Origin of the sequence: Ruegeria atlantica, assembly GCF_947495585.1 — a bacterium.
GTDB lineage: Bacteria > Pseudomonadota > Alphaproteobacteria > Rhodobacterales > Rhodobacteraceae > Ruegeria > Ruegeria atlantica_G.
Window position 1 is genome coordinate 57055 of the sequence record NZ_CANLZK010000001.1, and the last position, 230686, is coordinate 287740.

The following is a 230686-nucleotide window of genomic DNA, read 5'->3' on the forward strand; positions in this document are numbered from 1 at the left end:
TCCAATCGCGATGGATTGGGTCACGGGCCTTGAGGCGCTGTTGAACCGGGTCGGAAACTCGGCGGAACTGCGCATCATTCTGTTCACACTGGACGAAGGCACCTATGCCCGTGAATTGGCCCCTATGGCCGGACATTGGCCGTGCCTTAGGATCGGGCCGCCTTGGTGGTTCCATGATAGCCCAGCCGGAATTGCACGGTACTTCGATCAGGTCGTTGAAACGGGCGGATACTACAATCTGGCCGGATTCAATGACGACACCCGGGCTTTTCTGTCCATTCCAGCACGACACGACCTGTGGCGACGGGGTGTGGCGGTTCATCTGGCCCAGCAGGTTGCGCGCGGCTATTTCGGTCGGGACAGTGCCGAGCATCTGGCGCGGTTGTTAGCGGTCGATCTGGCGAAACAGGTTTACGGATTGCAAAGCTAGATGGGTACAATTCTTCACTTCGGCCTTGGAAACTTCGCCCGGGCGCATTTACTGGACTACACCGATCAAGCGGGCGGATGGGCCGTTATCGGCGTCAGCTTGCGTTCATCCTCGGTTCGGGATGGATTGGCGCGACAAGGTTTCGAGTACGATTTGTGCGTACAGGGGCAGGGCGTCCGGCGCATCAAAGCTCTGCGGGATGTTCTGGTCGCGCCCAAGGATTGTGTAGAGATTTTTGATGTGATGGCGGATGCCGAGATCATTTCGGCAACCGTTACCGAGAAAGGTTATCACTTGGACGCCGCGGGCAAGCTGAACCTTCAGGACCCAGCGATTGCCGCCGATCTGGCGCGTCAAGGGCCCGCGACGCTGATCGGGTTTCTAGCTTTTGGCCTTGCGGAACGGCGCAAGCCAGTGACAGTGCTAAGCTGCGACAACCGCATGGAAAACGGCACAACGCTCGAAACGGCAGTTGCCGATTTTGCGGAAGCAGCCGGTCTGGACGTGAATTGGGACGCTGTTCGCTTTCCCAACGCGATGGTCGACCGGATCACCCCGGCTACCACGGACGCCGTTCGCGCAATCAGCGGCGATCCTATGGCTGTTCCAACCGAGGCGTTCTCGGAGTGGGTGATCGAGGACAATTTCGTCGGCCCACATCCGGATTGGCCGGGCGTGCAACTGGTCGATGACGTGGCCCCGCACGAGATGCGAAAGCTGCGCATGTTGAACGGTGCCCATTCCCTCTTGGCTTATGCCGGGTTGGAGCGAGGCCTGACCTACGTTCACGAAGCGGTTCGAGACCGGGTTTTGCGCCCGCTGGTTGCCGAGTTGATGCAGGATGCGGGCGCAACGCTGCCCGCTACACTGCAAGCACAAGCTCCGGACTATGCCGAGGCTCTGTTGCGCCGTTTTGAAAACCCCGAGGTGGCGCACCGTCTGGACCAAATCGCGATGGATGGCAGCCAGAAGCTGCCGTATCGCTTTGTTCCCACACTCCGTGAAACCGGCTCTCAGGCAGTGATCACGGGGATGCGGGCCTGGATCTCCTATTGCGTGTCTGAGACAGCCGAAGGCAGGGCGCTGAACGATCCTTGCGCGTCGGAAATCGCCTCGGCTGTCAAGCAGCCAGATCCGGTAGTACCCCTCTTGGGTCTTGTTGGTGCTGAGGATCTCGCGCCACTTATCCGGGAATGATCGCGCCGCGGAACTGAACAACGGTGGAAGCCAGATTGTGTCCAGCCATCAGGGCCTTGGCCTGTGAATTTCCCGTCAGCAAGGCCGCGAGGTACCCACCGTTGAAACTGTCGCCCGCCGCTGTGGTATCCAGCACGTTGTTGGCAGGCTCATAGGTTTGGTCAATGTTCTGGCCGATGGACAGAGGACCATTCTCACCGCGTTTCAACGCACCGACACCGTGATGATCGGCAAAGCGTGCCGCCACCTGATCAGTGCTTTCCCCGAAAAGCGCCATCTCGTCGTCGATAGATGGTAGGGCAATATCTGCACGCTGCCAAAGCCGTTGGTTGATCTGCCGGGCGTGTTCGACGCTGTCCCAAAGACGCGGACGAAAATTGCTGTCATAGACCAACCGAACTGAAGAGCCTTCGAGCCAGTCCAGAAGCGCAAGCCTCACCGAATGCGGAAGAATGGCTACGGAAATCCCCGACAAGTACAGCACGTCGTAACCGTTCAGCGGGCTGAAGTCGTGATCGGCAAATAGCTGACGGGCGGCCGCTTCGCTGCGCCAATAGGTAAAGCTGCGTTCACCGTCCGCAGATGTCGTGATCGCGTATAGTCCCGGAGAGATGTTCGGGATCATGCGGATGCCGGATGTCCCTATGCCATGACTGGTTATAAAGCTGGCGATGCGCCCTGAGAACGGGTCGTCACCCAGACATGTCACATACTCCACCTGCAGATCAGGAGCGGCGCGGTGCATGTAGATGGCCGTGTTCAGCGTATCCCCCGCGACGCCCACCTTTGCGCCGGTTTCCAGCATGGACAATTCGATCATTGCTTCGCCGATGCAGGCAATTCGCGTCATTTCTTTTCTCTTTTCCAGATGATGAGACCAGCAGCCATAATCAGTGCAGCCCCCGCTAACGTGAATGCATCCGGTACCGTGTCAAAGAACAAATAGCCCCAGATCGCAACGTAGATCAGGAACGAATAGGTGAATGGCATCAACTGGTTCGCCGTTCCAAACCGATGCGCGTTCGTCAGCAGTTGATGCCCGCACCAGCCAAAGACACCAAGGCCGATCAGTACAATCAGGCTCCACGTGTTTTCTGGCTGGACCCAAAACCATATGGCGAACGGTAGCAGAACCACCGTCCCGGTAAGCCCAAGGTAGAATTGCATGGTGTCCACGGCAACAACCCCGGACAGCTTGCGCGTCATGATCGAGTACAAGGCCAAAGCGCTGGCATTGTAGACGATCAACAGCATGGTCGGATGAAAGGCCGAACCAAACGGCTCCACGACAACCAACACCCCCAGAAAGCCCAGGATGATAGCTGCCCAACGCCATAGGCCCACGCGTTCTCTCAACACGAAGACAGACAGAAAACACACGATGACCGGGCTTGAGAACATGATTGCCGACACAACGGTCAAAGGCAAAAACCGCAGTGCATAAAAATTGAAAACGGTCGCCGAGATCAGCAGCAAAGCCCGACTAATGACCTGCCATAGATGGTCGGTCTTGAACCGGCTGGCCTCAATCCCGCCCTTGGCGATCACGCCCACGGAGATCACAAAGTGCCCCGCATAGCGCATGAACGCCAATTGAAATGCCGGCACGCCGGCCAACGCCAACCACTTGGCCCCAAGATCCACCAGCGAAAAGAATAGCCACGCCGTCAGCATCAGCACGATGCCAAGGCGCGGCAGGTCCGCAGTGGGGTTGGCGGAGACGGCCATCGATCAGGTGTTGAAACGCTTGACGTAGTAGTCAACCATCTGGCTGACCATGTCGTCCGCCTGACCGTGGTCGCGGGCGTCATTCAGCGCCGAAAGCGCGCCCTGCGACATCAAACTGGTAACGCCTGCCTCGCGTGCCATGCGGTCATAATACCCAAGGTCTTTTGCCGCGTTCTTGATCGCAAAGGCCAGCTGGTTTGGGTCGTTCTCGACGCCGTAGGCTTTGACGAAATCCATCATTCCGGAATGCAACGGCCCTGCGGCCATAACGTCATACACCTGCTTGCGGTCAACACCGGTGATATCTGCCATGGCAAAGGCTTCGGCCATCGCGTTCGCAACGGTCATTCCGAAGAAGTTGTTGATCAGCTTGATCGTGTGTCCGGACCCAACGGGGCCAAGGTAAAAAACGTTTTCGCCCAAATCCTTCAGTGTCGGCTGGGCCTTGTCAAAGGCAGCCTTGTTACCGGAAGTCATAATGTTGAGCTTGCCTTCTAGCGCGTGCGACGGCGTCCGGCCAAGCGGCGCATCCAGATAGCTTCCGCCGGCTGCGGCAACCTCTTCGGCCAGGGCGCGTGTGTTGCCCGGGAGCGAGGTGCCAAAGTCGATGACGATCGCCTCTGGTTTTAAGCCCGCAATCACTCCATCTGCACCGCGCATACGGCCCTCGACCTGTTCGGAGGTTCCCATGCACAGCATTACGATGTCGCTGGCCTGAGCCACTTCCTGGGCGTTTTGCATCTCGCGGGCGCCCCGGTCAATCGCGGCGTCCAGGTGTGTTCGGTCGCGGTTTCCCAATACAGCGACCGAGTATCCTTGGTCCAACAGTCGGTTCACCATGGCTCCGCCCATTAGTCCCAAACCGATAAACCCGATTGATGGTTTGCTCATTGGTTTCCCTTTCCGTGAATGTGTCTGGTTTTCATTCTTGTGTTTGGTGCAGGCGGCTTTGCAGTTTGAGTGCTCATATTGCCCGGCGGATAATCATTGGGTTTTGAGTGGTTCGGTATTTTGCCGGGCCGTATGTCCATCAGGCTGGCGCCCGCGCTCGAGTTGTTCGCACCTTTAGCCCCTGTTCGATCCGTGATGTGACCTCGAGAGTCCGGGCAGCATCCTCGACGTCGATCAGTGGAGGGGCGCCGTCGATTACGTCAAGGAAGTGATCCAGTTGCGCCTCAAGCGGTGCGCGTTGCTGTTCCGGTCGTGCAAGTTGGTCCTTTTGGGCCGCAGTCCCCCAATCCTTTCCACGCCACAGGGTCATGGAGGGAAAACTCACAGCGCCGCTGGTTCCCGTGATCCACATCATGTCCTGATGGGTTGTGCCGATGTTCGGGTTTTCGCCGGTTCCGGCCTCAAACCCCCAAGGGCTGGGTGCGGTGTCGGCAAAACTGATAGTGCCCGTTGCGCCGTTTTCGAACGCGATCGCGATAGCCCCGCTTTCTATCCGATCCGATCCGCGGATCGACGCGCCGGGCAGGGCGACGACATCTGAGATTTCTCCGATCACAAAGCGCATGACATCGATATCGTGCACCAGATTGATCATGACTGGGCTGCCATCGGAAGTCCGCCAGTTCTGTTCAAAATAACTCTCGGGTTTGCGCATGGCCCACAGCAACGAGACGTTGATGACTTGTCCGATCGTACCTTGCGCGATCACCTCTTTCAGTTGCTGCAAGGTTGTGTGATAACGCCGATGGTGGCCTACAAGGCTGCTGACATTAGCCTGGCGAACGGCCGTCCTCAGGCGCAGGGCATCATCGACTGATGCGGCAACCGGCTTTTCGATTAGTATGTGCCAACCGCGGGATGCGGCCAGAATGCCATGTTCGGCATGCAGGCGGGTCGGCGTCGCGATGATGACGCCATCCACCGGGCCCTTCACCTCGTCCATACTGGCAAAACGCGGCGCGTCGATCTGGATCGAGCCATCTGGATCGGCCAACCCGACCAACACGCAGCCGGGGTGCTCGATCACGGCGCGCACGTGGCGGATACCGATCAATCCACCGCCGGCTACAAGGATCCGTTTCACATCACCGCTCCGATTTGCCAGGGAACGAATTCGTAGTCGCCCAGGCCCTGCGCCTCGGACTTGGTTCGCGCGCCCGAGGCGACTTGGAGCAGCCGTCGGTATATTTCCTGTCCTTTCTCTTCGACGCTGGCACCTTTGGTCAGAATGTCGCCAGCATCCACGTCCATGTCTTCTGGCATGCGCGCTGCCAACTCAGAGTTTGTAGCGATTTTCAGCGTAGGCGCCGGTTTGGACCCAAAGGCAGAACCGCGCCCCGTGGTGAAGCACACTAGGTTGCAGCCGGCCGCGATCTGCCCGGTCACCGAGGCCGGGTCATAACCGGGGCTATCCATGAAAGTGAAGCCTTTGGCGGTGATGGGTTCGGCGTATTTGAATACACCGGTCAAAGGCGTGGTTCCGCCCTTCGCCGCTGCCCCCAACGACTTCTCAAGGATGGTCGTCAGACCGCCTTGCTTGTTGCCGGGGCTTGGGTTGTTGTCCATCGAACCGTGATTGCGGGCGGTATAGTCCTGCCACCAATCGATCAGTCCGATCAGTTTTTCCCCAGTTGCGCGACTAAGGGCGCGGCGGGTCAAAAGATGTTCGGCTCCGTAGATTTCGGGCGTTTCCGCAAGGACCCCTGTGCCGCCTTGGGCAACCAACAGGTCGCAGGCATGCCCGAGCGCCGGGTTGGCGGTCACACCTGACCAAGCGTCCGATCCACCGCATTGCAGCGCAACCATAAGTTCGGACGCCGGGGCTTCACTGCGTCCCGCCTCATTGGCAATGGGCAGCATTTGGTTGATCTTATTGATGCCCATTTCGACGGTGCGGCACAATCCGGCAACGTTCTGGATGTTCATCGTCTGGAAGGTAGGACTCTGCTTCAGCCCATACGCGTCCAGCAGCCAGTCGATCTGGTTCATCTCGCAGCCTAGGCCGACCATCAGAACGGCAGCGTGGTTGGGATGTTTCGCAAACCCCCACATGACCCGTTGAAGAGCTTCGAAACCGTCGCCGGAATCCGCCATTCCGCAGCCCGTTCCGTGGACAAAGGCCACCACGCCGTCGACGTTCGGAAACTCGGCCAGCTTGTCCGGCGTGAAGTGGTTGGAAATCATACGGGCCGCAGTCGCCGAACAATTAACTGTGGTCAGAACCGCGATGTAATTGCGCGTGCCGACCCGACCACTGTCCCGGTGGTAGCCCATGAACGTATCGACCGAGGTGGCGGGTTTCATGGGCCTGTGATCCGTCGCAAACTCGTAGTCCACACTGGTGTTGCGGAACTCGATATTGTGGGTGTGCACATGGTCGCCAGGTTCGATCGGTTGGTTGGCGTAACCGATAATCTGGGCGTATTTTCTGACAGGATCGCCGGGTGCAAGATTCCGCGTGGCGACCTTGTGTCCCGAAGGGATGCGCGTATTGGTCATGACATCCTCCACCATACCGCCGGCCTCCAGGGACCGAGTTGCAACAACCACGCTATCCGTTCGATCTAAACGTACAAAAGTCATAATCAGCTTTCCTGGCGGCAGCAGCTAGGCGCAGAACGGTGAGTCCGATGTCCACCGGTGAATATCTATGTGCGGTTGTCCGGACAGCCTTGCTCGCGCCGCTTCCCAATTGGATTTGCAGACACGCCAATCTCGCAGTTCGGTTTCGGGGCGCGATCTGGACCTCGCGATGAAGCTGGGGAAATGGTCTCGACCGGTGGGCTGGCCTGCCGCACTGAAGCGGATGTCGAACGACCAGCGGAACCGGTCCGTTTCATTGACCAGCGAAGCATGTGGCGTCAGAGGGTGAAACAGGATGATCCCGCCCGCCTTGACAGGAAGGGGCACAGCCCGGCCTTCGTCAATGAATCCGTCGGCAATACCAGTCTGCGTCCGCGCACAATGCGGCAGGATGGATTGGTCCTGTGCCTTTGGCAGCACTTGCAGGCAGCCGTTTTCGACCGTTGCATCGTTGACGGCAATCCACACCGTGACCATGTCGGTCTGATCCGCATCCTCCAACGCAACCGCCCGGTCCTGATGCCAGTCCGTCGCTGTGATATGCGCGCGCACCTCATCCTTGGACAGCTTGAGAGCGGGGGGCTTCAGCCGGACGTGCTGGATTGGATTGCTCACCAACTCTGGCCCGATCAACTGCTCGACAATGTCAAGCATGGGCCGGGCCGTTAGCAAGTCGAACACTGCAGGCCCGATATGGAAAGGTGTGTCCGCCATGATCCGATCGCCGGGCAACGAGATGTCCAGCGGCTGGAAATAGTCGCAACCGGCCTGATAGGCGGACAGAAGTTTGTCCCAGAAGGTCATTCCAGACGGTTCGTCCTTGACCAGCCCTTTTTCGTACCAACCGTCATAGAGCCGGCTCAGGACATCCGAGTATTCGGTCTGTACCCGATCAAGGACATCGGCAGGGATAACATCCTCGACCACGAGGTATCCGTCCGTCTGGAACTTGCCAATCTGATCTTGTGTCAGCATGGGTGCGACCTCACAACAGCAGCGCGATGATGCCCGGCCAAATCAGAAGAACGGAAAGCGCCAGCAACTGGATCCCGATGAATGGCAGGAAGCCGCGGAAGATATCCGTCAGACTGATATGTGGCGGGGCCACCGACTTGAGGTAGAACGCGGCCGGGCCAAATGGGGGCGAGAGGAAGCTGACCTGCATGTTCATACAGAACACGACGCCGAACCAGATGGCGACATGACTCGGCTCCAACTGGCCAAAGACTCCGATTTCTTCGATAGGAAGGCGCAGGACGATCGGCAGAAAGACCGGAATAATCAACAGCACGATGCCGACCCAATCCATGAATGCGCCCATGAACAGCAAGATCAGCATCATCACCAGAATGACCAGCATGGTTGGCAGCTCCTGGCCGACGATTAGGTCGGCCACGTATTGGGGCCCGCCAGCAATGGTGTAGGCACCCGCCAGCGCGGCGGCCCCGATCGTAACCCATATGATGGTGCCTGTGGATTTTAGGGTTCGCATCAAGCTGTCCCAAACCAGCTCGAACGATCCTTCGCCCCGCAGGATGGCGATAATGAGAACGGCGAAGGCGCCCATGCCCGCAGCCTCGGTGATGCCTGTGATCCCGCCATAGATCGAGCCGAGCACGACGCCGATGACGACCAGCGGAGCGACGAGGCCTTTGCCCATTTCCCACCCGATTTTAGCGCGCTCTCTGCCAAAGACGAAGAAGATCAGCAGAAGGGCAACGATCGTGATGCCGGCAAACCAGGGCAGGTAGTCAGCCGTTCCCAGCCTCGCGGGCTCGCCCTGGCTGGCAGCGTTCGAGCCTGAGAGCTCGAAAAACGCGGCCCGGATAAACAGAACGGTGGAAAACCCGGCGACGACGATGCTCATGAAGGCCCCAAACAGTTTGCGTTTTTCGGCCGGTTCGGGGTCGTTCGGATCCGGTTCCGGCAGCGGAGCGTGATGAGGATTCAACTGCGTGCGGATGATGATGTACAGGATGATCATCGAGGCCAGCATGAAGCCAGGAATGAAAGACGCGGTGAACAGCGACTTGATCGAGGTTTCGGTGATCAGCCCATAGATGATCAGAACGATGGAGGGAGGGATCATGGTGCCCAGCGACCCCGAGGCGCAGATGACGCCGATCGCGAGATTTTGATCGTACCCTAGGCGCAGCATCTGGGGCAGGGCGATAAGTCCCAGCAGGACAACCTCACCACCGATTATGCCGGACATGGCTGCCATGATCACCGCCATGATCGAGGTCACGATCGCGATGCCGCCGCGTGTTCTGGAAAGCCAGACATTCAGCGACGAATACATGTCACGCGCGATCCCGGACCGCTCTAGCAGCGACGCCATGAAGATAAACAATGGCACTGATATGAGCACGTAGTCCGTTAAGAGCCCATATATCTTCTGCGCCAGGATATAGAGCGGCCCAGTGCCTGGCCGACCGGTGAGAACCCCGTCGCCGAATGAAAATGGGTTCAAAAGCAGTGTCGGTTCGAACTTCAGGACAAGAACCAGAACCGCAAGGGAAGCCGAGGCCAGACCCAAAGGCATCCCGATCGCCAGAAGCACGATCAGGGCGACCATCAGGATGAGTGAGATTGTTCCAATATCCATCAGTCTTGTCCCACTGCTCGTTTGATCATTTCAATTTCGTCTTCGTCCGGTTCATCTGTGTGGATTTCCGGCTCTTTGTTCCAATCCGCGACCAAGTTCAAAATTGCTTGCATTGCGACGAGCGTAATCACGATCAACACCATCGGCTGCAACGTCGCCGGGATCGGAGGATTGAAGGCGGAGCCATAAAGCTCCCATTTATAGAGCTTGTTGACGAACACCTGTTTGTAGCTGCCGTAGACCAGAAAGAAGGCAAACAGTACGATCAGGATTGTCGAAACCGTATCAAAAACACGCTGAAGCCAACGTGGAACTGCGTCGTACAGCAGGAATATTCGAATGTGACTGCGTTGTTGCATGGCGTAGTAGCCAGACATTAAAAACACAAAGCTGGCGAACCAGAGTGTCATTTCGTTGGCCCACTCGGTCGGCTTTTCCAGGATATAGCGCATGAAGACTTCGTAGAGCATGACGACAGTCATGATTGCGATCATCATCATGGTAACTCGGCCTATGAACAGGGCGAAACGATCCATAATCGTCGAGCCTTGGAACTCCATCGTCGCTGGGCGCACGGTCTTGGTGCCAATCACTGCAAGAAACGGTAGAAGGACGAGCGCGGCCACGTCGATGAAGTCGACATACCCCCCGAACACGCCAGGCAATTCGGGCGTGACGTCGCTGCGCAGATATATTTCCGTTACCTGGCTTTTGAGGGATTCAGAGGTGTAAGGCAGCCAATCCAATAGGAATGCCGGGAGATGCCAAACAAGCCAACTGGCAGTCGCGACGAAGGCCAACGGTATGAGCCATTCAATTGGTCCGCCTGAATTCTTGTGCATCGCGTAACCCTCGTCCCTATCCTTCGATCCTGTAGTGATCGATAAAGTCTCGATCCGGCTCGACCCCCAGTCCGGGACCAGTCGGGATCATGACACGGCCGTTGTTGGCCTTGACCTGATTTTGAATTTCCAGCGGTACGGTCAGCAGATCGTCCCGAAACTTGTTGTCCGTCGTGTCGAATTCCAGCATCGGCTCCCATGGATGCAAGCCGCCTGGAATTGGGGGCATGGCCGCCAGTAAATGCAGATTAGTTGCGACAGCGATGGCGCTACCCCAGACGTGATTTACGACCGGAGTGAAATGTGCGTGGCATAGGGCTAGGACCCTGAGATACTCTGAAACACCGCCCAAAGCGCATACTTCTGGCTGCGCTATATCAATGCCGCGATTTTCAAGAAGATTGCGCCAAGCCCAGCGATTGAAAACTGCCTCCCCGCCCGAGATGTTGACTTTCAGCGAAGTGCGCAATTCGCGGTACCCGTCAATGTCTTCTGGCGCGACAGGTTCTTCGAACCAATATGCGTCCAGTTCTTCCAACGCCCGACCGACAAAAAATGCGTCCGAAGTCGTATAAGCATGGTTTGCATCGACCATATAGGGAAAGTCGTCACCAACTCCGCGTCGAACTGCTTCGCACAGCTTCACATCAGGCTTCGGGCCAAAGCCCGTTTTCATTTTGGTAGCGGTAAATCCCATTTCCTTGATCTTTGCGGCTTCCTCCTCAAAACGGCTGGCCAGACTAGAAATCGGTTCATCCCGAAGCATCATGCCGTAGCCGTAGCAAGGAACGCTTGTGCGATGCGCGCCGCCGACAAGCTTATGGAGGGGGAGGCCAGAGATTTTGCCGGTGATGTCCCAAAGTGCGATGTCCACCCCGGACAAAGCCTGTATTGGCATTCCGCTTTGGCCATGGTCTCGCAGAAGGTTGTACACCTTGTGCCAGATCACGTCTTTGTCCAAAGGGTCCATGCCAAGGACCAATGGTTGGATTACCTTTTCTACGATAGATTTGTTGGCAATTGCTACGTTTCCGGGACCAAAACACTCCCCCCAACCGATTACCCCTTCATCTGTCTGAATCTCGACCAGATGGGTTGTACGCTTGTCATAATACTGTTGCGAGTAGCCCAGAACTTCCGGCATGTCGTACTGCAGTACGTGACTTATTATTCTTTTGATTTTCATGAAGTTCTGGATCCCGGCGCCGATCCGAAGGGGCCGCTAGTGCGGCCTCTCCGTGCGTCGTAATTCGGTCGAAGCCTGACTACTGCATTGCTCCCAGGTCACGCAGGAAGTTGATGTGGCTTTCCAAAAGCGCCTGTGCCTCAGGGGTCGTCGCGAATTCAGTCCAACCGACCTGAACGGCCGCGCGATACGCTGCCAGGTCTTCAGGCGACCATTCGTACAACTGAACACCTTTTGCTTGCAGGTCTTTTGCAGTCTGAGCGTTCTGCACTTCATTGATTGTGGCATTGTGCAATGCCAAGCTATCCATCGCGACTTCCATGATCTTTTTGTGGTGCGCAGGCATAGCTTCCCAAACGTCTTTGCGACAGGCTAGGTGATCTGCAGGCATCGAGTGAAAACCGGGATAGTTTGTGTGACCTGCGATCTCGTACAGACCCAGTCCCACATTGTTAGTCAGGTTCGCGGCATCCGCGCCATCAATGATACCGGTTTCCAAAGCCGTAAAGATTTCGTTGAAGTCCATAACGATCGGAGAAGCACCAAGTTCCGCGAACACTTTGGTCGCAAGGCCTGGAGGGGAGCGGAATTTCCAATCTTTGAAGTCGTCCACTTTTGCAATCGGCTTGGTCGAAGAAAGCGACTCCGGCCCGGGAATCCACCATCCGATGAACTCCATGTCGTAGCCATTGTATAGATCATTCACAGCTTCTCTTCCGCCGCCATGAAGAAGCCAAGCCATTTGCTGATATGGGTTCTGATACCCGCCGAGCAGGTCGCCCGCAAACTGGAAGGCCGGATTTTTACCGGTCTGATAGCCGCCGCCCGTCATGTCGCAGTCCAGAATTCCCGTAGCTGCGGCATCGAAGGTTTCAACTGATTTGACCACTGAAGAGGAATAGAACATTTCAACTTCGATTTCGCCGTTCGACATCTCTTGAATGTCTTCAACGAATTTTGCAGCCATCTGACCAGAAAGAGTTTCGGGCGAAAAATGGGTTTGAATTCTAAGTTTCGTTGTTTCAGCCATCGCGAAACCGGCTGCCATTGTCGTGGCTACGGCCGCCACGGCCGCTGTCTTGACTATTTTCATAGTGTCCTCCCAGACGTTGAGCATTGCGCTTAGAGGGAGATCTTGTCGCCTCCGCTGCTGTCACGCAGATAAACGTTAAGCCGACGAATCGAATGCAACAAGAAAAATTTGAAATTTCTAAAAATTTCGAGATTATTGCATAAATTCGAAAAATTGCTTACGACGCTACTTGGATAAAAATTGAAGGCGCATACCGGGATGAAAGAAGAAATCGATATTTATCAAGATCTTAAAATGCGCCTAGTCTCTAATGGATTCGAGCATGGAGTAAAGGTCAGAGCCGAAGAACTTCGTAATGAGTATGGCTGTTCTGCGAGTGCGGTTCGGGAAGTCCTTTTTCGTTTGGCCGCTGTTGGATTGGTGGACTTTCAGGAACAAAAAGGTTTCCGCGTGCCAATGCGTTCGCCGCAGAAGCTTATCGAATTGACACACGTCCGTGTGTTGTTGGAGGCCGAAGGCACTGCGATGTCGATACGCAAGGGCGGAGTGGATTGGGAAGCAAGATTGACGGCCGCTCATCACAAACTTAGCCATATCGAAAAACGCATACACTCCACAGACGACTCGAGCGACCTTATCGAGATATGGTTTGCCTCGGAGAAGGAGTTTCACCAAACGCTTATTTCTGCCTGTGGCTCGGAAACCTTAAAACAAATGCATAGCCGAGTTTACGCGCAATTCAGACAGCAATTGATGGTGGCAGATCGGAACTTTGAGTTCATTTCTCAAAACATAAGACACCATGCCGATATACTTGAAGCAGCATTGTCAGGGGATGAGCAGTTAACACGAGAAAAAATTCACGATCATCTGAAACGCCACCTAACTGGAGAGACGATGGGCGACTAAAGCCGAAAATCGTCTTTCAAATACACCTGAATGATTTCGTCGAAGCTTGATTCTGCCTTGAACCCCAACTCCCGAGCGCGATCTGTTTGAAAGTCGCGCGGCCAATTCTTGACTATTCGTTCGATTGCCTCGTCGGGTTCTCGCCTGATGAGGCCAACTGCATCTTGACCGGCCACATCGCGCAGCGCTTCGATTTGTTCGGCGACGGTGCAACTTACGCCCGGCATGTTTAATGCGCGTCTGTCATTCAAAAGCTGCGTGTCCAGTGTTGCTGCATGGGTCAAAAAAGTCGCAGCGGCGCGGGGGCTGGCGTGCCAGTGGCGAACAGTTTCGGCAACTGGTAAGACAGCCTCATCCCCATTCAGTGGCTCTCGGATAATACCTGAAAAGAAGGAAGAAGCGGCAGCGTTGGCCTTGCCCGGGCGTACACACAAAGTGGGCAAGCGCAAGGAAACACCGTCGATGTATCCTTTCCTGCTGAAATCCGTGATCATCAATTCAGACGCTGCTTTCTGCGCTCCGTAACTGGTCAAAGGTGCCGAGAGGAACTCATCGCCAATCTTTTCAGGGAACGGTGCTCCGAAAACTGCTATGGACGAGGCAAAAACCAGACGAGGCGTGTACTCGCCTCCTGATGCCTCGTGTTCATCTCTGAGTGCGTTCAGCAGTGCCCACGTCGCCATAAGGTTGACATCCCAGCCCAACGCAAAGTCTTTCTCAGCTTGACCTGAAACGATAGCTGCAAGGTGGAATATGACGTCCGGGCGTTGAGCTGCAACCGACTTGGCGATGCCTGACGCAGTCAAATTCCCAACAATTTTCTTACCTGGCGCACTGTCGAGCGGAAGCGAGAGATCGAACAGTAAGAGTTGGGCATCTGCTCCAAAAGTCTCTTGGGTCGAAATGCGATGGGCCAGTTTCTGGCCCAGCATTCCTCCGCCGCCTATAACAAGGATCCGCGTCACAGCATTCCATTCCGTTTTTTGAGTTCCAGATACAAAGCCGAATGATCCAGTTCGGCTCCATCCATTTCGTCTATCAGATATTCGAAACGGTCGCGTACAGATTGGGTGCTAGGTAGCTCAACGCTCAGGCTTCGTGCCTCCTCTAGCGTGTTGTCCAAATCCTTTAATTGAAACTTTGACAAACCCCCGGGTGCAAAATTCCCATCAGACATGCGTTCGCCATGTTGTTGTAAGATAATGCTATCCGCAAAGCCCCCCTTCAGTGCGGCCCTCAACGCGGCGGGGTCTGCACCGCCTTGCTGAACCAGTAGTGTCGCTTCGGCGACAGCCGATATTGTCACAGCGACAATTGTTTGATTAGCCAATTTGCACAATTGACCAGACCCACTTGGGCCCACATGCACAGGGCGGCCCATTGCTGACAGAACCGGTCGCACGCGCTCCATAACGTCCTGACCACCACCGACCATGATCGCAAGCGTGGCAGCTTCGGCACCTTTGGTGCCGCCGGAAACCGGGGCATCCAGATGCTGCAACCCCATCGAAGACAATTGCGCGGATTGTTCTCTGGCGTGTTCGGGTTTGGCGCTGGACATATCAATCCAGATCATCCCGGGTTTGAGTTGTTCACGGAAAGCCTCGTCAGAAAGCAGCGCGCCACTTGCGTATCCATCCGACAGCATGGTTACTATTACGTCTGCACCCGAAACCGCCAGCGGGGCAGTTTCCGCCAATGTCGCGCCTTCTGCCGTCAACGGTCTTGCCTTTTTCAAGCTGCGGTTCCATACGGTTAGCGGAAATTCGGCGCGCAAAATATTCCTCGCCATAGGAGCGCCCATCAGGCCGGTTCCCAATAGAGCTATTTTGAACTGCTTGCTCATAATCCTCTGTCCTTCCGAAGGTGCGCCACGCATGGTTATGGCCAAACCAAAGTCTCTGTCATACGCTAACGGCTCTGGGCCCACATGCCAGAAGTCGTTGCAAATCCGCCAAGGTTTCTCTGCTTCTCGGTTGATCTGTGGGACGAAGTAACACTTGTCCAGTCGCCACTATTAGGGTCGGAAAATATATATGTCAGAGAGACTTAAGGGAAAAAACGTCCTGGTCACAGCCGCCGCGCAAGGGATCGGACTTGCAAGCGCAATTGCGATGGCAAGAGAGGGTGCGAAAGTCTATGCGACGGATATTAACCCTGAAAAAATAAATTTGATTCGCGATCAGAATCTCGAAAATCTCAAAATTTTCGAGATGGATGTGACGAATAATGACAGTATTCATCATGGGGTCGCGCGAGCGAAGCCGGACGTTTTGTTCAACTGCGCCGGGTTCGTGCATCACGGAACTATTCTGGATGCGACCGATGAAGAATGGGACTTCGCCATGGACCTCAATTTGCGCTCAATGGTGCGCACGACAAAGGCTGTATTGCCTGGGATGCTAGAGCGCGGAGGAGGCTCGATAATCAATATGTCTTCCGCACTGGGTTCCATAATCGGTGCGCCAAATCGTTGTGTATATGGAACGACAAAGGCTGCTGTTGTTGGGCTGACTAAATCGGTAGCCGTGGACTTCATAACACAAGGAATTCGGTGCAATTGCATTTGTCCGGGAACAGTCGACAGTCCCAGTTGGCGTGATCGCGTAGATGCGTTGGGAGAGCAACTGGGCAGCAGAGAAGAAGCCCTTGCACAATTTGTGGCGCGTCAGCCTATGGGGCGTGTAGCGAAGGCAGAAGAGATTGCCGCATTGGTCGTCTATCTGGCAAGCGATGAAAGTGCATTCACCACGGGACACACGCACATAATTGACGGGGGATGGTCAGGCCAATGACTAAAATATCAAAAAATGATCTGCGATCTCGCAAGTGGTTCATGAATTCTGAGAACCTTGAGATGACGGCATTGTATTTAGAGAGATACCTGAACTACGGGTTGACCCGCGCAGAACTGCAATCAGGCAAGCCGATCATTGGGATTGCTCAGACCGGGAGTGATTTGAGCCCCTGCAACCGGCATCATATCGAGTTGTCCAAACGCGTTCGCGACGGAATCATCGCCGCCGGGGGAACGTGCATCGAAATACCAGTCCACCCGATACAAGAGACCGGTAAACGGCCAACGGCCTCTCTCGACCGCAATCTGGCTTATCTGTCCCTCGTTGAGAGTCTATTCGGGTACCCGATTGATGGCGTTGTTCTGAACATTGGTTGCGACAAGACAACGCCCGCACTTCTTATGGCCGCTGCGACCGTCAACATCCCAGCGATTGCGCTGTCGGTCGGCCCAATGCTCAACGGCTGGTGGAAAGGTGAGCGCGCCGGATCAGGAACGGTTATTTGGAAAGCGCGCGAAGACCTTGCAGCTGATGAAATCGACACCGATGAGTTCATGGAGATCGCGGCCGCCGCGGCACCTTCGGTGGGTTATTGCAATACGATGGGAACAGCAACGACCATGAATTCGCTTGCTGAAGCCTTGGGAATGCAATTGCCGGGATCAGCAGCCATACCAGCCCCGTATCGAGAGCGCGGTCAAATCAGTTATGAAACGGGTAAACGCATTGTGGACATGGTCTGGGAGGATTTACGCCCCAGCGATGTGATGACACGTCAGGCTTTTGAGAATGCGATTGTCATAAACTCGGCGATTGGCGGATCGACGAACGCGCCGATTCACCTGAATGCAATCGCCCGGCATCTTGGTATTCCATTGAACAACGATGACTGGCAGAAACTTGGCCACGAAGTTCCTCTGTTGGTTAACATGCAGCCTGCGGGTAAATATCTGGGCGAAGATTACCAACAGGCCGGGGGTGTTCCCGCCGTTGTCGGAGAGCTTCTTGATGCTGGATTGCTGCCGCATCCCGATGCGAAAACGGTGAACGGTAAGACGATGGGCAATAACTGCTCGACGCGCCGGTCTCAGAATAGCGACGTAATCAAGCCTGTCAGTAGCCCGGTTAAGCAACAGGCCGGGTTCATCAATCTCTCGGGCAACTTGTTCGAGAGCGCGATTATGAAGACATCTGTGATCTCACAGGCCTTTCGAGAGACCTACCTGTCGAACCCGGAAGATCCTAATGCATTTGAGGGCCGGGCGGTTGTGTTTGATGGGCCCGAGGATTTTCACCATCGGATCGATGATCCCGCAGAAAAAATCAACGCAAACTGCATTCTGATTATGCGCGGAGCAGGACCAAAAGGGTACCCAGGTGCCGCAGAGGTCGTGAACATGCGTCCGCCTGCATATTTGTTAAAACAAGGCATCGAAGCCCTTCCTTGCATCGGTGATGGTCGGCAATCCGGCACATCAGGAAGCCCGTCTATCCTGAATGCTTCACCCGAAGCTGCAGAGGGCGGTGGGTTGGCCTTGGTGCGAACTGGCGACCGACTGCGTATCGATCTAGGCAAAGGTACAGCAGATATGCTGGTTTCGCTTGAAGAACTGCATGAACGCGCCCGCGATCTGGAGGCAAAGGGTGGGTATTCAATGCCGCCCAACCAATCCCCGTGGCAGGAAATTTTCCGCGAAAAAGTAGATCGTTTGGATCGCGGTATGACGCTCAAGGGGGCAGAAAACTACCACGATATCGCGCGAGGGTTCATGCCACGCGACAATCACTAAAAGGAACAGAAATGAAACTTGTTCGTTACGGAGCAGAGGGCTCGGAAAAGCCTGCGTTGGTCGACTCTGAGGGTCAATTGCGGGATCTGTCCGCTCATATCAGTGATATTGCGGGTGATATGTTGGATGACGGAACGCTTGATAACCTGCGCTCATTGGATCCAAACAACCTGCCAATTGTAGAGGGTGACCCTCGTATCGCACCGTGTGTCGGTGACATCGGTAAATTTCTTTGCATCGGTTTGAACTACTCGGACCATGCTGCAGAAACCGGCGCAGATATTCCCGAGCATCCGATACTCTTTTTCAAGGCTAACTCAGCGGTCATTGGGGCATATGACGAGGTTGTTATGCCGCGGGGATCTACACACACCGACTGGGAATGCGAACTGGGCGTCGTCATAGGCAAAACAGCCAAATACGTTTCCAAGGCCGACGCGCTCGAATACGTTGCTGGCTATTGCGTCGTAAACGACGTGTCGGAAAGGCATTTTCAAACTCAACTGACCGGTCAATGGACCAAAGGCAAGTCTTGCGACACATTTGGCCCTACTGGCCCGTGGCTAGTGACCCGGGATGAGGTGCCGGATCCTCAAAGTCTTGGTATGTCACTGGATGTAAACGGTCAGCGCATGCAAACCGGGAATACTGCTACGATGATCTTTTCCGTTGCTGAGATCATTGAACATCTAAGCCAACTTTTCACATTGCATCCCGGTGACGTCATTTCAACTGGAACACCGCCCGGTGTTGGAATGGGGATCAAACCGGAACCAGTTTACCTGAAAAAAGGCGACGTCATGGAGCTTCGCATTGATGGGCTTGGCGTTCAGCGGCAAGAGGTCGGCCAAGATGACTGACTTGTTGCAAATCGGAGGGATCACTGAACGGATGCGAGAACGCCTGTCCACAGTGTTCAATATTCATCAATTGGACGATTTCAGCGCGGAGAGTATAACACATATCGTTACAAATGGGCATGATGGCGTTCCGTATGACCTGATGACATCACTCAGCAGTCTGAAGATGATCAGCGTCTATGGAGTCGGTTACGACGCCGTCGACGCAAATGCCGCGGTTGAGCGCGGGATTGTTGTGACGCACACACCCAATGTTTTGAACAAAGAAGTCGCAACCACCGCCGTTCTGCTGTTGCTGTCATGTTATCGAGAGCTCATACGTGACGACGATTATGTTCGGTCCGGACGGTGGGAAGTTGAAGGTAAACCCCTTTTGACGCGATCAGCGGACAATCAAAGAATAGGCATTCTTGGTCTTGGTCGCATTGGTCAGGCGATCGTTGATAAGTTGGAGCCGTGGGCTCCCGAAATCTCTTATCACACCCGCAATCAAAAGGATGTCCCGTACCAATATTTCGACAATTTGGTTGAAATGGCAGAACATGTGGACGTCCTCATATGCATCACGCCTGGCGGCCCGTCGACCAATAGGCTGGTCAACGCTGAGGTGTTGCGCGCGTTGGGGGCAGGCGGCACTCTAATAAACGTTAGTCGAGGTTCGGTTGTCGACGAAACTGCCCTAATCAATGCATTGCAAAACTGTGAGCTCGGGTGGGCAGGGCTTGATGTTTTTGAGGACGAACCGCGCGTTCCAAAAGCATTGCGCGAGTTGTCCAATGTCGTTCTGCTCCCTCACGCTGGTAGCGCGACTATTGAGACGCGTGCAGCTATGGGTGACCTAACTGTCGACAATCTCCTGCAACACCTTAAGGACGGATCGGTGATCACAGCTGTGCCGGAATGCAGAGATCTGTAGAAGGCCAATCTGAACAGTGTTTGAGTTTGCCGTAGCGGTTTTCTTTCTGTTGATTACGCCTGGCCCAGGTGTTTTGACAACTGCAGGCATTGGATCAGCATTTGGTTTTCGAGCTGGGCTCGCTTTTGTGGCCGGTTTGATGCTGGGCGGGTTCATCAACATGATGTTGGTTGTCTCTGGAGTCGCTGCAGTAGCTTTGGCTATACCGGTACTTAGAACTTTGCTTCTATTTGCCTCTGCCGGTTATTTGGGATTTCTCGCCTGGCGTATTGCAAGCGCTGGCTCAAAGGTCGGGTTTTCCCCCGCGGTCTCGCCACTTGGTTTTGCGAACGGGCTGACACTTCAGTTCATTAATCCCAAGGCTTACGTGGTCGGCACTGCATTGTTTTCAGGGTTTGCCTTTTTGCCCGATGCGCCCGTTTGGGAGGTCGTCATAAAGATCGTAGTATTCAATATGATTTGGGTGCCAGTGCACATGATCTGGCTGGGTGCTGGCGCAAAGCTGGGCAGCCTTGATTTAAGTGAGAGTTCACATCAAAGGATCAACTTTGCGATGGCGGCTTCATTGATGGTTGTTGTGGTGATTGCTTTGGCGTCGGCGCTTTAAACGAAGCCTGCGTCAGTCGTACCTAGCAGACGGTTGAAAGACACAAATCAAAGTGACGCCGTTATTCCGCCATCAACGTAGAGAGTATGTCCGTTGACGAAACTGGATGCAGGGGAGGCAAGGAATATGGCGGCGCCGACAAGTTCTTCTACATTGCCCCAGCGACCGGCTGGGGTGCGTTTCTCAAGCCATGCACTGAACTCAGGGTCAGCAACTAATGCGGCGTTCAAAGGTGTGTCGAAATATCCAGGCGCAATGGCATTGCAGTTTAGACCATATTTAGCCCAATCAGTCGCCATACCTTTTGTAAGGTTGGTCACAGCACCTTTTGTTGCCGTGTAAGGCGCAATACCCGGTCTTGCCAATGCGGATTGAACCGACGCAATGTTAATGATCTTGCCTGACTTTCTTTCAATCATGTGCCGTGCCACAGCCTGACCGACATGAAAGACGGAGGCTACATTTGTCTGCAATAGGTGCTCGAAGGCATCAGCGGGGAAATCCTGCAGTTCCGCCCTGTGTTGCATTCCGGCGTTGTTTATCAGGATGTCTATGGGGCCGACATTGTTTTCAAAGTTGTCCACGGCAGATCGGACGCCTTCATGATCGGTTGCATCGAACGAAAGCTTACGTACCGAGGCGCCTGTTTCGCTCAACTCGGATGCGGCTGCCGCTAGCTTCGCGGTGTCGCGCCCGTTCAAAACGACCTGCGCACCGGCGGCAGCCAAGCCACGGGCCAACGCAAATCCAATGCCTTGGCTAGAGCCTGTTACTAGTGCGCGTGTTCCCTCTAGGTTGAACATTTTAAGCGTCATGCAAAAACCCCTTGGTTGTCAGCACCGACTATCCGTATCTTTTGGCAATCTGTATAGGGAGTCTGTGCAATGTCTTCGGCCAGTGTTGCTGTTGTTATCCATGCCGCAAAAGATCTGAGGTTGGAAAACCGGGACGTACACGATGTGGGGCCAGACGAAGTCTTGATTGCCATGCGCGCGGGTGGGATTTGCGGCTCTGACCTGCATTATTTTAACCACGGTGGGTTCGGTGCGATCAAGTTGCGTCAACCGATGGTGCTAGGACATGAAGTCGCCGGGGAAATCGTGAAAGTCGGGTCAAGTGTGCAGGGGCTGCACTTAGGCCAATTGGTTGCAGTTTCTCCATCCCGCCCTTGCCAAGCCTGCATTTATTGTCTGAACGGGCAGCAAAACCACTGTCTTGATATGAAGTTCTATGGCAGCGCGATGCCGTTCCCGCATATCCAAGGCGCTTTTCAAAGCAAACTCGTGGCGAAAGCCAGTCAAAGTGTTCCGGCAGATGGGTTGAGCCCTGCGCAGGCCGCTATGGCCGAACCTCTGGCTGTCTGTTTGCACGCGATTAAACAAGCTGGGAGCCTCTTAGGTAAAACGGTACTTATCACGGGATGCGGTCCGATCGGCTGCCTCACGATCTTGGCGGCACGTCGTTTAGGGGCGGCCAGAATAGTGGCGACGGATATCGCGGACCAGACCCTCGCTTTTGCGCGTGAATGCGGGGCAGACGATGTCATCAACACTTACGCCGATCCGCAAAAACTGGAGACGTTTGAAAAGGAGAAGGGCCAGATTGATGTCCAACTGGAGTGTTCCGGGGCTCAATCTGCTCTGGCTTGTGGCGTCGCATGCTTGCGACCGGGTGGAACATTGGTTCAGCTTGGTCTGGGGGGAGATATGACAGTGCCGATGCAGGCGTTAACTGCAAAAGAGATAGTGCTTCGCGGGTCTTTCCGTTTCCATTCCGAGTTCTCAGTCGCGGTCGAGATGATGCGAACCGGACTAATAAACGTCGACCAGTTGGTGACGCATACCTTCGATGTTGGCGAGGCTGTCACTGCCTTTGAGGTCGCGTCTGATCGAAGCCAATCAATGAAGGTACAGTTAACGTTTCCGGAAAATGACGATGGATAGACGAATGCGTGATACTGCAAAGACTTATGAAAGAGACGGTTTCGTAGCGCCGCTGTATATCCTGACAGCTTCCGAGGTCCAAACGCTGCGCGATGATTTTGAGAAAGCAGAGCGCATTCTCAGAGACGACCCGGAGAAACTCAAGCTTCTATATTCTTATCCGGACAGGCTAATACCATCATTCGATGCACTTCTTCGCCATCCGAAGCTGATTGAGGCTGCTTCAACAGTGTTGGGGCCGGACCTCATGGTTTGGAGCGGTGCACTTTTCGTAAAAGAAGCGCGATCATCGAAGATAGTCTCGTGGCACCAAGACTTGACCTATTGGGGTTTGGATGATGCTGAAGAGGTAACCTGTTGGGTTGCGATTTCAGAAGCGTCTGAGCAAAGCGGGTGTATGAGGTTTGTTCCTGGCAGCCATAAAAGCCGTATCGTGCCTCACGTGGACACCTTCAGCGAAAACAACTTGTTGTCACGAGGGCAGGAAATCGCAGTCGATGTGAAGGAAAAAGATGCGGTCGCTGCCGAATTGCGTGCGGGGCAGGCATCCATGCATCACGGGCATCTCTTTCACGCATCAGGGCCCAATAACACAGACGAAAGACGCATTGGTGCAGCGTTGCGTTTCATAAAGCCATCAATGAAACAGCAAAACGGCGTGAAGACTTTGGTTGCGCTAGTCGCAGGCCGAGATGATTTTGGACATTTTTTAGTTGCGCCCTCCCCTCAGGGTTTTTTGCATGAGAACGATTTCGATTTGTGTCAAAGGGATGCAGATCGCAAGAAACAAATACTCTTCGCGGGAGTGAATTGACACCCTTCGCGAGCTCAGACCCATTGCGATATCGACCGGGAAGCCGCCCTGAATAGCGAAAACTAGTAGACAATTAAAATTTATCATAGTCGCTAAGCTTTTCTTCCACTGGGCGAAAAGCTGCAGAGGAAGTCTACGGCAGGTTCGAAATTAAACTAGTCATTACAAACTCAAAAAGTGAGCAGCCTCATCTGACTGGTCCAATTTGATTGTTAGTGCATCATCGGCCTTTGATCCATCGGGATGATGGTTTCAGGTGCTGGCGGAGGGAAGCGGAAAGCCCCGTGTCGTCGTCGTTGGTGGTGGGGCCGGGGGCGGGCACGGTCGCGCGATATATTGCCAAGGATAGCGATGGTGCAATCGATGTCACCCTTATCGAGCCGTCACGGGTGTATTTCAGCTGCTTCTTCTCCAATCTCTACATCGGCGGTCTGAAATCGATCGAAGAAATCGGGCACACTTTCGGTGCGCTTGCTGCAAATTACGGTATCAACGTTATCCATGACTGGGCCGTTGCGGTCGATCGGGTCGACAAAAATGTGACTTTGGCAGGTGGTCAGGTGCTGCCTTATGATAAGCTGATCCTGTCACCGGGTATCGATTTCATCGAAGGGTCTGTTCCAGGCTGGGATTTATCGGCGCAGAATAAAATGGCCCACGCTTATGAGGCCGGTTCTCAGTCTCAGCTTCTGCGCGCCCATCTCGAGAACATGCCCGAAGGCGGGGTGTATGCAATGGTTGCGCCACCAAATCCTTATCGCTGCCCACCTGGTCCATACGAGCGTATTTCGATGGTGGCGCATGTTCTGAAAACCACCAACCCGACGCCCAAAATCGTTATTGCCGACCCTAAACCAAAATTCTCCAAAATGTCTCTGTTCGAGGATGGCTGGGCCACGCACTATCCGGGCATGATCGACTGGATCGGCGAAGATTTTGGCGGCGGAGACGTATCGGTAAACCCGGATCAGATGACGCTGACGATTGACGGCGAAGAAGTGGCTGTTGATGTTTGCAATGTCATCCCTGCGATGAAAGCCGGGCGTATTGCCGAACTCGCGGGTGTTACGAATGGCCGATGGGCGCCGGTCAATTCGGCTGACATGTCGTCAAAAACCGACCCGGATGTTTATGTTCTGGGCGATGCCAGTCAGCAGGGCGACATGCCAAAATCTGGATTCTCGGCCAATTCGCAAGCCAAGGTCTGCGCCAATGCTGTCCGGGGTTCGCTGACCGGGTCCCGAATATTCCCGCCGAGATACGCAAACACGTGCTGGTCATTGATCGCTGTAAATGACGGTGTCAAAGTCGGTGCGACATACGAAGCGACTGAAGAAAAGATAGCACGAGTTGACGGCTTTGTAAGCCAAGTCGGTGAGGACGCTAATCTGCGCAAGACGACCTACGAAGAATCCGAGAATTGGTACGCCGCCATCACAGCAGATATGTTCCACTAGGAGTTTTTTGTGGAATTTGTTACCAACTTCGGAGGGTCTTGTCAGAAGAACTTTGGTTGAGCGGGGCGGGGCGGGGCGGTTGCGTAGCTCTTGCCCATGACCAGACCTGCCTCTTTCGGTTACTTTAAAACCAGTCCCGAGATCATCCGTCGGTCTTGTCAGAAGAACTTGGGTATAGGCGGGTAGGGTGGTTCAGTGGTTTCGCGGATGACAAAACCTAATCCATTTCGCTACTTTAAGACCAGCCCTGAGATCGTCCTCCTGGCAGTTATGATGTATGTCCGGCTCCCGCTATCGCTGCGGAACGTGGAAGATTTTCTGCATGAGCGCGGCATCAAAATCAGTCATGATACTGATCGATTTTGGTGAAACAGAATTGGCCCGATGTTTGCTGCTGAGATCAGACGGAAGCGTGTCCAGCAACTGCGCGCGTTCTCTAACTGGCAGTGGCACCTGGACGATGTATTCGTGAAGATAAACGGCGAAACGCATTACCTTTGGCGGGCTGTTGATCACGAAGGCGAGGTGTCGGAAGCGATTGTCACCAAACGTCGAAACATGCAGGCGGCATTGAAATTCCTCAAGAAATTGATGAAGCGACACGGTAAAGCGGAGAACGTCGTCACGGATCGCTTCGCATCGTATCGGGCCGCTCTCAGAGAGCTTGGTGCAACCGAAAGACAGCAGACGAGCAGGTGGCTCAACGACCGCGTTGAGGTTTCCCACCTGCCATTCCGACGAAGAGAACGCGCCATTCAACGTTTCAGGCGCATGCGAAGTTTGCAGAAATTCGCCTCCGTCCATTCCTCTGTCTACAACCAATTTAACCAGGAGAGATCGCTAGCCAGCAGAGATACCTTCAAGCTGACGCGAAGCGCTGCTCTTGCCGAGTGGCGTCGACTTTGTTCCGGATAGGTTCACGGTTTCCGCGGCAAACTGAGACTGGTTCGAATTGGTCTGACAGCACGGTTATGGAACCGCTAGTTTCTTTACATCGTCGATTAGTGAAGCTTAGCTATAAGTCTCTGGAGCTTTTCGTAGGCTGGGCCACTGTTTCGGGCAATGACCGTAAATCACGAACGCGTCTTTCTCTGCGGCCAGTTTCATCAAGCGTTCTGCGCTGGCATTTGCCGCGGCCTCGTTCCAAGCCCCCACGAACTTTTCGTCAAATTCCTCCACTCTTGAAATCGCGTCGCTGGTCAACATCACCGCTCGTGATGGCAGTTCAACCAACAGTGCGATTTGCCCCGGCGAATGACCCGGCGCTTCCAACACCGTCAGCCCCGAACCAACGCGCACATCGCTTTCAACCAGTATATAATCGCACTCTGGCCAGTCTAATCGTTGCGCGTTACCCCAGTACAGCGGCTTGGCGAGTTTGCGTTCATTGGCGGACATCAGGATCGGCGCCTCTGGAAATGCATGCAACCCGCCCACATGGTCGATATGGGTATGCGTGCAAACATGAAGCGTGACATCTTCAGAGGTTAACCCCAGCTTTGCCAACTGTGCTGCAGGTAGGTTGTCTGGTTTGCACTCAAGCACCTCGCCAAACTCATCCAATCGATCTTCTTCAGAGGCAGATTGGGCATCCTTAACGTATTTTTCCGGGAGGCCAGTGTCGACGAGGATCGTTTCATTTTCATCCGTTTGGATAGCAAAGCCCGAAATGCCGATAATGCGACCGTTGGAGTGAACCTTGAACAAACCGTAGTCCAACACGGCAAGGCTCATCGGACGACCTTTGATAAAACCTTCAGCTTGCACTCGGTCTCTCCTCCGTTGTCCGGCAAGAACTTGGCGCACAGTTCGAAAGTCAGTGCACATACGCAATTACGATACCAAATGGATGGCGGGGTGCCTCCCTGGGTAGTCAATCTAGCCAACCCACATTTAGTACCACAGAAAGATTCAAAAGTGTTCTCTTGGCCGTGTGCCGTTGTTGGTAATGCGTGCTAGCTTTGCGGTAACGACGGGGCAACGGTATTGACCAACGACAAGAAACACGATCCGCTGGATGAATTATTGCGCGCTCGACTGCGCATTCCGGTTGGCGCTGACCTGAGGCTAAGGGCGCTATGCCAGTTAATGAAGGGCGTTGACTGGATCAGTCGCACCACGACCGGCCAAGCTTTTTTTGCATTGAACGAAACAGAACGAATTCTGTTGGAACTGGATGAACGTACTGGGCACGACTTGGTACGAGCGGTGCTTGCGATGAATGGGGGAACTGTTGTCAAAGCCCACGGTCTTGAAAACATTCCAGCCAGCGGCCCCGTCATCATTGGATCGACACATCCTATCGGCACTTTCGATTTTTTGGCACATGCAGGAGCTCTGCTTGACCACCGTTCAGACTTGAAAGTCGTTGCTGGGCGCGAGGCCGAGCGGTTTCTTGGGCGCGATTTGATCGTACCGGTGGACTTGGACCGACAGGACAAGGTGCTGACAGCGCGCCAAACTCGGGCCGGCATGTTGGCACATTTGGAACAGGAGGGTGCGTTACTGGTTTTCGGCTCGGGCCGCGTGCCAACGTTGAAAGACGGGCTTCTGATTGAGCCGCAATGGCGAACCGGGGTTACTCGTGTATCCGCAGAAAGTGGAGCGCCGATAGTTCCGGCCTCGGCGAACATGCGTAATTCGCGGCACTACTACCGAACTCGACGATTGGCTGCGCTACTCGGTGGGGGAAACGACGAGTTCGGACGCAGGGTGGCATCCTTAAGGTACGTGTCAGAGCTGATTGCCAAACTGGGTGGAACCTACAATGTGTATTACGGCTCAATACAGCCTGCGGGAACAGCACCGGACCTTCTGAAAGAGCTATCAGAAGGATTGGTTCCTGGTCTTTACAAATCCTAGGGCGCTACAGCAGGGCGAAAGAAAAGATCGGTCAGCACCCTGGGTTGTGGGTGTCATTGAGAGTTAGGTCGCGCGTTAGTTTTAGCCTAAGACTAAAACTGAGCTGGTAGGATATGCCTTGGTTCAGGTTTCGAAACCAATACCGAAATTCGCTTCCGTCCCTTCCTCCGTCTACAACCATTACAACCAGGAAAGATCGCTCGCCAGCAGAGATACATTCATGCTGACACGCACCGCCGCCATCGCCGAATGGTGCGAACATGGTGCAGCGCAAAGGGCAGCTATATTGGCCTAGCTCAGACTAGTTCGAATTGGTCTGACAGCATCGAAAAGTCTGATCGGTGGGTTTGCTATCCATGCCCCAGAGCCTGCTCGTTTTCATCAAAAAAGTGTAGTTTGTCGGTCGGGAAATGCAGACCAATCTTCGCCCCAGGCTTAAGGTCCGTATCACCGTTAAGTCGGGCGGTTACCTTTTCTTCCACGCCGCAATCAACAATCAGGAAAGTGTCTGCACCCAGGTATTCGATCACCTCGATGATACCATCGCTTTGACCATCACCAGCTGCGACCACCTCAATATGCTCAGGCCGCACGCCGAGTTTGGTTGCGTTTCCGGATAGATCAAACTCACCACTACGACCGTGCTCCAGCTTGTAAGTGCCGCCTTCAGTCGTGCAGGGCAGGATATTCATCTTTGGACTGCCGATGAATTGGGCCACGAACAGATTGGCAGGGCGCTCGTAAAGCTCTCGCGGAGTGCCGACCTGTGCGATCTTCCCGTATTCCAGCACCACAATCCGGTCGGCGAGAGTCATTGCCTCAACCTGATCATGCGTGACGTAGATCATCGTGCGCTTGAGGCTTTGGTGAAGTTTGGCGATCTCATACCGCATCTCAACCCGAAGCGCTGCATCTAGGTTTGAAAGCGGCTCATCGAACAGGAACGCCGTCGGATCACGTACGATGGATCTTCCGATGGCCACCCGCTGCCGCTGACCGCCGGACAGGTCCTTTGGCCTGCGCTCAAGGAATGGTCCCAGCTTGAGAACCTCGGCGGCCCGGTTGACCTGTTCGGCTATCTCGACCTTGGGAACACCCGCAACTTTCAGCGAGAACCCCATGTTTTCAGCAACCGTCAGGTGCGGGTACAGCGCATAGGATTGGAACACCATCGTCAGCCCGCGTTTTGAGGGCGGATGATCTGTGACGTCGCTGTCACTGATCAACAGAAATCCGCGCGAGATGTCCTCGAGCCCGCCAATCATGCGCAGCAGGGTGGACTTTCCGCAGCCGGACGGGCCGACGAAAACAATGAACTCACCTTCCTCGATCTTGAGATCTACGCCCTTGATGACCTGCGCCGAGCCGAACCATTTTTCGACTGCCTTTAGTTCGATGCTACCCATCAGGCCCTCCCTGCCCAGTGAAGCCAGACGGCGGCTGTCCAGGTGAATGCCTGGCCACCCGCAGGGCTGCCGGTTTTTGGGTCGAAGTACTCTGCGAACCCATAGCCCGATATCAGTTCGGCAGTTTTCTGGCGCAGCTGTTCTGCCTGTTGTGCATGCCCCATATCCGCCAGGCCAAACCCGATCATCATGTTCATGAAAGCCCAGGTCGGACCTCGCCAGTACCGACGTGCGTCGAATTTCGGCATGTCCGGATCATAGCTTGGAACGGGGTAAGGCACAGTTTCCAGTACTGATTTCAATCCTTTAAGCATCCGATCAGACTCCATGCCAGCGTACCAACACAAGTATGACGCGTTGGAAATACTCTCGGCCATCTCCCCGGTATGCGCGTCACGGGAGTCGAAGCTCCCTAGGTCATCGTTCCAAAGCGAACGCGCGCCGGATTCGAGCTTTTCATTATCCTCACTCAGGCCCTCGGCCTCCAGTTCGAGCTTCTCGCTGATCATCAGCAAGTCCCGTGCAGCGCGAAGAGTGGTGAACGTCATAGTGGGATCGGCGACGCGGAACGGGTTCAGGGACAACAGGGCTTGCTGGTCCCATACCGCATCTCGGCCGATCTGAACCAGCTTGATGTACCGGTCGTAGTCGAACTTTGTGGGTCGGTCGTCGCTGTTCACGTGGCTGGTGTCGCGGCGCTGGTATTCCCCAACATCCGACGCATCCATGCGCGCCATCGAGTTGTCCCAATCAGGGGCGTTGTCGCGACCTGCCTCCCACGGATGGGTCGTGCAAACGGCACCGAATTCATCAAGGCGCCATTTCATGATCCAACGATGCCACGCCAACAATTTAGGGAACAGCTCCTTCATGCGAGCATCCCCAAACGCGGTATCCTGTTCCCAGATTTTACGTGCCATGGTCGCAGCAATGGGGGGTTGGATGATGCCCGAAGACGGGATCGGGCCATTGCATCCCCAAACATCGGGGCCGGGGAAATACCCTTCATCCTGCTGGTGGAACAGGATATGCGGAACCATGCCGTCTTCCCATTGCCCGGTGAACAGCGTCTCGATCTCAGTCCAGGCGCGGTCGAGGTCGAACTGGGCAAAGCCAAGCGCGGCAATCGCGCTGTCCCAGTTCCACTGGTATGGATACAGCCCCTCGGTAGGAATGGTGTAGCCGCCGCGATCGTTCGCAATCAGGATATTGCGCGCCTCGCGGTCGGGGTTCGTATGTTGGTTCATCTGTGTCATCCTTTGACAGACCCCGCTGTGAGGCCCTTGGTCATGAAACGTTCAAGCCCCAGGAACAGCGCCATGATCGGAACGGTGGCGATCACCGCACCGGCCATCAGGTGCTGACGGGGAATTTCTGAGGAGTTTAGCATCGTGACCCCTCGGGTCAGGGTGAATTTCGACGGGTCATCCAGCAGCATGAAGGCCAGCAGGAATTCATTCCACGCGATCATGAAGACATAGAGCGAGACCGACGCCAGCGCGGGCAGGCTGAGGGGCAGGGTGATCTTCCAGATCACTGCCAGACGGGACAGACCGTCCATCAGCCCGGCTTCCTCCACCTCGGTCGGCAGGCCCCGGAAATAACCTTGCAGCATGTACAAGGCCACCGGGATCGTGGTGACCGGATAGATCATGACGATGCCGAGGATCGAGTTGCGCAGCCCTGTCAGCGAGAAGGCGATATAGATCGGTAGCGCCAGAACGATCATCGGCACCATGTAGATCAACAGGATCGAGCGCGAGAACGCCTTTTGACCCTGAAACCGGAACCGTGCCACCGCGTAAGCTCCGGGCACGCTAAACAGTAGCGTGATGAATACGGTCAGGACCGAGACATAAAGCGAAGTCCATAGGTATGTACCGAAATTGAAGTCACGGAACAGCTCGGTGTAGCTGCGGAACAGGTCGGTGCCTTGGGAGAGGTCGACCGAGAAGTCCAACGGGTTCTGTAACAATGCCTGCTGAGACTTCAGGCTGGTCATGACCATCACGTAGAACGGGATCACGACGATTGCCGTGAAGAATATGTACCCGAACCCTGTGAAGAAGCGGATCACTGCCTCTTCGTATTCATGGCGCGTGAGCTCTCCGAATGGCGTTTCTTTAAGGATCGCCGCCAGGGAAAGGTGCATGACGACGGCCATGGCGACAACTGTGACCACAACAGCCTGCAGGGATGTGTCCGAGCCGATCAGAACCGGACCAAACCCGGTCAGCCCGGACAGGCCCAGAAACGCCGATATGCCGAGGCGGGCTGGAGCACGCTTTGCGGGAAAGCGGACATAGACCAAACCGGCGACCGCACCCCAGATCAGGCAGAGCAGAACTTGTGGGCGAAAAGCTGCCCCGGTTGAAAACGACATGGTGATGGCTACCGTGGTGGCGACCACAACAAGCCACAGCGCGCCCAGAACTGGGGCAGTAAGATACCCTTTGCGCATCACAGACCCTCCTCACGGCTGATGAAGCGGAAGAAGACAAAGCTGAAGGCGATCAGGCAAACCAGGATCACAACGGCCACCGCCGCACCGGCACCGATGTTCGAGATCGCAAAGGCCTGCTCATAGACATTCACGGTAAGCGTGCGGGTGCCCGCATTGCCGCCGGTCAGCAGAAAGATGTCGTCGAACTTGTTGAACGTCCAAATGAAGCGAAGCAGGAACAGCACTGATAGAATGCCCAACAGTTGCGGGATGCTCAGCAGCCAGAACTTCTGGAACGGCGAAGCTCCGTCCATATCCGCCGCCTCATACATGCTGGAGTCGATGGACTGCATCCGGGCCAGGATGAACAGGAACGACAGCGGGAAGTAGCGCCAGATTTCGAACACGGTAACCATGATCAGCGCCAATGGGCGTTCACCGAAGAAATTGATTGGCTCGCTGCTCAGCCCCATCTGCACTAGCAAAGCGTTAGCGGAACCTGAGAAAGGGTCAAACAGCGTCACCCAAGTGAATGCGACGGCGATGACGGGGGCGACATAGGGGAACAGGTAGAGGCCACGGATGAAGCCTTGTCCCCTAAAGCTTTTGTTCAGCAATAAAGCGGCGAACAAGCCCATGACCAAAGCGCCAATCGTGCCGAAGACTGTGTAGAACAGCGTGACCCAGAGAACGCCCCAGAATTCCGAGCCATCAAAGACGCGTGCAAAGTTTTCCAGGCTGAACTCAAGGTTGGTCAGCACGTTTGGCCCGCTTCCTGTGAGGCGAGGCTCGGATTCTTCGACGAATTCCTCGAATGCTTGGAGATCTCCGTCGACCGTGACCGGGATGCGGATACGCTCACGCTGACCGCCGTCCAAGGTGCCAAAATCGCAAAACAAATCCCGCCCCTCAAGGACGCAGGGCTCGACGATTTCTCCGGCGGCGACGCCATCTGGCAGCACATCACTCAGGGTCACGCCTTCAACGGCGATTTCCTGGCTGGAGTTGCGCAGGCGGTATTCGATCCGCAGATCGTCACCAGAGCCGCGCAGGCTTTCACGGACAACCGGAGCAGGCGGGCGCAGGTCGGACAGGGTAAACGGTTTGAAGCTGATCCAGATGATCGCCAGCAAGGGCAGGATCACCACAAGCGACACGCTGATCACGGTCGGAGCCAGCAGCGCCCAAGCCAGACGCGCCTCGCGTTTGGCAAGAGCCCCGGTTCCGGTCGGTGGGGTGGCCGAAGACATGGAATACCTCGAAGGGTTGCGAGCAGCGGCGCGAGCGCCGCTGCAGGTGCTGGTTGATTACTGAACCTTGGCCAGCTCTTCGTTCATGGCTGCAACTGCGGCAGCCGCGTCAATCTCATCGTCGATATACTGCCGGACCACGCGGTTGATGGCCTGAGAGTTGATCATCTTCGACGCCAGCGCCAATTGACCTTCAGCCACGCCCCAGCGCTGTGCAACGTCCAGACCGCCCACGATTTCGTCGATCATGGCTTGGTCATAAAGCTCACCCAGAGGGGCCTTGCGGTCAACGCCTACAGGCAGCTCGGCCCATGCTTCAGAAAAGGCTGTCGGATTGTCGGCGTTGCCGCGACGAACAGGGAATTTGCCCTCAGGCGCAATTGCCAGAGTTTGGGTGTACCCGTCATCCATCGCGAATTTCACGAATTCCATCGCGGCGTCCGTATCCGCGTCGTTGGTAATGCCGAAATACCGCACATCGCCCCATGCTGCGCCATCCGGGTTGGACGGGCCAGAGAAGTTGGTCACGATTCCAGTCTTACTCGCCAATTCGCTTGAGGTCGGATCGTCGCTAATTGTTGGCGGAGCGCTGTCCCGCAAGCCGGCCAGTTCATCCAGAATGAAGGGCGACCAAATGATCATCGCGGCCTTGCCGTCGAAATACAGCTCTCGCGATTGCTTCCAGTACAGCTCACCCGGAGGCGACGCTTTTGAGATTGCTTTGTAGAAGTCCAGAACCTCTGTTGTCTTGGCCTCATCCAGTGGCTGGAAACCATCAGCGCCAACTGGCGAGACGCCATTGGCGAGGAACACATGTTCCAGCACCTGGCTCATGAAGTTCTCATCAACTTTGGTCGCGGCGACAAAGCCGTACATTTCCGGCGGGTTGTGCAGTTTTTCCAGCGCAGCCAATACGCTGTCAAATGAGTTGGGCGCATCCAGGCCGGCTTCGTCAAATAGGTCTTTGCGGTAGACAACCATTTGCGTCCAACCATCGACCGGTACTGAGGCTGTTTCGCCATTAAAGGCCGCCATACCCAATGCGCCGGGTGCAAATGTGTCGGCGCCCAGCTCTTCGATCACTTCTGTCGCAGCTTCGGTGTCAAGGATACCTGCTTCGGCCCAAGGCAGCGCGTATTGCAATGGATGATAGACCACATCAGGCAGATCTCCCGCTGCAAAAGCTGCGGTAGCTCGTGTGCCCAGATCTGTTTCGGTGACCGGAATTACCTCAACTGTGGTGCCGGTTTCCGCTTTAAACTGGTCCGCCATTTCCTGCTGCTTTGCGAGCCGTTCTGGTTGCTCCTCAGTTGTCCAGAAACGAATAGTATCTGCCTGTGCTGACACGGCTGCCAGGGCCAGCGCCAGCGATGTGCCAAGCATCAGTCGAGATGCATTTGGTGTAAGTTTCATGATCGGTCTCCTCCCCGATTTCCATTTTTGAATTGTGTAATTTTTCGCGCCAACTCTTCAGGTGTCAGGCGCGGTGGTCCATCAGAATCCCGTTCCAAAAGAACGGCTTCGCCGAGCTCACGCAGGCTTTCCGGTGCTTCTCCACGGGTCTGCCGTATGAGCATTTCAGCAAGGCGTTCGCCAGCCCGCTGTGAATCGACGCTGAATGTCGTAAGACGCGGGCTGACGTATTGGCTTTCGGGTATGCCGTCATACCCAAGGATCGAGACATCCTTACCGATTTGCAGGCCAAACTCGGTGCAAACAGTGTATGACCCTAATGCGGCCAGATCAGTCGCAAAGACGATCCCGGTCGGTGGATTCTCCAGTTCCAGCAAAGCTCGGGCTTGGACTGCACCTTCATCACGAGTGCGCGCGTCCTCGCGTATCAGTTCAAGGTCGATGGGCAAGCCAGCGGCGCTCAGACCTTCGAGATAGCCATCGCGTCGAAGGTGGCTGTAGTTGAATTTCGGATCGCTGCCGACGAAGCCGATGCGACGATGGCCAAAACCATTCAAACGACTGACCGCGCTACGGATTGCCGTTTCACCCGAGATATCAAACCAAGATGTATCGTCGTAAGGGTCCGCTTGCCCGTATCCCGTTCGACCGTAGAGTATGAATGGAACATTCAATGCGCTTAGATACTTGATACGAGCGTCGTCGACTTCCGTCCTGGGCAGAATAAACCCATCGGCTTTGCGCTCCTCCACAAGGCGCCCCAGAACGTTGAGCATATCCTTTTCGGACTTGGCCGTTGAGATAGTCATCGTCCAATCGAATGCGCTGGCACCTTCACAAGCGCCCGCTAGAAAGTCCTGCAGAAACGGATTGTGCCGGTCCGGTTCCCCGCTGTTAATGACCATCGCAATTGCACGTACTTTCCCTGTGCGGATCGCCTGCGCGTGGCTGAGCGGGCGATAGCCCATCTTTCTCGCGGTAGATTCGACCCGTTTTCTGGTGGTCTCCGAGATGTCGGAATACCCGTTCAAAGCACGCGACACGGTGCTCTTTGAAAGACCGAGGTGATCAGCTAACTCGTTCAGCTTCACCCTTCGGGAGGAGGGATCGCGACGGAGCGAAGATTCGCGCTTCGGTAGACTGGGAATCGTTCTCATCCCACTATTTGTTTGCTCCGAAACCGGTTTCGGCAACCAAAAAAATCGAAAAACTCATCAAATTACACATTTGACGGTTTTGTCGGAAGAACTTGGGTTGAGGCGGGTAGGGTGCTCTCGTAGCCATCACGCATGATTAAACAATCGCCATTCAAGTACTTCAAGACCAGTCCAGAGGTCATTCGTCTGGCAGTCATGCTGTACGTTCGGTTCCCACTATCGCTTAGAAACGTGGAAGACCTATTGCATGAGCGTGGTATTGTAGGTGAGCCACGAAACCGTCCGCTATTGGTGGAACAGGTTTTGCCCGATGTTTTCTGCTGAGATCAGACGGAAGCGTGTCCAGCAACTGCGCGCGTTCTCTAACTGGCAGTGGCACCTGGACGATGTATTCGTGAAGATAAACGGCGAAACGCATTACCTTTGGCGGGCTGTTGATCACGAAGGCGAGGTGTCGGAAGCGATTGTCACCAAACGTCGAAACAAGCAGGCGGCATTGAAATTCCTCAAGAAATTGATGAAGCGACACGGTAAAGCGGAGAACGTCGTCACGGATCGCTTCGCATCGTATCGGGCCGCTCTCAGGGAGCTTGGTGTTACCGAAAGATAACAGACGGGCAGGTGGCTCAACAATCGCGTTGAGAATTTCCACCTGCCATTCCGACCAAGAGAACGCGCCATGCAACGTTTCAGGCGTATGCGAAGTTTGCAGAAATTCGCCTCCGTCCACTCATCCATCTACAACCACTTCAACCAGGAAAGATCGCTAGCCAGCAGAGATACCTTCAAGCTGACGCGAAGCGCTGCTCTTGCCGAGTGGCGTCGACTTTGTTCCGGATAGGTTCACGGTTTCCGCGGCAAACTGAGACTGGTTCGAATTGGTCTGACAGCACCCGCTTTTCAGCTAAATCCAATGCTTGGTGGATTGATACGGTGTCCCCGAAAGCCAAATGCTTGGCGAAAATAATCAAACTAGCGGCTGATTATACATAGCTCCGAATCCCACTTTAAATAGATTTGACCTAACATCGGAGGCGCAATCATGACTGATTCAGATTCAATTTTCTTTGGCTATCATGCTGATCCATCGCGCTCCAGCTCATTGCAGGCTGCTGCCTACACCGAGCGCAAGTGGTTTGACGCAGACCTTCGCGCCATCCTCTCCAAAACTTGGCAATGGGTATGTCATGTCGAGAAAACACGTGAGCCGGGATCTTATGTAACAGTGGATATTGCCGGCCAACCCATTGCCGTTGTGCGTGATAAAGAGGGTAAGCTTCGTGCCTTTTATAATGTCTGCAAACACCGTGCGCATGAATTGCTGTCGGGCGAAGGCAATACAACGCGGATCATGTGCCCCTATCATGCTTGGGTCTATAAACTTGACGGGCAATTGGCCCGCGCACCACATACCGAAAATCTCGAAGATTTCAGGAAAGACGAGATTTGTCTCGATGCAGTGCAGGTCGAGGAATTTTGCGGCTTTGTTTTCGTCAATTTGGATCCGATGGCAGCGTCTTTGTCAGAACAATCCGGCAACTTGGAAACCGAAGTGCGCCATTGGGCACCGGATGTGGATCAACTCACTTTTGGCCATCGTCTGACCTATGACATCAAATCCAACTGGAAGAACGTCGTGGACAACTTCCTAGAGTGCTATCACTGTCCTACAGCGCACAAGGATTTTTGTGACCTCGTGGATATGGATACCTACAAGGTTACGACCTACGGCATTTACTCCAGCCATATGGCTGATGCGGGCACAAGTCCGAATTCCGCTTATGATGTGTCGAATGCCACCGTGAAAACCCATGCGGTTTGGTGGCTCTATCCGACGACCTGCCTGATGCGGTATCCGGGACGGTCAAGCATGATCGTGTTGAACATCATCCCTGTTGGGCCAGATCGGACGCTTGAAACTTATGACTTCTTCCTTGAGACATCGGAACCCGACGCGATGGAGTTGGACGCAATTCGTTATCTGGACGAAGTTCTTCAGGTCGAAGATATCAGCCTTGTGGAAAGTGTGCAGCGCGGGATGAACACACCCGCGTTCACCCAAGGTCGGATCGTCAATGACCCGGATGGTTCCGGCAAGTCCGAGCACGCTGTACATCACTTCCATGGCTTAGTCTTGGACGCTTACGCAAAAGGTGCTGCGTGACGCGGCCAAACATCCTCGTGATTATGGCGGACCAGTTGGCTCCGCATTTCACAGGGGCTTACGGTCATAAGGTTGCCAAGACGCCACACCTGGATGCGCTGGCTGCACGCGGCATGCGCTTTGATGCGGCTTACTGCAATTCTCCACTCTGCGCACCTTCACGGTTTGCCTTTATGTCGGGGCAACACATCAGCCGCATTGCAGCTTACGACAATGCATCCGAGTTCAGAGCCTCGGTGCCAACATTTGCGCATTACCTTAAATCGCTAGGCTACCGGACCTGCCTTTCAGGCAAGATGCATTTCGTTGGCCCAGATCAATTGCATGGGTTCGAAGACAGGGTAACAACCGATATCTACCCCGCAGATTTCGCATGGACCCCGGATTGGGAAGCGCCAGATGAGCGGATCGATAAGTGGTATCATAACATGCAAACCGTCAAGGAAAGCGGTTTGGCCCATGCGACCTTCCAGATCGACTATGACGATGAAGTTGGCTTTGCCGCCAATCGCTGGCTCTTCGATGTGGCCCGAGACAAAGCACGTGGGAACGATGCACCCTTTGCGATGGTGGTAAGCTTCATTCACCCGCATGATCCTTACGTTGGACGACCTGAATGGTGGATTCTTTATTCGGACGATGAGATCGACATGCCGTCCTTTACACCCGTGACGGAGGATCAGGACCCGTTCTCGCGTCGATTGATGGATGGGATCGAAGCATCATATGTGCCGCTCAGCGACGAAGAAATCCGTCGCGCGCGTCATGCTTATCTGGCCAATGTCAGCTACTTCGACAGCAAGATCGGGGAGCTGATTCAGACCCTCGAAGAGACGGGCGAGTTGGACAACACCATAGTGTTTGTAACTGCGGATCACGGCGACATGCTGGGAGAACGTGGGCTGTGGTATAAAATGAATTTCTTTGAACACTCTGCGCGCGTTCCACTGGTCATGGCCGGGCCGGGCGTTGTAGTGGGGACAACGCAGAATGCAGTGTCACTGGTCGATTTGCTGCCGACCTTTATCGATATTGGCGGCGGTAATGAGGCGATGATCGGAGAACCGATCGACGGCCGCAGTCTAATGCCTTTGGCCCGTGGCGAATACGACCCAGTTGATGAAGCCATCGGTGAGTATTGTGCCGAGATGACGGGCTATCCCGTAATCATGATCCGGCGCGGCCCTTTAAAATACATTCATTGCGACAGCGATCCGCCGCAGCTCTACGATCTAAACGCCGACCCGCTGGAAACAAAAAATGTCGCCACAGACCCTGATTATGCTGATGCGGCAGCCCGCTTTGCAGCCGAAGTCGCGGAACGGTGGGACGGTAGTGAATTGCGAAAAAAGATTATCGCCACGCAGAGATCACGCCGCGCGTTACATGCCGCGATGGAAGCAGGTGCCAGCGAGTCATGGGATTACAACCCACCATCTGATGCAAGTCAGCAGTATGTCCGCAACAACTTGGATTGGACGGTGGCCGCTAGTCGCTACCGCTATCCGCCTTTGAAGGATTGAAGCCAATGATGCTGAACGGAAAAATTGCCCTTGTGACCGGCGCGCGCGGTGGCATCGGGCGTGCAATTGTCGCGCGGTTCCTAAAAGAAGGGGCAACAGTATTTGCCGCAGACCTCACACCGGAAGGATCGTTAGACCAGCACGACGAAGATGGCAGTCATTTTGTTAAGCTGGATGTGACTCAAGAGGCAGACTCGGTTGCGGCGATGGATCATGTGCGCGCCACACACGGAAAGTTGGACATCCTAGTAAACGCGGCCGGGATCGAGATCGAAAAAACCGTTGAAGAGACCACGCTGGAGGAATGGAACCAAAGCTTTGCCGTGAATTCTACAGGCACGTTCCTGACCTCGAAATACGCCATCCCATTGATGCGCGAAGCGGCGAAGACAGGGAATAGCGCAAGCCTCATCAATTTTGGCTCCTACGATGGGTTCATCGCTGATCCGGGCCTTGCGGCCTATTGCGCAACCAAAGGTGCAGTACACGCTTTGACCCGCGCAATGGCTTGCGATCATGGCCCCGAAGGTATCCGCGTAAACGCCATCTGCCCCGGCTATATCGATACCCCAATGCTGCAGAGCTTCTTCAACGGAGATGGATCTGGTGGCGGCGGCGGCAATATTGAAACGCTGCAACAGGCCGTGCGAGATGTTCATCCGACGCGCACCTACGGGACGCCACAGGACATTGCAAACCTGGTTAACTGGCTTGCTTCCGACGAAGCACGGTATGCCTCTGGCCAGTTGTGGGTTCTGGACGGGGGGCTGTCTGCACAAGTGCAGCAGATGAAACTCTGATGCCCAAATCCGTCATCATCACCTGCGCACCCACAGGGGGCATCCATACGCCATCGATGTCGCCACATCTGCCGATTACGCCTGCCGAGATCGCGACAGCAAGTATTGAAGCGGCACAAGCCGGCGCGTCGATCATTCACTTGCACGCACGGCATCCAGAGACCGGCAAACCCGACCCCCGCCCCGAGCTGTTTCAGCAATTTTTACCTGTGATCAAACAGTCCACTGATGTGGTGATGAATGTCTCTACCGGCGGCGGTTTGGGAATGTCGATGGATGAGCGCCTGCTGGCGGCGACCTCAACAAGCCCAGAGATGGCATCTCTCAACATGGGTTCCATGAACTTTGGCATCTTTCCGATGCTGCAGAAATACACTGAGTTTCAGCACGATTGGGAACAGCCATTCCTGGAGATGACAGAGGACTTCATCTTTCCCAACACCTTCAAAACAATTCGTTACGCCATTGAAAAACTTGGTGGTGATCATGGCACAAAGTTCGAGTTCGAATGCTATGATCTTGGCCATCTCTACAACGTCAAATGGTTCGTGGATCAAGGCCTGATCAAACCGCCTTTTTTCATTCAGATGGTGTTCGGCATCTTGGGTGGCGTTGGCGCGGATTCAGACCATCTAACCCACATGCACAATACAGCGGACAAGCTGTTCGGAGCAGAGAATTACGAATGGTCTGTCCTTGCCGCTGGCCGTCACCAAATGCCTTTTGCAACCCAAAGTGCATTGCGCGGCGGAAACCTTCGTGTTGGTCTCGAAGACAGCCTGTTCATTGGCAAAGGTGAGTTGGCCCAATCCAACGCGGAGCAGGTCACGCGCATCCGATCAATCGTAGAGAACCTTGGCCTTACGGTCGCGACGCCAGCAGAAGCGCGCATGCGGCTCGCACTAAAAGGCGGCGATCAGGTTGGGTTTTGAGGAGACGCTTATGCAGACGAAAATGTTGATCAATGGCGAATTGGTCGAAGGTACCGAAGAGGCGTTGGAAATCCTGAACCCTGCAACAGGCGAAATCATATGCAAAGTAAAAGAGGCCAGCGATGCACAGACCGAGGCGGCAGTGCGCGGTTCGGCAGAGGCATTTGAGACCTTTTCAGGTACGACCCCCGCGGAACGCGCTGCGATATTGCTTCACATAGCTGAAGTTATCGAGGCGAACGGCCAGGAGTTGGCAGAACTTGAGAGCTTGGATGTGGGAAAACCCTGGCCATCGGCTCATGATGACGAAATGCCGCTGACGATCGATGTCTTTCGCTTTTTCGCCGGGGCTGCGCGCACCATGATGGGCTCTGCTGCTGGCGAATATGTTGCGGGTCATACGTCGATGATCCGACGTGACCCCATTGGCCCTGTTGCGGCCATCTCCCCCTGGAACTACCCGCTGATGATGGCGTCCTGGAAGATTGCCGCACCAATTGCGGCAGGATGTTCGGTGGTGTTGAAACCTTCCGAGATCACGCCGCTATCTACTTTGCGACTTGCAGAATTGTTACAAGATGTTCTGCCAAAAGGCGTGCTAAACGTGATTCATGGTCGCGGGCTCGGCGTGGGAAATACCCTGATGAACAGCCCGCAGATGGAAGGGATCAGTGTTACGGGCTCTCCGGCGACAGGCATGGCTGCAATGCGGGCTGCTTCCCAGAAAATTAAACACGTTCATCTGGAATTGGGCGGCAAGGCGCCGGTCATTGTCTTTGGTGATGCTGATCTTGACGCCGTGGCCGAGACGATCCGTTATGGCAGTTACTTCAATGCCGATCAGGACTGCGCACAGCCTTGCCGCGTGATGGTTGCAGACAGTGTTTACGACAGGCTTGTGGCAGCCCTTGCTGATCAGGTCGGTCAGATCCAGATTGGTGCGCCGAAAGCCGAGGGAACAGAAATGGGACCGCTTGTTTCTGCCTCTCAGCAGGATCGAGTTGCAGGTTTTGTAGACCGCGCGCGAGACAATTCAGAAGTCGTTACCGGGGGGACGTTTGGCGAAGAAAACGGGTTTTTCTACCAGCCGACAGTCATCGCCGACGTAGACAATACTGCGGAGATAGCCTGCAATGAGGTGTTTGGGCCTGTTGTAACAGTGTCGCGTTTTTCTGACGCAGAAGAGGCGTTGAAAATCGCCAACAAAGGGCCTTACGGGTTGGCCTCATCGGTCTGGACACGAGATGTTGGGCGCGCGATGCAAATGACATCCAAGCTGCGCTATGGGTTTACGTGGGTAAACACGCATGGGGTCGCGACCCCCGAGATGCCATGGGCCGCGATGAAAGGCTCGGGCACGGGCAGTGATATGTCGGTTTATGCATTGGACGCTTATACTGCGATCCGTCACGTCATGGTGGCACACTGATGCGGTTGGCTGGAAAACGCGCCTTTGTTACAGGCGGCAAGCAGGGCATTGGGCGGGGCATTGTTGAGGCGTTCATGGCTGAAGGGGCCGCTGTCACTGCCTGCGGGCGCGGCCCTCAACCCGATGATCTGCCGGAAAACGTAATTTGGTACACACTGGATGTGTCTGCCGCCGAAGCGGTTGCAGAGATCGTCAGTATAGTCGGTGGAACTGATATCCTTGTAAACAACGCCGGCGTTCAGGTCGAAAAAACTGTTACCGAAAGCTCGGACGCGGATTGGGACTTGGTGATGGGCGTAAATGCGCGAGGCGTTTTTAACTGTTGTCGCGCCTTCATTCCAGAAATGTCGCAAGGTGGCTCGATCATCAACATCGGTTCGATCTCAGGCAATGCCGCGGACCCATCGATGGCGCTCTACAATGCGTCAAAAGCGTTTGTGCATGGGCTCACACGCTCTATCGCAGTGGACCACGGACCAGCGGTGCGCTGCAATGCGATCTGCCCGGGATGGATTGAAACAGGCATGCTGGACGCAGCGTTCGACCTCGCGCATGACCCGGAAAAGGCCAAATCCGACGCGTTGGCTCGCCACGCGGTCAAACGCTTTGGCAAACCTGCCGATATTGCAGCGATGGCTGTGTGGCTGGCTTCTGACGACTCGTCTTTTGCAACCGGCCAGTTGTTCACGGTGGACGGTGGTCTGACGGCGGCCTCCCCCCTTAATCCGGGGCTGTTATGATGTCAGAAATTGAAAGAACCGCCATTCTTGGAGCCGGTGTGATAGGGGCAAGCTGGGCAGCTTTGTTTCTCGCCTCGGGCCGTAGCGTGACGGTCTTTGACCCCGATCCGAATACCGAAGCATCCGTTCGCTCTTATGTCGAAAAAGCCTGGCCGGCACTGGACGAGTTGAACCTCACAGATAGGGCCACACCCGACGCTATCACTTTCGTTTCAACCGCCGAGGCGGCTGTCCAGGGCGCGCAATTTGTTCAGGAGAACGTGCCAGAAAGACTGCCAATCAAGCATTCGACCTATGCCGGGATTGAGCCAGAGTTGAACCCTAACGCAATAGTTTCCAGCTCAACTTCCGGCCTGACGCTTGAAGCTTTGCAAGAGGGATGGCGCGATCCCAGCAAATTGATCCTAGGTCATCCATTTAACCCACCGCATCTCATCCCATTGGTCGAATTGACCGTCAACGATTCCACCGGTTCAGATGTCTTGGACCGCACAGAAGCTTTCTACAAAGACATTGGTAAGATCACGATCCGGATCAAGAAAGGCATGCCAGGACATGTCGCGAACCGTTTGCAAGCCGCAGTTTGGCGCGAGGCCGTTCATATGGCGGTCGAAGGCGTTGCCAGTGTCGAAGACATCGATAAAGCGATGTGGGCTGGCCCGGGACTGCGATGGGCGGCGATGGGTCCGACAACCCTTTTTCACTTAGGCGCAGGCGATGGTGGCCTGCAGGCTTTCTGTGACCATTTCAAAGACACATTCAATGGCTGGTGGGACGACTTGGGCGATCCTCGTCTTGATGAGGATGTCATCAATAAACTGGTCGATGGCATTAACGATCAAACTCAGGGGCAAAGTACCGAAGAGTTATCAGCGCAACGCGACAAGATGCTTACAGCGATGCAAAAAGCTACCCAACACTTTCGGACTTGATGTCGGGATTGAACATTGGCCAAGCGCGAAACTCGAACGGGGTGCGGCCTTCAATGCGATCCGCACTGGGTGTCAATCCAAATCGTTTGCGGTATGCCCGGCTGAAATGAACCTGTCCATTAAACCCTGATGCTTCCGCAATCTCGCTGAACTTAAGCTCAGTTTGCGTCACTAATCCGCGCGCGCGATCAAGGCGAATGTCGCGGTAATACTCGATCGGTGACTTATGGACATATTGCTGAAACAATCGGCTAAGTTGTCGTTGCGAAATCTTCAACCTCGCTGATATTTCAGGGATCGACAAAGTGGCTTCCAAGTGCGCCTCCATCAAATCGATCGCGTCCCTTACCACTCCAGAGGTGACGTAACCCAGCGGCTCCATGTCTTTGGGGTTCTGTGATTGGCCTTCTCCGCGCACATTGTGATGAAAAAGGTATCGAGCAGATGCATTGGCGATACTCTCACCAGCGACAGAATGTACAAACCGCAATCCCAGATCGGTTGCTGCAGAACCCCCGCAACAAGTGAAAATCTTTCCATCCATAATAATCATGTTCTCTGACACGGTGGTGTCATGGGCCGTTTCGGCAAAGGCGTCGATGTGTTCATAGTGAACCGTTGCGGTCTTTCCTTTGAGTAGTCCAGCCGTCGCAAGTACAATCGCGCCGGTATCCAAACCACCAACGATTGCTCCACCCGATTCCCATTTCTGTAGGGCTACCTTGAACTGAGGTGTCCCGTGACGCTCAGGTGTCCAACTAGTACTCACCAGAACCATCCAAGGCTTGCGCCTCACCACCTCCGCCAATGGGGCAGTGTCAACGACCAAGCCACTGCTGGATTCAATTGGACCACCGGGGTCTGAGACATAGGTCCAAGAAAATCGAGCTGAACCCGTCAGGTAATTTGCTACTCTGAATGGATCCACGAAAGACGTTGTCGCCGAAACATTAAAATGCGAACTCACCAAAACAACTATGTCTAATTTGCGATCTATTGGCTGCGTCATGGCCGATTTTGTAAAACAGCGTCCAAAATTGTCAATTATGTTCCGGAAATACTCAAAAGACACCAGAGTACTGAGCCAAGCACTGCCTAAGTGCGAAGGCTAGGCCGAGGGGATCAGATCTCAATCAGTTTCTGAAGCTAGAAAGCCGACATTCGCTCCACCGCAGCGAAGGCTCACTTTGTCCGCACAGCGGTCGTCGGCCTTTTCAAAAAAGAGGTCTGCTATCCGCTCTTAGGCAGTCATTTGACAAAAACGCTCAGGTGACCGCCTTGAGTCCAAAACTGCGCATGGACAGGTGGCTGAACAACCACATTGAAAATTCGCACCTCACGTTTTGGCGGTGTGAACGCGCCATGCAACGTTTCTGGCGTATGCGAAGTTTGTATAAATTCGCCTCCGTCCACTCCTCCATCTACAACCACTTCAACCAGGAAAGATCGCTAGCCAGCAGAGATACCTTCAAGCTGACGCGCAGCGCTGCTCTTATCGCTGTTCGAAACCGGACTTTGTCACACCATCCTTGCCAATGCAGCTTCTGGTTCATCACTTGACCGCATAAGTAAGAAAGGGTTCGATTCAGAGTACAACCACTTAGGGAATTTTGTTAAAAAACATTTATTTTGAGTGAACCATGCAATTAAGTTGACGTCAGGTAAACCTCTGTAATTCTTAAGCAAATCATGAAATTTTAATTTCAAAACAAATACTTCAGAACCGAGCGACCAAGGCCTAAGCCAACTAGAGCAGTTTAATTCCGCGCCAAGACGTCCAAATAGCCACCAGCCCTTGAACTTCAACCGTGCCTGCGCGGGCGTGAGTTTCGCCCGTGAGGTCCCTATTCAAACAGGATGGTCCCCATGAATTTTCTTCTGCGTGGTAGCCTGGTTACTCAAATCACCATCGGTCTTGTCGCCGGTGTTCTGCTTGCCACCCTTTGGCCTACTGCTGGGTCAGCGGTCGGCCTGCTTGGCGACTTCTTCGTCGATGCATTGAAAGCTGTTGCACCAGTTCTGGTGCTGATCCTGGTTTGCGCTGCAATCACAAACCACAAAAAAGGCAGCGAGGCGCGTATGGGCCCCGTGGTGCTTCTGTATATAGTCGGAACCTTCGCAGCTGCACTGGTTGCGGTTGCAGCCAGCTACATGTTTCCGGTTACTCTGCATTTGACAGGTACGCCCGAGCTTTTGGATGCTCCGGACGGTTTAGCTGAGGTGGTCAAAAATATCCTGCTGAAAATCGTGGACAATCCGGTGAATGCTTTGGCAACCGCTAACTATATCGGCATTCTCGCCTGGGCCGTTGGCCTGGGGCTTGTTTTCCGTCACGCCAGCGACTCGACCAAGACCTTGATGTCGGACCTGGACGGCGCGATTACCAAGATCGTCGCAGCGATAATCCGAGTGGCTCCAATCGGCATCTTTGGTATCGTGGCTTCGACAATTGCTGAGACCGGCATTGAAACACTTGCAAGCTATGGCCAACTGCTGGCGTTATTGCTTGGCTGCATGATTTTCTTGGCGTTGGTTGTAAATCCGCTGATCGTGTTCCTGCGCATTCGCAAGAATCCATATCCGTTGGTTTTCACATGCCTGAAAGAGTCCGGGATTACCGCTTTCTTCATGCGCAGCTCGGCCGCCAATATTCCGGTAAACATGGAACTTTGCCGCCGTATGGATTTGGATGAAGAGACCTATTCGGTCACCATTCCGATCGGAGCGACAATCAACATGGCCGGTGCCGCCATAACCATCACGGTGATGACGCTGGCAACCGTTCATACGATGGGAATTCAGGTTGATTTCGTCTCAGCTGTTTTCCTGAGCGTCATTGCTTCGATCGCTGCCACTGGGGCTTCGGGCGTAGCAGGAGGATCACTGTTGCTGATCCCAATGGCCGCCAGCTTGTTTGGCATCGACAATGCGACGGCCATGCAAGTGGTGAGCATCGGCTTCATAATCGGCGTGCTGCAAGATTCTGCAGAAACCGGTTTGAACTCGTCGACCGACGTTCTGTTCACTGCGGCGGGATCGTTTCAACAAGGCGACCCTTACCCACGCAAATTGCCGGCGGCACATCCCACGGCTTAGCCACTATTTAAAACACTTCAACCGCTGGCACTGGTCATCGGTTGAAGGACGGATTGGTCCGCGATCTGTGAGTTCGTAACCATGTTAATTTGGAGCAACAGCGAAGGTCCGCAAAGCGGGCTGCAACCGAAGCATGGAGGTTGGCTGCGGGATGTCGGCTATGGGCCGCTCCGGTTGATTGTTGCCTTGGATAAATTGGTATTGATGAAGTGGTCTGTCGCTTAGCATGGTCCCTAAGGAAGCAAGAGCGTATAGGTCGGAGGCCATTGAATGGCAAAAATCAGAGTAAATATTGTCGGTGCCGGTCGCGTGGGTCAAACCATCCTCGGCCTTTTGCGACACTCATCCAAGTATTCGGTTCAAGACATAGTAAGTTCTCGATTTAGATCAGCGGAAAACGCAGCCCAAATTGCGGGAATGGGCAGAGCGGTGGAGAAATATGCAGACTTAGCGCCGGCCGACCTGTGGATTTTGGCGGTGCCGGATTCTCAGATTTCAATTGCAGCAACCGACCTCGCAAAAGTTGTTGGTCAACACGATGCCAATGAACCGCCTCCAGTTGCGTTTCACTGCAGTGGTTTTTTTCCGGCAGACAAAATGGCGCCGCTTCAAAAGCTAGCCTGGCGACTGGCCAGCGTGCACCCAGTACTTACGTTCGCAGAGCCGGCAACCGCGATCCAGCAATTCGAGGGAACACTTTGTGGCATTGAGGGCGAAGTTTCTGCCTTGGATTTTATCAAAGACTTTCTGGCCGAGATTGGAGGAATCCCATTTCAGATCAATTCCGATAGCAAAAGCCTCTATCATGCGGCCGCCGTGATTTCGAATAACTTCACCGTGGTTTTGCAGGCGATCGCGCGTGAAGCCTGGGCTACCGCGGGAGTGCCTGATGACATTGCAAAGCAACTGAACACCACGCTGCTTCAAGCCACCTGTGAGAATGTTGCCGCCTATGGACCACTGGGAGCGCTTACGGGACCCGCATCACGAGGCGACACCTTTGTCGTCTCGCAACAAGCGAAAGATGTAGCCGCTTGGCACCCTGCTGCAGGAATCATCTACAAAGAGCTGAGCTTGCTCGCTCAGAAATTGAAGGCCGACGGTAAGACACAGGATTGGTTGGGTCCCGAAGCCTAGCCTGACCTGCAATTCAAATGTGATTATGTGAATTTTTGGGACCTTTTATCTCGCGCTTGCGGCGAACGGCAGGTTCAACGGGTGCACTGCGACATCTTGATGTCGGCCTATGAGACCGGAATGGGCCGCTCCAATCCAAAAACTAAGGGGACTGACCCAGTGCCTTTTCAGTTCACTCGTAAATCTTTACAAACCAGGAATGTCATTTGATGTGGAGAAGGTGATTATTCGGACCGGCCAGTTGAGGTCCGAAGTTATAGACACTACGGAAACATCATCTGTTTGCGACGTACCGAAAACATATTTGTCGACGATTGCGCGGCCTGCGCCCTGGGCGACCATGCAGACCAAAGCGGATTGCGTCTGGACTTCGGCTTTGACCTGAAACGAAGGGTCTTGTCAGAAGAACTTTGCTTGAGCGGGGCAGGGCTGTTGCGTAGCCTTTGTCCACGACCAGACCTGCCTCTTTCAAATACTTTAATACCAGTCCCGAGATCATTCGCCTTGCGGTTATGCTGTATTTCCGATTCCCGCTCTCGTTTCGGAATGTAGAAGATCTGCTGCACGAGCGAGGCATCGACGTGAGCCACGAAACGGTCCGATATTGGTGGAACAGGTTCGGTCCGATGTTTGCCTCTGAGATCACACGAAAGCGAGTCCAGCAATTGCGCGCGTTCACGAAATGGAAGTGTCACGTCGGCGAGGTTTTCGTGAAGGTGAATGGCAAGCGGCATTATCTTTGGCGGGCCGTAGATCATGAGGGCGAATTGGTGGAGGCAGTCGTCACCAAAACGCCGAAACAAGAAGGCGGCATTGAAATTCCTCAAGAAGTTAATGAAGGGACACGGCAAAGCGGAAAACGTCGTCACGGATCGCTTCGTATCGCATCGGGCCGCTCTCAGAGAGTTTGGTGCTACCAAAAAACAGCAGACGGGCAGGTGGCTCAACAATCGCGTCGAGAATTCGCACCTTCCTTTGCGACGACGCGAACGCGCCTTGAAACGTTTCAGGCGCATACGAAGTTTACAGAAACTCGCCTCCGTCCATTCCTCCTTCTACAACCGCTTCAACCAGGAAAGATCGCTTGCCAGCCGAGATACCTTCAAGCTGACACGCACCGTCTCTCTCGCCGAGTGGCGCGAACTTGGTGCGGCATAAAGAGTTGCTATATTGGCCTAGCTGAGACTGGTTCGAATTTGTCTGACAGCACCTTCGAGGAATACCCCTAATCCCATCGGGAACGCCCGATCCCTACGAACCACCCAAAAACTGAATTGTGGCATTGTCCGCATAGCGGTCGCACGAGATATTCCGGCGAAGGTCTGCTTTGAGCCCATTTCAGTCATTAGAAGAGGCGATGCAAAACGGTAAATTCAAGTGCATGAGATTGGCCCGTTTTTGCGAATCTTGAATATGTGGCATTCTCAGTTCTGGGCGATATCAGACAAAACTTGATTTAGATCTGGCGTCCGCGGCCTGGGAGGAGCCAGCTATGAACCTGAGACCTGACCCGACTTTTCACGCCACACCGAGACTTGCTATGGAGGCACCGGCGGAAACGCTCGCCTTCACATTGATGCTCAGTCCCGACGGCTCACGGCCGGATGGCCTGGCCGTTGTGGATGTTGACCCGAAATCGAAGACCTACAGTCAGATCGTCCATCAGCTTATCATGCCCAACAAGGGTGACGAGTTTCACCACTTTGGCTGGAACGCGTGCTCTTCTGCACTTTCGCCCCTGACAGGGCATGCATTTCTGGAACGCAGGTATCTGATTGTACCGGGAATCCGATCCTCGCGCATCTACGTGATCGACGTTAAGGAACCCCTGAAGGCGAAGATTCACAAGATCATCGAACCCGAAGAGGTGTTCGCCAAAACGGGCTATTCCCGTCCGCACACAATCCACTGCGGTCCCGAAGGAATTTATGTTTCTACGCTCGGCGGCGGCGGTGCCGATGGCACGGATGGCCCTCCGGGCATTTTCATCATGGACTGCGAAACGTTTGATATCCTTGGCCGCTACGAGATGGACCGAGGTGAACAGGACAAGCATTATGATTTCTGGTGGAACCTTCCGCGCGACTACATGGTGAGTTCTGAATGGGGGCTGCCGCCACAGTTTGAAAACGGGATCGTGGCCGAGGATTTGCTGTCCAACAAATACGGCCACAAGATCCATTTCTGGAACCTGCGCGAACGCCGCAACGTCCAAACCATTGATCTGGGTGCGAACCACCAGATGGCTTTGGAAATCCGGCCCGCTCATGATCCGGCAAAGGATTATGGTTTTTGCGGCGTCGTCGTGGACACAACAAACCTGCAGGGCGCAATTTTCACATGGTGGCAGAAGGATGACGGAACGTTCGAGGCTAAAAAGACGATCACGATTGATCCGCGACCTGCGAAGGCTGAGAACCTTCCACCCCTGTTGCAGGGATTTGAGGCCGTACCCCCATTGGTCACCGACATCGACCTGAGCCTGGACGACAAGTACCTCTACGTCGCCTGTTGGGGTCAGGGAGAAATGCATCAGTATTATGTTTCTGACCCGATGAACCCCAAGCTGACTGGCAAGGTCGAGCTTGGCGGGATTGCACGCGGGGCGAAACACCCGAACGGCAAGGATTTTGTTTACGGCCCCCAAATGGTTGAGATCAGCCGGGACGGCAAACGAGTCTACTGGACTAACTCGCTCTATTCGACGTGGGATGATCAGTTTTACCCAGACGATGAGGGCGGGCAAATGGTCATGGCCAATGTCGGAGAAAACGGTAGTCTGGAACTGGACAAGGATTTCTATGTCGAGTTCCCAAAAGGCTATCGTAGCCACCAGATTCGTCTGGAAGGCGGGGACTGCTCAACAGATAGCTTCTGCTACCCGTCGGTCTGACGCGTGAACGGATTAGACACGGCAACAGCCCTGTGGTGGGCTGTTGTCGCTTCGGGCATTTATCACGGGGTCAATCCGGGTATGGGTTGGCCCCTGGCAGTGTCTGCGGCGCTGATGGACAAAAACCGCAACAGCCTGTTCAGGGCGTTGATCGCGCTGGCGGCCGGGCATCTTGTGGCGATGGGCGCCATTCTGTTTCCCTTTACCGCCCTGCTGTTTCTGGCCGAATGGCAGCGTGAGATTCAGATCTTCGCGGCCTTTCTCGTGATCGGACTGGGTGTCTATCTGTTGCTCAACCGGCGTCACCCGCGGATCCTTGCGCGGGTACCTCCGTCGCGGCTTGCGCTTTGGTCGTTTTTGGCAGCGATGGCACATGGTGCGGGCCTGATGTTGGTTCCAATCTATCTCGGAATCTGTCGCACGACAGCCATTGACGCTGGCCATGCAGCGGCTGCTGATCTGATGACCGGAAACGCCAAAATCGCTATTGGTGTCGCCTTAGCCCACACCTTGGCCATGGCATTCTCAGGCGGCTTGTTTGCGTTCGGAGTGTATCATTGGCTGGGTCTGCGATTTCTCTCAAAAGGGTGGTTCAACTTGGACGTTGTTTGGGCGCTGAGCTTGATCCTTGTGGGGTCGATTTCGCTTCTGTTTGTTCATTCTGCTGGCTAACATGAATGCCGGGCCGAATAGGCCGCGGAGCCGTAGTTTGGTTCGTACCGCAGCGAACGGTTGCTTTGTCCGCAATGTAGACATTCGCTACGACTGATCGAATGACGACTTTGTGCCCGAAACAGACGTCCTCGCGCCGTGCCTATCTCACCTAAAGTACGAGTACTTTCGCTACAAGTTATCGCTCCGCCAAAAGGTATGGTCTGAAGTCCGGTGACTGCTCAAGGTCGCGAACGGCATAGTCAGAGGAAAGGGCAGCTGAACCGGCCTAGCTGAGACTGGTTCGAATTTGTCTGACAGCACCGCCACTCATTCCTGTCTCACTTCAGTTGTGTTTTCTGATCCGGAATTGTGGCGCAATTTCCGAGCGTTTCCTTGACGCGAACTCATTTAGTTGAGGAAATCTTCACCCAATTTACTTGCCACGTCGACCACACGGTTATCGTCAGTGTGAATTGAGTTCGCGGGATTGCACCCTCCAAGTTCAGCCTTAGGAGAGGTCATCCAAAAAGCTCGTTGCCAGGGCGTCATATCGGCCGGCAGCGCCTTTAACACAGTTTCCATCAAAGGAAGCGGAGTTCCGTCTTCTGCGAACTGGAAAGATGGGTACGCGTCGATGCCTTCATATGGGACAGAAAAGACCTTTCCGGTCCTCTTCCAGATCTCACCTATTCGCGTGATTTGCCAGGAACCTTTCTTCCACTGCGCATGTACAGATCCATTGTCCAGCAACGGATATTTCCGGGCAAACTCATCTTTGCGGATGTCATCGTCCGCGCAAAACGGTTCTTCGAATTTGGTAAAATACATCTTCTAACCAACAACACTTGTTGAAACACCCCAGCCCAATGCATTTGCTACTGGGCGCAATCCCAACAACGCTGCCGTTGCCGTCACTACGGGGTTGCTGCAGACCCTCACAAGGGATGAACTGGCGGGCGTTGTCGCGCACGAACTTGCACATATCAAGAACCATGACACTGCGATTATGACCGTAACTGCCACGTTCGCGGGTGCAATTACGATGCCAGCAAACTTCGCACTGTTTTTTGGTGGAAGACGGGACAGTGCCGTTGGTCTAGTGGGGACCATTGCGCTGATGATCTTGGCGCCATTGGCTGCGGGTTTGGTCCAAATGGCCATTAGTCGGACAAGGGAATACGCCGCCGATCGCGTTGGCGCCGAGATTTGCGGTCAACCTTTGGCATTGGCGTCTGCCCTCGAACGTATTCAGCAAGGCGCTGCAAGCATCGACAACGACGCTGCAGAGCGAAATCCAGCAACCGCACATATGTTCATCATCAATCCACTTCATTTGCACTCACGTGACAAGCTGTTTTCAACTCACCCGTCGACGGCAAATCGGATAGCTGCGTTGCGAATGCTAGCCCAGCAGTCGAACGCAGCCGACGGAAACAGCAATCCTCGAAGCACAAAACCATCATCCAGGGCTGGCCCTTGGGGGTGAAGGTCGCATGCAGGAACTGTTTCTAATGGGGCTTGTCAGAAGAAGTCATCTTGAAGCGGACAGGGCTTTTTCTAGCCTTCGCCACAAACAAACGCTCTCCTTTGACGTAATTCAAAACCAGCCTCGAGATTAATCGTTTGATGGCACCCGGCGTTCTTTTTGATCTGAACGAACGTTCAGGCGTTGTTGTCTGGCTGGGAGGATTGACCTCAAGTGGGAACGCGACCCACCTCTGGCATCGTTTCGGCATGCACACGGTCTCGGATAAGCGCGAATATTCTGAGGTCCGGCAGGGTTGTTGATGTGAATGAAATAGCATCAGTGCTGCGCAGGCCCTGAAGCACTACGTCGACCAGAAGCAATTCCGGTTGCGTTCGGTCAAGGACTTGCTTTGCTGTTCTCAAATTGTAGGCATGCCAACAATTTCAACGCCTTCTGGGTGGGTCAACAGTTCTTGGACAGTCGCGCGAGCTTCGTCCGGCGCGACAAAAATCATATGAACTGAAACCATCGTTCCGAACTCCTGATTGTCGCTGTGAGCGAGGTTTTGGGTATGCGGTTTCATGGTGACCGATCGCAAAGCGGTTGGGCCGCTGATTGAAGTTCATAAGGTGGGAGAAGTGGTTTTGAACGCCCGCGAATGAGCGTGCGCCCAATTAGCAAGGATACACTGCCCAAGGCCAATCCCAAGACGAGAGCATTGGCAAAGAAGACGCCGCCAAACAGGGATGCGGCGATGTTTCCGGGCTGCTGAACAGCCGTACCCGTCACGATTGCCAACCAGTCATACAGATAAAGCGCGAACAGAACAGACAGGCCCACAGGCGTAACGATGAGTGCTGTTCCAAGGCAGATCAAACCGCGGCCAAGTAAGGCTCGTGGCGTCAGTCCTTTGAGCACGAAGGCAGCTATGGCCGCAAAAATGCCGAGAGCGAAGACTAAGTCCACTGGAAAGGCCAGGTCACCCAAGACAGAGCGTGCGACGGCCGAGATGAGAGGCAACAGGATGAAAGTGACGAACCCTGCGGCAAGAAATCCGGAGAATGTTTCAGGCAAAGAGCGCGAAAACAAAAATTTACCGCGTTCTTTTTGATGAATTGGAATAAGCCCGGCCGGAGAAACCTGACCGAACTGTGCTGACAGTTTGATTGGACGAGATGGCATCATGGCCCCGAGTTTTGTTGATGGTACGGCGGCTCAATTGGCCGCTTATGCCCCTGAATTTGGTGAGCCAGCGTTTTGTTTCTTTTGGCACCTAGTCAAATTCTTGTGGAAGTTGGACAAGTTGAGTTGGAAGGGTTGATTAGAGCGTTTGGCCGAACGCGGGACGGTGACGGTTGACCTGCTCGCACCGCGACACTGTCGGCCATGGGGCCTGTTGAACCTCTGTCGCGCGCGTGTTGTATTGGAATATGGCCGATGGGTATCGATAGATGTGCTGATTTCGAAACCCGATAGTTGCAAGCTACTAAAAACTGAGCGGCCCGTCCCTAAATCGGAAGGGTTAGATTTTCCACCTGCATGTCAGGTCAAACCGACGGATCCACCGTGATATCAGGAGAGCACATGTCTGCTTTTGATCAAACTGCTTCGTCTTTCACCAAAGCCTCGGATTTGCTGGTCGCAGCGCTCGAGGCGGAGGGCGTTGAGTATATTTTCGCCGTCCCAGGTGAGGAAAACCTGGATGTGCTGGAGTCTTTGAGAACGTCCAAGATTGAGCTTGTCCTGACCCGTCACGAACAGGGCGCAGCGTTCATGGCGGCAACATATGGGCGTTTGACAGGAAAAGCCGGCGTCTGCATGGCAACACTGGGTCCCGGTGCCACAAATTTTGCCACACCCGCCGCCTATGCGCATTTGGGTGGGATGCCGCTGGTTATGATCACGGGCCAAAAGCCGATCAAAAAATCGAAGCAGGGCCAGTTTCAGATCATTGATGTGGTGGGTTTGTTCGACCCGATTTGCAAGATGTCTAAGCAGATTGTGCACGGCAACACCATCCCCTCGTTGATCCGCGAAGCGTTTCGCGTCGCGCAAGAGGAACGTCCCGGCGCCGTTCTGTTGGAACTTCCCGAGGATATAGCGGCCGAAGATACCACCGAGCCGGTCCTGCAACCTCATCCGCGCTACTACGCCGTGGCTGGTGACACAGTTCTGAATGAGGCGGCTGAGATGATCCGCTCGGCTAAAATGCCTCTGCTTTTGTTGGGGGCAGGTGCCAACCGAAAGCATGCTCGCAGCGCACTCAGCCAGTTTGTTAATGACACGCAGATTCCGTTCTTTGACACGCAGATGGGCAAAGGCGTAGTGGACGAGCGGTCCGATCTATTTTTAGGGACTGCAGCGTTGTCCGACGGGGACTACTTGCACTGCGCCATCGAAAGGGCCGATCTGATCATCAACGTGGGCCATGACGTGGTGGAGAAACCTCCTTTCTTTATGAAAGAAGGCGGGACCAAGGTTATCCATGTGAACTACAAGGCGGCGCAAGTTGACCAAGTCTATTTCCCGCAAGTCGAGGTTGTCGGCGATCTGGCGCAATCCATCGAACGGTTGGGCGATAAGCTTGGTGGCCCACTGGATTTTGACCGCAGCTATTTTGAGAGGGTCAAGCAGGAAACCGACGTGCACATCTCGGCAGGAGCAGATGATCCGCGTTTTCCAGTTATCCCGCAGCGCTTTGTTGCCGATACGCGCAAAGTCATGCGTGACTGCGATATCATCGCATTGGACAATGGCATCTATAAAATATGGTACGCGCGAAACTATCAGGCCTACCAGCCCAATACAGTCCTGCTGGATAACGCACTGGCCACGATGGGAGCTGGCCTTCCCTCAGCCATGATGGCGGCCAAACTCTATCCTGACCGACGCGTAATGGCGATATGTGGCGACGGCGGCTTTATGATGAACAGTCAGGAAGTTGAAACGGCCGTTCGCTTGGGCCTCAATCTGGTTGTGACGGTGCTGAACGACAGCTCGTACGGGATGATCCGCTGGAAACAGTCTCACGCTGGGTTTGAAGATTGGGGGCTGGAGTTCAAAAACCCTGATTTTGTGCAATATGCCAGAAGCTATGGTGCGACCGGCCACCGGGTAGAGCGAACTAAGGATCTGGTCCCCACCTTTGAACAAGCGTTTGCTGCAGGTGGCGTCCATTTGATCGATGTTCCTGTCGATTACAGCGAAAACCAACGGGTACTGATCGATGAACTGGCCGAAAAAGTCTGTCTAATCTGGTCAGTTTTTCCAAAGTTGGTCAGAGCAACTTGGCTCGAGGTTGGCGGGGCGGAATGTGACCGCTCGTTTCTTTACATCGTCGACTAGTTAAGCTCATGGCATTGTCAGAAGAAACTCGCTTGAGCTGAGCAGGGTGGTTTCGTAGCTTCGCGGAATAACAAAACGCTCGCCCTTCCGCTACTTCAAAACCAGCCCTGAGACCATCCGCCTGACGGTGATGATGTACGTTCGGTTTCCACGGTCACTTCGCAACGTCGAAGACCTGCTGCATGAGCGTGGCATTGAGATTAGTCATGAAACCGTTCGGGTCTGGTGGAACCGGTTTGGCCCGATGTTTGTCGCCGAGATCCGTAGAAATCGTGCAAGCCGAATCTGTGCATATTCAAATTGGCATTGGCATCTGAATGAGGCCTTTGTGAAGATTAATGGCGAAACTCAATACCTTTGGCGGGCCGTAGATCACGAAGGTGAAGTGATGGAAAGCTATGTCACCAGGCGCCGTGACCGCAAAGCGGCATTGAAATTCCTCAGAAAATCAATGAAGCGCTACGGCCAACCTGAAGTCATCGTGACGGACAAGTTGCGATCTTATGGCGCTGCGATGAAGGTCATCGGCAACGCGCCAAAGCAGGAAACCGGTCGCGGGCTCAACAATAGAGCGGAGAATTCTCACCTGCCGTTTCGACGACGAGAACGCGCCATGCTCCGCTTCAGACAAATGCGATGTCTGCAGAAATTCCCCTCAGTCCACTTTTCAGTTCACAACCATTTCGACCAAGGGCAATATCTCACCAGCAAAGACAAATTCAACATTCACGCCTCTATCTGCATTTTCCAGATCAAGAGTCAAAGGCGTACCTATTGCTCCAAGCCAAGGAGTTGCCGCCAAGAGGGGCTGAATTCCTTTGGTACTGAGTGGTTTTCAAAAACTATCATTTTTTGCAATTTGTGCGTAGATTTCAGATTACAATATTCGAAAGCGTGCGAACAAGCGCTCTGTATCTGGGAGAGTGAATTTGAAGACAACAGTAGTGCTATTTGCGTTGTCTGCTTCGGTGTTTTTGCCTGCGCAAAAGGTGCAAGCTGCAGAGGGAGGCATCGAGACCTACCTTCTTGGAAGCCGCGACAGTATGTCGGGCATCCTTCCGCCTCCCGGAACATATCTAAATAATGATTTCGTGTATTTCAGTGGCACCGCTCCCAGTATGGCTTCGGGTGGTGTGGTCGTGACCGACCCTGATGTCGAAGTGTTTACCTATAAATTCAATTTCACACATGTTTTTAACGCGCAGTGGGGCAATGCGCGATTGGGTCTCAATTTCAATTTGCCCTACGTTTCGGCAAACGGGCAGTATTCTGGCGACCTCAGCTCGGGGTTTTCCGGAACCCTCAACGATGACGGCGAACATGCCTTTGGTGATATCGTTCTTTCGCCTCTCTTCAACTGGAGCAAAGGCAAGTTACACACAACATTGGCCTTACAGTTCTTTCTGCCCACTGGCCACTATCAGACGACGCAAATCAACGTCGCAAACCGGTCGATTGACGCCCTGAATGCCGGAAAAAACCGATTTGCATTTGACCCAACCCTGTCAATGACCTGGTTCGACCCGACCACGGGATGGGAGTATTCAGGATCGTTTGGCGTCACCTTCAGCGCCGAGAACGACGCAACCGACTATCAGACCGCGCCCGAGGCGCATTTTGAAGGCACGGTCATGCGGCATTTACCCAACAAGCTTGCCCTTGGTGTGACCGGCTATGCGTATCATCAAATTGGCGATGACAGCGGCAGCGGGGCGGATGGGATCAAACAATTGCTTGGCGCTGATAGTTTGGAGGCCAGCGTTTGTGGGCTGGGCCCGATCGTCACCTGGTCAACCCAGGTTGGCCAGACTCCGATTTCAATCAAGGCAAAGTACATCAAGGAGTTTGGGGCCAAACGTAGATTTGAAAGCGACAAGGTCTGGGTGACCGTTGGATTGGTGTTCTGATGAGGTGTGTTTCGTCTATTGTCCTGATGGCTGTCATTCCGGCCTCTGCGATTGCACAGCAGGACAATCAGACATTGGCCAGCCAAGCCAGCGACCCGACCGCGTCCTTGATGTCGTTTCAACTGCAGAATTTCTATTCACCTTCCTTGCACAATGCGAACGGGGCACTGAACGTTACCCAGTTTCGCGCCGCCATTCCGTTTCAGTTGGGGGGGATCAGTAACATTGCCCGCCTGACACTTCCCTCGGTTACGTATAACTCAAATGGCGAAACCGGGATTGGCGATGCCACCCTATTCAATCTGGCAGCCTTTGACCGTTCGTGGGGCCGTTATGGGATCGGTGTCGTGGCCCTGCTGCCAACGGGTGCTGATGGTGTCAGCGCCGAAAAATGGGGGTTGGGGCCAGCGCTTGGTTTCGTGGCACGGCCCAAATGGGGGCTTGCAGGGCTATTCAATCAGAACATCTTGACTGTAGCTGGCGACAACACGCGACCGGACGTTAACATTTCGACTTTGCGACCCATCGTCAGCTACACGCTTGATCAGGGCTGGTCGGTCGGCACATCTGACATGACTGTCGTATACGATTGGGACCGATCAGAATTCACCAGCGTGCCGCTTGGGCTGAAAGTCTCGAAGTTGAGCAAACTCGGCGGTGTCCCGGTTCAGTGGCAGCTGAGCTATGAGCGTAATTTCTATGATACCGGCACCGGGCCACAAGACACGATTGGCCTGACAGCAAAGCTGTTGGTGCCGAAAAGACGATGGGCGGATATTTGAACGAAAGGGTTTGAGATGACCATGCATTTGACTCTGGCAACTGCACTTGCGGTGTCACTTACGTTACCCGCGCTGGCGCAGGATACGGCCTCGGCTGACAACGCGGCTGGTGACCTCAAGGGGCAGCCTTATTCTCCCAATGCCAACCGGGGATTTCCGACCAGGGTCCTGTTCGGTGATACGCATGTCCATTCGGCATTGTCGGCGGACGCAGGTGGCGGCGGCACGACTTTGATGCCGCGAGATATGTACCGGTTCGCCCGGGGCGAACAGGTGACGTCGAACACCGGGCAACCCGTCAAGCTTGAGCGTCCTTTCGACTTTTACATGCTGACTGAACACACCGATGGCATGGGGGTGATTACTGACATCAAAAAAGGTGCGCCAAATATCATGGCGGACACACAGGGCAAGAAGTTTCACGAAGCGTTCGCAAAGGGCGGTGACGAGGCCAAACAGGCCAGCATCGACCTGATCGCGCAATTCAGTCAGGGCACGTTGAGCCAGGCGTTGCTGTATCAACCCGGGATGCCAGGCTATGACAATACCTGGCGCGATCTGGTACAGGCCGCAGAAGAATTCAACGACCCGCATGTCTTTACTGCGATGATCGCTTATGAATGGACCTCGTTGACCGAAGGCAATAACCTGCATCGCAATGTCATTTTTCGCGATGGACCTGAGAGGGCGCTGCAAGTTGTTCCATTCCTGATGGCGCCTCCAAAGGGCAGCCCGGATCCCCGCGATTTGTGGAAATGGATGCAAAGCTATGAGGACAAGACCGGAGGGGACGTGCTTGCTATTCCGCACAATCCGAACCTCAGCAACGGCATCATGTTTGCGCTGAATGACACGTTGAACAACAACGCGCCTTTTGACCGAGAGTATCTGCAAACCCGGCAGCAATGGGAAAAACTGGTTGAAATTGGCCAGACTAAAGGAGACAGCGAAACCCATCCGATGCTGTCCCCGACAGATGAGTTTGCAGAATACGAACGGTGGGATTGGGCCAATCTGGATGTCTCCGAAGCCAAAACGCCTGAGATGCTCGCCACGGAAATGGTGCGCAATACGCTAAAAAATGGTCTGGCTTTTGATCAATCCGATGGGATCAACCCCTTCAAGCTGGGCTTTGTGGGTGGTTCGGATATCCACACCGGGCTGACCACGCAGCTCGACAACAACTTCTTTGGCGCATTCACTTGGATGGAGCCGTCAAAAACCCGCGCCACCTCGGTGGCCAAAGGGAATGCGGATTTGGGAATTTCCTATAAGGGTTGGCAATATGCCACTCCGGGTCCGACGGCCGTCTGGGCCACTGAAAACACCCGGGCGGGTATCTTTGACGCGATGGAACGGCGCGAGGTCTATGCGACCACGGGCCCACGCATCACAGTGCGGTTCTTCGGCGGAGACTTCGTAGCCGACGACATCAAACACCGCGAGTTGGCCCGGATCGGCTATTCCAAGGGTGTCCCGATGGGGGGCGATCTGGCGGGTAGCGATGCACCGTCTTTCCTTGTTTACGCCCTGCGTGATCCGATTGGCGCTAACCTGGACCGCATCCAGATTGTCAAGGGCTGGGTTGATGCAAACGGCGAGACCCATGAAAAAATCCACGACGTGGTTTGGGCCGGTGATCGCACGCCCGGTGATGACGGTAAATTACCACCCGTCGGAAATACCGTCGATCTGAGCATCCCAAGCTGGACCAATGATATTGGCCGGGCTGAACTGGGTACCGTGTGGACTGATCCGGAGTTCGACCCCTCGCAGCACGCATTCTACTATGCCCGTGTTATCGAAATCCCGACGCCACGCTGGACCGCCTATGATGCGGTTCGCTTTGATGTCGACATGCCCGATGAAGTCAAGATGATCACGCAAGAGCGCGCCTACACCTCGCCAATTTGGTACACACCTGAAGGATGAAGCCGATGAAAACACTTATTATTGCGACATCCACCTTGGCGCTTTCGACTATGGCGTTGGCGGAACCCAACCCAATGCGTAACGCATACTTTGGCGAGACCCATATGCATACGGCACTGTCGCTGGATGCATATATCGGTGGTGCACGACTGATGCCGTCTGACAGCCTGCGCTTTGCCAAGGGCGAGTCAGTCTTGGTAAATGGACGTCACAAACAATTGTCGCGCCCGCTCGATTTTGCAGCGGTCAGCGATCACGTGGAATATTTGGGCGAGATGTATTCGACGATATTCCCCGAGGCACCAGGATACGAGCAAGAAGATCTGCAACAACTACGCAGCTTGGAAACGCTGAAAGACAAACAGGATTGGTTCTACAAGTACGTCATCGCCAACAATCGCGGTGAAAATCCTACCCACCCACCTTTCTATCAGGGGCCTGAGACCACCAAATCCGGTTGGCAGATCATCATCGATGCCGCCGAGGAACACAATGATCCGGGCAGTTTTACCGCCTTGATTGCCTTTGAATGGTCCGCAGCGCCGAACGGTGGCAACATGCATCGCAACGTGATCTTCCGCGATAGCGTGGTCCCGGACCTTCCGATGTCCAGCTATGATTCCAACAAGGTCGAAGACCTCTGGGACTGGCTGCAAAACGCGCAAGACAACGGATCAACACTTTTGGCGATCCCGCATAATTCGAATGCGTCGAAGCAGCAGATGTTTCCCGAACTCAACAGTTTTGGCGAAGCACCGGACAAGGACTGGGCCAGCACCCGGCAGGCTTGGGAGCCTCTGATCGAAATGATGCAGATCAAGGGTAATTCTGAAGTACACGAAGCATTCTGGCAGGCGGATGAGTTCGCCGGTTTCGAAAACGCAAATTCCATCCAGAAAAACTCAAACCGGTATTTCCACAAGCGCGACTTTGTGCGCGAAGGGTTGAAACTGGGACTGGCGGCCCAACAGGAGTTGGGCGTAAATCCCTACAAATACGGGTTCATCGGCGGCACTGACAACCACAATGGCCTGATGTCGGATGTGGCCGAAGGCGACTTTATCGGTGGTCACGGTCCCGAAGATGGTAGTGTTGATCGACGTCGCACGGGTGGGGTTGGCGGCTGGATCGACGGGATCGACCTTTCGATTGGTTCACTTGCTGGTGTCTGGGCCGAAGAAAACACCCGAGCCTCGATCTGGGACGCGATGAAACGACGTGAAACTTTCGCTACATCCGGGCCTCGGGTCAAAGTGCGGATGTTCGGTGGCTCGGACCTTGCGGACAATCCGACCGATCCCGTTGCAATGGTGGAAGATGGCTATGAAAACGGCGTACCGATGGGTGGTGATTTGATTGGAGACAAAGCGCCCACTTTCAACGTATATGCGCAAAAAGACCCGGACGGCGCCAATCTGGATCGCATCCAGATCATCAAGGGCTGGGTCGACGCAACGGGCGAGATCCACGAAGAGATCATCGACGTGGCCTGGTCCGGCGATCGCGAGATCGCCGCAGATGGCAAACTTCCTTCGGTGGGCAATACTGTCGATCAGAAAACTGCACTGTATACGAACGACATTGGCGCCCCAACATTGATGGGCAGTTGGACTGACACCGGTTTCGACCCAGAGCAAGGCGCGTTCTATTATGCACGTGCTATCGAGATTCCAACACCAAGGTGGTCGACCTATGATGCCGTTCGTTCTGGCCTTCCTTTGTTGGAAGAAGTCCCCGCTACGATTCAGGAACGCGCCTGGGGCTCGCCGATCTGGTATTCACCCGCCGGGTAAAGGCGCTTCTTGAACCTCGGAAAATTCCGCGTATGAAAAATGCGCAACAGGCGCAATGCACCGGTAATTCTATATCGTGAAGAAGTGGACCGGCGGTGAGGCAGACAACGTTCCTAGTTCGCAACTTACGGCGGCATTGTCCGGAGGGCTGTCATTCCCGATATTTCGCTGATCGCCAGCACCGAGCCTAAACTGGACTGCAGGGTAGGGTTGCGTTCAGAAAAGATGAAAACTTGACCCTAGGCGTGGCTTCAGGTGATGAACAACCTGATCACGTACGCAACAGTAGCCAGGCACAAAACACTGCCGAACCAGATCGCGCCGAACCAGAAAACTTGTTTAAGCGTTTTCAATGGTAGTTCTCCTCTGGATCGATCTTCCCACGGAAAACCCAGTAGGTGTAGGCGGTGTAAGCCAGGACCACTGGCAGCAGAGTGACTGCTCCGACCAGAGCGAAAGCCAAACTGCTGTCTGGCGCGGCGGCTTCAGCAATCGTGAGGCTTGGAGGCAGCATATAGGGATAGAAGCTGATCCCGATACCAATGAAGCACACGACGAACAGGGCAATGGCGCAGACAAAGGGCTGATAGTCGCGCTGTTCCGTCATGCCACGATCGAGCTTCCATGCAATGGCAGTTACAAGAGCCGGCACAAGCACAGTGAAAACGACGCCGGGCCACGAAAACCATCTGACCATATAGATCGGGTCTTGGAATGGGGTCAAAAGACTGACAAGACCGATCAGCCCGAGTGTCATAAGCATCAACGGACGGACATAGGAGCGCATCTGACGCTGAATCCTTCCAGTGGTTTTCATGTTGAGCCACGTCGCGCCCAGCAAGGCATACCCGATCACAAGGGCCACACCTGTCAGGACAGAGAACGGCGTCAGCCAATCCCACCATCCACCGGCATAATGCCGACCTTCGATCGGGATGCCCTGAACCAGCGCGCCAAGCGCGATGCCCTGGCAAAGTGCGGCCACGGTTGAACCACCGTGAAATGCAACATCCCAAAGCCAGCGCCCGCGTACCGTTCGCCATCGGTATTCGAAGGCAACACCACGAAAAACAAGCGCAAGAAGCATGATGATGACAGGCATATAAAGCGCGGGCATCACTACAGAATAGGCCAACGGGAAAACAGCGAACAAACCCCCGCCGCCCATGACCAGCCACGTCTCGTTTCCATCCCAAACCGGCGTGACCGAGTTCATCATGACATCACGATCTTTTTCGGTTTTCGCGAATGGAAAGAGGATCCCAATTCCAAGATCGAAACCGTCCAGGATCACATAGGTCAGAACGGCAAAGGCAATAATGCCTGCCCAGATTGTCGAGAGTTCAAGCATCACGCTGCCTCCGCCAAGGTAAAGATTTCAATCGGTTTTTGAATTTTCTGGAAGTCTTCGACAGGCGGTTTTCCCATGAGACGCAGCATGTAGAAGGTGCCTGCTCCGAACACCGCGAAATACACGACGATGAAGGCAATCAGAGACGCCGCAACTGCAGGCGCATCCACTTGGGAAAGAGAGTCCGATGTCCGCATCAGCCCGTACACTGTGTAAGGTTGGCGCCCCACTTCGGTGGTGATCCAACCGGCCAGTACCGCCACAAATCCGCTGGGCGCCAACAGGACGGATGCGCGGTGCAACCAGCGATCTTCGTTGAGGCGGCCCCGAACCCGCTGAACAAACGACCACAACCCGACGCCCAGCATGGCAAAGCCGATGGCAAGCATGATACGGAAGCTATAGAAAACGATCGCGACCGGGGGTTCTTCGTCGTCGGGAATGGTGTCCAGCCCGTCAAGCGGCGCGTTCAGATCATGTTTCAGGATCAGCGACGATAGCTTCGGAATTTCGATGGCGTAGTCCACGCGTTTCTCATCCTCGTTTGGAATACCAAACAGGATCAGTGGCGCGCCTTCGGGGTGGCTGTCAAAGTGACCTTCCATCGCCATCACTTTCTGCGGTTGATGCTCCAGCGTGTTCAAACCATGAAGGTCGCCCGCGACGATCTGCAGAGGAGTAACCAGAACGGCCATCCACATTGCCATCGAGAACATGCGCGTGACCTCGACCGTGCGATTGCGGCGTAATAAGTGCCAAGCTGCAACCCCGGCCACCACGAAAGCAGTGGTGAGATATGCGGCCAGCACCATATGCGTCAGGCGGTAGGGGAAAGACGGGTTAAAGACGATCGACCACCAATCCACGGGGATGAATTGCCCCAGCTCGTTGATGTCAAAACCGGCCGGGGTCTGCATCCAAGAATTGACCGAAAGAATCCACGTGGCCGATATCAGCGTGCCAACGGCAACCATCGCCGTGGCCATCATGTGCAAACCGGGACCCACGCGTTCGCGACCGAAAAGCATGATGCCTAGGAAGCCTGCCTCAAGGAAGAAGGCCGTCATCACCTCGTATGCCATCAAGGGCCCGATCACAGGCCCGGCGGTATCCGAGAATGTGCTCCAATTCGTGCCAAATTGGTAAGACATCACGATGCCGGATACGACACCCATCGCGAAGCCGACAGCGAATATTTTTTTCCAATAGTTGAAGAGATTGAGGTAAGCCTTGTCCTTGCGCCAAAGCCAAAGGCCATTGAGGACGGCCAGGAAGCTTGCCAGGCCGATGGAAAAGGCCGGGAAGATGATGTGGAACGACACAGTAAAGGCAAACTGGATGCGTGCCAGGGTCTCTGCGTCAAAGTTTGCTAGTAGGTTCATTGCCGTTTCCTTTGGCGTCGGATTGCAACGAGCGGCAGTCACCTGGGTTGCTACGGTTGCCAGCTCGTCGATGATATTCAGATGAGCAGGATTTGGGGCAGAGGGCGTTTCAGTTCGTTTGGGTTCTGGACGGTTGTTTTTGGATTTTGGACAAAACCCAGGTCGAGAAGGGCAAGAACGGAGGCGGAATTTGAAACGCGAAGTCGGGGAACGGCTGGTGTTCAAACGCCCCAAACAAAGTTGCCACCCGGCTCGTTTGTGAGCCGGGTGGCAACCTATCAGAAACTGTGCGAGTTCTGTTCGGGATGGTCAGTCACGTTGCGTCTGGATGCTAACAGCGCAGGGCCGATGGACCTTATACTGACCGGTCAGTTTTGTTCGGCTGCGATTCCTCCTTTTTTCGTTTGCGTTTGGTATGGCGTTTCAGTCCTCGTTCCAGTCCTTATGGTCATCTTTGAAGTCGTCGCGGCGTTCTTGTGCATCGTCCTGCGCGTCTTCGAAATTGTCCTTCTGGATCGCACCGCCCACGGCACCAACCGCAGCGCCGGCGGCCGCGCCGCCTACGATGCTTTCGCCGGCAATGCCCGCGACAGTAGCGCCGACAACTGCGCCTTTGATGGCTTTATCGGTGACATAATCAGCATGAGCTGTGGCTGCCATGGTGATCAGAAGTGCGCCGGAGATCGGGGCGATAAAGAATTTCTTTGAGGTTTTCATAGGTTCATCCTTGTTCTGGGTCAGCAACCACCGCGGCTGCTGTGTGCCATTGAACTAGGTGACCCCATGGCCTGCTTTCTTTTGGGGACAGGACAAGGTTTTGTGGATCTTGGACATCTTACGGCCCTGCGCGCTGCACAGGCCAGGAGACTTAGCGGCCAGCTTTACGAAACCTGGCTGGCGTTTCACCTGTCCATCGCTTGAACGCCACTGAAAAGGCCGCCTGATCCGCAAATCCAAGCATGAAGGCAACGCGGGCAACACCCTCCCCACTGCGAAGCATCCGTTTGGACAGGTCGCACAACACCCCCTCTAAAAGTGCTTTAAAGCTTGTTCCCTCGGCTGACAGGTGCCGGGTCATTGTGCGTCGCGTCAATCCAAGCTCTCCGGCTATTTGATCGCCGTTTGGTATTGGACCGGGAAGACGTTCCCCGAGCATCTCTACAATGCGATCAGACAGACTTCGGACCGCATCAGGTTGAGCCTTTAGCTGCTCTTCCCCATGCCGGCGCAAATGCCCCAACAAAGTAGGGTCTGCAGTCGGGATCCGAAAACTCATACCGTTTGGGGGCAGAGCCAACGCGTATCCGGACTTGAACCCTTCTACGGCGCAACCGGCCAACTCGGCCAGCAGCTTACAATGCTCGACGTCGTCCGTTTCCAACTCGATTGAGATAGGGGCAAATCCGCCCGAGGTGATCTGCTGAACGCGCTTATAGAGACCGAAAACCAGCATTTCGCGATGGCGAGGATATTGATGCGCCGGGATCACGCTACTTTCCAGCGTGATCTTGGGTTCATCAGGCGCCCCTACAACATCCAGATGCAGGTCAGGGTCTTGCATTGCATAAAAGCGCTGTGTCAATGCCAGTGCGTCTTCGACCGTTTCTGCTGCCCGCACAATGTAAGCCAAAAGCGTTCCGGGACCTTGCGCCGAAAGCCCCACCCGCGCGGCAAAGGTCTTGTCTTCTAAAACACGACACACAGTTTCAACGGCGCCCGCTTCATGAAGCAGTTCGACAGTGGCGTCTGGGCTGTTCCCGATATCCGAAGGTGCCCCCGCCATTTCCAGAATTTCAGGAAACGGAATGCGCGCACCGGGCTCTTGCGAATAACGCAACCCGACACTTTGCAGTCTGTATGCACTGATCCGTGGCACTTTCGTTTCCTCCCCTGACGGGCACACACCGCCCTGTAATTCCTGCAATTGTCCAAAAGCCAACAACAAATGTCCAGAACCCTAAGGATCGCGGTGGCGATGACGGTTAGTTCCCGATCATCAGAAAGGACAAGGCAATGATCTACTTCGCAAGGTACTACCGCGTTTTTAAGGCAATCAACGACTCTGCCAGACAGGAATTGTCCGGAGGCAACATTTACGGCCTGCACGCTTCGTCGCTTGGCGAGAAAACACCGAACGGGCGTCGCTGGGATCCCCCCTATGCACCGCCGGAACAACCCTCAGAACCATCACAACAACCAACCGAGAACTGAGGTTCTCATGACACCGAAAATCTTCACGCACCGCGTGACTGCGTAATTCAAGGACCTGAAACATGAAACCACCCGCGTTCCTGATGGCGCCTGTACTTGGCATCATCTCAACTCCGGCCTTCGCCGCTGGCGGCGACCCCAGATGGTGGGTCGCGCCCAATCAGACTGACACCTATGCTTGGGTCGGCCTGATTGTCCTCTTTCTTGCGATCCTACTGGTCGTACACCTCTATGCCCGCTTTGAACGCTATACGGAGCGCAAATCAATCGGCACTCCGCTGCGCACAACTATTCCGGTGATGCTTACCATAGCCTTGGCATACGAATTGATGCCGGCTCTCAGCCACTTCAGCATTCTGCTGCCAGGCGCGTTGATCCTGACTGCAATCGCCCGCGACTTCATGTTGTGGTGGCGTCCTTCGAAAGAGGAGTTGGTATAATGATCGAATTGCTCGTCACTTCTTTTCCGTTTGTCCTGCGCGTGATCTACCTTAAATGGCGCGGGCTGCCTGTCACCTTGTACAACGTTCACCGGGCTCTTTTCATGTGGTTCGTTCTGGCCCTGATCGTGTTCTTTGCTGTGTTCTATTACTACCCCAAATCCTACACTGGCCTTGTGCCCTTCAGAACCGTTCCTGTCGTCGCCGAGAACGGCGGAACAGTGACCGATATCTATGTAAAAGGTGGAGATCGTGTCGAACCGGGCGACCCGCTTTTTGCAGTTGAGAACTCTTCCGAAGAGGCTGCCGTAAAATTCGCGATGCGAAAAGTTGAGGAAATAGAAAGCGCGAAACTGGCAGCTGAACTGCAAGTCGAAACCGCCCAAGCCGTTCTTGATGCTGCGATTACTTCAAGGGAGCAAGCCGAACTGACCCTGATGGACCATCGCGCACTTCAAGCCAAAAACTCTGCTGCGTTCCAAGTGAGCCAGCTGGAACGCGCACAAGCCACCTTGGATACCCGATCAGCAGAAGTTGAGGCCGCGGAAACTCAAGTGGGTGTGGCCCAAGTTCAAGCGACTGCCGTATTGCCTGCACAGCTTGCATCGGCACGAGCTTCGCTGGAACAAGCACAAGTGGAGTTGTCCAAAACTCTGACGCTCAGCTCCGTTGACGGAGTGGTAGAACAGGTCACTCTCAACGTCGGATCACGCGCCGCACAAGCTGCAATGAGCCCCGCAATGCTCATCGTGCCAGACAGGAAAGATGTTGAACGTGGACGTATCGTTGCCGGTTTCTCGCAGGTTTCACGCACGGAATTGTACGAGGGAATGGCGGCAGAAGTGGCATGCGAAAGCAACTTCAACATCTCGATGCGCAATACCGTTCTTCCCGCAAGGATCGTACGCATTCAAGAGTCGATTTCTTCCGGTCAGCTTGCGCCCAGCGGTCGCTTGATCGAGCCGAGTGAAAAGGCAAAACGGGGTCAGATCGTTGTGCATCTTGACCTGGTACACCCAGAGCACCGCGATCTTTTGGTACCAGGCAGTGGTTGCATCGTCCAATCCTACACCACCAATTTTGAAGGTGAAATGGAAGGCACAATTGTCGCTCACGGGATCCAGGCCATGGGTATCATCAAGGCCGTCGGCTTGCGGGTCAAAGCTTGGTTCGGTCTGACTTCGGGTATCGGCTTGATCGGTGGTGGGCACGCCTGATATTCCAAATACCCTCACTTTCAATAACACGGCTTCCGACAAAAGTTGGGAGCCGTTTCGACTTTTTGCGGACAGAGAACACACCAAATAAAATGAGGGTTCCTTTGGGACTTTCTGCTTCACGGTAAATGGATCGGTCGGTTCGCTCAAACAGCTTTTCGCAAGAATATGACGAACACATGCAGTAGCCCTGAACGTCAGTTTTGTTTGCGAAGTAATCGTTGGATGGTCTCTTATCCAATGTCCACATTCATCCGGAAGCAGTAATTCAGAAAAGCCTGTCGAAAGTCTCCTGCGCGGACTTGGCGGATGCACGCAAAGAAGCAACTTCAGCATACAAACCTATTCGAAAACTTTTGGCTGCCGTCGCGTTTCTCCGTCATAGTGCAAAAAACTGATGTCAGGAGGTCAGAAATGCCTAAGATTAGCCGACGCGGATTTCTTAGATCAGGGCTTGCCGGTGCAACTGCCTTAACGCCACTCAGCACTGCGTTTGGACAGTCCGGTTCGCTTTCAGAATTGGGAACGGCAATCGTACCGCTTCCTGAGGTGGAGGTTTACACAGCCAGAGAAATAGTGACGCTTGATCCGGCAAAGCCCTCAGCTGAAGCCGTCGCTGTTGTAAATGGCCGCATCCTTTTGGTTGGTAGTCTTGAAGACGTACAAGGCATCCTAAAGGGGCAGCGCCATACCGTCGATACAACGTTTGCCAACCACGTCATTGTGCCTGGTTTTCTCGCCCAGCACGATCACCCACTCTTAGCGGCTCTCACGATGTCTTCGGAAATCCTTTCGATTGAAGATTGGGTTTTGCCCACGGGCACGGTGCCTGCCGTAAAGGACAAGAAAGATTTCATCGACCGGCTATCAAAAGCAGTCGAGCAACGCACCGACCCATCTGAGCCAGTTGTTTCATGGGGGTATCACCCAGCATTTTATGGCCCGCTTACGCGAGTTGATCTTGATGCCATAAGTTCGACACAACCGATACTGGTTTGGGCGAGGTCGTGTCATGAGATGATACTGAACAGTGCCGCACTGGAAATGGGAGGTGTCACGCAGGACGTCGTCGAAGGGTTTTCAGCTACGGAGCAGGTACAGTCCAAATTTTTGGAGGGACGATTTTGGGAGCAGGGATTATTTGCGGTGCTGCCCTTCATAGCTTCAATTGCTGCAACTCCAGAGCGGTTGCAGTCCGGTTTGGAGCTGACGCGTGACTACATGCACGCCAAAGGAATTACGTTTGGAAACGAACCCGGTGGCATTCTGGCCAAGCCGGTTCAGGACGGCATCAACGCGGTTATGTCCAGTCCTGACATGCCCTTCCGTTGGTCCTTCATGCCGGACGCCAAAACCTTGATTGACACCTACACCGATGATGATCAGGTAATCGCCGAGACCGAAAAGCTCGAAAGCTGGTATGGGGGCATGACCAGCCTTGCGCCCAAGCAAGCCAAGCTGTTCGCCGACGGGGCGATCTACTCGTTGCTCATGCAGGTACGTGATCCGTATCTGGATGGCCACACGGGCGAATGGATGATGGACAAGAGCCTGTTTGATAGAGCATTCCGTATCTACTGGGATGCAGGTTACCAAATCCATGTGCACGTAAACGGAGACGCTGGACTTGATCGCGTTCTGGACGTACTCGAAATGAATCTGAGACGCAATCCGCGCTATGACCATCGGACCGTTCTGGTTCATTTCGCGGTTAGCGCCGAAGAACAGGTGCAGAGAATTTCGAACCTTGGCGCCATCGTCAGTGGCAATCCATATTACGTCACTGCCCTTTCAGACCAATATTCTGCTGTCGGTCTCGGGCCGAAGAGAGCGGATGCGATGGTACGTCTAGGTGATGTTTCGAGGGCGGAAATCTCTTGGTCACTGCATTCCGATATGCCAATGGCGCCGGCCGATCCACTTTTCCTGATGTGGTGTGCCGTAAACAGAGTGACTGCGTCAGGTCGTATCGCGGGGCCGGATCAACGGGTCGGTGCAGAGGAGGCCCTTCGAGGTGTCACGATCGAAGCCGCCTATTCATTGAAACTTGAAGATGAGATCGGCAGCATCGAACCGGGTAAGCGTGCCAATTTTACTATTCTCGACGAAAACCCTCTTGCTGTGGACCCCATGAAAATCAAAGATGTTAATGTTTGGGGTACTGTGATGGAGGGGCAGGTTCTTCCTGTTGCGAAAGTAAATAGGAAAGCGTCGCTGACGCGTCCGGTCGGGGGAGTTGGCAATATAGATGCTGACTTTGCGCGAGCAACACTTGAGCATGCTCTCAAAGTTGTTCACACACATCTTTAGCATTTGTTTTTTCGTTATGAGTTTTAGGACGAGGTTGGTCGGCTTGGGCCTCGTTGCTGTAATCTGACTCTTTTTGTCGGATGACGGGGTCTCAGCGCTCAGAGGATATTGTGATGACAGATTCAACTTATATTGACACCGTGATGCATAGGCAGCAGGAAGATATTCCATGTCGCATCTGAACTAGTTCGACCACCAGTGTCTTAACCGCATCGAGCACCTGTTTCTGAAGCCGCTTGCCCGGCCGAAGAACTAGCGTCTTAATGCGACCCACTATGACCGATGTGATAAACTGTTCCTGTCGGAAATCTGCATCGCCGCGACTGTCATCTTTTGGTTAGGAATCGAGACGCTAGACAGTATCTCCTTTGTTAATGAAGGCCGATTTAGATGATGGCAGCCCTAATGCTTCCAATCTCGACCTCTCTTTTGCGTTTGGACGAAGCAATCGCGGCAAGAACTATGGCCAAAGATTTTAGGTTGGTTCTTGCAGATGTTGAGGGCTCTCTGTCGTCTTCAATTGAACAAAGAAGCTCCCCCATGGCGCCACGAAACCCGTCGTTGAACCATTGTCCTTCGAGTGCAGGCCGCGCAATGCCATGCGCTGTCTCAAGTGTCACAGATTGTGTCGACAGATCCGACCCAACTGATGTCAGGCTACCGGTCCTACCTGCAACGTATGTTGTATCGCGAGGCCCATAGGGAACGCCCCCGTCAAAAACCAGGCTCGCTTGGCCTTGGTCCAAACGAACCAGCGCCTGCGACATCAGAGGCACTTTGTTGGCCTGGCCGCGTGCAGATGTAGCGGTTGCAAAAACGCTTTCCGCCCTATCTCCGACAAGAGATGCAAGAAAGTCGAACCAATGCACGCCGAAATCGTAAAGTATCAGCTGGTCGATTTCGTCAAACGGGGTACCTGCAGTCCAGCTGTGATCCCAGTGAATTGAGATATGGGCCGACAGAACATCACCGATCAATCCGGCTGAAACCGCCTCACGCATCCAGGACAGGTGCGGGGCCCAACGACCGTTCTGGTTTACCGCTAGTTTAACGCCTTGATCATCTGCCAGCTTCACAAGGTCATTACCCAGATCGAGGTCGGTAACAAAAGGCTTCTGGCTGAGCACGTGTTTGCCCGCTTGCAAGGCAGCTTTGATAATTGGCACACGATGTTCGGGGTGCAGCGTGACATCGACAACGTCGATCTCGCTATCGGCAAGAAGCGTCTCCCAGTCATCTTCGATGCGGGCGTACGGGCAGTATACAGAAGCTTTTTCTTCAGCCTTCGCGCGTGTACGGTTCCAGATTGCGGCGACGTCCCAGCCTGCTGTTCGGTAGGCATCAAGATGGCTTGCAGAAATCCCACCCGTACCAATTACCCCTATCCGGGGTCTATAGCGTCGAGGCATTGGTGGAAGATACTGCAGATCCGGCGCATCGATTTCGTGCAGATGCGCAGATTTTAGTGCGTATTGGTCCGTATTGGCACTGTCTGCGGTCATGCGAGTAACCCAAGTGTTCGTTTTTCATATGCCGAGCGGAGCGCCGTATCGACGATCCGTTGCGCTGTCAGGCAAAGTGCTGGATCCAGCGGCCCTTTGACCGGGATTTCTCTGGATATGCAGTCAAGGACGTACTCAATCGCATTTCGTTCACCTAACGGTAGCGGAGTCACTGGTATCTCGTGCCGGTCAGGTCTTGTGCGGGTTTGAACCGTTATATGATTGGCATAATCGGGCGATGAAATGGTGCCATCTGTGCCCACAAAGACGAATCCGCAAGTTGGTTGAGGCTGCGTTGTCCACGGGTCGGTGAAGGTGCCCCAACGCGTTTCCATTTTTGAGAGCCCGGTTTCATAACGGCAAACGGCAATGGCATGTTGGTCGACTTCGATTCCCGGTGTTTTATCGACTGTGCATGTCACCTCAATCGGCTCCTGGCCCCCCATATACCAGGTTCCAAGCGTTGCGCCGTAGCCAAGGTAATCCAACAGTGATCCACCGCCCGATGCCCGCTTATACCACCATGAGTTCGGTTTCTGGCTCTCAACTTCGTCCGGGGTGACTTCGACCTTGTCGGCCAGATGGTATAGAGGCCCGCGATTTCCGTCGTAGAAATGCACTTCGCGCAGGTCGCCGATCATCCCGTCATCAATCAACCGTTTGGCCGTCACATGGCTTTCGACCCATCGCAAAGGCCAGTTGATGATCAACTGCTTGTCGGTCCTATCCATTGCAGCCACCATGCGGCGCGCATCGTCTGAAGATGCGGCAAAGGGCTTTTCGACAAAAACATGCAGGTCGTAAGAGGCTAGACGTTCGGTATATTCCGCATGCTGAGCCGTTGCCACGCAAAGAAGTGCCATGTCGTAGGGTCCCGCAGCCATGCACGCGTCGAAATCGGTAAAGATCCGATCTTCGGGAATGCCGAATGTCGTTGCAGCAGCCTGCATCCTGTCCCGATCCGGATCGAATATCCCAGCGATTTCAGCGTCGGGATGATCGTGAACCATCCTAAGCAAATCACCCATATGCATGTGATCGAAACTGATGCCGACGATCCGGAATTTTGCCATTGGAAACCTCCCTTAGCGCGTGCCGGTAATCCTGACGTAGAGCGCGGTAACTGCGAGGATGATCAGCCCAAACAAGGCCGTACGTGCACCTTCCGGCATCTGCATCAAGGTTAGCATAGTATCTAGCACACGCAGAATAAGCGCGCCCACAATTGCACCTGCGAAACTGCCACGACCTCCGAAGATTGATGTGCCGCCAATCACCGCCGCGGCCACTGAGGGTAACAATAAGGGGTTGGCAAGGCTCAGCGAAGTTTGGCGGATCATGCCGAGATAGAGCAAGCCAGCCAGCGCGGCGATCAAACTTGAAAGCACGTAGAGCCCCAGATAGACCTGCCATGCCCGTACCCCGGACAGCTTAGCGGCCTGCTCATTGGAGCCCAGAGCGAACAGAAGCCGACCAAATCCTGTATAGCGCATGAGCCACAGGATAAAGAGCGCAAACGGGATGAATACAAAAAGGCCGTTCGGCATTCCAGCGGTGCGGCCGGTTCCGAGCCAGGCAAGGAAGGCGGGAATTTCTGTGCCAGCATTGATGACGAGGCGTTGATAGACCTGCAGACATCCGGTGGCGATTAACCCTGTGCCTAGGGTCATGATCAATGGATGGACCCGGACCAATCCCACGCCGATGCCATTTACAACGCCCACAATTAGGCCAGCTGACAGCGCGATCAATACTGCAGGTGTCACGCCCCAAATCGCACTAAGTGTTGCGCAGACGAAGGCTGAAACAGTGGCTACTACCCCGACCGAGAGATCTATCCCTGCGGTTAGCATTGTTAGAACCTGACAAGCCGCAAGCATCGCCAACGGAATTGCAAACTTGATCAGGTTGCCAACCCAAAAAGTAGAGATCAGCCCATCCCGACCTGCACGGAAAGGGGTGACGATACCCGGCCGCAATACTTCGAGCACAGCGATCATCAGGACAAGGAAGACCAATAGCGGGATGATCGGGTTGTCTCGCAGATAACGGCCAAAGCGGACCATCGACAGATCTGTGGTGTCCATGCTCATCGGCGGGTCCCCTTTAAAGAAGCCGCCGTGCCCAGCATAACGACGAGAACCATAATTGTGCCTTCGATAATCGTGGTCACGTTTGGATCGACGGCAAGCAATGTCAGGATCGTTCGAATGATCCGCAAAACGAACACCGCGATGATCGGCCCAAGCAGACCGCCTTTACCACCGCCCAGCACGACACCGCCCAGAACTACGGCCGCGACCGAGGCCATAAGATATGGCCCCGGAACCGGCTCTCCAATCCCGGTCAGCGCAGCGAGGCTTAGACCGCCCATGGCGCAAAACAGGCCGCATAGCGCATAGGCCGTTATCTTTGTTCTTCCCACTGAAACGCCAGAGCGGAAGGCGGCAAGCTCGTCTGATCCGGTGGCGTAGATCGATAGTCCGAGTTTGGAGCGCCGGATTGGCATCCAGACAACAGCGATGCCCAAGGCAATGACAAGCAGTGCCTTGGGCAGCCCGGCGAATAGAAAGTGACCGCGTATTGCCTGTTCCAGCCAATCTGCAGTCGCGCCGCCCGGAGTCTCAAGGATCAACAGCGCGACGCCTTCCCAGACAAACAACATGGCGAGTGTCACAACGATGTCGGGCACGCGCGTTACAACGATCAAAAGACCATTGATCAACCCCATCAAAAACCCGACCCCCAACACGATAAACAAGGCCGGTACACCGGCCATGCGCTCCATCAGAACGGCTGCAGTCACAGCACAGACCGCCATCATAGACGCAACAGACAGGTCGATACCGCCGACGATTACGACGATGGCCATACCGGCGGTTGCGAAAGCAAAGGGCAGGGCGGCGCGGGCAATACTCTCCAGTCCTGACGCACCGAAAGTTGGCTGTATCAATTTTGTGATAGTCAAAAGGACCATGAGAAGAACCGCTAACCCCATGACCCATGCGTGTTTTCGGATGGCCACGCTCACGCCGCGCCCTCCGTCTCGGTCAGGCCATATGCCGCACGCATCAGTGTTTGTTCATCCGCGTCAGCGGCATCAATCACATCAACCACGCGACCGTTGAAGATTACGACCGCGCGGTCACAGGCAAGTGGGATTTCTTCCAACTCGGACGTGTAGAATAGAACCGCCGCTCCTTGATCTGCCAACTCACGGACAAGCGGGTAAATCTGGCGTTTTGTGCGCACATCGATGCCACGGGTCGGATCGAATAGAAGCAGGGTTTCGACACCTGTCGCCAGCCAGCGACCAATGGTGACTTTCTGTTGGTTGCCACCTGAAAGCCTTTGCACCTCGCCCTGCGCGCGTGTGTCGATCTGCAGCTTCTCGACCGCATAAGCGACCCGATCGCGCTCATGCCGCAATTTTATTGGCCCCCAGTTCTTGAGCCGGGCTGAAAATGGCAGAGCGATGTTTTCTTTAACTGACCTTTGCGCCAGCAGAGCGTCTGAACGATCGCCCGGAACGAAGGTTATCCCGACTGCAATGGCGTCGGCGGGGTGGGCGAAGTTTACGGGCTTTCCATCAACTTCCATCAATCCTGAAGATGGGCGATCAAAGCCCGCCAGAACCTCAAACAGTTCATCTTGCCCCTGACCCTCAAGCGCGACCACGCCTAGGACCTCGCCGGGGAATAAGTCGAACGAAACATCCGAGAAACTGGGCTCAAACGCCAGTGACTTAATGCTCAGGCGCGGTGTCTTAGCCCGTGGTTCGTTTGCTTGAAGGATCTGACGTGTTCCAATGTCAATCTTCTGACCCAGCATCAATTCGACCACGCGTTCTTCTACGCCGGGTTCAATGTCGAGATCTCCGACAGACATGCCATCCCGCAACACAGTGGCCCGATCGCACAGTTCCGAAATCTCGGTGAAACGGTGAGAAACATAGATCACACCCATCCCGTCATTTGCTTTACGCCTTACGGTTTTCAATACGCGTTCAACCAGATCCGTCGGCAGCGCTGCGGTCATTTCGTCCAGCAAGAGGACATCAGGTTCAACGGCCAAAGCGCGTGCCAGATCAAGGATGCGCAGCGTAGCAAGTGGCAGGTTGCCAATCATTGCCGATAGTTTCAGGCCTTCGATGCCAAGTTCTGTAACCCAGTTTTGAAACTGATCGACAGGTGTGTCTGTCAGCCGAAGATTGTCGGACACGTCGAGATCAGGAATGAGTGAGGGTTCTTGATAAACCGGCACCAAACCGGAACGGCGCGCCTCGGCGGGGCTTCCGACAAACGCTTTTTTGCCTCTGATCAATACCTGTCCAGCGTCGGGTTTAAGGGCACCGGTAATGATCTTGACGAAAGTGGACTTGCCAGCACCATTTGCGCCCATCAAGGCGACGATCTCGCCTTCGGCAACCGTGAGGTGCGCATTGGTCAACGCCCGTACGGCGCCAAAACTCTTGGCCACGTCAGACGCGTCGAGAAGTGGTGTGCTGCTCATGGAAGTCCTTGAATGCCGAGTGGGTTGGAATTGCCTTCCGCCCAGCTAAAGGCGGAGGGCCAGTCAATTCGGATCAGCCCTCGCCGGGTCCCTTACAGTCGATGATTTGTTCCATCGTGTAGTCGGTCCAGCCGGGAACGGTCACTGATACGGGCCACTCTGGGTCAAGGTTAGGATTCTGAGCCGCTGTGATCGTTTCACGGCCTGCGTCCGTCGTATTCTCCCAAAGCACAGGATCTACAAGAACGGTTTTGTTCTCAGGTGCCTTGCCGTTCAGAATGTCGACAGCCAAAGCAATGCCTGCGCCGCCAACTGAGCCAGGATTTGTCACTGCCGCGCCGTTCAATCCCTCAACCTCGGTCAAGTATTGGACAAATCCTGCGTTGTCTGCGCCGACGATCGGAACCAGGGGAGCGCCGGATTCAGTGAAAGCGTCGACGATTACATTGTCGATACCGCTGGTCCAGACACCGTCAAACGGGATTCCGGTGGCCAAGTAGTCGAAGATCTGTTGCTTACCCTGATCCTGCTGCCAGCCGGTGAAAACCTCGTGCACCACATTGATATCGGGGTGTTCAGCTAATGCTCGTTTAAAGCCGTTGTCTCGATCTGTATCGGCTGAGACGCCAGCAATGCCACGCATGTAAACAACGTCACCTTTGCCTCCGAGTCGTTCGAACAACCATTTGGCACCGAGGTAGGCGTATTCTTCCTGATTGTTCGAAAGAATGTAGGCACCTTCAGCCGAAACGCCGGCATCCACGGCAACAACGACGATATCTTGCGCCATTGCTTTTTCCAGTGCTGAATTCAAAGCATCCGGGTTGGAGGGGTTCAGGACAATTGCGTCAACGCCCGCTTCGATGAGGTTGTTGATGTCTTCCAGTTGCCCGGCTGAATCGGTGTTGCGATGCGCGACGATCAGGTTTGTCACATCGGCTTCGACCAGAGCTTGGGCACGCATGGCGCAAATCATCTGTTCGCGCCAGCCATTGCCTTGAACGGTATTGGACACTCCGATTGTGTATTGCTTGTGCCCGTCAGCCATCGCCACAGTTGAAAGAGACGCTGAAACTGCAAGAGCAGCAACACCATAAAGTAGGTTCTTCATTTTATTTTCCTCCCAGATTTAGTCATTTCAAATTTGATAATTTCTTCACTTGATGAATGGTGACAGGACATCCCGGGCCAGCAGAAAACCCCGCTTGACCTTTTCGTCAGTCCCTTCGAACAATCGGTCTTCATGTTCGATAATGATCGGACCGTCGTAACCGGCGCGGTACAGGCCGGAAAAGAAACCGGACCAATCCACATCGCCCAGCCCGCAAAGCCGTGGAATTTGCCATCCCATGCCGGTTGACATCACCCCGTTCTCATAAAGCCCGTCCTCATCAACCATCACGTCCTTGGCATGGACATGAGCCATGTATGGGCCAAATTCTTTGATGAACCGTTTTTGATCGATGAACTGCCAGATCAGATGTGAAGGATCGAAGTTCATGCCAACCGCATCGCCCCATTCCTCGAATATCCGCCGCCAGATTCTTGGCGAGTAAGCAATGTTGTGACCCCCGGGCCATTCGTCATAGCTGAAGATCATCGGGCAGTTTTCAAAGCACAGACGCACACCAGAGTTTTGAGCGTGCTTCACGATCGGGTCGAAAATTTCGGTGGCACGCTCCCAGTTCGCGTCGAGATGCAGAGTGCGATCTCCGCCGACGAATGTGTTGACAACTTTGATGCCCATCACGCCAGCGGCTGTGATTACCTTGTTAAGATGCCCAATGACTTCAGCCCGGTGCTCTGTATCGGCGTGGAGCGGGTTGGGATAGTACCCCAGACCTGAAATCTCGATACCCTGATCGCCGAGCTGCCCAACAATTTCAGTGCCCTGACCCGCAGTAAGGCCATCTACGTTGATGTGGCTGGTTCCCGCATAGCGCCGTTGTTCGCCACCTGACGATGGCCAGCAGGCGACCTCCATCGCCGAAAACCCATTGGAACCGGCCCAGGCCGCCACCTCAGTCAATTGAGAGTTTTCGAATGGTGCAGTCAGTAAGCCCAGTTTCATGTCATCGCCCTCAAATCTCGCTCAAATCGACCCAGCGGCTCTCACTCGCCGATTTCACGACGGCATCGCAGAATTGCATCTCGTAATGGCCGTCCTCAAATGTGGCCCATGTGCTGCCTTGTTGCCGCCCGCCTGCGATGACGTCGGCATAGACCGCCCGGAAAAAGTTGAAGAATGAATCTGCGAACCCTTCAACATGCCCGGGCGGCAATGTGGCGGCTGCGATCCCCGGACCGTTCATCAAAGTAAAATCACGCATCAGGGTCTGGTTGGGCGCGTCACGATGCCCAATGAACAGATGATCAGGAGTTTCACTGTCCCAAGCCGCACTGGCATTTGTTCCGGCGATGTCCCATTGCAACGAGTTCTTTCGACCCATGTTCACCTGAGATGTACTCATCACGGCCCGCGCTCCGTTCTCATATCGGATAAGGATCATGGCAGCATCGTCGGTATCGATGCGCGCAGTCTCGGTTTCGCCGGTTCCGCTGGTAAATGTCTCAACCGGGCCAAGAGGTTTCTGGCGTTCCGGAAGGAAGGTTGTCAGCTCTGCAAAGACGGAGGTCGCCTTCAACCCTGTGACGAAGCTGGTCAGATCAACCCAGTGCGTTCCGATGTCACCAACCGATCGCAGCGCGCCGCCCATTTCGCTTTCCAACCGCCAATTCCAGTCTGTGGGTTTGGCCAGCCAGTCCTGATGGTAGTGCCCGGTAACAAAACGGATATCACCCAGATCCCCGGCCATGACCATGCCTTGGGCTTGTTGGTTCAGCGGATAAAAGCGAATGTTGTAACAAACCGCTGCAATCTTGCCAGAAGCCTTGGCAAGGTCGACCATTTCAGCGCTTTCAGCGGATGTCATGGCAAGGGGTTTCTCGCAGATGACGTGTTTGCCCGCAGCCAGGATTGATTTCACTTGCGGATAGTGTGCGTGGTTAGGGGTCGTTACGTGCACTACATCGATGTTTTCATCCGCCAATAGGTCGTCCAGTGTGTCAAAGGCGCGTGGAACGCTCATTTCGCGCGCCCGTTCCCGGCCACGCTCTGGCGATGATCCAAGAACACCTCTTACATCTACACCCAGACGCCGAAGGGCTTGAACATGCACCGTTCCTATGAATCCGGTCCCGATCACCGCAGCGCGGATTTTTGCGATGTCACTCATTGTGCGCTCCTGTCAAACAACCGAATACCCTCCGTCCACGATCACGCAGGCACCTGTCACAAAGGCCGCCGCATCGGATGCGAGAAACAAGGCTGTTCCAGCGATGTCGTCGGGATGACCCCAACGTGCTAAGGGTGTGCGTGCTTCAACAGCTGTTGTGAAGCTGGCGTCTTTTCGGGCTTTCGCGGATTGCTCGGTCACGATGAACCCCGGCGCGATCGCGTTCACCCGAATGCCGTCTTTGGCCCACGCAATCGCCAATGATTTCGTCAGTTGTTCTACACCGGCCTTTGACGCGCCATAGGCCGGGTTTCGTGGCGAACCAAAGCGCGCATACATTGAGGCCACATTGATGACGCGGCCTTTTGCGCCCGAAAGGGCAGGGTGCAGCGCTTCGGCGCAGCGAAAAGACCCTGTTAGATTTACGTCCAACACGTGGGAGAAGAATTCGGGCTCCATTTCCTTGCCACGCTGTGTGACCGCAGCGCAATTGACTAAAACATCAATATGGTCGCGTGTGCTTGCGAAATTGTAGACTTCGTCGGTGTCGGTCACATCCAGTTGAATGTAGTCAAACCGGGCGGCGTCCTCTTCGACGCATTGCGGTTCCACACCGGTAATCTCCACTGTGGCACCCGAGTCCTGGAATTCTCTTGCAATAGCGGCACCAATGCCAGCTCGGCTGGCACCGATCACCAGGACCTTTGCCCCGGCAAAGTCGAAAGTGACCTTCGAAACCATCAATGAACCCAGCTTTTGTTGCGTTTGAATTCGGATGCCATCAGTTTCCCTCGTTTGGCGAAATCGTTACTGCAATCGATTACATTTTGGGGGAAACCCACTTTCCAAATGGTGTAATCGATTACATAATCGGCATCACATGAGATTCGAGTCAAGCCAGAAATCGACTGCCAAGCAATGAGCAAGATACCCAAACCCGCCACAATACAGGACGTCGCACGTGTTTCGCAGGTGTCGACAGCCACGGTAAGTCGTGTTCTTTCCAATCCCGATCTGGTGTCAAAATCAACACGTGGTGCTGTTTTGGAAGCTATTCGCGAGACGGGATATCGTGTTAATCAAGCTGCCCGAAACCTGCGGATGAAAAGGGCGGGGGCGGTACTGATCCTGGTTCCCAACCTCGGCAAACCTTTCTATTCGGGCATACTTGCCGGTATCAGCGAAGGGTTTGCGGGCTCGGACTATGCAGTTCTGATCGCCGATACCGAAAGTAATCCGCTGCAGGAAGAAACTCTTGCTGGGTACTTTCGAGACGGCCGGATAGATGGCGCAATCTCTTTGGATGGTGGCATTCCTTCGACCGCGCTTCAGCAATGCGTCACATACGGCGCGGGCGACCGCATAGTATTTTTATGTGAGTGGGTGGAAGGCGAGGCCTTTCCGGTGATTTCCAGCGACAACGCCGAAGGTGCGCGATTGGCGATCGGGCACCTGCATGATTTGGGCCACAAGAAAATCGCGCATGTTACCGGACCTGACGGGAATGTTCTGACGGCCGCCCGGCGTGAGGGTGTGGTCGAAGAACGGACACGCTTGGGGCTTCCAGCGCGGTCCGAGTGGATCATCAGGGGCGACTTCTCGCTGGAATCCGGACATGAGGCCGCCAGACGAATACTTGCGATGGATGAGCGCCCAACGGCAGTGTTCTGCGCCGCGGATATGGTTGCTTTTGGATTGATTTCAGGGCTGGTTGCGGGTGGGTTGAAGGTTCCCGGTGATATTTCGGTTGTTGGTTTCGACGACATCGAAATGTCCGGGTCTTACGTTCCCGCGCTGACAACAATCCGACAGGACCGGCACCAACTGGGGCGCCGTGCGGCAGAGGTTTTGCTGGGCCAGTTGGCGAACACTGGCAAAGCGCTCCCAATGAAATCAGCGCTTCCCGTAGAGCTTGTAACACGGGCGAGCTCTGCGCCGCCCAATTAGCGCAGTCAAAATCTAGGCGCCTTTGCTATAGTCTAGCCAGAAGCGGGACGCGTTGTGAGCGATGGAGAAAGGGGAAATGAGTAAGTCGACCACACCCATTGGCTCTGAACTCACTGTTCGGGATTATTCCCTGACTGGTGTGAATACGCGTCAAGCGATAGAAAACGGTTTGTCGGCCGCAGAGTGGTACCACAGTGATGTTCCTCGTAAGAAGCTGAAATCGCTTATGAAACGTAGAGATGCACCAGCCATTCGTGACACTGTGATCTGGATCGCTTTGCACTTTGTATTTGCGGCTGGCGGGCTGTACTTCTGGGGTAGCTGGCTTTGCGTGCCTTTCTGGTTTGCATACGGCGTCGTGTATGGTTCTGCCTGCGACAGCCGTTGGCACGAATGCGGACACGGAACAGCCTTTCGAACCCGCTGGATGAACGACGTCGTGTACCACATCGCGTCCTTCCAGATCATGCGAAACCCGGTCAATTGGCGCTGGAGCCACGCGCGGCATCACACCGATACACTCATTGTTGGCCGCGATCCGGAAATAGCGTGGATGCACCCGATCAGCCTGATCCTGAAGGCGCTTGCGTTTGTGGGGATTGTTGAAACGTGGACTTCGCTCAAAGTTCTGATGCGAAATGCGATGGGAAACTTGTCGCAAGAAGAGTGGGATTACATTCCGGAAAGCCAATGGCCCAAGGCGGTCTTTTGGGCGCGGGTTCACATTGCAATCTACGCCGCTGTTTTGGTGGTTTCATTTGTATTGCTTGTCTCTGGGGCCGGATGGAAATCTCTGATCCCAATTCTCTTGATTGGGGGTCCTCGGGTCTATGGGTGCTGGCATTTTGTAATGACGGGCCTGCTTCAGCATGGAGGACTGGCTGAGAACGTTCTTGATCACCGGTTGAATTCCCGAACACTTTACATGAACCCGATAAGCCGTTGGGTTTACTGGAACATGAACTACCATATTGAGCATCATATGTTCCCCATGGTTCCGTATTATTCTCTTCCAGCGCTTCATGATCTGATCAAGGATGACCTGCCGCCGCCGAACACTTCGATTTGGGATGGCTACAAAGAAATGATGGGTTCCGTCATGAAGCAGCGAGTAGATCCGAACCATGCCGTACGAAAGTCTCTCCCGCCGACGGCCCGCCCATATCGGGAACATTTGCACGTGGCAGTTCCCGAGAGATACACAGGGTTAGAAATCGGTGATCGAGGAGGAACGTAATGCCTTGGGTTGACGCATGCGCCATAGATGATGTTGAGGAAGAAGATGTCATTCGTTGGGATTACGACGGTAGAACCTACGTGATTGTTCGTAGTTTGGACAATGAGTTCTATTGCACCGATGGTCTTTGTACACACGAACAAGTGCACTTATCGGAAGGTCTGGTAATGGAAAATGAAATAGAGTGCCCCAAGCATAATGGGCTATTCGACTATCGCACGGGCAAAGCTCTGAGGGCACCCGCATGCGAAGATCTCCGCACCTACGAAACCAGAGTAGGAAATGGTCGCATCATGGCATTGATAAAATGATTATTTGGGTTTGGAGTGGTTTGTGATCGAACTGTCCGCAACAGGCATCCGGCTTTCATTCGATTTGCAGTTGGGGTTGATCGAGAGTTTCAGTGTGTACGACGGTGACGCTGAGATTTCACCACTACATCGCGCACCTTGGGTCGGCACAGACGAAGTTATGCCCGAAGGTGTAGCGCCCCACCTGGAAAAACTCGGCGGTGATTTCTTCTGCGCCCCATTTGGGTCAACTGAGGGGACATCGCCGCTGCATGGGTGGCCAGCTAACTCCCGTTGGGGACTAGAAGAAAAGACCGACAGCTATTTGCGCGCTGAGCTCGACAGAACGGTCTATGGAGCTAGGCTGCAAAAAGAGATTACACTGCATCCTGAGCATCCATTCGTCTACCAGCGTCACACTTTCATTGGTGGCGACGGCGTGGTGCCAGTTGCAAATCATGCAAATGTATCCTTGCCCAAGGGCGGGATCATTCAAACCTCTCGAAAGCAGTGTTGGAGGACGCCTAGGGTTGAACAGGAAGTTGATCCGGCATTAGGCTATTCAGCGCTTAGATATCCGGCTGAAAGCCAAACGTTGGCGTCTTTTCCCGGGAAAGACCGCGAAGTGAATCTGTCAAACTACCCATGGTCTCCGAAGAGTGAAGACTTTGTTGTTGGATTGGATTCGCCTGAAGAGAAATTGGGGTGGACCGCGGTAACTCGCCCCGTGGAGGGCGACATGTTCCTGTCGCTTAAATCGGCTCAGGCTTTGCCGATGACGATGTTGTGGCATTCGAACGGTGGTCGATTTTATGCTCCTTGGTCGGGCCGCCACTTCGCCTGCCTTGGGGTTGAGGAGGGGGCCGCTTCGCCTATCCTGGGAAATGTCGAAAACAGTTTCCCGAACGATCACGGCGTCATTCATCTAAACCCCGATCGCCAAGTTGAGGTTGCACATGTAATCGGGGCGCTTCGTTGGCGTAGTGGAACCAGGGTGATTGCAGTTGAGACTCTGGGAAACCAACTCTTGATCCGAGGTACAGAAAATCAGGAGATTTTTGTGCCATTCGATCCGCAAGCCCTGAACATTTAAACGGGTGGTGCCAGGGGAAATTGGTTTGAGACAGGCAGGGCAGTTTCGTAGCTTCGCTTAACGACAAAAACGCTCACTTTTTCGCTGCTTCAAAACCAACCCGGAGGTCATTCGTCTAGCAGTGATGCTGTACGTTCGATTCTGGTTGAATAGGTTTGGCCCTATCTGTGTTGCAGAAATTAGCCGAAAACACATAAATCGGATGCAATGTTCCGCGAACTGTTAGCGGCATCTAAATAAGGCTATCGTTGAAGATCAACGGCAAGCAATATTGCCTGTGGCGGGCAGCTGACCATGAAGGCGAGGTGCTGAAAAGCTATTTCACGAAGCGCCGGGATCGTGTTGCGGCCCTTATACACCCGAAAAAAGCGATGAATCGATACGGCCAGCCAGGTTTCGTCGTCACTGACAAATTGCACTCTTACGACGCGGCGATGAAAGTCATAGGGAATGCCTCAAAGCAAGAAACTGGCCGTTGGAAGAACAATCTTGCTGAGTATTCACATCTTCCGTCGGCGAAAAGAACGTGCGATGCTCTGCATCCGGCAAATGTGATTTTTTCAAAAGTTCGCCGCAGACGACTCTATCGTCCATAGTCACTTCAATCATGAACGGCAGCTTTACTCACGCGACATGTTCAAACACAGTTAAACCGCCGCTCTTTCCGCGTGGAGCCAACTTAGTTCCGCCTAGTTTCCGGTTTTCTGAAGTAGACTGAGACTGGTACGAATTTGTCTGACAGCCCCGCCACTCATACCTGCCTCAATTCAAATGTGTTTTCTGCCGCAACGCCTTACCCAAATATCGGGGCGCTCGAACTGCCGCGTTTCGGGCGGCGGCAAAATCCGCTGCGGTCCGGTGCAATCCAGTCCAGCCCCGTTTGCCGTTTGGCCTGAGCGCCCGGTTTACATCAGGATCAATCGAAATAGACAGCGAGCCGCGTTGTATTGATACAGTACCGCAGGTGGCCAATTCCTGGTCTCATGCTCAGCTTGCACCCAACTGCCCATGCGCTATGGCTACCATGCTGGAGGCACAAGATAAGTCCCCCACGATGACTGGCGCGACACTGCCGGGGCAGGGCTGGCTGTCACTTTCTTTACAAAAATTCTTAAATTTCGTGAACAAATTTACAAAATTTTGTTTCAATACTAGTAATTTATTGAGAAATTTTCAGTCCGATTTCCATTATTGGAATGCACAAAAGTGCGCTTTCGTCTGCTGGAAGAGGAGCCAAAGGACGAAAAATGGAAATGGGAGGAATAAATGACTAAGAAAAATGTCACGCGCCGCGGCGTGCTGAAGTCTGGTGCCGTTGCAGGTACTGGTCTGGCCCTGCCTACGATCTTTACGGCTTCGTCCGCCGCTGCCTTTACGAATGAGCCGACAGGGTCATCCGTCACTCTGGGCTTCAATGTTCCGCAAACCGGACCTTATGCCGACGAAGGCAATGACGAATTGCTGGCGCAACAGCTGGCGGTCGAACATCTGAACGGCGAAGGTGACGGTGGTTGCTTGAACACATTCTCGTCGAAGGCGCTTCAGGGGAACGGTATCCTCGGCAAGAAGGTCGGGTTCGTCACCGGCGACACCCAGACCAAATCGGATGCAGCCCGCGCATCGGCCAAATCGATGATCGAAAAAGACGGCGCAATCATGATCAATGGTGGTTCGTCCTCGGGCGTGGCCGTTGCGGTTCAGGGCCTGTGCCAAGAGGCGGGCGTCATTTTCATGGCCGGCCTGACACATGCAAACGACACCACGGGCAAGGACAAGAAGGCCAACGGTTTCCGTCACTTCTTCAATGCCTACATGTCGGGCGCCGCTCTGGCGCCGGTGCTGGCGGCTGAGATGGGTAAAGAACGTCGCGCCTATCACCTGACGGCCGACTACAACTGGGGCTGGACCCAGGAAGAGTCGATCGTTGCCTCGACCGAAGCCCTGGGCTGGGAGACGGTCAACACGGTCAAAACACCGCTGGCGTCCACGGACTTCTCGTCCTACATCGCACCGGTTCTGAACTCTGGCGCGGACGTGCTGGTTCTAAACCACTATGGCGGCAACATGGTGAACTCGCTGACCAACGCGATCCAGTTCGGTCTGCTCGACAAGGTTGCAAACGGCAAGGACTTCAAGATCGTCGTGCCACTGTATTCCGAGCTGATGGCCGCTGGTGCGGGCGAGAACATCAAGGGTGTTCTGGGCTCGATGAACTGGAACTGGCAGTTGCAGGATGAGGGCACAAAGGCCTTCGTGAAGTCCTTTGGTGAGAAATACGGCAAGCCGCCGTCCAACTCTGCTCAGACCTGTTATGCACAAGTGCTGCTTTATGCGGATGCATGTGAGCGTGCGGGCACCTTCAACCCCTGTGGTGTTGCCGAAGCTCTGGAAGACTTTGAGTTCGACGGGCTGGGCAATGGTCCCACCTGGTATCGCGGGGCCGATCACCAGTGCTTTAAGGATGTGCTGGTTGTGCGTGGCAACGAGAACCCGACCAACGCGTATGACACGCTTGAAATCGTCGAGATCACGCCGCGTGCGCAGGTCGAGTACGATCCCGAGCACCCGATGTTCGCCGGTGGCGAACTGGGCAAGTGCAATCCGGGCGCGTAAGCCTTTTGGCGAATGTCTGACCGTCGTTCTCGGCGGTCAGACGACTTACGGCCAGGCCTGTGGGCCTGGTCCCAACCACTCAATCCACACTGACCAACCCTGAGGTGGGCCCAATGGACGCCATCCTACTGCAAATACTCAACGGTCTGGACAAGGGCTCGGCTTATGCGCTGATCGCGCTGGGCCTGACTCTGATCTTCGGGACGCTCGGCGTCGTGAACTTTGCCCACGGGGCTTTGTTCATGATTGGCGCGTTCTGCGCCGTTACTTTGCAAAAGCTGCTGAACCTGAGTTTCGTGACCCTGGATGAAACGCAAAAAGACTTTCTGGGTAATCCGCTGAAGGTCGAAACCCCTTATATCGAGGCCTGGTTCGGCCCCGAAGTCGGCGCAACGATTATCGACTGGTCCGTTCCGCTGTCCATCCTGTTTGCGATCCCGATCATGTTGCTGGTTGGCTATGTGATGGAACGCGGGCTGATCAAACATTTCTACAAGCGCCCGCATGCAGACCAGATCCTGGTGACCTTTGGTCTTGCGATCGTTCTGCAGGAAATCGTCAAGTATTTCTTCGGCGCCAACCCGATCCAGACCCCTCCACCCGATGTGCTGAGCGGATCTGTCGATCTGGGTACCATGGTTGGTTTTGATCCCAATGCAATCATCTACCCGATTTGGCGATTGGTCTATTTTGGCTTTGCCGTAGGCATTATCGGCGCAGTGTTTTCCTTCCTGCAGTTCACCACCTTCGGGATGGTTGTCCGTGCTGGGATGGCTGACCGGGAAACGGTGGGCCTGCTGGGCATCAATATTGACCGCCGGTTTACCATTATGTTTGGCATTGCTGCCGGTGTCGCCGGACTGGCCGGTGTGATGTACGGGCCGCTCAACCCGCCGAACTACCACATGGGAATGGACTTTCTGGTCCTTAGCTTCGTCGTGGTTGTTGTTGGCGGAATGGGGTCATTGCCAGGCGCCGTTCTGGCAGGCTTTTTGCTGGGCATTCTGGAAAGCTTTGCCTCGACCACCTGGGCCACCACAACGATCCCAGGCATCAATCAGATCATCATCTACCTTGTCGCCATCATCGTGCTGCTGACGCGTCCGCGCGGGCTGATGGGGCGCAAGGGCGTGATGGAGGAATAATCAATGTTGGGACTGAATAAAAAAGACACCAGCCTGCTGATCGTCGTCGCACTCCTGACTTTGCTGGCGCCTTTCATCCTGAACCCGTTTCCAGAGGGCAGCGCCATGGCGCAGTTCAACGCGGGTTACCCGGATTTGATGCAGAGGTTCGTGATTTTCGGGATCTTTGCCATCGGGTTCAACATTCTGTTTGGCCTGACCGGGTACTTGTCTTTCGGTCACGCGGCCTTTCTGGGCGTAGGGTCATACTCGGCAGTTTGGATGTTCAAACTGCTCAGCTACAACGTCATTCCAGCCATCGCGCTGAGTGTCGTCGTCGCGGGCCTGTTCTCACTACTTATCGGGTTCATCAGCTTGCGGCGGTCGGGGATCTATTTCTCGATCCTGACGCTGGCCTTCGCACAAATGAGCTTTGCGCTGGCCTACTCAGTGCTGTCAAACCCCAAGTTTAACCTGACGAACGGGGAAACCGGCCTGCAGGTTTATGCGGACGATCCGCAGATCCTGCAGGGCGCTAACGCGCCGGATCTACCGCATCTATTCGGATTGCCAATGCGCGCGACGTACACGATGGATGTGGGCGCGTGGAGCTTTGACTTCAACGCGGGTTACTACTTGTGCGCAATCATAATGATGGCCGTGTTCTACCTGTCTATCCGTATCTTCCGGTCGCCCTTTGGCATGATGCTGCGGGCGGTAAAATCGAACCAACAGCGGATGAACTATACGGGTCTGAACTCCAAGCCATACACGCTGGCGGCCTTTGTGATTTCCGGCATGTACGCCGGTCTGGCCGGTGGTTTGATGGCCGCCATGGACCCACTGGCCGGTGCCGAACGCATGCAGTGGACTGCATCAGGCGAGGTGGTTCTGATGACGATCCTCGGTGGTACGGGCACGTTGATCGGCCCGGTTCTGGGCGCAGGTTTCATCAAGTATTTCGAGAACATCTTCTCGAAGATCAACGACAACGTCCTGCACAGCTGGTTCGCATTCCTGCCTGACGGGTTGGAGGATGCCGTGGTGTTCGTGATCCATCCGTTCATCGGCAAAGGCTGGCACCTGACGCTGGGCATCCTGTTCATGCTGGTTGTCATCTATCTGCCGGGCGGTCTTGTTGAAGGTGGACAACGTTTGCTCAAGCGCTTCAAGCGCAAGAATAAAGACACCGACGATGCGCCCTCGGGCAAAACAGAACCGGCGGAATAAGGGGCGAGAAATGGCAATTCTAAGAGTGAAAGACGTCAGCAAACGCTTCGGTGGCCTCAAGGCGCTGACAGATGTGAACCTCAACATCGAAGAGAACTCGGTTCACGCAATCATCGGCCCCAATGGCGCGGGCAAGTCGACGCTGCTGAACTGTCTGGTGGGCAAGCTGATGCCGGACACCGGGTCGGTGTTGTTCAACAACAACTCGGTTCTGGGGCTCGAGCCGTTCCAGATCAACCAGATGGGCATCAGCCGTGTGTTCCAAACGCCTGAGATCTTTGGCGAGCTGACGGTGATGGAGAATATGCTGATCCCGATCTTCGCGATGCGGGATGGCGCGTTCCGGATGCATGCCTATGAGACTATCGCTAGCGAACGTCAGGTCGTCGAACAGGCCGAAGTCATGCTGGAAGAGATGAACATGGCCGACAAACGCGAAATGCACGCGGCGTCGCTGTCTCGGGGCGACAAGCGGAGACTTGAGATTGGCATGTGCCTCAGTCAAAATCCGCGGCTGTTGTTGCTGGACGAACCTACAGCGGGCATGGCGCGGGCGGACACCAACAACACCATCGATTTGCTAAAGCAGATCAAGGATGAGCGCGACATAACCATCGCCATTATCGAGCATGACATGCATGTGGTCTTCAGCCTTGCGGAACGCATCACAGTTCTGGCGCAGGGGACGCCGCTGGTCGAAGATACTCCAGAAAAAATCCGTGGACATCCCAAGGTTCGTGAAGCCTATCTGGGCGAGGCGGCGTAAGGAAAAGCTATGAACGAGAAACCCGACTTTTCAAAAAACGCCAATAGGGCAAGTACCGCGCCTGCGTTCCTGTCTGTATGGGACATGCATTCGTATTACGGAGAAAGCTATATCGTGCAGGGCGTCAGTTTTAATGTGCACGAAGGCGAGATTCTGGCTCTGCTTGGACGGAACGGCGCTGGCAAAACCTCGACACTCCGGTCGATTGCGCGGGTAGGCGATCCCGAAGTAAGGCACGGTGAAATCTGGCTGGATCACCAGCCGCTACACAATATGACAAGCTACGAAGCGGCGTCTGTTGGCCTTGGCCTTGTACCGGAAGACAGACGAATTATCCCAGGGCTGACCGTTGAGGAAAACCTGCAGCTTGCCCAGATTGCGCCGCCGGTCGGATGGTCCCTGGAGCGGTTGTATGAACTGTTCCCGCGTCTAGGCGAACGCAGGAAACAAGAGGGGATTACATTGTCGGGTGGCGAACAGCAGATGCTGTCAATCGCCAGAGCCCTTGCTCGGGATATCAAGGTCCTGCTTCTGGATGAGCCTTACGAAGGTCTGGCCCCGGTCATTGTCGACGAGATTGAAAAAACACTGGCTCATGTCAAGCAACAGGGCATGACCACGATCATCGTCGAACAGAACGCCGTCCGAGCATTGGAGTTAGCCGATCGCGCGATCATTCTGGACACCGGCACAATCGTTTTTGATGGGACGGCGAACGAGGTGCTTCAAGACACCGGCCTACGCGAGGAGTATTTGGCCATCTAGGGCAGGCTCCGAGTTTTAGGTACATTGTGGTTGCAAACGCCTTAGTTATGGTGACGCTCGAATTCTTCGGACGCTTGCGCTCCTACACTTATGATCAAGGCACCTGACTATGATCCGGCATATCGTTCTGACAAAATTCCGGTCCGACGTGACGGAAGAGACCATCGGGAAGATTTACAGGGGCCTGTCGGACCTGACCGACGCCCTGCCGGGTGCAGGCGGGTTTACCGGTGGCCGCAGTGAAAGCCCTGAACAGATCGAACGCGGTTACAAGCATGGGTTTGTGATTGATTTCGATGATTGGACCGCATTGGCCAGCTACCAAAGCAACGAGAGGCACAAAGCGCTGGGCGCGCAGTTGGTCGAAAACACCGTGGGCGGTATCGACGGAATTCTGGTCCTGGATTTAGAGGTCTGAGATAGTGAAACTGTTTCAGCCAAATTCCGAAGGGCTGATTGAAACTGTGTGCTGAACGGTGCAGCTTGGTGCCGCGCGCCCGTGTCCCTGTAAGCGTTCGGCGTCAAGTTTGCGATCTGCGGAAACGACCCTGATCAACTTGATCATCAATGATTTGAAGAACCCCATTTTACTGAAATCGCTGAGCCGACGCAGATGGTGCCAGGGCACAGGCTGGGCCCACAATGGCGCATCCTTCCCTTGCGAAAAAGGCAATAGTTGTACGCCGAACACCGGATTACTTGTCTTCTACCGGTCAATTTTTTATAATGCTTAGTACATTTTTTTGAATTTTTTGATGTTCACGAGTGTATTTGGTTTGCCCGAGTTGCGACAGCGAAGAGCGTGTTCCGGCGGCCAGTTCGGGGGTATTGATGACAAAGGCCAGCGATCCAAAAGCTCGCCCTGAAGTTGCCAAAAAAGACGCTAACAAAGTGTCGGGTGTTTATGACTTTGTGCAATCTCCTGAATGGCAGGAGATGCTTGAAAAAGCTCGGAAACAAAGGGCAATTAACCTCGCGGCCCGAAAGGCAGAGTGTGCTACTTCGCAATCGTCTGATACTGGCCCCAATACGAGCTTGCAGTCAACCGATGGTGATCGATCGAGAGACGCTTTAAACAAAGCGGCGGGGCGGCCTGAAACCGCTAGTAAGCCACCTCAGGCACCGAATTCTCGCCAATCTGATGAGTCGGTTCAAAAAGCGACTGCGGGGCGGGCTGACAGCCAAACCGTCAATTATGACAAGTGCGCGACAGGAAACGTCACACGCGATAAACAAGCTGAAGCAAGCGCCGTGCCACCAAATGGCGGGTCAGTGCAGGGCATCCATCCTGGCAACATACCGGGGGGTATAGTCGATCCGATACCAGTCCCAAAGTTACCCGAAGATGGGTTTACGGATCGTTTGCGCAGCACCCTACTGGAAAGGACAGACGACCAGACTCGTAAGCGTCTCAAGATGCGGTTGGGACTGGTCGCGGCAGGATGCGGCATCGGTGTTGTTGCGTCGTCGTCGGTTTTTTTGATTTTGTCTGGGTTGAACGCCCCCGGTCCAACCGAAAATGCAGGTTTGGTGAGCCAAGAGACCGCGGCAACAGGCGCGATCATGCAACAAGACGCGGAACTCGCCGAGCGCTCGGTGCTGCCGTCCGACATTACAGGTGATGCGGCGGACCCGACTGTAACTTCTGAAACCGTGTTCGATGTACCATCTGAATCGATTTTGCCTGACGGGGACACAACCGCGTCACAGGATTTGGCCTCGTTGTCGCTACCCTTATCAGATTTGTCCGAGCAACCGGGCGGTAGCAAACCAGAATTGTCGCGCTTGGCACCTAGTGTTCGGTCTTTCGTGCCGACCCTTGTCCAGCCACCATTGCCGATAACCATGCTAAGCTTTCGACCTCGGGAAGAGTTGAATCTTGGTTTTGTCCGGCTTCAATCCACGCCGGAAATTTTCAGCACTTCTGTCGCTTTGCTTGAAACAACTGTGACAGTGGCAAAACCCGAAGAGTTTTTGAAAGGCGTAAACGTAGCTGCAACCCCAACAACAATGCGTCCGCCTGTAATTCCGATCCAGCCCGGTGTACTGGACTATACCGCAACGCAAGTATCTTTGGATGTCCTCTTGACCGAGCCTGAGAGTGGTTCTCAGCCGGAACAGGGTCTCCTGACAAGCGAAGCAACTGGTTCGGACATTGCCGTGCGGCCAGAGGGCACAAGCCTTGCTGCCGAGATTGCGAAACCGTTGCCATACGAACCCCAGCCCGAGCCTGTCGAATTGGCGGCACTGCCAATCGCGCCAATGCCAATCGACGCGCCGGCCCCATTGATCACACCGGCCGCTTACGAGACATCATTAGCTTTACGGGCACCAGTCCTTTCGGCGATACCAAGCCCGTTGGAATCACCGGTCTTGCCTCTCGCACCGGCTCTGCTGAATGATGCAATCACCCCTCCGGAACGAGAGCCTGCCCCGGCAAATATGTCCGTGGCCTTCCGGATCTATGCGCCGACCAACGTTCCGCAGAGCGTTGTGGATTCTGTTGTGTCCAACCTGACTTCGACCGGACATGAGCTTAACGGGCAAGCCCGCGTGGGGTTTAAGATCACCCAGTCAAACGTTCGCTTCTATCACAAGCAGGACGAGGAAAGAGCCGCCGCCCTTGCCAGAGACTCCGGTGCATTGTTGCGGGATTTCACAGGGTCCAACGTCAAAACTCCTAGTGGAATCGTAGAGTTATGGTTGGCAGGAAAAGGCTCTGGCGTCGCCAGGGTCAAGCGAACAAACACACGCAGCACAGCCAGAACCCAGGCCCCCAACCGCGTCAATCAACTGAAAAGCCAGGTCCTGAGCAAACTTAAGAAAGCGACGACCCAATGACTGTATTTTTAAGCTATACTGAAAAGGACTGATTCAAGTTTTTGTACTGTTAATTGTTTCCGACGAGGTATCCAAAATGACGGATAGACGACTTATCGGCATCGTAACTGCTCTACTATTTTTATCGACGACCCAAAACGCGCGTGCCGAAATTACGCTTGAGCATCTGCTGGCCATCGACCAAATGCTGTCCACCAATGACATTCAGGCACTGTATTCCTACCTCGACAAAAACCCTGAGCTGTTGACCGGCGAAGATGAACTGTCGCTGGAGCTACGGAGCTTTCACGAGGTCGCGTCTGTTGGCAATCTGGATTTCAGCTATGCCACCAGTGCACCGGCCAGCAGCGAGAACCGTGCGGCTAACGAGGCATTCGATGCCTCGCGGCAACACTGAGTCGGATGTCAGAAATGCTTGCCTTCGGGCGATCAAACACACCAACGATCGCCTATGTCATCGAGCCGCGGTTCTCTGGCGGGACTTCTGCGGCTGTGGCGGCCGAATTGCCGGTGGCCGCCGAATGCGGGCAGGTGGTCGTGCACGCGATCACGTCCAGGACGTTTGGCACTAACCAACACGTTTCACCGGTTTTGCGGCAGGTGCTGGACGACTTGAACATTCCGATCATTTGGGATGCACCACGGATAAGCGCGGATTTCGTATTTTTACACAACCCGTCTTTTTTGAAATTTCAGGACACGCTTGGCACAAGGATCATTGCGCGCGAGCTGTACGTGATCACGCATGAGAATTTTCTGCGTCCGGGCGGGGCAGAGGGGTTTGATGTTTCAAGCTGTTTAAGCCAGATCGAAGCCTCGACAATTTCGCTCAGGAAAACACTCGCGCCGATATCTCCGTTTAACCGAAGCGGCGTAGTCGACTGGTTGGCAACCTCTCGCGTGGCGCGGCAGTGGGACGTCTTGGGCTCTGACTGGTTCAACATTTGCGAGACCGAGATGAGCGCCCCGTGTGAAACACCACAGGACCGCCGCGGGCGTCATTCACGGCCCGGATTCGAGAAGTTCCCCGTTATTGCTGATTTGGACAGCTGTTTTCCAAGCCATTCGCAGTGCAATGTAATTCTTGGGGCGGATGCTTTGTTGAATGCCCGTGTTCTTCGCGCGCATTGGACCTTGCTTCCCTTTGATGCCATAACTGTGCAAGAGTTCTTTGGAATGATTGACTTTTTTGTATATTTCACGGCACCGACATGGCAGGAAAGTTTTGGTCGCGTTGTGGCCGAGGCGGTTGCCGCGGGTAAGGTTGTTCTTACCAACCCCGATACTGGTGCCACGTTCGGAAATGCCGTCTTGACTTGCCAGCCATCTCAGGTGGACACAATCATTGCCGACCTGATCGCCCAACCGCAGATATATCATGATCAGGTGGCCAGATCGCAATCGGCGCTGCAGAACTACTCTGCAGAGAAATTCAAGGCGATGCTGTCGGGGGTTTTGTCCGCCGACAGCGGGGTGAGCAAATGATCTATGTCGAAGTGGGCACACGCTCATTGCGGTCGTTTGACACGCAGTTGATCTTTGCCGAGCAGCTTGCCGCACGTGGCTTCAATGTGTGCATTGATGCCGATTATCTGCCCGAGGATGCAGGGCGTGGCAGGATTTACGAGGCAGCCAAGTTCCTTGTCGACCCGGGCGAGAACAAGGCGCAGACCGTATTCGTACTGGGTGCCGAAGAGATCGACGATTTTCTTCTTGCGTCGTTGCGTAACAAACAGCTCGACCCGAGTGTCCCGGTTGTTGCGACGGGTCGCTTTATGACCCAGCAAAGCTATATCGCGGCCAAGGCCCGGTTGGCCTATGCGCTTGGGCGAGAAGCCCAGGTGATCGACCTGACAGATTTTCAACCGCGCCCGGTTTTGCCATCGACCTCAAGTCCTTTGGTGGCGGATGTTCGGCCCGTTTCGCGGCGGTCCAAACGGGTGGTGCCGAACGTGACCCTTGTGTTGGGTTCGATGGAGCTGGACAACCCCGAGACGCTGTCTTGTTTCTCCCGGATGAGCAGCCAGAGTGGCTATAACCTGAAACTCATTGTCAGCGGCGCACAGAATGAAGCGATCAAGGCGTCGCCGTTTCACGATTTGCCGACCTACCTGTATACCGGACTATCGCCGCTGACTTTGGCGATTTCAACGGATATTCTGGCGATGTTCGGCAATGGAATTGCCGGAGTTCGTATGGCCGCTTTTGCGGTTGAGCTGATTGCAACTGGCGGCGTCGCCATTGACTGTACCGACGATGAGGTTCTGATGTCCTCGGGCGCACCTGCATTGCTGGGCCCCAAGACTCCTTTCGCATTGGATGGCTATCTGATCGGCAATGTGATCGGGAACGTGCCGCAAATTGTCGAACAGGCCTCGAAATCGCAATGGTTGCACACAGTTGATATTTCTCGTCTGGAAACGGCTGCAGGTCTGAAGCCGAAACAGCGTCAGGCAGAACAGGAAAAGCCTAAAACCCTGTTTTTTCCGACAAACGGGGTGGGGTTGGGCCACGCGCAGCGGTGTAGCATCATTGCCCGGGAAATGCCGGACTCCATGACAAAAATGTTCGCGGCCTTTCCCAGCTGCGTCCCGCTTGTTCGCCGTGAGGGTATCGACTGTATCCCTCTGGTTCAGCGCACCGATACAAAGACCAATTCAGATGGCAATGACGTGCTGACGTATCGGCGTCTTGGTGCGGTGCTACAAGAAACCGACACGCTGGTTTTTGACGGCGGCTACGTGTTTGACTCGGTCTACCGGGTGATCCGTGAACGCAAGTTGTCGGCGGCTTGGATCCGGCGCGGGTTGTGGCCCGAAGGCCGGTCAAGGCAGACTATGCTGCGCCGCGAAAGCGTGTTTGACCGTGTCATCGTGCCTTCCGAGGCATTTGACGAGCTGAACGACGCCTACAGCTATGGTGACCATGTCCATTATGTCGGGCCAATCGTGCGTCAGGTGGAACAATCCGCCGCGGAAAAAGAACAGCTCAAGGCCCGGCTGGCGGAGCGGTTCGGGCGCGACTTCAAGCAACTGGTTGTCAGCATGCTGGGCGGCGGCATTGCCTCGGACAGGTCTGCGCAATTGCAGGCGATCTCGGGCATGCTTGAGGCGCGCGATGATTGCCTGCACCTGGTTGTAACGTGGCCCGGAAGCACGGTTCAGCCTGCCACATTCGGTTGGAAAAACACCCACGTGGTTCAGACACTGGAAGCGACCAAGCTTAGCCTTGCCGCGGACGTGGTCATATCTGCAGCCGGGTACAACTCGGTCCTTGAGATGCTGTACCATCGCATCCCGGCGATATTTATTCCGCAGTCAGCACCCTATCTGGACGATCAGGAACGGCGCGCCACAGCTATGGCCGACCGTGACTTGTGCGCCGCCATCACCGAACGCGAATTCATGACGCTCGAGCGCACAGTGGCAGATTGGCTGGATCACGACGGAGCCGAATTTTACCGATCCGCATTGAATGGTTTTGAGCTGCCCAAGACGGGGGCAGTCAAGGCCGCCGAATTGCTAACCGAATTGGGGGCGCGGATATGACCAGTGATCTATGGTTCGAAATCCTCAGCAGAGCGTCGCCAAATCGACCCGAGCCGCTGGACGATCTGATCAATGAGGATCGTGCCGCCAAGCCACTTGGCAAGGTTATCTTTCCGAATATGCGGCTGGCCCCCTCGCTCATGCTGTGGGACCGGGAGCCCGGCGGCCCGGTGCATATAGGCGTGCGGGTGCATGAACCACCAGAAACGCCATATCGTATCGCAAGGCTGTTGGCCGCCGCCGCGATGGAGCGGGAGGTTTTTCCCGTCATTCTCAGCCAAGTGGACTATTGCGGGCTTGAACGGTTCGGCTTTCGGGTCGAACGCGTGCCCGAAGAGGCCGCTGCAGCCCAGGCCGCCGAGGAAGAAATCAGAAAATACTGGGATCTGGCGATTATCATTGACGGACATGAAATCGGTCTGTTGGGTTAGCACGACGCCGGTTTTGGGGTAAGGAGCGTCTTGTGAAAATCATAACCGGCGGACAAACAGGCGTTGATATGGCGGCTTTCCAGTTCGCTTTGGAAAACGACATTCCCTATGGCGGCTGGGTTCCGAAAGGCCGCTTGAATGAGGCGGGCCGCATTCCGGATCGTTTCTCTGGTTTGAATGAAACACAGTCCGCGGATGTCGCCGAACGCACAAAGCTGAACGTTTTGGCCTGTGACGCATTGCTGGTGTTTGTGGATGGATCGACCAGTCCGGGAACGCAGTTGACCATCGATTTTGCGCAAGAGATCGGAAAGCCCTATTTGGTCGTTGATCTAGGGCAGGGGCTTGAGGCGTGTGCGCGCCAAGTAAAGCAATGGGTCACGGCCAGACCTAATACGATATTGAACATCGCTGGCCCAAGAGAAAGTGAAGCGCCCCAGATCGGAGCCAAAGCGACAGCGATCTTACTTCAATCTATTTTGCCCCAAAGCCCGGAGGCATAGCCAAACATGGGTTCCGGCTATACGACGTTTCGCCAGTAGGCGCGGCACCCGCCGGTTGCTAGGGTTGGGACAACCAGATTGCGAAGGCCAAGTTTCATGTTTGCAAAAACCGCCGGACAGATTGATTTTGACAAGGTCCTGATCGTCGATGACCATCCATTGTTTTGTGATGCTTTGTCGATGACGCTGCAAAGTGTCACTCGTATCGGTGAAATCCACACCGCAGATCGATTAGAAAACGCGATTGCTCTGATTGCCGGTGGGTTGCGACCAGATGCGGTTATACTGGACCTCAACCTGCCGGATGTGGACGGGCTTGAAGGTTTGGTGCGCGTCAAAGCGGCCACCGATGCACCGGTCATCGTGGTGTCGTCGATTTCAGAGAACCGCGTGATCAGTCAGGTGATCCGTGCGGGTGCCTCAGGCTATGTCCCCAAGCACAGCCAGCGAGACGTGTTTCGTACAGCTTTCGAGACAGTTCATTCCGGGGACGTCTTCGTGCCAGACGGTTTTGCTCTGATTGACGACGATGCGGATACAGAACACAGCGACGCCGCCAATCGGCTTGCCACTTTGACCAATCAGCAATCGCGCATTCTGCAGCTTATCTGTGAGGGTAAGCTGAACAAGCAGATTGCGTTTGATCTGTCCATTGCCGAAACCACGGTCAAGGCGCATGTAACTGCAATCATGCGTAAACTCGGCGTGCAAAGTCGTACGCAGGCCGTGCTGCTTGCCAAGAAGGCCTCTCTTGCCAGCGTCTTGCAAGAATAAGCCCTCGCGCCATATCATATGAAAACGTTGCGCTTCAGGGAGGTGGGCAGGATGAACCAAGCAGTCGGGTGGGCGACAGCTGCCGCCCGTGCGCCAGGTATCGTCAAAACGGGCTTTGTAAATCGCGACACGGATCTGGCGATTGAAAAACTCGCCGGATCCTTGGGCGATGATCTTTTGTCCTTGGTTATTCTGTTCGTGAGCTCCGGCGCGGATGCGGCGGCGGTTATTTCCGAGGCAGTCGATGCTTTTGCACCAACGCCTGTAATCGGATGCACCACAGCGGGCGAGCTTGCTGATTGCGGCTATGGCGAAGATCAGATTGTCGCCATCGGACTACCGTCTTCGCATTTCGAGGTGCGCACCCTGTTGGTGCCCGACCTTGGGAATTTCTCAGCGCAGGACATCATCGACCAGATGATCCGCAACCGTAACGAAATGGCGGCGTCCGCACCGGATTGGAAACACGAGTTTTCCTTTTTGATGATCGACGGGCTGTCGACGAAAGAGGATGCGCTGACGTCGGAACTCGCCGTTGGACTGGGGCCGGTGCCCTTGTTCGGCGGGTCCGCAGGGGACGGAACCCGTTTCGGAGCGACCTATGTGTTGATGGACGGTCAGGCCATGCAGAACGCGGCGATCCTGACGCAGGTTCGCACGCGCTGCCCGATCAAAGTGTTCAAGACGGATCACCTGGTGCCAACGGCGCGGCGTATGGTTGTCACCAAGGCCGATCCGGCAAACCGCATCGTGCAGGAAATCAACGCCGAGCCAGCCGCGCGCGAATATGCCCGTCTACTTGGCAAAGACCCTGAACAGCTGACGACCTTTACCTTTGCAGCCCACCCGCTGGTTGTGCAGATCGGCGGCCAGCATCATGTGCGGGCCATTCAGCGCGTCGCGGGCAATGGTGACCTTGTGTTCTTTTCCGCGATTGATGAGGGGCTGGTGCTGACGCTGGCCGAACCTCGGGACATGGTTTCGCATCTCGAGGAAGAAATCGCTGCGCTGACACAGACCACCCGTCCGGACACGATCCTGGGCTGTGATTGCATCCTGCGCCGGCTGGAGGCACAGGAAAAGCAAAAGATGGGCGAGATTTCGCGGCTGCTTGCTGAGAACCATGTCGTCGGGTTTTCGACCTATGGCGAGCAATTCAACTCGATCCATGTGAACCAGACGCTGACCGGCGTCGCAATTTACCCTCCGGAAGATGGGTAGGCGATGATTGAATCCCTGACCGACCCCAATGATCCGCTTGATCGGCAAAATGAAAAACTGCTGAAAATCGTCGCGGCCCTGATGCGGCGGGTCGAGGAATCCACTGACGCCTCGGGCGCGGCTTACGCTCAGTTTCAACGGGCTGCCATGCTTGAACAAGAAGTGCGGGCGCGTACGGATGACCTTGAACGGGCGTTGGACTTGCTCAACGACTCGAACGCGCGCCTGGCGCAGGCCAATCAGGAAACCGAAGCCGCCCGCGCAAACCTCGCCAATGCGATCGAGGCGGTGCAGGAAGGGTTTGCGCTGTTCAACCGGGATGAAGAAATGGTCCTGTGCAATAGCCGCTTTGGCCTGCATATGCCTGACATCCAAACCAAGCTGACACCGGGGCTGCGGTTCACCGATTATGTCGGGTTGGTCAGCCAGTCCAGGTTCCTGTCCCTACCTGGAGTAGTTTCCCCAAAAGACTGGGTGCAACGGCGCATGGCGCGCCATGCTGAAGATCACGTCGTCTTTAACATCCACCTTAGTGGCAACCGCTGGATGCAGGTGTCGGAACATCGGACGCCGGATGGCGGTACCGTTATTTTGCAGACGGATGTAACCGACATCATGCGGGTCGAGCGGCAGGAAAGGGATCGTATCCTAGATGACCAGGCCCGGCTGATCCGCGCGACACTGGAACATATCGATCAGGGGGTCTGTATCTTTGACAGTAAGCTGCGTTTGGTCGGGTGGAACAACCGCGCTAGCGAACTTCTGGCTATTCCTAATGCGCAATTTCAGATGGGAGCACCGTTCCAGACGTTGTTTCACCGGTTAAGCGCGACCATCAGTTTTGAGGGCGGCGTGAGCGACGCTGACCTGCTGGCCTGGGTCAATCGCTCGACCGAACGTCCGCCGCTGCAATTCCAGATGCACAGCGGTCGTGCCAAGATTTTGTCAGTCTTTGCGCAGGAAATGCCGGATCAGGGATTTGTGATTTCTTTCACTGATGTGACGGAAGACAGAAAATCCGCGCAAGCCCTGGTCGAGGCCAAGGAACTGTTGGAACAGCGCGTTGCATCGCGGACAATGGAGCTTGCGGACGCGCTGAACGAGGCAGAACGCGCGAACGCATCAAAATCGCGCTTTGTCGCGGCGGCCAGCCATGATCTGTTGCAACCTCTGTCGGCTGCAAAACTCTACGTCTCGACATTGGGCAGTGGATTGGACAAGGCCGATGCGCGCGCAGTCGCGGTGAAAGCAGAGAGCGCCCTAAACAGTGTCGAACACATTCTTGAGGCGCTGCTGGATATTTCGAAACTGGATTCCGGGCGGGCATCGGTTCACTTATCCTCAGTGCCGGTCGGTGAGCTTTTTTCCCAGATGGAGGACGCCTTTAGGCCTATGGCGCAAGCCAAGGGGCTTGGGTTGCGATTTGTCGGCACTGATACAGTTGTCAGAAGTGATGCCAGTTACATGCGGCGCATTCTGCAAAACCTGCTGTCAAATGCGATCCGTTACACGGAAATGGGCAGGGTTCTGGTCGGTTTAAGACGAATGGGGAAGACCGTTTCGATCCAGGTTTGGGATACAGGGATTGGGATCGCGCCAGACCAGAGAGACGTTGTTTTTCAAGAGTTTAAACGTATTCATTCAGACGCCAGTGCGGCCGAAGGGATGGGTTTGGGCCTTGCCATTGTGGAACGCGCCTGTGGATTGTTGAAACATCCGATACATTTGCAGTCCGAACTGGGGCGCGGAACCGTTTTTTCAATCACGGTTCCATCAGCAGGCCAGGCACGCGATGCGCTGAATAGTGGTGAGCCGTCGATACAGCCGCGCTCGGACGTGCTGCACAGGACGGTTGCCTTGCTGATTGAAAACGATGACAACCTGCGCGGCGCGCTGTGCATGACGATGGAAAACTGGGGCGTTCAGGTATTGGAAGCGGCCAGCAAAGATGAGGCGGCAAACCTGCTGCACGAGATCGGGATTTTACCGGATGTCATTGTCGCCGATTTTCAACTGGACGGCGGAAAGACCGGTACCGAAGCCATTGCCGAATTGACACGCGAATTCGGGCAACTGCCCGGTTGCATTATTTCCGCTGATCGTTCGACCGAATTGGCAGCCTTTTGCAAGACGGCAGGCTACCTTTTGCTGCACAAGCCGATTGATGCACAAAAGCTAAAATCCGTGTTAGAGGCTTCGGTCAGTTGACAGGTCAGGGCGTTCGTCGCTTACCTACCGTCCGCATCATCTGACGGAAATAGAGCTTTGGTGCCAGACGGTTTACCAGATTGGCGATCTGTGCGATCCGCCCGACTGGGATGTAGTCTTTACGTCGCCGGTAACCTTGCAAGATTACCTGCGCCGCCGCTTCCGGCTCCATGTAGTCGATACCATCCGAGGCTGAGCCGGGACGAACGAACCCAGCGTCTGCGGCCTCCGGTCGCCCGATATTGGTCGCCACAAAGGATGGCGCGGCGATGGAAACGCGAACCCCGTGGGCGGATTCCTCGGCGCGAAGGGACTTAAAGAACCCCTCCATCGCGTGTTTGCTGGCTGCATAGGCGGTTCGATGAATGAGGGGTGCAAAACCTGCAACGGAAGAGATCGCGAGGTGTGTACCCTTGGCTTTCCTGACCGCGTCCAGAAAATCCTGAGCGCAACAAACTGCAGCGAAATAGTTGATTTCGAACAAGTTTCGGTGCGAGCGCATATCGCTGTCCGAAAACGCGGAAATCTGCGAGACACCTGCATTGTAGATCACCAGATCTATGGAGTCTCTTGCCGCAATGATCCGGGTGCAGGTGTCTTTGCATTGATCAGCGTCGGTCAGATCACAGGCATAGGTGCTGACGTCATCCAGATTGGCAAGCGCGTCAAGTTCTTGCCCCGGTAAATCAATCAATGCGGTATGCCAACCGTCGGCCCTTAGCGCGGCGGACAATGCACGGCCCAGCCCTCCGGCTCCTCCCGTAATGACAGCGGTTGGTTTCATTTGGTAGCCTCCCACCAGCGATCGAACGCCTCGGCACTCGTGAATTTGGGGTGATAGCCGAATTCGCCTTTCAGCGCGGCATTGTTCAATACAGGGCGATACAGAAGGAAACGCACTTGCTCTGGGCCATAACGCGACAGGCGCAGCGGGCGGGCAATGGTCAGAGCGGCCCTGACCACCGCCGGAGATAGCCGACGCAACGGTTTGCTCATCTGTGATGCTATCTGTGAGATGGTCAGCGCGCCGTCGCCGGCAACGTTGAAAACACCGGCAGGCCCGTCAGTCGCCGCACGAACCAGGATATCGGCCAGATCTTCATCCCAGATGAACACAAACGGGCTGTCTGATCCTTTCAGCCCCAGCAGACGGGGTTTGTGAAAAAGGGCTGTTATCTGATTTTCAACCTTTGGCCCCAGCACAGTGCCCACGCGCAGAACAACCTGTTCGAGACCGGGCGTGGTTTGTCTGGTTTCGGCCAGCATTTCTTCGACCAGCCGCTTGTGCCAGGAATAGGCAAACTCCTGATTGCCTCGTATCGCATCCGTTTCGCGCAAGGGAACCGGGTTATCGGCATGATACCCATAAGCGGCCCCCGAAGAGGTAACCACCAGACGCTTGACCCCGGCGGCAATCGCCGCACTCAGCACATTTCGAGTACCTTCGACATCAACCTGATATTCATGGTCTCTGGTCGAGCTCGGACCGGGGGTCACGATGGACGCCAGATGAACAATGGTGTCCGGTTCTTCAGCCAGAATGACGTTGAGAGGCGCGTTGCCGGTGACGTCCATTCGTACGAACCGTGCATTTTTCGGCAAGTTGGCGGGTTCTTGAATATCGGTTGCGGTGATCGTGATGTCGGCACGATCGCCCAACCGATGCAGCAGGGCAGTGCCCACCGAGCCCGCAGCTCCGGTGATCAGGATGTGGCGCATTCGGGCACCTCTCGTCTTGCGAAGAAGGCGGCCAGAGCCAACCCCGAGATTGCGTGCCAGATGCCCCAAAGAGCGGCGGCCACCGCCATTCCGCCAAGCCCTCCGAAAAAGGCGAAAATCAGGATGAGGCCAAGGCCCGAGTTCTGAATCCCAGTTTCGATTGTGACAGACCGGCGGTCGCGTTCCGACAGATTAGCGGCCGTCGCGGTCAGATACCCGCCCATAAAAGCCAGCGCGTTATGCAGGATGACGATTCCGATGATCGCGGTCGCAAAATGTTGGAAAATTCCCCAGTTCGCGGCGAGCGCCACCAGGATGAAAGTGATGAAGATCGCCATCGAGAGCCACTGCATCGGGCGGCGGATTTTATCGGCGACGGCTGTGAAGCGCGCATTGACCAGCATGCCAAGGATCAGCGGTAGGATCAGCATGAAGCCGACCGTAATGGCCACTGCGACCGGGTCGATTTCTGTCCTTTGCAGGATTTCTCGTGTTGGGGCGTAAAGATTCCCCCACAACGCAACATTAGCGGGCGTGATGATGATCGCGCCGACGGTTGCGAAAGCTGTCATCGACACCGAAAGCGCCACGTTTCCGCCAGCACGGTGCGTCATGAAATTCGAGATGTTCCCACCCGGGCAGGCCGCTACAAGGATCAGCCCCATCGCGACCGACGGTAGTGGATTGACCACCAGCAGCATCAGAAAGGTGAGTGCGGGTAGAACCAAAAACTGGGATGCCAGGCCAACAAGCAACGGTTTCGGTCCGCGCAGGATCCGGCGAAAGTCATCCATCCTAAGATCCAGCGCGATTGAAAACATCACGACGGCAAGGATGACGTTCAGCAGCTTTAGGTTGCCTGCATCGAAGTTCAGCGCGACATCGTCGATCCCGTTCATGACTGGGCCGCTTTCAACGCCGCGATCTGTCGGGTCACTTCACCGCGGTAGGTCGCTTTGTCGACATAATAGGCCATTCGGGGCAGGTCGATATAGTTCATGCCGCCGGTCGCACGTTCGAATTTTTGGGATTTGGTCGAGTGAATGACCTTTGCGGCAGAGTTTCCGGATCTCAGTCCCGCGATATAGCGCGCCACCATCTCGGCCTGTTCGTGCCGTCCTTGCCACCCTAGGCCCGACGCCTCGATCATACCTAGGACGAACAGGTCATCGCGGGTCGGGTGCATGCAGTTCAGGTACAAGTGCGGGGCGTCGCCCTGCCAGTTCAAGTGTGACTTATCGATGAACGGGTAGTGCAGTTTATATCCGGTCGCGGCCAGAACCATGTCGTATTCAGCACTGGTGCCATCACGGAAATGGACGGTCTTGCCGTCAAATCTTTCAATGTCAGGGCGCACCTTCAAATCGCCATGCCCGGCGTGGAACAGGATCAGCGAGTTGACGACGGGGTGGGACTCGTACAGGGCATAATCTGGCTTGGGAAAGCCATATTTCTGCGGATCACCCACGAACCATTTCAGGATTGCACCGTCGACCTTTCGTTTCAGCCACATGGGCAGTTTGATCTTCCCGCCCATCGTGTCGGCCGGAACACCGAAGACGTATTTGGGTACAAAATAGTACCCCCGGCGCATCGAGATATCGCAGGACTGCCCGTGGTGAATGGCGTCAACCGCGATATCGCAGCCCGAGTTTCCGGCCCCGATGACCAGAACCCGCTTGCCTGTGAATTGCGTCGGATAACGATAGTCCGAGGCGTGGATCAGCTCGCCTGAAAACTCTCCCTCAAACTTCGGTAGGTTGGGTTCGGACAATGTGCCGTTGGCGATCAGGATACCCGCAAAAATCTGGCAGTGCTCAGTGCCTGCCTTGTCACGCCATTTCACCTCCCATCCGCCTGCATCCAGCGGTGTGGTACTCAGGACCTCGGCACCAAAGTGATAGTGCTGGTACAGGTCAAATGCGTTTGCGAAGTCGTGGAAATACGTCTTGAGCTCGCGATGTGATGGATACTCCGCCGTTTCTTCCTGCATAGGGAAGTCGGTGAATTCGGTCATTTTCTTGGACGATATGAGGTGGGCGGTCTCGTACATCGTAGACCGAGGGGCATCGATGTTCCACAGGCCACCCACATCATCAGCCAGTTCAAATCCCTGAAATGGCACTCCCTGCTCGACAAGTGTCTTGGCCATTGCCAGACCCATGGGCCCAGCTCCGATCAGAGCAAAACACTCTTCCGGGCGGGCCTTAACCGTGACCGGCTGGCCCACTCCGACTTGCACCTGTTCCATTCGTTTCTCCTCCTGCGACACTATTTATCTTGAACGATCGTTCGAAATAAGGCAAATTAGTTTTTGAAATGGCACAACACGCTGTAAAAGAAAGAAAAAGGGCGCCTTCGCAGCGATCCATTGCTGCACGAGAACGTATTCTTGACGCTGCGGAACTGGTCTTTGCCGAGCAGGGATTCGACGGTGCCTCGATTCGCGACATCGCCGAACGGGCGCAGGTTCAGAAGGCCAACGTGAACTTTCACGGCGGTCCAAAAGATGAGCTTTTTGAACGCATCGTTGCGCGTCGCGCCAGTGAACTATCGCAAGAGCGCCGTGAAACCATCAGCCGATTGGAGGAGTGCGGCGATTGGGACGCCGCGGACCTGATGTCAGCCTTCATGAGGCCGTTGTTGACCCGCGCATTCAGTAATGATCCCCAATGGCTGGCCTATGCGCGAATTGTGGCGATAGTTTCCGCTGATGCGCGTTGGCATACGCTGGCGAAAACCCATTTTGATCCCGTCGCCTCGCTGGTCGTCCAAAAGCTGTGCACAAAATACCCCGAGGCCGACCCGGCGAACGTCGCCGGGGCGCTGGTTTTTTCGGTGTCGTCCATGCTGGCGTTGTGCACGTCGGAATGGCGGATCAGGGCACTTTCCGGCCCTGACCAAAAACGCGACGCCGAGGGTGCAATCCGGAACCTGTTGCAGTTCTGTCATGCTGGGCTCACCGGTGTTTTGGATCCGTCCGGGTAATCCAGCGACCATCAAACAGCTTCGCCCCAACCCGCTCAACTTGAAGTTACGCATAGGACCATATCAAATGGTCCCGTGCGTTATTATCTAGTGATTAACAAAGATTAACGATTTGGAGCGTGGGGTGACATGACAGAGAAAAGGGACCGCCTGACTGCAGAGGAGGCGAGGGGTCTGCGGACGGCCAAAGAGCTTGAGGCGCATCTAGCGTGGTTGGACACGTTCACGCCCGCCGCTTTGGGTGTTTTGGCCATAGCCTCAGGTATTTACACTTACCTGGGCGTTTCATCATTGCTGGAAGACAATGGCGCGGTGACCTTCTTCGCAGCGGTCGCCTATTCGATCGCAGTGTCCGTCGGCATCTTTGTGTTCTGGAGCTATATGCTGCGCTTACTGCCGTCGATGCGCACGGCCAGTGGTTTCATAGGCCTGACGGTCTCGACGATCGTTGGATCCGTTGCAATCATCGCGATGTCCAGCTGGCTTAACGCTGCTGCCCTGGCCGGCGCGGCTGCGGTCGAACAGCACCTTGAAAACACGGTGCGTGACTACCAGGCTGCACTTGAGCAGGCGCACGACATTGCACTCAGCGGTCAGGCGCTGGGGCGCGAGGTCGAACGCGCGCGTCAAAGCTTCGAAGAACTGGCCGAGCTGGAGCAATCCGGTGATCTTTCGGGCACGGCGGGCCGTGGGGCAGTGTTTCGCGTGCTGACCCAAAAGGCCGAAGAGCTGCGTAATCTGGAAGAGCAGATCGCCAATCAACAGCCGCTGATCGAAGATGCGTTCCAGCAGGGCAACGAAATCCTCGCCCGAATGCGTGAGCTTACCGTTGCCCCGGGGCCGGTTGATCGCCGGTCGGTTCAGTTTTCCGAAGAAAGCGTCAAGCTGGCCGGCGTGATTTCGCGTCTGAACCAATACAACGTGGCGCCGCTTGTTGCGCGCGCTGCCGGGGATTTGCCGTCGTCGGTCGTGCTGCCCGAACTTGATGGGCGCAGTTCCGAGGTGCGCGATGCCCAGTCATCGACCATCAACTCGGTCCTGAACGCACTTGATCAGCGTGGCAAAACCCTTCGGACCGCTGCTGAAGAGGTTCTGGAGATCGAGCCGCCAATTGAGACGGCCTATAATCCCATTTCCAGTGCAGATGCGGTGATCAAGTATGCGCACAACTTTGTGCCGTCCTGGGCCGGAGCCATCGCAATCGACCTGCTGCCCGCCGTTCTTGTGTTCGTGCTGGCGATCACCCAAGCCGCTATCCGAAGCGGGAAGGACGGTATGAGCATTGAGGATACGCTAACGCTGTCTGACCTGCGCGCGGCCATGAATGCGATGAAAGATGTCGAGGCAACGATGGGCGTCGCAGATGCCGCAATTCTTGATCGCGCCACGCCGAAAAAAGACGAAACATGATGGGCTTCCTGTCCCGAATTGATGTGCGCAGGGGGCTGCGATACGTGCTGTTGGTCCAGCTGGTGATCGCAGGTATTCTGATCCTGTCGGATGTGGCCGACGTTGTCTCCAACCCGTTCACGCCAAGGGTTGAATTGCCGACAGGCCCCATCTCACCTGGGGATCAGCGGCGCGAGTACCGCACCGACCGCACCGATCCGTCGCTGTTGCCGCAGGACCAACCGCTGGATGTGCCGGTGCCTCAGAGCTTTCCCACGCGGTTGGAATTTACTGAAAAGCAAACCGGTGATCTGGGTCGGGTTCTTCTGGTGAGCGGTCAGATCGAAACAGGTGATGCTGATCGGTTCGATACTTATTTGTCCGAGATGCAAGAACAACCCGACCTGATCGCGCTGCACAGCCCGGGCGGCCAAGTGTCCGAAGCTTTGTTGATCGGCGCGCAGATACGCGAGGCCGGGTTGTCATCGGCCGTACTGCCCGGCGCGGTCTGCATGTCCGCCTGTCCATATATTCTGGCAGGTGGGGTCGCGCGTATCGTGTCACTGCAAGGCATTGTCGGACTTCATCAGCATTATTATGACCAACCGCGCCTGATCCCCGTGGTCTTTGCCGTTGAAAGCATCCAGAAAGGGCAGGGCGAGACGATGCAGCATCTGATCGACATGGGTGTCGATCCTGCATTGATGTTGTATTCTCTGAACACGCCGCCGGATCAGATCTATGCCCTTGTAGAAGATGAGCTGACAAGCACCGGTATTGCAACGCGAATTCTGGAATAGCAAAAAGGACCCGACGCGAGGGTCCTTCTTATCAATCCTGCAAGACGGAGATGAGCGCCTCGGCCAGCGGCAACGAGGAATATCCGTGCCGGGAGGGTGTCAGACCCAGCCGCACAACGACCATGTCCTGGGATGGAAACACGCCGATAAACTGCCCGTCATGCCCCTGAAGCCAGACGGCATCTTCATAGGGTGGTAACCCACCCGGAGAATCCAGCCACAGATGACCTTTGGCGTACATTCCGTCAGATGCGGCAACCGGCTCAAACATCCAGTCCGTAAAACCCTCGGGCAGGATTTGTTGGTCGTTCCATTCGCCTTTCTGCAATAGCAGTTGCCCAAAACGCGCCCAGTCGCGCGCAGTGGCATACATATAGCTGGACCCGACAAACGTGTCTGCCGCGTCGGTCTCGAGTACGACGGATGTCATGCCCAATGGTTCGAACAGCGCCTCTTGTGGATAGGTCAGACTGCCATCGGTCAGTTTGTCCTGCCAGACGCGCGACAGGGCCGTAGTTGTCCCCGAAGAGTAGTTGAAATCCGCCCCAATCTCACTTTCCGCTGGGCGGCCCGAGACAAAATCTGCCATGTCATCATTAAGATACAGCATCTTGGTCACGTCCGAGACGTCGCCATATTTCTCATTCCATTGCAGGCCACTGGACATGGCCAGCATGTCCTTAAGGGTGATGTTTTTGCGTCCGTCCTGTGTCCAGTCCGGATAACTGTCGGTCAGCGTATCCTCCAGCGACATCTGGCCGGATTTGATCAGGGTACCGATCAGGCCCGCAGTAACTGTCTTGGTCATCGACCACCCAAGCAAAGGCGTGTTTTCATCAAACCCCTCCGCATAGGTCTCGCCAACGATACGCCCATCCCGCACGACAACCACGGCGCGGTACCCTTCGCCCAGAAGGGTGCCATCCGCCAGGACACGCGCGATTTCAGGATCTTGTGACAGTTGAACTTCGTTACCGACGGGCCAGATTCCAGTGGGCAAGGGTTCAATCGCGGTCAGGGTCGCGTCGCTGAGCGTCGCGTCATGAACATTGGTGCAGCCAAGCCCCTCGCGATATTGCGAGGTCGCGGGGGCAAAGAACCGGAAAATCCGTGCCGTCACGGTTTGGGCTTCGGCGTCCACGTCGATCGAGATCTGCTTAAGCAGTGGATGCCCCGGGGCCTGAACATCGACGGTCAGAACTTCTTCCGGGTCGCGCCCGGCAATGAAGACGTTGGAACAGACGATCTTGGCCGAATAGTTCGTCCCAACCTTTAAGAGGTCAGGCGGGGCGATCAGCAGATAGCCCATAACTGCGACGACACCCAGAATAATCGTGCCTGTGACGATTTTCAGCGCTTTGATGATCAATCGATTATTGAACCGGTCGTACCGGCCCCCTCCCGTTTGTCTCCGGATTTTGTCCGAGTTAAGAGCGTATCGTCTTTGGTTGCCACCATTCCGTAGCGTTCGTTCTGCCCAATTTCGACTGTGGACCCGCCTTTCCGTTTCACTTGACCAAAGCCTTGGGGTCGTCCTTGATGGTGACAAGCCTCGTGGGTCACGCCGGTAACTGAACCGGCAATTCCGATATCCTGGGCGCGATCAGGGAAGGTTCGCTTGAATGAGCCCTGTTTGGATTGACGCAAATGAAACGATTACATGTCTGAAATCGAGATCTGGCTGGAAAAAAACGGCCTGTCAAAATACGCTGAGGCCTTCGCCCGTCATGAAATAGTGGTGGGTGATCTGCCTGAGCTGACAGAAGACGATCTTGTCGCAATTGGACTGCCGCTTGGGCCAAGGCGACGGTTTGCAAAAGCCTTGCGCGAACAATCCGGGGCTGGCGTTCCGTCACTACATTCGACCCTCAGCCCGACAATCGTTGCCGAACGGCGGCAGTTGACTGTCATGTTCATCGACCTCGTCGGGTCCACCGAGATCGCGCAGCGCTTGGACCCTGAGGATCTGGCCGAGGTTCTGCGCCTGTTCAAGGAAACCTGCGCGGCGGCTGTGGCTGCGTATGACGGCCATATCGCAAGTTATTACGGCGATGGCATCATGGTCTTTTTTGGCTTTCCGCATGCGCATGAGGATGACCCCGAACGCGCGATACGTGCGGGGCTGAGGATCATTCAGGAAATGCCGGAAGTTCGGACCCACGCAAAGCTCGAAGTGCGGATAGGGATCGCGACAGGGTTGGTCGTTGTCGGTGACCTGCGCGGTGAAAACATGTTCGAAGACGGCACCGCCATGGGCGAAACGCCAAACCTGGCAGCGCGCCTTCAGGCTATGGCCGATCCGGGCACTCTGATCGTCGCTCCGACCACGCACCAACTGGCAGGCGACGCGTTCGAGTATGTTTTGCGCGGTGCGTTCAAACTCAAAGGCTTCGCGAAAGAGGTTGAGGCCTGGCAGGTCACCGGAACACGAGAGACGATCAGCCGGTTCATGACGACGGACAGTACCGCGTTGCGCCCGTTGATTGGACGCGACCCGGAGTTTGACATTCTGCGCAGCAAATTGGCGCTGGCCCGGGCAGGCCAGGGGCAGGTCGCATTGGTATCCGGCGAAGCAGGTATCGGTAAATCCCGCTTGATCGAAGAGCTGCGTTTGGGTGTTGCCAAGGCAGAAGCGTTGCAAGTGCGGTTTCAGTGTTCACCATATCATGAGACAAGTGCGCTCTACCCTGTAATCCGTCAGATTGAAAACGCTGCGGACCTGCGTGCTGATGATACAGGGAGTGTCCGGCTCAGGAAAATTGCCAAACATCTGGAAGATCCGCCTGACCACAGCGTGAAGCTGGCAGCGGCGCTTTTGTCTGTTCCATTCGAAGACCAACTTGGTTCGCTGGATCTGACGCCACAGCAAGTCATGGATCAGACCTTGGACATGTTAGCCGATCAGCTTATTGCACGGGCCGCGCGAAAGCCCATACTGTGCCTCATTGAAGACGCGCATTGGATTGATCCGACGACGAAAACCTTGCTTGACCGGATCGTGGACAGAATTCAGGACGCACCGGTTCTGATCGTCATGACGTACCGGACGGCTTTTGATCCGGATTGGGCCGCCAAGCCCAACGTCACTCATGTCCCTCTCCGGCAGTTGGATTTCGCGCAGGTCCGCGAGATTGTTCATCAGGTGGCTGGGGATAAGCCGATCTCGCCTGAAATGTTCGGCGTGATCGCGGGGCGGACGAACGGTATTCCCCTCTATGTTGAAGAGGTGACAAAAGATTTGCTGGAATCTGGTCAATTGGGCGATCGGTCAGATGCACTTGGGTTGGATGGCGCGCCCGGTCCTGCACCTTTGGTCCCCAGCACGTTACAGGATGCGTTGATGGCGCGATTGGACCGTTTAAGTTCGGCGAAGGAAGTCGCACAAATCGGTTCCGTGATCGGTCCGCATTTCACCTATCAATTGATCTCCGGCGTGTCCGGGTTTGGTGATAAGGCGTTGCGCGCGGGTCTGGATCTGCTGGTCGACGCGGGCATTGTCACCGTGACGCAGAAAAAGGCAGAAGAGACATTTGCCTACCGTCACGCTCTTATTCGTGACACGGCTTATAACAGCCTCCTGAAAAGCGAACGCCGCGGGTTGCATGCGCGCGTAGCAGAGGCCTTGCATCACAGAACGCATAGTCACGCAGATGCAGGCCCCGAAGTTCTGGCGCACCACTACACCATGGCGAAAATGCCCCGCGAGGCCATCGAACAGTGGCACCTTGCAGGTCAACGCGCAGCCGAGCGCTCTGCGAATGTCGAAGCGGTGACCCAGCTGGGACATGCGATACAGCAGTTGCACGAATTGGAAAGCACCGTTGAACGTGACCGCAAAGAAGTCGAGATACAAGTGCTTCGCGCGGGCGTGACCCGTTCGACGGCTGGCATTGCCGCCGACGAAACGGGCGCTGTCTATGCCCGAATTCGAAAGCTGTGCAACCGCTTGGACGAGACCGAGAACCTGTTTCCTGTTCTCAATGGCCTTTATTCGTTCCATCTGGTGCGGGCCGAATATGATTTGGCAAAGGACGCAGCGCGGCAAATCCTCGATCTGGCAGGTCAGTCTGACGAGGCGCATCATGTCATGATTGCCCATCGCGCGATGGGGGCGGTCTTGCTGCATATCGGTGATCTGGACGCGGCGCATGAACATCTACAGTTGGCGATGGACCTCTATCAACCCGATCTGCATGGACGGCTTGCTTATGTCTACGGATCCGACCACGCAGCGATAACATCTTGTTTTTTAAGCATGGCGCTGTGGTTGAAAGGCGATCCTGACCGAGCCGTTGATATCCAGCGAAGGGCCGTCGATGCCGCCAAGGACCTAAAGCATGCCCACAGTATCGCCCAGGCGCTGACCTATCTTTGCATGTTGCATACTTTGCGTCGTGAACCGGATCATGTTTTGAAGGCCGCTCAACAGCTTGAAGACGTGTCCGAGAAGCACTCATTTACCTTCATGACAGTTACTGCCAATCTGTGGCGCAGTTGGGCGACTGCTTATGATGTGCCGACTTTAAACAACATCAGCGCGGTACGTCAGGCGGCCGAGGCCTGGTGGGACAGCGGTGCGGGGAACTACAAACCGTTCCTTTTGACTTTAATCGCCGAGCTGATTTTGAAAGCCGGTGATCCCGAGGGTGCCCAGCAGGTATTGTTCGAGGCACGCAAGCACCAGAAACTAACCAACGAAGGCTGGGCTCAGGTGGAAACGGACCGGGTTCAGGCGCGTTTACTGCAGCAGCAAGAGGCCGCGAAGTAGCGGTCGCTCCAATCAGAACCCGCTGACGCGTTCAACCAACCAGTACATCGACACGCAGCCGATGGCATATCCTGTGACGGGTACGGCGACTACGCCAGCCCTTTGGGAAATTGCGGGCAGCGTAAGGCGCCACACCAAGATCAGGGCCGACAGAACGGCAATAAACAAAAGTTGACCGGCCTCAACCCCGATGTTGAAGGCCAGCAGTGCGGCGAAGATATCCTCGGTTGGAACTCCGATATCGGCCAGCGCGCCGGCAAATCCCAGCCCGTGCAACAGACCGAAGCAAAAGCAGACGATCCAGGGATATTGTTCGGACAGGCGCAGCTCACCGTCTTTTCGGTTGAGGATTTCCAGAGCGAGGAACACGATCGACAAGGCGATCACGGCTTCGACCGGTGGGCCGGGCACGTTCAACACGCCCAGCGTGGCAAGCGCCAGCGTAATGGAATGCGCGACGGTAAAGGCGGTAACCGCCCCGACCAACCGCCATGGGTCGCGCACCAGCACAAATAGTGCAAAAACAAACAGAAGGTGATCCCAACCTTCCAGAATATGCTCGAACCCAAGGCGGAAGTAGCTGCTCAGAACCGACCAGGTCGTTGGCTGTTCTGGAATGATCAAAGCAGGCGTCTCGGGTGTGAACCGCAAAGTGGATGGTTCCGACGAAATAGGTTGGATGCGCAGCAGAACGTCGTTTCGTTGTTGCTCCAGCCCTTCAATGGTGATGGTGTGACCGGCGATATCGTCCTCGCATTCGACCACCCAGGTCGCAATCCACGCGGTGCCATCAGACTGTGGTTCTACGCCTCGGCGTTGGGCACACTGAGCGGGCAAAACGGCATCGATATCCATGGGGCGGCCATTCACATCTGGCTTGCGCCATAGCACTTGCCAGGTGTTGCTCGCCAATTGCCGCAGGTCCAAATAGCCGGGGTCAAGCGCATGTGCATGTCCCGCTTGTGCGGCGAACATCAGCCAGCCCGAGAATAACAGGCAAAAGAGCCGCTTCATTCGACCGCCTTGTCCATGTCGGGTGTTTCGACCCGGTAATTCGACGCCAGGCTTTCATATTGCGCCTGCGCTAGGTCCGACCCGGCTTCGCGGCGCCATTCCAGCAAAACGGTATCGCGGATATCTTCCAGCTTTGGCAATATGGGGTCTTGTTTGTCCGTAACACGAACCACGTGGATGCCATATGCGGATCGGACTGGGCCGGACCAGTTGCCTGGCTCCAACGAATTCAGAGCCGCCGAAAAGCCAGTGCCGAAGTTTGCGTCCACCACTCGTACTACTGTTAGAGGCATGGACTTTGGAAGCAAAGTTGTCGATCCGATGCTGCTCCAGTCCTGCTGAGTGTTTGCAGCCTCGATCGCGCTTTCGATGGCATCCAGATCAGCGTTCTCGTTCAAGTAGATCTGATCAAAAGCGATCTGTGCCGGTTTGGTGAACCGTTCCGGGTTTTCGTTCAGAAAGGTCTGCAACACTTCGGGCTCGGGCTCGATCGAAGCGGCAATTGCGTCAGTTAGAAAATCCATCTTCTGCGCCAGGCGTGCGCGGATGACCTGATCACCCTGATCCAGACCCAGCTTGCGTGCTTCGCGCACAAGAACTTCTTCGCGGATCGCCCCGTCAATCAGGGCCTGTAACTCGTCTTCCGTCGGTGGGCGGTTCCAGCTGTTTTGGAAACGTGTTTTCAGTAAGGCGACATCGTTACCATCGACTGTGATCGTGTCGGTTTCTTCAACGATGTCCTGTTGCGGAGAAACCCATGCAAACCAGCCGAAAATGGCAACCCCGATTAAAATGAAATGGAATAAAGGCTGTTTTAGAATTTGCATGCGGGTTCTCAATGTCGTGTCGCAAAATTGCCGGGCGGGGTTGACCGCCCGGCAATGTCTTTAGTGTATTGTTCGGTTATTCGCTAGGTGTGTACCAGATTGGCGATGAATACGCGCGCTCTTGATGGATCAGCTGCGCCTCTTCCGGCAATTCAATACCGAACCGGACCTTGTCGTACAGGACCCAACGGGGTGTGGGAATTTCAAGCGCCCGGACATAGTAGAAGGCCCGCGCATTTGGATCAAAGTCTGGATCGGCCCAAACCGACACAAGCTCGGCGGTGCCAATCGTGTTACTCCAGCTGGCGGTTTCGATATCGACGGTGTTGCCGACAGCCGGGACTTTGCCGTTTTCATCAGCAGCCCGGTCATCCGACCATGCAACGTCGTAGACTTTCTCGTGCAACTCACCTTCGCCATCGAGCCACCCTTTTACGACCTGTACCCGGTCCAGATTGGCCCCAACCGGATCGCGTAGCGCCGCAATCAGGAATGAAGGCGCTCCATCGCCTTCGTTAGGGCGTAAGTCCGAGCCCATCGGAACGCCTTTGGTGTAGCCAACGTCCGCAAGGAACCGGGTCTCAAGATCTGCTTCGTCAAATTCCCATCCACCAAAGAACCGCAGACCGATCCGAGGACCAGTCGTGGCATAGGTTTCACGCCGTTTGAAAGCATCAAAGATCGCGGAACGCGTGTTCTCGGTGGCCCAGACGGCAGTGTAACCAGATGCGACAAGAAGGTCGCCGGGGATTTCGCCAAGATCATTGGCGATGAAGGGGTGCTGGATTCTTGTGGCCGACGGTTCAACGCTGACGGATTTTCCGAAAAAGTTGTCCTCTTCAGCTGTTGCCAGCGATGTGTGGCTGTCTGTTGCCCCACCCATTCCGAACTTATAAGGGTTCACCCCGAATTTTTCTTCCAGCATCAGGCCACGTTTCAAGGCTTCTCTGGCATATTCACCGGCCAGCATGTCCTTCGTTTTCAGCTCGGTAATGTCGAGGTTGCCGACGTCCCAGTTTTCATAGTCCGCAAATTCGTCTTCCGGGCTTAGGAAGGGGTGTGCTTCTCCGTCGCCTTTGATTTGGGTGACCTCATAATGCGGCTCCCACTTGGCGCGGTTCTGCACATATTCTTCGTCTACCTTGCCGCCGTGGTAAGTATCCTCTGTGGGGAACATCCAGCCATTTGACAGGTTGCCGTTATGTGCAAAAGCAACCGCGCGACCACCGGTTTTACCCTGATATTCTTCAAGCCACGCATAAAGCGCCTTGGGATCGGTGTCGCCGTAAGGAGGCTGAGTCACAGGTGGCACGACCTGCAGTGCACGAATTGGACCGTCGCGCAGCATGACGTTGCGGTGCAGGTTGAACCCCTTGGGAACGGACGTCCATTCAAACCCAATAAAGGCGGTGAAATTGCCGGGGTCGTTGTGCCGTTCCGCTGCCATAACGATGTTTTCCCATGTAAATGCGAATGCGTCCGCGCCTGGGCTGTATGACTCAAGTAGGATTTCCGGCAGGGTCATTTGAGAGAAATTTGTAATAATGTCGAAGGCCGCTTTCCCGGCTTCTTCACCGCCTGCTTTGTATCCCTCGTACCACTCCAAGCCTTTTGGGTCACCAATAACGCCAGGTTTACCGGCCTGTAGGTCCGGGGCGAAACCCATCAAATCAGTATGATCCGTCAGCACCATCCAATCCAGGGGCCGCGCCAGCCTGACGGCCTGACCGGTTGACGAAATAACTTGTTCCCCCTTTGCGAACCGCCATGCCTCATCAGGAAGCAAGGTGTTTCCGAATGCGCCCGCATCCAGCGACAAACCGGTGTGCAGGTGTGTGTCACCCCAGAGTGGCCGTTCAGGAAATGATCGGTTGGCGTAAGGCGAATATGGGCGGTCGGCAAAGGTGCCCTCGGCAGCCTCTTTGCTGGGGACCGCGTCTGCCCATACAAGTGATGGTAATGTCAGCAAAGAGATCAAACAGGTTGTAAGTCGAAGCATTGAAACCTCCCCAGGTCGTCGCGCAAATCGAATATCGTAAATTCAGTATATTCATTTCTTATAATGTATTGAGCGGGTTTTGGTACTGATTTTTCTACCCTGGGACCAGCCTCCAGCGCAGGCTGGTGCCCCGCGTGGCGGTACCCACGCTCAGAGTACCTCACTGCCATCGACCGTTTCGCGCGGCCGCCACTTGCGTGCCCGCCCTTAATATACACAGCATACACAGCGCGCACGTTGGCGCCGAAAAGGTTGTACACGCCGGATGGGTGAGTTTGCTCAGCTCGTAGAGAACGGTGACCTGCGCGTCGATCAGGCATTTCCAGCAAATCCGTTGACTTAGAATGCTGGGTGCGAGGCGCCAGTGGACGCAGCGCTGGATTCCGATATCCAAAGCGGCAAGGATTTTCGTACTGCAACATCATCGCAGCGGTGCAAAATGCGGATTGCCAAAAATGGTAGGGCTGTATTCGTCGCGACCAGCACCAGTTTGAGGTTGCTGACTGGTGCCCATCAGGGGCAGATTGATTTCCAGAACAAAGGGACGGACCAGCCAATGACACAACAATCCAAGGGCATGGCTGTCTTTTTGACCGGCAGTCTGATGCGGCATGTGACCCGAATGTCGCTGACCACCAGCATTGGCCTTATGGCGATCTTTGCCGTGGATTTTGTGGACATGGTGTTCATCTCGATGCTGGGCAATGACGCCTTGGCCGCAGCGGTCGGCTATGCGGGCACGCTTTTGTTTTTCACCAACTCAATCAATGTGGGACTGTCGATTGCCGCCGGCGCCCTTGTCGCCCGCGAGTTGGGGGGCGGGCGGCCCGAAAAAGCCCGCCAATTCGGGACCAGCGTTGCCCTTCTTGGGATTCTGATTGGGTTGATTGTGTCTGCTATCGTCATGATCAATATAAAGTTTTTTCTGTCCTTGCTGGGCGCGCAGGGCGAAGTTCTGCAACTGGCCGCACGGTATGTCAGCATCATTCTGCCAACCATGTGGGTTATGGCAGTGGCAATGACGGGTATGGCCGTGCTGCGTGCGCATGGCGATGCGCGCCGGTCCATGCAGGCTACGATTTACGGTGGGCTGGCAAACGCAATTTTGGATCCGATCCTGATCTTTGCTGTTGGTCTTGGCCTGGATGGAGCGGCGATTGCCTCGGTCATTGCGCGTATCTGTATGCTGATAGCAGCGGTCCGGCCCGCCGTGCGCGTGCACCGTGGATTTGCGCGACCGTCGCTGAGGCACTTGAGGGAAGACCTCCAGCCGGTGCGGGCGATTGCGATACCGGCGGTTCTGACCAATGTCGCCACGCCGGTCGGCAACGCCATCGTGATCCGTGAGGTTGCGCAGTTTGGCACCGATGCCGTGGCAGGCATGGCCGTAATAGGACGGCTGATGCCTGTTGCCTTTTCCGTCGTGTTTGCACTGTCCGGGGCCATAGGCCCGATCGTGGGGCAGAACTTTGGGGCAGGGCAATATGGTCGGGTGAAGGGTGCATTCCTGGCAGGCGTAAAATTCACCGCCGTCTATGTGGTTCTGATGGCGGCGGTGCTGTTCGTCCTGCGTGCCCCCATCGCCGACTTGTTTCAGGCCCAAGGCGAGACGCGGGCGCTGATCTATCTGTTCTGCGGGCCGTTGGCCCTGGCGTCGTTCTTCAACGGTGTGATCTTTGTTGCGAATGCAAGCTTCAACAACCTTGGCTATCCCATTTATTCCACGTGGGTAAACTGGGGGAGACATACGCTGGGCACGTGGCCCTTTGCGGTCGCCGGGGCCTATTTGGCTGGCGCTCCAGGTGTGTTGTTGGGGCAGGCGCTGGGCGGTGTGATATTTGCTGCAATCTGCTGGGTAATGGTGCGCGGCGTTGTCTCGGGCCTGACTGCGCCAACAGAGATCGACCCATTTGCCGGGCAAAGCCGGCTGCAATCCCTGTTTGGGCGCAGGGGGTGGTGAACTGTCCCGGGCGCTGGAACACCAATGATTTTTGGTCACCAGAAGCGACTTTTGTCTCCTTTTTTGCAGCCAAGGCATCCTCATTTGCCAATTCATGAATTCGTTGTAAGCTGAACTTATGATTGCAAAAAACGCCAAGTTGTTTCGGGGCGTTGATTTAAATAGCACCTTTAACGACCGAGGATGAGCAATGTCCGGAAGTCTTTTGAAGTACACGCGTGTTCTTGAGATTGTCGGAGACACGATCAAAGTCAGGGTGCCTCTGGACGGATCGACTGACGCAGCAGTGCGTTTCAATGATCTGGCCGTAATCGAAACCGTGGACGGCCACAAGACACTGGCGCAGGCCATTTTTATTGACCGGGATGTTGTCACCCTGCAGGTGTTTTCCGGCACCAAGGGCATCTCGACCGAGGCGACGGCGACGTTTCTGGGCCACCCGATGCAGACGCCGTATTCACAGAACATTCTGGGCCGCGTTTTTGATGGTGCGGGCGTTTCAATCGACGGCGGACCCGACCTGTCGTCTGAACCGCGCGTGGATATTGGCGGGCCAACCGTGAACCCGGCAGAACGCGCCGTGCCCAACAAGATGATCCGGACGGACGTGCCGATGATCGACGTGTTCAACACGCTGGTTGAAAGCCAGAAAATCCCTATCTTTTCGGTTTCGGGTGAGCCGTTCAACGCGTTCCTTAGTCGTATCGGCATTCAGGCGGACGCGGACATCGTGGTGTTTGGCGGGCTGGGTCTGATCTTTGATGACTACTTTACCTTCCGCACATCGTTTGAGGATGCAGGTGTGTTTTCCCGGACAGTGATGTTCGTCAATCAGGCGATGGATCCGCTGGTCGAACGCTTGCTGGTGCCTGACATGGCGCTGGCCGTTGCCGAGAAATTCGCGGTGGAAGAGGGCAAACGCGTGCTGGTTTTGCTGACTGATATGACCGCTTATGCCGACGCGATGAAAGAAGTGGGTATCAGCCAAGAGCGCGTGCCGTCGCAGCGTGGCTACATGGGCGACCTTTATTCCCAGCTGGCCCGCCGGTACGAAAAAGCCTGCGACTATGCCAAGGGCGGATCGGTGACCGTGCTGACCGTTACAACGATGCCCGGCAATGACGTGACCCATCCGGTGCCCGACAACACGGGCTATATCACCGAGGGGCAGATCTATCTGCATTCGGGCGTGATTGACCCGTTCGGCAGCCTGTCGCGGCTCAAGCAGAACGTGATCGGCAAAACCACGCGTGAGGACCACAGTCAGATCATGAACACCATGATCCGGTTCTATTCCGAAAGCCGAGACGCCGCGCAGAAACAGGCGATGGCGTTCGACCTTTCGGACTATGACCACCAGTTGCTGAAGTTCGGTGCTTTGTTCAAAGCGCGCTTCATGGACATCAACGTTTCGATCCCGCTCGAAGATGCGCTGGATCTGGGCTGGAAAACTCTGGCGGAGTGTTTCGCGCCCGAGCAATTGCTGATGAAGCAAACCCTGATCGACAAATATTTCCCAAAGGATGCCGATGGCGCGGTTGCAGCTGAATAAATCTTCGCTCGCACGCGAGCAGACGCAGTTGAAAAGCTATGAGCGGTTCCTGCCATCGCTGGACCTTAAGCGTCAGCAGTTGATGGCCGAGCGCGCCAAGGCGCGCGAGGATGTCCAACGTTTGCAAGAAGAGGTGCAGGATCTGGCGCAAAAGGTTGGGGAAAAGCTGCCGATGCTGGCGCAGCAAGGCGTCGATCTGGACGGTCTGGTTGAGCTGAAGGACTACAAGGTCAAAGAGGTCAACGTTGTCGGCGTCAAGATGCCCGCGCTGGACCGGATCGAGGTTGCGGTGCGCCCGTATTCCTATCTGGCCAAACCTCATTGGGTCGATGCGGCGGCCCGGTTGTTGCACGATATGATCGAGGCGCGTCTACGGGTCAAAGTTGCCGAAGAGCGGGTGAAGATATTCGATAAGGCCGTGGCCACAATCACCCAGCGTGTCAATCTGTTCGAAAAGGTTCTGATCCCGCGCGCCAAAGCCAACATCAAGAAAATCCGTATCTATCTTAGCGATGAGCAGATGCAGGCTGTAGTCCGTTCGAAAATCTCGAAGCGCAAACATGCGCAGGAGGCTGTAGCATGAGTGTTGCGAGGCTCAAGAAACTGTCTCTGGTCGGGCGGGCAGGCCAGAAGGCTGCGACCCTTGAGTCGCTGCAGGAACTGGGGTGCATGCACGTTTTGCCGCTGGCCCCGCCCCCCTCTGAGCCGGAAAAGATCAGTGAGCGGGGCGCGCGGGATGCCTATAAGGCGCTGCGGTTCCTGAATGACGTGTCCGAGCCGCGCCGACAGATTCAGCGCGATCCCGGTTTTGACATGGACCAATTCGTCGGGGATGTGCTGGACTTGATGCAGCGCACTCGCGACATGACGGATCACAGGGATTTTCTTGCCAACCGAATTGCACAGGTGCGCCCTTGGGGGGACTTGGATTTTCCACCCGACGATGTTTTAGCGGGGAACCGGTTGTGGTTTTATCAACTGCCACTGAAGTATCGCGATGCGTTGGAGGCCTTGGATATACCCTGGGCCATACTCGAGCAGGACCATAGGTTCATCTACGCCGTACTGATTGTGCCAGATGAGCCGGATGACGATATCCTTCCGGTTCCGCGCACGCACACCGGATCATTGCCCATTCACGAGCTTGAGGCACAACTGGAAGAAGCCGAGATCGCGATCGAAGCGCTTGAGGCTGAACGCGTTGCGCAAACCCGATACCTAACACTGATGCGCCGGAACCTTTCGGTTGCCGAAAGCGCGGCTGAGCTGGCCCATGCCACGCAAAAGGTGCGCGACGAAGAGGCGATGTTTGCCCTTCAGGGCTGGGTGCCCGAGGATCGTATAGATGCGGTTCTGGACATGGCAAACGCTAAGGATGCCGCTGTGCTGATCGAAGAACCCGGCCCCGAAGACAGCCCGCCTACTTTGTTGGAACAACCAGAAAAGCGCAGTGCTGCCGTGGACTTGGCGCTGTTTTATCAAGTGCCGGGTTACAAGGACTGGGACCCCAGTGTCATCGTCGCCGTTTCATTTGCGGTCTTCTTCGCAATGATCGTAGCCGACGCGGGATACGGCGCGATTATCCTGTTGGGCCTTTTACTATTCTGGAAGCGGCTTGATGCAACACCGGGTGAACGATCCTGGCGACGCTTTGGGGTGATCATTTCCAGCGCAACAATCCTGTATGGCGTCCTCGTCGGCAGTTATTTCGGCGTGTCACCAGCCGAGGGGTCGTTCTGGTCCAAGCTCAAATTGCTCGACCTGAACAATTTCGGTGCGATGATGATGGTCTCGATTGTCGTTGGCGTTTTGCATTTGGTACTGGCCAATGCGCTTGCCGCACGGGCGGCATGGGGGCACCGGAAGGCCATCGCCAATCTGGGCTGGATCGCTGCGCTGATTGGCGGGTTCGTTCTGTGGCTCAGCTACATGAAAGGTAATTCTCCGGTGCCGGGCGCGGCATTTATTGGGATCGGTGCGCTGGCCATCGTCTGGTTCTCAAGCGAGCGGGTCATTAATAAGCCCACCGACTGGGTTTGGCGTCTGATCGAAGGGCTGCAAAGCCTTGCCGGGGCCATGGGCGCATTTGGCGATGTGCTAAGCTACATGCGCCTGTTTGCGTTGGGTCTGGCCTCGGCCTCACTGGCGATCACGTTCAACGATTTGGCGGTTTCAGTCATGCATTCGCTCAAGGGGGTGGGCGTTCTGTTCGCCTTGCTGATCCTGATCATCGGCCACATTCTCAACTTCGCGCTCGCCATGATGAGCGGCGTCGTCCACGGTTTGCGTCTCAATTACATCGAATTCTTTAAATGGGGTCTGCCGGACGAAGGCATTGTCTTTCGCCCGTTCGCCCGCAAGGAGGTTCAGGAATGAATGAGCTTGTATTGACATTGGGTTGGCTTGGCATCTACGCGCCAATGGCGCTGGGCGCAGCCGCCAGCGCCGTCGGATGCTCGATCGCGGGCATGGCCAGTATTGGGGCCATGACGGAAACCGACGGCGGCTATGGCCGCTTTGTCGGCGTTTCGGCCTTTCCTTCGACGATGGTGATTTATGGCATCGTCATCATGTTTACCCTGAACCGCGAGGTGACACCCGAAAACGCGGGCGGCTTGTTCGGGATTGGTATCCTGTCGGGCATCGCATTGATGTATTGCGGGATCTGGCAGGGTCGGGCCTGTGCTGCGGCGATCAACGCCACCAAGGAAAAGCCGGAGATCTTTGGCCTGGCGCTTGCCCCAGCAGCGATCATCGAAGGGTTTGGCGTGTTCGCCTTTGTCTTTGCCCTTGTCATCAGCGCGGGGATCAGTTGATGGCACAGGATGGCATGATTTCTCATGGCGTGGATGCCTTGATTGATAAGCTGCGCAACGATGGCGTGGCTGCTGGTCAGGCCGACGCCGAAAAACTGCGCACTGACGCCAAGGCCGAAGCCGCCAAAATTCTGGCGGACGCCAAACGCGAGGCGGACGATTATCAGAAAAAGGCGCGCACCGATTCCGACAAATATCGCGCTGCTGGGGAAGAGGCGCTTAACACCGCTATGCGTGATGCGGTTTTGACCATGAAGGGTGGATTGACCGACCGGTTTCGCGAAGATGTTGAACGTCTGGTGACCAAGGAAATGGCCGACCCGAAATTGCTGAAACAGATGATTTTGGAGGTCGTCGGTCGCGAATCCGAAGGCGTCAATTCGGATGGCAAGGTGCAGGTCATTTTGCCCGCCAAAGTCGCAACGCAAGAAGACATCAAGCAGAACGCCGATGACATTCAATCCGGCAAGCTGACCAAATACGTTCTCGGCCTGACAGCCGACATGTTGCGTGAACAGGTAGAGCTGCATGCATCGAATGACGCGCAGGGCGGTATCCGCGTGCGGGCCGAAGATCAGGGCGTTGTACTTGATCTAACAGACAAGGCGGTCGCCTCGTTGCTGATGGAGCATCTGCAGCCACGGTTTCGCGCCGTGCTAGAAGGTGTGATCCGCTGAGATGTCTGACCAAGACGCCTATATCGCCCTGATCAGCAGCCTGCCGGGCTCTGAGCGGTTGTTCGTGGCCAAGCAGCCTCCGCTGTCGCGGCTGCGGCTGGACCGTCGCCTCAAGGCGCTGACGCCCGAGGACGCTAAGGTTCTGAAGGTTATGGAACATGCTCTGAACTGGAGCGCATATGACATGGATGTCACTGACGCGCAGGCTGTTTTGAGGTGCAAACAAGCGTTGGCCGAAGTCCCGCAATCATCTTTGCGCCGCCTGTTCCTTGAACGGATGGACCTGCGTACTGTTGTTGCGGCATTGCGCTTGCGCGGGCAGGGTGGCAATCCGCCGTCCGGTGCGTATGGGATTGGACGTTGGAGCCGTCACATCCCCGCCAATTGGGGTGACCCGGATTTCCGTCTGTCCACGGCGATGCCGTGGATCAAGGAAGCACGCCAGTTGCTTGAGGCCGAGGACCCCTTGGGTCTGGAACGACTGCTGCTGTCAGTCAGCCATAAGCAACTGAAACGACACGCCGCCCGTCACCTATTCGATTTTGAGGCCGTGGCCATCTATGTCCTGATCTGGAACATTTTCGATCGCTGGGCGCAAAGCAACGCGCAGAATGCGGCCGAAAGATTTGAGAAGCTAGCCCAGCAAGCCATGAGCAATGTCGCAGATTTCGATTTTGAGAGAGTAAGCGCATGACTGCCCAAACACCTTCGGTTCAAACCGCAACCGCCCGTGTCGTCTCTGTCCAGGAAGGTCTTGTGAAAATTCAGGCCAACCAAGACGCCGCCGGTGTTCCGGGACAACTGGTCAAGAACGAGGTCGTGTTCATCCTTCCGACTCGTTCCGGCCCGGGCGGGCGTCAGGAACGCCTGAAGGCTGAGGTGCTGCGCGTGCGCGGCGAAACTGCCGACGTTCAGGTTTACGAAAGCACGGACGGCGTCGCGGTTGGTGATCCGGTTGAACAGTCAGGACAGCTGCTTTCGGTCGAACTTGGGCCGGGGCTTTTGGGGCAGGTCTTTGACGGCCTGCAATCGCCTTTGACCAAGGTTGCGGCCGAGTTCGGGACTTTCCTGCCGCGCGGGGCGGATGTGGCACCGCTGGATGATCAGGCAAAATGGTCTTTCACTCCCACAGTCAAAGTTGGCGACACGATCAAGGCCGGCGACAGCATCGGTACGGTTCCTGAAGGCCGGTTTACCCACAAAATCATGTTACCTTTCAACTGGGTCGGCGATTACAGTGTTGTCTGGGTTCAGAAAGGTGCAGCCTCGATCCACGAGATTGTCGCCCGGCTTGAAGACGAGCAGGGTGGTGAGCACACGCTGACCCTGTGCCAAAAGTGGCCGGTACGACGACCGTTACCTGAAACCATCCTGAAACGCGCCCTGTCGGAACGGTTGTACCCAACGGAACCCGTGCTGACCTCGCAACGCCTGATCGACACGTTCTTCCCCATAGCGCGCGGTGGCACGGCCTGTATTCCTGGCCCGTTCGGTGCGGGCAAAACCGTGCTGCAAAACCTGATCGCTCGGAACTCCAAAGTGGATATCGTGATCGTCGTTGCCTGTGGTGAACGCGCGGGCGAGGTTGTTGAAACGATACACGAATTCCCCAAGATGACCGATCCGATGTCGGGCGGCAGTCTGATGGATCGGACGATCATCATCTGTAACACCTCTTCCATGCCTGTAGCGGCACGTGAGGCATCGATCTTCACCGGCATCACCCTGGGCGAGTATTACCGCCAGATGGGCTATGACGTGCTGTTGATCGCTGACAGCACCAGCCGCTGGGCGCAAGCCATGCGCGAGACCTCCGGCAAGCTGGAGGAAATCCCCGGGGAAGAGGGCTTCCCTGCCTATCTGGAAAGCTCGATCAAGGGCCTGTACGAGCGCGCAGGAGCGATGAAGACCAATGATGGCGATCTGGGTAGTCTGACGCTGATTGGAACGGTTTCACCAGCGGGTGGCAATTTTGACGAGCCTGTGACGCAGTCCACGTTGTCTACTGTGAAGTGCTTTCTGGGGCTGTCCTCGGAACGGGCTTATAAACGGTTCTATCCTGCGGTTGACCCAATGCTTAGCTGGTCGCGATACACCGATCAGCTCGCGGATTGGTACGACAAGAACGCCGAGCCCGGTTGGACAGGCAAGGTGCGCGATCTGCTGGCCCTGATTGAAAAAGGCGAACAGGTCGACCAGATGATGCAGGTGACCGGCGAAGAAGGTGTCACCATCGAGGACTTCGTCACGCAGCAAAAAGCGCTGTTCGTGGACATGGTGTACCTACAGCAGGATGCCTTTGACAAAGTCGACGCAACCGTCCCGCTAGAGCGTCAGAAGATGACATTCAAGCTGGTCTATGATGTTACGCAATCAACTGCGGAATTCGAAGATAAGGGTGAAGTGCGTCAGGTGTTCACCCACCTCACAGGGCTTATGAAGAATTTCCACTATGCTGCGGAAAATACACCGGAATTCAAATCGCTGTGGGGGCAGATTCAGGATCTTTGTCGCGAAAAATTTGGGGTATAAGTCAGGAAAGTGGTAGCCCGTAGGGGAAACATGGACTGCCAAGTAAAACAATTGCTTACACGGGCTAACCCCTCTCTAACAGTTCTTAACTGCACCTGAGGAAATTGAGTCGTATGGCTAACCATTGCTGCATGACTTGAGCAAGGAAAGTTCGATGAAAAGGGAAAATATACCTCAATTTGTTGGAACCCCATTTTTCTAAATCAACGCAAATTTTTCGCAACGAAAGTTGCACTGGTGGTTCTATCTGAGGCGGATCAGCGGAGAACGCCTTGAGACTATCGGCGAATTCTAAAGCCTAGTTTTTCTGCTTGGATAATTCGAGTTGTTTGCTAAGTTTTCGCGCTGTGAATTATAGCCAACAGGATTAACAGATGTCCGAATCCGAAGAAGAAAATGTCGCCGCCTCCCTACTTGAGGTGGTCGGAGAAATTGGTGTTCCTGACCCGGTTCAGAAGGGTTTTCTCAAAGCTGCAAATCGTTTGATTGGTGCTGCAATCGACATACCTGCCGCTTGGCTCGAGGGCTTTGCGTCGGATCACCGAGCGTCCGCCGATGCCCGGCGGGAGTTGCAGATGGCAGCGGCAAAAAAGATTTCTGCTGAATTTGGCGGTAGTTCGGACTTGGCCAATAGAGCATTTGCCCAACAAGCATCACGAATTCTCCGTACTCAAGTGAATTTAGAGGATGTCGTTGCTCGTACTGCCGAGGAACTCGCGTCCGACAGCCAGCCCGATAATCCTTCAGGGTCTCCATCTGATGACTGGCTTGAAACTTTTCGTGCCGAGGCAGAGTTAAGATCTGAAGAGGATGTTCAATCCGCTTTTTCTAGAATACTTGCTGGAGAAATACGTCGTCCGGGCACCTTCTCGATCCGCACCATTCGTGCAATTGGGCAAATGGACCAACAAACAGCTAAAATCTTCCAAAATTTCGCGAATGTTTGTGTAAGCGTAGCCGGAGGATTCGATGTGCGAGTTCCTAGTTTGGGTGGCAATGCCCACCAGAACCGTTTAGGGGGTTTTGGTCTCAGCTTTGGCGACCTCAATATATTGCAAGAAAACGGTTTGGTCCAAAACGACTATCATTCTTGGTTGGAATACTCGCAATTCGCGAGGTATCGTGTCCCGCTAGAGTATGCTGGTAGCAGCTTGATTTTGTCTCTCAGTAATCCGAATACTTCAAGTGTCAGAGTGAATGGACCTGCACTGACTGCGGTGGGGCGCGAATTACTAAAGATCACTGATCCCTCCGAGAACAAAAAGTATACAATTGAACTAAAATCTTTCCTCGATGGCGCAGGCCTGAAGTTAGAGTAACCACGGGCTTTAGATACTAACATTGTGGAGTTGTTATGGGAACTACCAACCAAATGATGATTTAGTTGAAAAAAATTTCTTAAGTTGTTGATAAGTAAAGGAAAATGGTAGCCCGTACGAGAATCGAACTCGTCTTTCCAGGTTGAAAACCTGGCGTCCTAACCGATAGACGAACGGGCCACATTGGCTAACCAGTGAAGTTAGAGGTTAGCCGCAGCTAACCCACTGGAAAACATATAAAAATACAAGTTGGTAGCCCGTAGGGGAATCGAACCCCTCTTTCCAGGTTGAAAACCTGGCGTCCTAACCGATAGACGAACGGGCCACGCTTGCTTGTGGAGGGCCTTTTACGGTTTACCTCTGACCCCCGCAAGCCGAAAAATGCAGGGATGCGAAACTTTTTTGGCAGGGCCGGAAATGGGCTCAGTTTGCCTCTGCCGCGTCCTCCAGTCTCAGCTGAACGCTTTGCCGTCCACCCCATGTGTTCACCTCAAGCCGTCCGGCGAAATGAAAGCGCGCGCCGCCATGGTTGGACAGCTTTTCCCCCATCGATCCGTCAAAGGCTCCAAAGGCAATGGCATCAAGGCCACCACCAACCCCGTCGGAAAGCGACAGTTTCAGATGGGATTCCCCCACGCGCTTGGCGAAGCGCACCTGCAGGTCCGGCAACGCATAGCGCGGGGCAGGGGCGCTGGCCCCGAAAGGACCGGCTTTTTCAATCTGTTCGATCAGATCGACCGAAGCTGCGCCCGGCATAAGCGCTCCGTCTAGCTTCATGTCTGCAGGACCGCCTTTGCCCGCGCCTTGCTTGGCCAACAACTCGCTGAGGCGTTCCATGGCCGGTTCCAACTGATCGCGCATAACGGTCAGCCCTGCGGCCATCTTGTGCCCGCCGCCTTTGACCAAAAGTCCCTCGGCCGCCAACCGTTGGATTGATGCCCCCAGATCAACGCCAGAAACCGACCGCCCCGAACCCTTGCCTTCATCGCCGTCAAAGCCGATGACAATTGCGGGTCTGTTGGCGTTTTCCTTGAGGCGGGATGCCACGATACCGACAACCCCGGGATGCCACCCTTCGCCCGCCGCCCAAACCAGGGGTGCGTCCAGACCACGTTCTTCGGCCTGTTCCAGTGCTGCCGCACGTACTGCGTTTTCGATGTCACGACGCTCGGTGTTCAACTCATCCAACCTTTGAGACAGCGCTTCAGCTTCGGTCATCGAGTCCGTGCTCAGCAGTCGCGCGCCCAGATCGGCCTGACCGATCCGCCCGCCCGCATTGACGCGCGGACCCAGAAGAAAACCCAGGTGATAGCTGGTAGGGGCTGAATCCATACGCGCCACATCCGACAGCGCCACTAATCCGGGCCGTTGCCGCTGTGCCATGACCTTAAGGCCTTGTCGCACCAGCGCCCGGTTCGCGTCGATCAGCGGGGCCACGTCTGCAACGGTTGCCAATGCCACAAGATCCAGCAGCCCGATCAGGTCGGGCCCCTTAACCTCAGCCTCACGCAGTTGCCGACCAGCCTCAACCAGCATCAGGAACACCACGCCGGCAGCGCAGAAATACCCCAAATCACCGCTCTCATCCTGCCGGTTTGGGTTCACGACCGCCACGCAATCGGGCAGCGTTTCACCACCAAGGTGGTGGTCCAGCACAATGACATCCGCGCCTTTTGCCGCCGCGATAGGTTCATGGCTAAGCGTTCCGCAATCCACGCAGATGATTAGGTCATGCGCAGCCGCCAGTTCCTGCATTGCAGGCACGTTCGGCCCATAACCCTCATCAATTCGGTCTGGCACATACAGCGTGGCTTGCAGCCCCATCTGACGCATCCAGACAAGCAACAAAGCCGCCGAACTGCCCCCATCGACGTCGTAATCGGCAAAAACCGCGATCCGCTGCCTGTTTCGGACAGCTTCCAAAAACCGCGTTGCGGCGGTCTCCATATCCTTCATGGACCGGGGATCCGGTAGCAATTCCTTCAGCTTTGGTTCAAGAAAGCTTTCGGCTTCCATGGGTGGCACTCCGCGCCGTGCCAGAACCTGACATAGCGCACGTGGCAGCCCGGACTGTTGCACCAGCATTTCGGTGGCCCGTTCGACCTCGGCCTCCGGTCCGATCCAACGCCGCCCGGTCAGTGACTGCTCAACCCCTAAAAAGCTCATGCCTGCCCCTCATATGCCAAGGCCGGACCCTCTCGGATCCGGCCTCATTGTATCTATCGAAACCTCTGCCAAAGGCAAAGGTGCAAGCCATCACGCGTTGTCGTGCGGCCAGGTTGGCGTGCGGTAGGACATGCGGCGCACCGAACCAGTTTTGGAACGCATCAGCAGGGTGGTGGTTTCAACCCAGCCCGGCTGGCGTTTGATCCGCGGCAGCAAAGAGCCACCGGTCACGCCAGTTGCGGCAAAGATCACGTCTGCGGTCACCATCTCATCGCGAGAATAAACGCGGTCCAGATCGGTGATACCCGCCTTGGCGGCGCGGCCACGCTCGTCATCATTGCGGAACAGCAGGCGGCCAAAGATCTGCCCACCCATGCATTTCAGCGCGGCAGCGGCCAGAACGCCCTCGGGGGCGCCACCCTGGCCCATGTACATGTCGATGCCGGTCTCTTCGCTTTCGGCGCAGTGCATGACACCGGCCACGTCACCATCGGTGATCAGGCGGATCGAAGCACCGGTTTCGCGCACTTCAGCGATCATCGCTTCGTGGCGGGGGCGTTCCAGAATGCAAACGGTGATGTCGGCAGGCTTGCAGCCTTTGGCATTGGCCAGTGCCTCAACGCGTTCACGCGGGCTCATGTCCAGGTTTACGACGCCTTCGGGAAAGCCCGGACCAACGGCCAGCTTGTCCATGTAAACATCAGGTGCGTGCAGCATCGAGCCACGCGGGCCCATCGCAATCACGGTCAGCGCGTTCGGCATATCCTTGGCGGTCAGAGTCGTGCCCTCAAGCGGGTCCAGCGCGATGTCCACACCGGGGCCGTTTCCGGTGCCGACCTCTTCGCCAATATACAGCATCGGTGCTTCGTCACGCTCGCCTTCGCCGATGACAACCACGCCGGCAATGTCCAGCAGGTTCAGCTGTTCGCGCATCGCGTTTACAGCCGCCTGATCCGCAGCCTTTTCGTCACCACGTCCGACCAGCGAGGCCGAGGCCAGTGCGGCCTGCTCTGCGACCCGTGCAAGGCCCAGAGACAACAGGCGGTCGTTGAAATCGATTTTGGCAGCGCTCATTTTACGTATCCTCAGGTCAATAAAGGCGTTTCATCGGGCATAGCCTGCGTTTTATGCAGGCCGCAAGGGTCAAACCTCTTCAATCCGCAATGCGACGGGCTCGCCCGACACGACATCGGTCGCGCGAAGCCCTTCCAAAGCGACATCCAGCGTGGCCCGCGTGGTCTTGTGGGTCACAATCAGAACCGGCGCGGTGGCTTCGGTGTGCCCGTACTGGCGCATCCGGTCGATCGAGACACCCGCGTCACCCAGAATGGCGGCCACTTTGGCCAGCGCACCGGGTTTGTCGAACAGCGCGAGGCGCAGATAATAGGGGGCGGGCAGGCCGGTAATGGCGGGTTTTGCGTCCTCCAACGTTGCTGAAGGGCGGCCAAAGGTCGGAATTTGCAATCCGCGCGCCAGATCGCAGACGTCGCCCATCACGGCGCTTGCCGTTGGACCTTCGCCCGCACCGGGGCCGCGCAGGACGACCTGATCGACCGCGTCGCCTTCGATGACGACCATATTGGTGCCGCCTTCCAGCTGACCCAGGGGCGAGCCGCTGGGTACAAGGCACGGCTGCATTCGCTGTTCCAGACCGCGTGCCGAGCGCTGAGCGACACCCAGCAGCTTGATGCGATAGCCCATGTCGGCTGCCTGATGAATGTCATCCAGACTGATATGCTGAATGCCTTCGATCTGGATGCCGTCGAAATTTGGTTTGGTGCCAAACGCGATAGAAGACAACAGCGCCAGCTTATGCGCCGCGTCGATGCCGCCCACGTCCAGGTTCGGGTCAGCCTCGAGGTAGCCCAGTTCGGCACATTCCTCGAACAGCGCGTTATACCCCAGCTCCTGCGATTGCATCCGCGTCAGGATATAGTTGCAGGTGCCGTTCATCACGCCCATGACGCGGGTGATTTCGTTTCCGGCCAGCCCCTCGGTCAGGGATTTGATCACAGGGATACCACCTGCAACGGCCGCTTCGAAACGGATTGCACGGCCAGCGGCCTCGGCTTTTTCAGCCAGCTCCTGACCGTGAATGGCCAACAGAGCCTTGTTCGCGGTCACCACATCCTTGCCAGCGGCCAACGCGGCTTCGACAGATGCTTTGGCGGGGCCGTTTTCGCCGCCCATAAGTTCGACAAAAATATCGACATCGTCGCGCTGCGCCAGAGAGACGGGATCAGTCTCCCATGCATACTCCGACAGGTTCACGCCACGGTCTTTGTTTGCGTCGCGCGCAGAAACAGCGGTGATTTCGATCGCGCGGCCTGTACGCGCCTGCAGCAGGTCGGCATGGCGGCGCACGATCCGCACGACACCCACGCCAACTGTTCCCAAGCCGGCAATTCCCAGCCGCAGCGCCTGTGTCATCCCGTGGGTTCCTTTCCGCTCGAATGTCCTTGGTATCGGGCTGTTTGCCCGTTCAAAGGTGCCTTAACGGGTTCGGCGTCGAGGCGCAATCCGAGACAGTGGTAACAGTCGGTTGAAACGCGAAAGGTCAGTTGGTTTGCGCGTTTTGCAGCGCTTCGGCCCTTTTGGCCAGCGCTTCGCGGCGCGCGGTCAGGTCTTCTTCAACCTCGGCCGCTTCGTTCACGGGATCTATGGGCGGGCCAAGAATGTCCTGAAGCGGGACCAGCTTCGGATACGCGGCCGAGCGCACATTCGGCTGTTCGCGTCCTTCCAATTCCGGGAAGTCCGTGCAGGCTGCGCAAGTCAGAAGCAGAACCAAAAGTGGCAGGGGCTTCATACCGAACCCTTTCAATGGAGACTGACCCCGTGATGCACCTTTTGCGGCGGTGGTTCAAGCGGGGTTCTATATGAACGCTTGTTCATATACGGTGGCGGTATGGCACGTACCCAAGGCTCTCACTCCGATATCACCGGCCCGCGCATTCGAAAAGCAGCGCTGGGGCTGTTTGCCCGACATGGCTATGCCGCTGTATCCATGCGCCAGATCGCAAAAGATGTGGGTGTGCAGGCGGGGGCGCTGTACAACTACACACCTGACAAGCAAAGCCTGCTGTTTCGCCTGATGCAGGATCACATGCAGGATCTGTTGGCTGCTTATGGTGAACTTGAAAAACCCGCCGATGCCGAGACCGCGCTACGCCGCTTTGTCGGCTTTCACATTCGGTTTCATATGGAGCGACCGGATGAAGTCTTTATTGCCTATATGGAGCTGCGCAACCTCACGCCCGAAAACTTCTCGGAAATCGAAGGCCTGCGCCGGGCTTATGAGGATTCGCTTGAAGCCATCTTGCAGGATGGGCAGAAGTCTGGGCTCTTTTCGGTTGCCGATACCAAAATCGCGACCCTGGCCGTGATCGCGATGCTGAACGGTGTGATGACCTGGTACCGTGCAGGCGGACGCTTGTCGCTGGACGAAGTAGAGCAGGTTTATTGGGATATGGTCAGACGCGCCGTAACCGCCTGACCAACTTTGCTTAATCAGTGCGCGGCGCGGATGAATGTGCCATTGCGCAGTTCTTTGAACGCCAGTTCCAGCTCGGCACGCGTGTTCATGACAATTGGACCATGCCATGCGACAGGCTCATCAATGGGCGCGCCCGAGATCAACAGAAACCGGACACCTTCCGGACCAGCTTGAACCGTGACCTCATCACCGGTGCCGAACCGAACCAGAGTGCGGTCACCGGACAGATCACGGATGTTGACCTCTTGTCCCGCGACCTCTTTTTCCAAAAGCACGCCGGTAGGTTGTGATGCATCGGCAAAGGCCGCCTGTCCTTGGAACACATAGGCAAACGCCCGGCGGTAGGTGTCGATGCGAAAGGTCTTTCTCACGCCGGCCGGAACCTGAATATCCAAGTACTGCGGGTCGGCGGCAATACCGTCTACCGAGCCGGTTTTGCCCCAGAACTCACCAACAATAACGCGCACGGTGGTGCCGTCATCATCAATGACCTCGGGGATCTCTTTGCTTTGGACATCCTGATAGCGGGGGGCTGTCATCTTTTGATCTGACGGCAGATTGCCCCACAGCTGGAAACCGTGCATTTGGCCCGCACCGTTTCCCTTGGGCATTTCCTGATGCAGGATTCCGGACCCGGCGGTCATCCACTGAACGTCGCCTGCGCCCAAAGTGCCGGTGTTGCCCAGCGAATCCGCATGCTCGACCGAGCCGGACAGGACATAAGTGATGGTTTCGATGCCGCGATGCGGATGCCAGGGGAAGCCTGCCTGATAATCCTTGGGGTGATCATTGCGGAAGTCGTCGAACAACAGGAACGGGTCAAGCTCGGACGGGTCCTGAAAGCCAAACGCCCGGTGCAATTTGACGCCTGCGCCTTCCATGGTTGGCATGGCTTTGCGGGTTTCCAATGTTGGTCTAAGGGACATGATGGCCTCCTGAATTTGTGGGGATCATGTATGCTGTTGGCGATATGCGTCAATTTGCGTGCAAACACGGGTGCTGTGCGCAATTCCATAGTCGGCTTCCCTCTGTTTTTCGGCAGACAAAGCGGATAAACCCGGACCGAGCAGAGCAGGGGACGTCAATGCAACAAGAAATTCTGGCCACGGTCCGGCCTTCATCCCCCAGACGTTGGATAGGGGTGGGGATGCTATCGACCGTGGGTGTGCTGGTCATCTATGTCGCTTTGACCACGCCACCGGAACCAGTCTGGTTGGTCTTTTTACTTGTCGTTGGTGTGGCGGCGTTCTGGCTGGCCTATCGCATGTGGCAAGCTACCAGTGACTGGATCGAGCTGACCGAGACTGAATTGCGGACCGGTTCAGGGCAGGTGATTGCGCGTGTCGAAGATATAGAGACCATCGATCAGGGGGTGTTTGCGTTCAAGCCTTCAAACGGATTTTTGTTGAAGACTAAGGACAGCGCAAAAAACAGCTGGGCACCGGGACTGTGGTGGCGATTCGGGCGCCGTGTTGGCGTCGGCGGCCTGACCACGGCCGCCGAAACAAAATTCATACTACAGGTGCTACACCCACTGGTGCTACATCCTGCTGACAAAAATGCGTAGAATTAGGCCCTCTGACTATTGGGACAAAACGTGGCCGCGTGAAAATAAAGTTATTGAATTTGTGATCCCGGGTCAGCCAACCAGTGTTCAGAAGCGGAACATAGTCTTTCGACGTTTCGACAACGATCAAAGTGTCTAGATCTGCCATTTCCGGAAGCCTCTCAACCAACGCATCGAGGTTGGAATCGGTCCAGTTGCTCTCAAACCCACAAGCTGTCGACCACTCAATTCGATAACGTTCTTCTGTCCCTGCATTTACATCAGCGGCAATGTACTGGATCACTGACAAACGCATTCTTAGAGGTGAATTGTTGTTTACCATGCGGTTGTATATCAAATACATGGATTCAGCGTAGGTATCTGTTATTGCATCTTCACCCTCACGCGAAATCAGGTCGCTCACCGTGTACGCGGCTTTTAGGTTCGCGGTGTTTTCGCGAAAACCATCAAAAAACGTATATGTAAGGGTCACCGTCCATACGAGGACCGGCATTATCAGAGCCGACTCCAGGGACAAGTTTCCGTTTTCGCGGCCCGCGAAAGCGCTGAGAAAATGTCGGATGCGTAAAGAGAGGCTCGTCATTTTAAGGCTCCTGTACAAAGGTGGTCGTCGCCGTAAGTGTGACCAGACCATCATTGCCGGACACAGCCCGCCCCATTGTCGTTGTGGGGAAAATTGGATCCACCTTGGCGCAGGCACGCAAAATCATCAGGGCATTCGATCCGCCATTCGAGAACTCACGAACCGGCTTGGCCTCTTCGGCTCTGTCTGAACAATCTGGTTCCACTGGAAGATTCACACCACCGTAAGGGTCTTGAACGATCATCTCCAATTGTAGGTTATCGGAACAATTCCGAAGCGCGACCATTTCACCGCAAATGGCATCCTTGATTGTGTCATGCTGCGAATCTGGCAAATTGATCCCAAGACGAATATCACGCACGACCAAATCCATAGAGCGATCTAGCATTGCCTGCTGGATTGTGACTAGTGAGTATTCGATGACGCCCAGTACAAAGAACATGTAAAGAGGGAACCAAATGGCGAACTCAACGGTCAATGAACCGTCCTCAGTGCGTTTGAACTGTACAACTTTTCCCAGCGCTTTGCGGATCATTGTGTCAGTCTCAGTTGTTTGATTGAGACGGCAATGGCGTCAAAAACTTGTGTTAGGTTGAGGTTCTTGTCGCCCAGAGTGCCGCCTTCGTTAACTTTGAAATAGAAGCCATCGCCGCTAGAACAGTTATTGATTACTGTAGCACCTGCGTCCGGGGCTTCGAATGCAATGCCATACACATCCACATTCTTACCCTTGATCGCGGTGCAAATATCATTCACCCGAGTGTTTTTGGTTCCGCTACCAATCGTCGTGAAGGCATTGTTGTACCAATCTCGAGTGCGCTGGTATTCGAATGCATAGTTATACTCGGCGTTCCAGTCCAAGTTCACACGATTCCACAGTTCCGGGTAGGTCAGACGGACGGATTCACCTTCTTCATTGAAGGGCTCCGAGTGCCCTCTTGTTCCCCTCCGGGTATAGAAATACTCAGGTGGGTTTTCTGATATTTGAACACTGTACTCACCAGAGCGCGTCAATGTTCTCGAGCAGTTGTATTTAACCCAAACTCCGACGTCCCAGTCATAATACTCGCGACAGTTCCTATAGTCCTTTCGAGTACTTGTGCTGGGATTGTACCAAACATCCGATAGTCCGTCGCGCAAGTCGTCGTCCAAAATCCAATTGCTAGTGTTCTGCCCGTCTGTCATGACAATCATGATCTTTTTGACATTAGATTCATATGCCAGTGGGCGGTTGCTAAACGCTACCGGAACAACCTTCTTTGGTTCGTTTCCATCCGGATCGAGCCCGGTGGTCGGATCGATTACCAAGCTTGCGTCGGCATTCTGCCGGGACAGTCTGTCGATGACTGGCTGCATTTGAGGATCCAGCAACGCGGCGCCCCATTTGACTCCGATGTCAATCGAAGTGTTTCCCCCGGAGGCCATGGCGTTGATCTGGTCGTGCAGGTCTGAGATGATGTTGGTTACCGGCGTGATGGAACTGCCGGCTCGGGTAGTGCAGACTGAAGAGGTATGGCTTTCTCGATCGTATCTGTCGCTTCTACCAAAAGGATCGAAATGCGCCGTGCGATTAAGTGCTTTGTTCGGATCGATCCCAGGTTCTGTGAATTGATCCAAGGTTAAGTTGTCCGCGAAATCTACGCAATGTGAATAACTGTGTTCGGTTGTAACCCCGGGCATATTGTCCAGAAGATTCGCCCCGGCATTCACTTGATTGTTGTAAGGAATAATCGAGATCGAAATTTTGTCCGGGTCTTCGCCCAAATAGATCGTATCCACGAATTGTATAGCGGCTTCCCGAAGTGCTTGTATCTTTGTCTTACCTGGCGTTGCCGATGGATCGCCCATTGATCCGGAGATATCCAGAACCATGGCGATTTCGAGGGATCCAATAGACTCCTCGGCGACGCTTGTGACCGCAGCCGTTAGTTTGGGATAGCCAAAAAACCACATGAAATGCGTTTTGACGTCGACACTAGCTTTTGCGGTAACTTTTCTAGACCCAATGGTTGGATTGTCAAAAACCTCAGGTTCTTCCGAAAGCTCGCCGCGTACGTCGGATTTTTCAATATAGGATTTGACCACTTCCGCCGGAGGGAGCTTTTGTTTAACGTTGGCCGCTGCAAGAACCGCGCGGTCCAGCGTGCCCTGGAGGCTGGCTCTGTCACGTTCAAAGTTCATTATATCGACACCGATACCAGCTGTCGCAAATATGAGCAAAAAGCCAACGGTCACAAAGATCGTAAACACCCCGCCATCTTCGTCGCGCGAAAAACGACGAGCCGACTCGGCTGCTTTCTCAAATCTTTTGGTGTTGCACTTAAATACGCGCATTTTCATCGGGCCGACCTCGCTGAGCAGACATCCGGCGCTGCTAAGGAAAAGTTAACGTTTGAAAACTAACGGCGAATCGTGGCGTGAATTGGGCGGAAGTGCCGAAGATATGGCAACTTTGGGCGCGAACCGTAGATAATTGAACGGCTTTTTTGCCTCTGTTTTCGGTCAGGCGACAATTCTTCCAAAGTTTAGCGCCGTGCGCGACTCAGCCCCGGTCCGAGAGCTTTCATGACGATTTCGGGTTTTATTGTTGCTTAATTATTGATCGTTTAGCCAATGGGTGCGACAAAACGTCAGAACGCTCGTCGTTCGTCGGCACGGAGGATTACATGACGGCCATTAATGAACCCAGCTTTCGCGAAAGTGTAGATTTGATGTTTAACAGGGCGGCGTCCCTTATGGACCTGCCGCCGGGGCTTGAGGAAAAGATCCGGGTCTGCAACGCCACCTACACCGTTCGGTTTGGTGTCCGCCTGCGCGGCGATATTCATACTTTCACCGGTTACCGCTCGGTTCATTCCGAGCATATGGAGCCTGTTAAGGGCGGTATTCGTTACGCCCTTGCTGTGAACCAGGACGAGGTCGAGGCCCTTGCCGCCCTGATGACTTATAAATGTGCTCTGGTCGAAACGCCCTTTGGTGGATCAAAAGGGGGATTGTGCATTGACCCCCGCAAATACGAAGAGCATGAGTTGGAGCAGATCACTCGCCGCTTTGCCTATGAACTGGCCAAGCGCGATCTGATCAACCCCTCGCAAAACGTGCCCGCCCCCGACATGGGAACGGGTGAGCGTGAGATGGCCTGGATGGCGGATCAATACGCCAGGATGAACACGACGGATATTAATGCGCGCGCCTGTGTGACGGGCAAGCCGCTGAATGCGGGCGGTATCGCAGGCCGGGTCGAAGCAACAGGTCGCGGCATCCAATACGCCCTGCGTGAATTCTTCCGCCATCCGGAAGACATGCAAAAGGCGGGGCTGTCCGGCAAGCTGGATGGAAAACGTGTCATCGTTCAGGGGCTGGGCAATGTGGGTTATCACGCCGCGAAGTTCCTGAGCGAAGAGGATGGATCCAGAATTGTCGGCATCATCGAATGGGATGGCGCGCTTTATAATCCCGACGGGATAGACGTGGAATCCGTGCGGCAATGGATCGTCAAGCATGGCGGTGTCAGTGACTATCCGGATGCGACGCACTCGGCCGAGGGTGGTGCAGTTCTTGAAGAAGAATGCGATATCCTCATCCCTGCTGCTCTGGAGGCGGTCATCAACCTGTCAAACGCAGACCGGATAAAGGCGCCTTTGATCATCGAGGCTGCGAATGGTCCTGTGACTGCAGGTGCGGATGAGATTCTGCGCAAGAAGGGCACGGTGATCATTCCGGACATGTATGCAAACGCGGGCGGTGTGACCGTTTCCTATTTCGAATGGGTCAAGAACCTCAGCCATATTCGTTTCGGTCGCATGCAGCGCCGTCAGGAAGAGGCGCGGCACGAGCTGATCGTGAGTGAGCTGCAGCGGCTGGATCGTTATCTTGGCGATGCCTGGTCGATGTCTCCGGACTTTAAGGCCAAGTACCTTCGCGGCGCGGACGAGCTGGAACTGGTGCGCTCGGGCCTCGATGACACGATGCGCATTGCCTATCAATCCATGCGCGAAGTCTGGCACAGCCGCGATGATGTCGAGGATCTGCGTACGGCGGCCTATATCGTGGCCATTGACCGCGTCTCGAAAAGCTATCGCGCCAAAGGGCTGTGATGTTTTGAAATCAGGGGCAGCCTGGCTTTGTCAGGCTGCCCCAACGGTAAGGGCTGGCCGACTTAACCACGGTAGACACGCCAAAAACGGCAATGGCAGGCCGTGCCTGCGACAGGTAAGCTGCAGCGACAGAATCGATTACCGGAGTTCCCTATGTTGCGTATCGCCTTAGCCGCCGCTTTGCTGGCCACCCCTTTAGCTGCGGAAGAGACCAAAGAGCAAAGCTGCCAATACCAGGCTGAAGTTGTTGCGGCGATCCAAAAGGCACGGCTGGACCGTGTAAAAGAGCGCAACGTGCCCCAGGCAGTTGCCGAAACCAGCCCGACATGGCCCGAAAATTACAATGCTGCCATCCCGTTGATCGCGCCTTGGGTCTACGAACAAAAGATGCGCGACGTGCGCAAAAAGGATCTGGGTGCCGCGTGGCTTGAGCTGTGTTTGCAGCAATAATCCACAGCCCCATCATTTCCTTGTGGACAAACGCGCGTCATACCCTTGGCGCGCGTTCCTGTTTCTGTCAGGTTTGACCCATGTCACTGCCCCCCGGATTTCTGGATGAACTGCGCACCCGCCTAAGCCTGTCTCAGGTCGTAGGGCGTAAAGTCATGTGGGATCCGCGCAAGTCCAACCAGGGTAAGGGCGACATGTGGGCGCCATGCCCGTTTCACCACGAAAAGACCGCGTCCTTCCACGTAGATGACCAAAAGGGGTTCTACTACTGCTTCGGGTGCCATGCCAAAGGCGATGCGATCAGCTTTGTGAAAGAGACCGAGAATGTCTCATTCATCGAAGCTGTTGAGATTTTGGCGCGCGAGGCAGGCCTGCCCATGCCTGCACGCGATCCAAAGGCACAGGAAAAACAGGACCACCGGTCGCAACTGGCCGACGTCATGGAGCAGGCCGCGCAATTCTTTCGCTTGCAACTCAAGACCGGGGCAGGGGGCGCCGCGCGCGATTACTTGACCCGTCGAGGATTGGATGCACAGGCGTTGGACCGGTGGGAGATCGGGTTTGCGCCGGATGGCTGGCAAGGGTTGTGGGATCACCTGCGCGGAAAGAACGTGGCCGAGGACCTGATCCTTGGGGCAGGGCTGGCCAAACCTTCGAACAAGGGCAAAAAGCCTTATGATACGTTCCGCAATCGGATCATGTACCCTATCCGCGATCCGCGCGGGCGGTGCATCGCGTTTGGCGGTCGGGCAATGGACCCCAATGACAATGCGAAATACCTGAACTCGCCCGAAACGGAATTGTTCGACAAGGGGCGCAGTCTTTATAACCACGGCCCTGCGCGTCAGGCCGCAGGCAAAGGGCAACCTCTGATCGTGGCCGAAGGGTACATGGATGTGATCGCACTGGCCGAAGCTGGATTCGGGGCGTCGGTCGCCCCGTTAGGCACGGCAATCACCGAGCATCAATTGCAACTCCTTTGGCGTGTCTCGGATGAGCCGATCATCGCATTGGATGGCGACACGGCCGGTCTGCGTGCCGCGATGCGCGCGGTTGATCTGGCCTTGCCGCTGCTGGAGGCGGGTAAATCCCTGCGGTTTGCCCTGATGCCCGAGGGCAAGGATCCCGATGATCTGCTGCGGGCTGAGGGTCCGGCAGCTGTGAAATCAGTGCTTGAAGGCGCGATCCCGATGGTTAAACTCCTGTGGCAGCGTGAGACAGAGGGCAAGGTGTTCGACAGTCCGGAACGCAAAGCTGCGTTGGATAAGTCGCTGAGGGACAAGATTAAACTGATCCGCGACCCCTCAATCCGGGCGCATTACGGGCAAGAGATCAAAGACCTGCGCTGGCAACTGTTCCGCCCGCAACGTCAGCCGCAAAATCGCCAATGGCAGCCACGCGGTAAGTGGCAACCTTCGAAACAGCCAGCAACCCCTGGTGCGCGCTCATCTTTTCTGGCGTCTTCAGAAACCGCGGATATCCAGATGCGCGAGGCTGCTATTTTGGCAATAGCCATCCTGAATCCCACCGTTGTGATCCAGTTCGAACATCAGCTTGAAGAAATGGAGTGCCATGATCCCGATCATGCCGCCTTGCGCGCCGCCATCCTTCGGCATGCGATCGATGACCCAGAGCATCTGAAAGACCACATTTTTGAAACTTTGGGCGGCGAAATCCTTGAAAACCTGCTGGCCCTTCGCCATGTCGCAGTAATCCCTTGTGTGTTCAAACCAGGCGACGTCGAAAAGGCCGAGATGACTCTGGCCGAGGAACTCGCGAAAATCAAAGCGCTCCGGGGATTGGATGCCGAGATTGCCGAAGCTGCAGAGGAACTGTCTGATCTGGCTGATGAAGCGCTGACATACCGGCTGGCCCAGGCCGCCGAAGAGCGTAACCGCACAAGCCGCAGTCAGAACGAGGATAGGGCGGTTTTCGACATCGCCGATAACGGCGCACGAATCAACCGCGACGAGAAAGACGCGTTTCAGGCGATCATGTCTGGCATCAATTTTGAACGGAAACGTCGCTAAAGTGGTGTTTTCGTAAGGCACTGGAAAAGAAAAACGGGTAAACGGGTGGCCGAATCACTTCTACGCGCTAATGATTCGGTACAAACGAATCACCCATCCCTGCAGGAGCATTGAATGGCCGCCAAGGATACAAACGAAGACCGCAAATCCGACGAGCAGGAACAGGAAATCTCGCTGGACATGAGCCAGGCCAACGTCAAGAAAATGATCGCCGAGGCCCGCGAGAAAGGTTACATCACCTACGACCAGCTCAATCAGGTTCTGCCGCCTGATCAAGTCAGCTCGGAACAGATCGAAGACGTTATGTCGATGCTGTCCGAGATGGGCATCAACATCATCGAAGATGAAGAGGCCGAGGAAGAAGAGAACAAAGGCTCGACCGAACTGGTTGCCGCTGAAAGCAACCGTGAGGTTGCGCTGGCGGGTGCTGGTGCTGAAAAGCTGGATCGCACAGATGACCCGGTCCGCATGTATTTGCGTGAGATGGGCAGCGTCGAACTGCTAAGCCGCGAAGGCGAGATTGCCATCGCCAAGCGGATCGAAGCCGGTCGTAACACCATGATTGCCGGTCTGTGCGAAAGCCCGCTGACCTTCCAGGCGATCACCATCTGGCACGACGAATTGTTGTCCGAAGACATTCTGTTGCGCGACGTCATCGATCTGGAGGCCACGTTTGGCAACCAGTTGGACGAAGACGGCGATGTCGAAGAGCCGGTGGTTGACACGTCTGCGGTTCAGGCGGCAAAACCCGCCAAGGAAACCGGCCCTGAGTTGGACGCCGACGGCAACCCGCTGAACAATGACGACGACGATGACGAAGACGAGCAGGCCAATATGTCGTTGGCCGCGATGGAAGCCGCGCTGAAAGATCAGGTTCTGACCACGCTGGAACGGATCTCGACCGACTTCGCGATGCTGTCGGAAATGCAGGATAGCCGGATCTCGGCGACCCTGAACGAAGACGACACGTTCTCGGAAAAACAAGAGGCGACTTATCAACAGCTGCGATCTGAGATCGTCGAACTGGTGAACGGTCTGCATCTGCACAACAACCGTATCGAAGCGCTGATCGACCAGCTGTACGGCATTAACCGTCGCATCATGTCTCTGGACAGCTCGATGGTGAAACTGGCGGATCAGGCGCGCATCAATCGTCGCGAATTCATCGACGCTTATCGTGGGCGTGAACTGGACCCGAACTGGCTGACCGAGATGGCCGAAAAGCCGGGCCGGGGTTGGCAGATGTTCATCGAACGCTCGACCGCCAAGGTCGAGGAACTGCGCAACGATATGGCTCAGGTCGGTCAGTATGTCGGCCTGGACATCCCTGAATTCCGCCGCATCGTGCAGCAAGTTCAAAAGGGTGAGAAAGAGGCGCGTCAGGCCAAGAAGGAAATGGTCGAAGCTAACCTGCGCCTGGTGATCTCGATTGCCAAAAAGTACACGAACCGGGGCCTGCAATTCCTTGATCTTATTCAGGAAGGCAACATTGGCCTGATGAAGGCGGTGGACAAGTTTGAATACCGCCGCGGGTACAAGTTCTCGACCTATGCGACCTGGTGGATCCGTCAGGCGATCACGCGTTCCATCGCGGATCAGGCCCGTACGATCCGTATCCCGGTTCACATGATCGAAACGATCAACAAGCTGGTCCGGACCGGTCGTCAGATGCTTCACGAAATCGGTCGCGAGCCGACGCCGGAAGAACTGGCCGAAAAGCTGCAGATGCCGCTTGAGAAGGTTCGCAAGGTGATGAAGATCGCCAAGGAACCGATCAGCCTTGAAACGCCGATTGGCGACGAGGAAGACAGCCAACTGGGCGATTTCATTGAGGATAAGAATGCCGTGCTGCCTTTGGACAGCGCCATTCAGGAAAACCTCAAGGAAACGACTACACGGGTTCTGGCCTCGCTCACGCCGCGTGAGGAACGTGTTCTGCGGATGCGTTTTGGCATCGGTATGAATACCGACCACACTCTGGAAGAGGTTGGTCAACAGTTCAGCGTGACCCGCGAACGTATTCGTCAGATCGAGGCGAAAGCGCTGCGCAAGCTCAAACATCCCAGCCGATCGCGCAAATTGCGGTCCTTCCTGGATCAGTAATCAAAAAGGCGCCTCAATCGAGGCGCCTTTTTCTTATCCGTTCACGCGTTGATCACGGTGACCGGTTCAAACTTCAAATTGGCGAGAACTCACAAGTCATGCGGCGATGTGGCCCCTATTTCTGCCTTGTCCACTCATGGGACAGGCCGGGGCGAGGCTGTGCCGCTGACGACCCCCGGCCACCCTTTCCGTGTTACGGTCCCAACCGAGTGCGGAACGTGCTGGGTGCCTGACCGGTCCAGCGTTTGAAGGCCGTAGAAAACGCAGGTTGATCCGCATAACCCAGCGAATAGGCGATTTCCGACAATGGCATCCCGTTGGTGATAAAAGTCTGCGCCAGATCGCACCTCAAGTCTTCGACAATCTCACGATAGCTTGTGCCTTCATCATTCAACCGCCTGGCAAACGTGCGCGGGCTCATCCCAAGGTTCGAGGCTGCGTCGTCCGCCTGAATAATCGCGCCGGGCATAGACCGGGTGATCAGCCCCTCGACTTGCGCCCTGAGTTTTTGCGCGGGCTGGTCACTTTCGGCCTGAACCCTGTCGCCATATGACAGAAGATGCTCGCGCAGAGAGGGGTCATATGTTGGCACCGGCAGATCCAATGAGGACAGCGTCAGTATTATTTCCAACCGTTCTGCACCAAAGGACACAGGAAAGCCCGCTAGTTTCTGAAACTCTTTTCTGGCTTCGCCGACCTCGTGCTGAAAGCGGATTTCTATAGGAAAGAAACTTGTCTGCGTTAACGAGCGAATGCGGGCGAGGGCCGCGAAAATCAAAAATTCGGTACGACGGTGATATCGGGCAAAACTGGCATCCTTCCAGTCGGCTTCGATTGAAGCAAAATTTCCAGAAACGCGCAGGCTGAAGTACAAAGCCGGGTCTATCATCCCGTGAAACCGCGACGAGTTTTCGATCACCTGCTTCAGATCACGCGAGTATTTACTGATATACGCCGTCAGGCTGGAGGACGACCTGAAGCCAAGCCCAGCACTGGCCGAAAAGGTGATGTCATTCAGCGCGTCGCAGGCGTAGCGGACAAACAACGCCTCTTTGTGCGCGCTATAGGCTGTTGCAGGTGGCGCAATGTCGCTGCGGCTCAGACCGGATTTGGCCAGCACGCGATCACCAATCGAAGGATCTTCTGCCCTTTGATCTAGTGTTTTGGACAACACTTGAATGCGGGCAATATCGACGTCCATGTTCAAACCCGAGTTAGCAGCGTATTTCATTTCGCGGCCTTTGTTCCGGCCGCTGTCATCTATTCAAATAACAATGGCAGAATTTCGCAAGACTACATTGGGTGTCTTACGTATTTTCCGCGTGCTGTCGGGTTAAGCCTTGTGGGGATGAGGTCAGAGCCCAGGAAACTTGTCGCGCAGATGACCCGCGGCTCCCCGACACATATCAATTCGCAAAGATGGCCCAGTGTCGCATTGCCCGGAATGTGCAGTGATGCGAATGTGCTTCAAATTGGGTTGGCAGGCGAAACTGATATGACCACACTGGCAAACGATGCGGCAGATGGTCAGGATTTCATTGTCTTTGACGGCGAATGCGTTCTCTGTTCGGGCTTCTTTCGTTTCATGGTCGCGCGAGACAAGGCGCAGCGGTTCAAATTTGCCACCGCGCAGTCGCCATTGGGGCAAAGGCTGTATTCTCACCTCGGACTACCGACGCGGGACTTTGAAACCAATCTCGTCGTTACTGATGGCGTGGTTCATCAACGGTTGGATGCTTTCGCAGCTGCGATGCGCAAGTTGCCGGGGTATTGGTGGGTTCTTTCGGTCTGCAGGTTTCTTCCTCGCATCATCAAAGACCCGCTGTACTACGTAATCGCCAGAAACCGGTATGCAATCTTCGGACGTTCGCCGACCTGCATGATCCCAGACAAAACGCTGCAAGCTCGCTTTCTGCCCGAGAGGTTAGAGATCCAGATCACGCGCCTCAGCCTGTTGCGAGTTCCTTTCCCGAAGGTGCTTCTGCCGCAATCAAAGACCGAGGAATGGCAGGATGATGAAGGACGGTTCCGGTTTGACGTGTCGGCCCGGATGCCGCTTGTTGGGGCTTTAATCCGGTATCAGGGCTGGCTAACGTTCGATCACGCGGGGACCCGCGTTGACTGAATTGACTGTGAACCAGCTTTGCCCGGTAAGAATGTATACTATTTGAGAAATTACCTCGAAATGAATGAGAGTATGATTATGAAACAGGTTATGACATTGGCGGTTTCTGCCGCGATCTTGCTGTCTGTGCCCCTATCGTCGGCCTCGGCCGCGCGAAACGGATATCAGACGGTTGCCGTCAACAACAATATGTTCGAAGTGATCCCGAGGGCCCGTCAGGACGTGGACGGGTATTGGTGCGCGGCTGCGGACTTTGCGCGCCGGACTTTGGGTGCAGGTTGGCAGCAACGTATTTATGTGGTGCGCGGCTATGGTCCCAGCGAAGCAACGGGTCGCCGCACGGCTGTTCAATTCTCGCTGCAGCAACCTACAAACGTTGCCCAGCAAAGCAGTTCGATCTCAGTTGGCTTCAAGGCTGGCGAAAGCATGTCGGTTCAGGGGGCAAACGGACGTTGCAACATCCGCCCGTTCCGCGATTGATTGAGGACTGATCGCTATATGCAGACCGAGTTTATTATTTCGACGAATGGACCAGGGTTGTACGAAATCACCCGGGGCGTGCGCAACTGGCTTAACTCGGTCTCAGGCGATGGTTTGCTGACATTGTTCGTGCGGCATACGTCGTGTTCGCTGACCATTCAGGAAAACGCTGATCCTGAGGTGCAATCGGACCTGCGCGCCTTTTTTGACAGATTGGTGCCGCCGTCCGACGACCCCGCGATGGCCTATCTGCGCCATACTTACGAGGGCCCCGACGACATGCCCGCCCATATCAAGGCGGCTCTTTTACCTGTATCGCTGTCTATTCCCGTGTCCATTGGGCAACCGATGCTGGGGACATGGCAAGGTATTTACCTGTTTGAACACCGCACCGCAGCGCATGTGCGAAAGGTCGCGGCGCATTTCGCCTGACCCCTTTATGTTGCGGTGGAAATTTCCGACTACCCAAATCCTAGCGGCTACCCTATAGTTGTGGATAAGTAAGTCATAGTGCTTACAAAAAGAGGCGGAACCAGGGACGAGGAGACGGTGGATGCGCTGCCCGTTTTGCGGAAATATCGATACTCAAGTCAAAGATTCACGCCCGGCAGAGGACCATGCGGCCATTCGTCGGCGTCGGTTCTGTCCCGCGTGTGGGGGGCGGTTTACGACCTACGAACGTGTCCAGTTGCGTGATCTGGTGGTAATCAAAACCAACGGCAAACGCGAAGATTTCGATCGGGACAAGTTGGAGCGTTCGATCCGCATTTCGATGCAGAAACGCCCGATTGATCCGGAACGTATTGACCAGATGATTTCTGGTATCGTGCGTCGTCTGGAAAGCATGGGCGAGACCGATATCCCGTCCAGCAAAATTGGCGAGATCGTCATGGAAGCTCTGGCGCGGATCGACACCGTCGCCTATGTTCGCTTTGCGAGCGTATACAAGAATTTCCAGGCGGCCGATGACTTCGAGGAGTTTGTCCACGAACTGCGCCCGCCGCAGCCTTCGACGGACGAGTGAGCGAAACAGATAAGCGATACATGGCGCTTGCCCTGTCTTTGGGGCGGCGCGGTCAAGGGACGTGCTGGCCAAACCCAGCCGTCGGTTGCGTGATCGTGCGTGACGGGCGCATTGTGGGACGCGGCTGGACCCAGCCGGGTGGTCGCCCACACGCCGAACCGCAAGCGCTGGCACAAGCCGGAGACGCGGCACGGGGTGCCACGGCCTATGTCACGCTTGAACCCTGCGCCCATCACGGCAAAACACCCCCTTGCGCCGAGGCCCTGATCGCTGCCGGTGTGGCCCGTGTTGTCGCGGCCATCGAAGACAGCGATCCGCGTGTTGCAGGACAAGGCTTTGCCATGCTGCGCGAGGCGGGGATCGAAGTGACCACCGGCGTTCTGGCCGAACAGGCAGCCCAGGATCTTGCGGGGTTCTTCCTGAAAACCGAACAGGGGCGTCCTTTCGTAACCCTGAAACTGGCCAGCAGTTTTGATGGGCGCATCGCCACCGCCACGGGGCATAGCCAATGGATCACTGGCCCAAAAGCGCGGCGTGCGGTGCATGCCATGCGTGCGCGTCATGATGCGGTGATGGTAGGGGCGGGCACCGCGCGCGCCGATGACCCATCCTTGACCGTTCGGGATATAGGGGTCGACGCTCAGCCTGTGAGAATTGTGGTCTCGCGCCATTTGGACATTCCCTTGTTGGGGCAGCTGGCGCGCACGGCTGCTGAGATACCCGTATGGCTGTGTCACGGCCCATCCCCGGATGCCGAGCGTGCACGCGCGTGGGACGGGCTTGGGGCGCAACTGCTGCCTTGCGCGCTGGACGATCACCAGATCGATGCAGCGGACTTGTTGCTACAGTTGGGTAAAGCAGGTCTGACCCGCGTGTTCTGCGAAGGCGGGGCGGCTTTGGCCGCGTCGTTGCTTGCCGCGGATATGGTCGATGAATTGGTCGGGTTCACCGCTGGGCTTGCGATCGGTGCCGAAGGGTTGTCAGCCATCGGCACGCTGGGGCTGGACAAGTTGGATAATGCCCCGCGTTTTGAGTTGATCGAGACCCAGGTCATCGGGCCGGACATCCTGCACCGTTGGGCGCGGGCGCTGCGTTAACGACGCCAGATATGTGCATGGGTCGCGAATGCGCCTTGTAGTTTTGACAGAACTCGAAGCAGTGGACCGCCTACGGGCGCCGCACCTTGTGACAGCCGTTCAACCGCAACTTCTACGGGGCAGGGCTCACCTGTCACAGGGTCCATATACCGGGGATAATCGATCAGCGCCGCGTGAGCCAAACCTAAAACCGTTGGTCGTGCGCCCCTGCGGACTGGGACGGTTCCCAAATCGTTCGTCAGCCCCCAACCCGCATAAAAAGGCGCGCCAAGGGTGGTCACATTGACACCGCGCATCAAAGCCTCGAACCCTAGCAATGAGGTCATGGTCCAGACCTCCTGGACCTGCGACAGCAGAGCTGCCGGGTCGCAATGGGTGGCGATGACATCGGCGAGGGCTGCGTCCTCGACTGCCCCATCGCGCAAGCCCGCTTCGACGTCGGGGTGCGGTTTGTAGATCAGAATGGCGTTTGGGTTTGCCTCGCGCACGGCGCGCAACAGGTCAGCATTTGTGCGAACAGTGCTGGTGCCCAACTGGATTGAAGCATCGTCTTCAACCTGACCGGGGACGAGTATGCGATGCCCCTCAGGCAAATCCGGTGCGCCGACCCCTGTGTTGTACTTGGTGATTTGGGCGGACACGATTTGAGCGATCAGCCTTTCGGCACGCAATTCCTGATCTGGCCGCAGAGTTTCCCGGGCGGCAATAAACCCTTCCAGTTGGCTGGGATGCGTCGGGTCGTAATAGATCCCCTGATTGTCCGTTGCCAATGACAGGGGCGGTACAAGTTTTGCGCCCAACCCGCGCGAGCGTAGAAAGCCATCCTCGACCCGGACGGCACTTTCCGTGCCCTTGGCTTTACTTGCCCAGACCATATGAGGTCGATCTGACTGCGCTGGTTGATCGTCGGTGAAGCGGATTGTTTTCTCGCGCCCAAACACCCGTTGCAGGTGTTTGCGTTTCCACAGGCGCATACCCGAGGCGGTCCATCCCTTGTGATCCTGACGCCAGGCGCGGGTTCTCGCCTCAAGCGTGTCCAGAACGGTTTCCATCTCGCACAGTTGGTCCCGGTATGGATCGTACCAGGTTGGATAGAGGATCATCGCTGCAGCGAACAATTGCGCGCGCGTCAGGTTGCGTTGGCGGCGTGGCAAGTGTGCTTCATCCTGCGTCAGTCCCCAACCTGCATAGAAGGGCTGGCCAAAAACACGCGGCTTATGTCCGGCCAAAATCGCCTCGAACCCCATCTGTGAGGACAGGGTGTAAACGCCAACCGCACCTTCCAACAAAGCCCACGGACTGACCGGTGTGTTGATGACCGAGACGCGATCGGTTTGGTCGGCGGTGGAGAAATAGCCTGAACGATGCCCGGCGATGGTATCGGGATGGGTCTTGATCAGAACTGTGGCGCCAGGGTTCTCTTCTTGCGCCATCACCAGCATTTCGCGAAACCGGGCCTCATCCCCGGCGCTGGCCGTCACAGCCGCGTCGTCGCGGACCTGATCGACCACCAGTACATAGCCGGGGTCAGGGGGCGGAGCGGTCAGATCAAAGGCCGAGTACTTGCTGAGATGCAGGTCGCGCATCCGTTCAATCCCGCCCCGTGCGCGGTTCAGCAGGGCGGTGTTGTCCAAAGGATCGGTGGCCAACAGCGTTTCCAGATCGGACGTCTGAGCCGCATCGAAATGTAAGCCGGATCGATCAAGCAACAGGCCAAGTGGCGGCTCTCCGCTGCGGCCAGGATGCAAAGACCGAAGAAAGGCGTCTTCGACGCGCAGCACTGGGGCATCATGCCGAGCCGCAACAGCAAGGCCGCGATGGGCCGTCGGGCTGTTGCCCCAAACCCCGACGGCATCACCGTCTTTGGGCAGGCCAATCCAGATGTCGTAACCGGACAGGGACAATATTCGGCGAATTCGGCGGGATGTCAGGAAACCACCATTGTAGACAAGCAGCCGGGTACGTTCAGACCCGGCTGCTGTTTCAAGCGACATCAGTTGCCTGTCAGCGTGGCGACATTGGCCAGCGGTGTAAGGCCGCCGGAGATCAGGGAAATAGACTTTGTCCACTGCGCATATGGCGCTTCGGTCACATAGATTGTGTCATCATCGCGAATGACGAAATCCCGTGCAATGAACAGACCGTTTGGTGCCGTCAGGTTCAGCAGGTAAATCATACGCTGATCGCCCTGCAGGTCCGGACGGCCCATCACCGAGCGTGCGATATCCTGACGTTCCTTTCGCAACACGAATATGCCGGTAGGGTCCGAGGATAGGGGCAGCAATCCGCCAACCTGCGCCAATGCTTCAAGCGCCGAAAGGTCCTGGGTGTCAAACGCAACCCGGGATTGGCCACCAGTTGCGCCAAGCGCAATGTACGACCGGCTGTCGGCTTCAACCAGAATGCGATCGCCGCCGCGCAGAGCGACATCCAGCTTTGGGTTGCTGAACAGGTCGTCGTACCACACCGTCCCTTTTTGGTTGCCCCTGAGTAGCGTCACAACCGCTATGTCGGAACCAACGGATACGCCACCTGCACGTGACAGCATGCCTGAGAGGGTACGAGTAGGAAGTTCAATTGGATAGATCCCCGCCGACCCAATGCTTCCTGTTAGTGAAACGGTCGCACCATCTCCCGCAGCCCGGCGGACTTCGACTTGGGGGTCAGGAGTCTGGTCCTGCAATTTTCCAGTAATTATTTGACGGAGTTGCTCGGGCGTGTTTCCAGCGGCGCGCACACGTCCTGCATAGGGCACAAAGATAAAGCCATCGGCGTCTACCTGAACCTCATTGAGTGATGTGGCAGAACCGACGTCACCTGACAGCAGGCCATCATCGACGTTTTCCCAGATCGTCAATCCCAACACGTCGCCAGGGCGAACGGTATCCGCCGTCAGGCTTTGCGCGCTGGTGAAGGAAGACGAGAAACCGAATTGGGGGATTTTGGATGTCGCTCGTACGACCCTGTCATCCACCTCGACGACAAAGGCATTGCCACCATTTTCAACTGAACCCGCCAAAATCTCGGACTTGTTGGGGCCAGATTTAGGGAGCTGGCACGCGGCCAGCACGCCACATACAGCCACAAGGGCGGCCCCTCGCACCCAGCGAATTGGAAAGCACTGCACTGCCGATTATCCTCAGTCGTCTTTTGTTTGCGTCAACTTAGCTTGTTCGGGGTTCAACATCCAGCACCAACCAACCCAGCTTATTCGACGAGTTTCAACTGTGGCGTCGACGCCTCGTTGTCAGACAAAACGGACTGGTAGGGATCATGCGACTGCAACAGCATGTCGGCGGCGCGGCGCAGCAGTTGCCGTCGCCCACGCAGTGAATAAAAGCCGCCGGGTAACTGGCTGGTTTTCAGAAGAAATTGCCGGTAAGCCCGATAGGCTCCGTGGTCCGGTACGTCCGGGTCGGCAAAGAACTGGGCAATGGGTTGCTGTGAAACAAACTCGGGTTTGTCGTAGACGGACTTTCCAAAACTGCGCAACGGGATTCCGCGCCACAGAACTTGTTGACCGGCCGTAGAGTTGATCGTAACTGCTGTGTTCGCGTCATCCAGCAATCCAGCCAGTTTGCCGCCGGGAACGTAGTGCACGCGATCCACCACTTGATGCTTGCGGGCTATTTCGCGCGCCCTGCGGCGCAGCGGCTCGCGATGGTTTTCCAGCGGATGTTCCTTCAGAACCAAAAGGTGATGGGCCGGAGCGCCTTTGGCAAAACCTGATATGACATGCTCCAGAAAATCCGACATGCAGGTATAATCTGAATGGGCCTGCACCGAACTGTCATGACCCAGTTGCAACAAGGCCAGGTGATAGGGTGCGCCGTTTTGACGAACGCGCATGGTGGCCCAGCGACGCCTAATTCTGTGGAAAGGCATCAGCGCAAGCCGTTTGAAGTACAGGCGAAACTCTGTTGATACCGGCAATTCCCGGTGCGTCTTGAAGTTGGAGTACCTCCGGTTCAGGAACAGGACAAACCAATGATAAAACGCACCGTAGAATATGTGTTGCCGCATATCGCCCCAATGGGACGGTGGCGGTGGAACTGGTGCCTCGGACTGGTCAAGCGCATCTTGCATCTGGGCGACGTCCAAAGACATCAACCGTGAGTGTCCATTTGATCCGTTCCGTTCGTAAGTGACCCACCACGGGCGCAGATAGCCCTCTTCGAATACATGGACAGTCACGCCCACTTTGCGCGCAACATCCGCAGCTTTGGCATGAACCGGACGGGTGTCACCGTATAGAACGATATCTGTGACCGACTGCGTCCGGATCAGTTCCCTAAGGGTTTCGGGCCATTGCTCGGAATCGTCCAAAAACGGGATGTAGGTGCTGCGATCAAACCAGAACGCTTCATCGCCCGCGTTAAACCCCACGCGCAAAACATCAGCCCCGGCGGCGCGCAAAGCGCGTGCCAGTGCGCTAAAGAAAGGGCCATGCGGTCCCTGCAAAAACAGGAATACACGGCGATGCGAGCGCGAGGCGAGTGGATGCATCCTGGTCTGCTCTTTATCGTTTGGTACCAAAATTATGCCTGTATACATCAATCCGGGCAAGGCAGGGCTTGCCCGCAGCGTTTCTTGAGCTTACCTCGGCGGTTACACATACGCACAGGTTATAAGCTAAGGGTGAAAACAATGTTCACAGGGATCGTCACCGATATCGGAATTGTTACCGAGTTGGACCAGCAAGGGGATCTGCGTGCTCGGATCAAAACCGGCTATGACACTGCGGGTATTGATATTGGCGCATCCATCGCCAGTGACGGCGTCTGTCTGACTGTGATTGCCCTTGGGGATGATTGGTACGATGTGCAGATCAGCGCCGAGACGGTGTCGAAAACCAATCTGAACACATGGCAAGTTGGCAAACGCGTGAACCTTGAACGCGCCCTCAAGGTTGGGGACGAACTGGGTGGGCACATCGTTTCCGGCCATATCGACGGCGTGGCCGAGGTTGTTGCCCTGCAGGACGAAGGAGACAGCACCCGTGTAACGTTGCGCGCGCCCAGAGAATTGGCCCACTTTATAGCGCCCAAGGGATCAGTTGCGCTGAACGGAACCTCGCTGACGGTCAATGACGTGGACGGTTGCGATTTCGGGATCAATTTCATCCCCCACACCAAAGAGGTGACAACCTGGGGCGATGTCTCGGTCGGTGATCAGGTGAACCTCGAGATTGACACGTTGGCGCGGTACGTCGCCCGTTTGGCCGAGATGTCCTGACCCAACGGTTTCGACGCCGCGTTTCGACGATCCGTGGCCGCAAGCGCTCTGGTATTTGAGCGCTTGGTGGTCTATCCAGCCGTCCAGACACGCTCTTGTGAAAGGCTGCCCCATGAGCTTTGAAACCCCCGGTCCCGTCGAGGCCCAGCTGCGCGACGCGATCAGCCCGATCGAAGATATCATCGAAGAGGCGCGCAAGGGCCGGATGTATATCCTGGTCGATCATGAAGATCGCGAGAACGAGGGTGATCTGGTCATCGCGGCCGAGTTTGCGGATGCCGAGGCAATCAACTTTATGGCCACCCATGGGCGCGGGTTGATCTGCCTGCCGATGACGGCAGAGCGCGTCGACGCCCTTGGCCTGCCGATGATGGCTGTGAACAACTCATCTCGTCACGAAACCGCGTTTACCGTGTCCATAGAGGCACGCGAAGGCGTGTCGACCGGCATCTCGGCAGCAGATCGCGCGCTGACCGTTGAAACGGCGATCAACGAGCAAAATACGATGGCGCACATCGCGACACCGGGTCATATCTTTCCGCTGCGCGCCAAACGGGGCGGGGTGCTGGTGCGCGCCGGTCATACAGAGGCGGCGGTTGATATCTCTCGGCTTGCCGGGTTGAACCCCTCAGGGGTGATTTGCGAGATCATGAAGCCCGACGGCACCATGGCGCGCCTGCCTGATCTGGTCGCGTTCGCCAAAGAACATGACATGAAGATCGGCACGATCAGCGACCTGATCACATATCGCTCGCGCAACGACAATCTGGTCGTCGAAACCTCGCGCAGGACTGTGACGTCAGAATACGGCGGCGAATGGGAAATGCGTCTGTTCACGGATCAGACACATGGCATCGAACATGTCGTCATGATCAAGGGTGACATCACCACGCCCGAGCCGGTTTTGACCCGAACCCATGCATTGCATGAAGCGCCTGATGTTCTGGGCCTGGGTCCAAAATCGCCGCAGGAACTGCCGCGTGCTATGGAAAAGATCGCCGCCGAAGGACGCGGCGTGGTTTGCCTGTTTCGTGAACCGCGCAACGCGCTTTACGCAACCGATGACGAAGGCCCGCGTACCATCAAGCAAACCGGTCTAGGGGCGCAGATCCTGTCCAAGCTGGGTATCCAGGAACTGGTGTTGCTGACCGATACACCGGAAACGAAATATCTGGGGCTCGACGCGTTTGGAATCTCCATCGTCGGAACCCGTTCCATTCTCAAGGATGATTGATCGTGGCTGAACAAGACAAACATGGCGTACTGCCAACGCCGACATTCGACAAGCCTGTGAAACTTTTGATCGTGGTAGCACCCTTCTATCGGACCATTGCCGATAATCTGGTTTCTGGTGCCAAGGCCGAGATCGAAGCCGCTGGCGGTACCTGCGAAGTTGTTGAGGTTCCGGGCGCGCTGGAAATCCCGACCGCCATCGCCATGGCAGATCGCCAGTGCAACTATGATGGCTACGTGGCGCTGGGCTGTGTCATTCGTGGCGAGACCACGCATTATGAAACGGTGTGCAACGACTCGAGTCGGGCGATCCAGTTGATGGGTCTGCAGGGTCTTCTTATTGGGAATGGCATCCTGACGGTCGAAAATGACGATCAGGCCGAAGTCCGCGCAAATCCTAAAAAGATGAATAAAGGTGGCGGCGCTGCAGCTGCGGCCTTGCATCTGATTGCACTCAGCCGTAAGTGGGGCTCTTCCAAAAAGGGCGTCGGGTTCAAGCCGCCGTCCGAGTCCATCCTTGTGGCGGGCGACAACAACGGACCCACAACAGCATGACCCAGACAGACGCGCCGAAACCGGCCAACCAGAAACGCCTGATGAAATCCGCCGCCCGGCTTTATGCCGTGCAGGCGCTGTTCCAGATGGAGCAATCGGGCCAAACGACGGAAGCAGTCGTGAATGAGTTTTTGGATCATCGGTTTGGCGCAGTTTATGAGGGCGAGGAAATGCTGGACGGCGATATCCGCGTGTTCCGCAAGTTGGTTGAAGACGCGGTGAATTATCAGGCACCGATTGACCAGATGACCGACCGCGCTTTGGTCGCGAAATGGCCCATCGCGCGCATTGACCCGACCCTGCGCGCCACCTTCCGTGCAGCCGGGGCCGAACTGACCCAAGGCGATACGCCACCAAAGGTCGTTATCACCGAATTCGTTGACGTGGCGCGCGCGTTCTTCCCGGAAGGCAAAGAGCCGAAATTCGTCAACGCCGTTCTGGACCACATGGCGCGCGAGGCACAGCCCGAGGCGTTTTGAGTTAAGCCTAAGCCCAGATGAATAAGGCGCAGCCACACAAAGCGCTGCGCCTGAAATTTAAAAATACACTTGTTCAAACAAGTCTTCGGCCTCCACCACTCACAGTTTTTTCCAAAGACACCAACATTTTACCGGAACGTAGCCGGCGTGCCACCTATCGATTCCGATAGCCCGGCGGATTGATCAGGCCAAGTTGCATCGCTCGGACCAGTGCGGATTCTCGGGTCGGGGCTCTCAATTTTTCGCGCGCATTCTTCATATGGGTTCGTACCGTAACTTCCGAGAGGTTCAACAGTTCGGCGATTCTGTCGTTTCGGTGCCCAAGAGCCAAAAGGTTCAGGACCTGCAGCTCTCGTGGCGTCAGGTCCGGAGCGGTTGGAGCAATGCTGGCGATGTCGTACACACGACCGTGATTGCTGGGGATATCCGATCCCAGATTGGTGGCCAGCACGGTTGCCAAGACACGCATTTCGCGCTGCCGTTCAGTCATCTGAACCTGGGCGTCCGGTCGGTCCGATGACAGAACTACCAGCTTGGCCTCGTTGTCGGGGCAGGGAACCACCAGAGAGTAAAGGTGAATATATCCGGCCTTTTCCAGATCGTGATTCAGACCCAGCGCCTTGGTGGAATGGCCGTCCGCGGGCCGGAGGCTTGCGGCCTGCACGTAGAGGCTTTTCCTGCCATTTTGAACCTGCGCCAGCATCGGATCCGCTTCGGCGTAACCTTGGCTGTCATAGCGGTTCAGCCAACCTTGGGACATTGAACTTCGAACCCAATGAATGGCGCCAGTCTCGGGTGTAAAGCAAAGCATGTTCAGTGCGTTGAACCCGATTTCAGTCAGACGGTCTAACGTGAACTCCCAACGTTCCTGATCATCATGGCGCAATGACAGCTCTTCGAGAAGATCAAGCGTGAACAGGCTGAGGGCATTCATAGAGACTCCGAATATAGTGTCGCACCCGTTGAGGCCGCGGTTTACTCAGCACGACCATGCGCTATCATCTCGGTATCAGACAAGGAGCTTTGTCGTGCCCAAACTGATCCGCCTTTACATCACACAAGTTGCATGGGGATTTGTCATCTCGGCCCTGTTTGTCGGGGTGCTGCTGGCGCTGAACGTGGCCAACTTGCGCGGCCTGATTTTCGGATCCGAGATCGGGTTAATCGCTCTGGCAATGATCTGGTTCATGAACGGCATCGTGTTCGCCGGTGTTCAGTTCGCCTACGCGATCATGAGTATGGCGGAAAAGCCAACAGGCCCCAGGCGCGGTACACCTGTTGCGGCCAAGTTCGAACCCGCCCGCGTTGCGGTGGACAAGGGCTGAGCCAACCTATTTCGGAAAATGAAGACTCTCCCAGACCGGGTGAGGGATAAGTTTATGTGGCGGGACCGCCAGTCAACCGTGCGGTGTGATTCCCGAGGACCTGTATGTACAGGTGGGCGCCAGGTAATCAGGCCAGGACCTGAACAGAGCCAGCCCCCTCGGAATTGCTTAAGGCCACCAGAATGCTACCAATCACAAGAAGGGCAGAACCCGCCACGGGCCTAAGTAGGGGTTGCGGCGGGTTTGCACAAGGGGTCAGGCATCAACAGTTTCGTGCAGGGCATTGCGCATCTTGCCCAAATGTTCGTCCCAACCGTCGTCGAGTGCAAGGATCAGGCCAAAGGCGTCTGCGCCCTGCGGCAGCCCTTCGTGAACCAACCCCAGTCGGGTACCGCCCGGTACCGGATCGAGCGTCCATTTTACGACGCTAACGGCGTCTCCCATGGGTTTGATGGTGAATGTATATTCCAAATATTCGGGCGGACGGGCAGCACGTACCTCACCCCAGATCAGAAGATCGCCACTGGATGTCCCGAACATCATAAGCTTTTGGCCCGCGGCAAGCGGTTGTTCGGGTTTGTGAAACCACTCCGCCAATCGGGCGGGCTCGGTCAAATAGGCCCATACGGTTTCCGGCGTTGCCCTCAGGAAAATCTGCTTTTGCAGAACTGCATTTGTCATTTTTTATTCCTTTCAATAGCTTCCTTAAGATTATTCAGGCGATCACCCCAGAACTGGTCAAAATAGCTGAACCAGTCGAGGATGGGGGCCATTCCGTTCGGCTCCAGCCGGTTAACGCGCTCGCGTCCACGTGCCTCGACGGTGATGAGGCCGCCATCGGAAAGAACGGTCAGGTGCTTTTTGACCGCAGCACGGGTCATATCGAACTGATCGGTCAGCTGAGCGATCGTCATGTCGCCAGAGGCAAGGATTTGGACGATCTCCCGTCGGGTCGGGTCCGCAAGGGCGCGGAACGCGTTTTGAATTTGTGTCTGCATTGGCCACCTCAGTAGTGATACCATTTGGTATTGTAATTTATGGGATACCATATGGTATCATGTCAAGAGTCTTTCTGGCGCTTGATTTTTGTTCACGAATTGTTCACATTTCAGGAATGACACTGGATTTACAGCCCGGACAAAAACTGGCCCGTGGGGTTTCGCGCCACTTGTTGGCGCATGGCTTTGTATCTGTTGAGGAATTTGTCCCCACCCGCGGTTTGCGCGTCGACGTCATGGGATTGGGCCCCAAGGGGGAACTGTGGGTCATCGAGTGCAAATCCAGCCGCGCAGATTATCTGACGGATTCCAAATGGCAGGGGTATCTGGATTGGTGTGATCGCTTTTTCTGGGCTGTCGATACCGATTTCCCAACCGATCTGTTGCCCGAGGAAACCGGGCTGATCATCGCAGATGCATATGACGCCGAAATTATCCGAATGGCACCGGAAGATAAGCTGGCACCTGCGCGGCGCAAGAAGATGATTCAGAAGTTTGCAACAGATACAGCCCGCAGATTGCAGGCATTGCGTGATCCAAGAATTTGAACTGTCAGTCTTTTACGATCCGGGCAGCTTGCACGGCGGCGAGGATTTCGTCCGCGATTTCTTCCGCTTCTTCAGGTTCGAAATCCATCGGAATTTCGACGCCGTCGGCCTCGATGAACAGGCGCACCATGCCGTGGTCGGTCGGGCCGATCTGAAGGTTTGCCTGAATGTCACGTTCGGTGTTGATGCCCATTTGCGCCTCCGGGACTGAGCGTTCCTGCTAGCGCGCAAAGGGTTGAGAATCAAGCCGCCTTTGAGGTCAGGTAAGGTATGAATGATATTCTGATCAGACCATTCCGGCCAGATGATGCGCCCTGGTTGGTAGAACAGCACGATCGCCTCTATCAGCTAGACGAGGGGTTTGATGACACTTTCGCGCCCCTCGTTGAACGGATTCTGGCGGAATTCGTTGACGCGCACGATCCGACACGAGAGCGGGGCTGGATCGCGGAGCGGGATGGCGTGCGCCTTGGCAGTATCTTTTGTGTCGCGCTGAACGACCACACCCCAAAATTGAGGTTGTTTCTGTTGATGCCAGAGGCCCGTGGACAGGGCTTGGGTAAACGTATGCTCAACACATGCATGGGGTTCGCCCGCGATTCTGGTTATCGTGATATGGCCTTGTGGACGCATGAAAGCCATCGGGCAGCTTGTGCACTTTACAGGGCTTCCGGATGGCAATTAACCGGCAGCAAAAAGGTTCATTCCTTTAGCTGTGATCTTGTCGAACAAAGCTGGGAAATTCGTCTTTAATTCTCTTGCATTCCCTGCGCGTGTTCGGTACATCGCCCCTCACGAGTGCCGCCTTAGCTCAGTTGGTTAGAGCGCTGGATTGTGGATCCAGAGGTCGCCGGTTCGAATCCAGCAGGCGGTACCATTTTCCCTTATTCATAACGCTTTCTCAGTACTTTCCTGGGATTCTCGGCAAGAAAAAACCGGGCCCAAAACAAGCCCGGGTGCCGAATTGTTTGGTTGCCTGACTTAGCGCGCCAGGTTCAAACGGAACCTCATCTTGGCCTTTCTGGCCGCTGGCAAGTGGCGGTTCAGTCGTTTGTTGATCAGCCCGAACACCCCGACCACCACCAGTGTTAGCAGGATGAAGTAGAAGGCCAGAATCGGGTAGGGAATGAACGGATTGAACGTCTTGTCGGCGAAATAGCTGGCGTAGTACAGCGCGTCGCCACGTTGCTGCCAGGCGGGGAAGGCCGAGAAGAAGACCAGCGTGGTGGCGTGAAACAGAAAGATCGCTTCGTTCGTGTAGGCAGGCCAGGCCAGACGCAGCATGGTGGGCCAAATGATCCGGCGAAACCGCGACCAGCCCGACATGCCATAGGCATCAGCGGCCTCGATATCACCCTTGGGGATCGAGCGCAGCGCGCCATAGAAGATCTCACCGGTATAGGCGGCGGTGTTCAGGAACAAAACGATCAACGCCCCCAGCCATGCCGACGTCAGGGCGTCGAACATGGGATAGGACTTCTTCAGCGACAGGAAGAAGAAGTAGGCAAAGAAGAACTGGATGAACAGCGGCGAGCCGCGGAAGATAAAGATGAACCACTCGGACGGTTTGCGCAGCCACTTGTTGGTGGATGCTTTGCCCATTGCCACGGCGGTTGCCAGAAAGAACCCGGTGACCAGTGCCATGATGCCGAAATAGATATTCCAGATCATGCCTGAACCGATCAGGGTGAATTGCTCGCACAGGGTAAAATCGTTGCGCGGCAGTAGCCGCTCACCAAGGCCCAGGGAACGCAGGCCGTAATCCTGGATGGTCTGGATGCAGCTCATGCGGTGGTCTCCTTGCGCAGAAGCTCTCCGCCTGATGTGGCCTGTCCGTGGGACAGGCGGCGCATCAGCTTTTCAAGCCCGATTTCCGAGACGCGGGTCATGCCGAGGTAGAAGATCAGCAGAGCCAGGAAGTACCACATCCGCCAGTCGCCATGGGGGTATTGGGTGAATTTCGTGGTCTTGGTCCCGCCCAATTCGCGGGCCCAATAGACGATGTCTTCGATGCCCAGCAGGAACAGCAGTGGGGTGGCTTTGATCAGCACCATCCACAGGTTCGACAGGCCGGGCAGGGCGTAAACCCACATTTGCGGCACGAGGATGCGCCAGAATGTCTGGCTGGGGGACAGGCCATAAGCGGCTGCTGTTTCCAGCTGCGCATGGGGAACCGCCCGCATTCCGCCAAACAGCACGTTGGCCGCAAAAGCTCCGAAAACGATCGAGAAGGTGATCACCGCGAGGAAGAAACCATAGGTCTCATGCACAAATTCCGGAGCGGTGCTGAGCGGCAGTTTTGCCGACTGGCAAACGATGAAGTCGTTGCCCTGGCGGATCGGGTCCGGCCAATCGGGGCAAAGGATCTTATGGCGCGTCCATTCAAAAGCCTGATCCAGAGCGATCACAAAGAACATGAAGAAGGCGATGTCCGGCACACCCCGTACAATCGCGATATAGCCCTTGCCCAGCCAGCTGACGGGGGGGATATGCGAGCGGGCGGCCATGGCACCAACGAACCCGAAACTCAACGCTACGGGCGCTGTGACGGCCAGCAACAGCAGAACCTTCAGGAATGACAGGTAAAACGACCAGTGTACGCCGTTGGTGAGGTAGCAGGAAAACCAGCGGAACGTGCCCAGCGTATCGGGATCAGTGCAAAACGAGAAAATGGCGGGCCTCTTGAGGTGCTAAGGCTCAGGGGCGGCGCGCCCCGGTATTGGGGCGCGCAACCTGATTCAGATCAGAAGGTCGAGGACACTTCCCATTTGGTGATTAGCTCGTTCAGGCTGCCGTCGTCCTTCATGGACTGGATGGCAGTGTTGAGCTTCTCTTTCAGATCACCGTCCGACTCGCGCACACCGATGCCGACACCACCGCCCAGCGGGACATCTTCGGCGACAAAGCGCAGGTCCGCGTCTTCATCTGCAATCGGCGCAAGGAAAGACTTATCGGCCAGAACGGCGTCAGCTTCGCCATTGCGCACGGCTGCGATGGTTTCTTCGGGGCTGGCGAACTCGACCAGAGTTGCGCCGGATTCAGCAATGTAACCGGCCTGAATGGTGCCGGTCTGTGCCGCAACAACGCCGTTCGCGACATCTACGTCGTCGGAGGTTGCAACATAAGCCGACGGATCTGGCGGCGTGTAGTTCTGAGTGAAATCAATCACTTCGTCGCGCTCGTCAGTGATCGACATGCCCGCGATGATGACGTCATAGTTGCCCGACACCAGGTTGGGAATGATCGAATCCCAGTCGTTCTTGACCCATTCGCATTCCAGGTTTGCGCGCTTGCACAGCTCGTCGCCCAGCTCACGCTCGAAACCGTCGATCTCGCCGGCGTCATTGATGAAGTTCCACGGAGGGTAGGCGCCTTCGGTGCCCATGCGGACCGTATCGGCCATGGCCATACCGGCGCTCAGCGCCAGTGCTGCTGTGGTCAGAATCAGGTTTTTCATTGTTACTCCCCTTTTTGGTTCTGTCCTGAATTTATGCCGCCATGGTGGCGGAGAGAAAACCCTGAAGTCGCGTGGATTCAGGGGTCGTAAAGATGTCTTCCGGCAGGCCCTCTTCTTCGATGAGGCCTTGATGCAGGAACACCACATGGCTTGAGATATCGGCAGCCATTTTCATATCGTGTGTCACGATGATCATGGTGCGGCCTTCGGCGGCCAGATCCTTGATCACCTTGATCACTTCCTGTTCCAGTTCGGGGTCTAGCGCCGATGTGGGCTCGTCAAACAGCAGGGCCTGAGGCTCCATGCACAGGCCGCGCGCAATCGCGGCGCGTTGCTGCTGACCGCCTGACAGTTGCGCAGGATACGCGTCGCATTTGTCGCCGATGCCGACCTTTTCCAGATATCTACGGGCGCTGTCTTCAGCCTCTGCCTTGTCGCGGCCCATGACGGTCACGGGGGCCTCCATCACGTTTTGCAGGATGGTCATATGGGCCCACAGATTGAACTGCTGAAACACCATCGACAGGTTTGTGCGAATGCGCAGGACCTGTTTGGGATCGGCCGGACGGCGGTTATGTGCGTTGCCAGTCCAGCGGACAGGTTCGCCCTTGAACAGAATCTCGCCCTCTTGGCTGTCTTCCAACAGGTTGCAGCAGCGCAGAAGCGTCGATTTGCCAGAACCGGACGAACCGATTAGTGAGACGACATCACCGCGTCTGGCGGTGATATCCACCCCTTTCAATACCTCAAGATTGCCAAAGCTCTTGTGTAGGTTCTTGATCTCGATGACCGGAGTGGAATCTGTCACGGGTGGTCCAGCTGCTATTGGTGTTGGTGCGGTACTAGGGCTGAAAATTCAGAGCAATGCAATGCGCAAATGACACGGAACGGGCCACAAACTGTCAAAATGACCAGACGTTCTGACCAAAGTGGTCACGGATCGATCAATTTGGCAGCCTCAGGGGACGGGTCGGGAACGGCAAGGTAACGCTCGGCTGGAATGTCGATCAGACCACGCAAGTGCAGCATCTTTTGGTCGGCGGCGGAAAGATCGTTGATGGCTGCACGAACCGACTTTGCAATCTGGGGCGCATCCTGACCATTGGCCGTGATGTAGGGCAGGGCGGGCGAAGGTTCCGTTGCTGCGACCTCGCGAAGCTCAGCGCCCAAATTCGAGTGTTCTTTGAGCAATTCCCACGTAAGCGCATCCAACGCGGCATAATCCGCGCGGCCTTCCTTAACAGCGGCTGCCGAAAGGGCATGACCGCCAGATTCCAACCGGGAACTTGGAAGGCGGCTGTGACGTGACAGATGAACCATGGGCGCAGCCCAACCAGACTGAGAAAGCGCTTCATTGTAAGCAAAGGTGCCGTCGGCAAGCTGGTCCAGATCGCGGGTATCGTCTTTTCGGGCCACGATAACAGACCGGTAGTACCCGGGCGGACAGCCTGCCAAACCGTAGTCCGGAGTACCAACAAGCTGAACTTTACCGTTCAATCTGGTGCGGTAAGGCATGCCGCAGGTTTGGGAGAAAACAAGGTCGCGGCTATGCCAGACATCCCAAACGTCGGCGCCGCGTGTCAGATGCGTGGGGCCAAATCCAAGATGCACCCGAATCAACGACCAGAACCGATCATTGGCTGGTTGCAGCGCGGGCATGTCATACATGCCCAGCATTGCAATCACGATTTTGCTGCCTTTTGCCGGGCCAGGGCAGAATCGACGTCGCTGACACCCAGCAGGCTGACCACCAGACGCAGCAGCGAATCTTCTTCGCCGGTACGATGCCCATCGGCCAGTGCGACTGACCACATCGCCTGAACTACGGCCAGACGATCTTCGTAAGCGACAGCCTCCTTGATCGCGCGGGTAAAGCGGACGGTATCGGGGGCTTCGGCTTCTAGATCTTCGGCGCTGGCGCGAAGGGCTGCGGCCTCAAAAGGGGACAGGCCATAGCGTTCCGCCGATATCCGGTCGATTCGTGCCATTTCCGTGTCGGCATAGTCGTTGTCGGATCTGGCGATGCGCACCAGAAGGGCCGTTAGGGCCAAACGGGCGTCGTTATCGGCAAGTGGGTCGGGCTGCGGCTGAGTGAGCCGGGACAGAAAATCGCTGAACATGAATTGGTTATAGAAGCGGACTACTTCTGTTCCAAGCGCGTTTGTACCCGTTCATGCGCTTCTTGGCTGTCTTTAAAGCTCAGGCCCATGGCGATGCGGGCCTCTTCGACGATTTTCATTTCGCCTTCGTCCGAATTGCCATCGGCCAGAACGACCTCCCACAAAGCGTCCAGCGCGGCGAGACGTTCCTGCAGGTCAGTTGTTTCGCGGATCAACTTGCCGAATGTATCGGTGTCCGGCGCGGCGGCGTGTAGTTTTTCGCAGGTGGCGCGGACTTTGGCGGCCTCGATCGCGTTGTGCTGATAGAGCCGCGCAAGAATACGGTCGATCAAGCTGATTTCTTCCAGCTTGTAATCCCGATCCGCTTGCGCCACGCGCACCATCAAAGCACCCAAGGCCAGTTCGGCGTCTGGATCGGGCAAATGGTCGTGCTGTGGCGGGCGAAACGCCTGAAGGAATTTTTTCAACATGCCGCGAGGTTATTCCATATTTTGTGGCCCGCCAAGCGCTGACTACCCGTCATAGCCATGAATGGTCACAACTTTGCCGGTATCCGCTTGTATCGGTATCTACCCGCTGGCTAGGCGCCTGACTGCAGCGCCAGTTTCGCTTGATCCTGCAACCATCCCAGCATCTTCCTGTATGGCACAGGCCCATAACTGATCCGGGCGACGCCCAGCGACGCAAGCGTCGCGGTATCCGGCGTCCCGGGCAGGGCAATGATATTCACAGGTAGATCAGTCGATTCGCAAAGCCGGGCGATCATGTCCTCATCCTTGAGGCCGGGTGCAAAGAATCCGTTGGCACCCGCGTCGGCATAGGCTTTGGCGCGGGCCATCGCATCGTCCAACATCGCCTCGTCATGCGTTTCCGGCGCGGCCTTCAGGAAGATGTCCGTTCTTGCGTTGACAAAAGCAGGGACGCCAGCGACGTCGCAGCCTTCGCGCATCGCCCCAACGCGGGCTGCTTGGGTTTCGATGTCGTATAGGTCCTTGGTGCCGACAATCTGGTCTTCGAAGTTGAAGCCGACGACACCTGTTTCAAGTGCACTTTGGACATTGGCGATGATTCCCACCGCGTCCTCGGCATAGGCCCCCTCGAAATCCAAAGAAACAGGAAGGTCTACGGCGCTGACGATTCGGCCGGCGTTGTCCAAAGCGACATCCAGCGGGATGTTCTGGCCGTCGCCAAACCCCTGCGCCATTGCAACGGGTGCGCTGCCGGTCGCCAATGCCATGGCGCCTGCATCCCGCACGGCACCGGCGCTGCCAGCGTCCCAGATGTTAAAAAGGATGACCGGATCGCCCTTTTTGTGCAGGGCCGCAAAGGTTTCCGCGTTTTGGATTTGATCGGTCATTTGGGCCTCTCCTGTCATCATTTACCCAACAGTAACCACGTGGAACTGTGCCCGAGTAGTGTTTTTTGGCCGCACACCGTCACTTTGCGGTGACGAAAGAAAATGGGCCAACATTTGTTGGCCCGAATTCTGCGACATGGTGAGATCAGTTGAAGAGGATTTAGTCTTGGCCGGCAGTGCCAGATACGTATCTGGCGCTGAACGCCGACTCGCCTAGCCGCTTGAGAAGTGACAACTCGGTCTCCAGCCATGCTTTGTGGCCTTCTTCCTCCAGCAAAATTCGTTCAAACAATGTTCGGGTTCCAACGTCGCCAGCCTCGGCCGCTTGTGCTGCGGCTTGGGTGTAGAAATCGATGGCTTCCATTTCATCCTTCAGGTCTGCGGTAAACATCTCTTCCAGGTCGTCCGCCGCCTTTGGGTTTTTCTGAAGCTCAAGCTCTGGCTTTGCGCCCAGGAAAAGAATGCGTTCGATATAGGCATCAGAATGCCCCAGTTCTTCCTGCATCTCGCCGCGCATCTTCTCGGCCAGGATGTCCAAGCCCCAGTCATTCAGCACATGCGCATGCAACTGGTACTGATGCGCTGCTGTCATTTCCATGTGAAGCGCTTGTTGGAGGTTTGTGATCGTTGTCGAATTGCTCATCGGAATACTCCTGAATCTTTGAACTGCATCAAATTACGCGGCACGCGGGCCTGCTTGTTCAAATAGTTAGGAGGTTACACCCCACAAAACAATGCGGGGTGACAGTCCGACACAGATAGCTCTTAAACGAGGCGAGAGGTGTCTTTCGCTGCACGCACGAAGTCGCGGAACAGCGGATGCGGTTCAAATGGTTTGGACTTCAGTTCCGGATGGTACTGGACGCCGATGAACCAAGGGTGGTCCGACCATTCGACGATTTCAGGCAGACGGCCATCGGGCGACATGCCCGAGAAGTTCAGACCAGCCTTTTCCAGCTTGTCGCGATACTTGATATCCACCTCATAGCGGTGGCGGTGGCGCTCTTCGATATTGGTGCCGCCGTATACCTCTGCCACTTTCGAGCCATCGGCCAGTACCGCGTCATAGGCGCCCAAACGCATGGTACCGCCTTTATCGTCACCGACCTTGCGTTCGACCTTGTGGTTGCCCTGCACCCATTCTTTCAGGTGGTAAACAACAGGCTCAAAACGTTTTTTGCCCGCTTCGTGGTCAAACTCTTCTGAGCCCGCCTCTGTAATGCCAGCGGCATTGCGGGCTGCTTCGATCACAGCCATCTGCATACCAAGGCAGATTCCCAGATAGGGCACTTTGTGTTCGCGTGCGTATTGCGCGGCTTTGATCTTGCCTTCAGTGCCGCGTTCGCCAAATCCACCGGGAACGAGGATCGCGTGGAATCCTTCCAGATGCGGGGCTGCGTCTTCGGTATCAAACACCTCGGCATCGACCCATTCGACTTTTACGCGAACCCGGTTGGCCATACCGCCATGGGTCAGGGCCTCGGCAATCGATTTATAGGCGTCTTCAAGCTGCGTGTATTTGCCGACGATGGCGACTTTGACTTCGCCTTCGGCATTGTGGATGCGGTCGCTGACATCTTCCCATTTTGTGAGATCAGGCTTGGGGGCAGGGCTGATCTGGAACGCATCCAGAACCGCCTGATCCAGACCTTCGCGGTGATAGGCCAGCGGGGCGTCATAAATGGTCGACAGATCCTGTGCCGCGATCACGCTGTCCGGGCGCACGTTGCAGAACAACGCCAGCTTTTCGCGTTCTTTGACCGGGATCGGACCCTCGGAGCGACAAACAAGAATGTCAGGGGCCAGACCGATCGAGCGCAGCTCTTTCACCGAGTGCTGGGTCGGCTTAGTTTTCAATTCGCCCGAGGCTTTGATGTAGGGCAGCAGGGTCAGGTGCATGAACAGGCATTGGCCGCGCGGCTTGTCCTGGCTGAACTGACGAATTGCTTCAAAGAAGGGCAGGCCTTCGATATCACCAACGGTGCCGCCAATCTCGCACAGCATGAAATCGACCTCATCCTCACCGATCGAGATGAAGTCTTTAATCTCGTTGGTTACGTGCGGAATTACCTGAATGGTCTTGCCCAGATAGTCGCCGCGGCGCTCTTTCTCGAGCACGTTGGAGTAAATCCGGCCCGAGCTGACCGAGTCGGTCTTGCGTGCGGCCACGCCCGTAAACCGCTCATAGTGGCCAAGGTCCAGATCGGTCTCGGCCCCGTCATCGGTCACGAACACTTCGCCATGTTCAAATGGCGACATGGTGCCGGGGTCAACGTTCAGATAGGGGTCCAGCTTGCGCAGACGCACCGAATACCCTCGGGCCTGCAACAGCGCGCCCAAAGCCGCCGAAGCCAGTCCTTTGCCCAAAGACGAAACCACACCACCAGTGATGAAAATAAAACGCGCCATGTTTTCGGCTGCTCCCGTGAGACGTCAAAATCAGCTGCCCGACGGTTCCGAAAAACCGCTGCACCACGGGACTTCACATATAAAGGATTCGCGCCAATAGCGCAAGAGAACCGCAAGATGCTGTTGCAGTTCTCTTTCAGGTTTCTAGGTTTTGTGGATCAGTTGGCTTGTGGGATCAGCGGCGCGTTGTCGCCATCTGCCGGAGGCAGCAGATCGTCAGCCGACGGAACCGCAGGTGTGCTTTCCTCGGTCGGTGCTGGTGCCGGAACGCCCAAACGGTCGATCACCGAACTACCCGAGGATTTCTGTGCGGCCAGAATGGTCAGCGTGATTGAAGTCACGATGAAACAAGCGGCCAGGATCCACGTCACCTTGCCCAAAGCAGTCGCTGCGGCGCGTCCGGTCATGGCGCCGCCACCCCCGCCGCCCATGCCAAGGCCACCGCCTTCGGACCGCTGCATCAGAACGACGGCGATCAGGCCCAGAGCCAAGAGGAGGTGGATAATGAGAACGACGTTTTCCATGGTGTTCCTGTACAGCGTGGCGTGTATCGCGTGGTACTTATGCAAGTTTTCCAGCGGGGGCAAGGGATGAGTTGGGATCAAGAACGGTGATGTTTCAGATCACGGCAAAGGGACTGGACAGCATGGCCGCACCTCGCGCAGGCTGCGGCCATGCCACATGATGATCACGACCACCCGCACACCCTTTTGCCACCTGATCCTGCGTTGCGCGTAAAGGCGCTGGAAACGATTCTGACTCGCAAGGGACTGATCGATCCGGCGGCGCTGGATGAAATTATTGATACCTATCAGAACAAGATCGGCCCGCAGAACGGCGCCCGGGTCGTTGCCAAAGCTTGGACTGACCCGGACTTCAAAGCCGCGTTGCTGAAAGATGCCACATCGGTTGTCGCCGATCTGGGTTATTACGGGCGTCAGGGCGAACACATGGTTGTCGTCGCAAACACACCTGAACAGCACAACATGGTCGTGTGCACCCTGTGCAGTTGTTACCCGTGGCCGCTGCTTGGTATTCCGCCGGGTTGGTACAAATCCGATGCCTATCGGGCGCGGGCTGTGCGTGAGCCGCGCAAGGTTCTGGCTGAGTTCGGGGTGACCCTGCCCGAGACGTCCTCGGTTCGCGTTTGGGATTCGACGGCCGAGGTGCGGTACCTTGTGCTTCCGATGCGGCCAGAAGACACGGATGGCTTAACCGAAGACGAGTTGGCGGCACTTGTCACACGCGACAGCATGATCGGAACCGGCCTGCCAAAGGTGCCGTCATGACCAGAGTTCACGATATGGGGGGGCGGTTCGGCGATGGACCTGTGCACCCCGAACCCGATGATGCCCCGGTTTTTGCTGAAGACTGGCATGCGCGGGCATTGGCAGTCACGCTGGCTGCTGGATCGCTGGGCCAATGGAATATTGATATCTCACGTCACGCCCGCGAGAGGCTCTCACCCAAGGATTACACGAGATTTTCTTATTATGAGAAATGGATTTCAGCCCTGACGGACCTGCTGGTCGAAAGCGGCGTGCTGACCGAAGAAGACCTACGTGGCGAGGCAGACAAAGAAGAACACCCGCTGGCGGGCCGCAAGATGAAGGCCGAAGCGGTTGCTGGTGTGCTGGCCAGCGGCGGTCCTGCGGATCGGCCCTCGAGCGTGGCGGCGGAATATGCGGTAGGGCAGGAGGTCGTGACAACACGTCCAACTGCCAACCGCTTGGTCGACGGCGGTCATACTCGGTTGCCCCACTATGCCGCCGGAGCGAAGGGGCGCATTCTAATGGTGCACGGGACGCACGTGCTGCCGGATTCCAGCGCTCACAGATTGGGAGACGCGCCTGAGCCACTATATGCCGTTGTATTCCCGGCATCCGAACTTTGGACCAACCCGGAACATCCCAATGACGAGGTGGTTTTAGATCTTTGGCAAAGCTATCTGGGCCCGGTATGAGCGATTGCGTTGCCCATACCGCCCCTGAGCCTGTTTTTGCTGAACCTTGGCATGCGCAGGTGTTTGCCGTGACAGTCGCACTAAATGAGACGGGCCGGTTTGATTGGCCCGATTGGGCTGCGCGGTTCTCGGACACCCTGAAGCGCCATGGGCTGGATCGGGAACTGAACGGCGGGAACGACTACTTTTTCGCGTGGCTGGAAACGCTTGAGGCATTGTTGGCCGAGCAAGGCACAGCCATGCCCGACGACGTAAACCGGCTGCGCAACGCCTGGGAAGACGCATATCTGACAACCCCACACGGCAATCCGGTGCAGCTAACGGAAAAGTAGTCCCCGGAACTGCTCAACTGCGTCGAATTACCGGTTTCCCTGTCGCGTTACCCCCGTTATACGAGCCGAGTTTGATATCTCAGCGCAAAAGGACCGGATATGGCCAATGTGGTTGTTGTCGGCGCCCAGTGGGGTGACGAAGGAAAAGGCAAGATCGTCGACTGGCTCAGCGAGCGTGCAGACGTAATTGCACGCTTTCAGGGCGGACATAACGCCGGTCACACGCTGGTCATCGATGGTGAAGTCTACAAGCTGCATGCGCTGCCGTCCGGTGTTGTTCGCGGCGGAAAACTGAGTGTCATCGGAAACGGTGTTGTGCTGGATCCTTGGCACCTGATCAAAGAGATCGGAACCATTCAGGCTCAGGGCGTCGAAATCACCCCTGAAAATCTAATGATTGCTGAAAATACACCGCTGATCCTGCCGTTCCATGGTGAACTGGATCGGGCGCGTGAAAGTCAAAACTCGGTTGCGAAAATCGGGACAACCGGCCGCGGCATTGGTCCTTGCTACGAAGACAAGGTTGGCCGACGTGTGATCCGAGTGGCTGATCTTGCAGACGATGCAACGCTGGCATTGCGAGTTGATCGCGCCTTGGTTCACCACAACGCGCTGAGAAACGGCCTTGGGCTGGAGCCGATTGATCGTAATGCTCTGATCGCTCAGCTTAAAGAGATCGCGCCGCAAATTCTGCCGTTTGCTGCACCCGTCTGGAAAGTGTTGAACGAAAAGCGCAAGGCCGGCAAGCGTATCCTGTTCGAAGGCGCGCAAGGTGCGTTGCTGGATATCGATTTCGGAACTTACCCGTTTGTGACGTCGTCCAATGTTATCGCCGGTCAAGCTTCCACAGGCGTAGGAATCGGTCCGGGTTCTATCGATTTTGTTCTGGGTATCGTCAAAGCCTACACAACCCGTGTAGGCGAGGGGCCGTTCCCAACCGAGCTGGACGACGACGATGGTCAGCGGCTTGGTGAGCGCGGGCACGAGTTCGGGACGACCACAGGCCGCAAACGTCGTTGTGGTTGGTTCGATGCCTGCCTGGTGCGCCAGACCTGCGCGACCAGCGGTGTGAACGGTATCTCACTGACCAAGCTGGACGTTCTGGACGGATTCGAAACCCTGAAGATCTGCGTTGGCTATGAGCTGGACGGAGAACGTCTGGATTATCTTCCGACTGCGGCCGACCAACAGGCGCGCTGCAAGCCGATTTATGAAGAGATGCCGGGTTGGAGCGAATCCACCGAAGGGGCGCGCAGCTGGGCGGATCTGCCGGCCAATGCCATCAAATACGTGCGCCGGGTCGAAGAGCTGATCGATTGTCCCGTTGCCCTTTTGTCCACCAGCCCGGAGCGGGATGACACCATTCTGGTGACAGACCCGTTTGCAGACTGATGGCAGAGGAACAGAAACAAGGCCTCAGCTATAAGGCGCGCCGCCGCTGGTCTCTGGCGCTTTTACTGATCGGATTGCCGCTTTACATCGTGGCTGTGGTGACGGTTGTGAACTGGCTTGATCGCCCGCCGATCTGGCTTGAACTGCTGGTCTATGTCGGCCTGGGCATCGTGTGGGCCTTGCCCTTCAAATTCGTGTTCAAAGGCGTTGGGCAAGCAGACCCGGATCAGTCGGAAGATTGAGAGAGCACTTCTTTTACCTTACAAAAAAGGGGCCGATGATTGCATCGGCCCCTTTTTCTTTTGATTATTTAAGTTCAGCCTGCGGCGCGCTCATCGTCAGGACGGAACCCGATCTGCGTTGATGCAGCGAAGCGACCTCCACCGGCTTTTTCGATCTTGCCGTCCCGAAGCAATTGACCGAACGAGCGCAGGCTTTCTTCACGGTTGAAGTCATCCTGCTTGAGCGAACGAATCTTGTTCATCAACTGCGGGCGCGAGAATTGTTCCTGACCTTCGATGAACGACAGGTAAGCGGCGGCAGCCTCCAACAGGTCGGGCAGCGATTGTGCGCCTTGTTCCTGTGCAAACAGGGCAAAACCACCTTCTTCGTTGGAATCGCCAGATTCGTCTTCTGATTTGGACGTAACGCGGCGCGGGGTCACCGGACCAGAGTCCTGTTCCCTTGCGTCGACACGCTGTTCCGCAACCAGTTTCAGTGGCGACGAGGTGTCCGACTGAGGGCGCATGCTGGTGACTTGAATCTCGGGGCGGCGCGGGCTGACGACCGAGGTCAGATCGCCGCGATATCCGCTTTCCTCGGACTCTTCTTGCTGGGGCCGATCCTCGCGCTCAGCTTCGGTTGCGGCGACGGCCGTGCGCAGATGCGAATAGGTTTCGCGCTGCGTGCTGGTCGCGGGATCATCCATCTGGCTGTCGGCCTTGTCCATCAGGCGGGACAAATCCTGATCCAGGGCATTTTCGTTCGATGATTGACCGTCCATTGCGGCTTCGACCTTCGAAATCTCGCTTAGAACATTGGCCTCATCCTCGGCGGTCAGATAACCCTCTTGGGTCTCTGCGACCTCTTCGATCTGATCCTCTTCGGTCTCTTCACTCAAGATATTGCCGGGCTCATCGGTTTCGGCCGTTTCTTCAAGATCGGTGAACAGTGCCGATGGCGTGGGCGCCTCTTCCTCGTCTTCATAGTCGGCGTCCTGCTGCATAGAGAACGGCTGTACGGGTTCTACCGGTTCTTCCGTTGTTTCGGCTTCTGCCACTGGCTCTGCTACGGCAGGGGTATCCTCGATTTCTTCTGCTTCAAAAGCTGGTGCCATCGGTTCAGCGGCTGCTTCGGGCTTGTCCGTTTCCGAAAGATCCGACGCCTCGAGCGAACCCGCCTCAAACGCGGCGGCGACCGCATCCTTCGGGGCAGCTGGCTGATTACCCAGGCTTGTGTCTTCGTCTTCCGTATAAATCACCGAGTTTTCTTCGGAATGCGAAACGACGGCGCGGATGCGCTGCAGTTTTGCGGCAATGCTGTCGGCAGCTGGGGCAGGCGCGCTTTCAACCGGCTCGGCATCAGCAAAGAACGACTCGGCCCCTTGTGCAGGGGGGGTGGCACTGGGGCTCATCACTTGGGGGTCTGCTTGCGCAGCGGTTGGAACCACAGCAGGGGTTGGCTTTGCAGCCTGCTGGGTCGCGCGCAGCAACAGGCCGGAATCGCTCTGGCTGGCTTCTACATGTTTTGCGGCGTCACGCTGTGCGATCCGGGTCAGCATTTCTGCGTCAGGCTGTGGGGGTTCAGAACCAAAATACCGATCGTCGGCAGAAAGATCACGGAAGTATTCTGCGATTGCCTTCATCGTTTCGAATGAATCGTCGAATCCTTCCAAAGTGCAGGAGAAGGTTCCATAAGAAACGGTCAATACCTTGTTGTTCTGTACCATCAGACGCACGTCCTCTACAAACTACGAGAGCCAACCACCTTATGCAGGCACACCTATTGGCTCGGAACTCTCTGCATGAACCTATCATTTTGTGGTCTCAATGTGTCCAAATCCGGGAAAAATGATCAATCTAAGTAAAAAACGCCCAATTGTACGGTCATTTGAGCCAATTGCATTGGTCGGAGGTGGGGAAATCGGTCCTGACGACCTGGAGGTGATGCTGATTCGCGCCAATACAGTCGTGGCGGCCGATGGTGGAGCCGCCCCACTAGTAGAATCGGGTCGCCTCCCTGATGCCGTGATTGGTGATTTCGATTCGCTGGACAGCCGACACAAAGACCAAATTCCAGTGGACCGGTTGTATCCCATACGGGAACAAAACAGCACAGATTTTGACAAGGCTCTGCGCAGCATCGACGCGCCTGTTGTGTTGGGGGCAGGGTTCTTGGGCGGGAGGTTGGACCATCAGCTTGCTGTTCTTAATACGTTGGTTCAGAGACAGGATCGCCCCTGTATCCTGTTGGGCGAGACCGAGGTCGTCTTCCACGCGCCTCCACAGATTTCCCTGTGTATCACCCCTGGCGATGTCGTTTCATTTTTTCCGTTTCGGCGGGTAACCGGAACCAGCAGAGGGCTGGAGTGGCCTATCGACGATTTGGTGATGGAACCAGGCGGGCAGGTAGGCACATCCAACCGCGCGCTGGCGGATGTTGAACTGGCGGTGGATGCGCCGGGATTGCTGGTGATGGTGCCGCGATACGCTCTGGATCAGGTTATGCAGGCGTTTCTGTCGGGGCAGACCGGGCGCTGGCCCGCTCGCGCAGAATGACATACAGGCCTGCGGCGACGGTGATGCCAATGCCGACAGCGGCCATGCCATCTGGAAGGTCATGGAAGATCAACCAGCCAAAGAACGTCGCCACCGGAATCTCAAGATACTGCATGGGGGCCAGCGTGGCGGATGGCGCATAGCGCAACGACCACGTCATGAACAGATGCGCGACAGTGCCCAGAACACCGATCCCGATCAGCAGCAGGTGACTTTCACGCTCGGGAACGATGAAGGACAGCTCCCAAATATTGCCGAGTGTTCCCAGCGCCAGAACCGGCAGCAGCAGAACCGTCGCCATCACTCCGGATACGGCCTGCAAGGCTATTGGGTCGGTTTCCTTGGCAATCTGTCGTGTCACCAACATGAAAAGGGAAAAGACAATCGCAACGACCAAGGGTAACAGAGCGGCGGCACCGACCTGAACAAAGCTGGGCTGGATGACCAGCAGAGTGCCCACGAACCCGACAACACAGGCGATCAGGCGGCGCATACCGACCTCTTCACCCAGCACGTACTTGCCCAGCAACAGCATGATGAAGGGCATGACAAAGGCGATGGCGACCGCGTCTGCCAGCGGCAAGTATTGCAGTGCGCTGAACATTGCCGCGATAGCGACGATGTGCAGAACCGTTCGGATGAACGCCAGCCACACAAGACGTCCACGCATGCGCCAGTGCCGCCTGGTCAGGGCCACCAAAGGTATCAGGATCAACGCCTGAACGGCAAAGCGAATAAACACCAGAACGCCGACCGGTGTCGTCTCGCCCAGCAGCTTGGCGATGGAATCGCCCATCGGTGCAAGCACGCAAAAACACAGCATCAAGAAGATGCCAAAGACGGGACGATCCTGGGTCATGCGGCGACGCTACGGGTTTTGGCACCCGGTTGAAAGCGTCTATGAAATCGGCTGCACTTTCGTGTAGTCGGGTCCGATGCAGACGGGCAGGTCGTCGTCCAGTTTCAGCCAATCCAGCCGTTCTTCATGGGCCACGTGCAGCGTGGGCTGCAATTGGTTGGGATCCTCTAATGTGGCGACATACAAATGCAGCACGTCCGACATGGCTTGGGATCGAAACGAGATCGGCGTGCCGCAATTGGGACAAAAGCTGCGCTCGACACCGGGCGAGGAGTTAAAGGTTTTCGGAGACTCGCCAATCCAGCGCCATTGCCCGTCGCGCACGCCAAAATAGGTCGTCATCGGGGCCGCACATTGCCTGCGGCAACTATCGCAATGGCAGCTCACGCAGGACAGGACCGGAGGAACAACCTCGTAGCAGATGGCGCCGCACAGGCAATGTCCTTGCATCGTTGACCTCCATTGCTGTTACTGTCAGCAGTTTGGCACGTTTACGGCTAACCCGCCCAGAGACGTTTCCTTGTACTTCTCATGCATATCATGCCCGGTCTGGCGCATGGTTTCGATCACTGAATCCAGCGGCACGAAGTGTTTCCCATCGCCACGCAGCGCAAGTGAAGCAGCCGAGACGGCTTTGATGGCCGCCAACCCGTTGCGTTCGATGCAAGGAACTTGCACCAGACCGGCCACCGGGTCGCAGGTCATGCCCAGATGATGCTCCAATGCAATTTCGGCGGCGTTTTCGACCTGCTCGGGCGTACCACCCATCACGGCGCAGAGGCCCGCTGCAGCCATTGCCGAGGCGCTTCCAACTTCAGCCTGACAACCGGCTTCTGCACCCGAGATCGAGGCGTTGTATTTGACCAGCCCGCCAATGGCCGCTGCCGTAAGGAGGAAGTCCTCGATATGGCTTTCCGAGGCACCCGGAACGTGGTCGAGGTAATAGCGCAGTACGGCAGGCATCGTACCAGCTGCCCCGTTTGTGGGCGCAGTGACGACTTGCCCGCCAGCCGCGTTTTCCTCGTTTATCGCCATCGCATAGACGCTCATCCAGTCATTTATGGTGTGCGGCGCGTTCAAGTTCATACCCCGTTCGGCCAACAACGCGTCGTGGATGCCCTTGGCGCGGCGGCGCACTTTCAGGCCGCCGGGTAGAATGCCATCCGTCTTCAGTCCACGTTCGATACAGTTGTTCATGACTTCCCAAAGCCGGGCGGTGCCTTTGGCGAAACTGTCCGCACAGCCCCGCGCGATTTCATTTTCGCGCTTCATCTGGGCGATGCTTTTGCCGCTGGCGTTTGCCATCTCCAGCATCTCGGCCGCCGAGTGGAACGGGAAAGGCACGGCAGGGCCGTCATTGGTGGCTTTGCCTTCGGCCAGTTCTTCCTCGGTCAGAACAAAACCGCCGCCTACGGAATAATAGACTTGCCGCAGAATCACGTCGCCTTGCGCATCGGTGGCCATCAGGATCATCCCATTGGCATGGCCGGGCAGGTTGTGGTCGTAGTCAAAGATCAGATCGGCCTTTGGATCGAATTGCAGGGTCGGCAACCCCTCGGGCGTGACTGAGTGCGTTTCAGCAATAGCAGCCAACGCGGCCTCGGCCTTGTCGTTGTCATAGGTGTCAGGAACAAACCCGGCCAGTCCAAGGATCGTAGCCCGGTCTGTTGCATGACCTACGCCAGTAAAAGCCAGCGATCCGTGCAGCGATCCGCGAAGACCGGCGAATTCAAACGGCGAGGCGCGCATCAGGTCCAGAAACCGTGCGGCGGCAACCATCGGCCCCATTGTGTGTGACGAGGACGGGCCGATGCCCACTTTGAACATATCAAAAACAGACAAGAACATATCAGGTAGCAGAGCCTTCTGGAGGGTGAGCATAAGATGGACTGGTGAAGGGGGTAACCCCCAACCCCTCGGCCGCGATGGCAGCCCGGGTTGCGGGACGGCTTTCCAGGCGCATCAGAATGGATTGCAGGCAAGGCGTATCCGCCAATTGATACCAACTGCGATCAGCGCGCGCCGGGTAAAGGGACATCCACCGCATCTGGCAGGCAAGGTAGTATGTAAGGACCGAGGGCTGATCGGCGTGCAACCAGCTGGGCGCTGTTTTGGCCACGTCATCCAGAACCCGAAGATGCTGGCGCAGGCGGAGACGGATACCGTTGCGCAAGGTTTCGGCCTGTGCCGCGTCGATGTATTTTTCGGCATAGAACAGGATGCGCAGATCGGCATGTAACGTGTTCGACGCGAAAAAGAGCCATTTCAGGAACGCAGCCCGATCCGGGTTGTCAGTGGCGGGAGCCAGTTGCCCATGTGTATCTGCCAGCCACAAAAGGATGGCGGCTGTTTCAAAGATCGGGCCTTGTGGCGTTTCAAGAACCGGGATCAGACCGTTCGGATTCAACCCTCTGTAAGCCGCGCCATCCTGTGCGTTTTGCCGACGATCCACCAAAGCCGCCTCATAAGGCAGGCCCATCTCTTCCAGCACCAGTCTGATCACCAGAGAGGCATTGTCGGGGGCAAAGTGCAATCTGTAGGGCGCGTTCATGGGCTGTATGTATACACCAGCAGGGATGTCGAACGTCTCGATTGCGACGTTTCCAATAGGAAACGCGTAGTTTCGCGACAAGTTGGCCTGTTGGATCGGCGAATTGGCGCTCGCAGTTGCGTCGGACATTCCGTATAAATTCCGCAATACCAAGGGGGAATGCAACAATGACCGGAGATTTGTCACCCATAGACAAAGCCAAATATGTCGCGGCGCGACGGGCCGCTGACATGGTTCAGGACGGGATGCGTGTTGGGCTGGGCACCGGATCAACGGCCGCCTGGATGGTCCGCCGTCTGGGAGAGCGGGTGCAACAGGAAGGTTTGCGGATCAAGGCCGTTCCGACCTCAACCCGTACCGCGCAACTGGCCCGTGAGTTGGGGATCGAGGTTGTCTCGCTGGATCAGGCGGGTTGGCTGGATCTGACCATCGACGGCGCGGATGAATTTGACGGCGATCTGAACCTAATCAAAGGCGGAGGCGGCGCGCATCTGCAGGAAAAGATCGTTGCCACGGCGAGCGATCAAATGATCGTCATTGCTGACGCCGGGAAAGAGGTCGAAACACTGGGCGCATTCCCGTTGCCGGTCGAGGTTATCCCTTTTGGCTGGCAGACTACGCGAACGCTGATCCAAGAGGCGCTGGATACGATGGACGTTCTGGGCACTTCTGCCGCGCTGCGCATGAACGGAGAGGCACCGTTTGTCACGGATGAGGGCAATCACATTCTGGACCTCCACCTTCAGCGCATCGGAAATGCCAGGCAACTGGCGCTAGTGCTTAATCAGGTTCCGGGTGTGGTCGAGAATGGTTTGTTCATCGACATCTGTGACAAAGTTGTGATCGGCCACGGCGATGGTCGGGTCGAGTTGCGCAATATCAACGATGGAACGATCGAACTTGATCAGTCGGTGGAGGCCGGCGAGAACTTGTTCTCGGATCTGGCAGATTAAGCGGAACAGACACAGATCGCTTTACGTCACTCGTTTTCTTCGGACGCTACATTGTTATGAGTGAAGTCGTGGCCGCGAACGATTTGGGACACGTACAATTCGGTATTTGGCCTGACCAATCCAAGGCGTGGAGGCTGCCGTTGAATAAAACAAATGCAACCATATCTGGGCGTTTGTTCACAACGCTGCAGCGGTTCCCTGCGCAAGTTCGAGCAATCGAAGAGGCCGGCGCCCCGGCGATCACTCTGGACAGCAGCGCGAGATAGAGTACACCCCATGCAAGGCCTGCGGGCGCTTGCGGAAATTTTGAAGAGGCAGGACAAATGAGCTTTGACTATGATCTGTTCGTAATCGGCGGAGGCTCAGGTGGGGTCCGGGCCGCACGTGTGGCAGCTGGTGAGAACGGTGCCAAGGTGGGGCTGGCCGAAGAAGACCGTTACGGCGGCACCTGTGTCATCCGGGGCTGTGTACCCAAGAAACTGATGGTCTTCGCCAGCGAGTTTTCTGGTATGGTCGGTGATGCGCAAGCCTATGGCTGGGACATTCAGGCCGGTGCTTTGAACTGGGATACTTTTCACGGCAAGCTGGTGACTGAACTGGACCGGCTTGAAGGCATCTACCGCAATATCCTGAAAAACAACGGCGTCGAAAGCTTTGATCAGCGGGCGACCGTTGTGGATCCACATACGGTCGAATTGGCGGATGGGACACGCAAGACAGCCAAGCACATCCTGATCGCTACAGGCGGTCGTCCGGTCGTGCCCGAGTTCCCGGGATCGGACTTGGCGATCACGTCGAACGAAATCTTCCACCTTGAAAAACTGCCCCAGAGCATTCTGATTGTCGGTGGCGGCTACATCGCCAGCGAGTTTGCAGGGATCATGAATGGGATGGGCGTCAAAACCACTCAGTTCTATCGCGGTGCGCAAATTCTGCGAGGATTCGACGAAGAAGCACGTGGCCTGATCTGTGAAGAGATGCGCCAGAACGGCATCGATGTTCGTTTGGGCACCAACGTGCTGGAAATGACAAAAGAAGGCGACAAGATCCGCGTCAAGGCCACCGATGGCACCGAGGATCAGTTCGACGTGGTCATGTACGCCACCGGGCGTGCCCCGAATGCGGATAACCTGGGCCTCGAGGCGCTGGGCGTGGAACGTGGCCGCAAAGGTGAGATCGTGGTGGATGAGTACAGCCAGACTGGCGTACCCTCGATCTATGCCATCGGCGACGTGACCGACCGCGTGAACCTGACACCCGTCGCGATCCGCGAGGGGATGGCCTTTGTCGAAACCGTGTTCAAAGGCAACCCGACGCCTGTGGATCATGACCTGATCCCGACCGCGATCTTCACCCAACCGGAATTCGGAACGGTAGGCCTAAGCGAAGAAGAAGGCGCGGCACAGGAACCGATTGAGGTTTACGCGACATCGTTCAAACCAATGCAAAAAGCCTTTGCCGGTGGAACGCAGCGCGTGCTGATGAAGCTGATCGTCAGCCAGGCGACCCGTAAGGTTCTGGGCTGCCACATCGTCGCGCCGGGCGCGGGTGAGATGATCCAGCTGGCTGGCATTGCCGTAAAAATGGGCGCAACCAAGGAAGATTTCGACCGCACGGTTGCCGTTCATCCGGTGATGGCAGAGGAATTGGTAACAATGCGGCAACCTGTGCGCACTGCTTGATTTGCAACCGCGCGCACACAAGTTACAAGGGAACCCGTGATCACACGGTCCAACACAAGGGAATAGATACATATGGCGGGCAATAGCGGCGGCCCCTGGGGGGGCGGAGGCTCATCGGGCGGCGGAGGAAATCGGGGTGACAACGGTGATGGGCGCAAGCCCCCCGAAGGCGATGGTCCGCAGATCCCCGAGATTGATGAGCTGATGAAGAAAGGCCAGGAACAGCTGCGCGTCCTTATGGGCGGCCGCGGCGGTTCAGGCCGAGGTGGCAACGGTCAGGGCTCTGGCGGCGGTGGCCCCATCTTCACAAAAGGTACGGTTCTTATTGGTGTCGTCGTCGCGGCGGTATTGTGGGGGGCGGCCAGTTTTTACACGGTCAAGCCCGAAGAACAGTCGGTTGAGTTGTTCCTCGGCGAATTCTCGGCCGTCGGAAATCCGGGTCTAAACTTTGCGCCGTGGCCTTTCGTTACCGCCGAAGTCATCCCGGTCACCCGTGAACAGAACGAAGATATGGGCGGCGCGCGCGGCAGCGATGATGGCTTGATGCTGACCGGCGACGAAAACGTGGTCGATATCGACTATCAAGTCGTCTGGAACATCAACGACCCTGCGAAGTTCCTGTTCAACTTGCGTGATCCGCGCCAAACGATCCGTGCGGTGTCGGAATCAGCGATGCGCGAGATTATCGCTCAAAGCGAGCTTGCACCGATCCTGAACCGGGATCGTGGTGTTATCGCGGATCGCTTGCAGGAACTGATCCAGTCCACAATGGACAGCTATGATTCAGGGATCAACATTGTCCGCGTGAACTTTGACAAAGCCGACCCGCCTCAGGATGTGATCGCCGCCTTCCGCGACGTTCAAGCTGCTGCGCAGGAACGGGACCGGTTGCAGAACGTAGCCGATGCCTATGCGAACAAGGTGTTGGCAGAAGCGCGCGGCGAAGCTGCGCAGGTTCTGGAAGAGGCAGAAGGATATCGTGCCCAACAGATCAACAGTGCGCGGGGTGAAGCCAGCCGCTTTAGCGCAGTTCTGGAAGAATACTCCAAAGCACCCGATGTGACGCGTAAGCGTCTGTATCTGGAGCGAATGGAGCAGATTCTGGGTGACGTTGACAAAATCATTCTGGACCAGAACTCATCCGGGCAAGGGCAGGGTGTTGTGCCCTATCTGCCGCTGAACGAGCTGCGTCGTAGCCCAGCCGGGGAGAGCAACTGATGCGTAAATCACCCATTATCCTCATTCTTGTCGTGATCCTTGGCGTCGTTGGCCTGTCTTCGATCTTCATCGTGGATGAACGTGAACGCGCGCTGGTCCTGCAATTTGGTCGTGTCGTCGCGGTCAAGGAAGACCCCGGATTGGCGTTCAAAATCCCGGTGATTCAAGAAGTTGTCCGCTATGACGACCGTATCCTGTCTATTGACGTACAGCCCCTTGAGGTGACCCCTCTGGACGATCGGCGTCTGGTTGTCGATGCATTCGCACGTTACCGGATTTCAGATCTGAATCAGTTCCGTCAGGCCGTTGGTGTCGGTGGTATCCCGGTTGCCGAGGATCGTCTGGATCGTATTTTGCGGGCCGAAACCCGCGAAGTTCTGGGCTCGGTTTCGTCCCGTGACATCCTGAGCTCGGACCGTGCGGCACTGATGCTGCGCATCCGAAACAGCGCGATTGCCGAAGCACAGGCGCTGGGCGTGACTGTAATCGACGTGCGTTTGAAGGCGACCGACTTGCCACAGGCCAACCTTGAGGCGACCTTCGATCGCATGAAGGCCGAGCGGGAACGTGAAGCAACAGACGAACGTGCCCGTGGTAACGAGGCGGCGCAGCGTGTGCGTGCGCAAGCTGACCGGACCGTGGTCGAACTGGTGTCAGATGCCCGTCGTGAAGCCGAAATCACCCGTGGTGTAGCGGACGCCGAACGTAACGCGATCTTTGCGGAAGCCTATGGCGCGGACCCGGAGTTCTTTGAATTCTACCGTTCGTTGACCGCGTATGAGAACGCGTTGCAGGGCGGCAATAGCTCGTTGGTTCTGAGCCCGGATTCCGAGTTCTTCAACTACCTCGGTTCGCCAACCGGACGGCAAGCTCCGGCTGCTGCGGCCTCCGAATAATGGGGCTGATCCTTCTGGCTTTCGGGCTGGTATTGATTGTAGAGGGGCTGGCTTATGCGCTGGCCCCTTCGCTTATTGAGCGCATGTTAGAGGCATTGCGGTCACTGCCCGAGCAGGCGCGGCGGCTGGCCGGTTTGCTGAGCGTAGTCAGTGGCTTTATCCTGCTATGGGGGGCTTATCAGGTTGGGTTTTGATGCGGTGACCTCACTTGCAGGTGATTTCCCCGCGATCCCGAGTTGCGGGCAAGGACAAACCGACTACATTGGTTCCTGAGAAGATTTGCCCGAGGGCAGTTTTACAAGACTTGTTGACAAGGAGTTCCCAAGTGCAGGCACAAGCACGCAGTATTGCAGTCCGGCGGGACGAGGGTGTTGGTTTCATGCGGCTGATGTGGCTGGCCATTGCGGGGATGATTCTTGTTCTGGCCCAAGCCGTCGCAGCACAGGCGCGGAGCGAAAGCTTGGCGCCGCTGGCAGAAAAGATCAGCCCGGCCGTGGTCAACATTACCACCTCGACGTTGATCGAAGGCCAGACCGGCCCGCAGGGCATTGTGCCCGAAGGGTCGCCCTTCGAGGATTTCTTCCGCGATTTTCAGGACCGGAACGGTGATGATGAAAATCGCCCGCGCCGCAGCAACGCGCTGGGTTCGGGGTTCGTGATTTCCGAAGACGGCTACATCGTCACCAACAATCACGTGATCGCCGAGGCCGATGAAATCCTGGTGGAGTTCTTCCCCGGTGATGGACAGCCGCCTGAAGAACTGCCTGCCAAGGTGATCGGCACGGACGAGAAAACCGATATTGCGCTGCTGAAGGTCGAGGCCCCGGGACCGCTGCAATACGTGCAATTTGGCGACAGTGACATCGCCCGCGTCGGTGATTGGGTTATTGCCATGGGCAACCCTTTGGGGCAGGGCTTCTCGGTTTCGGCCGGGATCGTTTCGGCCCGCAACAGGGCGCTGAGCGGTTCTTATGACGACTACATCCAGACCGACGCTGCAATCAACCGGGGCAACTCGGGCGGCCCGCTGTTCAACATGAATGGCGAAGTGATTGGTGTGAACACCGCGATTCTGTCGCCCAACGGCGGCTCGATCGGGATCGGCTTTTCAATGGCGTCCAACGTCGTGGTCAAGGTGGTCGATCAACTGCGCGAATTCGGCGAAACCCGCCGTGGTTGGCTGGGCGTTCGTATTCAGGACGTGACCGAGGACATGGCCGAGGCAATGGGGTTGGCCAAGCCGGGCGGCGCGCTGATCAGCGATGTTCCGGATGGGCCGGCCAAGGATGCTGGGCTGCTGGCCGGTGACGTGATCCTCAGCTTTGATGGGGTCGAGGTCGAAGATACACGCGGTCTTGTGCGTCAGGTCGGTGAGACGACCGTAGGCAAAGCCGTGCGCGTTGTCGTGCATCGCGATGGCGGCACACAGACCGTTCTGGTTACTCTGGGACGTCGTGAGGATGCTGAGCGGGCCGAGCAAGGCGACGAGGAAACCTCTGAGGCTCCTACGGAAGAGAATGCTGACATTCTTGGTCTGACCATTTCGCCGCTGACGGACACGCTACGCACGGATCTTGGTCTGGAAGAAGACGCTGAGGGGCTGGTTGTGACCGAAGTGGATGAAGCCTCTGAAGCGTTTTCCAAAGGGCTGCGCGCCGGCGATCTGATCACTGAGGCTGGACAGCAAAAGGTGACGTCGATTGAAGATCTGGAAGCACGCATGGAAGAAGCGCGTGAGGCCGGGCGTAAATCGCTGTTGTTGCTTGTACGACGCGGTGGCGACCCCCGCTTTGTGGCGCTGAGTTTGGGCGAGTAACGCACCACATCAAACGTTGTGACAAGGCCGGGGCAATGCCTCGGCCTTTTCCGTTCCACGTGGCGCTGAAAGTAAGTGAGCCACACGCCGGGGAGGCGCATGGCTCTGGTACAGGGAGAGGCCAGTGGACAGATATCGGGGATGATTCTCTGGCCCCCTACGGTAACAACTAAGACATTAGCTATTTTGGCATGCGCCGTATGTGAAGGAGGTCACAAGGTCAGATTAAGTCGGATTCGGCCAGTTCTTTTAGGGCGTTAAAGTCCTGGATCATCAACCCGCCTCGGGATGCCTCGACAACATTGTCGCGTTTCCAAGTGGAAATCGTCTTGGATACAGCCTCGCGCGTGGCACCGACGAACTCGGCCAATTCGCTTTGGGACAGGGTGATGCGCATGGCGGGGTCGTCCTGAAGGGCAGACAGATGCAGCAATTTGCGCGCCAGACGAATGGGCATCGGCAAGAACACTTGTTCGTTTAGCTGTGACCCCATCCAGCGCATGCGCAGGCCCGCCAGACGGATCATGTCGACGGCAAGATCGGGGTGCTGGCGGATCTGGTCCATCACGTCGCTGCGGCGCACGCGCAGCACGCTAGATGGCTCGGCCGCTGCTATTGTGGCGGTCCGCGGCCCGCTGTCGAACAACGCAATTTCGCCAAACACTTCGCCCGGCTTCATAAGGGTCAAAGACAGCTTGCGCCCGCTCATCGCAAGGAATGAAACCTCGAGCGTACCTTCAGAAATCACATACAGCGCATCGCCTTCGTCCCCCTGCTCAAACAGCACCTGGCCTTGATCCAAGGAAATCTCGGTCGCGAGTGCCGAAAGCATAGCCCTGAGTCGGTCTGATGCCTCGGACAGGAATCCGCTGTTTGGGAGTGCCTTCATGTGGTTGAGGGGTCTCCGGCTGCTGGTGTTGAGTGGTGCCCCAATGTTCCACAGCCGGGCTATTATTCCAAGGTTTTTATTGGTTTGCCTGATTGTGCGCTGTGTGACGGCTCAATATGAAAGCAAACGCTTAAGCTGCGCGCCGATTATCAGTGTTCGCCTATTGGTGGTCTGGATCATCCATGTAGCGTTGCAACAGACTGAACTGAAGCATCAGGAACGCCATCAGCGCGATCGGAAAGGCGAAAGTTTCAATTTTGACCCACAGGTCCGTCGACATGGTTCGCCAGACAAATTCATTGGCAACGGCCAGAACCGCAAAGCAGCCGCACAACCGGCGGGTCAGGATCATCCAGCCCTCATGGCGCATCGGCAGCATATCTTCGAGGACATAGGCCAGGTAGGATTTCCCTTGCAGAAGGCCAATTCCAAGGATGACCGAGAAAAAACCGTAAACCAGCGTGGTTTTCATCTTGAAGAACCGCTCATCATTGAACCAGGCGGTCAGGCCCCCAAAGAAGATGACCATGAAGGCGGTGAATATCTGCATCCGGCTCAGTTTGCCGGTCAGGACCCAGAGGATGCCCATGGCGGCCAGCATCAGCGGGACGAAGATGATCGTCGCAATGATAAAGCCTGAATATTCAATGCCTCCGATCAGGAAACTGTCGTCACGCAGACGTAGGTAGATGAAGAAAAAGGCCAGTGGCGGCCCAAGCTCTAACGCTTGTTTCAGAAATGGATTGATTTCTTTTTTGCCTGGCATGTCGGTTTCCTGATTTTTACCCGCCCATTTCAACTATTACGGCGCCCAATGCAATCAATGCCATCAGCGCGACCCGTCTTGGCCCCACAGTTTCTTTTAACACCAGCCACCCGATAAGCGCCGCGAAGACTGTCGAGGTTTCTCGCAGAACGGCGGCTTCGCCGACCTTGTCCAGACGGGTGGCCAGCATGATTGCTCCGAAGGACATAGGGGCGATGATGCCTCCGGCCAAGCCCCGCAACATCAATGGTCCAACGGCCGGGCGGTTGATCATGGCGCGCCATCTGAAGAAGGCGTAAATCGGCATCGCAAAACCGTCGATCATGAAAAACCACGCCAGAAAGGTGAACGGGTCGGCGGTGGCCCGGATACCATAGGCGTCATAAGTGGTGTAGAGCGCGACAAACAGGCCGGTTGCGATGGCCAGTACCAGGGCGATGCCCAGCGTTTCCCGGTTGGTTTCCAGAAAACGCAAATTATAGGCGGCCAGGCCGAAGATACCGGCCAGCAGGACCAAAACGCCAAACCATTGAATCCCGGTAAAGGTCTCGCCAAAGAGCAGATAGGCGCCGATGACCGTGAATAGGGGGCCAGTGCCGCGTACGACAGGGTAGACGACAGTGTATGAACCCTTTGTATAGGCCATGGCCTGAAGGACCTTGTAGGCGATGTGGATCACCCAGACCACGGCGAAGATGGACCACATGTAGGGTTCAGGCCACGGCACCACGAAAAAGGCAAAAGGGGCGGCCATCAGGCAATAGCAGGCGTCGATTGCCCCTCGGGACAGCCAGGGATCGTGGCGGCCCTTCTGCAGCGCGCCAAATACAGCATGCAGGAAGGCGGCCATCAGAGCGAGGCCAAGAGCCAGCTGATGGCCCGCTTCGGTGCCTTCGAGAGAAATCAGCCAGTCGCTCAAATGTCAGTCTTTTCGCTGGGTGGAGAGGCTGGGGGTTTTCCACCCCCAGCCCCCCGGAGGATATTTGGGGCCAGATAGAGGGGGGATCAGGTTTGGTCCAGGCCAGTGAGGGCGGCGGCGAACTCTTCGGGGTCGAAGGGGGCGAGGTCGTCGATCTGTTCTCCGACGCCGATGGCATGGATTGGCAGGCCGAACTTGTCAGCCAGTGCAACCAATACGCCACCTTTGGCGGTGCCGTCGAGTTTGGTCATCACCAGCCCTGACACGTCAGCGAGGTCGCGGAATGTCCGGACCTGGCTTAGCGCGTTCTGGCCCGTGGTGGCGTCCAGCACCAGCAGCGTGTTGTGCGGGGCGGTCTCGTCGATTTTGCGGATCACGCGGACGATCTTGGCCAGTTCCTCCATCAGATCCGATCGGTTTTGCAGGCGCCCGGCCGTGTCGATCATCAGCAGGTCTGCACTGTCTTGCTGCGCGCGGGTCAGGGCGTCGAAAGCCAATGAGGCCGGGTCTGACCCTTCGGGTGCGGTCAGCACCGGCACACCGGCGCGGTCGCCCCAGACTTGTAGCTGCTCGACGGCGGCTGCGCGGAAGGTGTCCCCGGCGGCGATGACGACCTTTTTGCCCGCGGCTTTGAACTGGCTGGCCAGCTTACCGATGGTTGTGGTTTTGCCGGACCCGTTGACGCCAACGACCAGCACGACCTGCGGGCGCTTGGGGTAGATGGGCAGAGGCTTGGCAACCGGTTCCATCACACGGGCGACTTCCTGGGCGAGCAATTGCTTGATCTCTTGCGTGGAGAGTTTCCGGCCCAATCGCCCCTCGGCCATGTTGGATGTGACCCGCAAAGCGGTGTCGACGCCCATATCCGAGGCGATCAGCAGTTCCTCTAGCTGCTCAAGCATATCGTCGTCCAACGTACGACGGATGACGGCCTTGGCTTCGTTCCGGCCAAACAGGCGTCCCAACACCCCTTTGGATGGCGCGGCCTCAGGCGGGGGCGGAGCAGGGGTTGGGTCGACCGGTGCGGGTTCAGGTGTTTCGACCGGCTGTGGCACAGGGGCGGGTTCAGGTGTCTCTGGCACCGGCTGTGGAACTTCGGGAACCGGTACCGGCTGCGGCTCAGGCTCGGGGATAACTGGATCGGGGGCGGTCGTTTCCTCGCCACCGTCTTCGACGATGGCATCCAGCCCCTGTTCGAGGCGGGACGAGGATTTGAACAGCTTGTCCTTGAGCTTTGAGAAAAACGCCATTTTTAGTCTCCGCAGGTGTTCCTCTCACCTAATGCGGATTTGCGGCAGTTGCAAAGGGTCACAAAAACGCAATCAACAGCCCCGCTTGCGCGCCCCAGTATAGGATCCAGATCATATAGGGCGTGATGCGTAGCGCCGGATGGCCGTCAGGCAGCAGAAACTTTTCAGTCGCCAGTATCAGGTCCGACGCGATGAAGGCGAGTGCGGCGGGCAGGGCCCAGCGTAACGCGCCCGCCTCGGGCAAGGCGAGGACCGTAATGCCCATGCCAAGGATGATCGGGATATAGCCCAGAACCGGTATCTTGAGGTCACCGGCGCGGGGGGCGAGCAGGGTTGCAGCAACGATCCCGAGGATGATCAGCGACCAAAAGATGCCGGGCTTGTCGAAGATCAGAGCGGTGTCGCTGGATGGGTGGCTGAGGAACAGAGCGATATAGGCCAGGTGGCCTGCTGCAAATGCACCGATCCCTGCCATGAAGGTCGAGTCCGTCTCGCGTGATAAAAGCGCGTCGCCCAACGCGCACAGGACTAGCGCAAGAGTCAGTAGCATAGGTGCACTACTTAAGACAGCAACCAGAGCCAGTATCGCGACAGAGGCCGTCTTGAAGAGGGATCGCAGGGGGCTGGCCGGGCGCGGTGACATCGGCAAATAGGCCAGCGCGCTGGCGGCAGCGATCCAGAAAAGAACGGTTGTCATCAAATGTCCCCCATATGGTTTTTTCAGCAGCATCACCGGGATCGCCATTACAACTCAAGCGGTGACGTCAAGGCAGCCGGTTGTGGGGAATTGTCTGTTGGCGATGCAGACCGGCATCTGCCAGAATGTTCCCATGCTCGGGCGTATTGCGATTCTTCTGACACTTTCTGCGCAGACGGCAGCGGCTCAGTCAGCTTTGTCTGGGGCTGAGTTCGACAGCTATACGCGCGGAAAAACCATGTTCTATGGGTTTCAGGGTACGGTGTACGGCGTCGAACGTTATTTGTCCAATCGCCGCGTGATCTGGTCTTTTCTGGACGGCAATTGCAAAGAGGGTGTCTGGTACGAACAAGCGCGCCAGATCTGCTTTGTCTACGAAGACCGGATTGACCCGCAATGCTGGGTCTTTACCAAGTCTGACGGGGGCTTGATCGCCCTGTTCGAGGGCAACTCGGACGCAACCGAGCTGTACGAGGCCGAGGACATCAATGAAGAAATGGTTTGTCTCGGCCCCGAAGCCGGGGTCTGAAGGCGCATTCGGCTAGAATAGCGAGCCCTGGTCCGGTGCATCTTTCTTTGCTGACTTCTTAGGTTCCGCCGGTGAAGTCGTGGGCTGGCCCGTGTTCAGCAGACCATCTGCGAATTCGATCTCGAATGCGTTGTGTTTTGACGCCTGTTTCTTGGTTGTCAGAACCTCGCCTTCGGCTCGGACAACAGCGTAGCCACGCTGCAACGTCGCCTTGTAGCTAAGTGTTTCACGCAGGCGGTCGGCGGCGTCCAGCTGTTGCCGCATCCGATCCAGGCGCGTGGTTTGCGCCGCGTTCATACGGTCGGCCAACCTGTTGATATTCTGCTTCTGTTGTTCGATCTCTCGGTGGATCGGACGCAGGGACAAACGGGATGACAGGTTGCGTAAGGCCTCGTTTCTGGTCGAAACAAGGTTGCGCAACGTCGACGGGCGCAGATGTGCGGACAGTTCGACCACCTGCAAACGCCGGTTCTGGACGCCGCGATTCAGTGCGGGCGCCAGTCGATCTGCAATCAAATCAAGTCGTTGGCGTGGGGTGTTCAACAGGCTTTCCGGGCGCGGCAACGCGCGGGACAGATCACGAAGCCGTTGAGAGCGTCTTTGAACCGCATCCGTCGCGGCACGAGACAAACGCGCGCCTTGCTCACCCGTCCAGGCCAGAAGTTCCATTCGAACCGGCACCGCAAGCTCGGCCGCGGCGGTCGGTGTTGGCGCGCGGCGGTCCGATACAAAGTCGATCAGCGTCGTATCTGTTTCGTGACCAACGGCTGAAATCAGTGGAATGCCCGAAGCGGCCGTCGCACGCGCGACAATTTCTTCGTTAAAGCCCCAAAGATCCTCGATCGACCCGCCGCCCCGGGCGACAATGATCAGGTCGGGGCGGGGCAGTGAACCGCCAGGTGTCAGCTTGTTGAACCCTTCGATGGCCCGCGCAACCTCGGGCGCGCAGTTGGAGCCCTGTACAGCGACGGGCCAGATCAGCACCTTGCGCGGGAAGCGATCTCGCAGGCGGTGCAGGATGTCCCGGATCACAGCACCAGATGGTGAGGTCACCACGCCAATGATCTGCGGCAGGTACGGCAGAGGCTTTTTCCGTTCGGGCGCAAACAGACCTTCAGCCTCGAGCTGTTTCTTGCGCTTTTCCAGCAAGGCCATAAGTGCGCCTTGCCCGGCGACCGCGACCTCATCGACGTTCAGGTTGTATTTCGATTGCGCGCCAAAGGCCGTCAGACGACCGGTGACGACAACCTCAAGACCTTCTTCCGGCACCACGGATAGGCCCGAAACCTGACCTTTCCAGGTGGTGCAGGCCAAAACGTTCCGGTCGTCCTTGATGTCATAGTACAGATGCCCCGAACGCGCCGTAAACACGCGTCCGACTTCACCGCGCACACGGATTCGCCCAAACGTGCCTTCGAGCGTGCGTTTCACCTCACCCGAGATGTCCGAAACGGTATATTCTGGTGTGTTTTGGCCCGGGATCGGGTCATCAAGCAGGTCGGACATTTCAGCGCCTTGTGTCAAATGCCCGGCCAGCTTAGAACGCCCGGAAGGCGAGGCCAAGCAGATCGGAGACCTTAATGAACATCCTTATTCTCGGCAGCGGCGGGCGCGAACACAGCCTCGCCTGGGCGGTGATGCAAAACCCCAAATGTGACCGTCTGATTGTGGCGCCGGGAAATGCCGGAATTGCACAAATTGCCGATTGCGCGGCGCTGGATATCGAAAATGGCGGCGCCGTCGTCAGTTTTGCCGAAGAGAATGCGATTGATTTCGTGATTGTCGGCCCCGAGGCGCCGCTGGCTGCCGGTGTTGCAGATCGTCTGCGCGAGGCAGGCGTGTTGGTCTTTGGTCCGTCTGCGGATGCGGCGCAACTGGAAGCTTCGAAGAGTTTCACCAAAGAAGTTTGCGACGCGTCGAATGCGCCCACGGCAGCCTATGCAAGGTTCATCGAGGCCGAGCCTGCCAAAAACTACATCCGCGAACAAGGCGCGCCGATTGTGGTTAAGGCTGATGGTTTGGCCGCCGGTAAAGGCGTGATCGTGGCGATGGACGACCAGACCGCGCTCGACGCTATCGACGATATGTTCGGAGGGGCATTCGGCGGCGCGGGTGCCGAGGTCGTTATCGAAGAGTTTATGGAAGGCGAAGAGGCATCTTTGTTCGTGCTGTGTGATGGTGAGGACATCCTGTCCATCGGCACCGCGCAGGACCACAAACGCGTGGGAGAAGGCGACACGGGCCTGAACACGGGCGGTATGGGGGCGTATTCCCCAGCCCCGGTCCTGAGCGCCGAGATCGAGGCGCGCGCGATGGAAGAGATCGTGCGCCCGACCATGGCCGAAATGAAGCGCCGGGGCATGCCATTTCAAGGCGTTTTGTATGCGGGGTTGATGATCAAGGATGGCCAACCGAGGTTGGTCGAATACAACGTCCGCTTTGGTGACCCGGAATGCCAGGTTCTGATGATGCGGCTTGGTGCCCAGGTTCTGGACCTGCTTCATGCCGCGGCTGAGGGTCGTTTGAGCGAAACGCAGGTTAACTGGGCCGACGATCATGCGATCACTGTTGTGATGGCGGCACAGGGGTATCCGGGTTCATACGTAAAAGGATCTGCGATCAAGGGCTTGGATGCGCTACCAGAAGACAGCAGCAACATGATCTTTCACGCTGGCACCAAGGCCGTTGATGGGCAGGTTCAAGCCGCAGGCGGGCGCGTGCTGAATGTGACCTCGCGCGGGAATACACTGCAAGAGGCGCGCGACCGGGCCTATGCGATGGTTGAAGGTGTGGATTGGCCCGAAGGCTTTTACCGCCGCGATATCGGCTGGCGAGCTCTTTGAGTGGTTAGTAGGACAGGGGGCTTTGCCCCCTCGGCCTGCGGCCTCACCCCCAGGATATTTTTGGCCAGATGAAGTGGCGGATCAGCACTTGAGTGCGTTGTTCAGGCTTTTGTGGCCGGTAAACGCGCCGAGGTCGCGGGTGGTCCAGTCGTTTTCGTAAGTGACGCTGATGACGCGTGTCCAGTTGCCGTTGGCGAGGATCAGTTCCGGAGTGCCGCCGCAATCGCGTAGACCGCCGGAGATGAAATCTTCTCCAATGCGGTGATTGGTGAGATTGGGCAGCGATGCGATTTCGGTCAGTTTGCCGTCTGCAAACCGCCAGATGCGCAGGGTTTTGGCCAAGTGAGGGCGATCGACATAGGCGATCTCGACGTTGCCGTCGCCATCCATGTCGGCCGCTCCGACCGGAGCGAGCCAGCGAAAGCGGGTTCCGATGTAGGGCGTAGCGGCGATCAGGCCGCCGCCATTGTAGATTGCAAGCCGTGCACCTTTATCACGATGGCTTTCAACCACCAGAGCTTCGCGACGACCATCGTTGTCAATATCAATCAGGCGCGGTCGGATATCTTCGAAAACGCGCTCTTTTGGCAGCCGGATTGTGTATTTCGCCCATTCCGGCGCATATTGCAGGATCAGGGCGCCGTATTCAATCTGATCACCGAGTACCCCGTGCGGGTATCGCGCAGTGGGTTCGGAGTACTCTGCCGAACCTAGCGGTTCATACTGCCATGGCTGCTGAGATCTTGTCTGGCTCGGACAGATTCCAATTGCGATCGCGGCAGCCGCGATCGCTTTGAAAAGCATCAGATCTGCTTTTCCGGCATCTGAACAACCAGCCCGTCCAATTCGTCAGTGACCTTGATCTGGCAGGTCAGGCGCGAGCGGGCCGGGTCGGGTTCAAAAGCGAAATCCAACATGTCCTCTTCCATGTCGTCCTTGGCCGGAACCTTTTCGACCCAGTCGGGGTGGATATAGACATGGCAGGTCGAACAGGCGCAGGCGCCACCGCAATCGGCCTCGATGCCGGGGATATTGTTGTCACGGGCCCCTTCCATGACGGTCAGGCCGCTGGCGACTTCGACTGTATGTTCGGTACCGCCGTGCTCGACATAGGTGATCTTTGCCATTGCGTGCGTCTTCCTCTTTCGCTTGTCGAATTCTTCCATAGTGAAGGCATTTAGGTCTTTCCAGCCTCATTTGCGACTCGTCACGCCGTCTATGGACTTTCCTTGCGTATGTTCTATTTTTGTTCTCATGATTGTGTTGCCTACCCGCCCTATATCTACGAACCGGAACTGGCCGCGGCCGCCCGCGTGTCTGCCCGCCAATCGGTTGAACGACCCGCCCGAGGGCGCGCTGGTGGCGGTCGCGGGGCTGGTGATCCTGCGGCAGAGGCCCGGGACGGCCAAGGGGGTGATCTTTGTCACGCTCGAGGATGAGACCGGTATCGTGAACGTGGTGGTCTGGCGCAAGATCTATGAACGTTTCCGCCGGGCGGTGATCTCGGGGCGGCTGCTGCGGGTCACGGGCCGGATGCAGCGGGCGCATTCGGTGACCCATGTGATCGCGGAAGAGGTCGAGGATATCTCAGGCATGCTGGATGTGTTGGTGCGGGGGGGAGGGTAGGTCGTTAGCGGCAAACGGGTCCATTACCGCGGCGTGCTGTGTCAAAGTGGAAGTGCCCTTTGTGATAGCGGTCGGCGTCAGGACCCAGCACAGTGCCAAACAGACCGCAGGCACCAGCGTGCAGCTCGTACATAACATCGATCGTATCTTCCGCTGTCCATCCGTCGCGTACGGTGATCACGGTGCCATCCATGAGTATGAAGGACGAAATATCAATTGCGCGACCCCGGGCATGTTCCGATATCCGAGCGCGAGGCTGATTGTTTTGCGTCTTGCAGGCATAATGGCCAGAAAGACGTAGCCCTTTCAGGCCGCCGCCTTGATCAGCAAAGGCCGGTTTGGCCGAATTCTCCAGCCATGTCTTTAGTGTGACGGCCGTTTCGCAATCCATCAGGGCAAACTGACTGAGGAAAACGTCAGAAACCATGCGGATGCGCACCGGTTCCACAATACCGCATCCCCGGTACTTTCCCCTAAATGACTTTTGGGCCTCGCCCAGAATAGTCCAATCACCACACACTGCGCCGCGATCGCGCATCCGTTCGCGACCGACCTCGATCTGACGGAATTTGCAAGGCCGCACCCGCGGTCTGGGGGATACAATCAGTTCTCGCTTGTGGGGAGCCGTTACCGTGCTTTCCTCTATGGGTACGTCCAGATCAGCGGGCGGTTCGTAGGCCGCGAGTTCGTGTGGTTGAGTCTGCGAAGGGTCCTCGCACTCCGGTGTGGCACTTGCCATATTAGCGCATAATATAAACAGAGGAATAAAAACTCGCATAAAGTAACTCGTTCCCTTTCAGGTCTGACCGATTGTATCACGACCGGCCACGATACATCTATTGAGGCGCGTATCGGGCGGGTTTTGCAATATCCTTTTCTCTTTAAAGCAAGAATTTAGCAGGGAATTCCATTCGCTTGAATAAATTGCTTTGCGTTTGCTTGCCCCCGTTGCCTGCGGGCGTGTAGCCGGTGCTTTCGGTGACGCATGGGATTGCGGAAGAGGTCGAGGATATTTCAGGCATGCTGGATGTTTGGTTCGCGAGAAGCTGTGCGAACTGGCAGAAAAGATGCCCTAAAAATCAAATATTTGCATTTTTAGGGCAAGTTGCAGAAACTGATGGACACAAGGCATTAAGATCGATGAACATTGAGCACCGCAATTGGTCCGAGGATTCACGTGGCAAACTATTCCTACATAGGTTACTCGCCTGACGTCATATCGGTGACGTTTTTTGGTTTTGGTACAGTCACTCTGTCACCAACCTACGATCCCAGCACAGACCGGCGCGTATTCAATGTTGAAGACGAACCCGGGCCACCGCCGCTTATCAACGGTGACCCTGACAATGGTACGGATTTCAATGGTGACCGATTCAACAACGAAATCGGGGATGACCTGACCCAACAAGGTCTTGTTACAGATCTGGACGGCAATCCCATTTCCGGCCTTACCGAAAACGGGAACATCTATCTTGAAGAGTCCTATGCGCTTTCAGATCCCGATGGCGGTACAATCACCGTATACAGGGTTGAAGTGGACGGCGCTCTTGCGGGTTACATAACCTCTGAACCGTTGGTACCAGGTGTTGCTTACGACTCTACCCCATCAAATGTGACACCGGACAATGCGCCGGATACGACAGACCCGGATGCAATCGTTGACGTCCCTTGTTTCGTTCAGGGCACATTGATCGGGACGCCGTCTGGTGAAAAGGCTGTTGAAACGCTTGAGGTCGGCGATCTGGTTTTGACCGCTGAGGGGCAGGCTAAAGAGATCAAGTGGATCGGATCACGGTCGGTTGATGTCTCACGTGCTGATAAATGCCATCTGAAGCCCGTTAGAATTGCCAAAGGGGCATTGGGCCAAGGATTGCCAGCATCCGATCTTTTTGTGTCGCCCAATCACCGGATACTTGTTTCTGCCACCGGGCTAGAATTGCTTTTTGAGGATGCGGACGTTCTGGTACCCGCGAAGTTCCTGTTAGATCTGCCGGGGGTTGAGGTTGTCTCGGATTCTTGCCGTGTCGTCTATTACCACTTTATTTTCGACAAGCACGAGATTGTGGTGTCAAACGGCGCATATACGGAAAGTCTGTTTCCAGGGGATATCGCGTTAAAGGGCATGGCGCATGAAGCGCAATTGGAACTCGCTGAAATCTTCCCTGACATTTTTGAAAGCTTGCCGTGGGGGTACGGACCAACTGCAGCGAAGGTCCTCAGAAAACACGAAGCTGCAATGGTGATTTCGCAATACATGCAGTAGGTGTTCAAGTCGTTTCACCGCTTGAACAAAACCCCCTGTGATTGCTTGTCCCGATGTTCTCCACGTAACTCGGCATGTAGCGCGCGTCCGGCTTTAACGCCTGGGCGGGCGGCGACCGTTTCGAGCCAGCGGGTAAAGTGGGGTTTATCGTCTAGAACCTGCTGCTGACCCTCCCACAGGCTGGCCCAGACCCAGATTGACATGTCGGCGATGGAATAGAAATCGCCAGCGACGTATTCGTTTTCAGACAGCCGACGATCCAGCACCCCATAAAGGCGCGTAACCTCTGACCGGTATCGGTCTTTGGGGTAGGGCAGGTCCTGTGGCGGGTCCAGTTGCGGCGCGTATTTCAGGAAATGATGCGCCTGACCAGCCATCGGGCCGACGCCGCCCATCTGCCACATCAGCCATTCCTCGACCGCGATCCGGTCACGCTCGGTGTTGCCGTAAAAGCGACCTGTCTTGCGGGCGAGATACATCAGGATCGCTCCGCTTTCGAACACCGAGATAGGTGCGCCATCCGGGCCGTCCGGGTCAACGATGGCAGGCATCCGGTTGTTGGGCGCAATTTTCAGGAACTCGGGGTCGAACTGATCACCCTTGCCGATATTGATCAGGTGGGTGGTGTAGGGAAGGTCCATCTCTTCCAAAGCGATGGATGCCTTCCAGCCATTCGGCGTGGGCCAGAAATACAGATCGATCATGGTGCCTCCTCAGGTTGAGGCGATCATGCGGTATTCTGCGCAATCGGCAAGAGGCGGTTACGAAAGCGTGACACAGGGCAACCGGGCTTGACGGCCAAGTACACGCGGCGTATTTGCATCGCAGAAGCTACGTGGCGATTTGTTACCGGATTGCGGGCCACGCTAAACAACACCGCTAAAAGGTCAGGATGAAAGGCCCCTTTCGCTTGACCGCGTCTGGGGTTTTTTTGATGCCCTTGCCAGACAAGGGTCGAGAGGAATGAGATGAGCGAGAGCTGGAACAAACGCACCCAAGCCGTCCATGGCGGCATCCGTCGCAGCCAATACAACGAAGTCAGCGAAGCAATTTTTCTGACACAGGGCTTTGTCTATGAGACAGCCGAACAAGCCGAGGCGCGGTTCATCGAATCCGGCCCGGATGAGTTCATTTATGCCCGCTATGGCAACCCGACCGTTTCGATGTTCGAACAGCGCATCGCGGCGCTGGAAGGTGGCGAGGACGCGTTTGCCACAGCATCCGGCATGGCTGCGGTGAACGCGGCGCTGACCTCGATGTTGCAGGCTGGCGACCATGTGGTGTCGGCCAAGGCATTGTTCGGGTCCTGTCTGTATATCCTCGAAAACATCCTTTCCCGTTATGGTGTGGACGTCACTTTTGTTGATGGCACCGATCTGGACGCCTGGAAGGCGGCGATCCGCCCTGAGACCAAGGCGGTTTTCTTTGAATCGATGTCAAACCCGACGCTTGAGGTCATTGATATCGAGGCGGTTGCCAAACTGGCCCATGCGGTTGGCGCGCTTGTCATCGTGGACAATGTGTTTTCCACACCGGTTTTTTCGCGCGCGATCGAACAGGGGGCGGATGTCGTGGTCTATTCCGCGACCAAACATATCGACGGGCAGGGGCGTGCTTTGGGCGGTGTCATCATTGGTACCAAGGATTTCATCCGGGGAACGGTTGAGCCCTATCTGAAACATACCGGTGGAGCGCTGAGCCCGTTTAACGCCTGGGTCATGCTGAAAGGTCTGGAGACGATGGCGCTGCGCGTTAACGCTCAGGCAGAGACGGCACAGACCATTGCCGAAGCGCTTGAGGGGCATCCGGCGCTGGAACGGACGCTTTATCCGGGTCTGAGAACCCATGCGCAAAACGCATTGGTCCAAGCCCAGCTGGGCGGCAAAGGCGGAACTGTTCTGTCGCTGGACATCAAGGGCGGCAAGGACGCGGCGTTTGCGTTCCTGAACGCGCTGACGATCCCTGTCATCTCGAACAATCTGGGCGATGCCAAGTCAATCGCAACACACCCCGCAACGACGACGCACCAGCGTTTGAGCGACGATCAGAAGGACGAATTGGGCATTACACCGGGCCTGATCCGCTTTTCCGTAGGATTGGAGGATGCGGGCGATCTGCTTGCAGACATCAAGCATGCGCTGGACGTGTCGCAACGTTAACTAACGGCAGCGGTTTACTGACAACCGGGTCGAAACTAGGTGAAAATGACGTAAGTCATGCGATTTTCGCCGAATTTCGATCCGGGCTGTGTTTTTCAGCGTATAAAGCTACACTGGAAAGCAAGCCGAATACAAACAAGGTTCGGCGACCAACCGAGGAACCCGATCGATGAACGTGCACCCCCGCGACATTGAGGACACGCCCGACAATGACGAAGCCGCAGCCGCTCTGAAGACGCTGCGCAAATGGGCCGAGTCCGCAACCGAGGCCGAGATCAGCCAGCTCGACCCGGCGATTGCGCGCCTTGTGCCTGGTCTGGTGCCCGTGAATTATCCGTCCCTGTCGCGCGAATACCCTGATGGGTTCACGGTCGACAGCGCGTATCGTGCGACCTTGCCGGACCTGCAGAATGGCCCGTCCAGCTTGATCCGGGGAGCAAAGCAACAAATCCAGCATGTTGGTATCTCGAACTTCCGCCTGCCGATCCGCTTTCATCGCAAGCGCGGCGATGACTTGACGCTTGAGACCTCGGTGACCGGGACTGTCAGTCTGGATGCCGAAAAGAAGGGCATCAACATGTCCCGGATCATGCGCTCGTTTTACAAACACGCCGAGCGTACTTTCAGCTTTGAAGTCATGGAGGCCGCGCTGGATGACTATATGACCGATCTGGACAGCTTTGACGCCCGTATCCAGATGCGGTTTTCCTATCCCGACCGTGTGCAAAGCCTGCGGTCCGGTTTGGAAGGGTACCAGTATTACGACATCGCACTTGAGCTGGTTGAACAGGGCGGAGTGCGCCAGAAGATCATGCATCTGGACTATGTCTATTCCTCAACATGTCCCTGTTCGCTGGAACTCAGCGAGCACGCACGCGCAACACGTGGACAGCTGGCCACACCGCATTCGCAACGTTCAGTGGCGCGGATATCTGTTGTGGTCGACTGCGACACGGATTGCCTGTGGTTCGAGGATCTGATTGCCTTGTGCCGCCGTGCCGTTCCGACAGAAACGCAGGTGATGGTCAAACGCGAGGATGAACAGGCATTTGCCGAGCTTAACGCGGCCAATCCGATCTTTGTCGAAGACGCCGCCCGGCTGTTCTGTGCCGAATTGCTGGCCGATCACCATATCGGCGATTTCCGCGTGGTCGCAAGCCATCAGGAAAGCCTGCACAGCCACGATGCGGTGTCGGTTCTGACCGAAGGTCCGACCTTTGTGTCACCCAGCCTGGACCCGCGGCTGTTCACCACCCTATTCCACGTCGGGTAGACGGGGCGGGGTGGATCAATAAAGTATCACTTTTAGACTAAGAGCGGTTTTCCGCCGCAGCGCGGCAATTCGTGCTGCATTTGCACGGTCCTTCAAGTAACACTGGTGTGGAATGCAGCCGTGGCAGGCGAATTTCTGTTCGTGCGTCTGCCACTCTGAAAGGAAGCTGAGACGTGCGACGCTCAGGACTTCGTGACTGCTTGATCCGCCCGAAAAATCGGGACGGGCAGCTCAATTCGCTCTTTTGCAGGCTGCATCGCTTTCAGAGGAGAACTAAAGTATGAATCCAATTTCCCAACCGCTGGAATTTCAGGCTGCGGCCATCCGAATGGCCGGCTATGCGGTTAGCAACCAAATGAAAATTATGCAGATTTTGACCCGTTCGGCGATGGAGCTGCCGTTTGTGTCGGTTAGTGCTTTGCACGCGTCGGCTGCTGCTCCGGCCGCGGCTGCACCTTCGGCAAAACCCGCGCCGAAGGCCAAATCGGTTACCAAGGCAAAACCTGCGGTGGTGGCCAAGCCCAAGCCTGTAGCCCGCAAGAAAGCCGCCGCAAAACCTAAGGTCGAATCACCCAAGCCGACCGCGCCCAAAACGGTGGCTGCTGTAACCAAACCCACTCCGGTGGCAGCCAAATCGACCGAAGTTGCAGAAAAGCCTACCGCCAATCCTGCCGTCGCCAAAGGGCAGCCAGCGGCCAAACCCGCAGCGGCAGCCAAACCAAAGCCTGCCGTTGATAGAAAAACACCTGCGCCAAAACCGGCAGCGGTTGCCAAGCCGAAACCTGTGGCAGCAAACACCACTGCGCCTAAGACCCCGGCCAAACCAGCCGCACCCAAGCCGGTCGCGGCGCAGCCTGCGCCTGCAATAGCCGTTGCCGCAAAGCCCGAGGTGGCACAGGCAACTCCGGCGCGTCGCCCGCGCGCCCCGTCTAATCCGCCCGCGATGCCAACAACGGCCCGCAAAACGGACGGGTAAAACCCGACACCGGCTTGACACAGTCGTGCAGGCGCGCCAACGCTGCGCCTCATGACGGATATGCGCCCGGTTGGATATGTGATTGGCCTATTGGTCGCCATTCTTGGGGCGACCATGCTGCTGCCTATGCTTGCGGACTTCATCGAAGGCCGAGGCGAGTGGCACGTTTTTCTCGAAAGCGGCGTCATCACGATTCTGACCGGCGTCGTTCTGGCAATGAGCTGCTCGAACGGAGTAGGCGAAGGTCTGACGATCCGTCAGACCTTTTTACTGACCACAGGGGTCTGGGTCGCACTGCCATTTTTTGGCGCCATTCCGTTTCTTTTGGGCGAGACCGAACTGCGCTTTGTCGATGCGTATTTCGAGGCGATGTCGGGCCTGACGACGACAGGCTCGACCGTGATTTCCGGCCTCGATAACCTGCCACAGGGGTTGCTGCTTTGGCGTGGCCTGCTGCAATGGTTGGGCGGCATCGGCATCATCGTCGTGGCCATGGTTTTCTTGCCCGAGCTTCGCGTCGGGGGGATGCAAATCTTCCGCTCGGAAGGGTTTGAAACCATGGGGAAAATTCTGCCGCGTGCGCAAGAGATCGCGGGCCAGATTTCCCTGATCTACGTCTTTCTGACGATTGTTTGCGCGCTGGTCTATGCAGGTCTGGGGATGGGCTTTTTTGATGCCGTGGTGCACGCCCTGACGACGATCTCAACGGGCGGGTTTTCAAATTATGACGCGTCCTTTGGCACGTTTTCCGGCCCGGCAGAATATGCGGCCGCTGTCTTCATGATCCTCGCTGCACTGCCTTTCGTGCGCTACGTCCAATTCGCCAATGGCAATACGAGGTCCATTTTCCGCGACAGCCAGATACGGACCTTTCTGGCGACCATTCTGGTGCTAGTGGTCATTATGGCGGTCTTTCTGACCTCCGTTTTCCCGCATCATTGGGAACAAGCTTTTCGGGAATCACTGTTCAACATCACCTCGATCATTTCGGGTACCGGGTATGCCAGCGTAGATTACATGGGCTGGGGCAGTTTCCCGATCATGATGTTCTTTCTGATCGGTCTGATTGGCGGCTGCGCGGGTTCAACCGCCTGTTCTATCAAGATCTTCCGGTATCAACTGCTGTTTGCTTCGATTAAGACCCAGATCCGCCGCATCCGCTCACCTCATGGTGTTTTTAAGCCGCAATATGATGGCCGTTCGATTGGTCCGGACGTTCTGACCTCAGTCATGAGCTTCTTCATGTTTTTTGTGCTCTCGTTGGGCGTGCTGGCCTGGGCGCTGGCACTGACGGGATTGGATTTCATAACTGCCGTCTCCGGTGCAGCCACAGCGCTGGCCAATGTAGGGCCGGGGCTGGGGGATCAAATCGGACCGGCCGGCAACTTTGCAGGGCTCAGCGACACCGCGAAATGGCTGCTGTCAATCGGTATGCTGGTAGGGCGGCTTGAGCTTTTGGCCGTTTATGCACTCTTCACTGTCCAGTTCTGGAGGAATTGATGAAAAGACCCCTTGGTGCGCAGATTTCGCATATGCTGCGGGATCGCGGAGTGGATGTGATCTTTGGTATACCCGGCGTGCACAATCAGGAAATGTATCGCGGGATCGAAGAGGCCGGAATCACCCATGTGCTGGCCCGGCACGAGCAGGGGGCAGGGTTCATGGCCGACGGCTATGCCCGTGCGACCGGCAAGCCGGGTGTTGCATATGTCATCACCGGACCGGGGTTGTGCAATATCATGACACCGATGGGGCAGGCCTATACGGACTCGGTCCCGATGCTGGTGATTTCCTCGTGCCTTGATGAAACGCAAGGCGTGCACGGGCAGTTGCACCAGATGAAAGACCAACGCGCTGCGGCTGAAACCGTGACTGACTGGTCGCATCAGGCGAATACCGCTCAGGCCGCTTATGGTCTGGTCGAGCGGGCGTTTGAAGAGTTTGAACTCAGCCGTCCACGTCCAAAGCACATTCAGGTGCCGATTGCACAGCTTGAGGCCGATGCTGATCCCGCACCGTTTCCCAACCAACCTGGTTTGCGCTCAAAAGTTCTGCCGCCGGACTTGGCTCCGGTAATGTCCATGCTGAACATCGCACGGCGCCCGTTGTTTATTCTGGGTGGTGGTGCGCGGTCGAATCTGTGGCGGCAAATCCTGACGCAGTTGGGTGCGGCCTGTTTTACCACGTATACCGGGCGCGGAATGGCGGGGTTGGGCTATGCCTTGGACTACGGAGCCATGTTGCCACGACCGGGCAGCGCCGATGTTATCGCTTCCGCCGACCTTGTGGTTGTCGTGGGCGCGGAATTGGGCGAGGTCGACCTGTGGCGAAATGCATTGGGCCACACGGGCAATCTGGTGCGTATAGATGTGGACCCGAAGGTTCTGTCCGATCACCATCGCGCCGCAGTGAAATTACAGGCTGACGGGGAAAGCTTTGCCCATGCACTTTGGGCGGCTATCGACCATGTTAAACCTTCGACGGGCTGGACAGCGGAGGAAGTCGCTGACACGCGCCGCCGTTGGCGGGCCGAAGTGGATGCGGAACGACCGGGTATCGTCCCGGTGCTGGATGCCCTTCGCGCGGCGATGCCCGGCGACACCATGATCTATTCTGACATGACCCAGTTCGCTTATGTCGCCAAAGAGGTTTGGGATATGGGCTATCCCTATCACTGGCACCATCCGACCGGATTCGGCACGCTTGGCTATGCGCTGCCGGCCGGAATTGGCGGGGCTGTGGCGCGCCGAGGTAAGCCTACAGCGGTGATCGCCGGGGACTACGGTTTTCACTATACGATGCAAGAGCTTGGTGCAGCAGTCGAACTGGGCCTGTCTCTGCCGATCATCCTTTGGGACAATGGAAAACTCAAAGAGATCGAGGATAGCATGGTCCGAGGTCAGATCGCCCCAAATGCGGTGGTGGCGCGCAACCCGGACTTCTGCAAACTGGCCGAGGCCTTTGGCGCGTTGTCGTCTGCGCCCTCCAGTTTGCCCGAGATGCAAGAGGCGGTTCGGTCAGCCTTTGCCGCACCAGTTCCGACACTGATCCGGGTCACACCGGATATTCTTTAGCCAACAAAAAAGCGCCGCCCGAAAGAGCGGCGCTTTTTTCGTTTTGGTTTAGTTCTTAATCCCAGCAATGAACCAACACGGTCATGCCAGTTGCCCGGCGGCTGAGTTCATTGGGCGAGATTTGCGCCGTCGGCTGACCCGATTGACCGGATACACCCGCCTTGTTCAGAACTTCGTTCAGGCTGTTTGCCGTTGCAGCGAGGCTGACGGACGCGGGCAGGGTGCGTCCTTCGGTCGGGGTTGGCAGCAGCATGCCAACAACCTGGCCATTGCCGTCAAAAACCGGTCCGCCCGCATCGCCGGGCTGGGCCGCCAATGCCAGACGTTTAACGCCGTCTTCTCCGTTCAGGCCGCGCACATCAGCGATCTGACCAAAGGTGAGTGTCGGTGCGCCCAAGGCGCCCTCATACGAGAAACCCGACACCGCGATCTCAGATTGAATGCGCGGCGCATCGGCGCTGAATTCTGCCACGTTGACCGGAACCAAATTGCGGCTGGGGCGCAGAACCGCCACACCCAGATCGGCATCAGACGAGGCGAGCTGGAACTCCTGATCATCATCAAGCGTGATGCGTGTGCAGCTGTCAGCGGCCTCAAATACGGTCAGGACCGTGCCGCTGGTATCAGCGAAGAAGCCCGAACGGGACAGGCGCGGTGTGCGTACCTGCAGTCCGGACACCAGATCAATCCGCTGCTCGGCATTGGCACCCGCTGCGGCGTCCAGCACCGTGCCAGTTGCGGTAAAGCCGGTCTTCATTGCGGCTAGCACTCTGGCGCGCCGGGCATCGTCACCCTCGGGCCAAACCAGTGCAAAGCCTTTGATCTGGCCATCGTCCAGCCGTGCTTCGCTATAGGTCACGATCCCATTACCGCGCCCTTCCAGCGTAAAGCTGTCGCCGCGCAGTTGTCGTGGGCCATCGAGCGGAACGATTTCCAGCGATTGCAGCACCTCATAAAGGGCGCGCAGCGTGGCTTTGTCGCCTTTCTGACTGATCAACAGGGCCTTGGCGACCAGATCGGTTGTGCTTTTGAAGTGAACAAACGGGGCCTCATAACGGTCGAATGCGATGACACCCAGCGGCAGATCCACATCGATACCGGCCTGCGGGTCGGAGTAACGCTCCATCCCGACGCTCAGAAGGGGGGCGTTAAAGTCGTCAATCAACGCCTTGCGCTGCGCAGTCGTCAGAACGCCGGTAGCCTCAAAGCCATTGAACCGTTGCCAGTCGCCCATGGAGCGCCGCGTGCCTTGGCCAAATGCGCCATCGATCGTTGAATTGTAAAAACCCGCGGCCTGCAGGGCGGTTTGCAAATTCATGCGTTCCTGCGTGCTTAGAAGACGTTCGCTTTGCAACGCTTGTGAGCGTGTCTCGTCAGAGGCCTGCGGTGTTACGCCAACAACCGGCTGTTCCGGCTGAGGTTCGACTGGTGGCGTCACGACGCCCCGATCCAGAATGTTCTCTCCGACCGGCCAGAATTGCTGACCCAGTGCACTAGAAAACGCGATATAGCTGTCCGCAGGGATTTGCCCCTCGGCGCGGTAAACGCTTAGAACCTGTTCCGCATCGGTGCGCAAATATGGCCCGATAACAATGGCATACCAGCCAGAGTTCAATCGAAACCCGTTTACGTCCGGCAAGGTACCGGCATAGGCCCGCGCACGTTCCTGCGCTTCGCGCAGCGAGGGCTGCGCTTCGACCTGCACCCAGACACCTGCGTCCTGCTGTGCAAAAACAGCGCGCGCGCCGATGAGAAAAAGAAACAAAATTGCCGTAAATATGCGAGTCATTGTCTGCCCGTGTCTGCAGTGTTTTATCTTTGCCGGACCCTACGCGAAACAACGTACCGAAAGCCATGCCCGGAATACGGGGAATTTCCAGTGTGGCTGCGCAGTGACAGCATAGGCTTTGCCGCCCGTTGACGCCCAACGGCCCCTTGCATAGGAAGGACAAAACCCAACGGAACCGGGCGCAGTGGCGTCCAAAGGGAATGTCATGACCGACCAGTCCAGCGCACCACGTTCTTTTCAAGAGATTATCTTGCGGCTTCAGACCTATTGGGCCTCAAAAGGCTGCGCCATTCTGCAGCCCTATGACATGGAGGTTGGTGCAGGTACGTTCCACCCGGCGACCACCTTGCGCGCGCTTGGGTCGAAAACTTGGGCCGCAGCTTATGTGCAGCCTTCGCGCCGCCCTACGGATGGGCGCTATGGTGAGAACCCCAACCGGTTGCAGCATTATTATCAGTATCAAGTGCTGATCAAACCCAGTCCGCCGGATTTGCAGGACCTGTATCTGGGCTCGCTTGAGGCGATTGGCATCGACATGACCCTGCATGACATCCGGTTTGTCGAGGATGATTGGGAAAGCCCTACCCTTGGCGCATGGGGTTTGGGTTGGGAAGTTTGGTGTGACGGCATGGAAGTCAGCCAGTTCACATACTTCCAACAGGTCGGTGGCCATGATTGTGCGCCGGTCTCGGGCGAGCTGACCTATGGCTTGGAGCGCCTGGCGATGTACGTGCTTGGCATCGACCACGTGATGGACATGCCATTCAACGATCCGCAGTCACCAAGCCCGCTTTCCTATGGCGACATCTTCAAGCAGACCGAAGAAGAATACGCCCGCTGGAACTTTGACGTGGCCAACACCGAAGTGTTGTTGCGCCACTTCGAAGAAGCCGAGGCTGAGTGCGCCGCCATTCTGGCACAGGAGCATGACGACCCAAAAACTGGCAAGCGCATCATCATGGCGCACCCAGCATATGATCAGTGCATCAAGGCCAGTCACGTGTTCAACCTGCTGGACGCACGGGGCGTAATCTCGGTAACCGAGCGTCAGGCCTATATCGGCCGCGTGCGGGCCTTGGCGAAGCAATGCGCAGACGCATTCCTGCTGACCGAGGCCGCCGGGTTTCAGGCCTAATGCGCCGCTCAGGCCAGTCCGGGCAGCAAGACCTTAAGGCCAGCAGCGATCATGCTGATTGCGATGGCCGACAGGATCATGCCCATGAACCGGCTCATGATAACACGAGCATTGTCAGACAGACGTTTGGCAATGGCTGCGGCGTTCCAGAATGTCACGAACAGCAACAGCAGGACGGCCAGGAAAACGCTAGCGTAAACAATGGCATCTACCGGTTTGTGAATGTGGCTCGCATACAGGATCAACGTGGTAATTGTGCCCGGCCCGACAAGGATCGGAAAGGCCAGCGGATAAAAGGCAACCGTATCAGGTTCGGGGTAGGATTGCCGTTCCCCCTCGGTTCCGTGATGCGACGTGCTGGGCTTTCCGTTCAGCATGTTCAGACCAATCATCAGAACGACCAGACCACCCGCGACGCGCAGGTCATCGACGCTGATGCCGAACAGGCTGAGCGTTTGACTTCCCACAGCCGCAAACGATGCGCCAAGGATCAGGCAGTAGAGGGCCGTCTTTGTAGCCACTTTGCGTTGCTCAGCCGGGGCAAGGCCGTCGGTGACGCTAAGGAATACTGGCAGGTTCGTGATTGGATTCATGATCGCAAAAAGCGCTCCGAAGAATCCTACGGCAAGGGTGCTGTCCATTTCAAAAGTCTCTTTCCGGCCTGTAATCAATTGGAACCTGTCCTATTTTTACCGATCGTGAAAGAGGCATCGTGAGCAAAAGGAAAAGACAATGACAGGAAAAGTGCTTGCGATCATAGTGCTGATCTCGGCGGCAGTAGCCGGTTTTGGGATGTATTACCTGCAGATCTACGGATTTTATTATGACGTGGAATCCAAGCCCGGGCAGGATGTCATGTTGATGACGGAAGGGGCCGAGGCGCCCACGCCTATATCCTACAGTGCGTTTCAGGCGATTGACGCGGACAGCTCACCCATCCGCTACCGTGCCTGTTTCGAAACGGATATGACGCTTGCGGGGATTGAGGAAAACTATGTCGCGGTCGAGAATGCAGAACCGCTGACCGCGCCCGGATGGTTCGATTGCTTTGACGCCGTGGCGGTGGCGGATGCCCTGAAATCAGGCGAAGCCAAAGCCTTTCTGGGCGCAAAAAACATCCACTTTGGCGTTGACCGAATTGTTGCCGTTACAAATGGCGGAAAAGGCTATGTCTGGCACGCGCTGAACAATTGCGGCGAAAAGGCCTATGACGGCACCGTGATTGGCGAAGAATGCCCGGACCGACCACAGAATTGAGGATATGATGACCGCCGAGACCCTGCAGATACCTGATTTCCTGACCGCTACGTTGGGCTTTGCGGTGTATCTTTTGGGGGTCGAGATCAACGCGCGCGTCGCCGCATTACGGCAGTTTAACATTCCCGAACCTGTCACGGGTGGTCTGCTGGCCTCACTGGTTGTGCTGTTGTTGTATCTGGTCTTCGATCTTGAGCTGTCCTTTGATCTTGCCACACGGGATTTTCTGTTGGTGGTGTTCTTTGCGGGCATCGGTTTGAACGCGCGGCTCTCTGACCTGATATCAGGCGGCAAGCCTCTGTTTTTACTTCTGATCCTGACTTTGGCGACGATTGTTGCACAAAACGGGATCGGGGCAATTGGGGCGTCTATGTTCGGCTATCCGGCGCAAGCTGGTGTTCTGTTTGGTTCGGCATCCTTGATCGGCGGCCACGGAACCGCGATCGCCTGGGCACCCGAGGTGGCCGAGGCCACCGGTCTGGACGGCGCGACCGAGTTGGGGGTTGCCGTTGCTACCCTCGGGCTGGTGCTGGCCGCTTTGATTGGAGGGCCGATCGCAAGGCTTCTGGTCGAGGGGCGCAACCTCAGCCCCGCGCGTCCGGATGAGGACCACACCGTCGGCCTGCCGATCGATTCCGACGAAACGGCAGTAAAGATCGACCATGTCACAATCATGCGGGTCTTATTGTATCTCAATCTGGCGATCATCGCGGGGTATTTCTTGGGGGAGGTGATCAGCGCCGCTGGCCTGAAGCTGCCCCTGTTTGTGCCCTGTCTGATCATGGGCATCGTAATCGCAAATCTGCGGGCAACGTTTTTCCCCAGCCGTCCACCGATCGAACGTACACCCTCACTGGCGCTGATCTCGGAATTCTCGCTGGGCGCGTTTTTGGCGATGTCGCTGATGAGCCTTCAATTGTGGACCATCGCTGAACTGGGGTTGGCGATTGTGGTCATCATGTCCGCGCAAACCCTGTTTGCAGTGGCCTTTGTGATCTGGGTTCTGTTCCCAGTCATGGGCAGCAACTACCGCGCTGCCGTTCTGGCCGCTGGTTTCGGGGGGTTCGCTCTTGGCGCCACCCCGACTGCAATTGCCAATATGACCGCCGTCACCAAGCGATATGGCCCATCTCCTATTGCCTTTATCGTGCTGCCCCTTGTATCCGCATTCTTTGTGGATATCGCTAATGCCATCGTCATACAGACGATCGTCAATTTCTAAGGACCGAATATGCCCGACCTGCTGATCGAATTGTTTTCCGAGGAAATCCCCGCGCGCATGCAGACCCGTGCCGGCGATGACCTGAAAAAGCGGATCACCGATGGTTTGGTCGAGGCCGGTTTGACCTATGCCTCTGCTGCCTCTCTGACGACGCCGCGCCGCCTTACACTGGCGGTTGAAGGGCTGCTGGCGGAAAGCCCGATGATCAGCGAAGAACGCAAGGGTCCGAAAGTTGGCGCGCCGGACAAAGCCATCGAAGGCTTCTTGCGCGGCGCGGGTCTGACTCACGATCAGTTGGAAGAGCGTGAAACCCCCAAAGGCGCGGTCTATTTCGCCACCATCGAAAAACCGGGCCGTCCTGCGGCCGAGATCGTGGCCGAGGTGCTTGAGGCAACGATCCGCAACTTCCCCTGGTCGAAATCCATGCGTTGGGGCCGTGGGGCGATGCGCTGGGTGCGCCCGCTGCATTCTATTTTGTGCATACTGACCGATGAGACCGGCGCGCAGGTCGTGCCGATGGAAGTCGATGGCATCCAGTCCGGTGACACCACCGAAGGTCACCGTTTCATGGCGCCGGGTCGCTTTGCGGTCTCGTCCTTCGAGGATTACACCGCAAAACTGAAGCGCGCGTTTGTGGTGCTGTCGCCTGCGGAGCGCGCAGAGCACATCTGGAACGACGCCCAGAACCTTGCCTTTGCGACGGGGCTTGAGGTCGTTGACGACAAGGGCCTGCTGGCAGAGGTCGCAGGTCTGGTCGAATGGCCAGTTGTCCTGATGGGGCAGATCGATGATGAGTTTCTGGAACTGCCTCCCGAGGTTCTGCAGACCTCGATGAAAGAGCATCAGAAGTTCTTTTCCGTGAAGAACCCCAAGACGGGCCGGATTGAGCGGTTCATCACTGTTGCGAACCGCGAGACCACGGACAACGGCGCGACCATTCTGGCTGGGAACCAGAAAGTTCTGTCGGCCCGTCTGGCCGATGCCAAATTCTTCTGGGAGAACGATCTGCGCGTTGCCAAATCGGACATCGCCCAATGGACCCGCGCGCTGGAGAATGTGACCTTCCACAACAAGCTGGGAACTCAAGCCGAGCGGATCGACCGCATCGCGGCGCTTGCCCGCGAATTGGCCCCGGTGACGGGCGCGGATGCCGATCAGGCCGAGAAAGCCGCTCGTCTGGCCAAGGCCGATTTAAGCTCCGAGATGGTCTATGAATTCCCGGAACTTCAGGGGCTTATGGGTCGTTATTACGTCGAAGCCGCCGGCGAGGACGCCGCCGTGGCCGCCGTGGCGCAGGAACATTACTCGCCGTTGGGGCCGTCGGATGATGTGCCCACCGCGCCGTTGTCAGTAACTGTGGCGCTGGCCGACAAGTTGGACACGCTGACCGGGTTCTGGGCGATTGAGGAAAAGCCCACGGGATCGAAAGACCCGTTTGCCCTACGCCGCGCGGCGTTGGGCGTGACGCGATTGATACTCGAAAACGATTTGCGTCTAAGATTGGATCGGTTCTTTGATAGCCAGTTGGTTCGGGCAGTGGGTGCCATCAATGACGCGTTGCCGAAATCAGATGTCGAGGACCTGCTGGAAGAAATCGCGGATCACGGCGTCTTCGGTGCAGCCTTCAAGGCGGTCAAAGACAATCTCGGCGACAAGCCGACCGCTGAATTTCTGGGGTTGGAGAAGAAAGTCCCGGACGCGTCCGACGATCTCCTCTCCTTCTTCCACGACCGACTCAAAACCTTCCTCCGCGACGAGGGCATTCGCCACGACATCATCGACGCCTGCATCGCGATGGACGGCAATGATGACCTCAACCTGCTGGTCAAGCGCGCCCGCGCGCTGAATGCCGTGATCGCGACCGAGGATGGCGAAAACCTCGTGCAGGGGTTCAAGCGCGGCAACAATATTCTGACCCAGGCCGAGGAAAAGGACGGGGTCGAGTATTCCTATGGCGCAGATATCAAGTTTGCGGAGACCGACAGCGAAAAGGCTCTGTTCGGCGCGTTGGAAGCAGCACAGGCCAAGATCGACCAGGCGCTGAAAGCCGAGGATTTCCCAAGTGCGATGTCGGCCATGGCCGATCTGCGCGGTCCGGTCGATGCGTTCTTTGAGGATGTTCAGGTCAATACCGACAATGACATCCTGCGCCGTAACCGTCTGAACCTGCTAAGCCAGATCCGTCAGGTCTGCTCCAGTGTTGCCGATCTGAGCCGCATCGACGGCTGATCCAGAACGCCCTTGCGCCATTGGTGCAGGGGCTTATGCTGCGGTGAAATCAAAAGGTGCCGCAGTGCAGAATAATCCGCATACTACGCTTATCACGTCCGAAGCGCCCGTTGCTGCCAACACGCATGGCGGGCGGGCGAAATGTCTGCAACGTCTGGTTCGTCTGGAACTGCCGGTTCCACGAACGGTCGCGTTGTCGTTTGATGCGGTGCATCAGATATCGGACGGGCAGGTGCCGGATTTGGCCGCTGTTCTTGAGCAGTTTGAACAGACCGCGCTGCTGTGTGTCCGGCCCAGTTCCGAAGATCCCGATTGGGGCGGCCCGGGTGCCATCTTGAACATCGGCATGAATGACGCGCGCTATGTCGACCTGTCGGATTCGATGGGGGTCGAGGCCGCGGCTGCGTTGTATCTGCGCTTTGTCCAAAGCTATGCCGTTCATGTTGCGCGGCTGGACCCGGATGTGTTTGACGAGATCGATGCAGATGGCCGTGAGGGGCTGCAGGAATCTCTGCGGGCTTACGAAGACGAGACGGACGAAGCCTTTCCACAGGATCGCGGTGAGCAGCTGATTGCTGTGCTGCGTTCGATGGCACGCGCATGGGAGGGCACCTCGGCCCGTTTGTTGCGTCAGGCCAAAGGTGCGCCAGCGGATGCCGGTCTGGGTCTGGTGATCCAAGAGATGATCCCCGGCGTCGGGCAGGGGGAATGCGGATCGGGCGTGTTGCAACTGATTGATCCGACCACTGGATTGCCTCAGATAACCGGTCGTTATCTGAGCCAAAGTCAGGGGCGGGATGCGCTGGGAGAAGGCGTCGCGGCGCTGTACCTGGAAAAGGACCCGCGCGGAAAGTCCCTGGAGGAGGTCGCGCCCAAGGCTTTTGCGGACCTCAAAACGCATGCGGCGCTTATGCGGGTCAAGCTGCGCGAGGAAATGCAAGTCGAGTTCGTGATTGAAAACGGCCACGTGCACATTTTGGACGGCGTGCGGGTTCAACGCAGCGCACGCGCGGCGATGCGGATCGCAGTGCGCCTTGCCGAAGACGGGATCATACCGCCGCAAGAGGCTGTAATGCGGGTTGATCCGCATTCCCTGAATGAGCTGTTGCACCGGCAGGTTCACCCTGATGCGGAACGGGACACCCTGACCACCGGAATTGCCGCCAGTCCGGGTGCTGCGACCGGCAAGATCGTGTTCACCTCGGCGGAGGCGCAGGCAAGCGCCGCGCGGGGAGAGCCGTGCATTTTGGTGCGTCGCGAGACCTCTCCGGAAGATGTGCGCGGTATGCATGCCGCCGTGGCGGTCCTGACGGAAAAGGGCGGCATGACCAGCCACGCGGCCGTGATTGGCCGGGGCTTGGGTCTGCCGTGTATCGTCGGCGCGTCCGAGATGCGGTTTCAGACAAAGAAAAAACAGCTGATGGCTCCCGACGGGCGGGTCTTCAAAACCGGCGACACATTGACCATCGACGGTAGCTCGGGGCAGGTGTTGGCTGGGAAGCCGACGATGCTCGAGGCCGCGTTGGATGATTGTTTTCAGACCCTGATGGGCTGGGCTGACGCAGAGCGGGACATTGCAATTCGCGCCAACGCGGACACACCCGCAGACGCACAAACAGCGCGGAACTTCATGGCGCAAGGGATCGGGTTGTGTCGGACCGAGCACATGTTCTTTGACCCCGGCCGCCTGATCGTAATGCGCGAGATGATCTTTGCGCAGACCTCATCCGGTCGCGAAGCCGTTTTAGAACGCCTGTTGCCGATGCAGCGCGATGACTTCGCCCAGCTTTTCCGGATCATGGAAGGGCAGCCTGTCTGTATCCGTCTGTTCGATCCACCGTTGCACGAGTTTCTTCCGACGACGCGCACCGGCCAACGCGAACTTGCCGAAGCGCTAGACCTGCCGGTCTCAGATGTCGAACGCAGGGTCGACGCCATGACCGAATATAACCCGATGCTGGGCCTGCGCGGCGTACGTCTGGGTGTGACGGTTCCCGAAATCTACGACATGCAGGCGCGTGCGATTTTCGAGGCGACGCTTGAAGCCAGCAAAGACGGCGCACCGGTGGTGCCCGAGGTGATGATCCCGCTGGTATCCGCCAAGCGCGAGGTCGAACTGGTCAAGGCGCGCATCGATTCCGTGGCAGCGGCCGTCGCCGCCGAACGGGGGCAGGAATTTGAGTACCGGTTGGGCGTGATGGTCGAAACCCCTCGGGCCTGTTTGCGGGCTGCCGAGATCGCGCCACAAACCGCGTTTTTAAGTTTCGGAACAAACGACCTGACGCAGATGACCTATGGCCTGTCCCGCGATGATGCCGGCCGGTTCATGTCGGCTTATGTCCGGCAGGGTGTTTTTGTCGAAGACCCGTTTCATGTGTTGGACGCGGACGGAGTTGGCGAATTGCTTAAACTGGGGGCTGAACGCGGCAGGCTAGCACAACCAGAAGTCACATTGTCAGTTTGCGGCGAACATGGCGGTAACCCCGAATCAATCGCCATTTGCCGGGAATTGGGCTTTGACTATGTGTCCTGTTCGCCCTTCCGGGTGCCCGTCGCTCGGCTGGCTGCCGCTCAACTGGCGATTTCGTCCAGACTTGGGGGTTGACAGAAGGGCGGCACTCTAGAATTAGTAGGTAACAGAAAGCGCCGTCGTCAAATATTGTTGACGAAACGGCGATTTTCCACTTGCTTTTCCGTCAGAACTGGACGTCGCCGTTTGAATTCGGTAATAGCCTCATCGCGCCCGCCGGGGGAGGGTACGGCGCTAATTGTGCCTGTGCGAGGTTATCTGATGCTACGATACATATTGGCTGTTGCCACATTGGCAGCAACCGTGCTGCCGAGTGTTTCCGTCGCCGAGAGGGAAGCCACCGAATCTGCCAAACGCGAACTTGTAACCCGGAGCGAATTGCCCGGGCAAAAGTTCCGTGATTACTTAGGCCTGTTTAAGCCACGTAAAGAACCTGTGCTGCAACAGGTGTCCTATTCCAAGGATTGGCTGGATCAACTGCCGACTGCCGCTGGTGACGAGAACTTCAAATGTCTGGCTGAGGCGCTTTACTTTGAAGCGCGCGGCGAAAGCGTTCGCGGTCAGTTTGCCGTGGCCGAGGTGATCCTGAACCGGGTCAAAAGTAGCCGCTTTCCAAGTTCGCTGTGCGGGGTGATCAAGCAGGGAACCGGTAAGAAGTACCAATGCCAGTTCACCTACACCTGCGATGGTCAGAAAGAAGTTATCCGCGAGAAAAGAGCCTATGAGCGTGTGTCCAAGGTTGCCCGTGCGGCAATCGACGGCGTTGGCGTCGGGCTGACCGAAGGGGCGACCCATTACCATACCAAGGCCGTGCGCCCGTCATGGTCGCGCGTCTACAAAGAAACGGCCCGGATCGGCGTTCACATTTTCTACCGCCACAACTATCGGACCGCGAGCAACTGATTGACGCACCCGCGCTGGAACCTTGATTGCGCGGGGCGTTTTCTGCCTTATGTAGCGGGCCAGGAGGTCCGCCATGATGTTATCCCGCAGACGGTTTTTGCAAACTTCGGCCGCGCTTGCCCTGCTTCCAAAGGTAGCGCATGCAGTCAGCTCTGATCTGGTCGCGCAAGAAGCGGTGCAACAGATTGCGCCTGACGGATATCCAGCTACGCCGGTTTGGACCTATGGCGGTCGCGTTCCCGGTGTCGACATCCGATTGCCTCAGGGCGGGCGCGTCAGTCGCAAGCTGATAAACAATCTGTCTCAACCGACGGCAGTGCATTGGCACGGGATCCGGATCGACAACGCGATGGATGGCGTGCCCGGGTTGACGCAGGACGCGGTCGAGACGGGCCAATCCTTTGACTATGACTTTGTTGCGCCCGATGCAGGAACCTATTGGTATCACTCGCATAACCGGTCTACCGAACAGGTCGCCCGAGGTCTCTATGGACCCCTGATCGTTGAAGAATCCAGCCCGCCGGATGTTGATCAGGATCTGACGGTGATGCTGGACGACTGGCGGCTTGACCCTGAAACCGCGCATATCGTGGACGACTTCCACAATGGGCACGACCTTAGCCATGCGGGGCGGCTGGGTAATCTGGTGTCCGTCAACGGCAGCTTTGATCCGGCTTACCCTGTTGGGTCAGGGGAACGATTGCGATTGCGTCTGATCAATGCATCGAACGCTCGGATATTTGATTTGGCGTTGGACGGGCTGGCAGGTTGGATCGTGGCACTGGATGGCATGCCGCTGACAGTTCCATCGCCTGTAGAGGATAGCTTCCCACTTGCGCCCGCACAACGGGTGGACCTTGTTGTGGATGTGACGTCCGCGTCCGGGGATGTCGCGGGTGTCGCCAGTATCGAGCGGGATGGCGGTTATGGCTTGGTACGTTTTCAAGTTTCCGAAACGTCCACATCGCAAAGGCAGGGTATTGAACCATTGCCTGCGAACAATATGCCTGAATTTCAGTATGATCAGGCACCGCTGCATCGCATGTCCCTGCAGGGCGGCGCGATGCGATGGCTGGAAGGGGCCAAGCTTGGCGATCAGGACCTGACAGGCCGTGAACTGGCTCAACTGGGCCGGTTCTGGGCGTTGAACGGATACGCGGAACGACCCAAGGATCCGTTTCTGGATGCGCGTCTGGGTCAGGTGCACCGGATCGAGTTTGTGAACGAAACTGTCTTTCCACATGCGATGCATCTGCATGGTCACCACTTCCGGCTCGTCCTGCCGGATGGCAGTTTGGGGCCCTGGCGCGACACCGTGCTGGTGGACCGGGGCCAGACCCGTCAAATCGCGTTGGTCGCGGACAATCCGGGAGACTGGCTGCTGCATTGCCATATGCTGGGACACGCTGCTTCGGGTATGATGAGCTGGTTCCGCGTAACCTGACGCCGCATTCGATGGCTGGAAAGACGCATGTTGCGGTGTTATACGCCCGCGCATCGTTTATTTTGGGCAAATACGTCCACAAAGCCCGAAAAGGTCCGCCTGTATGAGCTCTGAAATCCGTCTTGCCTTTGCGCACCCGTCCGAGCGGTCCGAAGCGACCGCTGCCCGGGGGCCGCTGGATCGTATTTCCTTGCGCGATCATATCGTCGAGGTGGAGATCGGCGCGTTTCAGGCCGAGCGTGGAACGACCCAGCGTATCTGTTTTAACATCGTGGTCGAGGTTCGCCCGCTGACCGATCCCATCGACGATGACGTGGATCGCATCCTGTCCTACGACCGGGTGACTGAGGCGATCGCGTATGAGCTTGCGGCGGAACGTCTTAACCTGCTTGAGACTTTGGCAGACCGGGTGGCCGAGCGAATTTTACTTGAACCGCAGGCCGTAAGAGCTTTTGTCAGAATAGAAAAACTGGATCGTGGTCCTGGCGCTTTGGGTGTCGAGATCGTGCGCGGGAAAGACAAGGCTCACCACGACGTCGTCGAGGAAGAGCGTCCACATCCCCGACTGGCTTTCCTGTCGAATGAGGCCATTGCCTCGTCCAATCTGACCGGGTGGATCGATCAGCTGGAAAATCGTGAACGCCCGTTGATCCTATGTGTCGGCGCGGCGGATATGCCTGTTTCACAGACTGGCCACGCGATGACCCAACGCCGAATTGATCTGTTGGCGATTGAACAGAATGCCTGGGTTTTAGCTGCCCGCGATCACCGCTGTGTCGTCGTTTCAACGCGGACCGAGCTGGATTGGGCCATGAAAAATGGCCAGATTTGCGTCTGGGCCCCCTCAAAAATCGTGCTGGATGCTGTTGACGGCCAATCGGCGGCGCCTTCGGATGCGGTCGCGCTGGCGGCATGGTTTGCTGCCACTTTTGAGGCGAGCGAGATGATGGTGATCGGCGGCGCGCTGCCCGACGCACCTGAAACCCCATTGCGTGCGATCTCGGTGGATCAGGCGCAACTGTGACCGCGTATTTTCGACCTCTGGTTCAGCACGGTCCGAACCGTCCGTCGGAGGCTGTCTCAATTGCGGGCCAGCCGCTGTGGTTTACCCATGTCGAACGGTTAAGCCGTGAAGAGCCCTCAAGGGTCATTGCTGTGGAGGATGTGCCGGGCGACGCGCTGGACCGTCTGACGCGTCCGCGTGTCGATGTCGCCGGCCTTGCCATGGATCGTCCGCACATTATGGGCATTCTGAATGCGACCCCAGACAGTTTCTCAGATGGCGGTGTGCACAATTCGGTCAGCGCGGCCCAATCTGCGGCTGAACAGATGGTGTCACAAGATGCAACCATTCTGGATATCGGCGGCGAATCGACCCGACCCGGCGCAACCTTCGTGCCCGAAGATGAAGAGATCGCCCGGACCCGCCCCCTGATCGGAGCCATCAAATCCCGTACTGATGCGTTAATATCCATTGATACGCGCAAATCCGCCGTCGCCAAAGCAGCGTGGGAGGCCGGAGCAGGGCTGATCAACGACGTAACCGGCTTTACCTTTGATCCGCAGCTGGCACCGTTTTGCGCACAAGTTGGCGCTCCGGTCTGTGTGATGCACATGCAGGGCGATCCGGGCACGATGCAAGACAACCCGACCTATGACGACGTTCTGCTGGACGTCTACGATTTCCTTGAAGGTCAGGTGGATCGTCTCGAAGACCTCGGATTGGATCGGGATCAGATCATCGTTGATCCGGGCATAGGGTTTGGCAAGACCGAGGCGCACAACTTGGCCTTGTTGAAGGGGATCAGTCTGTTTCACGGTTTGGGTTGCCCGATCCTGTTGGGCGTGTCCCGAAAAGGTATGATCGGGCAAATTGGCAAGGAGCCGCGCAAGGACGCCCGCGCGCCGGGATCAATCGCCGTCGGGCTGGCTGGATTGTCACAAGGTGTTCAAATTCTGCGCGTGCACGATGTTGCAGAAACCGCTCAGGCCTTGCGCCTTTGGGCCGCCGTCCGGTAAGCCGGAGGTAGGCAAGAAATGACGGAGTGACATTATGCGCAAGCTGTTCGGAACCGATGGGGTGCGGGGGACCGCCAATACCCATCCAATCACGGCCGAAATGGCATTGCGCATCGGGGCCGCCGCTGGCCGTTACTTCCGCCGCGATCAATCCGACGTCCACCGCGTTGTGATCGGTAAAGATACGCGCCTGTCCGGTTATATGGTGGAAAACGCCCTGACGGCCGGATTGACTTCGACCGGGATGAACGTGTTGCTGCTTGGGCCGGTGCCGACGCCCGCCGTCGGTCTGATGACACGATCGATGCGTGCGGATCTTGGGGTGATGATCTCGGCCAGCCATAACCCGGCCGAGGACAACGGTATCAAGTTCTTTGGTCCTGACGGATACAAGTTGTCTGATCAGGCGGAACTCGAGATTGAAAGGCTGATCGAAGAAGGTGTCAAACCTGCGCAGGCACGGAATATCGGCCGTGCCAGACGGGTAGACGATGCGCGGTTCCGATATGGTGAGCGCGTCAAATCTTCGCTGTCGCGTGACTTGCGTTTGGACGGGCTAAAAGTTGTTGTCGATTGCGCCAATGGGGCCGCGCACCGCACGGCGCCCGAGGTTTTGTGGGAATTGGGTGCCGAGGTGATTCCGGTCGGCATCACGCCGAATGGTAAGAATATCAACCTCAACTGTGGCTCGACCAAACCGCAGATGGCTGCCGAAACCGTCGTGGCCCATGGTGCAGATGTCGGGATTTGTCTGGACGGTGACGCCGATCGCGTCGTTATGATCGATGAGAATGGCCAAGTCGCGGATGGCGATCAGTTGATGGCGCTTTTGGCGACCAGTTGGGCCGAGGCAGACCGCCTGAATGGCGGCGCGCTGGTTGCAACGGTTATGTCGAACCTTGGCCTGGAACGTCATCTTGAAAGCCATGGCTTGCGTCTGGAACGCACCGGCGTCGGGGACCGCTATGTCGTTGAACGGATGCGCGAGGGCGGGTTCAACTTGGGCGGCGAACAATCAGGTCACATCGTCATGAGCGACTATGCGACGACTGGCGACGGCCTTATGGCGGGCCTCCATTTCCTGGCAGAGATGGTTCATACGGGTCGCAAAGCATCGGAATTGGCGGTGCAGTTCGAAACCGTACCGCAAATGCTGAAGAATGTGCGCTATGGCGAAGGACAAGCCCCGCTTGAGGCCGCCAGCGTGCAGGCTGCAATTTCTGACGCCGAGGCGCGGCTGAACGGGCAGGGGCGATTGCTGATCCGCAAGTCGGGTACGGAGCCTCTGATCCGCGTCATGGCGGAATGTGAAGATGACGCGCTGTTGACCCAGGTTGTCGACGGCATCGTTGCCGAGGTCGAGGCCGTCACAGGCTAGCGCCCGGTTAGCATTTTTCGCAGGCTGAACCACTGACTGATGGCCAGCCCGGTCAGGATCATAGCCAGCGCCACGAAAAAGCGCAGCGGCAACGCCTCGGACAGCACCCATGCGCCGAACACCATCGACCAGATCGGGACCTGGTAATTCACCAGCGTCATAAAGACCGATCCCGCGCTGCGAATGACGGAAACGCGCAGCAGTGTAGCAAATGCCGTAGGCACCAACCCCAAAACGATGATGGCAATGCTTGGGCGGGTACCTTCCCATGTCGGGACGCCTTCTGTCACGAACATGATCGGCAGCAGGATTACTGCGCCGACCAGCAGGGTCAGGGCGGCCAGAACCACAGGATCAATGGGCGGACATTGACGGGTGAAGATCGACGCCAGGGAATAACACAAAGCAGCCCCGATGCAGGCCAACTGCGCCAAAGGTTCTGACCCGTGGCCGAGTTGCGCCAAACCGGGGCCGATCAGCACCAGCGCACCGCAGAAGCCAAGAGTGACGCCCACCAATTTTCTCAGGTTCAGGGGCTCGTCCGAAAAGAAATGCGCCAGCGGCAACACCATCAGCGGAATCGCGGCCATGGACAGGCCCGCAAAGGCCGAAGGCACATATTGCTGTCCCCAGCTTAGCAAAACAAAGGGCAGGGCAGACGACAAGATACCGATCACAATGACCGAGGCCCACAGGGCGGTCGACCCCGAGGGTAGCTTGCGGTTTGTAGCGGCCATCAGCCCCAGCAACATCACGGCACCCAACGTCGTGCGCGCGGTGGCGACGGTGATAGGTCCGTACCCTTCCAGCGCCATGGCAACGACCATGAACGTCCCGCCCCAGATCAGGCCGAGGGTGATAACACCGCTCCAATCGCGGGTTGTGGGGTGCTGGACCATCTTAGTTTCGCCTTGAGGCTTGGACAAAAAAGGGCGGCCTGATGGGCCGCCCCTTCGCATTCGCTTGGCAGGATCAGTTCTTTTCCTGATCGACCAGCTTGCCGGCGGAAATCCACGGCATCATGTCGCGCAGTTTCTTACCAACCTGCTCGATCTGATGCTCATCATTGTGGCGGCGAGCCGCTTTGATGGTCGGCTGACCAACAGCGTTTTCCAGCATGAAGTCACGCACGAATTTGCCGGTTTGGATGTCCGACAGCGTCTCTTTCATCGCTTTCTTGGTCTGCTCATAAGGCAGTATCCGTGGGCCGGTGACGTACTGGCCGTATTCGGCAGTGTTCGAGATCGAATAATCCATGTTCGCGATACCGCCTTCATAGATCAGGTCAACGATCAGCTTGGTCTCGTGCAGACATTCGAAATAGGCCATTTCGGGCGCATAGCCTGCCTCAACCAGAGTTTCGAAACCACAACGGATCAGTTCGACGATACCGCCGCACAGAACGGCCTGCTCACCGAACAGGTCGGTTTCGCATTCTTCGCGGAAGTTGGTTTCGATGATGCCCGAGCGGCCGCCACCGATGGCCGAGCAGTAGGACAGACCGATTTCCAGCGCCTTGCCGGTTGCGTCGCTATCGACCGCAACAAGGCAGGGCACGCCGCCGCCTTTGACGTATTCGCCGCGCACGGTGTGGCCGGGGCCTTTGGGGGCCATCATGATGACGTCGATGCCTTCTTTCGGCTCGATCAATCCGAAGTGCACGTTCAGGCCATGGGCAAAGGCAATGGCAGAGCCCGGCTTGATGTTGTCATGCACGTATTTCTTGTAGGTCTCGGCCTGCAGTTCGTCGGGCATGGTGAACATGATGACGTCGCACCAGGCTGCCGCTTCGGCGATGCCCATGACTTCCAGACCCTCGGCTTCGGCTTTCTTGACCGAGGCAGAGCCTTCGCGCAGAGCGACGACAAGGTTTTTCGCGCCCGAGTCGCGCAGGTTCAGTGCGTGGGCGTGGCCTTGGCTGCCATAGCCCAGGATCGCCACTTTCTTGTCTTTGATCAGGTTGATGTCGCAATCGCGATCGTAATAGACGCGCATGTCGCCGGTCCTTTCTGGTTAGATTGCCGAGGGTTTTACCTGCCAGATCGTGTATTGGCGATAGGGTTGCACTTGAGTATTTGTAAAAAAGATGAAGAATAATTCGTGTAGCGATAAGAATCCGAAAAAATCATGCTTGATGACATAGACCGTCGAATCCTGCGCCACTTTCAGGCCGATCCCAGCCTGACTGCTGCGGAACTGGCCGAGCGTTGCCGTATCAGCCAGGGTGTCTGCTGGCGCCGGGTCGAAAAGATGCAGGCCGCCGGAATAATTCAGGGGCAGGAGGCCGTGATCGATTGGGCGGCGCTTGGGTATGCGGTCGAGGTTTCGCTGCGCGTAACGCTGGACAAGACGCAATCGCGCGCGTTTGACGAATTTACTGCCGCCGCCCGGCAAGTGCCCGAGGTGATCGAATTGCAAACATTTCTGGGCAGGGTGGATGTGCGGCTGTCCGTGATTGCTAGAGACATGTCACACTATCAACAACTCTACCGTGACCGCATTCTGACCCTGCCGCATATCGCGGATATTGAGGCCCTGATGCATATCGCGAGGGTCAAGAGCGAAGAGGTCTTGCCGGTATGACCGAATTGGATGAGCTGGACCGAAAGATACTGTGTGCGTTGGCTCAGGACGCCTCCCAGAGCGCCGGGGCGTTGGGGCGTAAGCTGAGTCTGTCACAACCGGCGACATGGCGCCGCATCCGCCGGCTGGAAACCTCGGGCGTTATCAAAGGTCGCCGGCTGCGCCTGAATGCCGAGGCGTTGGGATTCGGCGTGACGGTATTCCTTGGCGTGAAACTGGCGCGCAAGGGTCAGGTCAGTCTGGAGGATTTTGAGCGTGCGGTCAGTGCTATTCCAGAAGTTCAGACCGTCGAGCATGTGCTGGGTTTGTACGATTATCGCCTGCGGGTGGTTGCCCGCGACTTGTCCGATTTTGAGCGGGTCCTGCGCCGTCGGATCATGACCTTGCCCGGCGCAGGAGATGTCGAAGCCAACGTCCTGCTAAGTGAGGAACGTTTGCCGGGACCGATCGGATAAGCCCGTTCAGTACCGCGTGCGGATGCAATATCCGGGATGGTGCGTCATCCGGGCAAATGCCATCGGATTTCCATTCTTCCAGGTCGTGCGCTCTAGCTGGATCATCGACGTTCCGGGGGTGGTTCCCATGAATTCCGCCAATCGTCCGTCCGCGGAGATCGCGCAAAAGGAGACCTCAGCCTCGGTAAACGGAGAGGCGTTCAGTAGCCATTCATGCGGGCCGTGGTCGGTCAGATCGGCATGTTCGATTTCGGGCACCGCATCTATGTTGATCCAGCGTTCTTCCAATTGGAAGGGACGGTTGTCTGCATAATGCATGCAGATGACTTGCAGGACGCGAATGTCAGCGGATACACCGATCTGCGAAGCCAGCCAACCGGGGCTTGCGACCACGTTACGTTCAACCAGCGAGTACCGATAGGTTGCATTTTGGCTTTCAACCGTTTGACGAGCCAAAGAAAATTCCAGCTTTGCATGCTTGCTGGGTTCCTTTTTGACCCGGGTCCCGCTTTTGCGTTTGCGCTCGACAAAGCCCTGATCAGAAAGCTCGCGCAGGGCACGGTTCACTGTCGCGCGTGCGCAATTGAATTCCTCGGCAAGCTGTGTTTCGGTTGGCAGAAGCGATCCCTGCGGCCAAATGCGGCTTTCGATCCGCCGTTTGACTTCGTCCCGTACAACTTGAAAACTGATCCGCTTATGCGCATTCACCTGTCGAAATACCTTTCTTCTGCAAAGTGAGTGCATCTGGTCAGAAACACGTCAGAGTGTAAAGGGCGGCTGACACTAATTGGCGTCATTTCTTGCCAGATTCGACCAACAAAATATCATTTGAGTATTTTGTTTTTAGTTCCCTTAGGCCAGATATTCGGGTTCAGTACGGGTCTCGGCAAATTAACCCGGGTCGTGAGGCCGCTGACGACAATTTGAAAGGACAAACCATGCCAGCGCTATTGGACACCGTCGATCCCTCTGGGCTCGAAGAGTTCTCGGTCGTGTTTACGGATCGGTCTCTGAACCACATGTCAGTTCAGTTTCAGCAGGTGATGCGCGACATCTCGGGCTTGCTGAAGGATGTATATAATGCGGATGGCGTTGCCATTATCCCTGGTGGTGGCACCTATGGGATGGAGGCCGTTGCCCGGCAATTTGCGCGCAACGCCAATGTACTGGTCGTGCGGAACGGGTGGTTTTCCTACCGTTGGAGCCAGATCATCGAATCCGGTGATCTGACGGCGTCGGCGACGGTTCTCAAGGCTCGTGAAACCGGCAATTCCAGCCCGTCGCCCTTTACCCCCGCACCGATTGACGAGGTTGTTTCAACAATCCGTGAACAGCGTCCGGACGTTGTATTTGCTCCACATGTAGAGACCTCGGCCGGGGTCATCCTGCCCGATGACTACGTAACAGCCATGGCCGCCGCGGCGCATGAGGTTGGGGCGTTAATGGTGCTGGACTGCATCGCGTCGGGTTGTGCCTGGGTCGATATGAAGGCCACCGGTGTGGACGTTCTGATCTCGGCCCCCCAGAAAGGCTGGAGCGCATCGCCCTGCGCGGGCCTTGTCATGCTATCTGAGCGTGCCGAGGCGCGGTTGGAGGAGACTACTTCGGACAGCTTTGCCGTTGATCTGAAGAAATGGCGGCAGATCATGCGGGCCTATGAAAATGGCGGGCATGCGTATCACGCGACCATGCCCACGGATGCGTTGAAGGCGTTCCGTGATACGATGGTTGAGACCCGCGATTATGGGTTCGACAAGCTGCGTGACGCTCAATGGGCGTTGGGCGATGGAGTGCGGGCTATGCTGCGGGACAAGGGCATCGTCTCGGTCGCGGCGGACGGATTTGGCGCGCCGGGCGTTGTGGTCAGTTATACCTCAGATCCAGATGTTCAGAATGGTAAGAAATTTGCGGCTTTGGGCATGCAGATCGCAGCAGGTGTGCCGCTGCAATGTGATGAGCCCGAAGGATTCAGCACCTTCCGCCTTGGTCTGTTCGGTTTGGACAAATTGTATGACGTTGACGGCACCATCGGGCGGCTCAAGAGCGTGCTGGATCAGGTTCTGTGAAACCGTTCGGGCCTTAGCGTACGCCGAGGCCCATTTGCATCAAGGTCTTGCGAACAGTCGGCAGGGAATAGAGCGCATTCAGCCCCATCGCCCGCACGTCCCTTAACGGTCGCGCCTCGATCATCGAGGCGCGGTTCAGTAGATCGATGCCTTTGACCCGCATCTCAATCTCGGTATGGCGGGCTTTGTGATAGGCATCGAGCATTTGCGCATCGCCCAGACCTTCGGGGCGGGCCTGCGCCAGTTCCAGCAGGCTGCTCAGATCACCCAGCGACATGTTCAATCCCTGTGCTCCAATTGGCGGCACCACATGGGCGGCTTCGGCCATTAGTGCGACTCGCTCGCCTGATAAACGTTCTGCTGACTGGCTTATGATCGGCCAGATGGTCCGGCGCGACGCCAGCTTCAAGGGTCCGAACAAACCACAGGACCGTTCGGTCATCAGCGTTTCAAACACCTCGGACTCGGTGTTGAGCAACTCAACCGCGCGGGGTCCGCGCTCCATCCACACAATCGCCGAAGACGGTTGCCCCTGCCAATCGGGCAGGGGGACCAGGGTGAACGGCCCGCCCGAGCGGTGAATTTCGGTCGAAACATTGTCGTGCGGGATGGGATGTGTGACTGCAAAGGCCAATGCTTTCTGGCCATAGCGCGTGGTATGGACGTTGATACCAGCCGCCTCGCGCATGGGAGAGTTGCGCCCGTCAGCGGCGACTAACAGTTTGCAACGAATGCGGCTGCCGTCACTCAGGCCGACACGCGCTTCGGCAGTGCGGGTGAACAGACTGACAGTGCCAGTACCGGGGCGGAAATCGACATTGGACAGTTCGGCCAGTCGTGCCACCATCTCGCGCCGCAACAGCCAGTTGGGCAGGTTCCAGCCAAAGGGTTGGTCCGAAATATCTGCGGCGTTGAAATCGCGTACCACGCGGGGTTCAGGAAAATCTCCGCCTGCGTCCACAATCCGCATGATCTGTAAGGGGGCCGCGTGTGCGTCCAGCCGTTGCCACAACCCGCATTGCTCTAACAAGCCGTGCGCCGGTTGCAAAAAGGCGGTGGTCCGCAAATCAGAGCCGTCCACGTCGCGCTCGGTTATCGGGGGCGTCGGGTCGACGCAAATGACGTCGAACCCGGCGGTTCCAAAGGCCGCCGCAGCGGTCAGACCAGCGATTCCGCCGCCGGAAATCAGGATGTCACAGCTGTCTTTCATGACCTTGGCCTCCGAGTGTTTGGCAGACCCTAGTTCGGTTCTGCATCGGGCGCCAAGTGACATCCTGTCCCGCGTGTTAGCCGCGTGAAATCAGGATGAGGATCAGGAACATCACCGGCACCATCATCACGGCTGGGATGTATAGGCCCGGCAGACCGAACAACAGGGCAGAACAGCCCCACATGCTGAAAATCGCGGCCGCTGTATAACCCCACTCTTCGCCCTTTGCATGAGCGGCATCTTTGGCTAACCAGCCAAACAGGGGAATTGCAAACAACAGGCGCTGCAAGATGGGCAGGCGTCCGGGCATCTCGATCGCGCTCATGGGGTCTCCGATTCTGTTCGTCGCTGAGGCGCATATAGGGTCGATGATGCACCTGCAGAATGTGCAGATCGTCGCAGTGTGACAGCCTATCGCAGGCGGGACAGAAACGCAGTCAGGTCGTCGGTGTGATGGTGGATATGATCGGCCTCGTGCGGCTGGGGCGCGACGTGAACTGTGCGCATTCCCATCGCGTGCGGAGCAGCCAGATTGCGCGGATCATCTTCAAACATGGCCGCCTTTTCGGCGTCGATGCCATCCTGTGCAAAGATCGCCTCGAACGCGGCCTGTTTAGGTTTTGGAAGATAGCCCGCGTGTTCTACGCCATAAACCGCATCGAACAAACCGCTGAGACCGCGTGCTTTTAGCACACGTTCGGCATAAGGCGCGCTGCCGTTGGTGTAAACGATGCGACGGCCAGGCAGGCACCGGATGTTGTCGGCCAACTCGGCGTCGGGGTCCATGTGGCTCATGTCGACCTGATGCACGGCGTACAGATAGGGTTCGGGGTCCAAGTCATGCTCAGCCATCAAGCCGGCCAGCGTGGTGCCGTATTCCCGCCAATAGTGCGAGCGCAGACGATCCGCCTCGGCTCGGTCGACGCCAATGGCCTGCACCACGTAATCCGTCATCAGCACCTCGATCTGGTCGAATAGTTGCATATGAGGCGGGTACAGTGTGTTGTCGAGGTCGAACACCCATTGGGTGACGTGTGAAAAAGAAGGTTTGACCATGGGTTGGGTTTAGGCCGCCATGCACAGGTTTTCAATGCTACACTTGATTGCACGGGCCTGAGGCGGATAGACATGTCCGAACGAGGAGAAAAAACACCCCATGCCGCAATCCCGTCAGCCCAACAAAGACGCCTATAGCCTTATTCTCGAAGCGATTGATGTGGGCGTTTACAAGCCCGGCGACCGATTGGTCGAAAGTGAGCTGGCAGAACGATTTGGCGTGTCTCGTACACCTATCCGCGAAGCGTTGCAGCGCCTTGAGACGCAGTCCCTGCTAGAGCGTGACGGACGATCACTGATCGTGGCTTCATTGGATCACAACCAAATGGCCGAACTTTATGTGGTCCGGCGCGAGTTGGAAGGGTTGGCCGCAAAGCTGGCCGCGAAACACGCCACCGAAGAAGAGATCAAAGTGCTGCAGGACATGGTCGCCGCTGACGATGCATTGGTGAATGATCCAACGGCGCTGTCGCGGGCCAACCGGCGGTTTCATGAACAGATCCATCTGGCTTCGCACAACCGGTATCTGGTGCAGCAGCTGAATCTTGTGCACCGCACAATGGCTCTGATGGCTACGACGTCTCTTGCCGTTCAGGGCCGCGGCGAGATTGCGCAAAGCGAGCATAAGGGCATCGTCGAAGCGATCACCGCACGGGATGAAGAGGCGGCAGAGCGCGCGCTGAAAGAACATATCTCGGTGGCCTTCATGACCCGGCTGAAACAGGATGCGGTGCTGCGCGAAAAATGACCGTCAATGCGGCTGTACTTCTTCGCGGGCCTGCCCATGCTGAGTTTTGTCCCAGAAGAACGGGTTGCTGGCCAATTCCCACAGGGCTTTGTAGGCGGCTAATACGCCCAACGGAAAATACAGCGGCATTGTTGGAACCCACGGCATCAGGAACCGTCTATCCTGTGCTGCTACGGCCAGCATTCCAACGATCAGATTGGTGATCT

211 protein-coding genes, 3 tRNA genes, 9 pseudogenes and 1 riboswitch (2 of these 224 running past the window's edge) are annotated in these 230686 nt (G+C 56.2%); of the genes and pseudogenes, 125 read left to right on the forward strand and 98 right to left on the reverse strand.

Translation table 11 applies throughout. The annotated features are described in order from the left end of the window. Together uxaC and QMP16_RS00305 are read left to right on the forward strand one after the other, a co-directional pair. Positions 1-430, forward strand: the 3' end of a protein-coding gene (uxaC, locus tag QMP16_RS00300) for a glucuronate isomerase (RefSeq protein WP_282151563.1). The gene continues 914 nt to the left of window position 1, outside the view; only the last 430 of its 1344 coding nucleotides appear in the window; the start codon falls outside the window, past its left edge; it ends in the stop codon at positions 428-430. Then, positions 431-1627, forward strand: a complete 1197-nt coding sequence (locus QMP16_RS00305) for a mannitol dehydrogenase family protein (protein WP_282150794.1) — start codon at positions 431-433, stop codon at positions 1625-1627. Here QMP16_RS00305 and QMP16_RS00310 read toward each other — a convergent pair. The 10 genes and pseudogenes from QMP16_RS00310 to QMP16_RS00355 all read right to left on the reverse strand — a co-directional run bounded on the left by QMP16_RS00310 (position 1614) and on the right by QMP16_RS00355 (position 12618). Continuing rightward, positions 1614-2477, reverse strand: coding sequence for a sugar kinase (locus QMP16_RS00310; RefSeq protein ID WP_282150795.1), 864 nt, complete (start codon positions 2475-2477; stop codon positions 1614-1616). The genes QMP16_RS00305 and QMP16_RS00310 overlap by 14 nt on opposite strands. After that, the gene (locus QMP16_RS00315; RefSeq protein WP_282150796.1) at positions 2474-3355 is read right to left on the reverse strand and encodes a DMT family transporter; all 882 of its coding nucleotides are present in this window, start codon (positions 3353-3355) and stop codon (positions 2474-2476) included. Before QMP16_RS00315 ends, QMP16_RS00310 begins: the two co-directional genes overlap by 4 nt. Positions 3356-3358: 3 nt before the next feature. Then, positions 3359-4273 (reverse strand): annotated as a pseudogene (locus QMP16_RS23620) (NAD(P)-dependent oxidoreductase); the annotation flags it as partial. A gap of 112 nt (positions 4274-4385) precedes the next feature. Beyond that, complete coding sequence (locus QMP16_RS00325) at positions 4386-5390, reverse strand: Gfo/Idh/MocA family protein (RefSeq protein ID WP_282150797.1); 1005 nt, start codon at positions 5388-5390, stop codon at positions 4386-4388. Then, the gene (locus QMP16_RS00330; RefSeq protein ID WP_282150798.1) at positions 5387-6889 is read right to left on the reverse strand and encodes a UxaA family hydrolase; all 1503 of its coding nucleotides are present in this window, start codon (positions 6887-6889) and stop codon (positions 5387-5389) included. Before QMP16_RS00330 ends, QMP16_RS00325 begins: the two co-directional genes overlap by 4 nt. A gap of 24 nt (positions 6890-6913) precedes the next feature. Then, positions 6914-7864 carry a phytanoyl-CoA dioxygenase family protein gene (locus QMP16_RS00335; RefSeq protein ID WP_282150799.1) on the reverse strand — a complete coding sequence of 317 codons (951 nt, stop codon included), beginning with the start codon at positions 7862-7864 and terminating at the stop codon, positions 6914-6916. Between the two features lie 10 nt (positions 7865-7874). After that, positions 7875-9497, reverse strand: coding sequence for a TRAP transporter large permease (locus tag QMP16_RS00340; RefSeq protein WP_142634770.1), 1623 nt, complete (start codon positions 9495-9497; stop codon positions 7875-7877). Then, complete coding sequence (locus tag QMP16_RS00345) at positions 9497-10339, reverse strand: TRAP transporter small permease subunit (protein WP_282150800.1); 843 nt, start codon at positions 10337-10339, stop codon at positions 9497-9499. The genes QMP16_RS00340 and QMP16_RS00345 overlap by 1 nt, the downstream gene beginning before the upstream one ends. A 16-nt stretch (positions 10340-10355) precedes the next feature. Continuing rightward, a complete protein-coding gene (locus tag QMP16_RS00350; protein ID WP_282150801.1) occupies positions 10356-11525 on the reverse strand; it encodes a mandelate racemase/muconate lactonizing enzyme family protein in 1170 nt (389 codons plus the stop codon). 79 nt (positions 11526-11604) lie between these two features. After that, positions 11605-12618 (reverse strand): TRAP transporter substrate-binding protein, encoded by a 1014-nt coding sequence (locus QMP16_RS00355; RefSeq protein WP_058274866.1) that lies wholly within the window; start codon positions 12616-12618, stop codon positions 11605-11607. A gap of 198 nt (positions 12619-12816) precedes the next feature. Here QMP16_RS00355 and QMP16_RS00360 point away from each other — a divergent pair, with 198 nt between their 5' ends. Then, positions 12817-13467 carry a GntR family transcriptional regulator gene (locus tag QMP16_RS00360; RefSeq protein WP_282150802.1) on the forward strand — a complete coding sequence of 217 codons (651 nt, stop codon included), beginning with the start codon at positions 12817-12819 and terminating at the stop codon, positions 13465-13467. Here the strand turns inward: QMP16_RS00360 and denD are convergent. Together denD and QMP16_RS00370 are read right to left on the reverse strand one after the other, a co-directional pair. Further along, positions 13464-14432 carry a D-erythronate dehydrogenase gene (gene denD, locus QMP16_RS00365; RefSeq protein ID WP_282150803.1) on the reverse strand — a complete coding sequence of 323 codons (969 nt, stop codon included), beginning with the start codon at positions 14430-14432 and terminating at the stop codon, positions 13464-13466. The genes QMP16_RS00360 and denD overlap by 4 nt on opposite strands. Continuing rightward, the gene (locus QMP16_RS00370) at positions 14429-15313 is read right to left on the reverse strand and encodes an NAD(P)-dependent oxidoreductase (RefSeq protein ID WP_282150804.1); all 885 of its coding nucleotides are present in this window, start codon (positions 15311-15313) and stop codon (positions 14429-14431) included. The genes denD and QMP16_RS00370 overlap by 4 nt, the downstream gene beginning before the upstream one ends. 190 nt (positions 15314-15503) lie before the next feature. Between QMP16_RS00370 and QMP16_RS00375 the strand changes: the two genes are divergently transcribed. From QMP16_RS00375 to QMP16_RS00395, 5 genes are read left to right on the forward strand one after another with little or no spacing between them, the layout of a single operon-like run. After that, on the forward strand, positions 15504-16262 hold the full coding sequence (locus tag QMP16_RS00375; protein ID WP_109310541.1) for an SDR family oxidoreductase: 759 nt from the start codon (positions 15504-15506) through the stop codon (positions 16260-16262). Continuing rightward, complete coding sequence (locus QMP16_RS00380; protein WP_282150805.1) at positions 16259-18055, forward strand: IlvD/Edd family dehydratase; 1797 nt, start codon at positions 16259-16261, stop codon at positions 18053-18055. Before QMP16_RS00375 ends, QMP16_RS00380 begins: the two co-directional genes overlap by 4 nt. Before the next feature lie 11 nt (positions 18056-18066). Continuing rightward, positions 18067-18915 carry a fumarylacetoacetate hydrolase family protein gene (locus QMP16_RS00385; protein ID WP_282150806.1) on the forward strand — a complete coding sequence of 283 codons (849 nt, stop codon included), beginning with the start codon at positions 18067-18069 and terminating at the stop codon, positions 18913-18915. Then, positions 18908-19831, forward strand: a complete 924-nt coding sequence (locus QMP16_RS00390; RefSeq protein ID WP_282150807.1) for a 2-hydroxyacid dehydrogenase — start codon at positions 18908-18910, stop codon at positions 19829-19831. The genes QMP16_RS00385 and QMP16_RS00390 overlap by 8 nt, the downstream gene beginning before the upstream one ends. A gap of 16 nt (positions 19832-19847) precedes the next feature. Then, positions 19848-20438, forward strand: a complete 591-nt coding sequence (locus QMP16_RS00395) for a LysE family translocator (RefSeq protein WP_282150808.1) — start codon at positions 19848-19850, stop codon at positions 20436-20438. A gap of 47 nt (positions 20439-20485) precedes the next feature. Here QMP16_RS00395 and QMP16_RS00400 read toward each other — a convergent pair whose 3' ends face one another. After that, a complete protein-coding gene (locus QMP16_RS00400) occupies positions 20486-21253 on the reverse strand; it encodes an SDR family oxidoreductase (protein WP_282150809.1) in 768 nt (255 codons plus the stop codon). 69 nt (positions 21254-21322) lie between these two features. Here QMP16_RS00400 and QMP16_RS00405 point away from each other — a divergent pair, with 69 nt between their 5' ends. The 4 genes and pseudogenes from QMP16_RS00405 (at position 21323) to QMP16_RS00420 (ending at position 25567) form a co-directional block, all read left to right on the forward strand. After that, on the forward strand, positions 21323-22381 hold the full coding sequence (locus QMP16_RS00405) for an L-idonate 5-dehydrogenase (protein WP_282150810.1): 1059 nt from the start codon (positions 21323-21325) through the stop codon (positions 22379-22381). 4 nt (positions 22382-22385) lie between these two features. Then, entirely contained in the window at positions 22386-23195 is an 810-nt protein-coding gene (locus QMP16_RS00410) for a phytanoyl-CoA dioxygenase family protein (protein ID WP_282150811.1), read from the forward strand. Between the two features lie 256 nt (positions 23196-23451). Beyond that, positions 23452-24652: pseudogene (locus QMP16_RS00415) on the forward strand (FCSD flavin-binding domain-containing protein). A 207-nt stretch (positions 24653-24859) separates the two neighbouring features. Next, positions 24860-25567 (forward strand): annotated as a pseudogene (locus QMP16_RS00420) (IS6 family transposase). Positions 25568-25663: 96 nt separating this feature from the next. Here the strand turns inward: QMP16_RS00420 and QMP16_RS00425 are convergent. Beyond that, positions 25664-26419, reverse strand: a complete 756-nt coding sequence (locus QMP16_RS00425) for an MBL fold metallo-hydrolase (RefSeq protein ID WP_282150812.1) — start codon at positions 26417-26419, stop codon at positions 25664-25666. 219 nt (positions 26420-26638) lie between these two features. Here QMP16_RS00425 and QMP16_RS00430 point away from each other — a divergent pair, with 219 nt between their 5' ends. Continuing rightward, a complete protein-coding gene (locus tag QMP16_RS00430) occupies positions 26639-27514 on the forward strand; it encodes a 1-acyl-sn-glycerol-3-phosphate acyltransferase (protein WP_282150813.1) in 876 nt (291 codons plus the stop codon). A gap of 350 nt (positions 27515-27864) precedes the next feature. Here the strand turns inward: QMP16_RS00430 and QMP16_RS00435 are convergent, their stop codons facing one another. From QMP16_RS00435 to QMP16_RS00460, 6 genes are read right to left on the reverse strand one after another with little or no spacing between them, the layout of a single operon-like run. Then, positions 27865-28920: an ABC transporter ATP-binding protein gene (locus tag QMP16_RS00435; RefSeq protein WP_282150814.1), complete on the reverse strand. Its 1056-nt coding sequence runs from the start codon at positions 28918-28920 to the stop codon at positions 27865-27867. Next, positions 28920-30167 carry an MGH1-like glycoside hydrolase domain-containing protein gene (locus QMP16_RS00440; RefSeq protein WP_348774574.1) on the reverse strand — a complete coding sequence of 416 codons (1248 nt, stop codon included), beginning with the start codon at positions 30165-30167 and terminating at the stop codon, positions 28920-28922. Before QMP16_RS00440 ends, QMP16_RS00435 begins: the two co-directional genes overlap by 1 nt. A 5-nt stretch (positions 30168-30172) precedes the next feature. Further along, positions 30173-31381: a carbohydrate ABC transporter permease gene (locus tag QMP16_RS00445; RefSeq protein WP_282150816.1), complete on the reverse strand. Its 1209-nt coding sequence runs from the start codon at positions 31379-31381 to the stop codon at positions 30173-30175. Then, on the reverse strand, positions 31381-32613 hold the full coding sequence (locus QMP16_RS00450) for a carbohydrate ABC transporter permease (RefSeq protein ID WP_282150817.1): 1233 nt from the start codon (positions 32611-32613) through the stop codon (positions 31381-31383). Before QMP16_RS00450 ends, QMP16_RS00445 begins: the two co-directional genes overlap by 1 nt. 57 nt (positions 32614-32670) lie before the next feature. Beyond that, positions 32671-34026: an ABC transporter substrate-binding protein gene (locus QMP16_RS00455; protein ID WP_282150818.1), complete on the reverse strand. Its 1356-nt coding sequence runs from the start codon at positions 34024-34026 to the stop codon at positions 32671-32673. Further along, positions 34023-35117, reverse strand: a complete 1095-nt coding sequence (locus QMP16_RS00460) for a LacI family DNA-binding transcriptional regulator (protein WP_282150819.1) — start codon at positions 35115-35117, stop codon at positions 34023-34025. Before QMP16_RS00460 ends, QMP16_RS00455 begins: the two co-directional genes overlap by 4 nt. Positions 35118-35315: 198 nt before the next feature. On the opposite strand from QMP16_RS00460, the pseudogene QMP16_RS00465 reads away from it, so the two are divergent. The 8 genes and pseudogenes from QMP16_RS00465 to QMP16_RS00500 all read left to right on the forward strand — a co-directional run bounded on the left by QMP16_RS00465 (position 35316) and on the right by QMP16_RS00500 (position 43703). Continuing rightward, positions 35316-36024, forward strand: a pseudogene (locus QMP16_RS00465) (IS6 family transposase). Positions 36025-36225: 201 nt separating this feature from the next. Next, positions 36226-37347 (forward strand): aromatic ring-hydroxylating oxygenase subunit alpha, encoded by a 1122-nt coding sequence (locus tag QMP16_RS00470; RefSeq protein ID WP_282150820.1) that lies wholly within the window; start codon positions 36226-36228, stop codon positions 37345-37347. Beyond that, complete coding sequence (gene betC / locus QMP16_RS00475; RefSeq protein WP_282150821.1) at positions 37344-38870, forward strand: choline-sulfatase; 1527 nt, start codon at positions 37344-37346, stop codon at positions 38868-38870. Before QMP16_RS00470 ends, betC begins: the two co-directional genes overlap by 4 nt. Positions 38871-38875: 5 nt before the next feature. Further along, positions 38876-39670 carry an SDR family NAD(P)-dependent oxidoreductase gene (locus tag QMP16_RS00480; RefSeq protein ID WP_058273719.1) on the forward strand — a complete coding sequence of 265 codons (795 nt, stop codon included), beginning with the start codon at positions 38876-38878 and terminating at the stop codon, positions 39668-39670. Continuing rightward, positions 39670-40602 (forward strand): 3-keto-5-aminohexanoate cleavage protein, encoded by a 933-nt coding sequence (locus QMP16_RS00485; RefSeq protein WP_282150822.1) that lies wholly within the window; start codon positions 39670-39672, stop codon positions 40600-40602. The genes QMP16_RS00480 and QMP16_RS00485 overlap by 1 nt, the downstream gene beginning before the upstream one ends. 10 nt (positions 40603-40612) lie before the next feature. After that, complete coding sequence (locus QMP16_RS00490; protein WP_282150823.1) at positions 40613-42031, forward strand: aminobutyraldehyde dehydrogenase; 1419 nt, start codon at positions 40613-40615, stop codon at positions 42029-42031. Further along, entirely contained in the window at positions 42031-42771 is a 741-nt protein-coding gene (locus tag QMP16_RS00495; RefSeq protein ID WP_282150824.1) for an SDR family NAD(P)-dependent oxidoreductase, read from the forward strand. Before QMP16_RS00490 ends, QMP16_RS00495 begins: the two co-directional genes overlap by 1 nt. Next, a complete protein-coding gene (locus tag QMP16_RS00500) occupies positions 42771-43703 on the forward strand; it encodes a 3-hydroxyacyl-CoA dehydrogenase NAD-binding domain-containing protein (protein WP_282150825.1) in 933 nt (310 codons plus the stop codon). The genes QMP16_RS00495 and QMP16_RS00500 overlap by 1 nt, the downstream gene beginning before the upstream one ends. Here the strand turns inward: QMP16_RS00500 and QMP16_RS00505 are convergent. Then, entirely contained in the window at positions 43681-44712 is a 1032-nt protein-coding gene (locus tag QMP16_RS00505) for a GlxA family transcriptional regulator (protein WP_282150826.1), read from the reverse strand. The genes QMP16_RS00500 and QMP16_RS00505 overlap by 23 nt on opposite strands. A gap of 278 nt (positions 44713-44990) precedes the next feature. Between QMP16_RS00505 and QMP16_RS00510 the strand changes: the two are divergent. From QMP16_RS00510 to QMP16_RS00535, 6 genes and pseudogenes are all read left to right on the forward strand, one after another. Then, positions 44991-45263: pseudogene (locus QMP16_RS00510) on the forward strand (hypothetical protein); the annotation flags it as partial. Between the two features lie 306 nt (positions 45264-45569). Further along, positions 45570-46799 (forward strand): serine/threonine transporter SstT, encoded by a 1230-nt coding sequence (gene sstT, locus QMP16_RS00515; RefSeq protein WP_282150827.1) that lies wholly within the window; start codon positions 45570-45572, stop codon positions 46797-46799. 270 nt (positions 46800-47069) lie between these two features. Continuing rightward, positions 47070-47936 carry a Rossmann-like and DUF2520 domain-containing protein gene (locus tag QMP16_RS00520; RefSeq protein WP_282150828.1) on the forward strand — a complete coding sequence of 289 codons (867 nt, stop codon included), beginning with the start codon at positions 47070-47072 and terminating at the stop codon, positions 47934-47936. A gap of 443 nt (positions 47937-48379) precedes the next feature. Next, a pseudogene (locus QMP16_RS00525) lies at positions 48380-49094 on the forward strand (IS6 family transposase). Positions 49095-49428: 334 nt separating this feature from the next. Then, a complete protein-coding gene (locus QMP16_RS00530) occupies positions 49429-50829 on the forward strand; it encodes a selenium-binding protein SBP56-related protein (protein WP_282150829.1) in 1401 nt (466 codons plus the stop codon). A 3-nt stretch (positions 50830-50832) separates the two neighbouring features. Next, positions 50833-51501 carry a hypothetical protein gene (locus tag QMP16_RS00535; protein ID WP_282150830.1) on the forward strand — a complete coding sequence of 223 codons (669 nt, stop codon included), beginning with the start codon at positions 50833-50835 and terminating at the stop codon, positions 51499-51501. 390 nt (positions 51502-51891) lie between these two features. Here the strand turns inward: QMP16_RS00535 and QMP16_RS00540 are convergent, their stop codons facing one another. Then, positions 51892-52311, reverse strand: a complete 420-nt coding sequence (locus QMP16_RS00540; protein WP_282150831.1) for a hypothetical protein — start codon at positions 52309-52311, stop codon at positions 51892-51894. A 16-nt stretch (positions 52312-52327) separates the two neighbouring features. On the opposite strand from QMP16_RS00540, the pseudogene QMP16_RS00545 reads away from it, so the two are divergent. Then, positions 52328-52969 (forward strand): annotated as a pseudogene (locus QMP16_RS00545) (M48 family metalloprotease); the annotation flags it as partial. 561 nt (positions 52970-53530) lie between these two features. Here QMP16_RS00545 and QMP16_RS00550 read toward each other — a convergent pair. Next, positions 53531-54133: a hypothetical protein gene (locus QMP16_RS00550; protein WP_282150832.1), complete on the reverse strand. Its 603-nt coding sequence runs from the start codon at positions 54131-54133 to the stop codon at positions 53531-53533. A gap of 402 nt (positions 54134-54535) precedes the next feature. On the opposite strand from QMP16_RS00550, the gene QMP16_RS00555 reads away from it, so the two are divergent. From QMP16_RS00555 to QMP16_RS00580, 6 genes and pseudogenes are all read left to right on the forward strand, one after another. Continuing rightward, a complete protein-coding gene (locus QMP16_RS00555) occupies positions 54536-56296 on the forward strand; it encodes an acetolactate synthase large subunit (RefSeq protein WP_282150833.1) in 1761 nt (586 codons plus the stop codon). Between the two features lie 67 nt (positions 56297-56363). Further along, positions 56364-57041, forward strand: a pseudogene (locus tag QMP16_RS00560) (IS6 family transposase); the annotation flags it as partial. 373 nt (positions 57042-57414) lie between these two features. Continuing rightward, a complete protein-coding gene (locus QMP16_RS00565) occupies positions 57415-58203 on the forward strand; it encodes a SphA family protein (protein ID WP_282150834.1) in 789 nt (262 codons plus the stop codon). 26 nt (positions 58204-58229) lie between these two features. Then, positions 58230-58985, forward strand: a complete 756-nt coding sequence (locus tag QMP16_RS00570) for a hypothetical protein (protein WP_282150835.1) — start codon at positions 58230-58232, stop codon at positions 58983-58985. Between the two features lie 15 nt (positions 58986-59000). After that, positions 59001-60917 carry a DUF3604 domain-containing protein gene (locus QMP16_RS00575; RefSeq protein WP_282150836.1) on the forward strand — a complete coding sequence of 639 codons (1917 nt, stop codon included), beginning with the start codon at positions 59001-59003 and terminating at the stop codon, positions 60915-60917. A gap of 5 nt (positions 60918-60922) precedes the next feature. Next, complete coding sequence (locus QMP16_RS00580; protein WP_282150837.1) at positions 60923-62710, forward strand: DUF3604 domain-containing protein; 1788 nt, start codon at positions 60923-60925, stop codon at positions 62708-62710. Positions 62711-62961: 251 nt separating this feature from the next. On the opposite strand, the gene QMP16_RS23625 is transcribed toward QMP16_RS00580, so the two are convergent. The 5 genes from QMP16_RS23625 to QMP16_RS00600 form a co-directional block, all read right to left on the reverse strand. Then, positions 62962-63063: a DUF2474 family protein gene (locus QMP16_RS23625; protein WP_145974830.1), complete on the reverse strand. Its 102-nt coding sequence runs from the start codon at positions 63061-63063 to the stop codon at positions 62962-62964. Further along, positions 63060-64061, reverse strand: coding sequence for a cytochrome d ubiquinol oxidase subunit II (gene cydB / locus QMP16_RS00585; protein ID WP_282150838.1), 1002 nt, complete (start codon positions 64059-64061; stop codon positions 63060-63062). Before cydB ends, QMP16_RS23625 begins: the two co-directional genes overlap by 4 nt. Further along, complete coding sequence (locus QMP16_RS00590; protein WP_282150839.1) at positions 64061-65443, reverse strand: cytochrome ubiquinol oxidase subunit I; 1383 nt, start codon at positions 65441-65443, stop codon at positions 64061-64063. Before QMP16_RS00590 ends, cydB begins: the two co-directional genes overlap by 1 nt. 423 nt (positions 65444-65866) lie before the next feature. Then, complete coding sequence (locus QMP16_RS00595; protein ID WP_282150840.1) at positions 65867-66160, reverse strand: glycine zipper domain-containing protein; 294 nt, start codon at positions 66158-66160, stop codon at positions 65867-65869. Between the two features lie 151 nt (positions 66161-66311). Further along, positions 66312-67319, reverse strand: coding sequence for a helix-turn-helix domain-containing protein (locus tag QMP16_RS00600; RefSeq protein WP_282150841.1), 1008 nt, complete (start codon positions 67317-67319; stop codon positions 66312-66314). 137 nt (positions 67320-67456) lie between these two features. On the opposite strand from QMP16_RS00600, the gene QMP16_RS00605 reads away from it, so the two are divergent. From QMP16_RS00605 to QMP16_RS00620, 4 genes are all read left to right on the forward strand, one after another. Next, entirely contained in the window at positions 67457-67654 is a 198-nt protein-coding gene (locus QMP16_RS00605) for a hypothetical protein (RefSeq protein ID WP_282150842.1), read from the forward strand. A 62-nt stretch (positions 67655-67716) separates the two neighbouring features. After that, positions 67717-68094 carry a hypothetical protein gene (locus tag QMP16_RS00610; RefSeq protein ID WP_058273728.1) on the forward strand — a complete coding sequence of 126 codons (378 nt, stop codon included), beginning with the start codon at positions 67717-67719 and terminating at the stop codon, positions 68092-68094. Then, positions 68094-69311, forward strand: coding sequence for an HlyD family secretion protein (locus tag QMP16_RS00615; protein WP_282150843.1), 1218 nt, complete (start codon positions 68094-68096; stop codon positions 69309-69311). Before QMP16_RS00610 ends, QMP16_RS00615 begins: the two co-directional genes overlap by 1 nt. Before the next feature lie 309 nt (positions 69312-69620). After that, positions 69621-71621: an amidohydrolase gene (locus QMP16_RS00620; protein ID WP_282150844.1), complete on the forward strand. Its 2001-nt coding sequence runs from the start codon at positions 69621-69623 to the stop codon at positions 71619-71621. 386 nt (positions 71622-72007) lie between these two features. On the opposite strand, the gene QMP16_RS00630 is transcribed toward QMP16_RS00620, so the two are convergent. From QMP16_RS00630 to QMP16_RS00670, 9 genes are all read right to left on the reverse strand, one after another. Next, a complete protein-coding gene (locus QMP16_RS00630) occupies positions 72008-73123 on the reverse strand; it encodes a Gfo/Idh/MocA family protein (protein ID WP_282150845.1) in 1116 nt (371 codons plus the stop codon). Next, on the reverse strand, positions 73120-74196 hold the full coding sequence (locus tag QMP16_RS00635) for a Gfo/Idh/MocA family protein (protein ID WP_282150846.1): 1077 nt from the start codon (positions 74194-74196) through the stop codon (positions 73120-73122). Before QMP16_RS00635 ends, QMP16_RS00630 begins: the two co-directional genes overlap by 4 nt. Positions 74197-74208: 12 nt before the next feature. After that, complete coding sequence (locus QMP16_RS00640; RefSeq protein WP_282150847.1) at positions 74209-75216, reverse strand: ABC transporter permease; 1008 nt, start codon at positions 75214-75216, stop codon at positions 74209-74211. Continuing rightward, a complete protein-coding gene (locus QMP16_RS00645; protein ID WP_282150848.1) occupies positions 75213-76154 on the reverse strand; it encodes an ABC transporter permease in 942 nt (313 codons plus the stop codon). Before QMP16_RS00645 ends, QMP16_RS00640 begins: the two co-directional genes overlap by 4 nt. Further along, positions 76151-77635, reverse strand: coding sequence for a sugar ABC transporter ATP-binding protein (locus QMP16_RS00650; protein WP_282150849.1), 1485 nt, complete (start codon positions 77633-77635; stop codon positions 76151-76153). The genes QMP16_RS00645 and QMP16_RS00650 overlap by 4 nt, the downstream gene beginning before the upstream one ends. A 73-nt stretch (positions 77636-77708) precedes the next feature. Beyond that, the gene (locus QMP16_RS00655) at positions 77709-78746 is read right to left on the reverse strand and encodes an ABC transporter substrate-binding protein (protein WP_282150850.1); all 1038 of its coding nucleotides are present in this window, start codon (positions 78744-78746) and stop codon (positions 77709-77711) included. A gap of 45 nt (positions 78747-78791) precedes the next feature. Beyond that, complete coding sequence (locus tag QMP16_RS00660; protein ID WP_282150851.1) at positions 78792-79706, reverse strand: sugar phosphate isomerase/epimerase family protein; 915 nt, start codon at positions 79704-79706, stop codon at positions 78792-78794. A 10-nt stretch (positions 79707-79716) separates the two neighbouring features. After that, a complete protein-coding gene (locus QMP16_RS00665) occupies positions 79717-80871 on the reverse strand; it encodes a Gfo/Idh/MocA family protein (RefSeq protein WP_282150852.1) in 1155 nt (384 codons plus the stop codon). Between the two features lie 12 nt (positions 80872-80883). Further along, positions 80884-81612 carry an SDR family NAD(P)-dependent oxidoreductase gene (locus tag QMP16_RS00670; RefSeq protein WP_282150853.1) on the reverse strand — a complete coding sequence of 243 codons (729 nt, stop codon included), beginning with the start codon at positions 81610-81612 and terminating at the stop codon, positions 80884-80886. Between the two features lie 177 nt (positions 81613-81789). Here QMP16_RS00670 and QMP16_RS00675 point away from each other — a divergent pair, with 177 nt between their 5' ends. The 20 genes and pseudogenes from QMP16_RS00675 (at position 81790) to QMP16_RS00770 (ending at position 103462) form a co-directional block, all read left to right on the forward strand. Beyond that, entirely contained in the window at positions 81790-82818 is a 1029-nt protein-coding gene (locus tag QMP16_RS00675; protein ID WP_282150854.1) for a LacI family DNA-binding transcriptional regulator, read from the forward strand. Positions 82819-82894: 76 nt separating this feature from the next. Then, entirely contained in the window at positions 82895-84055 is a 1161-nt protein-coding gene (locus QMP16_RS00680) for a fatty acid desaturase family protein (protein WP_282150855.1), read from the forward strand. Next, positions 84055-84366 (forward strand): MocE family 2Fe-2S type ferredoxin, encoded by a 312-nt coding sequence (locus tag QMP16_RS00685; protein WP_282150856.1) that lies wholly within the window; start codon positions 84055-84057, stop codon positions 84364-84366. Before QMP16_RS00680 ends, QMP16_RS00685 begins: the two co-directional genes overlap by 1 nt. 22 nt (positions 84367-84388) lie before the next feature. Then, positions 84389-85438, forward strand: coding sequence for a hypothetical protein (locus tag QMP16_RS00690; RefSeq protein WP_282150857.1), 1050 nt, complete (start codon positions 84389-84391; stop codon positions 85436-85438). A gap of 109 nt (positions 85439-85547) precedes the next feature. Beyond that, positions 85548-86089, forward strand: a pseudogene (locus QMP16_RS00695) (DDE-type integrase/transposase/recombinase). 615 nt (positions 86090-86704) lie between these two features. After that, positions 86705-88051, forward strand: coding sequence for a substrate-binding protein (locus QMP16_RS00700; RefSeq protein ID WP_282150858.1), 1347 nt, complete (start codon positions 86705-86707; stop codon positions 88049-88051). A gap of 113 nt (positions 88052-88164) precedes the next feature. Continuing rightward, positions 88165-89196 (forward strand): branched-chain amino acid ABC transporter permease, encoded by a 1032-nt coding sequence (locus tag QMP16_RS00705; RefSeq protein ID WP_282150859.1) that lies wholly within the window; start codon positions 88165-88167, stop codon positions 89194-89196. Between the two features lie 3 nt (positions 89197-89199). After that, positions 89200-90405, forward strand: a complete 1206-nt coding sequence (locus QMP16_RS00710) for a branched-chain amino acid ABC transporter permease (protein WP_282150860.1) — start codon at positions 89200-89202, stop codon at positions 90403-90405. Between the two features lie 10 nt (positions 90406-90415). Further along, positions 90416-91171 carry an ABC transporter ATP-binding protein gene (locus QMP16_RS00715; RefSeq protein WP_282150861.1) on the forward strand — a complete coding sequence of 252 codons (756 nt, stop codon included), beginning with the start codon at positions 90416-90418 and terminating at the stop codon, positions 91169-91171. 9 nt (positions 91172-91180) lie between these two features. Continuing rightward, positions 91181-91936 carry an ABC transporter ATP-binding protein gene (locus QMP16_RS00720; RefSeq protein ID WP_058274761.1) on the forward strand — a complete coding sequence of 252 codons (756 nt, stop codon included), beginning with the start codon at positions 91181-91183 and terminating at the stop codon, positions 91934-91936. Between the two features lie 109 nt (positions 91937-92045). Continuing rightward, positions 92046-92354 (forward strand): Dabb family protein, encoded by a 309-nt coding sequence (locus QMP16_RS00725; protein WP_282150862.1) that lies wholly within the window; start codon positions 92046-92048, stop codon positions 92352-92354. A gap of 1112 nt (positions 92355-93466) precedes the next feature. Beyond that, entirely contained in the window at positions 93467-94777 is a 1311-nt protein-coding gene (locus QMP16_RS00730; protein ID WP_282150863.1) for a hypothetical protein, read from the forward strand. 76 nt (positions 94778-94853) lie between these two features. Next, complete coding sequence (locus tag QMP16_RS00735) at positions 94854-95174, forward strand: hypothetical protein (protein WP_282150864.1); 321 nt, start codon at positions 94854-94856, stop codon at positions 95172-95174. A gap of 14 nt (positions 95175-95188) precedes the next feature. Beyond that, entirely contained in the window at positions 95189-96262 is a 1074-nt protein-coding gene (locus tag QMP16_RS00740; protein ID WP_282150865.1) for a glycosyltransferase, read from the forward strand. Continuing rightward, positions 96259-98325: a glycosyltransferase gene (locus tag QMP16_RS00745; RefSeq protein ID WP_282150866.1), complete on the forward strand. Its 2067-nt coding sequence runs from the start codon at positions 96259-96261 to the stop codon at positions 98323-98325. Before QMP16_RS00740 ends, QMP16_RS00745 begins: the two co-directional genes overlap by 4 nt. Further along, positions 98322-98756 (forward strand): hypothetical protein, encoded by a 435-nt coding sequence (locus QMP16_RS00750; RefSeq protein WP_282150867.1) that lies wholly within the window; start codon positions 98322-98324, stop codon positions 98754-98756. Before QMP16_RS00745 ends, QMP16_RS00750 begins: the two co-directional genes overlap by 4 nt. Positions 98757-98788: 32 nt before the next feature. Further along, on the forward strand, positions 98789-99259 hold the full coding sequence (locus QMP16_RS00755; protein ID WP_282150868.1) for a putative molybdenum carrier protein: 471 nt from the start codon (positions 98789-98791) through the stop codon (positions 99257-99259). 96 nt (positions 99260-99355) lie between these two features. Next, entirely contained in the window at positions 99356-100033 is a 678-nt protein-coding gene (locus QMP16_RS00760) for a response regulator (protein ID WP_282150869.1), read from the forward strand. A 51-nt stretch (positions 100034-100084) separates the two neighbouring features. Then, on the forward strand, positions 100085-101254 hold the full coding sequence (locus QMP16_RS00765) for an FIST N-terminal domain-containing protein (protein WP_282150870.1): 1170 nt from the start codon (positions 100085-100087) through the stop codon (positions 101252-101254). A 3-nt stretch (positions 101255-101257) separates the two neighbouring features. Continuing rightward, positions 101258-103462 carry a hybrid sensor histidine kinase/response regulator gene (locus QMP16_RS00770; protein WP_282150871.1) on the forward strand — a complete coding sequence of 735 codons (2205 nt, stop codon included), beginning with the start codon at positions 101258-101260 and terminating at the stop codon, positions 103460-103462. A gap of 4 nt (positions 103463-103466) precedes the next feature. Here QMP16_RS00770 and QMP16_RS00775 read toward each other — a convergent pair whose 3' ends face one another. From QMP16_RS00775 to QMP16_RS00790, 4 genes are read right to left on the reverse strand one after another with little or no spacing between them, the layout of a single operon-like run. Continuing rightward, positions 103467-104246: an SDR family NAD(P)-dependent oxidoreductase gene (locus tag QMP16_RS00775; protein WP_282150872.1), complete on the reverse strand. Its 780-nt coding sequence runs from the start codon at positions 104244-104246 to the stop codon at positions 103467-103469. Beyond that, entirely contained in the window at positions 104243-105181 is a 939-nt protein-coding gene (locus QMP16_RS00780) for an SDR family oxidoreductase (protein ID WP_282150873.1), read from the reverse strand. The genes QMP16_RS00775 and QMP16_RS00780 overlap by 4 nt, the downstream gene beginning before the upstream one ends. Further along, positions 105166-106080: a bile acid:sodium symporter family protein gene (locus QMP16_RS00785; RefSeq protein WP_282150874.1), complete on the reverse strand. Its 915-nt coding sequence runs from the start codon at positions 106078-106080 to the stop codon at positions 105166-105168. The genes QMP16_RS00780 and QMP16_RS00785 overlap by 16 nt, the downstream gene beginning before the upstream one ends. After that, positions 106077-107432, reverse strand: coding sequence for a flavin-containing monooxygenase (locus QMP16_RS00790; protein WP_282150875.1), 1356 nt, complete (start codon positions 107430-107432; stop codon positions 106077-106079). The genes QMP16_RS00785 and QMP16_RS00790 overlap by 4 nt, the downstream gene beginning before the upstream one ends. Before the next feature lie 68 nt (positions 107433-107500). Between QMP16_RS00790 and QMP16_RS00795 the strand changes: the two genes are divergently transcribed. The 3 genes from QMP16_RS00795 to QMP16_RS00805 all read left to right on the forward strand — a co-directional run bounded on the left by QMP16_RS00795 (position 107501) and on the right by QMP16_RS00805 (position 110358). Beyond that, positions 107501-108169 carry a TetR/AcrR family transcriptional regulator gene (locus tag QMP16_RS00795; RefSeq protein ID WP_282150876.1) on the forward strand — a complete coding sequence of 223 codons (669 nt, stop codon included), beginning with the start codon at positions 107501-107503 and terminating at the stop codon, positions 108167-108169. Positions 108170-108298: 129 nt separating this feature from the next. Next, complete coding sequence (locus QMP16_RS00800; protein WP_058274775.1) at positions 108299-109579, forward strand: hypothetical protein; 1281 nt, start codon at positions 108299-108301, stop codon at positions 109577-109579. Then, the gene (locus QMP16_RS00805; protein WP_282150877.1) at positions 109576-110358 is read left to right on the forward strand and encodes a hypothetical protein; all 783 of its coding nucleotides are present in this window, start codon (positions 109576-109578) and stop codon (positions 110356-110358) included. The genes QMP16_RS00800 and QMP16_RS00805 overlap by 4 nt, the downstream gene beginning before the upstream one ends. 31 nt (positions 110359-110389) lie before the next feature. On the opposite strand, the gene QMP16_RS00810 is transcribed toward QMP16_RS00805, so the two are convergent. Beyond that, a complete protein-coding gene (locus tag QMP16_RS00810; RefSeq protein WP_282150878.1) occupies positions 110390-111727 on the reverse strand; it encodes a serine hydrolase domain-containing protein in 1338 nt (445 codons plus the stop codon). Between the two features lie 291 nt (positions 111728-112018). On the opposite strand from QMP16_RS00810, the gene QMP16_RS00815 reads away from it, so the two are divergent. Continuing rightward, positions 112019-115126, forward strand: coding sequence for an ATP-binding protein (locus QMP16_RS00815; RefSeq protein WP_282150879.1), 3108 nt, complete (start codon positions 112019-112021; stop codon positions 115124-115126). A gap of 12 nt (positions 115127-115138) precedes the next feature. Here the strand turns inward: QMP16_RS00815 and QMP16_RS00820 are convergent, their stop codons facing one another. The 3 genes from QMP16_RS00820 to QMP16_RS00830 form a co-directional block, all read right to left on the reverse strand. Continuing rightward, the gene (locus tag QMP16_RS00820; protein WP_282150880.1) at positions 115139-116140 is read right to left on the reverse strand and encodes a HupE/UreJ family protein; all 1002 of its coding nucleotides are present in this window, start codon (positions 116138-116140) and stop codon (positions 115139-115141) included. Then, positions 116137-116967: a peptidylprolyl isomerase gene (locus QMP16_RS00825; RefSeq protein WP_282150881.1), complete on the reverse strand. Its 831-nt coding sequence runs from the start codon at positions 116965-116967 to the stop codon at positions 116137-116139. The genes QMP16_RS00820 and QMP16_RS00825 overlap by 4 nt, the downstream gene beginning before the upstream one ends. Before the next feature lie 76 nt (positions 116968-117043). Beyond that, entirely contained in the window at positions 117044-118966 is a 1923-nt protein-coding gene (locus QMP16_RS00830) for a DUF3604 domain-containing protein (RefSeq protein ID WP_282150882.1), read from the reverse strand. Positions 118967-119522: 556 nt separating this feature from the next. Between QMP16_RS00830 and QMP16_RS00835 the strand changes: the two genes are divergently transcribed. The 9 genes from QMP16_RS00835 (at position 119523) to QMP16_RS00875 (ending at position 129822) form a co-directional block, all read left to right on the forward strand. Next, positions 119523-120926, forward strand: a complete 1404-nt coding sequence (locus tag QMP16_RS00835) for an MATE family efflux transporter (protein WP_282150883.1) — start codon at positions 119523-119525, stop codon at positions 120924-120926. A 190-nt stretch (positions 120927-121116) separates the two neighbouring features. Next, entirely contained in the window at positions 121117-122478 is a 1362-nt protein-coding gene (locus QMP16_RS00840) for a V-type ATP synthase subunit B (protein ID WP_170558129.1), read from the forward strand. Next, positions 122456-123061, forward strand: coding sequence for a V-type ATP synthase subunit D (locus QMP16_RS00845; RefSeq protein WP_282150884.1), 606 nt, complete (start codon positions 122456-122458; stop codon positions 123059-123061). Before QMP16_RS00840 ends, QMP16_RS00845 begins: the two co-directional genes overlap by 23 nt. Further along, positions 123058-124854 (forward strand): V-type ATP synthase subunit I, encoded by a 1797-nt coding sequence (locus QMP16_RS00850; RefSeq protein ID WP_282150885.1) that lies wholly within the window; start codon positions 123058-123060, stop codon positions 124852-124854. The genes QMP16_RS00845 and QMP16_RS00850 overlap by 4 nt, the downstream gene beginning before the upstream one ends. Continuing rightward, positions 124851-125294 carry an ATP synthase subunit C gene (locus QMP16_RS00855; protein ID WP_108858997.1) on the forward strand — a complete coding sequence of 148 codons (444 nt, stop codon included), beginning with the start codon at positions 124851-124853 and terminating at the stop codon, positions 125292-125294. The genes QMP16_RS00850 and QMP16_RS00855 overlap by 4 nt, the downstream gene beginning before the upstream one ends. Further along, entirely contained in the window at positions 125294-125971 is a 678-nt protein-coding gene (locus QMP16_RS00860; RefSeq protein ID WP_282150886.1) for a hypothetical protein, read from the forward strand. The genes QMP16_RS00855 and QMP16_RS00860 overlap by 1 nt, the downstream gene beginning before the upstream one ends. 1 nt (position 125972) lies before the next feature. After that, positions 125973-126665, forward strand: a complete 693-nt coding sequence (locus QMP16_RS00865) for a hypothetical protein (RefSeq protein ID WP_282150887.1) — start codon at positions 125973-125975, stop codon at positions 126663-126665. Beyond that, positions 126662-128503, forward strand: a complete 1842-nt coding sequence (locus tag QMP16_RS00870) for a V-type ATP synthase subunit A (RefSeq protein WP_282150888.1) — start codon at positions 126662-126664, stop codon at positions 128501-128503. The genes QMP16_RS00865 and QMP16_RS00870 overlap by 4 nt, the downstream gene beginning before the upstream one ends. 374 nt (positions 128504-128877) lie before the next feature. Continuing rightward, positions 128878-129822: a DUF2806 domain-containing protein gene (locus QMP16_RS00875; RefSeq protein ID WP_282150889.1), complete on the forward strand. Its 945-nt coding sequence runs from the start codon at positions 128878-128880 to the stop codon at positions 129820-129822. Between the two features lie 105 nt (positions 129823-129927). Here the strand turns inward: QMP16_RS00875 and QMP16_RS00880 are convergent. The 6 genes from QMP16_RS00880 to QMP16_RS00905 form a co-directional block, all read right to left on the reverse strand. Continuing rightward, positions 129928-130002 (reverse strand) — tRNA-Glu (locus tag QMP16_RS00880). A gap of 70 nt (positions 130003-130072) precedes the next feature. Next, a tRNA-Glu gene (locus QMP16_RS00885) sits at positions 130073-130147 on the reverse strand. Positions 130148-130245: 98 nt separating this feature from the next. After that, on the reverse strand, positions 130246-131988 hold the full coding sequence (gene recJ, locus QMP16_RS00890; protein ID WP_282150890.1) for a single-stranded-DNA-specific exonuclease RecJ: 1743 nt from the start codon (positions 131986-131988) through the stop codon (positions 130246-130248). Between the two features lie 90 nt (positions 131989-132078). Further along, positions 132079-133062: a class II fructose-bisphosphatase gene (glpX, locus tag QMP16_RS00895; RefSeq protein ID WP_282150891.1), complete on the reverse strand. Its 984-nt coding sequence runs from the start codon at positions 133060-133062 to the stop codon at positions 132079-132081. 69 nt (positions 133063-133131) lie between these two features. Continuing rightward, entirely contained in the window at positions 133132-134418 is a 1287-nt protein-coding gene (locus QMP16_RS00900) for a homoserine dehydrogenase (protein WP_282150892.1), read from the reverse strand. Between the two features lie 127 nt (positions 134419-134545). Then, positions 134546-134794 carry a hypothetical protein gene (locus QMP16_RS00905; protein ID WP_058274791.1) on the reverse strand — a complete coding sequence of 83 codons (249 nt, stop codon included), beginning with the start codon at positions 134792-134794 and terminating at the stop codon, positions 134546-134548. 99 nt (positions 134795-134893) lie between these two features. Between QMP16_RS00905 and QMP16_RS00910 the strand changes: the two genes are divergently transcribed. Beyond that, positions 134894-135481 carry a TetR/AcrR family transcriptional regulator gene (locus QMP16_RS00910; protein WP_058277332.1) on the forward strand — a complete coding sequence of 196 codons (588 nt, stop codon included), beginning with the start codon at positions 134894-134896 and terminating at the stop codon, positions 135479-135481. A gap of 14 nt (positions 135482-135495) precedes the next feature. Here the strand turns inward: QMP16_RS00910 and QMP16_RS00915 are convergent, their stop codons facing one another. After that, on the reverse strand, positions 135496-136407 hold the full coding sequence (locus QMP16_RS00915; RefSeq protein WP_282150893.1) for a pirin family protein: 912 nt from the start codon (positions 136405-136407) through the stop codon (positions 135496-135498). Between the two features lie 158 nt (positions 136408-136565). Between QMP16_RS00915 and QMP16_RS00920 the strand changes: the two genes are divergently transcribed. Continuing rightward, entirely contained in the window at positions 136566-137048 is a 483-nt protein-coding gene (locus tag QMP16_RS00920; RefSeq protein WP_282150894.1) for a hypothetical protein, read from the forward strand. Here QMP16_RS00920 and QMP16_RS00925 read toward each other — a convergent pair. From QMP16_RS00925 to QMP16_RS00935, 3 genes are read right to left on the reverse strand one after another with little or no spacing between them, the layout of a single operon-like run. Beyond that, entirely contained in the window at positions 136993-137631 is a 639-nt protein-coding gene (locus QMP16_RS00925; RefSeq protein WP_282150895.1) for a TadE/TadG family type IV pilus assembly protein, read from the reverse strand. The genes QMP16_RS00920 and QMP16_RS00925 overlap by 56 nt on opposite strands. 1 nt (position 137632) lies before the next feature. After that, positions 137633-138166 (reverse strand): TadE/TadG family type IV pilus assembly protein, encoded by a 534-nt coding sequence (locus tag QMP16_RS00930; RefSeq protein ID WP_282150896.1) that lies wholly within the window; start codon positions 138164-138166, stop codon positions 137633-137635. After that, the gene (locus QMP16_RS00935; RefSeq protein WP_282150897.1) at positions 138163-139971 is read right to left on the reverse strand and encodes a Tad domain-containing protein; all 1809 of its coding nucleotides are present in this window, start codon (positions 139969-139971) and stop codon (positions 138163-138165) included. The genes QMP16_RS00930 and QMP16_RS00935 overlap by 4 nt, the downstream gene beginning before the upstream one ends. 326 nt (positions 139972-140297) lie before the next feature. Between QMP16_RS00935 and QMP16_RS00940 the strand changes: the two genes are divergently transcribed. The 4 genes from QMP16_RS00940 (at position 140298) to rpoD (ending at position 146311) form a co-directional block, all read left to right on the forward strand. Beyond that, positions 140298-141728, forward strand: coding sequence for a Glu/Leu/Phe/Val family dehydrogenase (locus QMP16_RS00940; RefSeq protein WP_282150898.1), 1431 nt, complete (start codon positions 140298-140300; stop codon positions 141726-141728). Between the two features lie 153 nt (positions 141729-141881). Continuing rightward, a complete protein-coding gene (locus QMP16_RS00945) occupies positions 141882-142178 on the forward strand; it encodes a hypothetical protein (protein WP_282150899.1) in 297 nt (98 codons plus the stop codon). A gap of 80 nt (positions 142179-142258) precedes the next feature. Then, positions 142259-144208, forward strand: coding sequence for a DNA primase (gene dnaG / locus QMP16_RS00950; RefSeq protein WP_282150900.1), 1950 nt, complete (start codon positions 142259-142261; stop codon positions 144206-144208). Between the two features lie 114 nt (positions 144209-144322). Next, positions 144323-146311, forward strand: a complete 1989-nt coding sequence (rpoD, locus tag QMP16_RS00955; protein ID WP_282150901.1) for an RNA polymerase sigma factor RpoD — start codon at positions 144323-144325, stop codon at positions 146309-146311. A gap of 193 nt (positions 146312-146504) precedes the next feature. On the opposite strand, the gene QMP16_RS00960 is transcribed toward rpoD, so the two are convergent. Next, positions 146505-147542, reverse strand: coding sequence for a helix-turn-helix domain-containing protein (locus tag QMP16_RS00960; RefSeq protein WP_261307912.1), 1038 nt, complete (start codon positions 147540-147542; stop codon positions 146505-146507). 264 nt (positions 147543-147806) lie between these two features. On the opposite strand from QMP16_RS00960, the gene QMP16_RS00965 reads away from it, so the two are divergent. The 5 genes from QMP16_RS00965 to ribD all read left to right on the forward strand — a co-directional run bounded on the left by QMP16_RS00965 (position 147807) and on the right by ribD (position 151037). Then, complete coding sequence (locus QMP16_RS00965; RefSeq protein ID WP_348774575.1) at positions 147807-148436, forward strand: DCC1-like thiol-disulfide oxidoreductase family protein; 630 nt, start codon at positions 147807-147809, stop codon at positions 148434-148436. A 78-nt stretch (positions 148437-148514) separates the two neighbouring features. Next, positions 148515-148916, forward strand: coding sequence for a hypothetical protein (locus QMP16_RS00975; protein ID WP_282150902.1), 402 nt, complete (start codon positions 148515-148517; stop codon positions 148914-148916). An 18-nt stretch (positions 148917-148934) separates the two neighbouring features. Further along, positions 148935-149348 carry a secondary thiamine-phosphate synthase enzyme YjbQ gene (locus QMP16_RS00980; protein WP_282150903.1) on the forward strand — a complete coding sequence of 138 codons (414 nt, stop codon included), beginning with the start codon at positions 148935-148937 and terminating at the stop codon, positions 149346-149348. A 121-nt stretch (positions 149349-149469) separates the two neighbouring features. After that, positions 149470-149940 carry a transcriptional regulator NrdR gene (gene nrdR, locus QMP16_RS00985; RefSeq protein WP_058274803.1) on the forward strand — a complete coding sequence of 157 codons (471 nt, stop codon included), beginning with the start codon at positions 149470-149472 and terminating at the stop codon, positions 149938-149940. Continuing rightward, on the forward strand, positions 149937-151037 hold the full coding sequence (ribD, locus tag QMP16_RS00990; RefSeq protein ID WP_282150904.1) for a bifunctional diaminohydroxyphosphoribosylaminopyrimidine deaminase/5-amino-6-(5-phosphoribosylamino)uracil reductase RibD: 1101 nt from the start codon (positions 149937-149939) through the stop codon (positions 151035-151037). Before nrdR ends, ribD begins: the two co-directional genes overlap by 4 nt. Here the strand turns inward: ribD and QMP16_RS00995 are convergent. The 3 genes from QMP16_RS00995 to QMP16_RS01005 all read right to left on the reverse strand — a co-directional run bounded on the left by QMP16_RS00995 (position 151034) and on the right by QMP16_RS01005 (position 155543). Next, entirely contained in the window at positions 151034-153031 is a 1998-nt protein-coding gene (locus QMP16_RS00995) for a capsular polysaccharide biosynthesis protein (protein ID WP_282150905.1), read from the reverse strand. The two genes, ribD and QMP16_RS00995, sit on opposite strands and share 4 nt — an antisense overlap. Next, the gene (locus QMP16_RS01000) at positions 153031-154164 is read right to left on the reverse strand and encodes a polysaccharide biosynthesis/export family protein (RefSeq protein ID WP_282150906.1); all 1134 of its coding nucleotides are present in this window, start codon (positions 154162-154164) and stop codon (positions 153031-153033) included. Before QMP16_RS01000 ends, QMP16_RS00995 begins: the two co-directional genes overlap by 1 nt. Positions 154165-154244: 80 nt before the next feature. After that, on the reverse strand, positions 154245-155543 hold the full coding sequence (locus QMP16_RS01005) for a capsule biosynthesis protein (protein ID WP_282150907.1): 1299 nt from the start codon (positions 155541-155543) through the stop codon (positions 154245-154247). A gap of 141 nt (positions 155544-155684) precedes the next feature. Here QMP16_RS01005 and QMP16_RS01010 point away from each other — a divergent pair, with 141 nt between their 5' ends. The 4 genes from QMP16_RS01010 to nusB all read left to right on the forward strand — a co-directional run bounded on the left by QMP16_RS01010 (position 155685) and on the right by nusB (position 158539). Further along, positions 155685-156272 (forward strand): riboflavin synthase, encoded by a 588-nt coding sequence (locus QMP16_RS01010; RefSeq protein WP_282150908.1) that lies wholly within the window; start codon positions 155685-155687, stop codon positions 156270-156272. 112 nt (positions 156273-156384) lie between these two features. Beyond that, complete coding sequence (ribB, locus tag QMP16_RS01015) at positions 156385-157506, forward strand: 3,4-dihydroxy-2-butanone-4-phosphate synthase (RefSeq protein WP_282118783.1); 1122 nt, start codon at positions 156385-156387, stop codon at positions 157504-157506. Between the two features lie 2 nt (positions 157507-157508). Beyond that, positions 157509-158060 carry a 6,7-dimethyl-8-ribityllumazine synthase gene (locus tag QMP16_RS01020; protein WP_282150909.1) on the forward strand — a complete coding sequence of 184 codons (552 nt, stop codon included), beginning with the start codon at positions 157509-157511 and terminating at the stop codon, positions 158058-158060. Continuing rightward, positions 158057-158539, forward strand: a complete 483-nt coding sequence (gene nusB / locus QMP16_RS01025; protein WP_058274810.1) for a transcription antitermination factor NusB — start codon at positions 158057-158059, stop codon at positions 158537-158539. Before QMP16_RS01020 ends, nusB begins: the two co-directional genes overlap by 4 nt. Positions 158540-158693: 154 nt before the next feature. On the opposite strand, the gene QMP16_RS01030 is transcribed toward nusB, so the two are convergent. Then, positions 158694-159473 carry a helix-turn-helix transcriptional regulator gene (locus QMP16_RS01030; protein ID WP_282150910.1) on the reverse strand — a complete coding sequence of 260 codons (780 nt, stop codon included), beginning with the start codon at positions 159471-159473 and terminating at the stop codon, positions 158694-158696. A gap of 94 nt (positions 159474-159567) precedes the next feature. Between QMP16_RS01030 and QMP16_RS01035 the strand changes: the two genes are divergently transcribed. Next, complete coding sequence (locus QMP16_RS01035) at positions 159568-159864, forward strand: hypothetical protein (RefSeq protein ID WP_282150911.1); 297 nt, start codon at positions 159568-159570, stop codon at positions 159862-159864. A 255-nt stretch (positions 159865-160119) separates the two neighbouring features. On the opposite strand, the gene QMP16_RS01040 is transcribed toward QMP16_RS01035, so the two are convergent. Together QMP16_RS01040 and QMP16_RS01045 are read right to left on the reverse strand one after the other, a co-directional pair. Then, positions 160120-160545, reverse strand: a complete 426-nt coding sequence (locus tag QMP16_RS01040) for an SRPBCC family protein (protein ID WP_282150912.1) — start codon at positions 160543-160545, stop codon at positions 160120-160122. Then, on the reverse strand, positions 160542-160862 hold the full coding sequence (locus QMP16_RS01045) for an ArsR/SmtB family transcription factor (protein ID WP_282150913.1): 321 nt from the start codon (positions 160860-160862) through the stop codon (positions 160542-160544). The genes QMP16_RS01040 and QMP16_RS01045 overlap by 4 nt, the downstream gene beginning before the upstream one ends. A gap of 116 nt (positions 160863-160978) precedes the next feature. Between QMP16_RS01045 and QMP16_RS01050 the strand changes: the two genes are divergently transcribed. Then, the gene (locus QMP16_RS01050; protein WP_058274815.1) at positions 160979-161410 is read left to right on the forward strand and encodes an MmcB family DNA repair protein; all 432 of its coding nucleotides are present in this window, start codon (positions 160979-160981) and stop codon (positions 161408-161410) included. A 4-nt stretch (positions 161411-161414) separates the two neighbouring features. On the opposite strand, the gene QMP16_RS01055 is transcribed toward QMP16_RS01050, so the two are convergent. Next, the gene (locus QMP16_RS01055) at positions 161415-161603 is read right to left on the reverse strand and encodes a DUF6324 family protein (RefSeq protein WP_058274816.1); all 189 of its coding nucleotides are present in this window, start codon (positions 161601-161603) and stop codon (positions 161415-161417) included. Positions 161604-161680: 77 nt separating this feature from the next. On the opposite strand from QMP16_RS01055, the gene QMP16_RS01060 reads away from it, so the two are divergent. Continuing rightward, positions 161681-162163, forward strand: a complete 483-nt coding sequence (locus QMP16_RS01060; RefSeq protein ID WP_282150914.1) for a GNAT family N-acetyltransferase — start codon at positions 161681-161683, stop codon at positions 162161-162163. A 47-nt stretch (positions 162164-162210) separates the two neighbouring features. Beyond that, positions 162211-162287: transfer RNA gene (locus tag QMP16_RS01065), tRNA-His, on the forward strand. Positions 162288-162391: 104 nt separating this feature from the next. Here QMP16_RS01065 and QMP16_RS01070 read toward each other — a convergent pair. From QMP16_RS01070 to secG, 11 genes are all read right to left on the reverse strand, one after another. Continuing rightward, positions 162392-163198 carry an ABC transporter permease gene (locus QMP16_RS01070; RefSeq protein WP_282118774.1) on the reverse strand — a complete coding sequence of 269 codons (807 nt, stop codon included), beginning with the start codon at positions 163196-163198 and terminating at the stop codon, positions 162392-162394. After that, the gene (locus QMP16_RS01075; protein ID WP_108858966.1) at positions 163195-164082 is read right to left on the reverse strand and encodes an ABC transporter permease; all 888 of its coding nucleotides are present in this window, start codon (positions 164080-164082) and stop codon (positions 163195-163197) included. The genes QMP16_RS01070 and QMP16_RS01075 overlap by 4 nt, the downstream gene beginning before the upstream one ends. Positions 164083-164153: 71 nt before the next feature. Then, positions 164154-164867: a transporter substrate-binding domain-containing protein gene (locus tag QMP16_RS01080; protein ID WP_058276110.1), complete on the reverse strand. Its 714-nt coding sequence runs from the start codon at positions 164865-164867 to the stop codon at positions 164154-164156. Positions 164868-164898: 31 nt separating this feature from the next. Beyond that, positions 164899-165675 (reverse strand): ABC transporter ATP-binding protein, encoded by a 777-nt coding sequence (locus tag QMP16_RS01085; RefSeq protein ID WP_058274821.1) that lies wholly within the window; start codon positions 165673-165675, stop codon positions 164899-164901. 125 nt (positions 165676-165800) lie between these two features. Next, positions 165801-166544: a phosphate/phosphite/phosphonate ABC transporter substrate-binding protein gene (locus tag QMP16_RS01090; RefSeq protein ID WP_348774582.1), complete on the reverse strand. Its 744-nt coding sequence runs from the start codon at positions 166542-166544 to the stop codon at positions 165801-165803. A gap of 5 nt (positions 166545-166549) precedes the next feature. Continuing rightward, positions 166550-166987 (reverse strand): TerB family tellurite resistance protein, encoded by a 438-nt coding sequence (locus QMP16_RS01095; RefSeq protein WP_109311990.1) that lies wholly within the window; start codon positions 166985-166987, stop codon positions 166550-166552. A 20-nt stretch (positions 166988-167007) separates the two neighbouring features. After that, positions 167008-167457 carry a TerB family tellurite resistance protein gene (locus tag QMP16_RS01100; protein WP_058276107.1) on the reverse strand — a complete coding sequence of 150 codons (450 nt, stop codon included), beginning with the start codon at positions 167455-167457 and terminating at the stop codon, positions 167008-167010. Between the two features lie 110 nt (positions 167458-167567). Further along, complete coding sequence (locus QMP16_RS01105; protein WP_282150916.1) at positions 167568-168344, reverse strand: isocitrate lyase/PEP mutase family protein; 777 nt, start codon at positions 168342-168344, stop codon at positions 167568-167570. Between the two features lie 160 nt (positions 168345-168504). Next, positions 168505-168987, reverse strand: coding sequence for a bacterioferritin (locus QMP16_RS01110; RefSeq protein ID WP_058276106.1), 483 nt, complete (start codon positions 168985-168987; stop codon positions 168505-168507). Positions 168988-169109: 122 nt separating this feature from the next. Further along, positions 169110-170753 carry a CTP synthase gene (locus tag QMP16_RS01115; protein ID WP_058276105.1) on the reverse strand — a complete coding sequence of 548 codons (1644 nt, stop codon included), beginning with the start codon at positions 170751-170753 and terminating at the stop codon, positions 169110-169112. A gap of 158 nt (positions 170754-170911) precedes the next feature. Further along, positions 170912-171277, reverse strand: a complete 366-nt coding sequence (gene secG, locus QMP16_RS01120) for a preprotein translocase subunit SecG (RefSeq protein ID WP_058276104.1) — start codon at positions 171275-171277, stop codon at positions 170912-170914. 150 nt (positions 171278-171427) lie between these two features. On the opposite strand from secG, the gene nthA reads away from it, so the two are divergent. From nthA to QMP16_RS01145, 5 genes are all read left to right on the forward strand, one after another. Continuing rightward, on the forward strand, positions 171428-172042 hold the full coding sequence (gene nthA / locus QMP16_RS01125) for a nitrile hydratase subunit alpha (protein WP_058276103.1): 615 nt from the start codon (positions 171428-171430) through the stop codon (positions 172040-172042). Continuing rightward, positions 172039-172716, forward strand: a complete 678-nt coding sequence (nthB, locus tag QMP16_RS01130; RefSeq protein WP_282150917.1) for a nitrile hydratase subunit beta — start codon at positions 172039-172041, stop codon at positions 172714-172716. Before nthA ends, nthB begins: the two co-directional genes overlap by 4 nt. Then, positions 172713-173048 (forward strand): nitrile hydratase accessory protein, encoded by a 336-nt coding sequence (locus QMP16_RS01135; RefSeq protein ID WP_058274830.1) that lies wholly within the window; start codon positions 172713-172715, stop codon positions 173046-173048. Before nthB ends, QMP16_RS01135 begins: the two co-directional genes overlap by 4 nt. 99 nt (positions 173049-173147) lie before the next feature. Then, complete coding sequence (locus QMP16_RS01140) at positions 173148-174440, forward strand: adenylosuccinate synthase (RefSeq protein WP_058276100.1); 1293 nt, start codon at positions 173148-173150, stop codon at positions 174438-174440. Then, the gene (locus QMP16_RS01145; RefSeq protein ID WP_109311720.1) at positions 174440-174682 is read left to right on the forward strand and encodes a DUF2842 domain-containing protein; all 243 of its coding nucleotides are present in this window, start codon (positions 174440-174442) and stop codon (positions 174680-174682) included. Before QMP16_RS01140 ends, QMP16_RS01145 begins: the two co-directional genes overlap by 1 nt. A gap of 74 nt (positions 174683-174756) precedes the next feature. Here the strand turns inward: QMP16_RS01145 and QMP16_RS01150 are convergent, their stop codons facing one another. Further along, entirely contained in the window at positions 174757-176388 is a 1632-nt protein-coding gene (locus QMP16_RS01150) for a hypothetical protein (protein WP_282150918.1), read from the reverse strand. A gap of 121 nt (positions 176389-176509) precedes the next feature. Here QMP16_RS01150 and QMP16_RS01155 point away from each other — a divergent pair, with 121 nt between their 5' ends. After that, positions 176510-177217 carry a thiamine diphosphokinase gene (locus QMP16_RS01155; protein ID WP_282150919.1) on the forward strand — a complete coding sequence of 236 codons (708 nt, stop codon included), beginning with the start codon at positions 176510-176512 and terminating at the stop codon, positions 177215-177217. On the opposite strand, the gene QMP16_RS01160 is transcribed toward QMP16_RS01155, so the two are convergent. Genes QMP16_RS01160 through QMP16_RS01175 form a run of 4 tightly spaced genes read right to left on the reverse strand, consistent with a single transcriptional unit; the run spans position 177162 to position 180627 of the window. Continuing rightward, on the reverse strand, positions 177162-178076 hold the full coding sequence (locus tag QMP16_RS01160) for a DMT family transporter (protein WP_282150920.1): 915 nt from the start codon (positions 178074-178076) through the stop codon (positions 177162-177164). The genes QMP16_RS01155 and QMP16_RS01160 overlap by 56 nt on opposite strands. 39 nt (positions 178077-178115) lie before the next feature. Next, positions 178116-178526 (reverse strand): GFA family protein, encoded by a 411-nt coding sequence (locus tag QMP16_RS01165; RefSeq protein ID WP_282150921.1) that lies wholly within the window; start codon positions 178524-178526, stop codon positions 178116-178118. Between the two features lie 24 nt (positions 178527-178550). Next, positions 178551-179924 (reverse strand): L-serine ammonia-lyase, encoded by a 1374-nt coding sequence (locus QMP16_RS01170; protein WP_058274837.1) that lies wholly within the window; start codon positions 179922-179924, stop codon positions 178551-178553. A gap of 1 nt (position 179925) precedes the next feature. After that, positions 179926-180627 carry a glutathione S-transferase family protein gene (locus QMP16_RS01175; protein WP_282151565.1) on the reverse strand — a complete coding sequence of 234 codons (702 nt, stop codon included), beginning with the start codon at positions 180625-180627 and terminating at the stop codon, positions 179926-179928. A 167-nt stretch (positions 180628-180794) separates the two neighbouring features. Here QMP16_RS01175 and rpiA point away from each other — a divergent pair, with 167 nt between their 5' ends. From rpiA to QMP16_RS01205, 6 genes are all read left to right on the forward strand, one after another. Then, the gene (gene rpiA / locus QMP16_RS01180; protein ID WP_282150922.1) at positions 180795-181580 is read left to right on the forward strand and encodes a ribose-5-phosphate isomerase RpiA; all 786 of its coding nucleotides are present in this window, start codon (positions 180795-180797) and stop codon (positions 181578-181580) included. 323 nt (positions 181581-181903) lie between these two features. Beyond that, on the forward strand, positions 181904-183262 hold the full coding sequence (gene gor, locus QMP16_RS01185) for a glutathione-disulfide reductase (protein ID WP_282150923.1): 1359 nt from the start codon (positions 181904-181906) through the stop codon (positions 183260-183262). A gap of 72 nt (positions 183263-183334) precedes the next feature. Continuing rightward, complete coding sequence (gene hflK, locus QMP16_RS01190) at positions 183335-184480, forward strand: FtsH protease activity modulator HflK (RefSeq protein ID WP_108858948.1); 1146 nt, start codon at positions 183335-183337, stop codon at positions 184478-184480. Next, complete coding sequence (gene hflC, locus QMP16_RS01195; RefSeq protein WP_282118761.1) at positions 184480-185376, forward strand: protease modulator HflC; 897 nt, start codon at positions 184480-184482, stop codon at positions 185374-185376. The genes hflK and hflC overlap by 1 nt, the downstream gene beginning before the upstream one ends. Next, entirely contained in the window at positions 185376-185570 is a 195-nt protein-coding gene (locus QMP16_RS01200) for a DUF2065 domain-containing protein (protein ID WP_113788722.1), read from the forward strand. The genes hflC and QMP16_RS01200 overlap by 1 nt, the downstream gene beginning before the upstream one ends. Before the next feature lie 185 nt (positions 185571-185755). After that, the gene (locus QMP16_RS01205) at positions 185756-187192 is read left to right on the forward strand and encodes a DegQ family serine endoprotease (RefSeq protein ID WP_282151566.1); all 1437 of its coding nucleotides are present in this window, start codon (positions 185756-185758) and stop codon (positions 187190-187192) included. A 220-nt stretch (positions 187193-187412) separates the two neighbouring features. Here QMP16_RS01205 and QMP16_RS01210 read toward each other — a convergent pair whose 3' ends face one another. From QMP16_RS01210 to QMP16_RS01230, 5 genes are all read right to left on the reverse strand, one after another. Further along, positions 187413-188081, reverse strand: a complete 669-nt coding sequence (locus QMP16_RS01210) for a Crp/Fnr family transcriptional regulator (RefSeq protein WP_058274845.1) — start codon at positions 188079-188081, stop codon at positions 187413-187415. A 160-nt stretch (positions 188082-188241) separates the two neighbouring features. Further along, positions 188242-188847 (reverse strand): inner membrane-spanning protein YciB, encoded by a 606-nt coding sequence (locus QMP16_RS01215; protein WP_058274883.1) that lies wholly within the window; start codon positions 188845-188847, stop codon positions 188242-188244. Positions 188848-188863: 16 nt separating this feature from the next. Continuing rightward, entirely contained in the window at positions 188864-189766 is a 903-nt protein-coding gene (locus QMP16_RS01220; RefSeq protein WP_282150924.1) for a DMT family transporter, read from the reverse strand. 86 nt (positions 189767-189852) lie between these two features. After that, positions 189853-191016 carry a signal recognition particle-docking protein FtsY gene (gene ftsY, locus QMP16_RS01225; protein ID WP_282150925.1) on the reverse strand — a complete coding sequence of 388 codons (1164 nt, stop codon included), beginning with the start codon at positions 191014-191016 and terminating at the stop codon, positions 189853-189855. 58 nt (positions 191017-191074) lie between these two features. Next, entirely contained in the window at positions 191075-191713 is a 639-nt protein-coding gene (locus tag QMP16_RS01230) for a lysoplasmalogenase (RefSeq protein ID WP_282150926.1), read from the reverse strand. Between the two features lie 133 nt (positions 191714-191846). On the opposite strand from QMP16_RS01230, the gene QMP16_RS01235 reads away from it, so the two are divergent. After that, on the forward strand, positions 191847-192242 hold the full coding sequence (locus QMP16_RS01235; protein WP_282150927.1) for a hypothetical protein: 396 nt from the start codon (positions 191847-191849) through the stop codon (positions 192240-192242). Positions 192243-192254: 12 nt separating this feature from the next. Here the strand turns inward: QMP16_RS01235 and xseA are convergent, their stop codons facing one another. After that, positions 192255-193748, reverse strand: coding sequence for an exodeoxyribonuclease VII large subunit (xseA, locus tag QMP16_RS01240; RefSeq protein ID WP_282150928.1), 1494 nt, complete (start codon positions 193746-193748; stop codon positions 192255-192257). 74 nt (positions 193749-193822) lie between these two features. On the opposite strand from xseA, the gene purD reads away from it, so the two are divergent. Beyond that, the gene (gene purD / locus QMP16_RS01245; protein WP_282150929.1) at positions 193823-195085 is read left to right on the forward strand and encodes a phosphoribosylamine--glycine ligase; all 1263 of its coding nucleotides are present in this window, start codon (positions 193823-193825) and stop codon (positions 195083-195085) included. 81 nt (positions 195086-195166) lie between these two features. Here the strand turns inward: purD and QMP16_RS01250 are convergent, their stop codons facing one another. Further along, positions 195167-195889 carry an FG-GAP repeat domain-containing protein gene (locus tag QMP16_RS01250; RefSeq protein WP_282150930.1) on the reverse strand — a complete coding sequence of 241 codons (723 nt, stop codon included), beginning with the start codon at positions 195887-195889 and terminating at the stop codon, positions 195167-195169. Then, complete coding sequence (locus QMP16_RS01255) at positions 195889-196212, reverse strand: 2Fe-2S iron-sulfur cluster-binding protein (protein WP_058273927.1); 324 nt, start codon at positions 196210-196212, stop codon at positions 195889-195891. Before QMP16_RS01255 ends, QMP16_RS01250 begins: the two co-directional genes overlap by 1 nt. A 127-nt stretch (positions 196213-196339) precedes the next feature. On the opposite strand from QMP16_RS01255, the gene QMP16_RS01260 reads away from it, so the two are divergent. Then, the gene (locus QMP16_RS01260) at positions 196340-196711 is read left to right on the forward strand and encodes an OB-fold nucleic acid binding domain-containing protein (protein WP_282151567.1); all 372 of its coding nucleotides are present in this window, start codon (positions 196340-196342) and stop codon (positions 196709-196711) included. Positions 196712-196715: 4 nt separating this feature from the next. Here the strand turns inward: QMP16_RS01260 and QMP16_RS01265 are convergent, their stop codons facing one another. Continuing rightward, on the reverse strand, positions 196716-197249 hold the full coding sequence (locus QMP16_RS01265) for an extensin-like domain-containing protein (RefSeq protein ID WP_282150931.1): 534 nt from the start codon (positions 197247-197249) through the stop codon (positions 196716-196718). Between the two features lie 639 nt (positions 197250-197888). Between QMP16_RS01265 and QMP16_RS01270 the strand changes: the two genes are divergently transcribed. Continuing rightward, the gene (locus tag QMP16_RS01270) at positions 197889-198974 is read left to right on the forward strand and encodes a Hint domain-containing protein (protein ID WP_282150932.1); all 1086 of its coding nucleotides are present in this window, start codon (positions 197889-197891) and stop codon (positions 198972-198974) included. A gap of 14 nt (positions 198975-198988) precedes the next feature. On the opposite strand, the gene QMP16_RS01275 is transcribed toward QMP16_RS01270, so the two are convergent. After that, positions 198989-199678 (reverse strand): glutathione S-transferase N-terminal domain-containing protein, encoded by a 690-nt coding sequence (locus QMP16_RS01275; RefSeq protein ID WP_282150933.1) that lies wholly within the window; start codon positions 199676-199678, stop codon positions 198989-198991. Between the two features lie 121 nt (positions 199679-199799). Continuing rightward, positions 199800-199877: riboswitch (SAM riboswitch) on the forward strand. Positions 199878-199942: 65 nt separating this feature from the next. Between QMP16_RS01275 and metZ the strand changes: the two genes are divergently transcribed. The 5 genes from metZ to QMP16_RS01300 all read left to right on the forward strand — a co-directional run bounded on the left by metZ (position 199943) and on the right by QMP16_RS01300 (position 206456). Then, positions 199943-201133 carry an O-succinylhomoserine sulfhydrylase gene (metZ, locus tag QMP16_RS01280; RefSeq protein ID WP_282150934.1) on the forward strand — a complete coding sequence of 397 codons (1191 nt, stop codon included), beginning with the start codon at positions 199943-199945 and terminating at the stop codon, positions 201131-201133. Between the two features lie 169 nt (positions 201134-201302). Further along, positions 201303-202406, forward strand: coding sequence for a GTP cyclohydrolase FolE2 (folE2, locus tag QMP16_RS01285; RefSeq protein WP_282150935.1), 1104 nt, complete (start codon positions 201303-201305; stop codon positions 202404-202406). A gap of 280 nt (positions 202407-202686) precedes the next feature. Continuing rightward, positions 202687-203382 carry a hypothetical protein gene (locus QMP16_RS01290; protein WP_282150936.1) on the forward strand — a complete coding sequence of 232 codons (696 nt, stop codon included), beginning with the start codon at positions 202687-202689 and terminating at the stop codon, positions 203380-203382. Between the two features lie 51 nt (positions 203383-203433). Next, positions 203434-204882, forward strand: a complete 1449-nt coding sequence (locus QMP16_RS01295; protein ID WP_282150937.1) for a TrkH family potassium uptake protein — start codon at positions 203434-203436, stop codon at positions 204880-204882. After that, positions 204882-206456, forward strand: coding sequence for a thiamine pyrophosphate-binding protein (locus QMP16_RS01300; protein WP_282150938.1), 1575 nt, complete (start codon positions 204882-204884; stop codon positions 206454-206456). The genes QMP16_RS01295 and QMP16_RS01300 overlap by 1 nt, the downstream gene beginning before the upstream one ends. A gap of 55 nt (positions 206457-206511) precedes the next feature. On the opposite strand, the gene QMP16_RS01305 is transcribed toward QMP16_RS01300, so the two are convergent. Next, positions 206512-208245: a serine protease gene (locus QMP16_RS01305; protein ID WP_282150939.1), complete on the reverse strand. Its 1734-nt coding sequence runs from the start codon at positions 208243-208245 to the stop codon at positions 206512-206514. Between the two features lie 205 nt (positions 208246-208450). Between QMP16_RS01305 and QMP16_RS01310 the strand changes: the two genes are divergently transcribed. After that, the gene (locus tag QMP16_RS01310; protein WP_108858925.1) at positions 208451-209380 is read left to right on the forward strand and encodes a glycine--tRNA ligase subunit alpha; all 930 of its coding nucleotides are present in this window, start codon (positions 208451-208453) and stop codon (positions 209378-209380) included. Between the two features lie 8 nt (positions 209381-209388). Here the strand turns inward: QMP16_RS01310 and QMP16_RS01315 are convergent, their stop codons facing one another. Then, a complete protein-coding gene (locus QMP16_RS01315) occupies positions 209389-210021 on the reverse strand; it encodes a MarC family protein (RefSeq protein WP_282150940.1) in 633 nt (210 codons plus the stop codon). 91 nt (positions 210022-210112) lie between these two features. On the opposite strand from QMP16_RS01315, the gene QMP16_RS01320 reads away from it, so the two are divergent. The 9 genes from QMP16_RS01320 to glmM all read left to right on the forward strand — a co-directional run bounded on the left by QMP16_RS01320 (position 210113) and on the right by glmM (position 222362). Beyond that, positions 210113-210637 carry a DUF6446 family protein gene (locus QMP16_RS01320; protein ID WP_282150941.1) on the forward strand — a complete coding sequence of 175 codons (525 nt, stop codon included), beginning with the start codon at positions 210113-210115 and terminating at the stop codon, positions 210635-210637. Between the two features lie 7 nt (positions 210638-210644). Next, complete coding sequence (gene gltS / locus QMP16_RS01325) at positions 210645-211859, forward strand: sodium/glutamate symporter (RefSeq protein WP_282151568.1); 1215 nt, start codon at positions 210645-210647, stop codon at positions 211857-211859. A gap of 9 nt (positions 211860-211868) precedes the next feature. Next, positions 211869-214088, forward strand: a complete 2220-nt coding sequence (glyS, locus tag QMP16_RS01330) for a glycine--tRNA ligase subunit beta (RefSeq protein ID WP_282150942.1) — start codon at positions 211869-211871, stop codon at positions 214086-214088. 43 nt (positions 214089-214131) lie between these two features. Next, positions 214132-216693: a putative PEP-binding protein gene (locus QMP16_RS01335; RefSeq protein ID WP_282150943.1), complete on the forward strand. Its 2562-nt coding sequence runs from the start codon at positions 214132-214134 to the stop codon at positions 216691-216693. A 186-nt stretch (positions 216694-216879) separates the two neighbouring features. After that, positions 216880-217521 carry a cell wall hydrolase gene (locus QMP16_RS01340; RefSeq protein ID WP_058277625.1) on the forward strand — a complete coding sequence of 214 codons (642 nt, stop codon included), beginning with the start codon at positions 216880-216882 and terminating at the stop codon, positions 217519-217521. 73 nt (positions 217522-217594) lie between these two features. Further along, on the forward strand, positions 217595-218965 hold the full coding sequence (locus tag QMP16_RS01345) for a multicopper oxidase family protein (protein WP_282150944.1): 1371 nt from the start codon (positions 217595-217597) through the stop codon (positions 218963-218965). Between the two features lie 103 nt (positions 218966-219068). Then, on the forward strand, positions 219069-219989 hold the full coding sequence (locus tag QMP16_RS01350) for a dihydroneopterin aldolase (protein WP_113789074.1): 921 nt from the start codon (positions 219069-219071) through the stop codon (positions 219987-219989). Continuing rightward, on the forward strand, positions 219986-220984 hold the full coding sequence (gene folP, locus QMP16_RS01355) for a dihydropteroate synthase (RefSeq protein WP_282150945.1): 999 nt from the start codon (positions 219986-219988) through the stop codon (positions 220982-220984). Before QMP16_RS01350 ends, folP begins: the two co-directional genes overlap by 4 nt. A 34-nt stretch (positions 220985-221018) precedes the next feature. Next, positions 221019-222362, forward strand: coding sequence for a phosphoglucosamine mutase (gene glmM, locus QMP16_RS01360; RefSeq protein ID WP_282150946.1), 1344 nt, complete (start codon positions 221019-221021; stop codon positions 222360-222362). On the opposite strand, the gene QMP16_RS01365 is transcribed toward glmM, so the two are convergent. Beyond that, a complete protein-coding gene (locus QMP16_RS01365; RefSeq protein WP_282150947.1) occupies positions 222359-223261 on the reverse strand; it encodes a DMT family transporter in 903 nt (300 codons plus the stop codon). The genes glmM and QMP16_RS01365 overlap by 4 nt on opposite strands. 73 nt (positions 223262-223334) lie before the next feature. Then, the gene (gene ilvC / locus QMP16_RS01370) at positions 223335-224357 is read right to left on the reverse strand and encodes a ketol-acid reductoisomerase (RefSeq protein WP_282150948.1); all 1023 of its coding nucleotides are present in this window, start codon (positions 224355-224357) and stop codon (positions 223335-223337) included. 132 nt (positions 224358-224489) lie between these two features. Between ilvC and QMP16_RS01375 the strand changes: the two genes are divergently transcribed. Both QMP16_RS01375 and QMP16_RS01380 read left to right on the forward strand, forming a co-directional pair. Next, positions 224490-224945, forward strand: a complete 456-nt coding sequence (locus QMP16_RS01375; protein WP_109312017.1) for an Lrp/AsnC family transcriptional regulator — start codon at positions 224490-224492, stop codon at positions 224943-224945. Then, complete coding sequence (locus QMP16_RS01380; RefSeq protein ID WP_282150949.1) at positions 224942-225400, forward strand: Lrp/AsnC family transcriptional regulator; 459 nt, start codon at positions 224942-224944, stop codon at positions 225398-225400. Before QMP16_RS01375 ends, QMP16_RS01380 begins: the two co-directional genes overlap by 4 nt. Positions 225401-225406: 6 nt before the next feature. Here QMP16_RS01380 and QMP16_RS01385 read toward each other — a convergent pair whose 3' ends face one another. Beyond that, positions 225407-226108, reverse strand: coding sequence for a GntR family transcriptional regulator (locus tag QMP16_RS01385; RefSeq protein ID WP_200833231.1), 702 nt, complete (start codon positions 226106-226108; stop codon positions 225407-225409). 230 nt (positions 226109-226338) lie between these two features. Here QMP16_RS01385 and QMP16_RS01390 point away from each other — a divergent pair, with 230 nt between their 5' ends. Continuing rightward, complete coding sequence (locus QMP16_RS01390; protein WP_282150950.1) at positions 226339-227466, forward strand: aminotransferase class V-fold PLP-dependent enzyme; 1128 nt, start codon at positions 226339-226341, stop codon at positions 227464-227466. A 13-nt stretch (positions 227467-227479) separates the two neighbouring features. On the opposite strand, the gene QMP16_RS01395 is transcribed toward QMP16_RS01390, so the two are convergent. The 3 genes from QMP16_RS01395 to QMP16_RS01405 all read right to left on the reverse strand — a co-directional run bounded on the left by QMP16_RS01395 (position 227480) and on the right by QMP16_RS01405 (position 229732). Beyond that, positions 227480-228676: a UbiH/UbiF family hydroxylase gene (locus QMP16_RS01395; protein ID WP_282150951.1), complete on the reverse strand. Its 1197-nt coding sequence runs from the start codon at positions 228674-228676 to the stop codon at positions 227480-227482. Between the two features lie 76 nt (positions 228677-228752). Further along, on the reverse strand, positions 228753-229001 hold the full coding sequence (locus tag QMP16_RS01400) for a hypothetical protein (protein ID WP_282150952.1): 249 nt from the start codon (positions 228999-229001) through the stop codon (positions 228753-228755). 86 nt (positions 229002-229087) lie between these two features. Next, complete coding sequence (locus tag QMP16_RS01405) at positions 229088-229732, reverse strand: pyrimidine 5'-nucleotidase (protein ID WP_282150953.1); 645 nt, start codon at positions 229730-229732, stop codon at positions 229088-229090. A 100-nt stretch (positions 229733-229832) separates the two neighbouring features. On the opposite strand from QMP16_RS01405, the gene QMP16_RS01410 reads away from it, so the two are divergent. Beyond that, positions 229833-230480 (forward strand): GntR family transcriptional regulator, encoded by a 648-nt coding sequence (locus tag QMP16_RS01410; protein WP_058273905.1) that lies wholly within the window; start codon positions 229833-229835, stop codon positions 230478-230480. Positions 230481-230483: 3 nt separating this feature from the next. Here the strand turns inward: QMP16_RS01410 and QMP16_RS01415 are convergent, their stop codons facing one another. Next, positions 230484-230686, reverse strand: the final stretch of a protein-coding gene (locus QMP16_RS01415) for a glycosyltransferase (RefSeq protein ID WP_282150954.1). It continues 1666 nt past the right edge of the window; the window shows 203 of its 1869 coding nt (coding positions 1667-1869); its start codon lies beyond the right edge, outside the window; the stop codon is at positions 230484-230486.

Bases quoted from the DNA above. Each gene is read 5' to 3' on its own strand.
- QMP16_RS00830 (WP_282150882.1), bottom strand. From the start codon at position 118,966: ATGCTTCGACTTACAACCTGTTTGATCTCTTTGCTGACATTACCATCA.
- ilvC (WP_282150948.1), bottom strand. From the start codon at position 224,357: ATGCGCGTCTATTACGATCGCGATTGCGACATCAACCTGATCAAAGAC.
- QMP16_RS01350 (WP_113789074.1), top strand. From the start codon at position 219,069: ATGAGCTCTGAAATCCGTCTTGCCTTTGCGCACCCGTCCGAGCGGTCC.
- QMP16_RS01320 (WP_282150941.1), top strand. From the start codon at position 210,113: ATGACAGGAAAAGTGCTTGCGATCATAGTGCTGATCTCGGCGGCAGTA.
- sstT (WP_282150827.1), top strand. From the start codon at position 45,570: ATGAATTTTCTTCTGCGTGGTAGCCTGGTTACTCAAATCACCATCGGT.
- nthB (WP_282150917.1), top strand. From the start codon at position 172,039: ATGACCAGAGTTCACGATATGGGGGGGCGGTTCGGCGATGGACCTGTG.
- QMP16_RS00850 (WP_282150885.1), top strand. From the start codon at position 123,058: ATGAGTGTTGCGAGGCTCAAGAAACTGTCTCTGGTCGGGCGGGCAGGC.
- QMP16_RS01250 (WP_282150930.1), bottom strand. From the start codon at position 195,889: ATGCTTTTCAAAGCGATCGCGGCTGCCGCGATCGCAATTGGAATCTGT.
- QMP16_RS01005 (WP_282150907.1), bottom strand. From the start codon at position 155,543: ATGCATCCACTCGCCTCGCGCTCGCATCGCCGTGTATTCCTGTTTTTG.
- QMP16_RS00930 (WP_282150896.1), bottom strand. From the start codon at position 138,166: ATGATCCGCAAAGCGCTGGGAAAAGTTGTACAGTTCAAACGCACTGAG.
- QMP16_RS01110 (WP_058276106.1), bottom strand. From the start codon at position 168,987: ATGAGCAATTCGACAACGATCACAAACCTCCAACAAGCGCTTCACATG.
- QMP16_RS00485 (WP_282150822.1), top strand. From the start codon at position 39,670: ATGCCCAAATCCGTCATCATCACCTGCGCACCCACAGGGGGCATCCAT.
- QMP16_RS00920 (WP_282150894.1), top strand. From the start codon at position 136,566: ATGCAACAAGAAATTCTGGCCACGGTCCGGCCTTCATCCCCCAGACGT.
- QMP16_RS01150 (WP_282150918.1), bottom strand. From the start codon at position 176,388: ATGGTACAGAACAACAAGGTATTGACCGTTTCTTATGGAACCTTCTCC.
- QMP16_RS00735 (WP_282150864.1), top strand. From the start codon at position 94,854: ATGACGGATAGACGACTTATCGGCATCGTAACTGCTCTACTATTTTTA.
- QMP16_RS01200 (WP_113788722.1), top strand. From the start codon at position 185,376: ATGGGGCTGATCCTTCTGGCTTTCGGGCTGGTATTGATTGTAGAGGGG.
- nusB (WP_058274810.1), top strand. From the start codon at position 158,057: ATGACCCAGACAGACGCGCCGAAACCGGCCAACCAGAAACGCCTGATG.
- purD (WP_282150929.1), top strand. From the start codon at position 193,823: ATGAACATCCTTATTCTCGGCAGCGGCGGGCGCGAACACAGCCTCGCC.
- QMP16_RS00400 (WP_282150809.1), bottom strand. From the start codon at position 21,253: ATGACGCTTAAAATGTTCAACCTAGAGGGAACACGCGCACTAGTAACA.
- rpiA (WP_282150922.1), top strand. From the start codon at position 180,795: ATGACCGGAGATTTGTCACCCATAGACAAAGCCAAATATGTCGCGGCG.
- QMP16_RS00865 (WP_282150887.1), top strand. From the start codon at position 125,973: ATGTCTGACCAAGACGCCTATATCGCCCTGATCAGCAGCCTGCCGGGC.
- QMP16_RS01210 (WP_058274845.1), bottom strand. From the start codon at position 188,081: ATGAAGGCACTCCCAAACAGCGGATTCCTGTCCGAGGCATCAGACCGA.
- QMP16_RS01380 (WP_282150949.1), top strand. From the start codon at position 224,942: ATGACCGAATTGGATGAGCTGGACCGAAAGATACTGTGTGCGTTGGCT.
- QMP16_RS00635 (WP_282150846.1), bottom strand. From the start codon at position 74,196: ATGGCAAAATTCCGGATCGTCGGCATCAGTTTCGATCACATGCATATG.
- QMP16_RS00700 (WP_282150858.1), top strand. From the start codon at position 86,705: ATGACTAAGAAAAATGTCACGCGCCGCGGCGTGCTGAAGTCTGGTGCC.
- QMP16_RS00910 (WP_058277332.1), top strand. From the start codon at position 134,894: ATGGCACGTACCCAAGGCTCTCACTCCGATATCACCGGCCCGCGCATT.
- QMP16_RS00550 (WP_282150832.1), bottom strand. From the start codon at position 54,133: ATGCCATCTCGTCCAATCAAACTGTCAGCACAGTTCGGTCAGGTTTCT.
- QMP16_RS00530 (WP_282150829.1), top strand. From the start codon at position 49,429: ATGAACCTGAGACCTGACCCGACTTTTCACGCCACACCGAGACTTGCT.
- QMP16_RS00785 (WP_282150874.1), bottom strand. From the start codon at position 106,080: ATGAACGGGATCGACGATGTCGCGCTGAACTTCGATGCAGGCAACCTA.
- QMP16_RS00615 (WP_282150843.1), top strand. From the start codon at position 68,094: ATGATCGAATTGCTCGTCACTTCTTTTCCGTTTGTCCTGCGCGTGATC.
- QMP16_RS01215 (WP_058274883.1), bottom strand. From the start codon at position 188,847: ATGCCAGGCAAAAAAGAAATCAATCCATTTCTGAAACAAGCGTTAGAG.
- QMP16_RS01115 (WP_058276105.1), bottom strand. From the start codon at position 170,753: ATGGCGCGTTTTATTTTCATCACTGGTGGTGTGGTTTCGTCTTTGGGC.
- QMP16_RS01410 (WP_058273905.1), top strand. From the start codon at position 229,833: ATGCCGCAATCCCGTCAGCCCAACAAAGACGCCTATAGCCTTATTCTC.
- QMP16_RS00410 (WP_282150811.1), top strand. From the start codon at position 22,386: ATGCGTGATACTGCAAAGACTTATGAAAGAGACGGTTTCGTAGCGCCG.
- QMP16_RS00685 (WP_282150856.1), top strand. From the start codon at position 84,055: ATGCCTTGGGTTGACGCATGCGCCATAGATGATGTTGAGGAAGAAGAT.
- QMP16_RS01315 (WP_282150940.1), bottom strand. From the start codon at position 210,021: ATGGACAGCACCCTTGCCGTAGGATTCTTCGGAGCGCTTTTTGCGATC.
- QMP16_RS01290 (WP_282150936.1), top strand. From the start codon at position 202,687: ATGAATCCAATTTCCCAACCGCTGGAATTTCAGGCTGCGGCCATCCGA.
- xseA (WP_282150928.1), bottom strand. From the start codon at position 193,748: ATGTCCGACCTGCTTGATGACCCGATCCCGGGCCAAAACACACCAGAA.
- QMP16_RS01300 (WP_282150938.1), top strand. From the start codon at position 204,882: ATGAAAAGACCCCTTGGTGCGCAGATTTCGCATATGCTGCGGGATCGC.
- QMP16_RS00480 (WP_058273719.1), top strand. From the start codon at position 38,876: ATGATGCTGAACGGAAAAATTGCCCTTGTGACCGGCGCGCGCGGTGGC.
- QMP16_RS00590 (WP_282150839.1), bottom strand. From the start codon at position 65,443: ATGAACCTACTAGCAAACTTTGACGCAGAGACCCTGGCACGCATCCAG.
- QMP16_RS00800 (WP_058274775.1), top strand. From the start codon at position 108,299: ATGACAGAGAAAAGGGACCGCCTGACTGCAGAGGAGGCGAGGGGTCTG.
- QMP16_RS00670 (WP_282150853.1), bottom strand. From the start codon at position 81,612: ATGGTTTCGAAGGTCACTTTCGACTTTGCCGGGGCAAAGGTCCTGGTG.
- QMP16_RS01080 (WP_058276110.1), bottom strand. From the start codon at position 164,867: ATGAAAAACCTGATTCTGACCACAGCAGCACTGGCGCTGAGCGCCGGT.
- dnaG (WP_282150900.1), top strand. From the start codon at position 142,259: ATGTCACTGCCCCCCGGATTTCTGGATGAACTGCGCACCCGCCTAAGC.
- QMP16_RS00375 (WP_109310541.1), top strand. From the start codon at position 15,504: ATGTCAGAGAGACTTAAGGGAAAAAACGTCCTGGTCACAGCCGCCGCG.
- QMP16_RS00815 (WP_282150879.1), top strand. From the start codon at position 112,019: ATGTCTGAAATCGAGATCTGGCTGGAAAAAAACGGCCTGTCAAAATAC.
- QMP16_RS00565 (WP_282150834.1), top strand. From the start codon at position 57,415: ATGGCTTCGGGTGGTGTGGTCGTGACCGACCCTGATGTCGAAGTGTTT.
- QMP16_RS00345 (WP_282150800.1), bottom strand. From the start codon at position 10,339: ATGCACAAGAATTCAGGCGGACCAATTGAATGGCTCATACCGTTGGCC.
- QMP16_RS00825 (WP_282150881.1), bottom strand. From the start codon at position 116,967: ATGCAAATTCTAAAACAGCCTTTATTCCATTTCATTTTAATCGGGGTT.
- QMP16_RS00405 (WP_282150810.1), top strand. From the start codon at position 21,323: ATGTCTTCGGCCAGTGTTGCTGTTGTTATCCATGCCGCAAAAGATCTG.
- QMP16_RS00655 (WP_282150850.1), bottom strand. From the start codon at position 78,746: ATGAAGAACCTACTTTATGGTGTTGCTGCTCTTGCAGTTTCAGCGTCT.
- QMP16_RS00875 (WP_282150889.1), top strand. From the start codon at position 128,878: ATGTCCGAATCCGAAGAAGAAAATGTCGCCGCCTCCCTACTTGAGGTG.
- glpX (WP_282150891.1), bottom strand. From the start codon at position 133,062: ATGAGCGCTGCCAAAATCGATTTCAACGACCGCCTGTTGTCTCTGGGC.
- QMP16_RS00580 (WP_282150837.1), top strand. From the start codon at position 60,923: ATGAAAACACTTATTATTGCGACATCCACCTTGGCGCTTTCGACTATG.
- QMP16_RS00680 (WP_282150855.1), top strand. From the start codon at position 82,895: ATGAGTAAGTCGACCACACCCATTGGCTCTGAACTCACTGTTCGGGAT.
- QMP16_RS00335 (WP_282150799.1), bottom strand. From the start codon at position 7,864: ATGCTGACACAAGATCAGATTGGCAAGTTCCAGACGGACGGATACCTC.
- QMP16_RS01140 (WP_058276100.1), top strand. From the start codon at position 173,148: ATGGCCAATGTGGTTGTTGTCGGCGCCCAGTGGGGTGACGAAGGAAAA.
- QMP16_RS00795 (WP_282150876.1), top strand. From the start codon at position 107,501: ATGGCACAACACGCTGTAAAAGAAAGAAAAAGGGCGCCTTCGCAGCGA.
- QMP16_RS01155 (WP_282150919.1), top strand. From the start codon at position 176,510: ATGATCAATCTAAGTAAAAAACGCCCAATTGTACGGTCATTTGAGCCA.
- QMP16_RS01390 (WP_282150950.1), top strand. From the start codon at position 226,339: ATGCCAGCGCTATTGGACACCGTCGATCCCTCTGGGCTCGAAGAGTTC.
- QMP16_RS01345 (WP_282150944.1), top strand. From the start codon at position 217,595: ATGATGTTATCCCGCAGACGGTTTTTGCAAACTTCGGCCGCGCTTGCC.
- QMP16_RS00745 (WP_282150866.1), top strand. From the start codon at position 96,259: ATGATCTATGTCGAAGTGGGCACACGCTCATTGCGGTCGTTTGACACG.
- QMP16_RS01100 (WP_058276107.1), bottom strand. From the start codon at position 167,457: ATGTTGAAAAAATTCCTTCAGGCGTTTCGCCCGCCACAGCACGACCAT.
- rpoD (WP_282150901.1), top strand. From the start codon at position 144,323: ATGGCCGCCAAGGATACAAACGAAGACCGCAAATCCGACGAGCAGGAA.
- QMP16_RS01145 (WP_109311720.1), top strand. From the start codon at position 174,440: ATGGCAGAGGAACAGAAACAAGGCCTCAGCTATAAGGCGCGCCGCCGC.
- QMP16_RS00390 (WP_282150807.1), top strand. From the start codon at position 18,908: ATGACTGACTTGTTGCAAATCGGAGGGATCACTGAACGGATGCGAGAA.
- QMP16_RS00835 (WP_282150883.1), top strand. From the start codon at position 119,523: ATGACACAACAATCCAAGGGCATGGCTGTCTTTTTGACCGGCAGTCTG.
- QMP16_RS01365 (WP_282150947.1), bottom strand. From the start codon at position 223,261: ATGGTCCAGCACCCCACAACCCGCGATTGGAGCGGTGTTATCACCCTC.
- QMP16_RS01205 (WP_282151566.1), top strand. From the start codon at position 185,756: ATGCGGCTGATGTGGCTGGCCATTGCGGGGATGATTCTTGTTCTGGCC.
- QMP16_RS01090 (WP_348774582.1), bottom strand. From the start codon at position 166,544: ATGCTGGGCATGTATGACATGCCCGCGCTGCAACCAGCCAATGATCGG.
- QMP16_RS00360 (WP_282150802.1), top strand. From the start codon at position 12,817: ATGAAAGAAGAAATCGATATTTATCAAGATCTTAAAATGCGCCTAGTC.
- QMP16_RS00570 (WP_282150835.1), top strand. From the start codon at position 58,230: ATGGCTGTCATTCCGGCCTCTGCGATTGCACAGCAGGACAATCAGACA.
- QMP16_RS00575 (WP_282150836.1), top strand. From the start codon at position 59,001: ATGACCATGCATTTGACTCTGGCAACTGCACTTGCGGTGTCACTTACG.
- QMP16_RS00340 (WP_142634770.1), bottom strand. From the start codon at position 9,497: ATGGATATTGGAACAATCTCACTCATCCTGATGGTCGCCCTGATCGTG.
- QMP16_RS01050 (WP_058274815.1), top strand. From the start codon at position 160,979: ATGACACTGGATTTACAGCCCGGACAAAAACTGGCCCGTGGGGTTTCG.
- QMP16_RS00640 (WP_282150847.1), bottom strand. From the start codon at position 75,216: ATGAGCATGGACACCACAGATCTGTCGATGGTCCGCTTTGGCCGTTAT.
- QMP16_RS00450 (WP_282150817.1), bottom strand. From the start codon at position 32,613: ATGTCTTCGGCCACCCCACCGACCGGAACCGGGGCTCTTGCCAAACGC.
- QMP16_RS00765 (WP_282150870.1), top strand. From the start codon at position 100,085: ATGAACCAAGCAGTCGGGTGGGCGACAGCTGCCGCCCGTGCGCCAGGT.
- nrdR (WP_058274803.1), top strand. From the start codon at position 149,470: ATGCGCTGCCCGTTTTGCGGAAATATCGATACTCAAGTCAAAGATTCA.
- QMP16_RS00900 (WP_282150892.1), bottom strand. From the start codon at position 134,418: ATGACACAGGCGCTGCGGCTGGGAATTGCCGGCTTGGGAACAGTTGGC.
- recJ (WP_282150890.1), bottom strand. From the start codon at position 131,988: ATGAGCTTTTTAGGGGTTGAGCAGTCACTGACCGGGCGGCGTTGGATC.
- QMP16_RS00445 (WP_282150816.1), bottom strand. From the start codon at position 31,381: ATGCGCAAAGGGTATCTTACTGCCCCAGTTCTGGGCGCGCTGTGGCTT.
- QMP16_RS01340 (WP_058277625.1), top strand. From the start codon at position 216,880: ATGCTACGATACATATTGGCTGTTGCCACATTGGCAGCAACCGTGCTG.
- QMP16_RS00605 (WP_282150842.1), top strand. From the start codon at position 67,457: ATGATCTACTTCGCAAGGTACTACCGCGTTTTTAAGGCAATCAACGAC.
- QMP16_RS00995 (WP_282150905.1), bottom strand. From the start codon at position 153,031: ATGTCGCTTGAAACAGCAGCCGGGTCTGAACGTACCCGGCTGCTTGTC.
- QMP16_RS00620 (WP_282150844.1), top strand. From the start codon at position 69,621: ATGCACGCAAAGAAGCAACTTCAGCATACAAACCTATTCGAAAACTTT.
- QMP16_RS00610 (WP_058273728.1), top strand. From the start codon at position 67,717: ATGAAACCACCCGCGTTCCTGATGGCGCCTGTACTTGGCATCATCTCA.
- QMP16_RS01235 (WP_282150927.1), top strand. From the start codon at position 191,847: ATGCTCGGGCGTATTGCGATTCTTCTGACACTTTCTGCGCAGACGGCA.
- QMP16_RS00455 (WP_282150818.1), bottom strand. From the start codon at position 34,026: ATGAAACTTACACCAAATGCATCTCGACTGATGCTTGGCACATCGCTG.
- QMP16_RS00770 (WP_282150871.1), top strand. From the start codon at position 101,258: ATGATTGAATCCCTGACCGACCCCAATGATCCGCTTGATCGGCAAAAT.
- glyS (WP_282150942.1), top strand. From the start codon at position 211,869: ATGCCCGACCTGCTGATCGAATTGTTTTCCGAGGAAATCCCCGCGCGC.
- glmM (WP_282150946.1), top strand. From the start codon at position 221,019: ATGCGCAAGCTGTTCGGAACCGATGGGGTGCGGGGGACCGCCAATACC.
- QMP16_RS00350 (WP_282150801.1), bottom strand. From the start codon at position 11,525: ATGAAAATCAAAAGAATAATAAGTCACGTACTGCAGTACGACATGCCG.
- QMP16_RS00915 (WP_282150893.1), bottom strand. From the start codon at position 136,407: ATGTCCCTTAGACCAACATTGGAAACCCGCAAAGCCATGCCAACCATG.
- QMP16_RS00650 (WP_282150849.1), bottom strand. From the start codon at position 77,635: ATGAGCAGCACACCACTTCTCGACGCGTCTGACGTGGCCAAGAGTTTT.
- QMP16_RS00440 (WP_348774574.1), bottom strand. From the start codon at position 30,167: ATGAACCAACATACGAACCCCGACCGCGAGGCGCGCAATATCCTGATT.
- QMP16_RS01165 (WP_282150921.1), bottom strand. From the start codon at position 178,526: ATGCAAGGACATTGCCTGTGCGGCGCCATCTGCTACGAGGTTGTTCCT.
- hflK (WP_108858948.1), top strand. From the start codon at position 183,335: ATGGCGGGCAATAGCGGCGGCCCCTGGGGGGGCGGAGGCTCATCGGGC.
- QMP16_RS00720 (WP_058274761.1), top strand. From the start codon at position 91,181: ATGAACGAGAAACCCGACTTTTCAAAAAACGCCAATAGGGCAAGTACC.
- QMP16_RS01105 (WP_282150916.1), bottom strand. From the start codon at position 168,344: ATGACCGATCAAATCCAAAACGCGGAAACCTTTGCGGCCCTGCACAAA.
- QMP16_RS00965 (WP_348774575.1), top strand. From the start codon at position 147,807: ATGACCACACTGGCAAACGATGCGGCAGATGGTCAGGATTTCATTGTC.
- QMP16_RS00470 (WP_282150820.1), top strand. From the start codon at position 36,226: ATGACTGATTCAGATTCAATTTTCTTTGGCTATCATGCTGATCCATCG.
- QMP16_RS01310 (WP_108858925.1), top strand. From the start codon at position 208,451: ATGACCGACCAGTCCAGCGCACCACGTTCTTTTCAAGAGATTATCTTG.
- QMP16_RS01265 (WP_282150931.1), bottom strand. From the start codon at position 197,249: ATGCGCGATCGCGGCGCAGTGTGTGGTGATTGGACTATTCTGGGCGAG.
- QMP16_RS01095 (WP_109311990.1), bottom strand. From the start codon at position 166,987: ATGTTCAGCGATTTTCTGTCCCGGCTCACTCAGCCGCAGCCCGACCCA.
- QMP16_RS00540 (WP_282150831.1), bottom strand. From the start codon at position 52,311: ATGTATTTTACCAAATTCGAAGAACCGTTTTGCGCGGACGATGACATC.
- QMP16_RS00500 (WP_282150825.1), top strand. From the start codon at position 42,771: ATGTCAGAAATTGAAAGAACCGCCATTCTTGGAGCCGGTGTGATAGGG.
- QMP16_RS00750 (WP_282150867.1), top strand. From the start codon at position 98,322: ATGACCAGTGATCTATGGTTCGAAATCCTCAGCAGAGCGTCGCCAAAT.
- QMP16_RS01400 (WP_282150952.1), bottom strand. From the start codon at position 229,001: ATGAGCGCGATCGAGATGCCCGGACGCCTGCCCATCTTGCAGCGCCTG.
- QMP16_RS01060 (WP_282150914.1), top strand. From the start codon at position 161,681: ATGAATGATATTCTGATCAGACCATTCCGGCCAGATGATGCGCCCTGG.
- QMP16_RS00840 (WP_170558129.1), top strand. From the start codon at position 121,117: ATGTCCGGAAGTCTTTTGAAGTACACGCGTGTTCTTGAGATTGTCGGA.
- QMP16_RS00595 (WP_282150840.1), bottom strand. From the start codon at position 66,160: ATGAAAACCTCAAAGAAATTCTTTATCGCCCCGATCTCCGGCGCACTT.
- secG (WP_058276104.1), bottom strand. From the start codon at position 171,277: ATGGAAAACGTCGTTCTCATTATCCACCTCCTCTTGGCTCTGGGCCTG.
- QMP16_RS00665 (WP_282150852.1), bottom strand. From the start codon at position 80,871: ATGAGTGACATCGCAAAAATCCGCGCTGCGGTGATCGGGACCGGATTC.
- QMP16_RS00945 (WP_282150899.1), top strand. From the start codon at position 141,882: ATGTTGCGTATCGCCTTAGCCGCCGCTTTGCTGGCCACCCCTTTAGCT.
- QMP16_RS01070 (WP_282118774.1), bottom strand. From the start codon at position 163,198: ATGAGCTGCATCCAGACCATCCAGGATTACGGCCTGCGTTCCCTGGGC.
- QMP16_RS00675 (WP_282150854.1), top strand. From the start codon at position 81,790: ATGAGCAAGATACCCAAACCCGCCACAATACAGGACGTCGCACGTGTT.
- QMP16_RS00725 (WP_282150862.1), top strand. From the start codon at position 92,046: ATGATCCGGCATATCGTTCTGACAAAATTCCGGTCCGACGTGACGGAA.
- QMP16_RS01160 (WP_282150920.1), bottom strand. From the start codon at position 178,076: ATGACCCAGGATCGTCCCGTCTTTGGCATCTTCTTGATGCTGTGTTTT.
- gltS (WP_282151568.1), top strand. From the start codon at position 210,645: ATGACCGCCGAGACCCTGCAGATACCTGATTTCCTGACCGCTACGTTG.
- QMP16_RS00310 (WP_282150795.1), bottom strand. From the start codon at position 2,477: ATGACGCGAATTGCCTGCATCGGCGAAGCAATGATCGAATTGTCCATG.
- QMP16_RS00820 (WP_282150880.1), bottom strand. From the start codon at position 116,140: ATGAAGCGGCTCTTTTGCCTGTTATTCTCGGGCTGGCTGATGTTCGCC.
- QMP16_RS00935 (WP_282150897.1), bottom strand. From the start codon at position 139,971: ATGAAAATGCGCGTATTTAAGTGCAACACCAAAAGATTTGAGAAAGCA.
- QMP16_RS00760 (WP_282150869.1), top strand. From the start codon at position 99,356: ATGTTTGCAAAAACCGCCGGACAGATTGATTTTGACAAGGTCCTGATC.
- QMP16_RS01030 (WP_282150910.1), bottom strand. From the start codon at position 159,473: ATGAATGCCCTCAGCCTGTTCACGCTTGATCTTCTCGAAGAGCTGTCA.
- folE2 (WP_282150935.1), top strand. From the start codon at position 201,303: ATGAACGTGCACCCCCGCGACATTGAGGACACGCCCGACAATGACGAA.
- QMP16_RS01255 (WP_058273927.1), bottom strand. From the start codon at position 196,212: ATGGCAAAGATCACCTATGTCGAGCACGGCGGTACCGAACATACAGTC.
- QMP16_RS01040 (WP_282150912.1), bottom strand. From the start codon at position 160,545: ATGACAAATGCAGTTCTGCAAAAGCAGATTTTCCTGAGGGCAACGCCG.
- ftsY (WP_282150925.1), bottom strand. From the start codon at position 191,016: ATGGCGTTTTTCTCAAAGCTCAAGGACAAGCTGTTCAAATCCTCGTCC.
- QMP16_RS00975 (WP_282150902.1), top strand. From the start codon at position 148,515: ATGAAACAGGTTATGACATTGGCGGTTTCTGCCGCGATCTTGCTGTCT.
- QMP16_RS01395 (WP_282150951.1), bottom strand. From the start codon at position 228,676: ATGAAAGACAGCTGTGACATCCTGATTTCCGGCGGCGGAATCGCTGGT.
- QMP16_RS00860 (WP_282150886.1), top strand. From the start codon at position 125,294: ATGGCACAGGATGGCATGATTTCTCATGGCGTGGATGCCTTGATTGAT.
- QMP16_RS00385 (WP_282150806.1), top strand. From the start codon at position 18,067: ATGAAACTTGTTCGTTACGGAGCAGAGGGCTCGGAAAAGCCTGCGTTG.
- ribB (WP_282118783.1), top strand. From the start codon at position 156,385: ATGAGCTTTGAAACCCCCGGTCCCGTCGAGGCCCAGCTGCGCGACGCG.
- QMP16_RS01170 (WP_058274837.1), bottom strand. From the start codon at position 179,924: ATGTTCTTGTCTGTTTTTGATATGTTCAAAGTGGGCATCGGCCCGTCC.
- QMP16_RS00330 (WP_282150798.1), bottom strand. From the start codon at position 6,889: ATGACTTTTGTACGTTTAGATCGAACGGATAGCGTGGTTGTTGCAACT.
- QMP16_RS00870 (WP_282150888.1), top strand. From the start codon at position 126,662: ATGACTGCCCAAACACCTTCGGTTCAAACCGCAACCGCCCGTGTCGTC.
- QMP16_RS01305 (WP_282150939.1), bottom strand. From the start codon at position 208,245: ATGACTCGCATATTTACGGCAATTTTGTTTCTTTTTCTCATCGGCGCG.
- QMP16_RS01405 (WP_282150953.1), bottom strand. From the start codon at position 229,732: ATGGTCAAACCTTCTTTTTCACACGTCACCCAATGGGTGTTCGACCTC.
- hflC (WP_282118761.1), top strand. From the start codon at position 184,480: ATGCGTAAATCACCCATTATCCTCATTCTTGTCGTGATCCTTGGCGTC.
- cydB (WP_282150838.1), bottom strand. From the start codon at position 64,061: ATGCTTGAACTCTCGACAATCTGGGCAGGCATTATTGCCTTTGCCGTT.
- QMP16_RS01055 (WP_058274816.1), bottom strand. From the start codon at position 161,603: ATGGGCATCAACACCGAACGTGACATTCAGGCAAACCTTCAGATCGGC.
- QMP16_RS01230 (WP_282150926.1), bottom strand. From the start codon at position 191,713: ATGACAACCGTTCTTTTCTGGATCGCTGCCGCCAGCGCGCTGGCCTAT.
- QMP16_RS00435 (WP_282150814.1), bottom strand. From the start codon at position 28,920: ATGGGTAGCATCGAACTAAAGGCAGTCGAAAAATGGTTCGGCTCGGCG.
- QMP16_RS01175 (WP_282151565.1), bottom strand. From the start codon at position 180,627: ATGAACGCGCCCTACAGATTGCACTTTGCCCCCGACAATGCCTCTCTG.
- QMP16_RS00315 (WP_282150796.1), bottom strand. From the start codon at position 3,355: ATGGCCGTCTCCGCCAACCCCACTGCGGACCTGCCGCGCCTTGGCATC.
- QMP16_RS00775 (WP_282150872.1), bottom strand. From the start codon at position 104,246: ATGAAACCAACCGCTGTCATTACGGGAGGAGCCGGAGGGCTGGGCCGT.
- QMP16_RS00490 (WP_282150823.1), top strand. From the start codon at position 40,613: ATGCAGACGAAAATGTTGATCAATGGCGAATTGGTCGAAGGTACCGAA.
- QMP16_RS00555 (WP_282150833.1), top strand. From the start codon at position 54,536: ATGTCTGCTTTTGATCAAACTGCTTCGTCTTTCACCAAAGCCTCGGAT.
- nthA (WP_058276103.1), top strand. From the start codon at position 171,428: ATGCCACATGATGATCACGACCACCCGCACACCCTTTTGCCACCTGAT.
- QMP16_RS00925 (WP_282150895.1), bottom strand. From the start codon at position 137,631: ATGACGAGCCTCTCTTTACGCATCCGACATTTTCTCAGCGCTTTCGCG.
- QMP16_RS00960 (WP_261307912.1), bottom strand. From the start codon at position 147,542: ATGAAATACGCTGCTAACTCGGGTTTGAACATGGACGTCGATATTGCC.
- QMP16_RS00505 (WP_282150826.1), bottom strand. From the start codon at position 44,712: ATGACGCAGCCAATAGATCGCAAATTAGACATAGTTGTTTTGGTGAGT.
- QMP16_RS00845 (WP_282150884.1), top strand. From the start codon at position 122,456: ATGGCGCGGTTGCAGCTGAATAAATCTTCGCTCGCACGCGAGCAGACG.
- QMP16_RS01135 (WP_058274830.1), top strand. From the start codon at position 172,713: ATGAGCGATTGCGTTGCCCATACCGCCCCTGAGCCTGTTTTTGCTGAA.
- QMP16_RS00305 (WP_282150794.1), top strand. From the start codon at position 431: ATGGGTACAATTCTTCACTTCGGCCTTGGAAACTTCGCCCGGGCGCAT.
- QMP16_RS00905 (WP_058274791.1), bottom strand. From the start codon at position 134,794: ATGAAGCCCCTGCCACTTTTGGTTCTGCTTCTGACTTGCGCAGCCTGC.
- QMP16_RS00355 (WP_058274866.1), bottom strand. From the start codon at position 12,618: ATGAAAATAGTCAAGACAGCGGCCGTGGCGGCCGTAGCCACGACAATG.
- QMP16_RS00740 (WP_282150865.1), top strand. From the start codon at position 95,189: ATGCTTGCCTTCGGGCGATCAAACACACCAACGATCGCCTATGTCATC.
- QMP16_RS01375 (WP_109312017.1), top strand. From the start codon at position 224,490: ATGCTTGATGACATAGACCGTCGAATCCTGCGCCACTTTCAGGCCGAT.
- QMP16_RS00495 (WP_282150824.1), top strand. From the start codon at position 42,031: ATGCGGTTGGCTGGAAAACGCGCCTTTGTTACAGGCGGCAAGCAGGGC.
- QMP16_RS00370 (WP_282150804.1), bottom strand. From the start codon at position 15,313: ATGAGCAAGCAGTTCAAAATAGCTCTATTGGGAACCGGCCTGATGGGC.
- QMP16_RS01260 (WP_282151567.1), top strand. From the start codon at position 196,340: ATGATTGTGTTGCCTACCCGCCCTATATCTACGAACCGGAACTGGCCG.
- QMP16_RS00715 (WP_282150861.1), top strand. From the start codon at position 90,416: ATGGCAATTCTAAGAGTGAAAGACGTCAGCAAACGCTTCGGTGGCCTC.
- QMP16_RS00980 (WP_282150903.1), top strand. From the start codon at position 148,935: ATGCAGACCGAGTTTATTATTTCGACGAATGGACCAGGGTTGTACGAA.
- QMP16_RS01010 (WP_282150908.1), top strand. From the start codon at position 155,685: ATGTTCACAGGGATCGTCACCGATATCGGAATTGTTACCGAGTTGGAC.
- QMP16_RS00790 (WP_282150875.1), bottom strand. From the start codon at position 107,432: ATGGAACAGGTGCAAGTCGGAGTGGGCCAGCCGGTCACGGTTAAGGCC.
- QMP16_RS00805 (WP_282150877.1), top strand. From the start codon at position 109,576: ATGATGGGCTTCCTGTCCCGAATTGATGTGCGCAGGGGGCTGCGATAC.
- metZ (WP_282150934.1), top strand. From the start codon at position 199,943: ATGAGCGAGAGCTGGAACAAACGCACCCAAGCCGTCCATGGCGGCATC.
- QMP16_RS00705 (WP_282150859.1), top strand. From the start codon at position 88,165: ATGGACGCCATCCTACTGCAAATACTCAACGGTCTGGACAAGGGCTCG.
- QMP16_RS00855 (WP_108858997.1), top strand. From the start codon at position 124,851: ATGAATGAGCTTGTATTGACATTGGGTTGGCTTGGCATCTACGCGCCA.
- QMP16_RS01295 (WP_282150937.1), top strand. From the start codon at position 203,434: ATGACGGATATGCGCCCGGTTGGATATGTGATTGGCCTATTGGTCGCC.
- QMP16_RS00630 (WP_282150845.1), bottom strand. From the start codon at position 73,123: ATGACCGCAGACAGTGCCAATACGGACCAATACGCACTAAAATCTGCG.
- QMP16_RS00660 (WP_282150851.1), bottom strand. From the start codon at position 79,706: ATGAAACTGGGCTTACTGACTGCACCATTCGAAAACTCTCAATTGACT.
- QMP16_RS00710 (WP_282150860.1), top strand. From the start codon at position 89,200: ATGTTGGGACTGAATAAAAAAGACACCAGCCTGCTGATCGTCGTCGCA.
- QMP16_RS01275 (WP_282150933.1), bottom strand. From the start codon at position 199,678: ATGATCGATCTGTATTTCTGGCCCACGCCGAATGGCTGGAAGGCATCC.
- QMP16_RS00780 (WP_282150873.1), bottom strand. From the start codon at position 105,181: ATGCGCCACATCCTGATCACCGGAGCTGCGGGCTCGGTGGGCACTGCC.
- QMP16_RS00940 (WP_282150898.1), top strand. From the start codon at position 140,298: ATGACGGCCATTAATGAACCCAGCTTTCGCGAAAGTGTAGATTTGATG.
- QMP16_RS01045 (WP_282150913.1), bottom strand. From the start codon at position 160,862: ATGCAGACACAAATTCAAAACGCGTTCCGCGCCCTTGCGGACCCGACC.
- QMP16_RS00520 (WP_282150828.1), top strand. From the start codon at position 47,070: ATGGCAAAAATCAGAGTAAATATTGTCGGTGCCGGTCGCGTGGGTCAA.
- gor (WP_282150923.1), top strand. From the start codon at position 181,904: ATGAGCTTTGACTATGATCTGTTCGTAATCGGCGGAGGCTCAGGTGGG.
- QMP16_RS00380 (WP_282150805.1), top strand. From the start codon at position 16,259: ATGACTAAAATATCAAAAAATGATCTGCGATCTCGCAAGTGGTTCATG.